This is a genomic window from Methylobacterium sp. Leaf91 (genome assembly GCF_001422815.1).
Classification (GTDB): domain Bacteria; phylum Pseudomonadota; class Alphaproteobacteria; order Rhizobiales; family Beijerinckiaceae; genus Methylobacterium.
In genome coordinates, this window is sequence record NZ_LMMP01000001.1 from 169,007 (window position 1) to 399,692 (window position 230,686).

A 230,686-nucleotide genomic window follows, 5' to 3' on the forward strand; every position below is an offset into this window, starting at 1 on the left:
CGCCGAACTGGCCGAGGATCGTCGCGCTTTCAAGCTCGCCGGTCTCGTCGTCGGCGACCACCTTCAGGGCAGCGGTGCCGGGCAGGCGGCCAGACATGGCCTCCGCCTTCTTCAGGGCGCCGCTCTCCGTGGGTGCCACCTCGCGGTCACCGGGCACGAGGCGCTTGCGCTTGATCACGAAGGTCTGGACCACGAACGTCGTCTTCAGGGCCATTGCCGTCTCCGTGGGCCGCACCGCCCTCCCTGCCTCATAGGCCGGGCGCGGACACCTTACCAGAGACGGATCAGGCCGTAGCCGTCCCGCGCGTCCACGATCTCGATGCCGAGAAGGCCGATGAGGAGGAGGCTTACCCGGAACACCACCGGGCCGAAGGCGCCGGAAAACAGGAAGAGACCCGCCAGGATCAGGCTGACATGTCCCGCCAGCGGATCGGCGAAGCGCCGTACCGGCTCGGGCAGCCAGGGCTGAAGGATGCCGTAGCCGTCGAGGCCCGGAAGCGGCAGCAGGTTGAGGATGATGGCGGTGCCCTGGAACAGGGCGGAGACGGCGAGAACCGCCCGCAGCGTGTCGGATTCCTCACCCGTGAGAGAATAGAGCAGGGCGAGCGCAAGCAGGAAGAGGCCATTCATCGCCGGGCCGGCCGCCGAGACTGCCGAGATCCAGAGCTTGCTGGACAGGAGATGGGTGTTCACGGACACGCGCCCGCCGGGAAATCCGATCCCCCCGAGGATCGTGAACAGCAGCGGCAGGACGATGGAGGAGAGCGCGTCGGCGTAGAGACGCGGGTCCAGGGTGAGGTAGCCGCTCTGCGGGATATCCGTATCGCCTCCTTTCCAGGCGACGAAGGCATGGCCGAATTCGTGCAGGCACAGGCTGAGCAGCCAGCCGGCCATCACGAAGACGAACGCCACACCCGAGCCCGCCACGGCGCCGGTGCCGATGGCGAGGCCGGTCCCAAGGAAGATCAGGGCGATCAGCAGGAAGTTCGCACTGGGGCCGACCGGAAGGGTGGCGGCGCGAACCTGGCTTGGCGGAAGCTCTGACGACATCTCACCCCCGATGGAGCCTCGGACCGACGGACCGGCGGCGGCGGGTCGAGTTCCCAAATTCCGCCATGTCCAAACGCCTCATACGCTCGTAGCGCCGCGCGAGGCACCGTCGCATCGCGGGAGCTTCGTGCGCATGACACGATAAAGTGGTGGTCTCAACAGCGCACCGTCACCGACCGCCCTTCTCGACCACTCTTCCATGAGCCAAGCCCGTCACGCATGACCCTGCTCCGCGTCATCCTGCTCCTCGCCCTCGGGCTCTCGGCCTCGGTCCTCGGCGCCTTGTTCCTGTTCCAGCGTCATCTCATCTATCCCGGCGCTTTCGGGAGCGGTTTCGGCGAGGGCGAGCGCGGGGTGCCGGCCGGGACGGAGGCGGTCACGCTGAATACGGCCGACGGCCACCGCCTCTACGGCCTGTGGCGGGCACCGGAACCCGGACGAGGCGTGGTGCTGACCTTCCACGGCAACGGCTCGCTGCCCGAGCCACATGTCGCGCGGTTCTCGGACGGGGTCTGGCGCGCGGCCGGCTGGGGCACCCTCGCCATCGCCTATCGCGGCTATCCGGGCTCGACCGGCTCACCGAGCGAGGCGGGCCTCATCGAGGACGGGCTGGCGGCCTACCGCCTCGTCCGTGACCGCGCCCCGGACGCACCGATCCTGCTTCACGGCCATTCCATGGGGGCGGCAGTGGCCGTGGCCGTGGCCGCGCGCGAGCCGCATCTCGGCCTCTATCTCGAAGCGCCGTTCGTCTCCCTCACCCGCCTCGTCGGCGAACACTTCCCGCTGCTGCCCCGGCTGCTCCTGCGCGATACCTGGCGCTCGGATCGCCGCATCGGCGAGGCGGCGGGGCGCATCCTCATCGTCCACGGCACCGGCGACCCCGTGATTCCCGTGGCGCATGGGCGCGACCTCGCGGCCCTCGCCGGGACCAGGGCGCGCTTCGTCGCCGTGCCGGGCGATCACGTCTCGCTCCTCGGCCAACGCGACGCGGAGGCGGAAGCGACGTTCCGTCCCGTCAGGAGTGCCGAGCCCATTCCGGCCATGCCGCGTTGATAGCGGCAGGATGGGAGACGGGAATTTGGGACGACGCGCCCGGCAATGGCGGGAGGACGAGGAGACCGGGAACCGCTCGTCCGGCCCCACGATCTGCCCGCTCTGCGAACGGCCGATCCCGCCGCGCGCCAAATCGAGCCTGCACCACCTCACGCCCAAGCTGAAGGGCGGCGCCAAGGCCGGCACCGTCCGCCTGCACCAGATCTGCCATTCCGCGATCCACGCCCGCTACAGCGAAGCCGAGATCGCCCGCCGCCTCGCCGATATCGAGGTTCTGCGGGCCGATCCCGAGATCAGCGGCTTCCTCGCCTGGGTGCGGACCAAGCCGGACGATTTCCACGCCGCGACGCGGATGACGCGGGCGCGCAAACTCTCGCGCCGCAAGGTTTCCTGACGCCCCGCCATCCGCTTCGATGGTCGCCCCCGCACGGTCGTCGGGCGGGTGGCCGCCGCTCCGTAAAGTCGGCTGTTTTTCTTTAGAACAATTCGTTTTTGTTGCTCTGGAAGCACGCAGCCTTAGCAACGATTCCCAAGTCCTTGCTCGATTTCATGTAATAAATTATTCGCTTGCGTATACACAAAGTCGTTCCCCCCAATTTTTGAATCTTCAATGTGCTGGCTCCGAGCCGAAAGCTCGCATGCCTGTCGCAAAAGCAGGAATGCAACGGTGCGTAAGCGCGTCTCGACACTGGCAACAACCCTGAGTTACTCCGCAATCGGCGCCGCCTCGCTCGGTCTCGCTTGGATGGGATCATCCTCGAGCGCATGGGCGCAGACCGCGGTGCGGCTGGACGAGCTTTCGGTGGAAGCCTCGTCCGGCGCAGCGGGCCGGGGCAGTTCGGGGTCGGGGCGCCTGGGTGACCTGCCGCCCCCCTATGCCGGCGGTCAGGTGGCGCGCGGCGGGTCCCTCGGGATCCTCGGCACCAGGGATGTGCTGAACACGCCCTTCAGCACCGTCAACTTCACGCAGCAGGTGATCCAGGATCAGCAGGCGCGCACCGTCGCCGATACGCTCATCAACGATTCCTCGGTGCGCCTGACGACGGGCAGCAACGGGTTCGACGATACGTTCCAGATCCGCGGCTTTCCCGTTCAGTCACAGGATGTGGGCCTGAATGGCCTGTACGGACTGGTCCCCTCCAACCGCGTGGCGGCGCAATACATCGAGCGCATCGAGCTGCTCAAAGGGCCCGGTGCCTTCATGTACGGCATCCCGCCGGGCGGGAGCGTCGGCGGCAGCATCAACATCGTGACCAAGCGCGCGCTCGATATCCCCTTCGTGCGCGTCACGCCGCAATTCATCAGCGACGGCAATTTCGGCGTCCATGTCGATGCCGGCACCCGCGCCGGCGAGAACAAGGAATGGGGCATCCGCTTCAACGGCCTGGGCCGGACCGGCGAGGCCTCGATCGACAACGGCAACCTGCAGAGCGGCATCGGCGCCCTCTCGCTCGACTATCGCGGCGAACGCCTGCGCTGGGCCCTCGATGTCATCTCGCAGAACGAAGACACTAAGAACTTCCGGCCCCAGCTGAGTCTGCAATCGGATATCCCCTTCATTCCCAGGCCGCCCGATGCAAGAGGCAACTGGTTTCCGGGGACGCAGCTCAAGCAACGCGACAACACCGTCGCCTCCTTCGTGGAATACGACCTGACGGATTGGCTGACCGCCTATGGCGGGATCGGCTATCGCGCGGGCTCCAATCAGCAGACCTTCCCGGATACGCGCGTCTTCGGGTACTCGAACGGAGTCGATGCTCTCGGCAACTTCCGGCTCATCAACGCCTTCTACGATTCTGAGAGCAGCACGATCAGCGGCAATGCCGGCGTGAAGGCCCGGTTCGACACAGGGTTCATCAACCACTCGCTGAACCTCGTCTTCACCGGGTTCAATCGGGAGGACGGCTTCGCCTATGTGTCGAACACACCCGGTGAATCGGTGCCGTCGAACATCTACCGCCCGGCACCGCTTCCCGTAGTCACCGGCGCGCGCCTCAATCCCCAACGCTATGCAGATACCTCGCTGACGAGCGTGGCCGTCGTCGACACGATGTCGGCCTTCAACGATTCTCTGCTGCTCACCGCGGGCGTCCGCTACCAGATGGTGAACCAGAAGAGCTTCGACACCGTGACCCAGGCACGGACGAGCGAATACGATGCCGATGCCACATCGCCCCTCGCCGGCATCGTCATCAAGCCCTGGCAGAACGTCTCCCTCTACGCGAACTACGCGGAAGGACTGACGGCAGGCACCATCGTTGGTCCCGGCTTCAGCAATACGGGCGCGATCCTCAGCCCCTACCAGTCGGATCAGCAGGAAGTCGGGATCAAGGTCGATTGGGGGACCATCACGACGACGGCCGCCCTCTTCCAGATCAGCCGGCCCGATCTGGTCCAGACCGCCTCCGGTGCCCAGGCCTACAATGGCGAGCAGCGCAACCAGGGCCTGGAACTGTCGGCCTACGGCGCTATTGTGCCGAGCCTGCGCGGGTTCGCGAGCGCGACCTTCCTTCGCCCCGAACTGACCAAGCCGATCGATCCCCTGCGGCGGGGGAACGACGCCGCCGGCGTGTCCGACCTCACCGTCTCCGCCGGCCTCGAATGGGATACGCCCTGGGTGCCGGGCCTCTCTCTCAACGGTCGGGTGATCTACACGTCCGGCGCGTACCTCACCGACGCCAACACCTTGCGCTTCCCCGACTGGACGCGGGTCGATCTCGGCTTTCGCTACGCGACGCTGGTCTATGACCGGCCCATCACCTTCCGGTTCAATGTCGAGAACGTGGCCGACAACCGCTATTGGCTCACGACCGGCACCTTCGTGACCGTCGCATCGCCCCGGACCTTCATCCTGTCCGCCTCCCTCGACTTCTGACGCCGTAGAACCGGGCGGGGCTCGGCGAGCCCTGCCCGCGAGCCTCCCCAGGCCGGGGCGATCATCGAGGGTACCGCTCCCAGACGAGGGTGAGAATGCTCGTCTTGCCGTCGACGTTGAACTTGAAGGGAGGGGTCGTCAGGATGATCTTGCCATCCTTCAGTTCCACATCCCTGACCTGCGAGGTTCCGCTCCACGCTTCGTTCCACGACGTGTCGATCGCGTGCGTGATCCTTTGTCCATCGAGCGTGTACGTGCCGGCATAAGCGAAGAACGTCTTGTGCAGGTGGATACGATCTTCGTCGGTCATCTTGTCGTTGGCGATGGGTTTCGTGCGGCCCTCGAAGGCGCAGATGACCATCATGCGCCCGTCCTTGCCGTAGGTGAGCCAACCGCTGGGGCGGGGTCCGCCATAAGCATCGAGCGTCTCGTTGGTGTCGACGATCTTGCGGGTGGCGCTCGCGAGGCGCCACGTTCCATGAATGTCGTGCGCTTCGAGCGCGACGGCAGACGAGGCGACGAAGCACCACGCTGCGGCGGGAACGCATAGCTTCACGAATCCCTCCCATGTCTTTCGATTCGCCACCGGCGAAGCGCAATAGATTATGCGAATACTTGACATTCCGCCATGACATTGAGGCCATCGCGATGCGAAACGGCCATTATGGACCGCTCTGCGATCCGAGCCTTCGCGTTGACCGGGCCTTCGGCATCGATCAAGGAAAGCTGCATCACAGGCAGCCGGCCTTGATTCCGGATCGGCCATGCTCGTTCCCGGATTTCGACGGAGTGCAGCTTTGGCCCCAGCGACCCAGATCCCAGGCCCCGGCGCCGAGGAGGCCTTGAGACTCGCCTGGGTCGACGTCGCCAAGGGCCTGTGCATCATCCTCGTGGTGATGATGCACTCGACCCTCGGCACCGGCATGGACATGGGTGGCGAGGGCTTCCTCCATACCGTCGTCGCCTTCGCCAAGCCGTTCCGGATTCCCGATTTCTTCCTGCTGTCGGGCCTGTTCGTCGGCCGCGTGATCGACCGGGACTGGCGTCTCTTCGCCGACCGGCGGGTCGTCCACTTCGCCTATTTCTACCTGCTCTGGGTGCTGATCCAGTCGACGGTGAAATACGGCCAGATCGTCGACGGCGGCGGGCCGGGGGCCTTCCTCGCCCATCTCGCGCACGCTCTGGTGGAGCCCTATTCGACCCTCTGGTTCATCTATTTGCTCGCCGTCTTCTCGGTGCTGACGAAGCTCCTGCGCCGTCTGCATCCGGCGCTCCTTCTCGGCGGGGCCGCCCTGCTCCAGAGCCTTCCCCTCGAAGGTCATTCGGATCTCGTCACCGAATTCTGCGGCCGCTACGTCTGGTTTGTCGCCGGCTATCTGTTCGCGGCCCGGATCTTCCGGTTCGCCGATCTCGTCCGACGCCACCCCCGCGCCGCGCTCGGCGGTCTCGCGGCCTGGGCATTGGTGAACGGCCTCTTCGCCTTCACCGCTATAGGCCACGAGACCTTTCCGACCCTGGCCAGCCTGCCCCTCGTCAGCCTCGTCCTCGGCGGGGCCGGGGCGCTCGCCATCGTGGCCGTCGGCGCATTGCTCACCCTCGCCGGGGGGCCGGTGACGGCGGCGCTCAGAGCCTGCGGCGAGCGCTCGATCGTGATCTACCTCGCGTTCTTCCTTCCCATGGCGGCGACCCGGACGCTCATCGTGAAGACCGGCGCCATCGCCGATATCGGGCTGGCCAGCCTCGTCGTGACCCTCGTCGCCGTGCTCGTCCCCCTCGCCATCGAGCGGGTGGTGCGCCACACGCCCTTCGTCTTCCTGTTCCGTCGCCCGGCAGCGTTCCACATCGCCGCCGAGACGCCGCCGCGATCCGCGAGGACGGCGGCAACAGGCTGAAATCAGGCCTGATCGTCGATGTAGCGGGAGGCGATCATCGAGGCGGCGGTGCGGTTCTCGACGCCGAGCTTGGCGTAGATGCTCTCCAGATGCTTCGTCACCGTGCGCGGTGACAGGCCGAGGATGTCGCCGATATCGCGGCTCGCCTTGCCCCGCGACAGCCAGAACAGCACGTCGGCCTCGCGGGCGGTGATCGGCAGGTTGGCGCGCAGGCGCTCGATGCCGCTGGCGGAAGCATCGCGGGAGAGGCGCAGCAGCACCTCGTCGCCGGTGGTGCCGATGAGGCTGAGGCTATGGGCGGCGCCCTCCGTATCCGGCAGCGTGACCGAGGCCGCGTTGCCGCCCTTCAGCTGTTCGGCGAGCCAGGAGCGGCCGGCCTCGGGCAGGCGCGAACCCCCGTCGCCGAGCTTGGCCAGCACGCGGGCGGCCTGTGGCGTGCTCCACAGGACGGTGCCCTGGCGATCCACCGCGAAGAGCGTGCGGCCGGTCGTGTCGAGGGCGGCACGCGCGCTCTGTGCGGCCCGCGCGCTCGCCAGATGCACGCGGATGCGGGCCAGGATCTCGTCGGGGGCGATCGGCTTGGTGACGTAGTCGCTGCCGCCCGCCTCCAGGCCCTTCACGATATGCTCGGTCTCGGACAAGCCGGTCATGAAGATGACGGGCACGAGGGCGAGGTCGCTGCGCGCTTTGAGCCGCCGGCAGGTCTCGAACCCGTCCATGCCGGGCATCACCGCATCGAGCAGGATGATGTCGGGGGTGATCTCCTCCACCAGCGCCAAGGCGAGGTCGCCGGCCACCGCCACCAGCACGGTGGCGCCGGAGCGCTCGATCGCCTCCGTGAGGAAGCTCAGGGTCTCGGGGGAATCGTCGACGACGAGGACGATGTCGCGCTGCGTCTCAGCCATCGCGCATCCCTTCGAGGATGCGCACGTAGCGCCGGAGGTCGTAGGAGGCCACGAGCCCGCGCATCTGCGCGGCGATCTCGGCGGGCATGGCCGACTGGCCTTCGAGCTCCGTCAGCTTGGCCTCGATACCGCGGACATGGCCGATCCGGCCGAGGCGGATCAGCTCGGCGATATGGTCCTGGCGCAGGGATTCGCCGCCTTGTCCGCTCCGGGGCGGAGCCTCGGGCAAGGCGGGCGCGGGCGGGGCGGGCTGGCCCAGCGCCAGCAGCCGGTCGATCCGCTCCAGGAAGTCGCGCAGGTCGAAGGGCTTCGGGATGATTTCGTCATGCGGGGCGTCGTCGCCCCGGATCGGGCTGATCTCGTGGACGTTGGCGGACATGATGGCGATGCGGGAGGAAAGTCCGGCATCGCGCAGGGCCTTGGCCACGGCCCAGCCGCTCATCCCCGGCATGGCGATATCGAGAAGGATGATGTCGGGCCGCCGCTCCATCGCCAGGTTCAGGCAATGCGGCCCGTCGGGGGATTCCAGCACGACGAGGCCGAGCGGTTCGAGCACCTCGCGCATGAGGGCGCGATGCGCGGCATCGTCGTCCGCCACCAGCACCACGCGCGGCGGCCCGACATGGACCGGCCTCTCCCGCCGGCTGCCGGCAGCGCGCTCGGACGGTTCGGTGGGCTTGGGACCGGCCGGGCGGTGCACCGAGGCCAGCATGAGCCGGAGGCTGAAGCAGGTGCCGCGGCCGACTTCGCTCTCCACGCTGACCTCGCCGCCCATCACCTGGGCGAGGAGATGCGCGATGGTGAGCCCGAGCCCGGTTCCCGGCGTGTTGCGGGCGGCGGGCAGCGAGCCGCGCTCGAAGGGTCCGAAGATCCGCTGCAGGTCGTCCTCGGGAATGCCGAGGCCGCTGTCGCGGATCGAGAACACCGCGACCTGGCTGCGATACGTCATCTCCAGGGAGACCCAACCGGTTTCCGTGAACTTGATCGCGTTGGAGAGGAGGTTGAGCAGGATCTGGCGCAGGCGCTTCTCGTCCGCCGCCACCACGGCCGGCAGCACGGGCGGGCGCGAAAACCGGAATTCGAGGCCGGCAGCGTTGGCCTGGAGCCGGACCATGTCGACGATCTGGTCCAGGAATTCGGCGAGGCGGAATTCGTTGCGGTGGATCTGGAGGCGCCCCGCCTCCATGCGCGAAATATCGAGGAGGCCGTCGATCAGGCCCGACAGGTGCTGGGCGCTGCGCCGGATGACGCGGATGCCGTTGCGGCGCGGAGCGGGGATGTCGTCGTCCCCCTCCAGCAGCTGCGCGTAGCCGAGGACGGCGTTGAGCGGCGTGCGGAGTTCGTGGCTCATGCCCACCACGTAGCGGCTCTTGGCGAGGTTGGCAGCCTCGGCCGTCTCCTTGGCCTGCTGCAGCTTGGCATCGGTGATCTTGTGGGCCTCGATCTCGGCCTCGTAGAGGGCGGTCTGGCGGGTGGTCTCCTCCTGCGCCACGCGGCGGCTCTCCTGGGCGAGCACGAACAGCCAGGCGACGATGCCGAGGATGACCACGAGGATGAAGAACACGCTGGTCAGCGCAGCGCGCAAGGTCTCGCGATGCTCCGGCTGCGTCGTCGAGATCCCACCATGGACGATGCCGAGAATGAGCCCGATCACCGAGACGAGGGTGAGCATGAGGGCGAGGTAGCGGCCGAGGGGCGCCCCGATCCAGGCGGCGGTCTTCTCGGGCATGATCCGGGACAGCACGCCCTGGGCCTGCGCCTCCAGGCGGCCATGCGGCTTGCACAGGTCGCCGCAGCGGGCGTCCAGCGAGCAGCAGAGCGAGCAGATCGGCCCGGCATAGGCCGGGCAATGGGCCATGTCCTCGCCCTCGAACGGATGCTCGCAGACGGTACACTGGATCTCCGCGCGCCCGCCCCATTCGGCGGTAGCGGGCCTGGCGAGGTAGTACCGGCCGCCGGTGGCGTAGGCGATGGCGGGTGCGGCGGCGAAGGCTGTGACGAGGGCGAGCAGCGGCGCGAAGTTCTGGAGCCCGCCCCCAAGCAGGCCCACATAAGCGAGCGAGCCCACCACCAGCGCCAGCGCGGACGCTCCAGTGCCGACGGGGTTCACGGCGTAGAGATGCGCGCGCTTGAACTCGATCCCCGGCGGCGACAACCCGAGGGGCTTGTTGATGGCCAGATCCGCCGAGAGCGCGCCGACCCAGGCCGAGACCACCACCGCATAGAGCGAGAGCGTGCTGGCGAGGGTCTTGTCGATGCCGAGTTCCATCAGCAGCAGCGCGATGGCGACGTTGAAGACGAGCCAGACCACGCGGCCGGGATGGCTGTGGGTCAGGCGCGAGAAGAAATTCGACCAGGCGATGGAGCCGGCATAGGCGTTGGTGACGTTGATCTTGAGCTGCGAGATCACCACGAACAGGCCGGTGAGGAGGATCGCCCCCTCCCGTGACGGCATCACGTAGCCGAAGGCGACCACATACATCTGCGTCGGCTCGGCCGCCTGATCGTAGGGCACGCCCTGCCCCAGGGCCAGCACCGCCAGGAAGGCGCCGAGCATGATCTTGAACATGCCGGGCAGGATCCAGCCCGCGCCGGCCCCGAGCACGGCGAGCCACCAGCGCGGATTACTCCCCGATTCGGACGTCTCGGCCGGCGGGACGAAGCGGAGAAAATCCACCTGCTCGCCGATCTGCGCCAACAGCGCGAGGAGGATGCCGGAGGCGAGGCCGAACTGGGCGAGGTCGAAGCCCGAAATCGGGTAACCCATGAATGTGGAGATCGAGCCGACGGCTTCCGACGCCCCCGGATAGGACAGGAGGTCACCGAAGGCGGGGCCGCTCTTCCACGCGATGAAGCCGAGGGGCAGGAGATTGAGCCCGATCCAGAGCGGCTGGGTCCAGATCTGGAACCGGCTGATCAGGCTGATCCCGTAGATAACGAGGGGGATCACCACGACCGCGCTGACGATATAGCCGATCCAGAGCGGTAGGCCGAGGCAGAGTTGCAGCGCCAGCGCCATGATCGACGCCTCGATGGCGAAGAACAGGAAGGTGAAGCTCGCATAGATCAGCGAGGTGATGGTGGAGCCGAGATAGCCGAAGCCGGCCCCGCGTGTGAGGAGATCGATGTCGACGCCGTAGCGGGCGGCGTAAAGGCTGATCGGCACGGCGGTGGCGAAGATCAGCACGCCCACGAACAGCACCGCCGCCGCCGTGTTGGTGAAGCCCGTGGCCAGGACGAGAGTGCCACCGATCGCCTCCAGTGCCAGGAACGAGAGCGACCCCAGCGCCGTCTGCGCCACCCGCAGGCTCGACCAGCGCCGCGCCTTCTTGGCGGTGAAGCGCAGGGCGTAATCCTCGAGGGTCTCGTCCGCGACGAAGCGGTTATAGGCTCGCCGGATCGGGGGAATCTGCTGGCGGCCGCTCATGGGGTCGTTCAGTCTGCCCGGTCAGCGTCACGTGTGGGAGGAGCCGGCCCGCATGCGGTCACGGGCAAACGGCGGTCGATCAGCAATCCCCGTGCCGCGGGGCCGGGAGACATTGGTACACCAGGAGAGCCGCGTCGAGGCCCCGCTCCACAGGGAAGGCATGCCTCGCACAGGGAAGACGATTCTCCGAAGGGGGCGAGAGGCGAGGCGCACAACCTACCTCCCTACGCAAAACAGCGTATATGCTGCGCCGCGCCATCACGCCTAGCTTCCGCCATCCGCAACGGCCCGCCTTATGCAGGAGCCGGCGGGACATTTCCTGGAAGGGGTTCACGCAGGATGGCAGCCGACAACGAGCACGGACCGCACTCGGCCCTCCGTCGCAAACTTCTCATGGGTCTGGCGAGCATTCCGGCCATGGCCATGATGCCGCGCAGCGCCTTCGCTGCGGCTCCTCCGACCTCGGCGGTGAACACCACCGGCCTCGCGGTGACCGACACCGAAGTCACCGTCGGCATCCTCCATTCCGCCACCGGCACGATGGCGATCTCCGAGACCGGATCGATCCAGGCGGAGAAGCTCGCCATCGCGCAGATCAACGAGGCCGGCGGCGTGCTGGGCCGCAAGATCAAGATCATCCAGGAGGACGGCGCCTCCGACTGGCCGACCTTCGCCGAGAAGGCCAAGAAGCTCCTCGTCAACGACCATTGCGCCGCCGTGATGGGCTGCTGGACCTCCGCCTCGCGCAAGGCCGCGCTTCCGGTGTTCGAACAGTATAACGGCCTGCTCTACTACCCGACCTTCTACGAGGGCCTGGAGCAGTCCAAGAACGTCATCTATACCGGCCAGGAAGCCACGCAGCAGATCCTCGAATCGCTCAACTGGGTGACCAAGGAGAAGGGCGCCAAGACGTTCTTCTTCATCGGCTCGGACTATATCTGGCCGCGCACCTCGAACAAGATCGCCCGCAAGCACATCGAGAACGTGCTGAAGACCAAGGTCGTCGGCGAGGAATATTTCCCGCTGGGCCATACCCAGTTCAACTCGGTCATCAACAAGATCAAGCTGACCAAGCCCGACGTGATCTTCACCGACGTCGTCGGCGGCTCGAACGTGGCGTTCTACAAGCAGCTCAAGGCGGCCGGTATCGACCTCAACAAGCAGACCCTGCTGACCATCTCCGTGACGGAAGACGAGATCGACGGCATCGGCGGCGACAACATCGCGGGCGCCTATTCCTGCATGAAGTACTTCCAATCGCTCAAGAACGCGAACAACGAGAAGTTCGTCGCCGCCTTCCACAAGATGTGGGGCGAGAAGACCGTCATCGGCGACGTGACCCAGGCCGCCTATCTCGGCCCGTTCCTGTGGAAGATGGCCTGCGAGAAGGCCGGCTCCTTCGATGTCGACAAGGTGGTCGCGGCCTCCGCCGACATCGAGTTCAAGGAAGCCCCCGAGGGCTACGTCAAGATCCACCCGAACCACCATCTCTGGTCGAAGACCCGTGTCGCAAAGGCTCTGCCGAGCGGCCAGTTCGAGATCGTCTACGAGAGCCCCGCGCTCATCGAGCCGAACCCCTTCCCGAAGGGCTACCAGTAGCACTGCGACCCCCTCCCCCTTGTGGGGAGGGGTTAGGGGKGGGGGTGGTTGGGTGACCCTCCCGGTACGGAGACCAGCGGAGCCACCCCCACCCCTTCCCTCCCCACAAGGGGGAGGGAGCGCGCCCTTTTCGGGTCGCGCCGCGCCACGGCTGATCGGCCCAATGCTTGCAAAGCAGACGTCGGATTCTTCGGAAGGTCGAAAACATGCTCGGTGACTATTCCCTCGGAGATCTCGGCGCGATCTTCGCGATGCAGGGTTTCGCCGGCCTGATCCTGTTCTCGGTCTACGTGCTGATGGCCCTCGGCCTCGCGGTCATCTTCGGCCAGATGGGCGTGATCAACATGGCGCATGGGGAGTTCATGATCCTCGGCGCCTACGTCACCTATCTGTGCTCGACCTTCTTCCAGACCCACCTGCCCGGCCTGTTCGGCGTCTACTTCTTCGTGGCGATGATCCTGGCCTTCCTGGCCTCGGGAGCCCTCGGGATGATCGTCGAATGGACGCTCATCCGGCATCTCTACAAGCGCCCCCTCGACACGCTGCTGGCCACCTGGGGGCTCTCGCTGATCCTGCAGCAGGCCTACCGCACCATCTTCGGGGCCCGCGAAGTCGGCGTCGAGCTGCCCTCCTGGCTCATCGGCTCGGTCCAGGTCACCGACACGATCGAGGTGCCGATCAACGGCCTGTTCGTGATGGCGATCACGACTCTCATCACCGTCGGCGTCGGCCTGCTGATGTACCGCTCGCGCTTCGGCCAGCAGGTGCGTGCGGTGATGCAGAACCGCCCCATGGCCGGCGCGGTCGGCATCGATACCGAGAAGGTGGATCGCTACACGTTCGGCCTCGGCTGCGGCATCGCCGGTGTGGCGGGCTCGGCCTTCACCATGATCGGCTCCACCGGGCCGACCTCGGGCCAGCTCTACATCGTCGACACCTTCCTGATCGTCGTCTTCGGCGGCGCGGCGAGCCTGCTCGGCACCATCGCCTCGGCCTTCTCGATCTCGCAGACCCAGTCGACCCTCGAATTCTTCCTGTCCGGCTCCACCGCCAAGGTTCTGACGCTGCTCGCCGTCGTCGGGATCCTGATGGTTCGCCCGCAGGGTCTGTTCACCCTCAAGGTCCGGCGCTGAGGAGGCCATCCCGATGACAAGCCCCGTCCAGACCCTGTCGAAGTCGCTCACCGTGAACGACAATCCCTTCATGAAACCGATGGAGTGGGTGAGCCTCGCGCTGCTCGCCGGCCTCATCCTCTTCGTCCTGCCGGCGACCCTCGACGCGTTCCGCCTCAACCTCGTCGGCAAGTACCTCACCTACGCCTTCGTGGCGCTGGGCCTCGTCATGTGCTGGGGTTATGCCGGCATCCTATCTCTCGGACAGGGCGTGTTCTTCGGGCTCGGCGGCTATTGCATGGCCATGTACCTGAAGCTCGAAGCCTCCAGCGTCGAGAACACCAAAATCCAGTCGACGCCGGGCATCCCGGACTTCATGGACTGGAACCAGATCACCGAACTTCCCCTGATGTGGAAGCCGTTCCAGAGCCTGCCGCTGACACTGATCCTCGTCGTGGCCGTGCCGGTGTTCTTCGCCTTCATCATCGGTTTCGCGATGTTCACCCGCCGGGTCGGCGGCACCTACTTCGCCATCATCACCCAGGCCATCGCCGCCATCCTGACGATCCTCATCGTCGGCCAGCAGGGCTATACCGGCGGCATCAACGGCATCACCGACCTGCGGACCCTGCACGGTTGGGACATCCGCACCGACAGCGCGAAGTTCATCCTCTACTTCGTCAATGGAGGGCTGCTCCTTGGCTGCATCCTGGCGGCGCAATACGTGAAGAAGGCCAAGCTCGGGCGCATCCTCCTCGCCATGCGCGACAAGGAGGACCGGGTCCGGTTCTCGGGCTATTCCGTGGCCGGGTTCAAAGTCTTCGCCTTCTGCCTCGCGGCCGGCTTCGCCGCCATCGGCGGGGCGATGTTCACCCTGCAGGTCGGGTTCATGTCGCCGTCCTTCGTCGGCATCGTGCCCTCCATCGAGATGGTGATCTACGCCGCCGTCGGCGGGCGCCTGTCCCTGTTCGGCGCCGTCTGGGGCACGCTTCTGGTCAACTGGGCCAAGACCACCTTCTCGGAGAGCTTCCCCGAACTCTGGCTCTTCGGACTCGGCGCCCTGTTCATCGCCGTCGTGCTCGCCTTCCCCAACGGCTTGGCCGGCATCTACCGCAGCTATGTCGAGCCGCGCCTGACCCGCAAGGTCAAGGCCCTGGCGCCGGCGGGTGCGCCCGTCCCCCACGGCACCCCCGCCGAATAGGAGCGAGACTGACGATGAACGCCGCCATCCTGAGCTCGCCGATCATCGGCGAATCCCCCGACGCGAAAGACTTCCTCCTCTCGGTGGAAGCCCTCACCGTCTCCTTCGACGGCTTCAAGGCGGTGAACGACGTGTCGTTCTACGTCGATCCCAACGAGATCCGCGTCATCATCGGCCCCAACGGCGCCGGCAAGACCACGGTGCTCGACCTGATCTGCGGGCGCACCAAGGCCAGCGCCGGGTCGATCAAGTTCAAGGGCCAGGAACTCACCAAGATCTCCGAGAGCGCCATCGTCCAGGCCGGCGTCGGCCGCAAGTTCCAGACGCCGTCGATCTACGACGACCTCACGGTGTTCGAGAATTTGGAGATCTCCTTCCCCCGCGGCCGCACGGTGTGGGGTGCGCTGACCTTCAAACGCGATGCCGAGGTCCGTGACCGTATCCACGAAGTCGCGACCATGATCTTCCTGAAAGATCAGCTCAAAGAGCGAGCCGAGTTCCTCAGCCACGGCCAGAAGCAATGGCTCGAGATCGGCATGCTGCTGATCCAGGACCCCGAACTCCTGATGCTCGACGAGCCGGTGGCCGGAATGAGCGTCGGCGAGCGCATCAAGACCGCCGAACTCCTCAACCAGATCATCGTCGGCCGCTCGGTGCTGGTGATCGAGCACGACATGAAGTTCGTCGAGGACATCGCCCACCGGGTCACCGTGCTGCACCAGGGCAAGGTGCTCTCCGAAGGCTCGATGGAGCGGGTGAAGAACGACCCGAAGGTCATCGAAGTCTATCTCGGCCACTGAACAGGACCGGCGCCATGCTTCAGACCAGTTCCGCCTCGGCCACCCTCCCGCCGGCGCCCGCCCTCGGGGCTCAGCCGATGCTGGCGATCCGCGACCTGCACTCAGCCTATGGCCAGAGCGAGGTGCTGCACGGCCTCGACATCAGCATCGCACCCGGCGAGATCGTCGCCGTGATGGGCCGCAACGGCATGGGCAAGACCACGCTGATGAAGACCCTGATGGGGATCGTCCCGGTGAAGTCCGGCACCATCACGGTCGACGGCCGGGACATCACCGCCCTCAAGAGCCACCAGCGCGTGGCGGGCGGCCTCGCCTACGTGCCGCAGGGCCGGATGATCTTCTCGGCCATGACGGTGCAGGAGAATATCGAGACGGGCCTGACCGTCACCAAGGAGCGCAAGGTTCCGCAGGACCTCTACACGATGTTCCCGGTCCTGCTGGAAATGAAGGCAAGACGCGGCGGCAACCTCTCCGGCGGTCAGCAGCAGCAACTGGCCATCGCGCGGGCGCTGGCCAGCCGGCCGAAGGTGCTCCTCCTCGACGAGCCGACCGAGGGCATCCAGCCCTCGATCATCCGCGAGATGGGACGGACCCTGAAGAAGATCCGCGACGAGCGCGGCCTTTCCATCGTCGTCTCGGAGCAGGTGCTGAGCTTCGCCCTCGACGTCGCCGACCGGGTGCTGGTCATCGAGAACGGCCACATCGTCCACGAGGCGATGCGGGCGGATATCGACGAGGCACAGGTCGCCCGCTTCCTCTCGGTCTGATCGCCGGGGCAGCATCCGCCCGCCGTTCCGCAACACAGCTCCAGGGAGCCCCCATGGCGGATTACGAGATCTTCGAACTCGGCGACTATGTGCTCCAATGCGGTAAGACGCTGCGCAAGGCCAAGCTCGCCTTCAAGACCTTCGGAACGCTCAACGCGGCCAAGGACAACGCCATTGTCTATCCGACCTGGTATTCGGGCCAGCACACGGAGAACGAATGGTTGATCGGGCCGGGCAAGGCCCTCGACCCGGACAAATACTTTATCATCATCCCGAACATGTTCGGCAACGGGCTCTCGTCCTCGCCGAGCAACACGCCCGCCCCCTGGGACGGGCCGCGCTTTCCCAATGTGACGGCCTACGACAACGTCGTGGCCCAGCACCGCCTCGTCACCGAGCATTTCGGCATCGAGACGCTGGTGCTGGTGACGGGCTGGTCGATGGGTGCGCTCCAGACCTACCATTGGGGCGCGCTCTATCCCGACATGGTCCCGCGCATCCTGCCGTTCCAGGGTTCGGCCAAGTGTTCGCGGCACAACTTCGTCTTCCTCGAAGGGGCGAAGGCCGCCCTCCAGGCGGACGCCGCTTTCGCGGAGGGCTGGTACACCTCGCCGCCGAACAAGGGGCTGCGCGCCTTCGGCCGGGTCTATGCCGGTTGGGGCCTGTCGCAGACCTTCTACCGGATCGAAGCCGACCTGACCCATATGGGCTACGCGTCCCTGGAGGATTTCCTCGTCGGGTTCTGGGAAGGCCTGTTCTACTCGCGTGACGCCAACGATCTGCTGGCCATGCTCTGGACCTGGCAGAACGGCGATATCGGCGCCAACCCGGTCTTCAAGGGCGACACCAAGGCTGCGCTTGCCGCCATCCGCGCCAAGGCGATCCTGATGCCGGCCTCCACCGACCTGTACTTCCCGCCGGAGGACAACCGGATCGAGGCGGAATCGATGCCGAACGCCGAGTTGCGGGTCATCGAGACCTGGTGGGGCCATTTCGCCGGCGGCCCCGGCACCAGCCCCGACGACATCGCCACGCTCGACGCCGCGCTCAAAGAGCTGCTCGCGAGCTGAACGCCGGGCAGCGCCGCCAAGGGCGCCGCCGGCCATCGTCCACGGCCCGCCGGATGAGCCGGCCGGCCCAAACGGGGCGCACGCCCCGGTCACGCCAGAGGGAGTCGAACAACGATGGCTGAGACCCTGATCAAGGTCGACCTGACGCAGTCGGCCTACGACAACGACATGGTCCACAATCGCTGGCACCCGGACATTCCGATGGTGGCCATGGTCAAGCCCGGCGACGACTTCATCGTCGAGACCTATGACTGGACCGGCGGCTTCATCAAGAACAACGATTCCGCCGACGACGTGCGCGACATCGACCTGTCGATCGTCCACTTCCTCTCCGGCCCCATCGGCGTCGAGGGCGCGGAGCCCGGCGATCTCCTGGTGGTCGATCTCCTCGATATCGGCGCCAAGCCCGAGAGCCAGTGGGGCTTCAACGGCTTCTTCTCCAAGAAGAACGGCGGCGGCTTCCTCGACGAACACTTCCCTCAGGCGCAGAAGTCGATCTGGGATTTCGAGGGCATGTTCACCAAGTCGCGCCACATCCCCGGCGTGCGCTTCCCCGGCCTGATCCATCCCGGCCTGATCGGCTGCCTGCCCGATCCGAAGATGCTGGACACCTGGAACACCCGCGAGAAGGCGCTCTACGACACCAATCCCGGCCGGGTGCCGGCGCTCGCCACGCTGCCCTTCGGCCCCACCGCCCATATGGGCCGGCTCAAGGGCGAGGCGAAGGACAAGGCCGCGGCGGAAGGCGCCCGCACGGTGCCGGGTCGCGAGCATGGCGGCAATTGCGACATCAAGGATCTGTCGCGCGGCTCGAAGATCTACTTCCCCGTCTACGTGCCGGGCGCCGGCCTCTCCATGGGCGACCTGCATTTCAGCCAGGGCGATGGCGAGATCACCTTCTGCGGCGCCATCGAAATGGCGGGCTGGGTCCATCTCAAGGTGAGCCTGATCAAGGACGGCATGTCGAAATACGGGATCAAGAACCCGATCTTCAAGCCGTCGCCGATGACGCCCAAATTCGACGATCACCTGATCTTCGAGGGCATCTCCGTCGATGAATACGGCAAGCAGCATTACCTCGACGTGACCGTGGCCTACCGGCAGGCCTGCCTCAACGCCATCGAATACCTGAAGAAGTTCGGCTATTCGGGCGCCCAGGCCTATTCGATCCTCGGCACCGCCCCGGTCCAGGGCCACATCTCCGGCGTCGTCGACATCCCCAACGCCTGCGCCACGCTCTGGATTCCGACGAAGATCTTCGACTTCGACATCAATCCGGGTGCGGACGGGCCGATCAAGCATATCGACGGCTCGATCCAGATGCCGCTCTCGCCGGATCTTTGAGAGGCGGTTCTGCCCTTCAGTCGAGCGCGTCCCCCTCCTCCTTGTGGGGAGGGGTTAGGGGTGGGGGTGGCTCCGCCAGCCTCCAGAGGTCGAGGGTCACCCCACCACCCCCACCCTCGATCCCTCCCCAAAAGGGGGAGGGAAGGCGCGCGACGCATGCGATGCATGAGACCGACAGCCCTTTGGGGGGAAGTACGTTTCCCCCGTCGCGTCGCCCATTGTCGATCCTTCGAGAGGCCCCCATGCCCGTCTACGATTATGCCTGCGACGCCTGCGGGCCCTTCACGGTGCTGCGCCCGATGGCGCAGTTCAAGGACCCGCATGACTGCCCCGATTGCGGCTCGTCCTGCGGCCGCGCCTTCCTCACCGCACCCAACCTCGCCTCCATGGATGCGGGGCGGCGCAAGGCGCATGCGGTCAACGAGCGGAGCGCCCACGCGCCCCGCAAATCATCGGGGCACGGGGCCGGCTGCGGCTGTTGCTCGGGGGCCTCGAAAACCAAGCAGCCGGCGGCCGCCAAAAGCTTCCCCAACGCGAGGCCGTGGATGATCAGCCACTGAAAGCTGCCACACCCTCCCCCCTCTGCGGGGGAGGGAAACGGCGCATTGCACTCCCGAATCCAGGAGAACCCCACCGATGATGCATGGCGACATTTCCTCGAGCAACGACAGCGTCGGCGTCGCGGTCGTCAACTATAAGATGCCGCGTCTGCACACGAAGGCAGAAGTGCTGGAGAACGCGCGAAAGATCGCCGACATGGTGGTGGGCATGAAGTCCGGCCTGCCCGGCATGGATCTCGTGATCTTCCCCGAATACTCGACTCACGGGATCATGTACGACGGCAAGGAGATGTACGAGACCGCCTCCGCCGTGCCCGGGGAGGAGACCGCGATCTTCGCCGAGGCCTGCCGGAAGGCGGGTGTCTGGGGCGTGTTCTCGCTCACCGGCGAGCGCCACGAAGAGCATCCGAACAAGGCGCCCTACAACACCCTCATCCTGATGAACGACCAGGGTGAGATCGTGCAGAAATACCGCAAGATCATGCCCTGGACCCCGATCGAGGGCTGGTATCCGGGCGATTGCACCTATGTCTCGGACGGGCCGAAGGGCCTCAAGATCAGCCTCATCATCTGCGACGACGGCAATTACCCCGAGATCTGGCGCGACTGCGCCATGCGCGGCGCCGAGCTCATCATCCGCTGCCAGGGCTACATGTATCCGGCCAAGGAGCAGCAGATCCTGATGTCGAAGGCGATGGCTTTCGCCAATAACACCTATGTGGCCGTGGCCAATGCGGCCGGCTTCGACGGCGTCTATAGCTATTTCGGCCATTCGGCGATCATCGGCTTCGACGGCCGGACGCTGGGCGAATGCGGCACCGAGGAAATGGGCGTTCAATATGCCGCCCTGTCGAAGTTCCTCATCCGCGATGCCCGCGCCAACATGCAGTCGGAGAACCATCTCTTCAAACTGCTGCACCGTGGCTATACGGGCATGATCAACTCGAAAGAAAACGAGCCCGGCAAGGCCGATTGTCCCTACGACTTCTATCGTCGCTGGATCGAGGACCCGGCCGGCACCCGCGAGGCGGTCCGCGCCATCACCCGCCCCGATCTCGGCACGCCGGAATGCCCAATCGAAGGCATCCCCAACGCCGCCAAGTAGGGGCACGCGAAGACAAAGCCTCGACGAGTTCGACTCGTCGAGGCTTTGTATCGAAAGATCAGTGGAAGCGGACGGTCGGCGCGGTCTCGATCGGAACGTCGATCCGGCAGCGCAGGCCTTCGGCTTGGAAATCGAGCTCGACCGAGCCCGCGAGTTCGCGGGCGATGCCGCCGGTGATGAGCCGGGTGCCGAAGCCGCGGCGCTTCGGCTGCGCCACGGCCGGGCCGCCGCGTTCCCGCCACTCGATTTCCAGCCGCCGCCCACCCATGCCATCCTCGGTGACGCGCCAGATCACCGACAGGCGGCCCTGGCTGCCTGACAAGGCGCCGTATTTCGCCGCGTTGGTGGTGAGTTCGTGGGCGGTCATTCCCAAGGCCAGCACGTAGCGCGGCGGTAGGTCGATATCGGGGCCGACGAGTTCCATATGGTCCGCCGAACTGCGGTAGGGGCTGAGCTCGTTCTCGAGCACGGCGCGGAGCGGCGCGCCGGTCCAGTCGTCGCGGGTCAGGAGATCGTGGGTCTTCGACAGAGCGAGGATGCGGCCCTCGAACTGCGCCGCCTGCTCCTCGCCGCCGCGCGATTGCCGGGCGAGGGACTGGACCGTGGCGAGGGTGTTCTTCACCCGGTGATTCAGCTCGTGCATCATCGTCACCTGCTGTTCCTGCAGGCTGCGCGTGCGTTCGAGCTCGGCCCGCAGACCGTCCTCGTGCTTCTCGAGCGTGGCGGCCATGGCGTCGAAAGCCTGGCCGAGCTGGCCGAATTCGGAGCGGCCCGTCAGGCCCGACCGGGCGAAGAGCTGGCCGGAACGCCAGGCGCGGGACGCCTTCAACAGCCGCCGCACCGGCTTGCGGATGAAGACGCGGCCGCCGATCAAGGCCGCCACGATGGCGACGAGCGTCCCGAGGAAGATCAGGATCACGCCGCGCCGCGTCGCCGCATCGATATCGGCGAAGGCGGTATCGCGGGCGAGGCCCACGGCGACGGTCATCCCGTCGAGGGCGCCATCGGGACGGACCACGCTGGTGATGCGGCGGATTCCGTTGAGACCGGGCATCTCGACGGCGCTTCCGAGGGTGCTGGCCCTGTCCAGACCAGACGCGAAGGCGGCCGGCATCGTCTGACCGACCCAGGAGCCGAGATCGGGATTCTGGACGATGATGGTGCCGCTGCGGTCGGTCACCGTCACGGCGGCGTCCTTGGGCAGCCCGGCATGGGCCAGCCGCTCGCCCAGCCAGGCGGGATCGAAGCCGAAGATGAGCAGGCCGGAGGACCTGTCGCTGGAATCCCGGATCGGATAGGCGAACTGGATGGTGGGAACACGGCTGCCGCGACCGACCACATATTCCCCGATCACCGGCACGCCCGACTGCATCGCTTTCTGGAAATAGGTCCGGTCGGCGATGGAATAGGCGCCCTGCTCCATTCCCAGGCTGTTGCAGACGAGCTGCCCCTTCGCATCCGCCACGATGAGGATCGTGGCACCGGAAAGCTTTCGGATGATGGAGCGCAGGAAGCTGGTGCACCCCGCCGCTTCCTGGTCGCGGATGAACGGAGCCTCCGCGAGGATATCGAGGAGTTGGCGCATTCCGCTGGCGAACTGGGTGAGGTCTTCCGCCACCGCGCGGGCGTTGCGCATTGCCGAGGCCGTCACGGCATCCTCGCGGGCGCTGCGCAGCGCGTGCTCGTTGAAGCTCTGGACCGCGATGGCAGGGACGAGGGCGAGCACGACCAGCGCGACGATACGGGATGTGAGCGTCATGACGGGAGGTCGGCCATGGGGAACGTTTCAGCCAGACGGACCCGGTTCGGCCGACCGAATCAGCTTGGCCATAATACTGTATGCCTGACTTGGCGGACCAGCCGTATGGGCAATTTGGCGCGGCGCCGGGATTTCTCCGTAACGGTGAACGCTTAATCGTCCCTGTCGAGGCTGGACCGGCGCTCCGCCTGCGGCCACAACCGCGTCAGCGTGAAAGCCCCGAGCGTGACAGCACCGAGGAAGACCACATGAGCGACCGCATCACTCTCAAGGCCGGAGACGGCACCGTGGCGGTGGTCGCGGCCTCCGGTGCCGAGCCCGTCTCCTGGCAGGTGGGTGGGCGGGAGTATCTCTGGAACGGAGATCCGGCGCATTGGAACCGGCATGCGCCCTGGCTCTTCCCGGTGGTCGGCGCCTCGTCCGGCGGCGTGGTCCGGGTGGATGGCACGGCCTATCCGATGGGCCAGCACGGCTTTGCCCGTGACCTGCCCTTCACGATCGTCTCGCAGAGCGACGACAGCGTCACGTTGCGCCTCATCGAGAGCGAGGCGACGCGCGCCCGCTACCCCTATCCGTTCCAACTCGACATCACCACGCGGGTCGGCCCGGCCCATCTCGATTTCGAGATCTGGATCGAGAATACCGGTGGGACGAACCTGCCCTACGCCCTGGGCTTCCATCCGGCCTTCCCCTGGCCCTTCGCCGACGGGGAGCGCAAGGCGGGTGGCGGCTACGCGGTGGAGTTCGAGCACCCCGAACGGGCGCTGGCGCCGGAGGTGGGGGATGGCGGCCTGCTCCTGCGCCAGGAGCGTCCGTTCCCCCTGGAAGGCCGCATCCTGCCCCTCGATCCCGACCTATTCGCCGAGGCCATCGTCCTGCGCGATGCGGCGAGCGCACGGATGCGCTTCACCGCTCCCGACGGCAGCGCCATCCGCATGGATGTCTCGGATTTCCCGCATCTCGCCATCTGGACGAAGCCCACGGCGCCGTTCCTGTCCCTGGAATGCTGGACCGGCCATGCCGATTGGGCCGGGTTCGACGGCGACCTGACCCGCCGGGATTCACAGCGCCTCATCGCCCCCGGCCAGCGCGTCCGCCACGGGGTCAGCCTTACCCTGGAAGGTCCCCGCTCATGATCCGCCCCGTCGACGAGAACGGCTTCTCGGCCGAAGCCTGGGCGCGCAACGAGACGGCCTACGAGGCCATCCGGACGATGCCGTTCAATGCGGAACTCGCCGCCGGCACCCTCGGCGAGGCCCGCTTTCGCCACTACATCCTGCAGGACGCGCATTACCTCATCGGTTTCGGCCGGGCGCTGGCCCTGGCGGCGGCGAAGTCGCCGGAGCCCGAGGGCATCGTGCAGTTCGCCAAGGCCGCCGAGACGGCGATCGTGGTCGAGCGCTCCCTCCATGGCGGCTTCTTCCGGGATTACGGCATCACGGCCGAGACCTTCGCGGCGACGCCGCTCTCGCCGGCCTGCGACCACTATGTCTCGTATCTCCTCGCCACGGCCTATGCCGAGCCCTACGAGGTCCTGCTCGGCGCCCTGCTCCCGTGCTTCTGGATCTATGCCGAGATCGGCACCGACATCCTGTCACGGGCAGGCACCGGCAATCCCTACGCTGCCTGGATCGACACCTACGCGGGCGAGGAATTCGCCACCGCCGTCGCCGAGATGATCGCGACCACCGATTCCGCGGCGCTCGGGGTCTCGCTCTCGCTGCGTGAGCGGATGCACCGCGCTTTCTCCCGCGCGACGCAGCTCGAATGGATGTTCTGGGACAGCGCTTACCGCGAGGCGGCCTGGCCAGTCTGACCGTCGGGACGCCCGACCCCGGAACAGGGCGGAGGAATTCGCACCGGCTTCGGCACTCCCGGCTTGACGATGCGGACGATGCCGTCGCGCAGGGAGAGCATGTGGCCGCGCTCCACATCGGTCCAGCACTCGTCGCGGGTGAGCGCCTTGGTGGCGATGACGGTCACCACGTCGTCGGTCCGCGTCTCCTGCGCGAAATCCACGTGCCAATCCTCGTCGATGAGGGTCGCGGTGCCGAACGGCGCGCAGCGGGTGAGGTAGCACAGGCGCTTGCCGCAGTGGGCATAGAGCGTCCGGCTATCGCTGAGCAGCATGTTGAACACGCCGAGCCCGTGCAGCTCGGCGCAGAGTTCAGCGACGGCATTGTCGAGCCGCGCCGGGCTCGGCAGGCTCGGATAGCGGGTTTGCAGCCGGTCGAGCATCCAGCAGAACGCGTATTCGCTATCGGTGGAGCCCACCGGCTTGAACCAGGTCAGCGGCCACTTCTTCACGCCCTTGAGCTGGCCGTTATGGGCGAAGGTCCAGCGCCGGCCCCAGAGCTCGCGGCTGAACGGATGGGTGTTCTCGAGCCCGACCCGCCCGCGATTGGCCTTGCGCACATGCGCGATCACGATCCGGCTCTTGATCGCGTAGTCGCGCAGCAGCTTGGCGAGGACCGAACGCGCGCTCGGCTCGGGCTCGTGGAAGGCGCGCGCGCCCCGCCCCTCGTAGAAGGTGATGCCCCATCCATCGGCGTGAGGCCCGGTCTCCCCGCCGCGCCGGGCGAGGCCCGCGAAGGAGAAACGGATGTCGGTGGGCACGTTCGCGCTCATGCCGAGCAATTCGCACATGGAGGTTCGGGGACTTCGCGTGGGAGGAACGGGTGGGCTTGCGGAGGACGGAGTCCTTGGGGAGACCGCCAAGCTACCCACTCTAGAGGATTTTCCCACCCGCGGGAGCCGGTAATCCTTCCGAAACGCTCCGCTTCACGCAAACAGCCTTCCTCGCGCAGAAAGCCTTGGTCGGCACTGAAAAAGCGCACGACCTTCGGAGGCCATTTCCTCCTGGGATGTAAACGCCGCCGGACCCGCGCGGTCCGGCGGCGCAATGTCCGCCGTAAGGTTCAGAACCGATAGGTGAAGTTGCCCTTCACGGCATGGTCCTGCGCCCGCTCGCCCACCTGGCCCGTATAGGACACACCCAGCGTGGTGCCGCGCGCCACCCGCACGTCGAGCCCGGCTTGTGCCACCAGGGCGTCCCGGCCGATCGGCGTGCCCATGGTGAGGAAGCTCGGCCCCGTGCCGAAGCTCAGGAGGGCTTTGGGCACCACGTCGCCATAGGCCCGGCGATAGCCAACCAACCCGTTCAGCGAGACCGGCGCACCGGACCCGAGATCGAAGCTGGTCTGGCCGCGCAGGCCCAACGTCGAGGTCGCCACCTCGGTGCTCTGCGCCGCGCTCGTCAGCGCCGCCAGTCCACCCGTTTCGGTGAAGCGGTCGCGCCCGATCGACACGTAGGCCCCGCCCAGGAACGGCTCGATATAGGTCTGCTGGACCGGGGCCGGAGCCGCCCCGCCCTTGGCGACCAGGACGGGCTGGGCAGCGCCCAGGAAGAAGCGGTAACCCAGCTCACCGAAGCCTTGAACGGTCGAGCCGCCGTAGCGGGCCGTGTCGTTGTCGGAGAACCCGGCGAAGCTCACGACCCGGCTCATGCGGCTCGACTGGTCGGCATAGACCGCACCGAGGCGTAGCGCGAAGCCCCCCCGCTCGAAGCCGCCATAGACGCCGCCGAAGCCGCTTTCGATCGTGCCCGATGAGAGGCGCCCTGCGCTGTCGAGGCTGGTCGCGGTGTAGCCACCGGCCACGCCGAGGCGGAAGCCGGTCTCCAGACGGAGATCCGCACCGAGCACGAAGCCGGAGGTCTGGCGCGAGAGCCCGGCGGCGTTGCCGTCGCTACGGGCCTGGCCGAAGCTGCCGAAACCCTGTCCCCAGACCCCGAACACGCGCGGGTCGAGAACCCGCACGGGCACGGGCGCCACAGGAGCGGACCGACCCGGCAGGTCGGCCGTGTAAGTGGCCGGCAGGCTGCCGTAATCGGCGACCTCCGCCGCGCCCCAGCGCAGGCGGTCGAGGATGGCCTCGCGGACGAAGAAGGCGGTCTCGAACTGGGCGCTCGCGGCACTGGCGTGGATGTCGCCGGTGAGCGCCCCGAAGGCGGCGCGCGCCTCGGGCGTGGTCAGTCCGACGGTGCGCCCGTAGAGGGCGGAGCCCGCGCCGCCCGCCTGGATGGCGTCGGCGACGCCGGCCTGATTGCGGGTCTGGGCGATGGTGGAGAAGGCGATGTCGTTGCGGGTCAGCGTCAGGTCGACCGCCCCCGCGCTGTAGCGGAGGGTCGGGGTGAGGAAGGCGAAGTTGGAGGTGACGCCGGCGAACTGCCCCGTGACGCCGCGGGCGGCGGTCAGGACGGTGTAGCTCGTGCGCGGGTCGTAGCGGCCCGCACCGGCCAGCACCTGGACGGTGCCGCCGTCGAGGGTGGCGGTGCCGGTCGCCGCGACGCGGTCGGACTGGCCGGCGGCGTTGGCTTCGACCTGCAAGGTGGAACCGCGCGCGAAGCTGGCATTGCCGGCCACGTTGAGGGTGCCGATGGAATTGCCCGGCGCCACCGCCGCGCCGGACCGGGCCACGAGCCCGCCCACCGTGCCGGTGCCGCCGATGGCGGCGCCCTCGCCCACCGTCACCACGGAATGCGCGAGGCTGCCGTTCACGTCCAGACGCCCCTGCGCGACGCCCGTGAGGCCGCTGAACGTGCTGGTGCCGGTGAGGTTGAGAGTACCGGATCCGGCCTTGGTCAGGATGCCGGTGCCGGCGATGGAATTCGCCAGCGTTCCATCGTTGGACTGGTCGAGGATCAGGCTGGCATTGTCGGTGATGGCACCCGAGCCGAGGCTGGCGGCGGAGGCGACGAGGGTGCCGCCCGCGATGGTGGTGCCGCCCGAATAGGTGTTCGTGCCGGTGAGGGTGAGCGTACCGGTGCCGGCCTTCGTCAGGGAGCCGGTTCCGCCGATGTCGTTCCGCCAGGTGTCGCTGGCGTCGTACCCGCCCTTGGCGGCGTCCATCGTCACCGTGACGGCGCCGTTGAAGGCGCCGTAGCCGTCCGCCGCCGCTACGAGATTCAGGCGGCCCCAGCCGTCATAGGTGTTGCCGTCGAGCAGCGGGTAGCCCGAGGACAGGCCCGTCGTCGCCAGCACCTCCCGACGCTGGGCGTCGCTGAGATAGGGGAAGCGGGTGAGGAGCAGCACCTGCGCCTGGACCGGCACCTCGGCGGCCGTCAGGGGCGTGCTGGGTCCGGTCGGCTGGAAGCCGTAGGTCATCCGGGCGGTGTAATCCGCCTTGTTCTGCGCGGCGTTGCCGAAGGAATCGGCCGCTCCGGAGGCCGCGCCTGCGGCGAGGCACCCCGCCACGGTCCCCGCCCCGCAGCTCGCGGCCAGGTAGGATTGGGTCTGCTGGTAGGCCTGATACACGGCGTAGGCGCCGGCATTGGCCGGGTTGGTCCAGTCGATCCGGTTGCCGGCCGCGTCGTAGAGGGCGGCGTAGATGTTGGTGGCGGCGATCGCCGTCGACTGCATGCGGCCGCCCATCACGTCGAGGGGCGAGTGCATGCCGGTCAGGATGCGGTTGTTACCGAGCTCGGAGGCACGGGTCAGGAGTTCCTGCATCCGCTGCGGGACGAGGAAGCCGACACCGAGGCTCTGCAGATAGCCGGAATTGGTGTGGCCGCTCGGATAGCCACCATCCGCGTAGGCATTCGTGGTGTTGGTGCGGGGGTTGAGCAGCGTCGGCACGTCGACCGCCGTGCTGACGCGGAACGGACGGGGCGAGGTCCCGATTCCCGGAACATACTCGCCGACCCCGAACGTCGTCGGGTTGAAGGCGCCGGTGGGGCCGAAGGAGCCGACATTGGGAGCCGTCAGCGGTCGTCCGCCATTGGCATCGATCATCTCCTGGGTGACGGTGAAGCCCTTCACCCAGCGCTCGGTCGTTCCGTAGACCGCCGGAACGGGGAAATTGGAGAGGTAGCCGGGCACGACGAAGTTCGCCGTGTCCGCGGTGGTCAGGCCCGCCTTGTTCGTGATGGCGTTGTAATCGTTGAAGCGGGGCGCCAGGGGGTCGATGGCCGGATTGGGGCCCTGGTAGCGCCCGAAGACCCGCTTCGACGGTTCCGTCGAAGCATTGGCCCGGACCGTGTTGTCGATGAAGCTGACCGCCGCCGCGAGAGGTGTCGCCGTCCCGTCGCCGAAGCTCGTCGCGCCTCCGCTCGCGCTCGCGCCGGTGCTGAGGTTGGCCGCGTAGTCGGCCAGCGTCGTCGTCGCATAGGTGGTCGGCGTGAGGCTCGTCGGCCGGGTGCCGGTGAACGAGGCCCCGGCCCCGGTGAGGTAGGCGGAGGTGAGGGGGCCGAGCCCGTTCAGGATGCTGTAGGCCTGTACGGTGCGGTCGTCATGGATCGCCGCCAGGGTCTGGTCCGCATTCCGGGCCTGCGTCATCCCGACCACCGTCTGGTAGTTCTGGATCATGACGGCGGGATTGGACGTCATCAGGCCGATGTAACTGTCGAGGACGCGCGGAATGACCGTCCCGGGGACGACCGAGGTGCTGTTCGTGAAGCTGATGCCCGGCGAGGTCGGAATCTGCTGCGCCTGCGCACCGACCGGCAGGAGGCACGTCGCGGCAAGCAGGGCGGTCTTGAGAGGTGTGGACACGGAAGCCTCGCACGAAAAAAAGGCAGCAGCCTGTTGGCGGCGCGGTGCTAGCTTGGCCGTAAGACGATGCCGTGACGAAAATCGCCTGGCGCGAACACGGCAGGGCATTCGTGGCGCGCGTGTAGCGCCGGATGGCCGCTCCCGGCGCGATGGACGAAGGCTGAAGAACGGCGCCGGGAGAATGGCGGCATGGCCCGCCGAGGTGCGCCCCAGCGCTTTCGCCGCCGGGCCCGATCCTCTAAGCCGCTCAGCGAGCCTCGGTTTCCCGGGGCGATTTGCACAGAGTGCCGATGGACCGGGATCCGATCGCCTTCACCTGGCGGACCGCGCGGAGCGAGCATGTCGCCGCGGTCGGGCTCGCGCTCGGTCTCGGGGGGCCCCTCGCGTTTCTCGCGCTGCTGTGCATGCGCGACCTCGTGGGCGTCCAGGTCCACGATACCGAAACGGCGGGCCGGTTCCTGCGAATCACCGCGACGCTGCCGTGGCGGACGGGCGACGCGGAGCCGTTCGTCGCCTTTGCCGGCTGGGCCCTGCCCACGGCCGACCTCGTGCGCGTGGCCTTCCTCGGCCTGGCGGCGGCGGCCCTGGCCTCGGCCGGCCTCGGCTGGGCGGTGGCGCGCCTCTGCTTCCAGGCGCAGGCGCGCACGGTGGCGGCCCTGCATGGTCGGGTCACCGAGGCGATCCTGCGCGCTCCGCCGAGCGCCCGCGACGAGGCCCGCGCCCTGGCGCAGATCCTGGCCGACATGCTGGGCCGCCTCGACACCCTGTTCGGACTGGCGGTCCTAGTGCCGGCGCTGGCGATCGGCAGCGGGATCCTCGCCCTGATTCTCGCCGCCCTGGCCGCCCCGCGCCTGATGCCCACCGTGGCCGTCGGCCTCCTGGCATCCGGGCTCGCCCGCGCCCTGATCCAGCGGCGCGTGCACGATCGCGCGGCTTTGCGTCTGCGGGCCGGGGGCGCGGCGGGGCGGGCCCTCGCCGATCTCATCCGGCGGATGCCGGCGGTACGCGCTCACGGCGCGGCGGCCTTCGAGCGCAGCCGCCTCGCCGCCAAGGGGGCCAGCACCCGCGACGCGCTGGCGGCATCGGAATCGCGCCTCGCCTATGCGCGCGCGCCGTCCACGGCGCTCGTCATCTTGCTGCCTGCCATCGTCGTGGCGCTGGCGCTCTGGCGCGGGCACGACGGCACGACGGTACCGGTGGAGCCCGGTGCCCTGGTGGCGGCCGGCGGCGGCTTCGCCCTCGCCGTTCTGGCCCTGGCGGTCACCCTGCGCCTGCGCTCGATCCATGAGGCCGTGGCGCCGGTCTTCCGCGATCTGGCGGCGACGCTCGTGTCCCTCGAAGGGCGCGGCGGCAACAGGCCCGGCGCCTTCGCCACTCTGCCGAAGGGCGGGGAACTCGCCGCGTCCGGCGTCGGCGTCTACGATCCCGCCAGCGGCGAACGCCTCGCCGGCGTCGACGTCACCGTGGCGATGCCCTCCCACCTCGCCATCGTGGGCGAGCGCGGCAGCGGCGCGCGGGCGCTGGCCGCCCTGCTGGCCGGGCAGCTTGAACCCACCGCGGGCGCAGTGACCTATGACGGAATCGACCTGCGCAGCCTCGACCCGGCCGAGCGCGCCAGCCACATCGCGCTGGCCGGCGCCGAGGCGATCCTGATCGAGGGCACGCTGGAGCAGAACATCCTCTACGGCGCGGCTCGGCAGGAAAAGCCGTCGGAGGCGGACCTCATCGAGGTGCTGCACCTGACCGGGCTCGACACCTTCGTCTATGCGCGCGGCCTCGAGGGAACGGTGGACCCGAACGCCGAACCCGGCATCGCCGATTCCATCGTCTCCGCCCGCCACGCCGTGCGCGAGGCCCTGGCGGAGGACAAGGCGGCGCGGCTGGTGGAGCCGTTCGATCCCGCCCGCTACAACCATCAGGCGACGGTGGGCGAGAACATCCTGTTCGGCGAGGCCGTGGGACCGGCCTTCTCCGGCAGCCATATCGCGGCCCATCCCTACCTGCGCGCCGTGCTCGAGGCCGAGGACCTGACCCGGCCCTTCACCGAGATCGGGCTGCAGGTGGCGCGCAGCACCATCGAGATCTTCGCGGACCTTCCGGACGACCACCCGCTCTTCGACGCGTTCTCGCTGTTTCCCGCGGCCGAGCGCGGATTCTTCGAGGATCTCGTCAGCCGTCAGCCGGAGGCGAAGGGCTGGCGCCGGGGCCCGGCGGGCCAGCGCGACCGCAAGCGCCTGATCGGATTGGCGCTTCGCTACAGCGAGACCCGGCACCGGTTCGGCCTCATCGACGCCGCCTTCGAGGACCGGATCGTCGCCGCACGCCACTCCTTCGCGCGGCTTCTGCCTCAGAACCTGCGCTCGGCGGTGGAATTCTACGATCCCGACCGGCTGAACCCGGCCGCCAGCCTGGAGGAGAACCTCCTCTTCGGCCGCATCAACGGCGAGGAGGCCGGGGCGGAGCCGCGCGTGCGAGCCCTGGTGCGCCGGGTCCTCGTGCAGCAGGGCCTCGAATCAACCGTCTACCGGCTCGGCCTCGCCAGCCGCGTGGAGCCGGGCATGGGCGGCGGCGGGGCGAGCCTCGGGGAGAACGCCATCGGCTCGCGCGAGCGCATCGGCATCGACCTCGCCCGCTGCCTCGTGCGCAAACCGGACATCGTGGTCGTCGCCATCGCGCTGGACGACGGCAAGGCCGCCGAGATCAGGACGCGCCTCGCCAGCCTGCGCGCGGCGCGAGCCGGCCGCGGCCTCATCGTCTGCCTGCCGAGTACCGATACGCTCGACGCGAACGATCCCTTCGGCGCGGTGCTGCATGTGGAGCGCAACACGGTGATCGCCGCCTGACGGGGCCGTGACACGCCCCTCCTCGTCGCCGGTGGCCGGTCCGACATTGCCGGCCGCTGTCCCCTCCGGTCCGCTTCGCCACCCCGCTGCCGCTGAACGGCGGCGAGGCTAGGCGGGCAGGAACGCCATCGCATCCACCTCGACCAACATGTCGGGGAATGCCAGCGCCGCAACGCCGATCAATGCGCTGGCCGGTGGGCATTCGGCGTTGATCCAGCGATCGCGCACCGCCCGGATGATTGGGAGTTGGCTTGGATCATAGTCCCGGACATAGATCGTGAGACGCGCGACGGCGCTGAAATCGGCGCCCGCCGCATGGAGCGTCGCCTGCATATTCCGGAACACCCGGTCGAGCTGGGTCGCCAGATCCCCGCTGACCACTTCGCCGGCGCCATCGAAGGGGACATGGCCCGAGAGGATGAGCAATCGGCCCTCCGAAACCAGCATTGCCTGCGAGATGCCGGGAATCGAGGGACCGGGCGGATTGATGGGTCGCAGCATCTCGATGCTCCATTGCCGGCATGGGGTGACAACCCACGAATGCCAGGCCGACGATATCTCCCTCCGATGTAATCTTCGCGACAGAGCGTCCCTCGACCCGCCGCACCTCCGCATTTCGGTCGGCGTCAGTGATCGTCGGTCGACCAAAGAAGAAGGGAGGCGGCGCTTCCCCTATTGCCGCCCCATTGGGATGGGATAAGCAAGGCTTCGTGCACCCTGTTGCACGGTGTCGGCGGTCGGTCGGCGCATCCCTCTCCAGGGCCGGGCATGGTCGTTCTACCCTCGCCAGTCGTACAGCGCCGCGCCGTTGCCTGGCTTCTCCTGCTGGCTCTGGGGCTCGCCGCGCCGGACATCGCACGGGCGCAATCGGCCAAGGCCACGGCTCCGATCCCGGCGGCGACCCTCGCGCTGATGAGCCAGAAGGGCACCAGCGCCTCGGCGCCGGTCCTGTTCAGAGCCTACAAGAAGGAATCCGAGATCGAGGTCTGGAAGAAAGCCGCCAGCGGGCGCTTCGTCCATATCAAGACCTTTCCGATCTGCCGCTGGTCGGGCCAGCTCGGCCCCAAGCGCAAGACCGGCGACCGCCAGACGCCGGAAGGGTTCTACTCGGTGCCTCCGCGCCAGATGAACCCGAATTCGAGCTACTACCTCTCCTTCGATGTCGGCTACCCCAACGCCTATGACCGCGCGCACGGCTTCACCGGTTCGGCCGTGATGGTCCACGGCGTCTGCTCGTCGATGGGGTGTTTCGCCATGACCGACCAGGTCGTGGGCGAGATCTACGCCATCGCGCGTGACGCCTTCGCCGGCGGACAGGCGGCGTTCCAGTTCCAGTCCTACCCGTTCCGGATGAGCGCGGCGAACATGGCCCGCTACCGGACGGACCCGAACATCGCCTTCTGGCGCCAGCTCAAGGAAGGCTCGGACCGGTTCGAGGCGACGGGCGAGGAGCCCAACGTCACCGTCACCGCCGGCCGCTACGCCTTCCTTCCCTACAAGGACCCCGCCCTGGAATCGCTGGTGACGGCGCGCCGGGTGCAGGAGGAGGCCCGCATCGCAAGCTTGGTGGAGGATGGGAGCGCTGCCGTGCGCACCACCTATTCGGACGGGGCACAGCATCCCTTCTGGGCCGCCCTCTCCGCCAAGGGCGTCTCGCTCGGCGATGTCAGCCGGCCCGAGGCCCTCGCCTATGCCGGCCAGGACGTGATCGTGATTCCGGCCCAGCGCCGCCCGGTTCTCGTCGCCGAGGCGGTCTGGTCGCGCTGGATGGTGGCGGCCTCGGTTCCCGCGCTCATGCGGGTGCGCGGGTTCAAGCCGGCCTACGAGCAGGCGCCGCCGCGCTTCGCCGCCCTCGTCATGCGCTACGATCAGACCCTGCCGACGATGCTCTCGGCCTCGCTCACCGGGCAGATGCCGGCCCCCGCCCCGCCGGCCATCATCGAGACCCTGGCGGAGCGCTAACCTTACGGATAAGCGGGTTCTCCTCTCCCCGCAGGCGGGGCGAGGGGATGCTCACGCCCGGACCGCACGTGGTCGATCAGCTCAGCCGAAGGACTCAGCCGCCGCCCCTCTCACGGCCCCGCGCTCGACAGCCGCGCGGGTGGCGCTCCCCGCAGGGCGGTGCTGACGGGGACGAGGCGAACGCCGCGGGCTTCGAGGTCACTCGCCCAGCGGGCGATCCGCTCGATCGTCATCGGCATCGCGCCCGCCGAGGCCAGCGCGAACCCGTTCGCCTTGGCCTGGGCCTCCAGCCGGGCGAGTTCGCGGTCGATCGCGTCCGCCTGCGGCAAGGCATCGAGGACGATCTCGGCGCGGGCGACGGGGATCTTGAGCTTGCCGCCGAGAGACGTCGCCAGCGAGCGCGACGACGCGCCGTCATCCACGAAGCCGAGCCCCCTCGCGCCGATCTCGCGCAATACCGGCTCGAAGGCGGCGGCATCGCCTTCGAGCTTGGCTCCCATGAAGTTCACGAGACCGACATAGCCCCCGAACCGGCTCATGACCCAGGACAGACGGTCGAGATTCTCCGGCGGTCGCGAACTCGTCAGCATGGTCTGCGGGCCGGGATCGCTGTCGGGATAATCGAACGGCTCCATCGGCGCCTGGACCAGGATCTCATGGCCGAAATCGCGGGCGCGGGCGACGCTGCGTTCGAGATCGCCGCCATAGGGTGAGAAGGCGAGGCTGATCGCGGGCGGCAGCTTGGTGATGGCGCCCGCCGTCGCGGCCTGCCCGACGCCGAGGCCCGTGACGAGAATGGCGATGCGCGCGCCCGGCGCGCCCGCATCGGGATCGGGGCGGGCATAGACGTCGAGGGGCCGGCGGCGGCCGTCGCCGATCTTCGGCACGCTGCCATGACGGCCCCGCTCCAGCAGGCGAGGATCGGGGGCGGCCAGGCGCACGGGCTCGCTGTCGGGCACGCGGATGATCACCGCATCGGTGGCGGCGGCACCGGCCGGCCGCACCACACGGACGCCCGAGGCCGTCTCGACTTCGCCGGCCGAACGCGGCGCCGGCGACGCGGGCGGAGGCTCGGGGGCCTTCGCCACGGGAGCAGGGGCCGCCGGTTCGCGCAGGGTGATCGCCGCGAAAGCGGCGGGCTCGCCGCCCTGGGGATCGCCGGTCACGGCGAGGATCGTGATTCCGATGGCTAGGCCGGCCGCCGCGAGGGCGACCAAGGTCGGCGGGCTCATCCGGGGCATCGAGACACCGCGCAGCCGCTGGCCGAGCGTGCGGGACGCCGCAGCACTCTTGGTTCCCAGCGGACGGGTCAGGATGTCGTCGGTGGCCACGGTCAGCCGTTTCCCTGAGGGCTCGCGAACGACCGAGGCGGGCTTATCGTGTGAGAAACGAAGCGGCCCGCCGAGTCGGTCTGACCGACATTGCGGGCCGCGCTGGTTAACGTTTCTTTAAATCCCGCGACGCCGGCGGCGTTTCAGGATGGAGCCGTGATCTTCAGTTCGGAACGGCGGCCTTCGGCGTGTTGGCCGCGCCCTTCTGGATACCCCGGATGAAGTCCACGGCCGCGATCAGCTGCTTGTCCTTGGCCGGATCCGGCGGGACGTAAGCCGAGGAACCGCCGCGCTCCTCGACATCCTTCTGCTTGAGGTGCCCCTTCAGGCCGGCCTCGCCCTTGGTCTCGTCCTTACCCTTCAGCTCGTCCGGGATCTCCTGCAGGACCTCCTGGTCCGGCTCGATGCCCTTGGCCTGGATCGAGCGACCCGACGGCGTGTAGTAGCGCGCCGTTGTGAGGCGCAGCGCGCCGCTGCCACCGAGCGGGATGATCGACTGGACCGAGCCCTTGCCGAAGGAGCGCGTGCCGAGCACGGTGGCGCGCTTGTGATCCTGCAGGGCGCCGGCCACGATCTCGGAGGCCGAGGCGGAGCCGCCATTCACCAGGACGACGATGGGCTTGCCCTTGGTGAGGTCGCCGGACTTGGCCGAGAAGCGCTGGGTCTCGTCCGGGTTGCGGCCACGGGTGGAGACGATCTCGCCCCGGTCGAGGAACGCGTCGGAGACCGACACGGCCTGGTCGAGGAGGCCGCCCGGATTGTTGCGCAGGTCGAGGACGTAGCCCTTCAGCTTGTCCTGGCCCACTTCCCCGGAGAGCTTGTCGATGGCGTTGCGCAGGCCGTCATAGGTCTGCTCGGTGAACTGCGTCAGGCGGATGTAGCCGACATCGCCGCCCTCGGCGCGCGAGCGCACCGGCTTGATCTTGATGACGTCGCGGTTGAGCACGACGTCGATCGGATCCTTGGATTCCTTGCGGGAGATCTTGAGCTTCACCGGCGAGTTCACCGGGCCGCGCATCTTGTCGACGGCCTGGTTCAGGGTGAGACCCTGGACCTGGTCCTCGTCGATCTGCGTGATGATGTCGTTGGTGAGGATGCCGGCCTTGGAGGCGGGGGTGTCGTCGATGGGGCTGACCACCTTGATCAGGCCGTCCTCCATCGTGACCTCGATGCCGAGGCCGCCGAACTCGCCCTTGGTCTGCACCTGCATGTCGCGAAAGCTCTTCGAGTCCATGTAGCTCGAATGCGGGTCCAGGGAGGTGAGCATGCCGTTGACGGCCGCCTCGATCAGCTTGGCCTCGTCGGGCTTCTCGACATAGTCGGTCCGCACCTTCTCGAACACGTCACCGAACAGGCTGAGCTGGCGGTAGGTCTCGGCGGAAGCCGCCACCGCGCTGGTCCCGGAGAGCAGATGCGTCTGGGTGGCGAGGAGTGAGGAACCGACGCCAAGGAACGCGCCGGCCAGGACTAGGGAAATCTTGCGCATTATCCGCGAACCTTCTCGCTGGGGCTCTTCGCCCACCAAGGCTCCGGATCGATGGAGCCGCCGTCTTTCCTGAACTCGACGTACAAGACCGGTCCGTCGCGGTCGCCCGGTGTGGCGCCCTGGCCGCCCTCACCCATAGCTGCCACCGGTTCCCCCGCAAGCACGAACTGTCCGACCTCGACGTTGATCTGATCCATACCGGCCAGCAGCAGATAGTAGCCATCGCCGGCATTGATGATCAAGAGTCGTCCATACGAGCGGAACTGCCCGGCGAACGACACCCACCCATCGGATGGAGAGGAAACCACCGCCTTCGGGCGGGTCGCGAGCGATATGCCGCGGGTCGTTCCGCCATTGCCGTCGGGCTGGTTGAAGCTGCGCAGCGTCGTGCCGCTCACCGGCCTCGGCACGTCGCCGCGTGTGTCCACGAAGCGGATCTTGGGGGCGAGCCGCGCGGGATCGCGTGTGCCGGCCGCCGCGAACCGCTCCTGGGTCGCCCGCGCTTCCTTGGTCTCGGCGGCGCGGGCCTCCTCCGCCGCCCGGCGGGCCGAGGCGACCTCGTTCTCCATCCGGTCGAGGAGTTCCTTCAGGCTTTTCGCCTGGACACCGAGCTCGGCCGTGCGCGCGCGCTCGGTGACGAGACCGCTCTCGACTTCGGCGAGCCGGGTACGGCGCGCCGTGATCAGGGCGTTGAGCCGCTGCTGCTCCCGGGCCCAGCCGGCGAGGTCGTTCTGCAGGCCCTCGCGATCGGCGGCGATGAGGCCCTTCAGGCGCACCATCTCGGTGAGGTCGGCAGCCAGGGTCTCGGCCTCGCCGCGCAGTTCGGGCACCACCGCGCCGAGCAGCATCGAGGTGCGGATGACGGCGAGCACGTCCTCCGGCTGGACCAGGACCGCCGGAGGCGGCCTCCGTCCCATGCGCTGCAGGGCGGCGAGGATCTCGGCGATGACGCCCCGTCTGGCTTCGAGGGAGCGGCGGATGCCGGCTTCGCTGGCGGTGAGCGTCTTCAGGCGCTCCTCCAGGCGGCTCATCCTGCCCTCCGTCGCCTGCGCCTGACGGGCGGCGTCGAGGAGGGCCGCATTCAGCTTGGCCCGGTCTCCGGCGACCGAGGCGACCTCCGCTTCGAGCTTCGCCCGCGCTCCGCTGGAGGCGGCGAGCTGCTCCTCGATCCGCTTCAGGTTCTCGGCGCGGCGGGCCTTCTCGTCGATGGCGCGCTGGATCGCGTCGGCAGAAGCATCCTGCGGTTTCGGCGCGTCCTGCTGCTTTGGGGCCTCCTGTGCGTAGGCCGGACCGAGCGTCAGCACCGCCATCGCCGCATAGGCAACGATACGGATCGCTCCGCCGTCAGGCCCGCGCCGCGCGTGTCCGCCCCTCATGCGTCGATGTCGCCCCGATGATAGGGATGCCCTGCCAGGATCGTCAGCGTTCTGTACACCTGCTCCAGCGCCAGCACGCGCACAAGGCCGTGAGGCAGGGTGGCCGCCCCGAAGGCGAGGGAGAGGTCGGCGCGCGCGCGCACCGCCGGAGCGAGCCCGTCTGCGCCGCCGATGGCGACGACCAGCGTCGCCGTGGCCGCGTCGCGCCAGGACGCGATCCGCTCGGCGATGCGTTCGCTGGTCCAGTCCGAGCGACCGCGCTCGTCATAGACCAGCAGCACGCTCGATGAGGCCGGGGCATGGGACAGGATCGCCGCCCCCTCCTCCACGCTGCGGTCGACGGCGCGCCGGGCGCGGCTCTCAGGAATCTCGACGACGTCGCAAGCGGTGAGACCCAAGCCACGACCGAGCTGGACCGCACGTTCGCGATAGCGGGATGCGAGGTCCCGTTCGGGTCCAGGTTTGAGGCGGCCGACCGCCGTGACGAGCAGACGCACGCGTCAGGCGCCCCGCGCCATCGGTCCGATGCTCAGCCGGCCAGCAGGTCGGTGGTCGGACGATCCGCGCCCCACATCTTCTCGAGATTGTAGAAGCCGCGGACTTCCGGCCGGAAGATATGGACGATGATGTCGCCGGTATCGATCAGAACCCAGTCGCAGGCGGGCATGCCTTCGACCCGGGCCGTACCGAAGCCCTTGCTCTTCATTTCCTGCAGGATGCGGTCGGCGATGGCGCTGACATGGCGCTGCGAGCGGCCGGAGGTGATGATCATCGTGTCGGCCAGCGAGGTCCGACCGGCGAGATCGATCTCGATGGTCTCCTCGGCCTTCATGTCTTCGAGACAATCGAGCGCGAGCGTCTTCAGATCACCGATCCTCTGATCGGCGGCGTGGTCGGAACCTGTGGCTCCAGAATGGTGCGAATCGGTCAGTGTCTCGATTCCCGAAGTGACGGCGGTCATTGTATCTGAACAATCTATAGTCTGGAGAGAGTGGAACGATCACTCTCCGTTTTCAAGAGTCGCGACGCGCTCGTCACCGTCCCGCCCTCAGGGCGGTGGACGACAAGGTCGAGCGCGGGCCGTGGAGAAACACCCAGGCCGGGGGTTCGAGATCGGCGAGGAGGCCCGCATCCGATTCGTCGATGCGCCACCGGCCCATGGCCTGCGCCCCTCGGGCACTCGTCGCCGTCAGGGTGAAACCGGGCCTATCGATGATCGCGATCGGCATCATGGCGGCGATAGCACGAAAATCGCGCCAGCGGTGAAATGCCGCGAGAGAGTCGGCGCCCATGATCCAAACGAAGCGGACGCCTGGATGCCTGGCCCGGAGATAATCCAGGCTCTGGCGCGTGTAACGGGCCCCGATTCGCGTCTCGAAATCGGTGATGGCGATGCGCGGATGGTTTGCCACGGCCTCGGCGATGGCGATCCGGCGATCGAGGGGGGCGAGCGCCGAGCGGTCCTTCAGCGGGTTGCCCGGCGTGATCATCCACCACACCCGGTCGAGGGCGAGCCGCTTCAGCGCCACCAGGCTCACATGCCGGTGGCCGAGATGGGCCGGGTTGAACGACCCGCCATAGAGCCCGATCCGCAGGCCGGGCGCGGCGGGAGGCAGCCGGGCGAGCCCGGCCGCATCAAGCCGCATGGAGAATGCCGGCCATCCGCATCAGGGACGGGTCTGCCCATGGCCGTGGACCCGATACTTGAAGGTCGTCAGCTGCTCCACGCCCACGGGACCGCGCGCATGCATGCGCCCGGTGGCGATGCCGATCTCGGCGCCGAACCCGAACTCGCCGCCATCGGCGAATTGCGTCGAGGCGTTGTGGGTGACGATGGCCGAATCGACCTCCGCCAGGAAGCGCGCCGCCTCGGCGGCGTCGGCCGTGACGATGGCATCGGTATGGTGCGAGCCGTTGGCCTCGATATGGGCGATCGCGGCGTCGAGCCCGTCCACCACCTTCACGGCGATGATGGCGTCGAGATACTCGGTGCGCCAGTCGATCTCAGTGGCGGCGGTGACCCGTGCATCCACCGCCTGGGTCGCCGCATCGCCGCGGACGCTGCAGCCGGCCTCGATCAGCGCCGTGACGAGGGGGGCGAGGTGGGTCTCCGCCACGGCGGCATCGACGAGCAGGGTCTCGGCGGCGCCGCAGATGCCGGTGCGGCGCATCTTGCTGTTGATCACCAGCGTGCGCGCCATGTCGAGATCCGCGCCGGCGGCCACGTAGACGTGGCAGATGCCGTCGAGATGGGCGAAGACCGGCACCTTGGCCTCGGCCTGGACCCGCTCCACGAGGCCGCGCCCGCCCCGGGGCACGATGACGTCGATGCAGCCGTCGAGGCCCGACAGCATGGCGCCCACCGCCGCGCGGTCGCGGGTGGGGACGATCTGCACCGCATCCGCGGGCAGGCCGGCGGCTTCCAGCCCCTCGCGCATGGCACGCGCGATGGCCATGGCGGTGCGGTGGCTGTCCGACCCGGCGCGAAGGATCGCGGCGTTGCCGGCCTTGAGGCAGAGGGCGCCCGCATCGGCGGTGACGTTGGGGCGACTCTCGAAGATGACGCCGACGACGCCGAGCGGCACGGCGATCCGCTCGATCAGCAGCCCGTTCGGGCGCTCGAACGCCGCGAGCTGGCGACCGACGGGATCGGGCAGCGCGCCGATCTTGGCCACCGCATCGGCCATGGCGGCGAGACGGCCTTCGTCGAGGGTGAGGCGGTCGATCAACGCCTGGGTCTGGCCGCTCGCCGTGGCGGCGGCGACATCGCGGGCGTTCTCGGCGAGAATCGCGTCCCGGCTCGTCCTCAGGCAATCGGCCACCTGGCGAAGGGCGACGTCCTTCGCCTGAGCCGAAGCCTGGGCGATCTTGCGGGCGGCCGCACGGGCCCGGTGGCCGATCTCCTGCATCTGCTCGGTAAGATCGGGAGCGGCGGCGAAATCGGATCTCAGATTCAGAACGGGCACGGTCTGTTTCCTCGCAGCTCACCGTTCAAGGCGATGGCGGCATGTTGACTGTGCCCTCATGCCACGCGTTAAGGCAGCAAAACAAGCACATTGCTCAATATTCGAGCCTATTCCCCGACCATTGCGAGGTCATCGCGGTGCACCATTTCAGAACGACCGGGATGAGTAAGCAATTCCGCGATCTCCCGACTCGGGCGACCGATGATCTGCGCAGCCTGTGCACTGTCATAGGCCACGAGGCCACGCCCCAGGGTGCGTCCCTGCACGTCCCGGATGATCACCGCGTCCCCGCGCCCGAAGCTGCCCGACAATCCGGTGACGCCGACCGGCAGAAGGCTCGCGCCGCCCTGCAAGGCACGGGCCGCCCCGGCATCGACCACGAGGACGCCGCGCGGCTCCAATGACCCGGCGATCCAGGCCTTGCGGGCGGCGACGGGGTTCGAGCCGGACAGGAACCAGGTGCATCGCCCGCCCTGCAGGATGGTGCGCAGGGGGTTCTTCTCGCGGCCGTCGGCGATGACCATGTGGGTGCCGCCGCTGGCGGCGATCTTGCCCGCCTCGACCTTGGTGCGCATACCGCCGCGGGACAATTCCGAGGCCGGCCCGCCCGCCATGGCCTCGATCTCGGGCGTGATGCGCTCGACGAGGGGCAGGTGCCGCGCCTCCGGGTCGGTGGCGGGGGGGGCCGTGTAGAGCCCGTCGATATCGGAGAACAGCACCAGGACGTCGGCCCCGATCATGGTGGCGACGCGGGCGGCGAGACGGTCGTTGTCGCCGTAGCGGATCTCGCTGGTGGCGACCGTATCGTTCTCGTTGACCACCGGCACGGCCCGGACTTCGAGGAGCTTCAGCACCGTGGCGCGGGCATTGAGGTAGCGGCGACGCTCCTCGGTGTCCTGCGGCGTCACCAGGATCTGGCCGGCGGCGATGCCGTGATGGCCGAGCGCCTCGGCCCAGTAGCGCGCCAGGGCGATCTGCCCCACGGCGGCGGCGGCCTGGCTCTCCTCCAGCCGGAGCGTGCCGGGCGCGTAGCCAAGCACCGTCCGCCCCAGGGCAATGGCGCCCGAAGAAACCACGAGGACATCCACGCCCCGCGCATGCAGATCGGCGATGTCCTCGGCGAGAGCCGCGAGCCAGGCATGGCGCAGGCGACCGCGCGCGCGGTCGACGAGAAGCGCCGAGCCGACCTTGATGACGACGCGGCGAAAATCCTGAAGGACGGGGATCTGGGACAAGGCGGTTTGAGCAGAAGAGGTCATGGCACGGGGGTGTAGGCGAACGCGATATCCGTGTGAACGAAGTCCTCGCCCTTGAACAGCAGCGGCAGCGCATGGGTCGGGGCGATACCGACCCGTCGCCTCACGTTATCGGACTCGGCTTTCCGCGCGAGAGAGGAATGAGGGTAACGAAAGCGGCGAATCCATCCTCCAGCATCCAGACGGTTCGGATCATGGGGTGGCGCCCATCCGGTGAAGTGATCGGCCCCTCGCACACGATCTTGGTGTCGCCTTGCGCAGTCGAGATCGTCCATGCATCCGGAGCGAGCAGAAGGTGATCGGCGAGCGAATCCTGCAGGACACGCGGCTCGCCAGCCTCGAAACCGAAGCGGAACAGAAATCTCGCCTTCGGGCCGCCGCGCGGATGATCGATATTGAGACAGTAGCAAGTCACCTTGTCCTCGCTGATCGTCAGACCACGGATCGAAGGTAGATCTCGGCTCAAGAGGCGCTACGCCGCGTGCGGGTCAACGCCCCGGCATGCACCGTCGCCACTGCTCCCTCGGGGAGCGCGAACTCGACTTCAAACGCTTCGCCGTCACGCCAGACGCCGACAATCGTCCCTGCCGTACCGACTGGAATCGTCACACCGTCATCGGTCGTCACATCCGCAAGCAGGGTCACGTCGTCCAAATCCCGGAGCGCGGCTCCCGGATCGTCTTTCCTCAGCAGATAAAGGACTTCGATAGACATCGAAGCACTCTATCGCGAGTCGCGCGGCAGACAAAACGCTCGTTTATGGCTGCCAAGCCTCCGCCGGCCGTGCCTCGGCCTCGGCGGCCTTGGCTTCCATCATCTCCCGGGTGATCGCGCGGAGGGCGTCCTGCACACCGAGGCCGGTGGCCGAGGACAGGATCAGCGGCTTCGCCTTGGAGGCCCGCTTCAGGCGCGCGACCTGCTCTTTCAGGGTGTCGGGATCGACGGCATCGGACTTCGACAGGGCGACGATCTCGTGCTTGTCGGCGAGCCCGTTGCCATAGGCTTCGAGCTCCTTGCGGACGAGCTTGTAGGTCTTGCCGGCATGCTCGCTCGTGGCCTCCACGAGGTGGAGCAGCACACGGCAGCGTTCCACATGGGCGAGGAACTTGTCGCCGAGGCCGACGCCGTCATGCGCGCCCTCGATCAGGCCGGGAATGTCGGCGAGCACGAATTCACGCTCGTCCGAGCGGACCACGCCGAGACCCGGATGCAGGGTGGTGAAGGGATAATCGGCGATCTTGGGTCTGGCCGCCGTCACGGTTGCGAGGAAGGTCGACTTGCCGGCATTGGGCAGGCCGACGAGGCCGGCATCGGCGATGAGTTTCAGGCGCAACCAGATCCACTGCTCATGGCCTTCGAGGCCCGGATTGGCGTGTTTGGGCGCGCGGTTCGTAGAGGTGGTGAAATAGGCGTTGCCGAAGCCGCCATTGCCGCCCTTGGCCAGGCGCACGCGCTGCCCGATATGGGTCATGTCGGCGATCAGGGTCTCGCCATCCTCGGCGATGATCTCGGTTCCGGCGGGCACCTTCAGCACCACATCCGCCCCATTGGCGCCGTGGCGGTTCGAGCCCATGCCGTGCTCGCCCTTCTTGGCCTTGAAATGCTGCTGGTAGCGATAGTCGATCAGCGTGTTGAGGCCGTCGACGCACTCAACCCAGACATCGCCGCCACGTCCGCCATCGCCGCCGTTGGGGCCGCCGAACTCGATGAACTTCTCGCGCCGGAACGCGACGCAGCCGGCGCCGCCGTCACCGGAGCGGACATAGACCTTGGCTTCGTCGAGGAATTTCACGGGTGTTCTCGTCTCTGTCTTGGGTTCGCTCGCGCCCGTCCCCAATTGGGGCCGGGCCTTACGCGAATCACATGCGGGTTCGGGTTCAGGCTGCGCCCTGACGGCACTTCCCGTCGAGGTTCAGGTACTGCACGCTGCGCAGGCCCGCCTCGAACCACGCCCCACCCGACTTCGTCCGGTCGTAGGCGTAGAGATTGATGACGATGGCGCCATCCGGAGACGTGAGCGTCGCCGGCACCTGCGCATCGTCGAAAGCCCAGATCGGGCGCGGCACGCCCTCACCGAAATCGGCCCGGCTAACGTCCATCTCGAACTGGCTCACCTGGGCGAAGACCGGCCGCTCGTCCTGGTCGGAGATCGCGAAGGCGAAGCCGACCTTGGGGCTTCGCCCGACGAAATTGTAGAATTCGCAATAGAGCGTCGGACTCTTGCGCGACGGCCCTGGCGCCGGTCGGGGCACCTCCGCGACAGAGGGTGCGGGCGGTTCGCGCCCCTCACCCAGGACGAAGAGGGCGAGGACGACCGAACCGACCACGGCGAGCCCCGCCAAACCGAGACCACCCTTCGTCATCGCGGGTCCGCTCCCGAGCGCCAGACTTCCGGGCGGGACCGATCGTCGAGACGACGAAAGGGAGGATGGCGCGCCATCCTCCCTTCGCTGTCGGACGATCGTCGCGCGGCTTGCCTAGGAAGGCACGCCGCTCCGCCGTGGGAGACCGTGGATTACTCCGCGGCTTCCTGATGCGGCACGACGGTGACGAAGGCGCGGCCGCGCTTCGTCAGGAACAGCACGCGGCCATCCGCCTTGGCGAAGAGGGTGTGGTCCGTGCCGATGCCGACATTGACGCCGGGGTGGAACTTGGTGCCGCGCTGACGGACGATGATGTTGCCGGCGATGACGGCTTCGGCACCGAACTTCTTCACGCCGAGGCGCTGGCCGGCCGAATCGCGGCCGTTGCGGGACGAACCGCCTGCTTTTTTATGGGCCATGGTGGCTTAAACTCCGAAATGTCTCGATCAGAACGTCAGGCGCTGATGCCGGTGATGCGCACCACGGTGTGGTGCTGGCGATGACCGCGCTTGCGGCGCGAGTTCTGACGGCGGCGCTTCTTGAAGGCGATGACCTTGGCGTCGCGGCCGTGGCTGACGATCTCGCCGGCGACGCTGATGCCCGACAGGAGCGGAGCGCCGACCTGGGTGGCGCCCGCGCCGTCCGTGAACAGCAGGACTTCGCCGAAGGTCACGGCGGAACCGGGCTCGCCCTCGACGGTGGCGATCGTGATGGTGTCGTTGGCGGCAACGCGATACTGCTTGCCGCCCGTCTTGATGACTGCGAACATCGTTCTCTCTTCGTGTTCTCTGCCGGCCTCCAGCTTAGCGAGCCTGGACCGTCTTCTTGTTCAGGTCATCCGCGACACCGATCGAGCGATGCTGCGAACGCGAAACGCGCGGACTTCGTCGAGGAAGCCGCGCGAGCGTCGGTGGATAAGCGTGGACGGGGTGATTTGTCAATGCAACGATGCCGGAGCGCCGCTCACCCCGGCTCGACTCCGGTGTCGTCCCGTTCCGCGAGCACGGCTTCCACGATGGAGGGATGGCGCGCGATGATGGCGAGCAGGATGCGTGCGGAGGCGTCGGGCCGGTTGCGGCCCTGGTCCCAGTTCTGCACCGTATCGAGCTCGAATCCGAATGCCGTCGCGAAATCCGCCTGGGACAGGTTCATCCGCGTCCGGATCTCCTTGGGACTGACCTCCGGAATTCGCAACTCGACGGCCTGGATTCCGAGTTCGGAGAATCGCGCCACGAGAGCGCCGGCATCCTCGCTCCACACCTGAGCGGCGACCGTATCGCCCGCGGCGATCCGCTGAAGGAACGCATGTGCCCGCTTGAGGGACACGCCCTGCGAGACCAGGAGGCGCGCTACATCGACCGGCCGGTCGATCTCAGCGTTCATGCGCAGCCGCAGACGAATGGGGGTACCGAAACGGGCGCTGGATGCGGCCTTTGGTATGCCCCGTCGTGCGAGTGCTTCCTTCAACGACAAGGCCATCGGATAACGAGCCGCTCTTTCCGAATAGTCACCGCTTCATCAACCCGCCCAGCACGTTCCGCAGGATCGCGTTGCCCACCTGGGTGCCCACCGTCCGCGCCATCGAGCGGGCGGCGTTGCCGATGACCTGTTCGGCGAGCCCCTGCGGCGGGCGGCGGCCTCCCTTCGCGGCGGGTTTGGAGCCGAGGACTCCGCCGAGCAGATCGCCGAGCATGCCGCTCAGGCCGCCTTCCGATTGCTGCGCCGCCTCAGCGGGAGCGGAATCCAGCCGCTTGCGAGCGGCGAGGATCTCGTAGGCGCTCTCATTGTCCACCGCCTCGTCGTATTTGCCGCGCAGCGGGCTTTTCGCGATCAGCTCGGCGCGCTCGGCCGGGCTCAGTGGCCCGACCCGGCCCTGCGGCGGGGCGATGAGGGCGCGCTCCACCATTGAGGGCGTGCCCTTGGCCTCCAGAAAGCTCACCAGGGCCTCGCCGACGGCGAGTTCGGTGATGGCGGAGGCGACGTCGAAACCGGGATTCTGCCGGAACGTGTCGGCGGCGGCCTTCACCGCCCGTTGGTCGCGGGGCGTGAAAGCGCGCAAAGCGTGCTGGACTCGGTTGCCGAGCTGGCCGAGCACCGATTCCGGCAGGTCGAGGGGGTTCTGAGTCACGAAATAGACGCCGACGCCCTTGGAGCGGATCAGCCGGACCACCTGCTCGACGGCATCGAGAAGGGCCTTGGGCGCATCGTCGAACAGGAGATGCGCCTCATCGAAGAAGAAGACCAGCTTGGGCTTGTCGAGGTCGCCCACCTCCGGCAGCTGCTCGAACAGTTCCGACAGCATCCAGAGCAGGAACGAGGCGTAGAGGCGCGGTCGCTGCATCAGCTTGTCGGCGGCCAGGATGTTTATGATGCCGCGCCCGTCGCGGTCCCGCTTCATGAAATCGTTGAGGTCGAGCGCCGGCTCGCCGAAGAACTGGTCCGCGCCCTGGTTCTCCAGCATCAGCAATTGCCGCTGGATCGCCCCGACGGAGGCGGCCGAGACGTTGCCGTATTGGCCCGAGATCTCCTTGAGGTTCTCGGTGCAGTAGAGCAGCAGCGCGCGCAGGTCCTTCAGGTCGAGGACCGGCCATTGGTTGTCGTCCGCGACGCGGAAGGCGATGTTGAGCACGCCTTCCTGCGTATCGTTGAGTTCGAGCAGCCGGGCCAGCAGCAGCGGCCCCATCTCGATCACCGTGCAGCGGATCGGGTGCCCTTGCGTCCCGAACAGGTCCCAGAACACGGTGGGGAAACGGTCGGGCTCGTAGGCGATCCCGAGTTCCTCCGCGCGCTTGACGAAGACCGGTTTCGATTCGCCCGCCGCCGCCAGCCCCGAGAGGTCGCCCTTGATGTCGGCGGCGAAGACCGGGACGCCGGCATTGGAGAACCCTTCGGCCAGGACCTGGAGCGTCACCGTCTTGCCGGTACCGGTGGCCCCGGCCACGAGGCCGTGGCGGTTGGCGAGCCTGAGCGTGAGGGCTTCCGGCTTGGTGCCGCTTTTGCCAACGAGGAGGGTGCCGTCGCTCTGCATGGTCGCCTGATCCCATCGCCTCGCGTCGCGCCCAGCGCTGCGACCCCGCGGTTATGACGCCCGGGGGACGCATTTTCCAGCAGCACCGCACCCGGCGCTTGATTTCATCGCGGACAGGCCAGATGGACTACGCACACTCATGCGTTGGAGCATCGTTACATGGAAGAGTTGATCGCCCGCGTCACCACCAAGACCGGGCTCGACGCCGCGACGGCCCAGACGGCCATCGGCCACATCCTCGCCTTCCTGCAGAAGGAAGGCCCGGCCACCGAGGTCGCCCAGCTCTTCGCGGCGATGCCCGGTGCGGATGCGGCGGCGGCCCAGGCGAACGAGGGCGAGGGCGGCGGCGGCCTTATGGGCATGCTCGGCGGCATGATGGGCGGGGGCGTGATGGCCCTCGGCCAGAAGCTGATGGCGGCCGGCGTACCCATGGGGCAGATGCAGCCCCTCGGCCGCGAACTCTTCGCCTTCGGCCGCGAGAAGGCCGGCGAGGACGTGATGGGGCCGATCGTCGGTTCGATCCCCGGCCTGAACCAGTTCGTCTGAGATCGGTTCGGCTGGCCTCTCTTCCCCGGTGCCTGAGCCGGAGAAGAGGAGAATGGGAAAGGTTCGGCGGCTACCCATGGAAGGGTCGCCGGCGAACCATTTCGGCGCGACACTAACCGTCTCTGGATTCACGCAAAAGCCTGTCATAAAAGCGTTCGGGCTTCGTGGTGATGTGACCTCGCGGATATGAGGCTCCGGCGCTCCATCGGGAGCCGGCCTCGCGGGTCCGACAGAGCGGAATGGACTGATGGTCCCGAACTTCGCACGCGATGCCTCCACGGCGTGGCTCAATGGCTGGGAGGCGCGTGTCCATGCTCCCATCGCCCGGTTCAAGCAGAAACGCCTTGAGGCGGGGCATGCGGGTTTCGCGGGCATTCCGGGACTTTCCGGCCTTCCCGGCTTCGGCGCCAGGGCGCTGGTTCCCCCCGGTGCGACGCCGATCCGGTTCAAGCCGCGCCTGAAGAAGCCCCTCGCCGCACCGGGGCTCGACCCGGTCCTCGGCCGCATCGGCGATCTCGAAGTCCGCCTCGCCACCACCGTTTCCGAGATCCGCCGCGCCCAGCGCCTGCGCTACCAGGTGTTCTACCAGGAGATGTCGGCGGTGGCCTCCGGCATGTCGCTGCTGTCCCGGCGGGACATCGACGATTACGACACGGTCTGCGACCACCTGCTGGTGATCGACCATGCGGCGACGGAGGCGAAACCCTTCCGGCGCCCGAGGCCGAAGGTGGTGGGCACCTACCGCCTGCTGCGCCAGGACGCCGCCGACCGCAATTTCGGCTTCTACACCGCCGGCGAATACGACATCGCACCGCTGCTGGCGGCCCATCCCGGCAAGCGCTTCCTCGAGCTCGGCCGCTCCTGCGTGCTCAAACCCTACCGGACCAAGCGCACGGTGGAGCTGCTCTGGGCCGGGATCTGGGCCTATGTCCAGCACCACCGCATCGACGCGATGCTGGGCTGCGCCAGCCTGGAGGGGACCGACCCGGACAGGCTCGCCCTGGCGCTCAGCTTCCTCCACCACCATGCCCGCGCCCCCGAGCCCTGGTGCGCCAGGGCGCTGCCCGGTCGCCATGTCGCCATGGACAGACTGCCGCGCGAGGTGGTGGACCCGAAGGCCGCGCTCCAATCCCTGCCGCCACTGATCAAGGGCTACCTGCGGGTGGGGGCCACCTTCGGCGACGGCGCGGTGATCGACCACCAGTTCGGCACCACGGACGTGTTCGTCGTCCTGCCGGTCTCGGCCATCGCCGCCCGCTATATCGGCCATTTCGGCCCGGCCGCGAACAAGCGCGCGGCCTGAGCCCCCCGGTAGGTTTACATCGCAGAACCGGGGGACACTTCTGCGAAACCTGGTTAGGCCGCCGCGCTCACGCGGCGGGATTTCAGGTAGGCCGCGACCTCGTTGGCGGGGAGCGGCCGGCTGAACAGGAAACCCTGCACCTCGTCGCAGCCCTCGCTCCTGACGAGTTCGAGCTGCTCGGTCGTCTCGACGCCCTCGGCCACGATCCCCATGCCGAGCCGCTCGCCGAGGCCGACCACCGCGCGCACGATGGCCGCCGCGTCCGGCTCCGCGATATCCTTGATGAAGGCGCGGTCGATCTTGATCTTGTCGAAGGGAAACCGACGGAGATAGCTCAGCGACGAGTATCCGGTGCCGAAATCGTCCAGGGCGATCTTGACGCCCAGTCCCCGCAGGCGGTGCAACGTCGCCACGACGCCCTCCGGGTCCCGCATCAGCGCGCTCTCGGTCACTTCGAGTTTGAGCCGATCCGTCGACAGGCTCGCCCCGTCGAGGGCGCTCGACACCGAGCGCTCGAGGTCGTGCTGGAACTGCACCGTCGAGACGTTGACGGCGACGCGGATCTCGTCCGGCCACGTCATCGCCTCGCGGCACGCCTCCGCCAGGGCCCAGGCGCCGAGCGACATGATCAATCCCGTCTCTTCGGCCACCGGAATGAATTCGCCGGGCGAGATGAGCCCCCGCTCGGGGTGATGCCAGCGCATCAAAGCCTCGAAGCTCGTGACCCTGTCGGTCACGAGGTCGATGACCGGCTGATAGACGAGGAAGAAGTCGCCCCGCCGGATCGCCTCCTTCATGTCGAAGGCGAGAAGGTGCCGCGAGGAATGGCGCGCGGCCAAGGCGGGCTCGAACAGCCGATAGGTATCGCGCCCGATCGTTTTGGCCTCGTAGAGCGCGATATCCGCCCGCCGGAGCAGGTCGTCGACGGTAATGGCCTCACTCGGCATCATCGCGGCGCCGATGCCGACACCGATCTCGACCACCATGCCGTCGATCTCAATGGGTGCGCCGAGAACCGCGATCACGTGCTGGGCAATCGCATCGGCCTCGTGCGGACCGCCGAGCCCTTCGAGCACGAGCGCGAATTCGTCGCCCCCGAGCCGGGCCACGGTACCACCGGAGCCAACGGCTTCGAGCAGGCGATCGGCGACGATGCGGAGGAGACGGTCGCCGCCGCTATGGCCCAGCGTGTCGTTGACCGCCTTGAAGCCATCGAGATCGCAGGTGAGGACCGCGACGGTGGAGCGGCCCTCGCGGGGGCGCATCACGGCCCGGTCGAGACGGTGGCGAAGCAGGCGGCGGTTCGGCAGGCCCGTCAGGTCGTCATGCAGGGCCAGATACTCGGCCCGCGCCTCGGCTTCGTGGCGATGGGTGATGTCGATCTGGGTTCCAACCGCACGCAGGGCCCGGCCGGTGCGGTCACGCTCCACGACGCGACCGCGGGTCAGGACCCAGAACGACGTGCCGTCGCGGCAGACCACGCGATGCTCGCACTCGCAGGTGGAGGTGAGGCCTCTGACATGCTCGGCCATGGCGAGGGTCAGGCGCTCACGATCCCCCGCATGGACGATGTGATCCATCGGTTGGCGGGCCTCGATGGCATCGACGGCGTAACCCAGCCGCGCCAACCAGCGTTCGGACATCCAGATCGTCCCGTTGGCGAGGTTCGAATCCCAGATCCCCTCCACGCCGCTATCGAGCGCGAGCGCGAGACGCTCCTCGCCCAGCCGCCTTCTCCCCTCGCTCGCGCGCAAGGCCCGCACGGATCTCAACCAGCCTTTCAGGACGATGCGAGGGCCGGACCGTCCCGCATCCGCGCCGCAGAAGGCACGGCCGGGGAAATGAGTCCGGCGAGACATGTCCGTGGGCAGATTCCCGGTGGCGGGGCGGGCATCGGTTGATGACGGTCGCATCCGCCAAGCGACTGTTCGAAGCCACGCGGCGATCTTCAGCGGCGACGCCATCGCTTCACTCATCGACCGGCAAGTCCGAGGCGGATGCAAGTCTGAGGCGGATGCAAGTCTGAGGCGGATGGGAGAATCGCCCGCGCCCGCGCGGGCTGAACGCATTTTGCTCCGACCATGAACCGTGTGCCGCCACGACCCGCTTTCCATTCGATGGCGATACTTGCGCAAAACCGCCAGAATCAGCCGGTGCCCCCCTGCTTCAAGCACCGTTATGCGAAGAGCGCCTTAATGAGAAGTCAATGTGACCGTGAAATAGCGCACTTGACTTGCATTCAAATTGCCGCACCATATTTTAAGGCAAGTTTCTACAACAATCTAAAAATCTACCGGTATAGATGCACTAGACGTGACTTTGCCTATACGACACATTTATTATAAACCGATGTTAGTATGCAGAGGATGGGGCCAAAATTGATCGATGACCGGATCGCACACGGCTCCGATGAATCAAGACATGAATACCGCAATTCCATAGATCAGCGCGAATTCGAGCCGAGATGAATTCTTCCTCAGCAGATAGAGAAAGTCTTCGCAAGAAACCTAGCAGCCCGCCTCGAATTTTTTTACAGCCCGATCCGAAAACCGGTCGCGCAAGGGAGATTCCTACGGTCGAGGCCCGATTAAAAATAAACTGAAATCATTCATTCCGCCGTAGATCATCCATGCCTGAGCAAAGACGCAGTCGCGACAACAGACGCTTCGCTGCCATTCGGCTCCCTCCTGTGAGGGAAATGACCGAAATCTGCGTCGTCCTCGCGATGGGATATGTTCTCGAACGTCACGCCCTGGCATCGGCCACCAGCGCGGCCAGGCCCTCGCGGTAAGTCGGATAGGCGAGATCGACGCCGAGCTCCTCGCGGATCAGGCGGTTCCGCACGCGCTTGTTCTCGCCGTAGAAGCTGCGCGCCATCGGGCTCAGATCCGCCGTCTCGAAATCGATCTCGGGCGGCAGCGGCAGGTTGGCGAGGCCGGCGGCGTATTCGGTCACCACTTGCGGCGGCGTCGGCTCGTCGTCGGTGACGTTGTAGACCGCCTGCGCCCTCGGCCTGTCGATGGAAGCGAGCAGGGTCGTGGCGATGTCGTCCACATGGATACGGTTGAACACCTGACCCGGCTTGATGATGCGCTGCGACTTGCCCTCGCGCAGCTTCACGATGGGGTTGCGGCCCGGCCCGTAGATGCCGGACAGCCGAAACACCTGCACGGCCTTGCCGGTCTCCTGCCCGAAGGCGAGCCAGGCCTTCTCCACGGCGATGCGGCCATGCGAACGCCCGCTCGTGGGGTTGGGCGGCGTCGTCTCGTCGATCCACGCACCCTGCTGGTCGCCGTAGATCCCGATGGTGGAGAGATAACCGATCCAGCCGATCCGGCTGCCGGCGATGGCGTCCCGGTAGTGGGCCAGCACCGTGTCGCCGTCGCGGGACGGCGGTGCCGAGACCAGCAGCACGTCCGTGTCGGCGAGGTCGCCCGCGATCCGCGCGTCGTCCGTCTCGGGGCCGAAGCCGCGCAGGGCGACGTCGCCGAGGCCGGCGCCCGGCCGGGCAGGGTCGGTGACGGTGGCGCGGATCTCGCCGAACCGCCCTGCCGCGCGCTCGACGAAGCGGCGCGCCGTGAAGCCCAGACCGAAGACGAAGAGGTTCATGCCGTCGTGTTTCCCGCGTGATCGAGTGCCGCGTGCCATTCGGCGCCGACCTCGGCATCGGTTTCGCCGATGGCGTGGCTGTTGAAAAGGCCGCGCATCGCCGCCGCGTCGGTGAGGCGGCTCGACGCCCAGACCGCCATGCCGCGCACCAGGGGCGACGGGTCGGAGAGACAGCGTTCGGCCTCCCGAGCGAGCGCCGGATCGCCGGAATTGCCGATCGCGATGAGGACGTTGCGCAGGAAGCGGTCGCGCCCCGTGCGCTTCACCGGGGTTCCGGCGAACCGCGCCCGGAAGGCCGCATCGTCGAGACGCGCCAGTTCGGCGAGGGGAGGCGCGGCGAGGTCGGCCCGCGCGCCGAGGCGCGCCTCCGAGGCGGCGGCGGCGAACTTGTTCCAGGGGCAGACGGCGAGGCAATCGTCGCAACCGAAGACCCGGTTACCGATGGCCTCGCGGAATTCGGGCGCGATCGGCCCCTCGTGCTCGATGGTGAGGTAGGAGATGCAGCGCCGCGCATCGAGCTGGTAAGGGGCGGGGAACGCGGCGGTCGGGCAGATGTCGAGGCAGCGCCGGCAGGAGCCGCAATGGTCGGACTCGGCTGAATCCGGCACGAGATCGGCGGAGGTATAGATCGCCCCGAGCAGGAGCCAGTTGCCGTGCTCACGCGAGATCAGGACCGTGTGCTTGCCCTGCCAGCCGAGGCCCGACGCGGCGGCGAGCGGCTTCTCCATCACCGGCGCGGTATCGACGAAAACCTTCACCCGCACGTCGCCCTTGGCGGAGAGGTAGCCGCCGAGCTCCTTCAGCTTGCCCTTCACCACATCGTGATAATCGCGGCGCTGGGCATAGGCCGCGATGGCGCCGCGATCCTTGAGGGCCAGCAGCGAAAGCGGATCGGCCTCGGGGCCGTAGTTCATGCCGAGCATCACGATGCTGCGAACGCCCGGCCAGAGAACCGCCGGATCGGCGCGCTGGTCCGCGCGCTCCACCATCCACTCCATCTCGCCGTGATGCCCGGCGGCGAGCCAGGCCGGCAGCCGCTCGCGCAGGGCCGGCACCGCATCGGGGGTGGTCACCCGCACCGCGTCGAAGCCGAGATGCCGGGCGCGGGCCTCGAGCGCCTGCCTCAGGGCAACGCCGGAGAGAATTTTGCGCTGCTCACGGCGGCCGGCCGCCTGCTTGCCCTCTGCCCGGAACTGGCCCGAAGGGGCGTTCAGAAATCCAGGTCCGCGTAATGATCCGCCGGGGCCATGCCCGGCACCCGGTCCGCCAGCAGCGTCCGGAAGGAGGGGCGCGATTTCAGCCGCGCGTACCAGTCCCTCGCCGTTTCGTCCTCGTCCCATGGCACGTCGCCGAGATAATCCACGCAGGAGAGGTGGGCCGCGGCCGCGAGATCCGCATAGGTCAGATGGTCGCCGGCGATCCATTTCCGGCGGGACATCAGGTAGCCGATATACTTCATATGGTAGCGCACATTGGTGCGCGCCGCACGAATGGCATGCATGTCCGGCGGACCGCCGCCATTGGCGCTGGTCATGAAGCGCTTCGAGATCTTCTCGGTGACGAGATAGCCGGTCACCTCGGCATCGAACTTCACCAGGAACCAGTCGAGCAGGCGGCGGACCTCCACGCGATCGGCGGTGGCCTCCGGCAGCAGCCGGCGCCCGGACAGGCCGAGGCCGCGGGTCTCGTCCAGATATTCGGCGATGATGCCGGCCCCCGGCACCGCGAGCCCGGTCTCCTCCACCAGGACCGGCGTCGTCCCGGCCGGATTGATGAGGAGGAACGCCTCGCGCCGGTCCCAGACCCGCTCTTCCACGAGTGCGGGCTCCATGCCCATCTCGCTGAGCACGAGACGGATGAAGCGCGAATGCGGACAGAAGGGGGAGTGGTGAAGCGTCGCCATAGAGGCCGTTTCGAAGGGGATGGAACCGCGGGACGCGCCGTATCGAGACCGCCGGTGGGTGAGGGTCGCCAGTCGAGACTTATTGCCCGATCATTGCCGCCTCATTAACACGCTGGACATGTTCCGGTAACCGCTCGTCAACTCTGATCGCCGACACCGTCCGGCGACCCCGCGCTCCCACCCCACAACAACCGAGGCGAGACATGATGGATGCCATGAGCATCGTGAAGGCGGTCGTGCTCGCCGTCGTCGAAGGCGCCACCGAGTTCATTCCGGTCTCCTCCACCGGCCACCAGCTCCTGGTCGGCCACTTCATCGGCTTCCAATCGCCCAACAACACGTTCGAGGTGCTGATCCAGCTCGGCGCGATCCTGGCGATCCTGGCCGTCTATTTCCGCCGCCTCCTCGGAATCGCCGTGGCGTTTCCGAGCGATCCGAACGCGAGGCGCTTTGTCCTCGGCATCCTGCTGGCCTTTCTGCCGGCGGCGATCATCGGCGGCCTGTTCTCGAAAGCCATCAAGTTCTACCTGTTCAATCCCTGGATCGTCTGCGCCACCCTGGTGGCCGGCGGCCTCGTCCTTCTCGTCCTCGACGAGACCGACCTCGAGGTGAAGAAGCGCGACGTCTTCGACTTCACCCTGCCGATGGATTTCAAGATCGGCCTGTTCCAGTGCATCGCGATGATCCCCGGCGTGTCGCGCTCAGGCGCCACCATCGTCGGCGCGATGCTGATGGGAGCGGACAAGCGCTCGGCCACCGAGTTCTCGTTCTACCTCGCGATCCCGACCATGGCCGGCGCCTTCGCCAAGGACCTCCTCGACAATTACAAAAACCTCTCGCAGGACGATGCCGGGCTCATCGTCATCGGCTTCGTCGTGGCCTTCCTCTCGGCCTTCGTCGTGGTCCGCACCGTGCTCGACTACGTCTCCTCCCACGGCTTCCGGCTGTTCGCGTGGTGGCGCATCATCGTCGGCTCGCTCGGCTTCGCGGGGTTGATCCTGTTCGGCTGACGAACCCGCCTCGCGGCTCCGGACCCGCGCTCGTGCCGGGACCCCGGGGCCCAGGCGCGGGCAGCAGGCTCGGGATGCAGCAGGTTGGGGACTTGGCTCCGACCTTCGTTTTTCTTTGAGTCCGCGCTGATTTCTTTGATGAGTCGGGCGTGTTGCCCGGCAAGCCTCGCCGTGCGAGGGCTGTCGCCGACAGCGTCCGGCCACGCGCGGCCGGCGGAAGCGTGCGCCAAGGCCCTGACGATGGACAATCGCCCCCTCGCCGACCTGTTCCCCACGCCCACCCGTGAGCGGTGGCTCGGCCTGGTCGAGGGCGTGCTCAAGGCCGGCGATTTCGAGAAGCGCCTGGTCTCGAAGACGGCGGACGGCATCCGGATCGAACCGCTCTACGAGCCCGCCGCGCCGGTGGCGCAGCCCATGCGCGCGCCCGGCCCCTGGCGCATCGCCCAGCGGGTGGACCACCCGGACGCGCAGGCCGCCCACGATCTCGCCATGGCCGATCTCGAAGGCGGTGCCGATGCGCTGAACCTCGTCTTCGCGGGCGCCGTCTCGGCGCGCGGCTTCGGCCTCGCCGTCGACGACGTCCCGGCCCTCGACACCGCCCTGTCGGGCGTGATGCTCTCTCTCATCGCGACGCGGCTCGATGCCGGCGGGCGGGGGCTGGAGGCCGCCCGCCTGGTCAAGGCTTTGGCCGCGCACCGCAACGAGGATCTCGGCAGCCTCGACCTCGATCTCGGCCTCGACCCGATCGGCACGCTCGCCGCCACCGGCCGCCTCGACGCGACGCTCCCTGAGATCGGCGCGGCGGTCTCGGCGCTCCTGTCGGAGTTCGACGGAGCCGGCTTCACCGGCCGCGCGATGCTCGCCGACGGGCGCCCCTATCACGAAGCCGGAGCCAGCGAGGCGGCGGAACTCGCCGCCACCCTCGCCACGGCCGTCGCCTATCTGCGCATGCTGGAGGCCGGCGGGCACGACCTCGCCCGCGCCCGCGATGCCGTCGCCATCCTCCTCGTGGCCGATGCCGACGAGTTCCTGACCATCGCCAAGTTCCGCGCCATGCGCCGCCTCTGGGCGCGGGTGGAGGCCGCCTGCGGGCTCGACCCGAAGCCGCTGCGCCTGCATGCCGAGACCGCGTGGCGGATGATGAACCGGAACGACCCGTTCGTGAACATCCTTCGCACCGGCATGGCCGCCTGTTCGGCCGGGCTCGGCGGCGCCGATTCCGTCACCGTCATCCCCTACACCGCCTCGCTTGGCCTCGCCGACGCCTTCGCCCGGCGTGTCGCCCGCAACAGCCAGATCGTCCTGATCGAGGAATCCAACCTCGCCCGCGTGGCCGATCCGGCGGCAGGGGCCGGCGGGTTCGAGGCGCTCACCGAGGAACTCACCACCACGGCCTGGGCCGCCTTCCAGGCGATCGAGCGGGAGGGCGGCATCGTCGCCAGCCTGCAGGCCGGCGCGATCCAGGCCCGGATCGGCGAGACCCGCGCCACCCGCGCGAAGAACGTCGCCACGCGCCGCGAGCCGCTCACGGGGGCGAGCGAGTTCCCCTTCCTCGCCGAGAAGCCGGTGACGGTCCTCGACCTGCCGCCCTCCGATGTCGTGGCGCCCGCCTTCGCCCTCGGCGGGGCCGGGACGACCACCTGCGAGGCCCTGCCCTCCTTCCGCCTCGCCGAGCCCTACGAGGCCCTGCGCGACGCCTCCGACACCTATCTCGCCGAGACGGGGCGGCGCCCTCGGGTGTTCCTGGCCAATCTCGGGACGGTCGCCGTCTTCAACGCCCGCTCGACCTTCGCCGCCAACGCCTTCGGGGCCGGCGGCATCGAGGCGGTGAACGAAGAGGGTTTTTCGGAGAGCGACGCGCTGGCCAGGGCTTTCGCCGCATCCGGCGCGCGCATCGCCTGCCTCTGCTCGTCGGACGCCCTCTACGCCACCCACGCCGTCGCGGCGGCCGAGGCTCTGAAGAAAGCGGGCGCGACGACCGTGTACCTCGCCGGCAAGCCCGGCGATCTCGCGGAGGGGCTCAAAGCCGCGGGGGTCGATGCCTATCTGCACGCGGGAGGTGATCTCCTCACGCTGCTTCAGGCCGCCTTGGGCGAAGCCACGACAGCGTGAACCGCAACCGATACGCGATCAGGGACGTTCCCAGCCCCGATCACGTCCTTGCAGAACAGGCTACGATGCGACGCTTCCTCCTTGCCGCCGGCTCCCTCGCCCTCCTCACGACGTCCCTCGGGACCACCGAGGCGGCCACGCGGAAAGTCTCGGTGCCCAACCGCTACGACGGCGCCTGGAGCATCGAGGTCATCACCCAGGACGGCCCCTGCGATCGCGCCTATCGCTACGGCGTCCGGATCGCCAAGGGCGAGGCGAGCTATCCCGGCGGCGATTTCGACATCCGGGGGCGCGTCTCCGGCAACGGCTCCGTGCGGGCGACGATCATGCGCGGTTCCGACGGTGCCACCGTGGTCGGCCAGCTGGATCGCGGCGGCTACGGCAGCGGCACATGGACGAGCAACGGCGCGATCCGCTGCTCCGGCCGCTGGAACGCCGAGAAGCGGGGCTGATCCGGCCCCTGTGATCGGCCGGGCACAGTCGGCTCACGAAATCTCGCATCGCAGGTTTCGGGGCGCACCGTGCCCTGTTCCTGTCCAAGTCTTCGATGAATACTTGGGGCGAATCGATTTCGATCGACCTCGAGGTATGTGCGCGATGAAAGCTCGGCTGCTTGGCGCTCTCTTGACCCTTGTCGCGACGGCGGGTGCCGCGAACGCGGCGCCCCGCACACCCGGACACGCCCATGCGGCCATGGCGCCGCTGGAGCGCGCCGCCACGGATTGCTTCGCCGAGACGGTGATGGCCAACCCGGCCGCCATGCGCCACGCCCGGGCGGGGCGCTGGTACGAGGCGGCGGGAATCATCGGCTTCCTCTGCCGCCCCGAGGTGGATGCGATGATCCGCACCCATGACCGGCTCTTCGGCAACGGCACCGGCCAGCGCTATTTCAAGGCCGCCTATACCCGCCATCTCGGCGGCGAGCTCGCCATGCGCCTTCAGCCGATGCTGGAACGCACGGCGGTGGCGACCGCCGAACCGCCCGCCGACAGGACCGCCCCGGAAACCGGCGACAAGGCCCAGTAGCGGTCTCGAACCGAGCCTCGCCGGGTCCGGTTCACTCAGGCCTGTCCGTGCGGCAGCGGTCGTCCGCCGGGCCTCGGTATCAGGCGTCGACGGTCTCCTCCTCGTCGCGGGCGGGAACGGCCTCGTCGTCCGGCAGGGCGAGGCGCGGATCAGGCCCGAGGAGCGTCTCCACCAAAGCGTCGATGCGGGCCGACACGCCCTCCTCCCGCAAGGCGTCCCGCACCAGGGCCCTCGCCTTCTGGAACGAGGCCCCCATGGGCAGCGCGACGGCGGCCGCCACCTCCTCCGCCACCGCACCTTCCGCCGCCAGCCCGGCATGGACCGCCTCGCGCGGGTCGAAGCGGGGGATCGGAAGCGTGAACATCAGCTTGTCGAAGTCCCGCGCGCCCTGCTCACCCCGGCTCTGCAGATGGGCGATGCGGATGCGAGCCGCCTCGCTGTTGAGGATGGCGATGAGGAAGCGGGCTTCGTCCTCGGAAGGAATGTCCGCCCAGTAGAGTTTGTGGTCGATGATTCCCCGGCGATCCCTGACGATACAGGCCGCGGGCCATAATCCGGCCTTGGCGAAGACCACGCGCTGATGCGCGACGGGGATCTGGCTCGACAGCTTCCCGTAATGGTCGAATTGCTGCTTGAGCGACACCTTCTCGGAGCCGAGCTCGGTCCAGAGCCGCTCCGCCTCGGCGAGCCATTTGGCGAGGCCGGGAAGGTTTCTTTCGCTGGCCTGTACCGAAGATAGGACCGTTCCCCCGGTGGTGGCCGGGACGATGCCTTCCGCTGGGGACAGGACACGAAACGGGGCGATCGACTCGCCGAGATAGACGGGACGCAGAAACGACGATTCGATCGAGCCGCGCAATCCGGTGACCGATTTCCACTCGCCCTTGCGCTCACGCTCCTCGCTGCAGACGATGGGCGAACTCGGGCTGACGCCGATCTTGCTGCCGCGAACGCGCGTCACCAGACACAGGATACGCGGATAGAGAGTCGCGCCGTTCCGGAACACGCCGCGATAGGGCGACCCGGCCTCGAAACTCGCCGCCACCGGCGCATCGGCCTGATCCTGCCGCAGGCAGCGATCCGCCACCTCCTCGGGTACGTCCTTGAAGGGAAGGCGCCCGGCGAAAGCCGTGACCCGCATGGGCGTCGGCCGGGCCTCCCCCGCCGTGACATCGGCGAACAGGACGCAGGTGGGAACCCTGAACAGGGGCGAGACAGCCTGATTGTCGAGAACCCAGGCGTCCGAGAACGCGACACGGACCTCGGTCCAGTCCCCGGTGCGGAAGGCGCGGAACTGGCCCCGGCTCATGGCGGCCAGCGGCAGCACCATGGCGACCCGCCCGCCCGGGCGGTCGCCCTCCGGCGGCCGGACATAGAGTTCCGCGGCGCGTGCGAAGAACAGGCCCGACAGATCGGTCTGCGTCACCAGCCGCGCCTCGTCGGGGCCGACCCAGATGCCGAGCCGTCGCGCGGTATCCCGGAACAGGGCCTGCAGGGCGGGCGCCATGTAGCGGTAGGACAGCCAGGGCGGGTTGCCGATGACGACATCGACCCTGGCGCCGTCCGAGAGCGCGACCGGGCGGCTGAGGTTGCGGGCGAAGAAGCCCCAGACATGGTCGCGCCCGGCCCGGCGCAGGCGGTCGTAGATCGTGAAGGTGGTGACGAGCGTCGCGTGCTGCTCCGCCGCGACGCCGAGCCCCGCGAGCCCGCGCGCGAAGGCGTCCGCCGTGCGGCCGGCCTCGCTGGCATCGTGCATGGCGGTGACGACGCGGTCGAACAGGGGCGGATCGGCACAGAGGCCGAGGGGAAAACGCAGGGTCGGCGCGCCTTTGCGGCCCTCGCGGGGGTCGCGCGGCACCTCGACCACGAGGTCGCTCTCGAACGCGTCGCGCTTCACGTTCCATTGCAGCGCATCGCCGAGATAGACCGGCAGGGAGATGTCGCCGCCTCGCCCCGGCAGGGCGTCGCCGAGCGCCAGCAAGTATGTGACGCGGGCGAAGATGACGGCCACCGGATGGACGTCCAGCCCCGTGACCGAGGCGCAGCAGCGCGACGCGATCTCGGTGAGCGGCACGCCCGCCGCGATCAGGGCCTCGCGCTTGAGGCGCACGGCGTGGAACAGGAAGCTGCCCGAGCCGCAGGCGGGATCGAGGCAGGTCTGCTCGGCCGGCCGGTCGAGGGCACGCCGCACCACCTTCCGGGCGAGCCAGTCGGGGGTGTAATATTCACCGAGATCGTGGCGCTGCGCCGGATCGATGAGGGATTCGTAGAGCACCTTCAGAAGGTCGACATCGACGCTGCCGAGGTCGAACCGGGCGGCATGCGCGGCCAGGCTGGCGACGATGGCCTCCCCGCCCGGCGCCTGGATCACCCAGCCGAAGAAATCCGTCTCCACCGCGCCGTGGACCCCCGCCTCGTGGAAGGCGCGCCCCGACAGCAGATCCTCGGGCGAGCGCCCGGTGGCGCCCATGGTTCCGGCGGCGATCGCCTTGGCGAGGATGACCAGGTAGGTGTGCTGGAGCCAGAGCGTGTCGTCGTCGATGGCCTTGCCGTAGACGAAGCCGAGATGGCGCGACCAGAGCTGCCGCTTCAGGACCGCCTCGGGGTCCGCCGCCAGCGCCTCCCAGGCCTTGGCGAGGAGGCCGAGGGTCCGCGCGAAGGCGGCGCTCTGGCGGCCGAGCTCGTTGGTGATCCCGGCCGCGTCCGCCGGCAGCCAGTCGAGGACGGCGATGACACCTTCGAGCCAGGCGGTGAGGCCACGGGCATCCGCCAGCCTCACCTCGTGCTCGGTGAGCCGCACCAGGACGCCCTCCCGCATCTCGTAGGCGACGAAGCAGGCGCCGTCGGTGGCGAGCCCCACGTAACGCTGACCGGTGGCCCCCTCGCGTTCGGGCAGGTAGCGGGTGAGCTGGGCCTCGGCCTCCTTGCCCTCCCGGCGCAGGTCGGACTTGATCTCGATGATCGTCCGGCCGAGCAGGGCATCGAGACGGCCCCTAACCTCAGGTATCTTTCTCTCGAAGAAGATCTGCTCGCTCTTGGCGCCCAGCGCCTCGGTCAGCAGGCGGTAGAGCAGCGCCCTGACCTTCTCATGTCCCGGACGGATCGAGAGTTCCGCGACGATCGCGCTCAGGGAATCACCGTCGATCGACATCCACGCCTCCTCAGGAGAGAAGAGCGGGTTAGTATACCTCAGGTTGTCCATCAAGGGTCGAGCGCACGATGTCTGTGGGGAGGCCGCACTTGCCGAGGGGCGAAGAGCGAAGGGCGAAGCGCGGAGAGGCGATCGAGGATGGCGAGGTGAGCCTGGAGGAAACCCGTCGCGGGTACGTCCTGAATTCCGCACGGACCGGAACCGCCATGAACTCGCGGCACCGTGGAAGGTCGCGCCTGATCTTTGATGAGAATTTGCGCAGGATTGATACCAAATTACCCAGTCGCGCGGGATGAACCGAAGGCTTGATCAAGGAAACGGACGCTAAGTTCCGGCTGTAAAGAGGCTGCCGACCGGGCCCGGCTTCCGGTCGCCCGGACCGACAGGCTCGCAAGGCTCGCATGAGGGTTTCATGGTCAGGTCGATCGTCGGCGGATGGCTCGGCAGGACCGGTCGGCGGCGGGAAGAGAACCCGCTTGCGGCCGGGATGCTGTCGCACGACCTCGGCGCGGTGCTCGCCTTCCTGAACGCGATTTCGCGTGCCTGCACCAACGCGCCGACGCCGGAAACCGCTATCGTCGATTGCCTCGCCATCGTCGGCCGCTTCACCGAATGGCCGATCGCCCATGCCTACCGACGCATGGATCAGGACGGCGTGGACGCGGGTGGAATGGGCGCCGCGGGCGGAATGGTCTCGATGAGGGCGTGGTACCTCGCCCCGTCCGACGAGCCGGGGCGGGCGGACGCCTTCGTCGCAAGTTCGGAGCGGGCGGTCTTCGCCCCCGGCCAAGGGCTGGTGGGGCGCGTCTGCGCGGAGGGACGCGCGATCTCCTGCGAGGACGTGACGGTTGTGCCCGGCTTCGTCCGGGCGACGGCGGCGCGGGAAAACGGCGTACGCGGCTGCTTCATGTTCCCGGTCCGCATCGGCGACCGGGTCGAGATCGTGCTGGAATTCTTCTCCCGCGAGAAGGCGGAGTTGAGCGAAGCCCTGCTCGAACTGATGGCCTACGTGGCCGACCGCCTCGCCATCACGATCACCGACCATGCCCAGCGCGAGCGCGTCCGCTCGCTCATGGCGGCCCTCGACGGGATCGCCTCCGGGCTCGCGGACACGACGATGCAGGTGGAGGCGGGCGCCCGCACGGTCCTCGCCGTGGCCGAGACCGTGGACGAGAGCCGCGCCCAGGCGGACCGGGCGAACCTCGCCGCCTCCCGCGACATCGACGGCGTGTCGGATGCCGCTCAGGGCCTCGTCGCGCTCTCGCGCGAGGCGAGCGCCCATGCCGGGCAGGTCGAGATCATCGCCGACCGGACGGGCGGCATCCTGGATCAGGCGGTGGACGTCTTCTCCGAACTCCAGGAGCGAATCGCCGGTATCGGGCAGATCAGCGACCTCATCGGCACCATCGCTGCCCAGACCAACCTCCTGGCCCTCAACGCCACGATCGAGGCGGCCCGCGCGGGCAACGCCGGACGTGGCTTCTCGGTGGTGGCCGCGGAGGTGAAGGACCTCTCGAACCGGGTCAGCACCGCCACAGCCGAGATCTCGCAGCAGATCGGTCGCCTCAGGGAGGTCGCCGCCCAATCGACCGCCTCCCTCGCCTCGGTGCGGAACGAGGTGACATCCGTCCGCGTCAGCGCTGCCGACATTTCCCGCGTCAGCGCCTCCCACCAGGAGGCTGCGGGCGGCATCGCCGAAGGCGTGTCGCGGGTGCGCGGCACGATCCTCGAAGCGACCCGCCACCTCGACGCCCTGCGCGCCACGACCGAGGAGGCGCTGGCCTCGTCACAGGCCCTCGGGGCGACCTCCGGCCACCTGCGCGACCAAGGTCGCGACCTCGGCGAAGCGACGCGGCAACTGGCCGTCTCGGCCCGTTGAAGGCCTGTGCTGGGATCGCGGTCCCAACCGCTCCGCATCGACCGGGGGTGGTGATGCGCTCTGTCAGGCGCCCGCCAGACGAAAGCTCGCCTGCCGCCGGTCCGCCTCCCCGCGACGGCGCTCGACGCAGCGGGTCTGATTGCGGCCGTTGGCCTTGGCCTCGTAGAGGGCCGCATCGGCGAGACTGTACAGGTCCGATGGCGCCAGGGGATCGGTCGCGGGCGCGCCCATGGTCGCGACGCCGATGCTCACGGTCACCGATCCGGCTTCGATCCCGGCCGCCTCCACCGACAGAAGCGCCACCCTGGCATGGACCCGTTCGGCGATGCGCAGGGCTTCGTCCTTGTCGCCGTCCTGCAGCAGGATCACGAATTCCTCGCCGCCCACCCGGCAGACGATGTCGGCGGGCCGGTGGATGCTCTCCAGCAGGCACCGGGCGAGGCCGCGCAGCACGTCGTCACCCACCGCATGCCCGTAGCGGTCGTTGAAACGCTTGAAGTGGTCGGCATCGATGGCCAGAAGTGCGAAGGGACGGGTCGCGAGGGCGGCGTCGCTGCGCAGGGCGGCCAGGGCCTCCTCGAACCGGCGGCGATTGGGCAGGCCGGTCAACGCATCGGTGCGCGACTGGCGGGCGAGTTCGATCTGCATCGCGGTGCGCCGCTCCAACTCCCGGCCGAACAGGAGCGAGAGGCCGATGGTCAGGCCGCACAGCACCACCACGATGGCGCTGATGACGATCGCCTTCGCGCGCCATTCGGCCTCGATCTCGTTCACCGCCAGGGCGACGTTGAGGATCAGCGGCAAGGTCGCGACCTGCGTGAAGGCATAGTTCCGCTCGACCCCGTCGCGGGCGGATGGGGCGACGAAGCTGCCGCTGCCCTCCCGCACGAATCGTTGCAGATTGGACGAGCCGGCGATGCTCAGCCCGATTTGGGAATCGATATACGGGTAGCGCATAATGCGCGTGCCATCGCGCAGGTACAGGTTGATCGCGCCCTCGCTGCCGAGGCCGAGGCGATCGAACAGCCGCGTGAAATACGACAGCTTGAGCGTGCCCAGCACCACCCCGCCGAAGGACCCGTCCGGCTTGTCGACACGGCGGCTCAGCACCATCACACGAGCGCCGGTCAGGCGCGACAGCAGCGGCCGGCTGATGAGGAGGCCGAGGCCGGCCCGGGCTTTGTGGGCCTGAAAATAGTCGCGGTCGAAATTGTTGACGGGGCGCGCCGGGATGGCCTGGCCGTCGAGGATACTGTCGCCCTTCTCGTCGAGGACGAGGATCACGCCGATATCCTGCGCGGTGGTGGCCCGGTCGAACAGGATCAGCTGACGCAGGTCGGGCGAGAGATTGGCCAGAGCGGGCAGTTTCAGGTTCTCGATGACGCCCTGCAGCGAGAGATCGATGATCTCGATGTTGCGGGCGATGTCGCGTTCGATGACCTGCAGCAGGTTCTGGGAGGTCTGCTCGGCCTTCTCCCAGGCATCCTGCCGGAGGTCGAGCAACATGATGGCCGACACGACGAGCATGCCCACAGGCGCCAGGATTCCGAAGGCGATCCACGTATGCGCCGACTGGAACCTGCGAGCGAGTCGTCGCACCAGGATCATCTCACCCCCTCCCAAGCCCCCTCGGGGTCTTGGTTCTGACAACGCCGCCCTCGCTCCCGCCAGGACGCCGTCCCTGTCACGATACCTAGGACGAGGCATCGTAAGCCGGATGTCTTAAGGCCAGGTTGCCGAACCCGGCAGCGCTACCTGGGGTTGAAAACAGACGGTGCCCCGCCTCCGGCCTTCCTCAATCGTCCATCTTCAGCGCGGCGATGAACGCCTCCTGCGGGATCTCCACGCGGCCGAACTGGCGCATCTTCTTCTTGCCCTCCTTCTGCTTGTCGAGGAGCTTGCGCTTGCGCGAGATGTCGCCGCCGTAGCACTTGGCGGTGACGTCCTTGGAGAGGGCCTTGATGGTCTCGCGGGCGATGATCTTGCCGCCGAGCGCCGCCTGGACCGGGATCTGGAACAGGTGGCGGGGGATCAGGTCCTTCAGCTTCTCGCACATGGCCCGGCCGCGATGCTCGGCGCGGCTGCGGTGGACCAGCATCGAGAGGGCGTCCACCGGCTCGGCATTGACGAGGATCGACATCTTCACGAGGTCGCCCTCGCGATAATCCGAGATGTGGTAGTCGAACGAGGCGTAGCCCTTCGAGATCGATTTCAGGCGGTCGTAGAAGTCGAACACCACCTCGTTCAAGGGCAGGTCGTACACCACCATGGCGCGCTTGCCGACGTAGTTGAGGTCGACCTGGGTGCCGCGCCGGTCCTGGCAGAGCTTGAGCACGCCGCCGAGATACTCGTCGGGGGTGAGGATGGTGGCCCGGATCCAGGGCTCCTCGATGGCGGTGATCTTCATCACGTCCGGCATGTCGGCCGGGTTGTGCAGCTCCTTGATCGTCCCGTCGGTCATCTGCAGGCGATAGACCACGGAAGGGGCCGTGGAGATCAGGTCGAGGTTGAACTCGCGCTCCAGGCGCTCCTGGATGATCTCGAGATGCAGCAGCCCGAGGAAGCCGCAGCGGAAGCCGAAGCCGAGCGCCGCCGAGGTCTCCATCTCGTAGGAGAAGCTCGCATCGTTGAGGCGCAGCTTGCTCATGGCGCTGCGCAGGGTCTCGAACTCGGCGGCATCCACCGGAAAGAGCCCGCAGAACACGACCGACTGCACGTCCTTGAAGCCCGGCAGCATCTCCTTGCAGGGGCGCTTGTCTTCCGTGAGCGTGTCGCCCACGCGGGTGTCGGCGACCTCCTTGATCGAGCCGGTGAAGAAGCCGACCTCGCCGGGGCCGAGCTCGCCGATATCGGCCATCTTCGGGCGGAACACGCCGATCTTGTCGACGCCGTGCACGGCGTCGGCCCGCATCATGCGGATGTTCATGCCCTTCTTGAGCACGCCGTCGACGATGCGCACCAGCACGACGACGCCGAGATAGACGTCGTACCAGCTGTCCACCAGCAGGGCCTTGAGGGGCGCGTCGCGGTCGCCCTTGGGCGGCGGCAGGCGCTTGACGATGGCCTCCAGCACCGCCTCGATGTTGAGGCCGCTCTTCGCCGAGATCGCCACCGCCTCGGAGGCGTCGATGCCGATCACTTCCTCGATCTGGGCACGGATGCGCTCGGGCTCGGCGGCCGGCAGGTCGATCTTGTTGAGGACGGGCACGATCTCGTGGTTGGCGTCGAGCGCCTGGTAGACGTTGGCCAGCGTCTGCGCCTCGACGCCCTGGGACGCGTCCACCACCAGCAGCGAGCCCTCGCAGGCCGCGAGCGAGCGCGAGACCTCGTAGGCGAAGTCGACGTGGCCGGGGGTGTCCATCAGGTTGAGGACGTAGTTCTTGCCGTCCTCCGCCTTGTATTCGAGGCGCACGGTCTGCGCCTTGATGGTGATGCCGCGCTCCTTCTCGATGTCCATGGAGTCGAGCATCTGCTCGCTCATGTCACGGAGCGCCACCGTGCCGGTGGTCTGAATCAGCCGATCCGCCAGCGTCGACTTGCCGTGGTCGATATGCGCGACGATGGAAAAATTACGGATGTTGTCGATGGGGACGGTGGTCATCGAGGGGTCTGTCTCCGGCGCGGTCGCGGTCCGTCGGCGTAAGGACGGGCCCGGCGCACGGCTTTTCGGTGTGTGGACGCGTGTCGGGAGATAGCAGTGTGGCCCCGGCACGCCAAGCGGAGCCGCGTCAGCACGTGGTCGCGCCCTGTAGCGGAGGGCGTGACAGCTCTCAGAGCAAAGCCACCGTCTGGCGGATCTCGGGCATGGTCGGCCCGGTGATCTCGTGGACCATGCGGTTCATCAGGTCGCGGGCGACGCGGCATCGCCCCTCGGCCTCGTCGCGCGCGGCACCGGGGGAAAGCGCGGCGAGCGTCCGGTAGGCCTTGGCGAGGTCGCGGAATCCGGTCCTGTCGGCCTCGGCGGCGAGTGATTCCGCATCGGCCGCGCCCGGGTCCACCGCGGAATGGTCGAGGCGCCGGACGAAGGCGCGCACCGCCTCGCGGGCCGCCTCCGCGCCGATCTCGGCGATCAGGGCGTCGAAGGCCGCCCGGTCGAAGATCGGCGGCCGTTCCGGCATCGGCATGCTCTCGTCCCGCTCCCGCAGCACGATGGAAGAGATCTGCTCGGCCACCGCCCGCGACAGGGTCGGGAGATCGAACGGCTTGCCGAGATAGCCGTTGGCGCCGGCTCCCGTGAGGTCCCGGACCCGGTCCGGCATCAGATTGGCGCTCATGGCCACGATCGGCACCCGGCGCGCCGGGTGCTGCAGGGAGCGGATGCGCCGGATGGCCGTGGTCCCGTCCATTCCGGGCAGCGACACATCCATGAGGACGAGGTCGTAGGCGCTGGCCTGGACCGCGCGGATGCCCGCCTCTCCGTCGGCGACCATGTCGACGCCGTAGCCCAGACGATGCAGCATCGCCTGGACGACCTCCCGGTTGATCGGGTTGTCCTCCACCACGAGGATGCGGCCCGCCCCGGTCGCGGCCGGGCTGGGGACCGGGGCGGCGTCTGTCAGGACGGGCGCCGGCGCCAGGGAGAGGGAGAGCCGGTAGGCCGCCGTCTCGCCCTGCGGTGTGCTCCTGTCGATGCGCCCGCCACCCATCAGGCCGACGAGGCGCTGGGCGATGATGAAACCGAGGCCGCTGCCATCGAGAGCCACGGTGCGGGACGCGGCCTGTTCCGGGTCTTCGTCGGCCTGCGCGGTGACGGAGACGCGCCAGCGCTCGACGGGCTCGCCGCCGCGCGGACCCTGCAGCGCGAGGGCGACGCTGCCCCGGCGCAGCGTGCCGATGGCGTCCTGGAGCAGGTTGAGGAGGATCTGCCTCAGGCGGCGCTCGTCGCCGAGGACGTGGCGGGAGCCTTCGCAGGTGACGGTCACGTCGATCGCGACACCCCTCGCCTCGGCCATGGGCCGCACCAGATCGGCCGCCCCCCTCACCAGGGCGGGAAAGTCGAGGGGGACACGGTCGAGGCGCAGGTCGCCCTGCCCGGCCCGGGCATAGTCGAGAACATCGTCCACCGTGCCGATGAGCGAATCGGTGGCCGCCCCGACGAGGGCGAGATAGCGGACCTGATCGGTCGAGAGCCCGGTCGTGTGTGCGAGGAGGTCGGTGAAGCCCTTGATCGTCGTCAGGGGGGTCCGGATCTCGTGGCTCACGAGGCCCATGAACTCGGATTTCGCCCGGCTCGCATTCTCGGCCTTGGCCTGGGCCAGTTCGGCGGCGTCGCGGGCCATGCGCAGCTCGTCGGCCTGATCCTGCCGCTTCGTCACGTCCCGCAGGGTGGAGATCACGTTGGGGTCCCCCGGCTCCGCCGAGGTGAGAAGGTCGTTGACCGCCTCGATCCAGATGCAGCGGCCATCCGCATGGCGCATCCGGAACAGGGAGACGATGCTCGGCCGGTCGGGGCCGAGGCGGGCATCCGCGGCCGAGAAGGCGGCCAGGTCGTCGGGGTGGATGCGCGCGCGCGGATCGAAATCCGGCCCTTCCGTACCGAACAGCGCCGCTCCGGAGGGCGACACATAGGCGATGCGCCAATCGGCATGGCGCAGGATGACGACGTCGGTCATGGTCTCGGCGAGGAGCTGGTAATGCTCCTGGCTCGCCGCGAGCTCACGACCGCGCTCGGCCACCCGGACCTCCAGGAGGGCGTTGGCCTCCGCGATGGTGGCGCGCTGCTCGGCCGAGACGCGGGCTGCCGTCACGAGGGCCAGGCCGATCTGGTTCACCTCGCGGATCTGGCTGGAGGGCGGCTCGACGGTCTCGCCCCGCCCGATCGCCTTGACGGCCCGCCGCAGCGCTCGCACCGCCTTCGCCACCTGACGGGCATAAAGCCAGGCGACGATCCCGCCGCTGCCCAGCAGCGCGAAGGCGAGAAGGGCCAGGATCACGAGGGACCGCCGCAGGGGAACCTCGAACGCGTCCCGGTCCAGCCCGGTCACCACCGTCCAGTCGGAGACGCCGGAGCGATGGCGGAACTCCATGACGCTCGCTTCCGCCTTCTCCCAATCCTCCAGCAGCTGGAGCTTCGACATGGGTGGAAACGGGCTGCCGGCCGGCGATGCGGACGGTTTCGGCACATCGCTCGTTCGCGCGATCACGTGTTGCGCGCCATCGACGAAGACGGCCGCGAACGAATCGTCGATCGCCGCCTGGGCGATCAGCGGGGCGAAGTGATCCACCCGCACGGCGACGGAGACGTACATGTCCGGTGGGCCGCCGCGCAGGACCGGGGCGCAGATCAGGATGATGTCGGCCCCGGTCACCGCGCTCTTGACGGCCGACGAGATGACCGGAAGCCGGGTGGCGAGCAGCGCCGCGACGATGTCGGGCCGGGGAGAGGTCGGCATGGGCTGACCGGCGGGCACACGCGTATTCACGATGTGGCGGCCGTCGAAGCGGGTAAGGGACACGGTGAACTCGGTGGTGTCCACCAGCGCCCGGCCCTGGGCGTCGAACCGCGCCCAATCCTGGGCGTCGATGGAGGGCGAGGTCGCCAGGGTCCTGGCCATCGCGCTCATCTCGGAGAGATCGCGGTCGAGGCGCTCGCGGAGGTGGTCTCCGGTGAGCTGCCCCATCGTCTGCAGGCGAGCGCGTTCCGCCGCGACATACCAATCCGTGGTGATGACGGTGAGCACCATGAGAGGAAGCGCGATGGCCAGGGCAAAGACCATCATGGTCGCCACGGCCGAGTGTTGCCTCCGCTCTCTGCCTCCGATCACCGCTCGCCACCCTGCCGATGGGCGTCCCGACGGGAGGCCTGCCTCGCCTCACCTAAACGCGGAGTCGTTTCGATTGCGTAGCGGCAGGCCCGTCGCTTGCGTGGCGGAAGGCCCGGTTCAACCGCCGCTCGGAACCGGGCCGCGATCCTCCTCCGCGCCGCGGGCCTTCGCGGCCATCTCCACCAGGACCTTGCGCAGGCTGCCCATGTCGGTGACCGGCGCGGGGTAGCGGATGCGCGCGGTCCGGTCGCCGGCCAGGAGGTCCATCCCCTCGGGATCGAGGCCGGTCAGGCGCCAGGGTCCGTCGCCGCCGCCCTCGCCCTTCGCGTAGAGGGCGAGGGCGTCGGCATGGTCGGCATTCATGTGCTCCACCGCCCCGCGCTCGCCGGCGATCAGGGCCTCGGCCCCCGACAGGTCGAGGCGGAGTTCGGCGGGCGTCAGCGTGGCCGCCTTGGCAAAGCCCCCGTTGAGATGCCCGGCGCTGGGTTCGAGGGCGAAGAAGCCGAAATCGGGGAAGTCCGCATAGAGCTTCGCCTTCGGGTGGCGGGCGACGAAGCGCTCGCGGATGCGCGGCTCCGTGGTCCGGCTGACGCGGCCGGTGACGGTGAGCCGGGGATGGGCCAGGGGATCGCCCTTGCCGCCGGCGCTGAACAGCAGCGAGGCGCGGGGATCGGCCAGGAGGTTGCGCGTATGGGCCGAGAGGCGCGAGAGCAGCATCAGGGGCGTGCCGTCCACATCCGTGGCGATCGTCACCAGCGAGGCGAAGGGCGTCCCGTCCTGGGCGTCGAGGCTCGCCAGCGCCCCGGAGCGGATGCTGCGCAAGAGATGCCGGGCGAGGCCGATCGCATCGAACGGGGCCTCGGAGGCCGGGAGCGGTGCGGCGGGCCCCCGCCGCTGCGGCGGTGCCTCTCCCGCCTCGCCCCGACCCTCTTCGATCCGGTTTCCGTCAGCCATGGTGCACCCTGCCCTCAAGAGGTCTCGGACCGGACTTTTCGACCGCCGGCCTTCATTCAGAATCGCGATGATAGGGGTACTGGGACCGCTTACGCGAGGCCGCCGGACTGCGGCACGACGGCCTCAGTCAAGCGTCAAACCGATCTATCCACCGAGCAAGCTCGCTTTTTTCAACCGAAGTCTTTACACAGCCTGACTCTCCGCGCGAATGCGACCCTGCTTCTCGAATGGTTCGCCAGCGCGTCTTGCCGGCCCTCGTCTTCGGAGGGCGGGATGCGGAGACGACATGAGCGAACTGACGTCCGCGAAGGCCGCATCCGAGCAACAGGGAACGCGAAATGCCCACCATCGCCCTCGTGGACGACGATAGAAACATCCTCACCTCCGTCTCGATCGCCCTCGAGACCGAAGGCTACCGGATCCAGACCTATACCGACGGCGCCTCGGCCCTTGACGGGCTGAAACACTCCCCGCCCGACCTCGCGATCTTCGACATCAAGATGCCGCGCATGGACGGGATGGAGCTGCTGCGCCGCCTGCGCCAGAAATCCGACCTGCCGGTGATCTTCCTCACCTCGAAGGACGAGGAGATCGACGAATTGTTCGGCCTCAAGATGGGTGCCGACGACTTCATCCATAAGCCGTTCTCGCAGCGCCTCCTGGTGGAGCGGGTGAAGGCCGTGCTGCGCCGCTTCGCCCCCAAGGACGGGCCGGGCGCCGCCGCGCGCGAGGCCGATGCCGCCGCCCGCTCCCTGGAGCGCGGCCTGCTGATGATGGACCCGGAGCGGCACACCTGCACCTGGAAGGGCGAGGCCGTCACCCTCACGGTGACCGAGTTCCTCATCCTGCAGGCCCTGGCCCACCGGCCCGGCGTCGTGAAGAGCCGCAACGCCCTGATGGATGCGGCCTATGACGACCAGGTCTATGTCGACGACCGCACCATCGACAGCCACATCAAGCGCCTGCGCAAGAAGTTCAAAGTGGTCGACACCAATTTCGACATGATCGAAACCCTGTACGGGGTCGGCTACCGCTTCAAGGAAGGCTGAGCGCGGCGCACGGACGCCGAACTCCCGCCCGCCCGGCACCGCCACGCGCCGCCCGCTCGAACGGAAGAGTTTCGCCGTCGCGCGGCGGTGGTTTCGGGCATTCCGTGGCGGTGCTTTTGCTGCAACGATGGCGCCCATTCCGGGCCGACTCTCCAACCTCGGACGATCGTGGATTCCCAAGACCAAGCCGACGCCCCGCAACGCGGCCTCCTGGCCCTGCCGCGCACGATCTGGCGCGGCATCGGCCAGCGCGCCTCGTCGAGCCTGACCCGCCGGATCGTCGTCCTCAACCTCGTCGGGCTGATCGCCCTGCTGTTCGGCTTCCTCTACCTGAACCAGTTCCGGCAGGGGCTGATCCAGGCGCGGGTGCAGAGCCTGTTGATCCAGGGCGAGATCATCGCCGGTGCGATCTCCTCCTCGGCCTCGGTGGATACCGATGCGATCCGCATCGACCCCGACAAGCTGCTCCAATTGCAGGCCGGCGAAGGCGGTGCGGGCGACGACAACCCCTCCCCGCTCACCTTCTCCCTCAACCCCGAGCGGGTGGCGCCGCTCCTGCGCCGCCTCATTACACCGACGGGCAACCGGGCGCGGGTCTACGACCAGGATGGCGGCCTGCTGTTCGACACCCGCACGCTCTCGGCCCGCGGCGAGATGGGCCGCAGCGACGGCATCGTCGTTAGGAGCAAGCGCAACCTGCTGGAACAGGCCTGGGAATTCATCCAGGCGAAGCTGTTCGGCACCGCTCGGACGCCGGTTCTGGAGGAAGTCGGACCGGCGAGCGGCCACAGTCTGAAGGAAGTCCAGGTCGCCCTCGGCGGCGCCCGCGGCACCCTCGTCCGCCGCAACGAGGCCGGCGAGACGAACGTCTCCGTAGCGGTTCCGATCCTACGGTCAGGCACGGTCCGAGGCGCCCTGATGCTCTCGACGCAAGGCGGCGACATCGATCGGGTCATCGCCTCCGAGCGGTTCGGCCTGCTCCAGGTCTTCCTCATCGCCGCCTCCGTCATGCTGGTCCTGTCGATCCTGCTGGCCGGCGCCATCGCCGGACCGGTCCGGCGACTCGCCGACGCCGCCGAGAAGGTCCGCCTCGGCATCAAGTCACGGGAAGAAATCCCCGACTTTACCGGCAGGACCGACGAGATCGGCCACCTGTCAGGCGCCCTGCGGGACATGACCCAGGCCCTCTATCGGCGCATCGACGCCATCGAGAGCTTTGCCGCCGATGTCAGCCACGAACTGAAGAACCCCCTCACCTCCCTGCGCAGTGCTGTCGAGACACTGCCCCTCGCCAAGACCGACGATTCCCGCTCGCGCCTGCTCGCCATCATCCAGCACGACGTGAAGCGCCTCGACCGCCTCATCAGCGACATCTCGGACGCCTCGCGTCTAGACGCGGAACTCGCCCGCGCCGAGGCGCGCAAGGTGGATCTGCACAAACTGATGACCACGGTGGTCTCCGTCGCCAACGAGCGCCGACGCCCGAAGGACGCCCTCATCCAATTCGACGTGGACACGCCCCCCGGCGATGTGGAGGCGCCCTTCATGATCTTCGGGCATGACAGCCGGCTCGGTCAGGTCGTCAACAACCTCCTGGACAACGCCCGCTCGTTCTCGCCCCCGGACGCCAAGGTGCGGGTGGCCCTGCGCCGGGTCCGCGGCGATGTGGAACTGATCGTCGAGGACGAGGGGCCCGGCATCCCCGAACATGCCCTGGAGCGGATCTTCGAGCGCTTCTACACCGACCGGCCGGAGCAGGGGTTCGGTCAGAATTCCGGTCTCGGCCTGTCGATCTCGCGCCAGATCGTCCAGGCCCATCGGGGCACCATCAGAGCGGAAAACCGCCCCGGCCCGGCTGACGAGGAGGGCGAGGCAACGGTGCGCGGCGCGCGGTTCGTCGTGCGCCTCCCCGCCGCTTCCCGCTAGACGAGCCCGCCCGTGGAACGGCCAACTTCCTCGCGGGCTGTCACGATCCACGCCACCTGCCTCGTCATGGGAGAGGCGGGGCTTCTCATCAGGGGCGAATCGGGGGCCGGTAAATCGAGCTTGGCCCTCGCCCTTCTCGACCGGGCTCGGCAGAACGGCTCCTATGCCGCGTTGGTCGGCGACGACCGTATCGGGCTCGATCGGCATCACGACCGCATCGTCGCGCACGGTCATCCGGCCCTGCATGGCCTCATCGAAGTCCGGGGCCTGGGCCTCGCACGCGCACTCCCTCTGGCGGATGCGGTGGTGATCCGGCTCGTCGTCGATCTCGTCGAGACGCTGCCTCGGTTGCCCGAAGCGCCCGTCAATTCCGTCGATCTCATCGGCGTGGCGATTCGCCGAATCATGCTGGACCGCAGCATTCGCGACCGGGGGCTGGCGCCGGGAATTGTCCTCGATACCCTATTCGAGCAGGCGAGCGTTGCCCCATGGACGCACCTCAGCACCGTCTCATGCGAATTCGGCTCTCCCATGTAGCGTGGCGACGACCCACATGACATGATCAGGGGGCTAGGAGGCGTGAGAACGCAACTCTCGTCTTGCGCCCGACCTTGCGCTGCACAAAATGGCGGCTCCCACTGGGTGTCGGAACACGTGTCTATGATTGGAATGGTGCTCGTCACCCACGGGCTGCTCGCCACGGAGTTCAAGGCTGCCCTTGAACATGTGGTCGGTCCGCAAAAGCAGATCGAGACGATCACGATCGGTCCCGAGGACGATATGGAGCTGCGCAGGCTCGACATCGTCTCCGCCGTGGATCGCGTCGATTCCGGTAAAGGCGTCGTCGTGCTAACCGACATGTTCGGCGGGACGCCGTCGAATCTGGCCCTTTCCTGCATGAATGGCGGGACTGTCGAGGTCGTGGCCGGTATCAACCTCCCGATGCTGATCAAGCTTGCCAGCGTGCGCGACGCAGAGCCCCTGGGCGATGCGGTGCTGCATGCCCAGGAAGCGGGTCGTAAGTACATCAACGTCGCGTCTCGCGTCCTCGCCGGCAAATAACACTTCCGCGAGACGATCGGACTTTCCCAAACATCCCTTGTCGGCTTATCAGGCAAGCGTGGCGATTTCGCGCGGCCTTTCCTCGGCGTGGCCGTGCCATCACTGAACGAGGATCGGACCGGTCGCCTCGGGCTTACCGTTGGCGCACCGGCGACAGGGACGGCACAGGCCCATGAGCGACTCTTACGACGATGATGCCGAGGCCGAAGTCCCGGTCCCCGATGGCGGCCACCTGAAGGTTCTCCCGGTCATCAACCGGCGAGGCCTGCATGCGCGGGCCTCGGCCAAGTTCGTGCAGACCGTGGAGAAGTTCGAGGCCGCAGTGACGGTGACGCGCTCCGGAGAAACCGTCGGCGGGCGTTCGATCATGGGGCTGCTCACCCTCGGTGCGGCACAAGGTACCTCGATTACCGTGGTGGCATCGGGTAGCGATGCCGAGGCGTGCCTGGCGGCCATCACAGACCTTCTCGCCAACAAGTTCGGCGAGGACGAGTAGGGCCCGCTCCGAGAGACCGACGTCGATTCTCGAGGCGATCGACGTCGCGGGTCCCGCACTCGGCATCAACTGGGCCGGACGATCCGGCGGATCGCGTCAGGCCGCTCGCGCTTCGGCCTGGCGCCACACGATCGAGCCTGGACCGGCGCCGAGGCGCAGGGCAGCCGCGACTATGACGCCGTCCTTGCGCGCGAAATCGACGCTGGTCTGGCGACGCTGGGCGAAGCGCCGCGTGACCACCCTGACCATGGACGAGGCGGACGGATCCGCGACGATGGGGTTTCCAGACACCTGCGCATCGAAAGAGAGATAGGCTTCGACGGCATCGCGAATGCTGCGGGGTTCGGTGATGCGCTCGATCTCAACGCCATCACGGGCCCAAGGTCCGACAAGGCGGATGCTGACTCGATCCCTCGCCGGAACGACCTCCGCAGGCACCGGCTGTGCGAGAAGGGCCGCCTGTTTCGGTGCAGGCGCGGCCGGAGACGGCACCATGATCAGGGTCGAGCGGGGATGGACCGCCTTGATCGCGGCCCGCAACGCGGCCTCGACCTCATCGAGGAAGCCGGGTTCGATGGTGGGCGCGAGAACCGGACCGGGCGGATACCAGGCCTGTACCCGACCATTGCCCCACAGGCCGTGCGGCATGGCGAGTGGAATGACGCCGCGCAGGCGAGCGCGCTCGCCCGACCCGCTCCAGGCAAAGGCAAAGACCAAGTCACGGCCGCCGGACTGGTGCACGGCAGCCGTGAGCAGGTAGTCGGGATCCGCGTAGATCGGTTCCGGCCAGCGGATGCGAGTGAGCAATGCACGCCACGCCTCGGCTTCGATCGGCTCCACCAGGTTGGGCCGCCGCAGGTCGATGTGCCACTCCGCCGGTTCGTGATCCGCCCCGATGCTACCCGCCTCTATGAGCAGCCCGCCCTCAATGATGCTCAGCCCCTGTTTCATTCGGCGATCCCGCTACCGATCCGTCCCGAAACGGGACAGAATTCTTCGCCTCGCGGCGAAGCATGGTATATAGAATCAAATCGAATGCCGCCCGATTATTCCTGAAACGGGACGGTCTTGGCAGAGATTTCTGGTGGATCAGGCCCCTGGGATCGCCAATGGGTTGGCGGTCAGGGCTGCGGCATCGGGCGCATCAATTCTCGGCCGTCCGAGGAAGGCATCCCATAAGCCGGTGACGAAGGCGGGCTCCAGATCGCGCACGATCAGGACGAGACGCGAGCGATGGTCCTCGTCGGGCCAAGCGGCGAGTTGGACCGGCATGTGGATCACGTGCTGGACACCGTGAACCACCATGGGACGATCCGGCTCGTCGGCAAGCGCGACGAGCCCCTTCAAGCGCAGGAGCTTGGGGCCATGTCCGGAGCGCAGCAGGTCGAGGAACATCTCGAAAGCCGCCCGCTTTACCGGCACGTCGCTGGTGAGTGTGAAAGCGCGGATCGCGGCATCGTGCCGGTTCACGTCGTGATGGTGGTGGCCATGATGGGAATCGTGATCCGGGAAGGCTTCAGCGCCGAGCCAGGCCCGGACCTCCTCGCTCTTGCCATCGAGGCCGAAGAACCCGCCAAGCAGATCGGTCGGAGCGATGTCGGGGCCGTGGATCGGCGCCATCGGGTTCACGGCATGAAGCCGGGCGCGTAAGGCTTCGCTGCCACCCGAGAGGAGATCCTCCTTCGCGAGAATGAGCTGGTCGGCTACGGCGACCTGGCGCAGGGCTTCGGGATGAACGTCGATTGTGGCTGCGCCGTTGATCGCGTCCACAACCGTGACGACCGCCTGCAGCCTGTACCGCATGGCGAGATAGGGGTGATAGATCAGGGCATGGAGGATCGGAGCCGGGTCGGCGAGGCCCGTCGTCTCGATGACGACCCGGCGGAACGGCGCGATCCGTCCGTTGTCGCGTTTGCGCAGCAGATCCTCGAGGGTAGCGATGAGGTCGCCGCGCACGGTGCAGCACAAGCACCCGGCGCCGAGAAGGATCATGTCCTCGTCCACCGTCTCGATCAGCAGGTGATCGAGACCGATCTCGCCGAACTCGTTGACGATGACCACGGTGTCCGACAGGGCCGGATCGCGCAGCATGCGATTGAGGAGCGTGGTCTTCCCGGCCCCGAGGAAGCCGGTGAGGACCGTTAGCGGGATCGGCTCGGGACGACGGGAAGCGGTGTCTACCGGAGCGGTCGAGAAAGGATTCGGCATGAACCCGCCCTACCCCGGCAACGCCGCCGGCTCAATCCTCGGCCGAACTGGCAGCGGACGTCTTATTGTTACCGGACGTCCTGGTGGCGCTCTTTGCAGGATTGACGCCAGGCTTTGCACTGGGCTTGGCCTCAGCCTTCGCCGCGGGCTTATCCGACGTCTTTTGGCCCGGCTTTGCAACGGCTTTTCCAGCAGGCTTTTTCCCGGCCTCAGCCTTGGTCGACGGCTTTCCGCCCCCTGCGATGACAGGCGTCATTTCCACCGGAGCGTAGGCGCTGGCGCTGGCAGGCACGGCGACCTTTCCACTCGGAGCCTTTGACTTCGCGTCCGGCCTAGTGAGCCTGGATGCTTCGCGCTTGGCGTTCGCAGCCTCGACCTTGGCCTTGCGGAGTTCGGCGAGCTTGGCGGCCTTTTCGGCTTTCTCCGCCTCGGCCTGCTCGTTCAGGGCAATGGCACCTTCGGCCGGATCGCGGCCGATCCAGACCAGGATGGGCTGCAGCGGGGCGCGCGGCGGCAGGGCGCGGCCCTTCATCGAGCCATTGTTCAGCGTCGCGAAGGCCAGGGCCGAGCCCACCGGTGCCGCGGCGGCCAGGATCGAAGCGTTCTCGTTGCCGGCCTGCGAGGCGATGGCCCCCGGCCCTTCGTCGACCGGCATCGGCCTACGCTTGTCGCAGATATAGGGACGCATATCCGGCGGCTCGGAGATGGACGAGGATGGCAGCGCATCGAGCGTCTGGGCGGTCCAGCCGGCGGACTGGCTGAACCCGTGGTCGAACAGGTCGGCGGCCTTCAGGTCGCGCTCGCGCGCACTCGGCTGGCCCATCACAACAGTGATGAGACGGCGGCCGTTGCGAGTGGCGCTCGCCACCACGTTGAATCCACCCGCACAGATGAATCCGGTCTTCATGCCGTCGGCCCCGGCATAGCGCCCGAGCAGACCGTTATGGTTCGCCATGATCGACTTGCCGAACTGGATGGCGCTTATGGAGAATAGCGCGCGGCTCTCGGGAAAATCGCGGATCAGCGCTCGTCCGAGCACTGCCATGTCGCGGGCCGAGGTCCATTGCCGCGCATCGGGCAGGCCGTTCGGATTGGTCCAGCGGCTTTCATGCATGCCGATTCGGGCGGAAGTCTCGTTCATGATGGCGGCGAAGCCTTCGACCGAGCCGCCGAGATTTTCGCCGATCGCCCAGGCCACGTCGTTCGCCGACTTGACCATGATGATCTTCAGGGCGTTGTCGAGGGTCAGCTTCGTACCCGGCCGGAACCCCATCTTCGAAGGCGGCTCCGCGGCCGCGGCGGGCGAGATCGTGATGAGGGAATCGAGGGAGACCTTACCCTGCCGCACCATGTCCAGGGCGACGTAGGCGGTCATCAGCTTGGTTATGGAGGCGGGGAACCACGGGTCGGTGGCGCCCTGGGCGTAGACGACCTTGCCCGAATCGACCTCGACCACCAGGATAGGCGACGTCACCGCGCCGGCCGCACCTGATCCGAGAAGTCCCGCCGCGACCGCTAGACCAAGGACAACGCGGCTCAACACTCGGTTCGACATCGGGCCTGTCTCGGCTGGGAACGCTCCGACGCCATAACGGCCGGTGCGTCCGGAAAAAGTTAGCGCAACGGCCGAGCTTTGGCGAGGGCTGCCAATCGTCGATCGTCCTCTCGACCGTTCCCCATAGGAGAGATCCGGCAAGGGTATCAACGCCGTTTCCGTGGCAACAGCATGGCGGCGCAGCCAGGATCATGGTGCGCCGCACGGTTGGCATGAAACGACGTTGCCGTAAGTGCATGGATGTGTTGGGCCTTGCGCCATGGCCTCGGAGCGGCGGTGAGTCTATGGGCTGTCTCACCGCGTTCAGGCGCTGAGGATGGCCGTTCGCCATCGCGGGACGGAATTCCATACGGGTTCCACAAGGAGATCGGCCGAGGAATCGATGGCTTACGCGGTCAAGGAACTCTTCCATACCCTTCAGGGTGAAGGGGCCCAAGCGGGCCGCGCCGCGGTGTTCTGCCGGTTCTCCGGCTGCAATCTCTGGTCCGGCCGCGAAGAGGACCGCGCCACGGCCGCCTGCACCTTCTGCGACACGGATTTCATCGGCATGGACGGCGAGGGCGGCGGACGCTTCTCGACGCCGGAGGCTTTGGCCGACGCCATCGCCGCCACCTGGGAGGGCGGCGCCTCCCATCATTACGTGGTGTTCACTGGCGGCGAACCGTTGCTGCAGCTCGACCCCGCACTTATCGCGGCGGTGCATGCGCGCGGCTTCGAGATCGCGGTGGAGACCAACGGCACCTTGGCGGCCCCCGAGGGGATCGACTGGATCTGCGTGAGCCCGAAGGCGGGCAACGCCCTCGTCCAGACTACGGGCCACGAACTGAAACTCGTCTATCCGCAGGCTGCGGCGATGCCCGATCTGTTTGCCGCCCTCGGCTTCCGCCACCATTGGCTCCAGCCCATGGACGGGCCGGACCGGGTTGCCCATACGCAGGCTGCGGTGGAGTATTGCCGTCGAGACGCGCGCTGGCGGCTGTCGCTCCAGACCCACAAGATCATCGGTATTCCGTAATCCCGAACCGGTCACGTCAGCGCGTGAAGAACCCCAGAGTCAGTCGATGAAGATCACCCAAGCCTTTACCTTCGAGGCGGCGCACCGCCTGCCCAACGTGCCGGAGACCCATCGCTGCCATCGCATGCATGGGCATTCCTACCGGGTCGAGCTGACGATCTCGGGGGAGGTCGATGCCGAAACCGGCTGGGTCATCGACTTCTTCGATGTGGAGCATGCCTTCGCGCCGATCCTGCTCCAGCTCGACCATTACTGCCTCAACGAGATCGAGGGGCTCGAGAACCCCACTGCAGAGAACATCGCGGCCTGGATCTGGCATCGGACGAAGCCGGCTCTGCCCGGCCTATCTTCGGTCAAGGTGTTGGAGACCCCGATGTCCTGGGCAGAATACGAAGGCTGACGATGAACGACGAAGGCGCCCTGGTCCTGTTTTCCGGCGGGCAGGATTCCACGACCTGCCTAGCCTGGGCACTGGAGCGGTTCCCGCGGGTGGAAACCCTCGGCTTCGACTACAACCAGCGCCACAAGGTCGAGCTCGACCGGCGGGCGACCTTGCGCCAGAGCATGGCCGGCATGAAGTCAGGCTGGTTCCGACGTCTCGGCCGCGACCACACGATTTCGCTCGATGCGCTGGGAAAGGTGTCGGAAACCGCCCTCACCCGCACCACCGAGATCGCCTTCGAAGCGGGGGGGCTGCCCAACACCTTCGTGCCCGGCCGAAACATCATCTTCCTCACCTTCGCCGCCGCTCTCGCCTACCGGCGATCCCTCGGCCACATCATCGGCGGCATGTGCGAGACGGATTATTCCGGCTATCCCGATTGCCGCGACGATACGATCAAGGCGCTTCAGGTGGCCCTCAATCTCGGCATGGACAGACGCTTCGTACTCCACACCCCGCTGATGTGGATCGATAAGGCCGAGACTTGGAAACTCGCGGAGGATCTCGGTGGTCCGCCGCTGGTCGACCTCATCGTCGAGGACACCCATACCTGCTACCTCGGCGAGCGTGGCCAGCGCCATGCCTGGGGTTATGGCTGCGGCACCTGCCCCGCCTGCGACTTGCGCGCGAAGGGCCATGCGAAATTCGTGGCCGAGGCGGTGGCGAACGCTGCCCGTCCGTCCGGTGACCTCACCGCCCCCCAATCGCCTGAAGCTTGAACTGGCGAAATCAGTCCCAACCAGGACTATGGTCACCAGCCTTCCTAGACTTCAACCGTGACGCCATAGAATTCGCGGGGCAATTGACAGTCAATCCATCATCCGCAAAAGATATCCGGTGCCACTGCAGCACCGGAGGGTGCCTTGCTGGAAATCATATTTTGGATCTCCGCCCTTGTGTCCGTGTTCGGCAGCATTGGGTTGATATGTATATTTCTATGGCCCGAAAAACGCCAACGCATCGAATGGGATGACCATTCGACCAATTAGATCACAGACACGCAAGGGCCTGCTTCAAGGAAATCAACTTCACGGCAAGCGCACCACCAAGACAAAGTCGTGACGAAAGCGAAGGACATGACCGTGTCACGGCGGTGGGAAGCTACCGGGCACCCTTGGCGCCAAGGACGGCCGAGACCGTTGCGAGCAGGATGTATAAGTCGAGCCAGGGTGACCAGTTGCGGATGTAATAGGTGTCCTGGCTACGCTGGACCCCAAGATCTCCGTCGCTTCTCGACGAAATCTGCCATAGGCCAGTCAGCCCGGGCGGGACGCTGGTGCGAAGAGTTCGAAAATCGGAATCGAACCCGTCCATGTGATAGGCGGGAAATGGCCTCGGGCCGACGAGGCTCATATCGCCGCGCACGACATTCCAGAGCTGAGGCAGCTCATCCAGGCTCGTTCGCCGGATGAAGTTCCCGATCTTCGGCAAGATTCGCGGATCATCGGAGAGTTTGAAGAAGCGCCTCCATTCCTCGCGGGCGGCCGGGCAGGCTTCGAGATGGGCATGCAGCCGGCGCTCGGCGTCGGAATACATGGTCCGCAGCTTCAAGACCCTGATGGGTCGCCCGTCTCGTCCCACGCGGATCTGGACATAGAACGGGCTGCCGGGATCGAGTACACGGATCGTCGCGGCGAGGATCGCGATCACCGGCAGGGCGAGGATCAGGCCGATCCCTCCGAGCGTGCAGTCGATCACCCTCTTGAGGGCCAGGTTTCGCGACCGGTAAAGTTCGCGCCGGATCTCCAGGCCGATGGCGCTGCCGAGAGGCTGAACCTGGACCCACATGTTCTGCAACTCGTGGATCTGCTGAACCAGGACGGTGCGCGGAGCGGGAAGCTGGCCTGTGCCTTTCCCATCATACAGGGCAAGGGTCGCGCAGGACGAGAACAGCAAGACCTCCGCGGGCACCGCCGGGCTCTCGTCGATGCCGCCAAGGACGGGCAGTCCCTCCGTCCGGATCGACTCCTGTCCAGGCTCGACGAGGAAGCCCACCGGACGGAACCCCAATTCCGGCTGGGCGAGAAGCGTATTGGCCAGATCGCGTCCGGCAGTGTCGGCCCCCACGATCACGGTGAGAGCCCCCCAAAGCTTCCAGCGGATCAGTGCGCTCCTCAGCGCGGATTCACCATAGAACCCGATCACGATGAGGAGCGCCGACACCACCGCGATATCGGCGACGCCACGCGCGGATGTCCCGAGAGCGCTTGCGACCAGCAGGCAGCCGATCGCGTAGATTCCGATACCGAGAACGCGTAGCCGGAACCGCTCCGGCGGGCTCGGCCCGTAGCTGGAATAGAGCCCGAACGCCGCCAGGACGAACACAAGAGCAACCGGGGGAATCGGCACCGGGGTAGACGATCCAAGCCAATGCTCGGCAGGTAGCCAGCCGGTGATCAGTTGGGGAAACAGACCGGCCAATCCGGAAAAGAACAGGTCGCCTCCGACCAGAACGGCGGTGACGATTGCCCGCCGCCGTCCCGGCCGGAGTTCTGCTCGCACCGGCACGGTACGCTCGACCGTAGGGCCCACGAGAACGATGCTGTCGGTGGTGCTCATGGGAAGCCATTCCGGAAGCGCGAGGCCATGCTGGCCTTGGAACGAGAGGAGGCGGGACACCGTCGCGACTAGGCTAAAAACCCGGCACGGCGCAGGAGCAGGCATCACCCGGGACGATGAGGCGCCGGTGAGGCTCCCCCCCGGAAGCGAGCAGCGAACCAGCGCCTCAAAAGTTGGCCGGCGGCCAGCAGAAGAAACAGGGGTACGATCTTCATGTAGCGGGCGAAGAGCCGCCTCGGTTCGGTAACGAGACGAAACAGCCATTCGAGGCCCCGCTTCTGCATCCAGACCGGGGCCTGGCGCTTGGTGCCTGCCAGGAAATCGAAGGCGGCGCCGACGCCGATCATCACCGGCGCATCGATGCGCCCAAGATGCGAGACCATCCAGTTTTCCTGCTTGGGCGTGCTGAGGCCGACCCAGACGATGTCGGGCTGCGAGGCATTGATCTGCGCCACCACTGCCTCGTCCTCCTCCCGCGAAAGACTGCGAAAGGGAGGGCAGCACGTTCCGACCACGGACAACCCCGGATGCGCGTCCTGAAGGCGTGCGCTCAGCGCCTCGGCCACGCCGGGCGCTCCGCCATAGTAGAAATGTCGATAGCCGCGCGCCGGAGAAAGGCCCGTGAGGGCACGCATCAGGTCGGGGCCGTAGACTCGCTCGGTCGCCTTGTGGCCCAGCAAGCGCGACATCCAGACGAGCGGCATGCCATCCGGCGTGACGAGATCCGCCGCGTTGTGGATGGCAAGCAATCGCGGATCGCTCCGGCTCTCGATCACCCCATGGGCGCCGGTGATGCAGACGTAATGCGGCGTCCGCGAGCGGACGAAGGCATCGATGGCAGCGAGGGCATCCGCGAAGGTGATCGCGCTGACCTTAAGGCCGAGAACCTCGGCGCGGGGCAACTCCCGGTGCTCCACCGCGGCCGGCGATGCTCCCCCCATCGCCTCGACCGCGTAGTGCAGGTGAGTCGCTGGGAGCACGGATCGCGCCCAGCGATTCAGGTCGGCGCCGGTCGGCGAGAGATCGTCGGTCATCACACGGCCTGCGTCAGGGGTTCAGAACGGGCCAATTCGCGCAGAGCGTGAATCGGCGAACCTTTCTGGATGAGCCTCGCTTCGAAATACGCGATGGTCCGCACCAGACCGGTGTCGAGATCGACACGCGGCGACCATCTCAGCTTCTCGCGGGCGCGGGAGATGTCGGGGCAACGCCGTTTCGGGTCGTCCTGCGGCAAGGGTCGGCATTCGATGGTCGAGCGCGAATTGCACAGCTGTACAATGCGTTCGGCCAGAGCGAGGACGTTGATCTCGGAAGGGTTGCCGAGATTGACCGCGTCGCCGGGCTCCTCATCCACCGCCATCAGCCGGAGCAAGCCTTCGACGAGATCGTCCACGTAGCAGAACGAGCGCGTCTGGGATCCGTCGCCGTAGATCGTGATCGGCTGATGCGTCAGTGCTTGGACAATGAAGTTCGAGATGACCCGACCATCCTGCGGATGCATGTTCGGTCCGTAAGTGTTGAAGATTCTCGCGACGCGCACCGACATCCGGTGCTGCCGCCGGTAATCGTGGAACAGCGTCTCGGCGCAGCGTTTGCCCTCGTCGTAACAAGCCCGCGGCCCGACGATGCTGACATGGCCGCAATAGCCCTCGGGCTGCGGATGAACGTCCGGATCGCCATACACCTCGCTGGTCGAGGCCTGGAGGATGCGAGCATGGAGGCGCTTGGACAGGCCAAGCATGTTGATCGCACCCATCACGCTGGTCTTCGTCGTCTGAACGGGGTCACGCTGATAGTGAACCGGAGAAGCCGGACAGGCGAGATTGTAGATCTCGTCGACCTCCACATAGAGCGGGAACGTCACGTCATGGCGAAGGAGCTCGAAGGATTGATGCGTGAGCAGTTTATCCAGGTTCGAGCGCGCACCTGTCAGGAAATTATCGACGCAGAGAACTTCATTTCCCTGTTTGATCAGCCTTCCACAGAGATGAGACCCTATGAACCCGGCCCCACCCGTTACGAGGATGCGCTTCATTGTCGGTGCCCCTCCGGCTCATTCCCTGGACTGACGACGGTCTCGTCCGGGCGTTGAATGAGCGTTCCGTCGGTGATCTCGCCCTACCGCTCCCTTGCCGGGAACTCGGAGCGTTGTTGAACCATGGCGGGCAATGACCGTTGACTACAAGTGGCGCATCCGGTGCATTTGACAATCACATGCCCCGAATAAGGAATAGTACTATCGAATAATCGTGCGAAATGGATTAGGAATAACTGTTTTTCCTTCACATAAATACGTATTTTCGAAAGGATTACCTCGTCGTAGAACCCAGCTTGTCCGAAAGGCGATGCCGAAGCTCGAATTCCCGACGTTTAGAATATCGGCGAACGTGCGGGATGGGCCTCACGAGACGAGCGGTCGGTTGATCCAGGATGAAACAGCATCAGCGGACGCGCTCCGGGCGCGTATCCCATCGCATCGCAGCGCTTGTCCTATGGGTCGCCCTCGGCGGGGCGGCGCTGGCCCAGGATTCGACCTATCGCCTGGCGCCCGGCGACCGGGTCGGGTTATCGGTCTATGGGCAGGCCGAACTGTCGGGCGAGTTCGTGGTCAATGGCAGCGGCGCTCTGTTCCTACCCCTGGTGGGTGAAGTCTCCGTGTCCGCCATGACCTTGCCGGAGGCGCAGAAGCAGATCGTCAGCCATCTGGCCGACGGCTTTCTGCAGCAGCCGGTGGTGAGCCTGCGCATCACCGAGATGCGGCCGATCTACCTCCTCGGCGACGTGCGCGTGGCGGGGAGCTATCCCTTCCGCTACGGCGCCTCGGTCCTCAGCGGCATCGCCCTGGCCGGCGGCTTCGCCTTGCCCGAACAGGCGCAGATCGCCCAACGCACGGAGTTCCTCAGCTCCGACGAGCGCGTCCGTGTGCTGGAGGCGACCCAGCGCCTATTGATGCTCCGGCGCGAGAGGCTGGAGGCGCAACGACACGACCGGGAGGACTTCACGCCACCGCGCAGCAGCAGGCACGACGAGGGCTTCTCCCGCCTGCTTGCGGAGGAACGCGGGATCCTGAAGGCGCAGCGGAGTGCGTTCGTGCAATCCGCGGAGATGCTGCGAGCGCAGAAACCGCGGATCGAGGCCGAGATCGGCGGCGTCGAGGCGCAACGGAAGGCAGAAGAAACCCAACTCCGGCTGATTCAGTCCCATCTCGAAGATTACGAGAAACTCATCAGCAATGGCTTGGCACGACGATACCAAGGCATCGAGCTGCAGCGGGAGGAGGCCCGGAACAAGGGTACGATCGCTCGGCTGAACTCCGAACTCGCCCGGCTCGACCTGGCGATCGGTGATCTCGGACTCAGGGTGCAGGAACTCACCGACACCTATCATCGCCGAATCCTCACCGAGTTGCAGGACGTCACCACGCGCCTGACCGAAGTAGAGATGCAGCTGCCCAGCGCCCGCGAGATCCGGGAGGCGCGCCTCCAATCCGGCGGCACGCTCGGTGCCGCCAGCCCCGGCGCCCCGGCGCGAAAGGTCTTCATCACGCGAACCGTAGGAGAGCGGACGGAAACCTTCGAGGCCGATGAGCGGGCGCTCCTCCAGCCAGGCGACATCATCGATGTGCGTCGCGAGCCGCCGACGGCATCGATCAGGACGAGCCTTGTCCTACCCGAACCGGGCGCCCTCCCCCCGCGCTGATCCAAGACGCAGACTCTTCCCAGCGAAGACCGGCTCGCCCCGGATGCCGCTGGCTCGTCGATGCCGAGACGGCGATCCGCCAACTGCTTACTGAACCCACATCGGCACAGGCTGGCACCGGACACTTCCTCGGACGTATCGGTATCGCAGCTTCACCTCGACACCCGAACTGCTCAGACACGCGGCGCACCTGCAAACACATTGAAAGAGATTGCTCTATTACAGAAATTATAGTACTTAATATTGCATTATTGTACTGGAATTTTATTCATTACCCTGCAGAATACTAGCTCCCGCCTACGCGGATTTCGATTTCCTTGAAAGTACAGGCGAGATGCTTGGCGGAGCGTCATTGATGAACTCACGACTCCAGCCACTCCAGGCACCATTGGTCGAGAACCGTCTCCTGCGGGCGCTTCCCATCGAGGTCTTCAACCAGATGCTGCCGCAGTTGGAGGAGGTGGCTCTGGTCGTCGGCGAGCGGATCGTCATCGCCAACGAACCCATCCCGCACGCCTATTTCATCGAAAGCGGATTAGCGTCCGTGACCATGGCCATCGCCGAACGCGGCACCGTGGAGATCGCCGTCGTCGGGCGCGACGGCATGGTCAGCACCGCCCTGGTGCTTGGCATCGAGCATACGCCGCTCACCGTGGAGGTCCGCGTGGCGGGCCGGGCCCTGCGGATCGGCGCGGGCGCCCTGCGCCAAGCGATGGCCCAGAGCAGTGCTCTGCGTGATATCCTTCTGCGCTACGTCCAGGTCGTCATCCTCTGGACCAGCCAGATGGCGCTGGCCAACCGTCACCATTCGGTGGAGGAACGCCTGGCGCTCTGCCTCCTCCTGGCTAGCGACAGGCTCGATGAGGGCCGCGTGGTCATGACTCACGAGATGCTGGCGCTGATGCTCGGCATGCACCGCCCGCGTGTCACCGTCGCCCTGCACGAACTGGAGCGCACGCGCATGATCGTGATGCGGCGCGGGCAGATCACGATCCGTGACCGGCTCAAGCTCGTCGAACTGGCCGGAGACAGCTATGGTCTCGCCGAGGCCGAGTACGAACGGCTGATCGGCCCCTTCATCTGAGACCAGACGGAGGTGATGGGAACTCATCACCCTCTGCCCGTGCGACGGCGGGTGCCCGCCGAACGCGCCGAGGCCAAGCATCGGACGGAACCAGCGCCGATTGACCTGACGGCGCGTTGGGTCTGCATGTCAAAAGCGCCGATGCGCGCAGTGGTCTCGAAGGGCGCCGGACGATCAGGCTCTCGGATGGGAGTGACCCACCTCGCGCGTCGGCCGGATGGAAGTCCTCGCAAAAGCTGGTCGGACAGGTACGGCGAGGCCCTGCGGCACCGGCGGACGCACTCGTCCGCCGGTGCCGGATTCGGCGTGAGCGCCGATCAGGTCTGCCTCAGTTTCGAGGCCGGCAGCGCAGCCACGCGTGACGCCACGGCGTTGCCTATGGCCTCACCCGGATCGTCCGCGGAGCGGGCCGGGACGGCCTGGTCCCGCACCCGGCCGGAGGAAGCGTCGGCGGTGTCAGTGGCGATCATCCTGGTGAAGAGGAGGTGAAGCACGACGAGGCGGACGGCGTTGGCGAGGCAGAGGGCGATGCAGGCTCCGTTCAGGCCGAACCCGATGATGAGCGGGATGGCGATCGGGATCGTCGCCACGGCCCCGGCCGCGTTCACGATCAGGGCCTGTTTGGCTTGCGAGACGCCGTGGAAATAGGCGCACACGATGTCCGTCACGAACGCGGCGAGGGCCGCGATAGCAAGGAGCCGGACCGGGGTCGCGATGTCCGCATAGGGCGAGTGGGCGCCGTAGATGAGGCCCAGCACCTCGTGGGGGAATGCCACGATGGCCGCCAGAAACACGATCACGATGGGCATCCCCGATAGAGCGAGGGGGTGGGTGGCGCGCCATGCCTCCGCCTTTCCCCCGGCATGCGCCCGTGAGGAGACCTGAAGGATGACGTTGCCGAGCCCAATCATGAGCGGGTTGAGCAGGTTGACGATGTTGAAGCCGGCCTGGAGTAGCGCCGGCAGAGCGGCCCCGGACAGGGCGGCCAGGAACCAGAACAGGAACTGGACCCGCAGGGCGGCGCAGAGGTTGTTCGCCAGCGCCCATCCGCCGAGGCGCCAGAATTCCAGGGCGACGGTCCGGATGCGGGTCATCGCATGCCGGCGCAGGGAGAACCCCACTTGTATCCCCTGGAGGACGGCCGCCGCCGCCGATGTGACGGTCATGGCATAGAGGGCGGTCTCCAGGGTCAGGTCACCCCGGAGCGCGAGCCAGAGGGCGATCAGGATCTGCCCCATATAGCTGACGATCTCGCCGGGGACGGCGGCTCCGAAGCGCAGTTCCACGAACAGGTAGCGCCGGAACGCCTCCTGCACCTGCCAGACCAAGAAGTAGACGAGCAGAGCCGCGATGAGATCCGGCCGGCCGATGAGGAAGGCCGTGACGGCCAGGACGAGACCGGCCGGAACGCACAGGCCGACGAGAAGGATGAAGCTCACGCTCATCAGTTCGCCGATGCGGTCCCTGTCCGCGGGATCGGCCAGGACCGACATCGGATAGAACAGCACCGACGCCATGACGGTGTAGAGGATCATCAGGATCCCGAAGAGCAGCGCGAAGGCACCGTATTCCTGCGGCGGCAATGTCCGCGCGAGGGCGATCGTGAACAGGAAGTTGCCGAGGCTCGCGACGCCTTGATCGATCAGGGGCCAGGCGATCCGTGCAGCCCGCACTCTAGCGAGCACCGGCCGGCTCCACCGCCGACGGCGTCGGGCAGGCCACGGCCGCGCGGGACAGCGGCGCGCCGCCTCCACCGACAGGCGTGAACACGATGATGATCGAAGCCATGATCGACATCCGCTGGATGGCCGCCGAGAAGAAGTCGTGCAGAAAGGGAACGGGCCCGTTGGGCCGGTCCTATGAGGACAGCTTGGACGGCAGCAGGTTGCCGCGGGGGTGATGCGACCCTGCTTCCTCGAAATGCCCCCGGTAATCGTTGTAGTGGGAGCATTGGTCGACCACGCGGAAGTCCTTGTGCTCCGTCAGGTTGACATGCGTCAGGACCAGGCCGCGCAGGCGCACGGAATTGTCCTGCAGCCGCCGCAACGCCGCCTGGACCGTCTCGCGCGGGGTCCGGTTCCAGTGAACGGCCATGACCGTGACGTCGGCGAGACCGCCCATCGTCAGGACATCGATGGACAGCATCACCGGGGGAGCCTCGATGAGGACGAGATCGAAGTTCTCTCGAGCCCGCTCTATGAAACTCTCGAAAGCCGGCGTCAGGAAGAGGTCGTGCGAGTCGCCGTTCTCGGCGCGATGCAGCACCACGACCCTGCCGGGGTCGTTCCGCATTGGGAATCCCGCCGGGTTGCCGAACACGACATCCTCGAGGCTGGGCTGGTCGGCCTCCGCGTAGCGGCGCGGCGTGCTGTCGATCACGAGGGTCCGGATGCCGCGCTGAGCCAGGAGACTCGCCATCGCCATGCAGAGAAGCGACTTGCCCTCGCCGGGTACCGAGGACGTCACCATGACGACCCGGGGCTCGGCCAGGGCGCGGGCTCCGGTGAGCGATGCGCTGATGAGGCGTATCGATTCGTCGAACATCCGGACCTCGGCGGTCGACGAGCTTCCGGTGAGTTCCGGTACCATCCCGAGGCAGCGGTGGGAGGTTTCGTGCGCGATCTCGGCATCGGACCGGAAGCCTGTGTCGCGCCGGTCCATCATCACGGCGTAGCCGATCCCCACGCCGCTCGCCCCGAGGACGCTGAGGCAGATCAGCATGAGTCGGTTCGGCCCCGACGGGACCGTCACAGGCTTGGCCGCCATGACGATCTGCGTGGTCGACGACTTCATTCCCGTGAGCGCCAGCGCCTGGGCATGGCCGTCGCTGAGCAACTTGAGGCGCTCGCGGATGGCCACCGCGTTGGTCTGCAGGCTCTGCAGCTTGGCGTCCTGCCCCATTCCCTCGACGAGGTTCGCCTTCAGCACGTCGACCCTGTCGGCGAGGTTCGCCTCGTCGGCGGTGGCCGCCTTGACGTCGCTCTCGAGATTGCCGATCGCGCGCTTGATCTCCTCGCGAAGCCGCGATTGCGCGGCCTCGATATTGGCCTTGGCCTGCAGGTAAGCCGGATGACGCGGTCCGGTCGCGGCGACGTTGGCGAATTCCCGCGTGGCCGATTCCGCGCTCTCCAGCATCCTCTGGATCAGGGGCGCGCCGGAAAGGTCCTGCGCCGATGGGGTGCCGCCGGCGGCGAAGACCTCCTGCGCCCGCGACAGGCGCGCCTCGGCGGCGATCCGGGTCTGGCGAGCGGCGGCGAGGTGGGCCACGGCATCGCGCACCTCCTGTTGCGGCAGGCTCATGCCCTGCGTGCCGCCCTCCACATAGCCGGTCTGCCGCCTGTAGCGATCGACGGCAGCCTCGGCGTTCTCGAGTTCCCTCCGGCTCTCGCCGATCTGCTCCTCGAGCCAGGTACTCGTCCGCTCGGCCGCCGCCACCCCCATCTCCAGACGGTTGCGCAGATAGGCGTCGACCACGGCGTTGACGATCCGCGCCGAACGCTCCGGCGAGGTCGAGTTGTAGGACACGTTGATCAGGTAGGCCCGCGTGTCGTTGGTCACGGTCAGGTTCCGCGAGACTTCGCGAGTGACCGCCTCCACCGAGGCGGTGGAATCGGCGGGCTCCTTCGCCGATCCGGGCAGTACCGTGGAAAGGATGCGGGAGACGAAGCCCGGCCCCCGCGCGAAGGCCGGGTCGTCCTGGAGCTTGAGGTCCTCGACCGCATGTCTGACGGTGGCCAGCGAACGGATCACCCGCGCCTCGCTCTCGACGATGGCCCCGGCATCGAGGCTGGTCGCCGCCTGCTGGTTCGGCGACGTGGCCTGTGAGGCAGCGACGCGGCTGAGATCGACCTGGATCAGGGATTCGGCGCTGTACTTGTCGGGCAGCGACCAGCAGATGGCGGTCGCGAGCAGCAAGGCGGCGGCGGCGAGCCCGACGATCACCCGGCGATGCCGGAGGATCGCGGTGAGGAACCCCAGGGTCTGGGCTTCGTAGGTCTGGCGGAGCACGACGCTGACCCCGCTCTTCGAGTGGTCCAGAACCCGGTTCATTCCGTCCTCGTTGATCGTGGCATGTGCGGCGCTCCGGTCGGAGGATCGGCCGTCTTCCGGGCATCCGGGCCATGACGGCGGAGCTTTCATCCACCATCCGGCCGATCTACCGTCTGGTCGGTGTGATTGAGAGGGATTTCGACTTGGCTTGGGAAGTGAGATCACGGACTAATTCGTTCGCCCCGGCGCTCTAGACCGTTTTTCACCTTCCTTTCGGCGAGAAGTAACCCTCACTGTTTTGCAGAAACCGGTACAGGGCCGGCGGCATCGAGATCTCGTGCCGGCCGCAACTGTAACGGAAGGTGATAATTGCTCCCTGCAGGATCGAACTGGTGGATGACCGCTCGGCACAGCCCTCACCGGCAGCGATCCCCGTCGCGCACTTCGCTCACCGGACGGCGGGAGCCATGACGTGGCGCGCGCTCCGCCATGCGCTGCCCCTCGCCGGGCTGATCCTCTGGCAGGGGAGCGACCCGGCGCGGGGAGGGGGCGCGGAGGGCGGCTGCCCCGGCAAGGCCGTGCGCGTCGCCGCCGGCGAGTCGATTCAGCGGGCCGCGATCCGTGCCGGAGAGGGCGGGACCATCTGCATCGGCGCCGGCCTCTATCGGATGCAGGAGATCGCGCCCTTGCGGGGTCAGACGTTCCTCGGCGAGCCCGGCAGCGTCCTCGACGGTTCGCGCATCGTCCGGCAGTTCGAACGGGCGGGCCCGTACTGGTCCCTCACTGGATTGTACCCGCGCCATGTGGGCGCTGGCCGGTGTCGCGGCGGCGGCTCGCTCTGCCTCCTGTCGCTGGCCGTGTTCCTCGACGGACAGCCGCTCACCCGCGTCGCGTCGCGCAGCGATCTCGGTCCCGGACGTTACGTGGTGGAGGCGGCGGCCGGCCGCGCGATCCTCGCCGACAACCCGGAGGGACGCCGCGTCGAGGTCAGCGCGGCGCGCTTCGCCTTCCGCAGCCGGGCCGCCGATGTGCGGATCAAGGGGCTCGTCGTGGAGAAATACGACACGCCGACCCAGATGGGGGCGATCCGCGGCGGCGACGGCACCGGGTGGCGCGTGGAGGATTCGCAGATCCGCCTGAATGCCGGGCTCGGCGTCGATGTGGGCTCCGACGGGGCGATCACCGGCAGCACGATCGAGCGGAACGGCCAGCTCGGCGCGGCCGCGCAAGGCCAGCGGATCCTGATCGAGAACAACCGCATCGCTTGGAACAACACGGCCGGCTTCGACCCCGAATGGGAGGCCGGCGGCCTCAAGATCACCCAGAGCCAGGAGGTGGTCCTGCGCGGGAACCGCGTCCACGACAATGCGGGTCCGGGCCTCTGGTGCGACATCGATTGCCGCGACGTCCTGTTCGAGAAGAATACGGTGGAGAACAATTCCACCGCCGGGATCTTCTTCGAGATCTCCTACGACGCCGTGATCCGCGGGAATACGCTGCGCTTCAACGGCGCGGGCCATCCGGTCTGGTTCTGGGGGGCCGACATCCAAGTGGCGGCCTCGAGCGGCGTCGAAGTCTTCGACAACACCATCACCGTCCGGCCCGACGGCCGCGCCATCGTGCTCGTCGACCAGGGCCGCGAGAAGGACGGCGGCGGCTTCTACAGGACGACCGGAAACCGCGTCCACGACAACCGGATCCTGTTCACCGGCAGGGGCAGCGCCGGCGGCGTCACGGATACGAACGAGGCCGCCCCGAATGCCCGAATCATCGAGGAGGGCGGCAACAGTTTCGACAGGAACACCTACGCCGCGCCCGCCGACGTGAAGCCGGTCTTCATCTGGGGGCGGACGCCCATCGACTATGCCGGTTTTCGCGATGCCGGGCAGGAGAAGCTCGGCCGCCTCGTCACGCGGACGGCACCACCTTGAGAAGCCCCCTCGTCGGCCAGCGCGACGTGTCGCCCCTCGCGGATGCGGCGCGGGACTTGAAGAGCATCAGGTTGTGGCCCGACAAGATCATCTCCCGCCGCTCGCGCAGGAGGATGTCCTGCAGCGGAAAGCTGGTTCCGTCGCCCGGCAGCATCCAGTCGTGCGGTTCGACGATGATCGCATGCGGCTCGGAGACCCAGCCGATCTCGCCGGAGAACACGTCCTTCTCGAAGCCCTCGACATCGATCTTGACGATCAGCAACTCGCCATTGGGGATCAGGTCCTTGAGTTCCGCGATGACGGTGATGGGGATGCCGTGGTCGGAGCGCTCGGTCCGTCCCCTGTCGGCGTTGCCGTTGCCGTGTTCGAGGTTCACGCAGCCGCTCCGGCCGCCGAGGGCGGTGGGGACGACGCAGATATTGGCGCAGACCTCGGTGTTCTGCCGGCAGACGACGAGGTTGTCCTCGTCCGGCTCCACCGCCAGCACGACCGCCCTCGGATAGGCCCGCGCGAAATAGCGCGCCGCGATTCCCACATTGGCGCCTCCGTCGATGATGATCGGCGTGTGTCCCGCCGCGCAGATCCGCTCGTACTCGCTCCGGGTGGCCGCCCCCTGGCGGACCCGGTCGAGGTCGTAGATCATGCGGCCGAAGACGGATCTCAGCACCTCCATGTCCGACGTGTGCGGCCGGATGTAGAACGCACCGTGGATCGTCCGGACCAGACGGGCCCCGCGGGAGGATGCGCGGCGGTGCAGCCCGCGCAGGAGCACGGGCAGGCCGAGTTGCTTGACGTCGCTGTAGTGCCTGTAGGCGCGATCGACGAAATCCATCTTCGGTCTCCCTGCCGGGCAACGGGGTGTCGTCCATCGCGGAACGGGACGGTACCGACGGACGATGCGGTCCCCGGATCAGGCGCTCTTGCGCACGGGATAATGCATCAGGCCGTCGAGCCTGCGCCGGAGGATGGCGGCGAGCTTGTCGACGGCGGGCTCCTGGAACAGCGTCTCGTGCGTCGCCGCGATCTTGTGGATGTCGATCCCCCCCCGGACGAGACCGCCCCAGCCGAGATCCGGGCCGGCGAGGAGATAGGGGACATACGCATCCGTCGAGCGGAACAGCAGCATGCTCCCGGCATAGGGCTCGGGCGTGTAGCGGCTCTGCGCGACGAGATAGGCGTTCATGATGAACTGCGCGCGGTACATGTCGGGGATCGGGACGTTCGGGTCGAAGCGCTCCCGCGCGAATTCCGCGGCGCGGCGGCGGCGCTCGATCAGGCGGGACGGCCATCCCAGCGTGTAGCCGAGGCTCCAGCGGCGGACCGCCCAGAGCCGCTCGACCGTGCTGTGATGCTGCGCGACGCTGGTGGTCGACAGAGTGTCGAAGAGGACCAGGAGCGCGATGGAATAGCCCGCGCGCGTCAGTTGCTGCGCGACCTCGTAGGCGATCACCCCGCCACCGGAATAACCCGCGATCCGGTAGGGACCGTGCGCATCGACCTCGCGGATGGCCGCGATGTAGGAGGCCGCCATCTCCTCAATGGATTCCAGCGGCGCGAGCCGCCCGTCGGCACCGCGCGCCTGCAATCCGTAGAAGGGCTGGTCCCGGCCGAGGCGCCGGCTCAGCTTCTCGAAGTTGAGGACGTTGCCCTGGCCGCCATGGATGCAGAAGATCGGGGCACGGGTGGGGACGCCCCGGCAGATCTCCACCAAAGGCGACCAGGCGACGGACGGCATGACCAGCACCTTGTCCGGCTCGCCTCCCCCGGCGGTGCCCTCGTCCGTGGGTTCCGGCGCGACCATTCCGCCGACCAAAGTCGCTAATTGGCGCAGGGTCGATGCACGAAACAGGGTGGCGATCGGCAGATCCACGTCGTGATTCTTGCGGATCCGGGCAAACAACCGCACTGCCAGCAAGGAAAAACCGCCAAGCTCGAAAAAGTCGTCCTGGGGACGCACGACGGCGATGCCGAGCAGGTCCGCCCAGTATCCGGCGATCTGACGCTCGAGAGCGTTCGCGTAGTCGAGATCGCCGCCGACCGGCTTGGCCGAACGCTGCGCCGACATCGTTTTCGGACGAATGGCTGCAAGGGTTTCCCGGCGCAGGTCTGACAGGGCGATCGACGAGGCCACGATCCCGGCGCCCCGGCAGTCGAGCACCCGGCGGAGCAGTTCGGGAGCGTCGGCCGCCATGATGCCGGCATTGAGCCGCGCCTCCAGGCTCGGCGGACGGGCATCTGCCTGCGAGGACTTCACCGATCGGGACACGCTCTGCAGGGTGAAGTCCTCGAACACGGCGAGCGGTACCCCGTTCACGTCGCCGATCACCACGTCGAACCGAGCGGAGGCACCGTGCTGAAGCGCCGTCAGTCGTACGTGACTGCGGATTCGGCGAGGCCAGCGCCCCGGGGGAAGCCGCATGCGCTCGATCGACGTAGGGACGTAGACCATGTCGTCGGCCGGGGGCGCGAGGAGATGCAGCCCGAAGGTGGTCGCGAGATCCGTGAGCGCAGGGTGCGCCGTGATGCCGTCGAGGTCGGCAGCGAACTCGGCGGGCAGTTCCAGTTCGGCCACGGCCTCCCAATCACCGCGCTCGATCCAGCGTATCGTGTGCCAGCGCGGCCCGAACGTCACGGTCTCACCCTGCGGAAAACCAAGGCCCGGAAGCGCGTGCGCCCCTTCCCGACGCGCCGCCCGGCGGGCCACCCTCCGGACAGCCCAGGGCAGGGCCGATCCCGGCCACAGGGTGGCGCGCGCATGCTCGACCCATTCTTCGCCCAGGAGGGGGCGGCTCTCGACAGACATTCTGTACCCGCCGCTAGCAAGGACCGTGAGCGTCGTCCGTACGAGACGCTTCACCCCAGGTTCGAACACGAGGGGAAGATCGACGGTGAGCCCGCGCAGGTCGACACCCGTCGATGCGAACCCCGCCGTGGCGGCGGCCAAAGCGATCTCGGCATAGGCCGCGCCGGGCAGGATCGGACGTCCGTCGAGGACGTGCTCCGCCAGGACCCACATGTGCGCAGGATCGTAGAGCGCCTGAAAGGTGATGGTGGTCTCGGTGCGACCCGTCTCGGCCCCGAGGAGCGGGTGCCCTTCCGGGGTACCGGACAGGGACGCCCCCCCGTGGATCCGGGCCGCCATGCCGATGTCGCCCCAGATTCCCCATGCCACCGACAGGCCATCGCTACGGCGGGCGGCCAGGGCGTCCAGGGCGGTGTTGGCGGCGGCGTAATCGATCTGTCCGGGAGGCCCGATCTGGGCGCTGGTGGACGAGAACACCGCGAACAGATCGAGGCTTCCCTGCGGTAGCAGTGCATCGAGGACCAAACCGCCGGCCAGTTTCGGCGCCATGACCCGACGACTGGATTCCAGGGTCTTTTCCAAGATTGGGCCGTCGTCGATGGAGCCCGCAGCATGGAAGACCCCGTGGATCGCGCCAAAACGCTTCCGCGCGGCGGTGATCACCCGCTCCATGGCAGCGTGGTCGGTCACATCGGCGCTCAGCGACAGGATCTCGGCTCCCTCCGCCTCCAGAGTGTGGATCGCTGCCGCATGCGCGGAGGCATTGCGCCCCACCAACACGAGGCGCGCCTTCACGTCGCTCACCAGCCACGCAGCGAGGGTGAGGCCGAGTCCGCCGAAACCGCCGGTGATGAGATAGACGCCGCTCTGGCGCAGGCGGTGCGGTAGCCCGGCAGGATGCTCGATCCGCGCCGGGACCATCCGCTGAACCAGGCGTATGCCGGCGCGATGAGCCACCAAATCGACGCCGTGCTCCGCATCGCATTCCGCGAGGACACGGGCGGCCTCCGCCACCGGATCCACGTCGCGGATGGGGCCATCCTCGCCGCCGAGATCGATGACCTGCGTCGCCAGGCCCGGCATCTCGCGGGGCAGGACACGGCACAAGCCGAGGAGGGTCGCGCGCTCCGGGTGGCGGGCCGCATGGTTCGGGGGCGACTGGCTCTCCCGCGTCACGATGGTCAGGCGCTTGGGCGAAGCGACGTCGCAATATTGCATCGCCTGGCAGAGGGAGAGAAGGCTGTCGAAACCCAGCACCTGTTCGGCCGAGGGGCGATCCAGGGACGGGTCGGGCATGCTCATCGACCAGAGGTGGAGGATGTGATCCGGCGCCATTCCTTCGCGGTCGAGGGCCGTGATCAGGTCCCGGTATTGGGTCGGCTGGTCGGGCCGCAACTGGAACAGGCGGTTGCGGACGGTGAAGGTTTCGCCGGAGCGCACGACCGCCACGCTGGCGCCCCGGTTTTCGAGAGCCGTCAGGATCGCGGTGCTCAGGCGCGACGCGTCGGCGAAGACCAGCCATGTCCGGTCCGGCGTGGCCCGGTTCGGCGCGACCGACGCAGGCAACCATTGCGGCACCGAAAACCAGTTTTCCATCGCGTCGAGGCGCTGCAGCACGGGCGCCTCGGCCTCGGCGACGACCGGCGTCGCAGCCGACCGCGTCGGCTCGATCCAATGCCTATGCTTCTCGAAGGCGTAGGTCGGCGCGGACACACGGCGCGCATCGCCGCCTCGGATCGCCGCCCAATCGACGGCATGGCCGCAGGCCCAGAGCTTGCCGATCGCGGTCAGCGCGACGCAGACGTCCGATTCCGTGTCCCCCGGCTGGCCCATGGTCGGGGCGATGGCCAGAGGCGCGAAGCCCCCGCCCTCCGCGAGACGCGCGAGGGCACCGAGGCTGTGGCCCGGCCCGATCTCGAGGAGCACCCGGTCCGGCTCGGCCAGGATCGCCGAAACGCCGGCCGCGAAGCGGACCGTCTGCCTGAGATGCGACACCCAATAGTCCGGCCGCGTGAGTTCACCCGGACCGACGAAGGCGCCGCTTAGGTTCGAGACGAAGGGAAGCGTGGGCTCGTGGAGGGCGATCGATGCCAGGCATGCGCGAAACCGGTCGAGGAAGGGATCGTGCATGCGCGAATGAGCGGCGACGTCGATGCGCAGGCGGCGGAACTCGATCCCGTCCTCCGCCAGCCGCCGTTCGAGGGCGGCGATCTCGTGGACGGAGCCGGTCGCCACCGTGAGCGTCGCGGCGTTCTCCGCCGCGATGTCGAGAGCGTCGCCGATCCGGTCGCGCAGCTCGGCCGAGGGTAGCGACACCGCCAGCATGGCGCCCGCGGGCGCGGCTTCGAAGATCTGCCCGCGCAGGACGACGACGGACAGGGCATCGGCGAGGGACATCACGCCGGCGATGCAGGCGGCGGCATACTCGCCCATGCTGTGCCCGATCACGGCGGCGGGGCGGATGTTCCAGGCGAGCATCATGCGCGCCGTGGCGTATTCTACGATGAACAGGGCCGGGATGGTGTAGCGCGGCCGCGCGAGGAGGGCGGCGGCGGCGGCATCGCCCGGTGCGCTGTCGAGGAGCAGCGCCCGCAGGCCGTCCGGGGCATCGGGCGGCAGCAGCGCCAGACAGGCCTCCAGCGCCTCCCGAAAGGCCGGGACCTCCCGGTAGAGATCGCGGCCCATGCCGGGATACTGCGCCCCGCCGCCGGGGAACATGAAGACCGCCCCGACGGTCCCGGCGCCGACGCTCCCCGTGCCCATGCGGCGATGCGTGTGACTGGCCAGGATCTCGCACGCCCCCGCGCGATCGCGGGCGATGACGGCGCAGCGATGCGGGAAGGCGCGGCGGCCGGTCTGGGTGGTGAAGGCCGCGTTCGCCAGGGTGAGATCCGGCGAGGGATCGGCCAGCGCCTCCCGCCATTTGCGTTTCGCCCCGTCGAGGGCCTCGGCGGTCCGTGCCGAGAGGGCGAGAATCTGCCAGTCCCGCGCGGGACCCGGCACAGGCGCGGCAGGGGCCTCTTCCAGGATGACATGGGCGTTGGTGCCGCCGACCCCGAGGGAGTTCACCGCGGCGCGCCGGGGCGTGCCGGTGCGGGGCCAGGGCCTGGCCGACGTGACCACGGAGAACGGGCTCGCGGAAAAATCGAACCGGCCATTGGGCCGCGCGCAGTTCAGGCTCGCGGGCAGTTCCTCGTGATGCATCGCCAGGGCGACCTTGATCAGGCCCGCCACCCCGGCCGCCGTGTCGAGATGCCCGATATTGGTCTTCAGCGAGCCGATGCCGCAGAACTGGCGCCGGCCGGGAACGGAATAGGCCTCGCTCAGGGCCGCGAGTTCGATGGGGTCGCCCACGGGCGTGCCGGTGCCGTGGGCTTCGATGTAGCTGACGCTGCCGGGGTCGATCCCCCCGACGGCGAGAGCCTCGGCCGCCGCGCGTGCCTGCCCCTCGACGCTGGGCGCGAGGTAGCCGGCCTTGGTCGAGCCGTCGTTGTTGACGGCAGATCCGCAGATGACCGCATAGATGTGGTCGCCGGCGGCGATGGCGTCTTCCAGGCGGCGCAGGGCCACGATACCGGCCCCGCTGCCGAAGAGGGTGCCGTTGGCCTCGTCGTCGAAGGCACGGCAATGCCCGTCCGGCGATAGAATCTCGCCTTCGGCGGCCCGGTAGCCCTGTCGGTGCGGCACCTCGATGGTCACGCCGCCTGCCAAGGCCATGTCGCACTCGCCCGACAGTAGGCTCTGGATCGCGAAATGGACCGCCACCAAGGATGTGGAGCAGGCGGTCTGCACCGAGATGCTCGGCCCCTGCAGGTTAAGGAGGTAGGAGGCTCGGGTCGCGAGGAAGTCCTTGTCGTTGCCCGTATGACGCAGGAGGAAGAGCCCCACCTGTTCGAGGAGCTCGGCATTGGTGAGCAGGTTGTTGGCGAAATAGGCCTGCATGCCGCAGCCCGCGAAAACGCCGATGGCTCCCGCGAACGTCTCGGGACAATGGCCTGCATCCTCCAGCGCCTCCCAGGTACATTCGAGGAAATGGCGGTGCTGGGGGTCGAGAATGGCCGCCTCCCGAGGGCTCAGGCCGAAAAATCCCGCATCGAACGCTTCCATGTCGGGCAGGACCATTCCGGCCTTCACGTAGCGCGGGTCGCGCAGATGCGTGGCCGAGACACCGGAGGCCAGCAGCTCCTCGTCACTGAACCAATGCGTCGCTTCGCGCCCCGCCCTCAGCAGGCGCCAGAGGTCGCCCGTCGTGGCCGCGTCCGGAAACCGCCCCGCCATGCCGACGATGGCGATCCTGCCGGTTGCATCATCTGCCGTTTCAGGGGTCGGCGAAATCATGACGTACCTCACGTTTCTCTACTGGCCGATGGCTACGCGACGGGCGCCGGCATCTCATGGCGCCGTCTCAGCGCCTGCCGCGCCTTGGCCCGATCGTGTCCCCGGTCGGTTGCCGAGGGGCCGGTGGCGAATCCTCCGAGATGCAGCGAGAGGGTGCGGATCGTGGGGAAGCGGAACAGGTCGGTGATCGCGATTTCCCGGCGGAGTTCCTCGCCGAGACGGCGCTGGACCTGCACCACGAGGAGGGAGTGACCGCCGAGGTCGAAGAAGTTCTCGGTTGTGGCGACGACCGGCCGGCCGAGCGCTTCGCCCCAGATGCCGGCGATCAGCGCCTCCACTGAACTCATCGGCACTTCGGGCGGAGCAGCGGCCTCCGGTGCCTGATGCGGCGCGGGCAGCGCGCCTCGGTCGACCTTGCCGTTCAGGGTCATCGGGAGGGCGGGCAGAACGACGATCACAGCCGGGACCATGAAGGCGGGCAGGGTCGAGGCGACCGCCTCGCGCAGGGCCTCGGGCCGCAGGGTCGCGCCGTCCCTGGCGGTGACGTAGCCCACCAGGCGCTGGTCGCCGTCGCTATCCTCGCGCGCCACCACGACGGCGGCGGCGATGCCGGGCTGGCGCGCCAATGCGGTCTCGATCTCGCCGAGCTCGATCCGGTGCCCCCGGACCTTGACCTGGTGATCGAGCCGCCCGAGGAAGATCAGCGCTCCCGAGGCGTCCCGGCGGACGAGGTCGCCCGTCCTGTAAAGCCGCCCCGGACCGAAGAGATTGGGAATGAACCGCTCGGCCGTCAGCTCGTCGCGGCCGAGATAGCCACGGGCGAGGCCCTCCCCGCCGATATGGAGCTCGCCCGCCACATAGGCCGGGCACGGGCGCCGGTGCGCGTCGAGCACGTGCAGCACCGTGTTGGCGATGGGTTCGCCGAGGGTCACGCCGCGTTCCACGCCGTCGATCTCGAGCACGGCCGACCAGATCGTCGTCTCCGTCGGGCCGTACATGCCGAGGAATGTGCCGGGCAGGAGGTCGCGCAGCCTTCCGGCGAGGTCCCCGCTCAGGGCCTCGCCGCCCACCATCATGGTGCCGAGTTGCGCGAGGGCGCGCCGGCCCGCCGCATCGGCCACCAGCATCCGGGCCATGGAGGGGGTGCATTGAAAGTGGGTGACCCGGTGCCGGACGATCTCCTCTGGAACCGAGGCGGGCACCGTCGCGGTGAGGGTTCCGGCCAGAACCATCAGCCGTTTCAGGTGCTCGAGATGGTCGAGGGCGAGATCGGTCGGCACCCCGAAATCGATGAGGCAGGCGATCTCGTCGGTCCCGATGCGCCGCACCGCCTCGACCATGCCGAGGCAGGATTCCGGGGTGCCGAACAGGCCGCCGGTGCGGTGATAGCGCTCGAAGGCGTGGTCCAGCAGCGCGTCGCGATCGGCGGGTGACAAATCCTCGGCGTCGAGGATCTCGGCCGGCGTGCGACCGTCGGAGGCCGCGCGCTGGACGAAGGTCGGGAAGGTCCAGGCGGCCTGCCTGACCAGATCCATCGCGCTGCCGAGGTAGCGCTTCATCGGCTCGCGGACGGTCTCGCGGACCGCATCCTCGTCCTCGCCCACGAAGGTATGGAGCATGAGGGTCACATGGCCCTCACCGGCATGCCCGGCCTCCCGCCAGGCCATGCGGTATTGCCGGATCTTGTCCGCCAGTTCCTCGAGGGTCTGGCCGAGGAGATGGGTGAGGACGCCGCATCCCAGCCGCCCGGCCTGGACGAAGGTGTCGGGATTGCCAGCCGCCGTGAGCCACATCGGCAGTTCGGGCTGGATCGGCCGGGGCATCGTGCCGATCTCCACGACCTTGCCCAGCGGGTTGGGGAACGGCAGGCGCTCGCCGCGCCAGAGGCGGCGGATGTCGTCGATCTGCCCCGCCATCTTGTCCTTGCGCTCGGCGAAGCGCTCGGGCGCCAGGACGAAGTCGTTCGGCTGCCATCCCGACGCGAAGGCGATCCCTGCCCGGCCCTTCGACAGGTTGTCGATCATCGCCCAGTCTTCGGCGACGCGCAGGGGATGGTGGAGCGGCAGGACGCAGCTGCCGGCGCGGATCTTAACGCGCTCGGTGCAGGCGGCGAGGGCGGCGGCGCTGAGGGCGGCATTGGGGTAGAGGCCGCCGAAGGCGTGGAAGTGCCGCTCCGGCGTCCACACCGCCACGAAACCGTTGCGATCGGCGAAACGTGCGCCTTCGAGCAGCAGACGGTACTTGTCCTGCGGGTCCGCCGCGTCGTCGTTCGAGAAGTAGAACAGGCTGAAGCCGGGGCCGGAACTGGGCTCGGAGCGCTGTCCGTGCAGCACCACCGAGAAGCCGCGCGCCAGGGTCCAGAGGATTTCGAGTACCGAGATGTCGAAGGACAGGCTCGTCGCCGCGAGCCAGATTCCGGGGGGATCGTGCGGGATGCGGGCATCCATGCCGGAGCAGAAATTCATCAGGTTGCGATGGGTGATCGCCACACCCTTGGGCCGGCCGGTCGAACCCGAGGTGTAGATGACGTAGGCGAGATCCTGCCCGCCGGCGCGACCGGGGGGCGGCGCGGCCTCGCCGCTGGCCTCCGCGGTGTAGAGCACCTGCGCCGGAGCGAAGGCGAGGCGATCCTGGATGGGGCGGCTCGTCAGCAGGACCTCGGCGCCCGAATCTTCGAGCATGTAGGCGAGGCGCTCGCGCGGATAATCGGCATCGAGGGGCAGGTAGGCCGCACCGGCCTTCAAGGTCGCGAGGACGGCGACGACGAGATCGGGTACCCGCTCGTGGCAGATGCCGACGATGGTCCCCGGCCCGATTCCGGCCGCGACGAGGCGGCCGGCGAGTTCCCCGGCGGCGCGGTCGAGCTCGCCATAGGTGAGGCGGGTTTTGCCCGCGACGACGGCGTCCCGCTCGGGCAGCTCGGCCGCCCTGGCGGCGATCTCGTCCTGGATCGTGCGATTGTGCGGGAAAGGCAGGGTGGTGGCGTTGAGCGCCGCCACGATGGCCGCCTCTTCCTCCGGCACGAGGGGGAGCGCGCCGAGGCGAATCTCGGGATCGGCCAGGAAGGCCTGGAGGAAGGCCGCGAACTGTCCCGCCATGGCTTGCGCCACCTCGGCCTCGAAGGTCCGGCCGCAGGCGAGGAGCTCAGCCCGGCTTTCGCCCTCGCTCAGAACCAGCAACAATTCGGAGCCGGAACGCGTCAGGAGACCCGGTTTCGCACCGCCATGGACCAGGCCTATCTTGCGCCATGCGACGGCCCTTTCGCGCATTTCGGGAGAGGCGGCGCGTTGCGGTAGATCGGCGGCCAGAATACCCCTGGCGGCGAGGTCGGCGCGCTCGGCTGCGAACGCCGCCCGGAGCTCCGCGACCGAGCCGTCCCGGTCGAGGACCAGGGTCAGGGGACGGTCCGGCAGGAACCACGGCTCCGGCGCGGCCCCCGGATCGTCCTCATCTTCGGCGGCCTCTCTCAACGCCAGCGTAACCCGGGGCGTGTCGCAGACGAGGCCGATCCAGGCGAGGAAGGCCGCCGCCGCATCGTCCAGGCTCGCCGCGCCGGGAACCGAGATGGCGATGGAATGCGGCGCGACCTCGGAGCTGCCGTCCCCGCGACGGGGATAGGGCAAGGTCGGCGCGGCGACGGCCTCCAAGCGCTCGATCCAGAACGCCTCGTGGGCGGCGGCGAGGCGTTGGGCGGACGCGAGCGCCTCGGCGCGCGGCCCTTCGATCTCGGGCAGGACCGTGCCGGGGCTGAACAGAGTGCCGGCCGGCTCGCCGCGCAGAGTGGTGAGGCCGGAAAGGACGATCTCGCGATCCGCCGTCGCGACGGAGATGAGATCGGGGCCCACCCGAATGATCGTACCGGGCCGGAGGTGAGCGGAGGCGGGACCGATCTCCGCGCCCCGGACCAGGACCAGATCCTGCCCGGTGAAGATCTTCGGGCGCGCCAGCGGATTGTGCACCGGGCCGAAATCCAGGGCGCGGACGAGGGCGGCGATCCGGGCGGCGGGCTGGCGGAAATCCAGGGTCGCGGCGCGATCCGGGCGCTTCAGCCGGCCATGGTAGAGGCGCTCACCCCGCTGCGGCCTCGCTTCCACGCGGCCCGAGACGAGCCCGTCGAGGAGGGCGGCGAAACTGGAGGCGCCGGCCTCGTAGCAGCGGCCGTTGAGGCTGAAGACGGTGTCACCGGGCAGGATGTCGAAATGCTCCTGCGCCAGGATGGCGCCGGTATCGATGGTCTCGTCGATCTGATGCCAGGTGACGCCATGCGAGGTCTCCCCGGCGAGGATCGCCCAGGTCGTGGCATGGAGGCCGGCATGCCTCGGCAGGGGGCCATCGTGAAAGTTGATCGCCCGGCGCCGGACCCGGGCGAGCACGGCCGATGGGATCACGTCGAGATTGCCGACGCTGAACAGGAAATCCACCGGAGGATCGCGATGGCCGGCGGCCAGGAACGCATCCTTGTCGATGATCGCGATATCGGCGCGGCGCGCCCATTCGGCGGCGCGCCGGTCCCGCGTGATCACGGCAGAGATCGCATGCCCGGCGGCCAGGAAGAGCTCCGCGCATCGGATCAGCAAGGTTCCGTCGCCGATGAAGTAGGCGGTGGACCGCCCATCGTCGTCGGCCTGACGGATATCCGTTTCGTCCTGGGAACGGTTCTCGATGAATTCCATCTCGACAGGCTCCGGCATCGCTGCGCGTCACAGAGATCGATGTTTGGCGATGACGCATCCAAGGCTTCGTATTCACCGCGCAAAGACGGCGATGCATCGCGCCGTCATTCGAAAAAAATCACGAATACATCGACGCAACCAAACTATAAATGCATCATCGCGGAATATAACTGGCACAAATTTGACGTTAAATCACTTGGATAACGATTTTTCACTCAGCGCGACTTAGAGAATGACTTTAATCCAAGCTCGGCAAGGAGAATGCGGCGCGAATGCGCCCAGGAGAAGCGCTACTTGGGATTACTTAGCTTTTTCTCCGCGGATACTCCCTCGCCACGGGCGGGTTTCTGCTGCGGCGCGGCCCGGACCGGTGACGGACGCAAGAGGGCGGAGACCGGCACACGCTGTGGCGCGCCGTCCGGTCCCGGACCGGCCTCACCGCCGTCGAGGCCCGCTTTCGCCACGGGCTGAGCGGCGGAGGAGGCCGGCATCGACACCGCGTCGCTCGCCTGAGTCCGCCCACGGTTCGGGCGCGGCGGCGCGCGGCGAACGGCGGAGGCCGTTGGTTGTGGCTGGGCCTTCACAGGCCCGAGGCCACGGGAATGGGCGACGGCGTCGAGGGAAGCGAAGGTGGCGCTGCCATGCGTCAACCATCCCGGGCGCGGATCGGTCACGGGCGGGACCGCCAGCGGCGCGGCCTCCGCTGACCTGTCCATGGCGACCGGCAGCGCAGCGGACCGGACATCGCTTTTCGCGTCGTCATCGATCGAGGCCAGTTCCGTCCGCGCCGGCGCATCGCCGTCGCGGGCGCCCCCGGCATTCGCCAGAACCGCTTCGGCCGCCCGGCGCGCCTCATCCGCCGCGGCCTGCGCGCGCATCGCCGCATCGGTGCGCGCCAGGAGATCCGCGGCTTCGGACCGGAGGGTCGAGGCTTCCCGACGGCTCGCCTCGAACTGCTCCTCGAGGCGACGGAGCGCCTGTTCGCGGTCGTCCGCGCGGGCGGCCTGTGCCTGCCGCTCGGATTGCGCTCGCTTCAGATCGGCTTCGACGGTCTCCAATGCCCGGCTTCCCTCATCGAGCTGCCGGCTCAGGAGGGAGCGCGAGATCTCGGCCGCGTCCTTCTCGGAGCGGAGTTCCAGGGCGAGCGTCGCGATCCGGTCTTCGGCCTGCTGCAACGCGACGCGATGTCCGTCCTCGCTCTGGCGCGCCTCGCGCGCACCGACCGACCGGGTCGTCTCGACCACGAGACCGAAGACCAGCGCGGAAAGGATCGATGTCGTCGCCAGCAGCCAGGTGAGACTGCCGGGAATACGGGGGCCCGGCCGGTGCGGGCCAATGAGCTCGGCATGGTCGAGCCTGAACGACTCGGCCCAGCTTCCTGCCCCGCCGGACCCTGATTCTACGCCGGCCGACGAGGATGCCGAACCAGCCTGCGCCGCATCGGCCAAGCACCGCCCACCGGCACCCTGCGCGCCTTGAGAGCCGGCAAAGCTGTTTTGCTTGTCTAACCACCTGCCCAGCATAGCGAATCCTACATCACCGCAACTGAATGCCGGTGATTGTACCTCGCGCTGCCAGACAACGGAGATCGAAAGAGACCTACTCCGAACGGTCGATCTGGGACGAGGAGCGAGTCTGAACGAACACGAGGGAATCTATACAATCGATGACTTCGAGATATGCCAGGAATCCGCGGGCACACTCCCCAATGTTCGCCCGTAGAACCATCCGCAATTAACATCCGTATAGAGCTTTCGGATGGCAGATCACAGTCGGGCGCGGCTATCGATCAAATGGGATGACCAAAAAAGGATTATTTAATCGTTTTTTCATTGACGGTCAGATTGTTCCGATCCATACCAGACTCTCACTTTAATGTATCGATTTGTACATTACTTGTAAGTGGAGCGGTCGACTTTATCAGTACGAATTGGTGGGGGGCTGACGATGATTCACGTTTCCGGAACTACCTTTCCACGACCCAATTTTGCATCTACGGCGCGACCCGCAACCGTGATCAGCGGTGGAACTGCGCTCTACAGAGAAGGGTTACGATACATATTGCTGAAGAGCGGGTTCGACGTGATTTCCATGGTCGGAAATCTCGATCAGGCCCAGGATTTACCCGAATCTTCCGAATCGAACCTTATTGTCATCATGAGTATTCCCTCGACGGCGAACGCCCCGACCGAGGAAATCTTGAACGCTCGTCTTCGTTTTCCCAACAGTTTCATCATCTGCATTTGCGCGACCTGCGAGGCCGAGCATGTAGCGCCCATGCTGGAATGCGGTGCGGCGGCTATTCTTTTGTACAGTGCGTGTTCTGATACTTTGGTGCAGGCCCTGGAACTGATCCTGCTCGACCACTGCGTGGTGCCCCATCTGTGCATTGGGGCCGAGGCCGACCCCCTTCCCGGTGAGGAGGAAAGCGGGGAACCTGAGGCCGACGAGCCGTTCCCCTCTCAGGATCAGACACTTCATCTGTCAGACCGGGAACTCAGTATCATCGCCTGCTTGATCAAGGGCGATTCAAACCGCGCCATCGCCGAGCGCCTGTCCATCGCCGAAGGACGGGTGAAGGGTAATGTGAAGGCGATCCTCCGAAAGATTAACGTACGGAACAGGACACAAGCGGCTCTTTGGGGTATCAAATATTGTAACTCGGGCGACCGAGCGAGCTTCGCCAAGCATCATCCCGGCGCGGCATCGCTCAACGATACGCTCGAAGGGATGGCGGCCGTATAGAGGCGCCGCCATCTGGGCGGATCCATCCCGTTCGACGGGGTGGATCTCGCAAGACATGACCCGCGCCGAGCAGAGGCGCGGATTCGGCTGAGACTAATCCCATCTCTCGTCTCAGAGAGATCGGCTTTCATCTTTCGTCCTACATCTCTCTTCGGACCCGTGCCGTCTTACGCGGTCCCCTGGCCAATCATACTTGGCCCGATGCCTTCTTGGCCCGATGCCTTTCGACGCCTTCGGCGTCCGGCCTCACGCTCCTCCCGCTCGACACCACCGCCACGCTCGCACGCCTGGGAAACCCCGCCTCCCGCGAGGTCGGCTCCCCGTGAACGGCCATGCGCTCGCCGAAATCGTCGAAGGACGGCCCGTGCGCTGACGCGCGTCGATACCGAGCGCGAGCGCTCCTTGTTCAGTCGATCGTCGCCGACGAGACGCGCCACATAGGAAACACCCCCGGCTAATCCATTCGCGCCGCGGCATCTTGATTTCGTATTACTGAACTGCACCCCGAACCATCGCTGCTAGTCCCATTGTTCTTTTGCCTTACGAAATTCATCACATTAAATTGAACATCAAGACTGAAGCATTGTTCTCAAGACTGCGATGGATGACAATCATGAACGCGAAAGTTGCTGTCACGGGAGCCGGCGGTTACATTGGCTCCGTCATGGTCGGAGAATTACTTCGGAACGGGTACAAGGTCAGAGCCATAGATGCCTTTTATTTCGGAGACCTTGCTCTCTCGAAATATGATGGCCACCCCAAGCTTGAGATCGTCAAGCAGGACATCAGGCTCATCGACCATCATGCCTATGACGATTGCGATTATGCCATCGATCTGGCCGCTTTATCGAACGATCCGTCCGGCGACCTCGACCCGGAGCTGACACGGTCGATCAACGAGAAGGGCCGGATACGGGCCGCCATGGCCGCCAAGCGCGCCGGCGTCCGCCGCTACCTCTTCGCCAGTTCCTGCGCGGTCTACGGCGCCGGCCAGGACATGTTCCTCACCGAGGACGCGGTTCTACGGCCCCTCACCATCTACGCGCAGACCTGCGCCAGGGCCGAAGAGGCGGTGCTCGCCCTGAATACCGGCCATTTCGCCGCCACGGCGCTCAGGAACGCCACCGTGTTCGGCCTGTCGCCGCGCATGCGGTTCGACCTCGTCGTCAACCAGATGACCTTCGACGCCCTGGATCGCGGCCGCATCACGGTGGGGGGCGACGGATCGCAATGGCGTCCGGTTGTCCATGTGCGGGATGTGGCCGCCGCCTTCCTCAGCGCCCTGCGCGCCCCGTCCGGCGTCGTCGCCGGTGCGGCCTTCAACATCGGCTGGGACAACCGCCAGATCGTCGACATCGCGCTCGCGGTGAAGAACACCGTCACCAAGGCGAGCGAGATCGAGTTCATGCCCTGCGGGCTCGACCGGCGCGATTACCATGTGAGCTTCGCCAAGGCGCGGGAAAGTTTTGGCTTCGGGGCGAGACACCGGATCGAGGATGCCGTCATCGAGATCCAGAACGCCATCGACGCCAAGATCCTGCGAAACACCGCCGTCTGCAACACGGTCAAGTGGTACAAGATGCTGCTCGCCGACCCGCTCCAGCGGCTGAGCCTGCCGATCCCGGCCGAAGAGGCCATCGCCGCGACCCCGGGCGTGTTTCCCCGCCCGGCCTTCGAGGCCGGCGCCGAGGCGGCGCGCGCCTGAGACGAAACGGGTCCGCGTCCGCCCGGACCCGCATCTCCGACCGGCCGGCCCGAGAGGACATCCATGCGAGCCTATGACGTGCCTCCCTCGTCCACGGTCCGACGGCCGGATGGTGGCTCCCCCTTGTCCGTCCGACACGTCATCATCGAGAACAAGGAGGGATATCCCTCCTTCGCCAACGGTATTCACCAGAATACGCGCTCCCTCGTCACGGAGCAGACCGTGTCGGGCGAGGCGTCCCGCATCCTGTTCCTGTCGCGCGATCCCAACGGGATGACGGTGCCGGCGGGCATCCGGATGGATCATGTCCCGCTGGACGGGCTCAGGATCCTCGGCCGCACGGTCAGCCTGTCGCGCCGCTCCCGCGAGGCTTTCCTCGATGGGGCCGACACGCGGACGATCTTTCACTTCCACGGCGCGCGCCAACCGCTTCTGGTCTCCCTGACGCGGATGCTGCGCCGGCGCGGCATCCCCTACGTCATCAGCCTCCATGCCTGCTTCTCGCATTTCTACGACCGGGCCGGCCGGCTGGTGAAGCCGTCGACGGCCCTCTACGTCCGGCTGCTGGAGCGGCGGGTTCTGGAGGGCGCGCGCTTCGTCCACGTCATCACGGCCCTCGAACAGGCCGAACTCCGCCGCCTGGCGCCCAAGGCCCGGTCGGTCCTCGTGCCCCACGGGGTCTATTCGAGCGCGCTCGGCGGGCGTCCGGGATTCGTCGACAGGTCCGGCCCTGCCGGCGGGTCATCTGGCCCTGCCGGCGGCTCGCCGGTCTTCGGTTTCTGCGGCCGGCTGGCGGTGTTCCACAAGGGGCTCGACCTGCTGATCGAAGGGTTCGCCCTCTACCGGCGGCAGGGCGGCACCGGCCGCCTCGTCGTCATGGGCCCCGGCGACGAGCGAGACGAGCTGATGGCGACGACCCGCCGCCTCGGCATCGAATCCGCCGTGACCTTCGAGGGGCCGCGCTACGGGGCCGAGCGGGACGACATCGTCCGGTCTTGGGACTTCTTCGCCTTTCCCTCGCGCCTCGACCGCTGGCCGACGGCGGCCCTCGAAGCCCAGATCCTCGGCGTGCCGCTCCTCATCACCGCCGAGGCGGGGATGACCGAGGCGATGACGCGGCACGGCGCCGGCCTCCTCATCGAGGATCTGACGGCCGAGGCCGTGGCCCAGTCGCTCGCCCGGGCCGCTTCCCTCGATTCCGCGGAATGGCGGGCGATGTCGCGCGGCGCCCACCGGATGGGATGCTCGGCCGACTGGACCGTGGTCGCGGCGCGCCTGCACGCCCTCTACCGAACCACACCGGCATCGCCGGCTCTCAGCGAAGACATGGAGGCAACCGATGGCAGTCCCGTTCTATAGGCATGCGCTCTCGCCCGATTACGCCGTGCGGGTGGCCTCGGTCCTCGGCAGTGCGTTCCTGACGACCGGCCCCGAGGGCGCGCGCGTGGAGGACCTGCTGCGGGATTTCTTCGCGGTGCCGCATGCCAAGCTCACCTCGAGCTGGACGCAAGGGGCGGTGGCGACCCTCCTCGCCATGGGGATCGGCCCCGGCGACGAGGTCATCGTACCGGCCATGACCTTCGCGGCGACGGCCAACGTGGTGCGCCTCGTCGGCGCGACGCCGGTCTTCGTCGACAGCGACCCGAACACGCTCCTCATCGACCTGGGTCTCGCGGCGGCGGCCGTGACGGAGCGGACGCGGGCGATCATCCCCGTCCATCTCTACGGCCAGATGGTGGACATCCCGGCTCTGCGGGCGGCGATCCCCTCCTCGATCCGGATCATCGAGGACGCGGCCCATTGCTTCGAGGGCAGCCGCAACGGGCGCCGGCCGGGGCAGGACGGCGACGCGGCGATCTTCTCCTTCTACGCCACGAAGAACGTGACCTGCGGCGAGGGCGGCGCCGTCGTCACCCGCGATCCCCTCCTCGCCCGAACCCTGGTGCAGACGGTGCTGCACGGGATGTCCGCCGGCGCGGCCCAGCGCTTCCAGGGCGGGACCTACAACCATTGGGACATCGACCGCCTCGGCACCAAGGCCAACCTGCCGGACCTGCTGGCGGTCCTGCTCGCGCCGCAGATCGAGCAGATCGAGGTCCAGTGCGCCCGGCGCGAGGCCTTGAGCCGACGCTACGAGAGCGCGCTCGCCGGCACCCCGTTCACCTGGCCGGCCATGGAGCGCGGCGTGGTCTCGGCGCGGCACCTGTTCCCGATCCACGTGCCCGACGGGCGCCGCGACGACATGCTCCGGGCGCTGGGCGAGGCCCGCATCGGCACGACGGTGAATTACCGCAGCGTGCCCACGCTGACCCTCTACCGCGACGTGCCGGAAGCCTCGTCCCTGCCCGTGGCGCAGGAATGGGGCGAGGGCACGCTCTCGCTGCCGCTCTTCCCGGATCTGCGCATCGACGAGCAGGACGAGGTGATCGAGACCGTGCTGGCCCAGGCCTCCGCGTTCTGGCCGAAGCCCGCCCTAAGGACCGCGACCGGACGGTGAATAGGTTCCCACCAAAACCCGTTCTCCCGCTCTTCCAACCTCTTACCTCGCCCTGAGGCGCCGCGAAGCGGCCTCGAAGGAGGGCTCCAGTCCTCGCTCAGCGAACTGGAGGGCTCCTTCGAGGCCCTTTGCTTGCGCAAAGCGCGCCCCAGGATAAGGTGAGAGGGCGGGAAGATCCGTCGTCTTGCAACGATACAGACTTCCCCAAGTACCCCCCAAGTAGAACCGACACACGAAAGCCGCCCCGCAGTCGCGGGGCGGCTTTCGCTCGGTCCATGCCCTCGCTGGATTACCCCGCAGCGATGGCGAGTTCCGGCAGCACCGCTCCCTGCGGCTGCGTCAGGTCGATCCGTGGCACCGGGCGCTCCGCCGTGACGCTGCGCCGGCCGATTCCCACATGGCGGAAACCGGCCTCCGTCGCCTCCGCCACCGGGATGATGTTGCGGTAATCGACGAGGACCGATCCTGCCATGCGGGCCCGGAGACGGGCGAGGTCGAGGGTGCGGAACACGCTCCATTCCGTCACGATCGCCACGGCATGGGCGCCGGCCACGCAAGAATAGGGGTCGGTGGCGTAGGCGATGTCGGGCATGAGCGCCCTCGCCTGGTCCATCCCCTGGGGGTCATAGGCCCGCACCTCGGCGCCTTCGTCTTGGAGGGCGGTGATGATCGAGGTGGCCGGCGCCTCGCGGGTGTCGTCGGTATTCGCCTTGAAGGTGAGGCCGAGCACCGCGATGGTCAGCCCCCTGACGGAGCCGCCGCAGGCCTTGATGAGCCGCCGCGCCATCAATCGCTTGCGCTGCTCGTTGGCGGCCGCCACCGTCTCGATGATCCGGGAGGGGACGCCGTAATCCTGCGCCGACTTGATCAGCGCCTGGATGTCCTTGGGAAAGCACGAACCGCCGAAGCCCGGACCCGGCTGGAGGAACTGCGCGCCGATCCGCCGGTCGAGGCCGATCCCGTAGGAGACCCCTTCCACATCGGCATCCGCCCGCTCGCACAGATCGGCCATCTCGTTGACGAAGCCGATCTTCATGGCGAGGAAGGCGTTGGCCGCGTATTTCACCAGCTCGGCGGTGCGCCGGGTGGTGAAGAACAGCGGCACCGCCGCCTCCGCCAGGGGCCGGTAGAGGTTGGTCATGATCGCCCGCGCCCGCTCGTCCTGGGTGCCGATGACGATCCGGTCGGGATGCTGGAAATCCGCGATGGCCGCGCCTTCGCGCAGGAATTCGGGGTTCGAGACGACGGCGAAGGCGCCCTGCGGCTGGACGAGGCGCATGATGTGCTCGACCCGGTCCCCCGTGCCCACCGGGACGGTCGATTTCGTCACCACCACGGTATAACCCCGGATCGCTTGCGCGATGTCGCGGGCACAGGCGAAGACATGGGCGAGGTCGGCATGGCCGTCGCCGCGCCGGGCGGGCGTGCCGACGGCGATGAACACGACTTCCGCGTCGCCCACCGCCTCGGCGAGATCGGTGCCGAAGCTCAGGCGCCCGGCGGCGACGTTGTTGGCGACGAGCGCGTCGAGATGCGGCTCGTAGATCGGCATGCGACCCGCGCGCAGGGCGGCGATCCGCTGCGGATCCTTGTCGACGCAATGTACATGATGCCCGAATTCGGCAAAGCACGCCCCGGATACGAGACCGACATATCCGACGCCGATGACCGCCACCCGCATTCCAGCCTCCATGGATCATTCAGATGAGCAAAGGCGGTCACGGGTTTGGAACAGCAACCGCCGCAAGCGACAACCTTAAAATATCATCCTGTCCTGGAGAACATCTCTTCCGAGTGGTCGGGAACTAGTCCGAAAGCTACAGGATCGGCGATCATGATTGATGGCGAACACGCGATCCGACATTTCGTCATCCCGATTCGGTGGCCCGACAGGGTCCGCGCGGGACGGAATTCAGGACCTCTTCGCGTTGTTGTTCCAAGGCACGACCTTATCCTGAGGTCAGAGATCCGAACTCGGATTAGTGTCATCCGATCTGCGGGAAAGTTCACATCGGTTTTGACAGCCAGCCCGTCATTCCGGAGCGCCAAAGGCGAGCCCGGAATGACGGCGTGGTCTGCTCATGGTCTTGTCGAAACCCCCACTGACCAGAAATCGAAGCCCCGATCCTGAGGCGGTCGGCTCGGATGATCTGCTCTGGCAGATGACCGACTTCGGCATGAGCATCCGCTAAGAAGTCCCATCAAGCAGGGCATCCAGAGGAAGGCGGAGGCCGTGGGCTCACATTTGCCCGGCACCTCTGACCGCCAAGTCGCCACATCCGGCGCAAGGGTACTATACGCGACACCGCGAGCGCGTTCGATCTAACCCTCAAGGTTCCTACCAATACATTCGGCGATCATGCAGTTCTTCTGACGACACGCATTGAATAAGGGCTGTCTGTCATGAAAAAGATACTTGTGACCGGGGCCGGTGGTTTCATCGGACACCATCTCGTGAAAAGCCTCGTCAACAAGGGCTATTGGGTCCGCGGGGCCGACATCAAGCTCCCGCAATACGAAGCCTCGGCCGCGCACGACTTCATGCAGGTCGATCTTCGCATGCGGGACAATTGCGCCATCGCCGTCAAGGACATGGACGAGGTCTACCACCTCGCGGCCGACATGGGCGGCATCGGCTTCATCAGCGGCTCGCATGCCGAGATCACGCTCAACAACACCCTGATCAGCGCGCATATGATCGAGGCGGCGCGCTATAGCGGCCTGGAGAAGTTCCTCTTCTCCTCCTCGGCCTGCGTCTATCCCCAGCATCTCCAGCTCTCGCCCGACGTCACCCCGCTCTCCGAGGACGTCGCCTGGCCGGCCCAGCCCGAGGAAGGCTACGGGCTCGAGAAGATCTACATGGAGAAGATGTGCCAATACATGACCGAGGATTGGAAAATCCCGACCCGGTCCGTACGGTTCCACAACGTCTACGGTCCGCTCGGCACCTATGACGGCGGCCGGGAGAAGGCGCCCGCCGCGATCTCCCGCAAGGTGGTGCTCTGCCCCGATGGTGGTGAGATCGAGGTCTGGGGGGATGGTCTGCAGACCCGCTCCTTCATGTATATCGACGATTGCGTCGAGGGCCTGTACCGGCTGATGCATTCCGATTACTGCGCGCCGATCAATCTCGGCACCGACGAGATGATCAGCATCAACGACCTCGTCGATATCGCGGCGGAGATCGCGGGCAAGACGATCACCAAGCGCCACGACCTGACGAAGCCGCAGGGCGTGCGTGGGCGCAACAGCGACAACGGCCTGATCCGCAAGGTTCTCGATTGGGAGCCCAAGATCATGATCCGCGAGGGGCTCGTGCCGACCTACCGCTGGATCGAGGAAGAGATCGCGCAGGCTCAGCCGGTCCTGCATTCCGTGGCGGCCGAGTAACGCCGCGCCCGCGGCCGGACGAAGACTGACCAGCGGTCACAGCAACGATTGTGAGGCGATCGAGATGTCGAAACGCGTATTGATCGTCCACAACGAGTACCAGTTCCACGGGGGCGAGGATTCCGTCGTCGCCCAGGAGATCGGCGCCCTCGAACGGGCCGGCTGCGACGTCCGCCTCTTCACCTTGAGCAACAAATCCATCGTCACGCCGGTCGACCGCCTGCGCGCGGCGTTCCAGTCGGTGAATTCACCGAAGAACATCGGCCTCGTCCTGAAGGAGATCGATCTCTTCCGGCCGGACGTGGTCCACGTCCACAATTACTTCCCGTTGATCTCGCCGATGGTGCATGTGGCCGTCCGCAAGACGGGAACGCCCACGATCCAGACGCTGCACAATTACCGGATCATGTGCGCCAACGCGATGCTGACGCGGAACGGCTCGCCCTGCGAGGTCTGCGTCGGCGGCTCCGCCTACAACGCGGTGCTGCACCGGTGCTACCGGGATTCCCGGCTCGGATCGCTCGCGGTGGCGCGGTCCATCCAGCATCACAGGCAGACCGGCACCTGGGCGAACCATGTCGACCGGTTCATCGCGCTGACCGAGTTCGAGCGCGGCCGGTTCATCGCGGCGGGCCTGCCCGGACACCGCATCGCCGTGAAGGCGAACGGGCTCGCCGATCCCGGCCCGGTCTCGGCAAACGCGCGGGAGGGATTACTGTTCGTGGGACGCCTCACCACCGAGAAGGGCGTCGAGACCCTCGATGCCGCGGCCAGGATCGCCGGCTGCAGGGTCACGGTCATCGGAACGGGGCCGCTGGCCGCGCAGGTCGCCGCCTCGCCCGATCTCGACGACCGGGGCCAGGTCACCCCCGCGCAGGTTCGCGCCGCGATGAGGGGGGCAAGGGCCCTGATCGTCCCCTCGCTCTGGTACGAGGGATTGCCGATGGTGGTGGTCGAAGCCTTCGCCATGGGCCTGCCGGTGATCGCGTCGCGGATCGGCTCGCTGGCCGAGATCGTCTCGGACGAGGTAACCGGCCTGCACGCCGCCCCGGGCGACGCCGCCGATCTCGCCCGCGCCATGACGCGGGTCCTGTCAGATCGTGCCGCGTCCGAGCGCATGAGCCGGGCGGCACGGCTGAAATACGAAACCTGCTGGAGCGAAACCGTCACCACCGGCCAGCTGCTGCAGATCTATGCCGAGGCGATGGACTCGCACCGGACGATGCCGATCGCGGTCTAGAGCGCTCTCCGCCGAAGTGGATGCCGGTTCGGGGAAAAAGAGCGCGGCAAAACAAAGGTCTGGAGCTACGCCCGACCCAACGTGGTCGGGCGTAGCTCCGGGAGCCTCTTTGAACCGTTTTCCGAGGCTCGACCTCATCCTGAGGTGCCGCGTAGCGGCCTCGAAGGAGGGCTCCAGAACCCACTGAGCAGACTGGAGCGCTCCTTCGAGGCCCTTTGCCGAAGCAAAGGGCACCTCAGGATGAGGTGATCCGGTGGGATGATGGATTTTGCCAAGTGAATCGGCCGAACCATCCAATCGAACGACCCTGAGAGTGCCGACATAAGTCCCGCTCCCTCTAAAGAAGTCGCCCGCGTGATCCAGTCCCGCCTCGACACCGCCCTCCCCCTCGGCCGGTCCGCCGACGACTTCAACGAGCGCTACTCCCGCGCCCTCGTCATCGTGCTCCTGGGCTACGCCATCCTCGGGAAGACCTTCGCCTATCTGGGCATCCCGCCGCTCTTCGTGGGCGAGATGGCCCTGGCCGGGGGGCTCATCGCGCTGCTGCGGTCCGGATGCTGGCTCGCCATCCTGGCGACGCCAGCGAGCCGGATGCTCATCGTCCTGATGGGCTGGGTCCTCTACCGGACCGTGCCGTATCTGGGCCCCTACGGGATGGACGCCCCCCGAGACAGCGTGCTGGCCCTCTACGGCCTGTTCGCCCTGATCGTCGTCGCCCTGCTGCTGGAGGAACCCGGCCGGTTCGGGCGGGCCATGGACGCCTATGGCCGGTTCGCGCGGTTCTATGCCCTGGCCGGCGGCATCGTGTACGGCCTGAGTTCGGCGTTCCTGAAGATCCCCGGCACCGAGATCCAGATCCCCAGCGTCCGGGCCGGCGAGGCCGCCAGCCACCTCGCGGCCATCGCCGTCTTCGTCCTGCTGGGGCTCGGCCGCTTCTCGCGCCTCTGGATCGCCGTGCTGATGGCGAGCATGATCGTCGTCACCTCGAGCCGCGGCGCCATGCTGACCTGCCTCGTGCCGGTGGTGGTCGCGGCCATCGCCGGGCGGCGGCTGCGGCAGTTCATGCCCATCGTCCTGGTGTTTTTCGTCGCCGCGATCATCGCGACGCTGTTCGATCTCAGCGTCCAGCTTCCCGGCAACGAGCGGGCGACCGGACCCAAGCAGATCGTCGAGGGCTTGAAGAGCGTGGTCGGCGTCAGCGAAGCCTCGAATTTCGAGGCGACCAAGGAGTTCCGCCTGCGCTGGTGGGCGACGATTCAGGATTACACGTTGCGCGGGCCGTATTTCTGGACGGGCAAGGGCTTCGGGGTGAACATCGCCCTCGAGGACGGCTACAAGCAATGGGTGACGGCCGACGCGGTGCTGCGCAGCCCCCACAACGTCAACATGACCTATCTGGCGCGCTCGGGCGTCCCTGGCCTCGTGCTGTGGCTCGGCGTGCTGGCGACCTGGTTCACGATGCTGTTCCACAGCCTGCTCTGGGCCCGCCGGCGCGGGGAGGAGCATTGGGCCAAGCTGTTCATCTGGATCGGCTGCTACGGCCTCGGCATGTTCGTGGACGCCTGCTTCGACGTGGCGCTCGAAGGACCGATGCTGGGCATCTGGTTCTGGTGCGTCTTCGGCTTCGGCATCGGCGCCAGCATGATCTTCCGCTCCCCCCTCGGGCGCAGCTTTCGGCACGGCGAGGATCGCGCCGGTCCATGAGGGCCGGTCCATGAGGGCCGGTAACCTGCTCTAACCTTGGACAATCCCTGGTTCGGACCGGATCTAAGTAGTCATACCACGGTACGGCCTTTCACAGGTCTCGACTGTTCCAGGCTTCGGAGGCCGGCATGACGGGGGCCGCTCCAAGACGTCGGTTTCGGCTTCCACGCCTACGTGCAAGAGCGTTTTACCATCCGAGGCTTGCTGAAATCGAGACTTCAGCGAGCGCGGAATCATTGACCTACAGGCAGTCATACGCACTCGACGCGGCAGATTTGAAGTGTTCATTTTTCCTTGTTGCACGCGATGTCTCCATGTTATTCAATCGTCATAGAATTCGACACTGAGGGAGGGAGCAACGACGATCCGCGGATATTTGTAACCTGAAATAATAACATTTGTTTCATCACGATCACCTGCTCAGCACGACGACCCGATTTTCGATCGACTGCTATGAGACTGCGTCTCGCCTTCGCAGCAGGACGACAGTGCGACGTTCATACGGCGGCATTTCATTCATGCCGGCAGAGCGATGGCCATGCCATCTATTTCCAAGTCTTCATTGGAGTTAGCCCGATGCCACTCAGTATCACTGCTTCTTCCGAGCCTCCCCAATCCGATTTCCTTCCCAGCATGATCGTCGGACCGGATAGTCTGACCTCTGCGACCACGACCATACCCGCCATCGTCATTGGCCCGAGAGGGCTCGAACGGGACGGTCTCGTCGGAATATTGAACCAGAACGGATATTCAGTCCTCGATTCGATAGACGATATTGCAGATCTACAGATCGGATACATGCCGGAGCTGATCATCCTGAGCGAGTTCGGCCAGGATGAGATCGAGGGAGCGCTGGTTCCCCTGGTGCAATCCCACTTTCCCACGGCCCGGATCGTCGCCCTGACGGCCGAGACCGATCCGGCGGTGCCGCGGTACCTGCTGCAGCGGGGCATCCAGGCCTGCCTGAACCGGAGCGCGCAGCCGATCGCCTTGATCCGATCGCTGAACGTCGTGATGGGCGGTAACATCGTGATCTCCATCGGTGCCGCCTCGCATCTGACCGGGGGCAGCAACGGCTTCCCGAGGCCGGCTCTCATGCGGTTCGCCAAGGGCGTAGAGACGGCGCCCGCAGCGGCATCGGATCTCTCGCATCGCGAGATCGAAGTCCTCGCCTGCTTGTCGACCGGGCATTCCAACAAGTCGATCGCCCGGGAATTGCGGATCTCCGAGGCGACGGTGAAGATCCACGTCAAGAACGTCTTGAGAAAGATCAATGTCAGCAACCGGACCCAGGCGGCGGTCTGGGTTTCGAAACACGGCACCCCGACGGTCGGCTGCCGCCGGAACGGCCGGGCCGCGTGACCCGGACCGGCGGCGCGCCCGATGACGGTGCGCCGCCGGTCGCCTATGCGCCGGCGACGTGCAGGACGATGTCGCGCCGGTGCGGCCGGTCGCGGTGTTCGATGAGATAGATGCCCTGCCACGTGCCGAGGACGAGACGTCCGTCGATGACGGGGATCGTCAGGCCCGAATCCGTGAGCAGGGTGCGGATATGCGCCGGCATGTCGTCGGGGCCTTCCGCCGAATGGATGTAGCCGCCACCGGGGAGGCGTGGGGCGAGCCCGTCCAGGGCCGTCATCAGGTCGCTCTGCACGTCGGGATCGGCATTCTCCTGGATCGTCAGGGAGGCCGAGGTGTGCCGGCAGAAGAGCGTGAGCAGGCCCTGCGCGATGCCGCTGCGCCCGAGGAAATCGGCTACCGCCGCCGTGACATCGGTGAAGCCCTGGCCCCGCGTCGAGACGGTGAAGCGGGCGCTGGCCTGGCGCCGGATCTCGCCTTCCTGAAAACCTTCGATCCCGCCGATCCTGCCTGCAGCCATCATGATGCCTCCTCGTCGATCGATGCGCCCGGCGCGATTTCCCGCTCGCCGCGCGCCAGAATGGTCTCCAGAATTCCGATCCCGTCCGCCTCGGCGGCCGGCTTGTCCCAGCGGATGCGGTGGACGCGGGGGAAGCGCATGGCGACGCCGGATTTGTGCCGGGTGGAGCGCTGCACCCCCTCGAAGGCGATCTCCAGGACGAGGCCCTCCTCCGGCCCGTAGGCGACTTCGCGCACGGGGCCGAAGCGTTTGGTCGTGTGGTTGCGGACGAAGCGGTCGAGCTTGGCGAGTTCCGCATCGGTGAAGCCGTGATAGGCCTTGCCCACAGGCACCAGTTCCCGCCCACCCTCCGGCCGCTCGCGCCAGACCCCGAAGGTGTAGTCCGAATAGAAGGACGAGCGTTTGCCGTGGCCGCGCTGGGCATACATCATCACGGCGTCGACGAGATGCGGCTCGCGCTTCCACTTCCACCACGGACCCTTGGGGCGGCCGGGCAGATAGGGGCTGTCGCGCAGCTTCAGCATCACCCCCTCGATGGCGTCGGCATCCTCGCCCGCCCCCACGCTCGCGGGATCGGCGCGGGCCTCGGCGAGATCTTCCCAGGTCTCGAACGTCACCAGCGGCGAGAGATCGATGCGGGCGTGATCCAGGGCCGCGACGAAACCCTTGAGCCGCGCGCGGCGGGTCGCGAAGGGCAGCGGGCGCAGATCCTCGCCCTCCGCCGTGAGAAGGTCGTAGGCCCGCACATGGGCCGGGAATTCCTCCAGCAGCTTGGGCGTCACGGCCTTCCGGTTGAGGCGCTGCTGCAGCACGTTGAAGCTCTGAACCCGCTCCTCCCGCAGGATCAGCAACTCACCGTCGATCGTGCCCGTGAAGGTGATCGCCTCGGCGAGATCGGGGAAGGCATGCGTGATGTCCTCGCCGGTGCGCGAATAGACCCGCGCCACCTGCTCCCCGGCCTCGTCGCGCCCCCCCGCGAGTTGGACGCGGATGCCGTCCCATTTCCACTCGCCCGAGAAGGCGGCCGGATCGAGCTTGTCGAAATCCGTCTCCTCGTCGATGGGGTGGGAGAGCATCGGCGGGCGGAACGGCGCGGGGTTGAGGGTGGTGGGACGCTCGCCCCTCCCCTCGACCCAGGCGAACAGGCCGAGATAGGGCGGCTCCAGCCCGTGCCAGACCTCCTCCACCGCATCGGCCTCGTGGCCGCCGAGCGCCCCCACCGCCGTCTTGGCGAGGCGGGCGGAGACGCCCACGCGCAGAGCCCCGGTGATGAGCTTCAGCAGCGCCCAGCGCCCGGTCTCGTCGAGCGCATCGAGCCAGCCGGCGATATGGGCCGGCAGGTCGGATTTCTTCACGGTGGCGAGGGTCTCGACCACTTCCGAGAGGGTCGGGATGTGCGGCGGCGGGTTGTTGTGGCCCGGACCGGCCGCTGCTGCATCCCCTCCCCCCTCTGCGGGGGAGGGTGCCTGCGGAGCAGGCGGGAGAGGGGACGACCTTTCCGGAGATGGCGCTCCCTTCTCCCGACCCTCGCTCACGCGAGGGCCACCCTCCCCCGCAGAGGGGGGAGGGTTTTGAGACGGCCAGATCAGCGCCGTGGTCTCGGCGAGATCACCGACGTAATTATGGGAGAGCGCGAACAGCACCGGGTCGACCCGCGCCTCCACCAATCCGCGGATCATCGCCGGCTTGGCCTCGCGGAAGCTGAGGTTGCCGGTCATGGCGGCCAGCGCCCAGCCCCGCTCCGGGTCGGGCGCATGGGCGAAGTAATCCTGCAGCAGGCGCAGCTTGGCGTTGCGGCGCGGCTCGTAGGCGAGGCGGTCGAGGAGATGGGCGAAGTCGTTCACGCGGCGGCCTCCTCGGCCGGCGCGGCGGTTTCGCCCTCGCCGTCATCGCCATAGCCCAGCATGTGCAGCGGTTTCGCCTTGATCCCTTGCGTCCCGCACCAATGCACCAGGGCGTCCTCCTGCCCGTGGGTGACCCAGACCTCGCCGGCCCCGGTCTCTCGGATGGTGCGGCACAGGTCCGGCCAGTCGGAATGGTCGGAGATGACGAGGGGGAGTTCGGCGCCCTTCTGCCGGGCGCGGGCGCGCACCCGCATCCAGCCGGAAGCGAAGGAGGTGACGGGATCGGGGAATTTGCGCGACCACACGTCCTGGATCGCCGAAGGCGGGCAGAGCACGATGGCGCCGTGGAGTTTTCCGCGCTCCGTCGCGACGACCTTCGGCGTCTCCCCGAGCGGGATGCCCTCGCGCTTGTAGAGTTCGGTCAACTTCTCCATGGCGCCGTGGAGATAGATCGGTTCGTCGTAGCCGGCCTCCCGCAGCAGGGCCATGACCCGCTGCGCCTTGCCGAGCGCGTAGGCGCCGACGATATGGGCGCGCTCGGGGAACAGGGCGACGGAATCGAGGAGCTTACGCACCTCGCCCGCCGTGTCCGGCATCCGGAAGACCGGCAGGCCGAAGGTCGCCTCGGTGATGAAGACATCGCAGGGCACCACCTCGAAGGGCAGGCAGGTCGGGTCGTAGGCGCGCTTGTAATCGCCCGAGACGACCACCCGCACGCCCTGCGCTTGGATGGAGATCTGGGCCGAGCCGAGGACATGGCCGGCAGGCGCGAAACGCACCGTCACGTCGCCGATGCGGATGTCCTCGCCGAGCACCGCCTCCTGGCGCGCCTCGCAGAAATCCTCGCCGTAGCGCACGGCCATGATCCGCAGGGTCTGGCCCGTGGCCAGCACCTTGCCGTGGCCGGACCGGGCATGGTCGGCATGGCCGTGGGTGATGAGGGCGCGCGGCACCGGCCAGGTCGGGTCCACGTGGAACCCGCCCAGCGGACAATACAGCCCCTCGCGGGTCAGGGTCAGGAGGTCGCTCGCACTCAGGCTCATGCGGGGGGCCGAACTGCGAAGGGCCGAACATGGGGATGGCGGATCATGCGACGTGATATAGGGCGCTCGCATGAACCCGCGAGCGCAGACGTCACTTCAGAACAGTTCGGGCGATCTCCTCGCCGACCGGCGCTACGCCTATGCGGAGGCCTGTCTCTCCGAGGGCGATGCGGAGGGCGCGGCCGAGATGGCCGAGCAGGTCCTGGAGATCGCGCCGCGTTACGCGGCGGCGTGGTTCCTGCTCGGACGGGCGCGGGAGGCCCGCCACCTCGCCACAGCGGATGTCGCCCACCACCATGCCGCGCTCAGGGCCTATGGCAATGCCCTCGACCTCGACCCGCATGACGAACTCGGGGCCCGGCTGCGCCTCGTCCAGATCGGCGAGGGCGCGGCTTTGGGGGCGATCTCGCCGGCCTATATCCGCGCCCTGTTCGACGGCTACGCTCCGCGATTCGAGCGTCACCTCGTGGGCGAGTTGCAATATCGCGGGCCGGAACTGCTGGTGAGGGCCCTCGACGGGCTGGACGGCGCGCGGGCGGATTTCGGCGACGTGATCGACCTCGGCTGCGGCACCGGCCTGGTGGGCGAGGCTTTGAATGGGCGCACGCGAACCCTGATGGGAATCGACATCTCCCCCGGCATGCTCACCGAAGCCGCCCGGCGGCGGCGCTACGACAGGCTCATCGAGGGCGATCTCGTCCCCATTCTCCGAGGCGGGACGCGGGACAGCGCCGATCTCGTCATCGCGGCGGACGTCTTCATCTATGTCGGCGGCCTTTCCCCGGTCATGGCCGAGACCGCCCGCATTCTCAGGCCCACGGGCCTCGTGGCCTTCACGGTGCAGTGGAACCCCGATGGCGGCCTCGTTCTCGGTGCCGATGCGCGCTACGCCCATGGCGAGCGCTACCTTCGCCGGCTGGCCGACGAAGCCGGTCTGGACATGCTCGGTCTCGAACCCGCCGTGATCCGCCGCGAGCGCGGGAGCGAAGTGCCGGCGCGCGTAGTCCTGTTGCGCAAACCCGGCCCTCCGGCGCCTTAATCCCAATTGTGCGCGATTGAGTTGAACCGAAGCGGGCCGGCATGTGTTGCACGGCACGACACTCCCCCATTCATCCGCACCAACGCGGCGCAGGCGGTTTATCCGTCGCGTCCGATCGGTAAGGTCCGGCCTTCTCCCGACCCTTACAATCCTCTTCCAGGAGCCTGTTCAGACGCATGGCCGATAAGACCGACAAGTCGTTTCCCGCGAGCCCGAGCACGCGCATTCCCTTCGCACTCGCCCTCTCGGCACTGGCCGGATGCGCCGATTCCATCGGCTTCCTCGAATTTTCACAGCTCTTCATGTCGTTCATGAGCGGCAACACCACCCGCTTCGGCGTCTCGGTGAGCAAGTTCGATTGGGAGAGCACGGCCCGCGTCAGCTCGGTCATCGTCATGTTCTGCTTCGGCGCCTTCATCGGCACGCTGATCGCGGCCTGGGTCGGGCGCTGGCGGCTCTCGGTGATGCTGCTGCTGCAGGCGGTGCTCCTCGCCATCGGCCTCGTCATGCCCTACGGCACCTTCTCCTGGCCGCTGCACGTCTATCCCATCGTCATCGCGCTCGGCCTCCAGAACGCCACGCTGCAGGACGAGGCCGGGCGCAGCCTCGCCCTCACCTATGTCACGGGCGCCGTGGTCCGCTTCGGCACCGGGCTCGCCAACCTGCTGATGGGCAAGGTCGCACCGTCGTTCTGGATCCAGGCGCCGCTCTGGGGCGCCCTGAGCACCGGGGCGGTGATCGGCGGCTTCCTCCAGACCCGTTTCGGCGAGGACGCCTTCCTGTTCCCGGCGGCCCTCGCGGCACTCCTCGCCCTGATCGCCATCGCCCTCACCGTCCTGAAGCCCGGCAGCGCCTATGTCACGGGCGCGGAAGAATACCATCCGCCGGACGCAAGGGGACCGGTGAAGTAAGCGCGTGTTTCATCGGATCTAAGGGCGGATCTTCATGCCGGAGCCGATCGTCTGCCGAAATCGATCATCCCAGCAGAGCACCTCAGGATGAGATAAAGCCTTGGAAAGACACCTCAAATAGGCCCTGCGACCGGCGGACGATGAATGGACCTCGTCCCCGTCCGCCGAACGCGTCGAGAACGACCATCGGTCGGGATCGGCGCCGCTTGGCGATGAGTTCAATCGCCTCCGCCGTCGCTGCGCAGGCGCTTGGTGGCGCCGCGCCGGGACTTCTCGTCGAGGCGCCGCTTCTTCGAAGCGAGGGTCGGGCGTGTCGCCCGGCGCGGCGTCGGCGGCACCGCCGCCTCGGCGACGAGGGCGGCGAGGCGCTCGCGCGCATCGGCCCGGTTGCGGTCCTGCGTGCGGAACTGCTGGGCCATGATGACGATGACCCCGTCCTGGGTCAGCCGCCGCCCGGCGAGGCGCATCAGGCGCACCGCCACGGCGTCGGGCAGGGAGTGCGAGCGCCGCGCATCGAAGCGGAGCTGCACCGCCGTGGAGAGCTTGTTGACGTTCTGCCCGCCCGGCCCCGAGGCGCGCACGAAAGTCTCTTCGAGTTCGGCCTCGTCGATGGCGAGATGCGGGGTGCATTGCAGGGCCATCGCCACCATATTCCTCGTATGCCGGAGCCGCTCAGGCGGCCTCGGACGGCGCCTTCGCCTTCACCGCGAGGGCGTGGAGCCCGCGCTTGAACGCCTCGTCGAGAACGCCGTTCACGATCCGGTGGCGCTCGACCCGGCTCTTCCCCTCGAATGCGGCGGAGACGATCTCGACACGGAAATGCGTCTCGCCCTCGGGCCGTGCGCCCGAATGTCCCGCATGCAGATGGGATTCGTCCACGACCACCAGGGTTTGCGGCGCCAGTTGCGCGTCGAGCGCTCCGGTGATCCAATCCTTGAGCGTGCCGGCCATCGTGTCCTCGTCTTTCCGTCGCTTCGTTCCTAGCCTGTAGGCGCCCGGAGGCTTCGGGGTCGTCAACCCCCGATCTCCGCATGCGTCATCAGGCCCGCCGCCCTTGTGTCTCGGACCCGCCCTCTCATAATCGCCCCACCATGGATCTCAACTCGCGTCTGTTCGACAGCATCCGCATCAAGCGCAAACCCTCCTGCGACGAGCCCAAGGCTGCGTCCCAGACGGGCTGCGAGACCCCCGGCTGCACCAATGCCGGGCTCTACCGCGCTCCCAAGGGTCGCAAGGCGGAAGGCCAGTACTGGCGCTTCTGCATCGACCACGTGCGCGCCTACAACGCCACCTACAACTACTTCGACGGCATGAACGACGCCGCCGTCCAGGCCTACCAGAAGGACGCCGTGATCGGGCACCGCCCGACCTGGGCGATGGGCGTGAACCCGGCGACGCGGGCCGCCGGAGCGAAACCGGGCGACCCGAAGCGCGACTGGGCCTATGTCGACCCGCTCGACATCCTGCGCAGCGAAGGCGTCGGCGAGACCTCGCGCCGGGCCAAGCCCGAGCCGAGCCGGCCGCGCCTCACGGTGGCCGCCCTGAAGGCCCTCGACGTGCTCGGCCTCGACGAGAACGCCGACACGGCCGCCATCAAGGCGCAGTACAAGGTGCTGGTGAAGCGCTTCCACCCCGACGCCAATGGCGGCGACCGCTCGTTCGAGGAGCGGCTGCGCGACATCATCCGCGCCCACGACACCCTGCGTGCCGCCGGCCTGTGCTGAGCCGGGTGCCGCGAACCGGCACGAACGATGCACGTTTTTGCAAATGACGTGCGGTGGGAGGCGGCAAACCGCGCGGGAGGCCCTATATCGAGTTCTCGCACCCCTTGGCGTCCGCCGACGCAGCCCCTTAAAGGTGGTATTCCACGTCTCGCCCCGTGCGGGACCCGGCAATGCCCACCGAGATAGATCCGCGAGCCCGGCCCATGCCGGCGCCCGCCCCGACGAGGTCCCGTATGCTTTCTGACGACACCCCCGCCTCGCTGCCCGACCGGATGGTCTCCGTCCGCGAGGCCTTCGGCATCGATCTCGACCTCAAGGTGCCGGCCTTCTCGCAGAGCGAGGAGCACGTTCCCGATCTCGACCCGGATTACATCTTCGATCGCGAGACCACCCTGGCGATCCTGGCGGGCTTCGCCCGTAACCGGCGCGTGATGGTCACCGGCTATCACGGCACCGGCAAGTCGACCCATATCGAGCAGGTCGCCGCCCGCCTGAACTGGCCCTGCATCCGGATCAACCTCGACAGCCACGTCTCCCGCATCGATCTCGTCGGCAAGGACGCGATCGTGCTGAAGGACGGCAAGCAGATCACCGCCTTCCAAGACGGTATCCTGCCCTGGGCGCTGCAGAACAACGTGGCGCTGGTCTTCGACGAATACGATGCCGGCCGACCGGACGTGATGTTCGTGATCCAGCGCGTGCTCGAAGTCTCGGGGCGCCTGACGCTGCTCGACCAGAAGCGGGTGATCCGCCCCCACCCGGCCTTCCGCCTGTTCGCCACCGCCAACACGGTGGGGCTGGGCGACACGTCCGGCCTCTATCACGGCACCCAGCAGATCAACCAGGGCCAGATGGACCGCTGGTCGATCGTGACGACGCTGAACTACCTCGCCCATGACCGCGAGGTGGACATCGTCCTGTCGAAGGCGCTGCATTACCAGCGCGACGGCGGGCGCGACATCGTCAGCCGCATGGTCCGCGTCGCCGACCTGACCCGCAACGCCTTCATGAACGGCGACCTCTCCACCGTCATGAGCCCGCGCACGGTGATCACCTGGGCCGAGAACGCCGACATCTTCCAGGATATCGGCTTCGCCTTCCGGGTGACCTTCCTCAACAAGTGCGACGAGCTCGAACGCACCCTGGTGGCGGAATTCTACCAGCGTGCCTTCGGCAAGGAGCTGCCCGAGAGCGCGATGAACGTGGCGCTGAGCTGAGGATCGACGCGGAGGACGCGATGGCCGAACCGGCCTTGAAGGGTGAGACACGGGAATCGTCACCGTCCGAGCGCGCACCGAATCGTGCGCGCTACGAGGATGATTTCTATTCGTGGCTGATCCAGCAAGCCGATCTCCTGCGCGCCCGTCGCTTCGAGGAGCTCGATCTCGAGCACATGGCCGAGGAACTCGAGGATTTGTCGAAGAGCGAGTTCGCCAAGCTTCAGAGCACCCTGCGCGTCCTCGTCATGCACATGCTGAAATGGGACCAGCAGCCGGAGCACCGCACGCCGAGCTGGATCTTCTCGATCCGTGAGCAACGGCGGCGCTACGGGCGGATCTTGTCCAGCAATCCCGGGCTGAAGCCTCGCATCGACGAGGCGCTGAGCGACGCCTACCCGGACGCACGCGATTGGGCCGCCGACGAGACCCATCTGCCGCCGGATGAGTTTCCCGCGGAATGCCCCTACGGCTGGGACGACATCCTGGACCGCCCCTTCGATTTCGACTCGGTGAAGAAGTAGCGATCGTGGCCATCTCGAACCGCAAAGCCGGCGAACGCCGGGAGCCCATCGCCGAACCGCTGAAGCGTTCGGTGGCCGGATGCCTGCGCGCCATCGCCAAGCGCTCCGAGATCGAGGTGGTCTATGCCAGCGACCGGCCGGCGCTCACCGGCGACAAGGCGCGCCTGCCCGAGCCGCCGCGCAAGCTGACGCCGGAGGATGTGGCGATCCTGCGCGGCAATGCCGATTCGATGGCGCTGCGCCTCGGCTGCCACGATGTGGCGGTCCATCGCCGCCTCGCCCCCGAGAATGCCGGTGCGCGCGCCGTGTTCGATGCCGTCGAACAGGCCCGCGTGGAGGCCATCGGCTCGCGTAGGATGGCCGGCGTGGCCTCGAACCTCACGGCCATGCTGGAGGACCGCTACCATCGCGGCGGCAAGTACGAGGACATCACCGACCGGGCGGATGCCCCGATGGAGGATGCCGTCGCCCTGATGGTGCGCGAACGCCTGACCGGGGAAGCCCCGCCCAAGGCCGCGCGCAAGATCGTCGACCTCTGGCGCTCCCATATCGAGGAGAAGGCCGGCCCCAGCCTCGACGGTCTCATCGGCAATCTCGAGAACCAGCGCTCCTTCGCCCGCTCGGTGCGCGAGTTGCTGTCCTCCCTCGACATGGCGGACGAGACGCCGCTCGACCCGGAGGACGACGACAACGAGGACGACAACGAAGGGCAGGACGACGAGCAGACCCCGAGCGAGGGCGAAGCCGAGGAGCAGTCCCAGGGCGACAAGTCCGAGATGGAGACCTCCGAGGAGGCCTCGGACGAGTTGCAGGACGGCGCCACGGAAGCCGCCGACGCTCCCTCCGGCGAATTGCCGGACGAGTCCGAGAACGCCGAATCCGAGGAGGCCTCCGAGGCCAAGCGTCCGCCCAACAACCGGCCCGTCGAGCCGCGCGGCCCCGAATACAAGGTGTTCAATCCCCGCTTCGACGAGATGATCGACGCCGAGGATCTGTGCGACGCCGAAGAGCTCGCGCGCCTGCGCACCTATCTCGACAAGCAGCTCGCCCATCTCCAGGGCGTGGTCGGCCGACTCGCCAACCGGCTGCAGCGCCGGCTCCTGGCGCAGCAGAACCGGGCCTGGGAATTCGACCTCGAAGAAGGCCAGCTCGATCCGGCCCGCCTCGTGCGGGTGATGACCGACCCGTTCCAGCCGCTCTCGTTCAAGCGCGAGAAGGACACGAATTTTCGCGACACGGTGGTGACGCTGCTGCTGGACAATTCGGGCTCCATGCGCGGCCGGCCGATCACCGTGGCGGCCACCTGCGCCGACATCCTGGCGCGGACCCTGGAGCGCTGCGGCGTGAAGGTGGAGATCCTGGGCTTCACCACCCGCGCCTGGAAGGGCGGCCAGTCACGCGAGGCGTGGCTGGCGGCGGGCAAGCCCAACGCGCCGGGCCGCCTCAACGACCTGCGCCACATCGTCTACAAGAGCGCCGACGCTCCCTGGCGCCGGGCGCGCAAGAATCTCGGGCTGATGATGCGCGAGGGGCTGCTCAAGGAGAATATCGACGGCGAGGCCCTGGACTGGGCGCACAAGCGCCTGCTCGCCCGGCCCGAACAGCGCAAGATCCTGATGGTGATCTCGGACGGCGCGCCCGTCGACGATTCGACCCTCTCGGTCAATCCGGGCAATTATCTCGAGCGCCACCTGCGCTGGATGATCGAGGACATCGAGACCCGCTCACCGGTGGAACTCCTCGCCATCGGCATCGGCCACGACGTGACCCGCTACTACCGCCGCGCCGTCACCATCATCGACGCCGAGGAGCTCGGCGGGGCGATGACGGAGAAGCTGGCGGAGCTGTTCGAGGAGGATGCGGGTGGTGCCGCGCCCGTGCGCAGGGCTGCGGGCGGGCGGCGGTAGCCATCGAAATCGAACCGATGCCCCGTTGATTCGGTTCGGCCGTTCATCGAAGGATTTCGGTCGGCCGATTATATGTCTCGCCCTTGGTGAATCTCGGGTAGACTGCGCTTCCGCTTCTGGACCAATGCCCAGAAGCGGCCGTCGATGGCCACAAGTCCGCACCCGATCAGCATTATGCCGAGATAGTGGCGTGCCTCCAAAACCTCTCCGAGCATCGACGCGCCGAGCAAGATCGCCGAAATCGGGATGAGGAAGGTCACGAGAAGCAGGTTCGTTGCTCCCGCGCTCGCCAGCAGACGAAAGTAGAGCACATAGGCCAGAGCCGTCGAGACAGTCGCAATGGCGAGCACCGCGCCCCACACCGGAGGGTCCGGCATCGCAAGCGTCCAGGGGCGATCCACGACCAAGGCGACGGGCAGGAGCATAAGCGCTGATGCTGTAACCTGCCCCGCAGCAGTTGCGAATGGCGAAACGCCCATGAGCTTGAACCGGCGACCGAATACACCCGCGAGCGCGTAAGAGAAGGCAGCGGCGAGCACGGCAAGTTGCGCTAGGACATCTGCTCCGAGCCCGGTCAGCACGTCAGGCCCGACCATCGCAACGACCCCGGCAAAGCCTAGGATGACGCCGACGAGCCGGCTTACTGTCATGCGTTCGTCGACGGTGAGGAGGTGAGCCACGATGACGGCGAAGAGCGGCGTGGTGGCATTCAGGATGGCGGCGAGCCCGGAGGCGATGTGAGTCTGCCCCCACACGATGAGGCAGAAGGGCAAGACGTTGTTCAGCAGCCCCATCCCAGCGAACGCCACCCAGGGGCCGGGCTGCCGCGGAAGGCGTAAGCCTGCAAACGGCAGAACCATGATGAGAACCAACGCGGCGAGCCCAACCCTGAGCACGACGAGGGTGAGTGGCGGAAGAGCTGTGAGCGCAACGCTCGTAAAGAAGAACGATCCGCCCCAGAGCATGGAAAGCACAATCAGCGCTGTATATTCGGCGGCGGACATCGGGCGGTTCATTTCGGAAGGCATGAGCGATTCCCCTTGAGGAGCATTCGTGCCTACAGGGCACCATCTCGCTCGGCGTCTCGTTCCTTGCTCTGCAATTCGCGATCTACTCGCTTTCCTGTAGTCCAGCTTCCACCAAAGTCGAACCTGTTACCCGTAATCACACAGTCGCGGATCTTCGTCGGAGATGTATTCAGGCGCGGCCTCGTTACTGCATGTAACGAGGCCGCCATTTATATAAACCACGATGGTAAAGCTGATAAATAAATAAATATATATCATATAAATACTGAGACATATTCGTGAAATATAATGACTCACCAATATTCTCATTGAGAGTCTCTTCTATCCGGCAAGCAAGGTTTAGGCGGTAGAGGCTGTAACTCACCCATCATAATCATCGAGAACGGATGCGAAGCGTCAGTTCCCGCCCCTACGACACCAACCGCATATCCAACCGCCCCAGCATCCGCCCGAACACGGCCGGATCGTCGAGGGCGCGGGCGAGGACGAGGCCGCCTTGGATCGTCAGGACGGCATCCTCGGCGAGGGAATCCGCCTCGGCGGCCGGGCGCCCGGCGCGGATCAGCGCCTGCGCCAGAGCCTCGCGCCAATCCCGGAAGTAGCCGGCGATCCGGTCCGCGAATCCGTCGCGTCCCTCGGTGAGGGCGAAGGCGCCCACGAGGCAAGCCCTTCGGCCGGAGCGGAAATAGGCGTCCGTCTCCGACAGCATGAGCCGGATCGCCGCCCGTGGATCGGGATCGTCGCGCAGGGGCGCGTAGACCTTCTCCTCGAACCACGCGCCGATGGCGTCGAGGACGGCTTCAGCCATCTCGGCCTTACCGCCGGGAAAGGCGTGATAGAGGCTGCCCTTGCCGAGGCCGGTTCGCGCTCCGATGAGGGCGAGGCTCGCACCCTCGTAGCCGTACTCGCGAAAGACCTCGGCGATGGCGGGCAGCGCGTCCTCCCGCGCCCCCGGCTTCTTCGTCATGGTCCGGTCAGAGCCCGAGATCGGTGAGTCCGGGATGGTCGTCGGGGCGCGGCGCGGCGCGGTCCCAGTGGAACTTGCGCTCCGATTCGGAGATCGCGAGGTCGTTGATGCTGGCATGGCGCAGCCGCATCAGGCCGTTGGCGTCGAACTCCCAGTTCTCGTTGCCATAGGCGCGGAACCAGTCGCCGGCCACATCGTGAAACTCGTAGGCGAAGCGCACGGCGATCCGGTCCTCGGTGAAGGCCCAGATCTCCTTGATGAGACGGTATTCGTGCTCCTTCGCCCATTTGCGGGTGAGGAACTCGACGATGGCCGCACGGCCTGAGAAGAATTCCGAGCGGTTCCGCCAGCGGCTGTCCGCCGTGTAGGCCAGCGAGACTTTTTCAGGGTTGCAGCCGTTCCAGCCGTTCTCGGCGGCGCGGACCTTCTGGATCGCGGTCTCGCGGGTGAAGGTGGGCAGCGGTGGGCGGGATTCGGACATCGGCTCGGGCTCCTGCGCTTGTCTGTACCGATCGGTACAAACAGCGGGCGTGCCGGTCAAGGCGTCGAACCGTTCAGGTGTGACCGAGGATCGCGAGCCACGCCACGGTGGTCGCGACCGCGAGCAGGGTCGAGAGCATGACGGCAGCGGCGATCAACCCGGTCTCGGCCTTGTAGCGGACGGCCAGCAGGTAGGAGTTGATGCCCACGGGCATCGCCGCGAACAGGGTGGCGACCCCGGCATAGGCGGGCGGCATGGTGAAGACGTGGAAGGCCAGCACCCAGACCGCCAGCGGATGCAGGACGAGCTTCAGGGTCGTCACCACCATGGCGCCGGGCAGGTCGTGCAGCACCCGGTAGCGCACGAGGCCGGCGCCGAGCGCGATCAGCGCGCAGGTGGAGGCAGTGCCGGCCAGCGCATCCACCAGCGACTTGACCATGCCGCCGGGGGCGAGGCCGAACGACTTGAGGCCCAAGCCGATCATCAACGACAGGAAGATCGGGTTGCGGAACAGGACGAGGACGAGCCCCTTCAGCCGCTTGAGGATCGATTGCTGTCCGTCCGATTCGATGAGGAAGGTGGCGCAGCCCATCATCAGAGGCAGGTGGACGGCGAGCAGCATGAAGAGCGGAAACGCGCCCTCATCGCCATAGGCTTGCAGGATCATCGGCACGCCGATGAAGATCGTGTTCGATTGGCTGGCCGCGAATCCGTGCAGGATCGCGCCCGTCCGGCCGACGCCTTCTCGCCGCAGGCCGATCAGCGAGCCGACGAGCCAGGACAGGCCGGCGCCGCCGAAATAGCTGAACCAGTACGCCCAGGTGACCTCGCCGGTGAGACCCGGCCGCGTCAGCGTCGCGATGATGAGCGCCGGCACCGCGATGGCGAAGACGTATTCGGATAGCCCATCGCTGACCTTCTCCGACAGGAACCCGGCGAGCGCCGCGACCCAGCCGATGAGGATCAGCCCGAAGATCGGGGCGATGAGCGACAGCACGGTCATCGGGAAGAGCCGGATAGTGGGTCAGTCGGAATCAACGCGAACGGCCGCCGCATGCACAAAGCATGCGGCGGCCGTTCGAGATTAAAATGAGACGTCGAGCGTGATCGAAGCGGGCTCTCGCCGACGCTTCGATATCGCAGCCTCAGGCGGCGGCCGGGGTCTCGACTTCGGCGAGCTTCTTGTGCAGCTCGCGCTTGATCAGACGGGCCGTCTGCGACAGCTCGATCTCGCGAGCCTTGATGAGGAAGGCATCGAGGCCACCGCGATGCTCGACCGAGCGCAGGGCGTGAGCCGTGACGCGCAGGCGAACCCGACGCTTCAGGGCGTCGGACTGCAGGGTGACCTGGCACAGGTTCGGCAGGAACCGGCACTTGGTCTTACGGTTCGAGTGGCTCACGAGGTGGCCGGTCTGCACGGCTTTGCCCGTGAGTTCGCAACGGCGCGACATTGTTCTAAATCCCGTCTCGTTCCGCGTCTGATCGGGCGATGGCGGAAGACCGGTCGCAACGCGCCACGGGCCTCACGCACGCCAAACTCCGATCGAGCGGCGTCTCATTGAAGGCGCGAGCCTATAGGTGACGGGCAGGGCATCCGTCAAGGGCGGCGCTGCGTTTTGCCCGTCGGAATAACCACGCTCCGGGGCCGGTGCAGCGCCATCCAGGCGCCCCGCGCCGCGGCATCCATACGATGTATTAACCACGAACGGGGACGATGACGGAACGATGCCGCCCGGTCTCTACTGCCGCGCGGCTCCAAGCCTTGGAACATCAGAGCCTCACGCCATGTGCGCCATGCGCCTCCTCCGCGCCAGCCTCCTCGCCACCCTCGGCGTGATTCCCGCCTCCGAGGGATTCGCGCGGCCGAAGGCCACCTCCGCCAAAACTGCGGCACCGGCGACGGTGACGGTGGATTACGGCATCGCGCTGGCCGGCATCCCCATCGGCACCGCGCAGGTCTCGGGCCTGTTCGAGACCACGCGCTACCGCATGGACGTGTCGGCCCGCCTCACCGGCCTCGTCGGCGCGGTGACCGGCGGCATGGGCTCGGCCCGGGCCAACGGCCTCATCGCCGAGGGGCCGCAGCCGAACACCTTCGCCATCTCCACCAAGACCTCGAATTCCGGCATCGCCGTGCGGATGGCGCTGGCGCGCGGCAACGTCACACAATCCGAGGTGACGCCGCCCCTGATCGACATGGGCGACCGCGTGCCGGTGACCCCGGCCAACAAGCGCGGCATCGTCGATCCGGCCAGCGCCCTGATGATGCCGGCGGTGAGCCGCGGCGAGCTCACCGACCAGGCCAATTGCAACCGCACCATCCCGATCTTCGACGGCGCGACGCGCTTCAACGTGGTGCTGAGCTACGGCGAGACGCGCAACGTCGAGAAGCCCGGCTATTCCGGGCCGGTCCTCGTCTGCAACGCCCGCTACCAGGCCATTGCCGGGCATCGCCCCGACCGGCCGGGCGTGAAGTTCATGGAGGACAACCGCGACATGTCGGTATGGCTGGCGCCGGTCGAGGGCACCCGCGTGCTGCTGCCGGTGCGCATCGCCGTGCGGACGACACTCGGCACCAACATCATCGAGGCGACCCGGTGGAGCCGTGGCGGGGCGCCGAGCCAGGTGGCGCAGGCGGCTTCGGTCGATCCATGACGGCGAATCGGGCCTGAACCATGGACCAGGCCATCGACATTCCGGTCTCGCGCCCTCGCTCGGTGGGCATGTTCGTCATCGCCCTGTGTTTCACGGTCGGCTGTGCCTCGATCCTCTACGCCCGGCCCGGAATCCACGGTCACGCTTTCGAGCCCGGCAGCTTTCACACATTCCTGATCTGGTTCGGATTGTTCTTCTTCGGCGCCGCCAGCGTCGTCAGCGCCCCCCGGATGTTCCGTTCGGGCACGCTGGTTTCCGTCGGGCGGCAGGGGATCTTCGACCGCCGCCTGTCGAGCGGCTGGATTCCCTGGGACGCGGTCGAGGATCTCAAACCGGTCATGCGGGGACGCCAGCGCTATTTCGTCCTTCGCGTCGATCCCGAACGCTCGGGCGAATTGCCGATCTTCAAAGGGCGGCGCAGGATGGCCCCCTTCACGGGGCTCGGCGCCTATGGCTATGCCATCGGCGGCGCCGATCTCCAGGGCGGGTTCGCGGCCCTCGGCGACGCCCTGTCCGGCACTGCCCTCTGGCGGGCCCCCTCGGGTACCGGGACTCGCTGATGTCGCCTCTGCCCCGCTCTCTTCGCTTCCTCGCCCTCGCGGGCTGCCTCGTCGCGGTGGCGGGCCATGCCGGTCCCGGCCATGCGGGCGAGCTCAGCTCGGACATCTCGCCCTGCGGGGGCGACGCTTATTCCTCGGCGGAGGTGATCGAGGGCCGCCCGGCACGGCGCGGCCCCCTCGTGGCGATGCCGGACACGCTCTGCGCCGATCTCGCGCCGCAGCAGCCGGCGAACCCCGTGGAGATCTATGTCGATCCTTATGGCTACCGGGGCGGTGGCTATCGCGGGGGTGACGCCCCATATGGCGGGGAGACGCAGCGTGGGGGCCGGCCGTCCGGACGGCCCCTGCGCAGCGGCGACTGACCCGAGGCGGCCATCTCGACGGGCCGTCATGAGACCCTGCCGCCGGCCGCTTTCGCCGAAGGGACCCGTCCCGCACACATGACGCGCCGCTCCCTCCCCCCGCAGGCCCGCTCACGCGGCGTCACGGCGGTGCTCGGGCCGACCAATACCGGCAAGACCCATCTCGCCATCGAGCGGATGCTCGCGCATCCGACGGGGATGATCGGGCTGCCCCTGCGCCTGCTGGCGCGGGAGGTCTACCTGCGCGTCGTCGCGCGGGTGGGGGTCGAGCAGGTCGCCCTCGTCACCGGCGAGGAGAAGATCAAGCCGGACCGGCCACGCTACTGGATCTCCACCATCGAGGCGATGCCGCGCGACCTCGACGTCGCCTTCGTGGCCATCGACGAAATCCAGCTCGCCGCCGACATGGACCGCGGCTACGTCTTCACCGACCGCCTGCTGCACCAGCGCGGGCGCGAGGAGACGCTGCTGATCGGCTCCTCCACTATGCTGCCCCTGGTGCAGTCGCTGATTCCCGGTGTACACACCACCACCCGCCCGCGCCTGTCGAAGCTCACCTTCGCGGGCGAGAAGAAGCTCGGGCGCCTGCCCCGGCGCACGGCCATCGTCGCCTTCTCGGCGGAGGAGGTCTACGCCATCGCCGAGCTGATCCGGCGCCAGCGAGGCGGGGCCGCCGTGGTGCTCGGTGCGCTGTCTCCGCGCACCCGCAACGCCCAGGTGGAGCTCTACCAATCGGGCGATGTCGATTACCTCATCGCCACCGACGCGGTGGGGATGGGCCTCAATCTCGATGTGGACCACGTCGCCTTCGCGGCGAACTGGAAATACGACGGCACGCGCTTCCGCAGGCTGACGCCCCCGGAGATGGGGCAGATCGCGGGACGGGCCGGACGCCACCTCTCGGACGGCACCTTCGGCTCCACGGGGCGCTGCGCCCCGTTCGAGCCCGAGATGATCGAGGCCCTGGAGAACCACGATTTCGAGCCGGTGCGCGTGCTGCAATGGCGCAACCCCGATCTCGACTTCTCCTCGCTGAAGTCCCTTCAGGAGAGCCTGGACGAGCATCCGAACGAGAAGGGACTGACCCGCGCGCCCATGGGCGAGGACCAGTCCGCCCTCGAAATCCTGATGCGCGAGGACGACATCCGCGACATCGCCACCAATCCGACGGTGGTGCGACGCCTGTGGGATACCTGCGGCGTGCCCGATTACCGCAAGGTCCACCCCCAGACCCATGCGGATCTCGTCGCCCAGCTGTTCCGATTCCTCATGCGGGGCATGGCCGGGCGCATCCCCAACGACTGGTTCGCCAAGCACGTGGCGATGATCGACCGCACCGACGGCGACATCGACGCCCTGTCCCAGCGCATCGCCCAAGGGCGAACCTGGACCTTCGTCGCGAACCGTCCTGACTGGCTGATTGATCCGGTGCATTGGCAGGGCGAGACGCGTCGGGTAGAGGACAGGCTGTCTGACGCCCTGCACGAGCGCCTTGCGAGCCGTTTCGTCGATCGGCGCACTAGCGTCCTGATGCGGCGCCTGAGAGAGAATACGATGTTGGAAGCTGAGATCACCGCCGGCGGGGACGTTACCGTCGAGGGCCAGCATGTCGGCCATCTGCACGGGTTTCAGTTCGTCGCCGACCCGGGCGCGGAAGGCCACGAGGCCAAGACCCTGCGCAGCGCCGCCGAAAAGGCGCTGGGCGGCGAGATCGAGGCGCGCGCCGAGCGCTTCTCGGCCGCGGCGGATTCGTCCCTGGTCCTGTCCCATGACGGCATCATCCGCTGGACCGGAGACCCGGTCGCCAAGCTGACGCCGGGCGACAAGCTGTTCGAGCCGCATGTGCGGCTGCTCGCCGACGAGCAGCTGACCGGCCCGGCCCGCGACAAGGTCGAGGCCCGGCTGGTCGCCTGGCTGAAGGCCTATGTGGTCAGGCTCCTCGGTCCGCTGATCGAGATCGAGACCGCCGCCGACCTCGTCGGCCTCTCGAAGGGCATCGGCTACCAGGTCGTGGAATCCCTCGGCGTGCTGGAGCGCGCCAAGGTGATGCACGAGATGCGCACCCTCGATCAGGAGGGCCGTGGCGCGCTGCGCCGCCATGGGGTCCGCTTCGGCGCCTATCACATCTTCCTGCCGGCTCTGCTGAAGCCGGCGCCCCGTACCCTCGCCGCCCAGCTCTGGGCGCTGAAGAACGGTGGCCTCGACCAGCGCGGCCTCGACGAGATCGCGCATCTGGCCGGCTCCGGCCGGACCTCGATCAAGGTCGATCCCGAGATCGCCAAGGGCCTCTACCGCGCCGCCGGCTTCCGGGTCTGTGGCGAGCGCGCCGTGCGCGTCGACATCCTGGAGCGTCTCGCCGACCTGATCCGCCCGGCCGTCACCTACCGCCCCGGCACCACGCCGGGCGAGGCGCCCGCCGGCACCGCCGATGGCGACGCCTTCGTCGCCACCGTGGGCATGACCTCGCTGGTCGGCTGTTCGGGGGAGGATTTCGGCTCGATCCTGAAATCCCTCGGCTATGCACCTGAAACGCGCCCCGGCCCGGCGATCACCGTGCCGCTTCTTCCGGCCGCGTCGACCCGCCCCATCGCACCCGCAGCCGCATCGACCGACGACGCGGTGATGGCGTCCGAGGAGGCCGCACCCGCGACCGAAGACGAGGCCAAGCCGGACGCCGAGACGCCTTCGGAAGGCGAGACGGCTTCTCGAGACGGGACGACCACCGAAGACGAGACCTCGCCCGACACGGCCCAGCCCGTGGCGGAAGGCGTGCCCGACCCCGAGACGGTGTCCTCCGAGGCCGCACCCGCGGAGGACGAGCCGGCACCGGCAGCCGAAGCTCCGGTCGATGCCGCAGAGGAACCCGAGGCGGCTCCCGTCCCCGTAGCGGAATCCGCAGCCCTCGCCGGCATCGAGCCGGAAACGGCCGAGACGGCCTCTCCTGATGCGGCCGAGGGCGAAACGCCCGTGGAATCCGCCCCGGCCGAGCCGGTGATGGTCGAGGTCTGGCGCCTGCAGCGGCATCAGCGCAGCTCCGCTCCGCGGCAGAACCGCCCGCGCGGCGGTCGCGATAACGCTCAGGCGGGCGATCGTGGTCCGGGCGAGGGCCGCCAGGACCGTCGCCCCGCTCATGCCGGCGGCCCGGACGGCGCACAGCGCAACCGTGGTGGCCAGGGCGAGCGGAGCGGGCAAGGCGAGAGGCAGGATGGTGGGCGTCGCGATGGTGGCCGGCCGGATGGCGGGCGTCCGCCACGTCGCGAGCGTTTCGAGCCCGGCCGGGTCCGGCCCGAGCGTCGGGACGAGAGTCGTTCCGCCGCACCGCAGGAACAGCGTCCGCAGCGGCGCGAACGGGCTCCGGATCCGGATTCGCCCTTCGCCAAGCTGGCCGCCCTCAAGGCCCAGCTCGAAGCCGGCGACGGCGGCAAGCGCTGAACCGGGAATCTGAAGAGGGCGGATGAAGCCGGGGCGTCAGCGTCTCGACAAATGGCTCTGGTTCACCCGCTTCGCGCGGAGCCGCTCTCTTGCCGCCGCCTTGGTGGAGGACGGCTTCGTGCGGGTGAATGGGACGCGCATCGACAACCCCGCCAAGGGGATCGCCATCGGTGACGTGGTGACGGTCGCCGCCGCCCATGGGACGGCGGCGGTGAGGGTGATCGATCTCGGGGAGCGGCGCGGTCCCGCGCCGGAGGCGCAACGGCTCTATGCCGACCTGTCGGCGGGCCGGAACGCAGTGCCCGACGATCAGGACTGATCGTTGCCGCGAAGACCGAGTGGCGGGAGTGTGTCCCGGTAACATCGCCCGAGCGGCCATGATGCGGCCACTGCTTGTCAGTCCCGGTGGCAGGGGCTAGAGCCGTGCGGAAATAGTGAGGCCTCGCGCGACCCACGGGCGCGTTAACGAGGCCGTGCAAGGGCCGGGTCTAGGATCGCGCCCGAACGGGCCGAGGTGGTTGACTCGCCCGACCATGGATTGAGGCTGAAGGGCACATGACCTACGTCGTCACCGACAATTGCATCAAGTGCAAGTACATGGACTGCGTGGAAGTCTGCCCCGTGGATTGCTTCTACGAGGGCGAGAACATGCTCGTCATCCATCCCGACGAGTGCATCGATTGCGGCGTCTGCGAGCCGGAATGCCCCGCCGAGGCGATCAAGCCCGACACAGAGCCGAGCCTGGAGACCTGGCTGAAGCTCAATGCCGATTACGCGCGGAGCTGGCCCAACATCACGCAGAAGAAGGACGCGCCTTCGGATGCGAAGGAATGGGACGGCGTCAGCGGCAAGTTCGAGGCTCATTTCTCCGCCTCGCCGGGCAAGGGCGACTAGGCCAGTTCCCGAGCAGGCGATATCGAGCGAAGGCTCCACCCGGATGGCGTTTCGCAGGTTTTGGTCCGCGCGTTAGTGAATCGCGCGCCTGCCCGCGATGATGCGTCCGGCCCTGTCGGATTTCGGCGGATCGCGTGCGCCTCATGACGTCGCAGGCGGTCGTGCAACCCACCGCCCGAGGCCGTTGCGATTGCGCTCTCCGCACGGGACCGGCTCCCTGAGGATATCCCTCCGGCAGATGGCGCACGCATGCCCTGCGTCGGCAATCCTTTGATTCGGTGCCCGGTTTGTGGTACATCAAGGGTCTGCCGTCGTTCGTGCCTGACGTGCTGCCTTTGGCCACCCAAGCGGTGGTTTCCAAACCTTTCGACAGAGTCGGCATCCCATTCCATTGGGACGCTACCTTTCCGAGACGAGGCGGCATGTGATCGACCGCTGGAGGCGCGTGCGCTTCCCGCGGCACCGGTCGCATGGTGTGGATGATCGGCTAGCCTGGGACCCGCCCGGCCGATGCATGTTGCATCGATGGCCGGCGGACAAGAGGCTCAAGCCGGGTCACCCACCCCGGGAATGAAGGTTCGGCGCGATTCGACCCGCGCGATGTTCTGGAGGCGCTTCTCGCATGACCACAGCCAAGAAGACGACGGCAGGCCGCCAAGGCTTCAAGACCGGCGAAGCGGTGGTGTACCCAGCTCATGGCGTCGGCCGCATCACTGCGATCGAAGAGCAGGAAATCGCCGGCTACAAGCTCGAGCTTTTCGTCGTCTCTTTCGAGAAGGACAAGATGGTCCTGCGCGTTCCGACCGCGAAGGCCAACAGCGTCGGCATGCGTAAGCTCGCCGAGCCCGAGCTTGTCAAGAAGGCCCTCGACGTTCTGACCGGCCGCGCCCGGATCAAGCGCACCATGTGGTCGCGCCGCGCCCAGGAATACGAGGCCAAGATCAATTCCGGCGACCTGCTGTCGGTGACCGAAGTGGTCCGCGACCTCTACCGGTCGGAGGCTCAGCCGGAACAATCCTACAGCGAGCGCCAGCTCTACGAGGCCGCCCTCGACCGCGTGTTGCGCGAGATCTCGTCGGTGAACCGCATCACCGAGACCGAGGCACTCAAGCTGATCGAGCAGAGCCTCGCCAAGTCGCCCCGCCGCGCCAAGGGCGAGGCGGAAGCCGAAGGCGATGCCGAGACGGACGGCGACAGCGACGAGATCCGGGAAGAGGCCGCCTGAGCGGCCCGCCGATCCCAGACGGATCCGTTCGACGATCGGGCCCGGCGCACCAGCGCCGGGCCTTTTTCTTTGTCGGCACTGCGTCGGCCGGCTGCTCCGATGCGCCGCAGGGTCACGGCCCCCTGTCAGCCCCGGCCTGCGGAACTATCCACGCAACGGCTCCGTTGTTCGGTGCCTGGGCGATGCCCCCGGGCTGGTGCCCTCGCTTTCTGGACCATTGGGGTCGATCGACCCCGAACGTCCGTCGCGGCGCGCGCACGCAACGGACGAAAGGCGGAGGCGGGAATGGCGGATATCGCGGGGATACGGCGACAGTTCATTCGTACGGCCATGGAGGCGCCCTTCCTGGCGCGGGACGAGGAACGTGGTCTCGCCGTCCGCTGGAAGGATGAGCGCGACGAACACGCTCTCCATCGCCTGATTTCGGCGCATATGCGTCTCGTCATCGCGATCGCGGGGCGGTTCCGGCATTACGGTCTACCCATGGCCGACCTCGTCCAGGAAGGGCATGTCGGCCTCATGGAAGCGGCGGCCCGGTTCGAGCCGGAGCGCGAGGTCCGTTTCTCCACCTATGCGACATGGTGGATCAGAGCCTCGATCCAGGATTATATCCTTCGCAATTGGTCCATCGTCCGCGGCGGCACGAGCTCCGCGCAGAAGGCGCTGTTCTTCAATTTGCGCCGCCTGCGCGCCCGGTTGATGCAATCCACCGAGGAGCATGTGGGCGACGAGATCCATCGCCGCATCGCCACGGCCATCGGCGTCTCCCGCGAGGACGTGGCGCTGATGGACGCGCGACTGTCCGGGCCGGACATGTCCCTGAACGCTCCGGTCGGCGAGGAAAGCGAAGCCTCATCCGAAAGGATGGACTTCCTCGTGGACGGCTCCGACCTTCCCGACGAGACGGTCTCCGCCTCGGTGGATGGCGAGCGCAGGCTCACCTGGCTCAACGAGGCGCTCACCGTCCTGTCCGAGCGCGAGTTGCGAATCCTCCGCGAGCGACGGCTGACGGAAGACCAGGCCACTCTTGAGGCCCTCGGCCGCCGGCTCGGGATTTCGAAGGAGCGCGTGCGCCAGATCGAGAACCGCGCCCTGGAGAAGCTGCGCCGTGCCCTGGCGGAGCGTTTTCCACAGAGTGCCGGGAACGTGTATGTCTGACCGGATGTCGCTTGCCGCCTGACCCAGTGCGCTGCACATTAACGCTTCGGCATCCCGTCTGTGGGAAGCCGGGGCGTGATGGCACGTGGACGGGCAGGTCGGCAGAGATGGACGTCGCGACACAGAGGCCTCTCCTCACCCTCGCGATGATTCTCGCCTTGAGCGTCGCGCTCGTCGGAATCATCGCCGTCAGGCACAGCCTGTCCTGGCTGGCCGCCGCCGGGACATTCTACGGCATCGTCGCTCTCTGTCAGATCGTCTATCTCACCCTCGTCGTCGCCTTCACGCGGGATGGAGCGCCTGAGCGACCTATGCCGGGCGCGTCCAGGCCGCCCTCGATCCGATAGCCCCACGATGGCATCGGGAACGATGACATCGGGCAGCACGGCATCGAGCCGCTAAAGTGGCCGTCGACTTTCACCACACGCGTTCGGGGAACCGGGCATCGGATCGAGCCCGCTCCGACGAGTCTGTCACGGTCTGGGATGTCGATCTGACCCTCTCGGACGAGCATCGCGCACGCTGCCGGGATCTCCTCTCCGATGACGAGAAGGCTCGCGCGGACCGATTCGTGCGCGATGCGGATCGATGGCGGTTCGAGGCCAGCCATGCGGCCCTGCGCCTCACCCTCGGCCATCGTCTCGGAGCGGACCCGCGCGGCATCGTCTTCAGCGTGGAGCCGTCGGAAAAGCCGTATCTGGCGGGGGCGGCAGCCGGAGCATGCCGTTTCAGCCTGTCGCATTCCGGCAGCCGCGCCCTGATCGCCCTTTCCTCCTCCGCCGAGATCGGCGTCGATGTGGAAGAGGTGCGCCCGATGCCCGATCTCCTTCGCATCGCCCGCGCCCATTTCGCCGGATGCGAGATCGCAGCCCTGGAAGCGCTGGAGCCGGTCGAGCTGACGGCGGCGTTCTTCGCCTGCTGGACGCGCAAGGAGGCCGTGGCGAAAGCGACCGGCCAGGGCCTCTCCCTGCGCCTCGACAGCTTCGCCGTCTCCGTCACGCCGGACATAGCGGAGCTGCTGACCATGCCGGGCGGGACGAAGGAGTGGAGCCTGCACGCACTCCCCGCCGCGCCGGGCTATTCCACGGCCCTCGCCATCCGGGCGGCGGATATCGGTTGCCTGTACCAGGCCCTCCCGCCCGACTGGCCCACCGGGCGGGCAGCCATATGGCAACAAGGTCGATGATGACGCTTGCGGCTCCGCGTCGGCCTCGCTATACGTCCGCTCGCCGGTGGTGACGCCGGCCGTCGGAGTGTAGCGCAGTCTGGTAGCGCACCACGTTCGGGACGTGGGGGTCGCAGGTTCAAATCCTGCCACTCCGACCAATTTTCCCGAGAGCTTGCAGTCTCTTACTGCTCCCCCAAAATCCAAGCCTTACATGGACCGCTTCGCGGACCGAATGATCCGCGTCGGGTTCCGCGTGACCTTGTCCGCCTTCGGATGCCGCGAGGCTGCTCGATGGTCGGAGACGCCTCTTGGAAACCCGTATTCGGTGACCGGCCCAGATCGCCCCGGTGATTCAGGTATGGGGCGAGGCGTGGCGGGCGGGATCTCACCAGCCATGACGTGCTTTCCACCCTCGAGTCGTCGTCGATCGTCTGGGCCATTCGGGGGCGAGCGACGCGCCGGGATGAGCCTCGCTACCAACGCTAGGCAAAGAGACCCGTCGACGGCGGCCCCGCCCTCGACGCCTTCGCCGGCTGCGCCCTCCACCCTGATCCTGAACATGTCCACGTGGAGAAGGACGAGATCGAGCACGAGCTTCGACCGTTGCTGCATCGCTCCATGGTCAGGAAACAGCAGCCAGGACCGATACTTGGATAGCCCAACAAGGGACTGTCGGGCCTGAGTCTAGAGGAGCTTCAGGACAAGCAGAGGCAACTGAATGTTAAGGGCATCTGCGCTATGTCCCAGACGAGACACAGACCGGTCGAGACGTGTCTGTCGTTCGTATAAGCGAGATAGCGCCTTGAAACGTCGGGATTTCCTCATCGGGGCGTCCGCCCTTGGCTTGGCCTCCTCGTCTGTCGCGAAGGCCGCCGTATCGCCGCTTCAGGCGCCAGTGGCGGCGCCCGCGGGAGCCCGGATCGCGCGGGTCGCCATACATCCGGCGATCGGCTTTTCCCGGGTCGGCAATTCCGACGCCTGGTTTCCCGCACCCGAGGTGCCGGGCCTCCTCGACGAGCCGGAGGGCGGCTTCAAGGATTCCGAAGGCCGCATCAAGAAGCAGGTTCAGCGGTTCCGCCTCTATGGCTACGACGAGGAAGGCCGCGTGGTGCGCGAACTCGACGCTTCCAAGGGCGTCCGCTGGAGCGTCCACGTGGCCAACACCAAGGCGGCCTGGTACGGGTTCATCAATGCGCTCGATCAGGGGCCGGCGGCGCCCGGCATTCCCGGCACCCAGCGCAATCCCCTGGTCCTGGCCGACCGGCGCGACGATCTCCTGGTGATCGACCCCGGCATCGTCGAGATCGGCGGCATCTCCGCCAATGCCGCGGGCAAGGATCCGGCCTGCCGCATGCAGGGTCGGTTCTGGAACACCCTCGATGTCGATCTCGGCCACCTGCGCACCGACGACAACGGCCGCCTGCTGGTCTTTGCCGCCAACGGCATCTCGCGCACGGCCCTGCCGCAGAACCCGGTGCGCGACTTCACCAACAACGACGGCTGGCACGACGATTGGTGCGACGGCTGGGTACAGGCCAGGGTCGAAATCGACGGCGCCTCCGTGCCATGCGAACCGGCCTGGATCGTCTGCTGCGGTCCGAAATTCGCGCCCCAGCTCGAACCCATCGTCACGCTCTACGACGCCGCCCGCGAAGCGATGGTCGAGCTCGGCCATCTGAAGGCCCCCTCCGATACCGTCTCGTTCCGGCGCGACGTGCTGCCGATCCTGCGCCGGGCCGGCACCATGCAATGGGTGGCCACCTCCTCGTTCCTCGGCGCGGCCTGGAACCAGATCGGCGACCTCTCCAGTCCGGCGCTCATCGCCAAGCTGGCGCGTCCCCATGAAGAGGGCCGCGCGATGCGGCAGAACGTTCTCCAGGCCTTCCGCCGTCCGGGCGGCGAGGACCAGCGGGCCGCCGCCATGCCGATCATGCTGGGCGACGGGGTGAATTATCCGGAGAGCCAGCGCACCTGGCTCACCCTCACGCCGACCCAGTACCGTCAGCTCGAACTCTGGGCGGACGGAAAATTCGCCGACGATTACGAAGACGCGGTCGCCGATTCCGTCACGCGCCTCGACGACCTGCCGCTCGCCCTCCGGCCGGAGGCCCTCACCCGTGCCGCGCTCGATGCCTGCTCGGGCGGAGCCTTCCACCCCGGGGTCGAGATCACGTGGCCGATCCGTCATGCCGCCCTCTATCGCGGCCGTGACGAGACGAAGCTGCCCTTCCGCATCAAGATCTCGGATCGACCGGGCCTGATCCAGGATCTCGGCCTGCAGCTCAATGCCACCAACGTGTTCGCGGGCAATCCCGCCAAGCCGCGCGAAGGGGCTCCCATCGGCCCGCAGGCCCCCGGCGACCTGACCCGCTGGATGGGTGTGCCGTGGCAGGGCGACGCTTTCAGCTGTCAGGCGGTTCTGACCGCCTCGGGCTTCCCCACCCCGGTCTGGTGGCCCGCGCTGCTTCCGGTGGATGTCCTACCGGAGACTTTCTACGAGCACGTCATGCGCACCGATCTCAGCGACGAGGAGCGTTTGCGCTTCTACCATGCGCGGGTGCCTTGGGCGCGGGGCGCGGCCGGTATCGGGCTTCACGTGGAGGCGGGCTACACCGATGGCCTGCGCCGTATGATCGAGCTGTGGACCCGCATGGGTGTCCTCGTCCGCCGCCCCGGCCCCAAGGGCCTGACCGGCGTTCCGGAGGTGATCTACGTGGAGACCCAGCGCGGCTCCATGGACATCGCAGCCCCGTTCCCCCGCCGCTGAGCACGCGGCGCGTGGACCGTATCGTGGTCGTCGGGGCGGGAGTCGCCGGCCTGTCCGCAGTCCGGCGTCTCGTCCTCGCCGGACATTCTCCCGTTCTCGTCGCGCCGGATCGCGTCGTGCCGAGCCGGGGGGAAACGCTCTCCGCCACGGCAGCTTCGTTTCTGGACGGGCTCGGCTGGTCCGCCCTGATCGACGACGACACCGCCATGGCCAGTCAAGGACGCTTCTCGATCTGGGGTGACAGCGCCCTGCGCAGAGCGGCCGGGCACGAGCACGGCGCCCATATCGACCGCTCCCTGCTCGAAGGACGGATGGCGGCGTCTCTGGCTGAAAGCGGGATCGAGCGCCTGGCGGAGGCCGTGGTCGGCCTGGAGCATCTTCCCCGCGGCGTCCGCATCGGCTTGGCCGACGGGCAATGGCTGGATGCGGCGGCGGTGATCGATGCGAGCGGCCGGGCCGCGCTCTCGGGTGGACCGACCGCCCACCGGCGGCGCCTCGACCGGCTCGTCTGCGCCTATCAGGTGCACGACGTGCCCGATGACGCCGAGCTTGCCGCAGCGACCCTGGTGGAGGCGGTGGAGTTGGGCTGGTGGTACATGGCACCGATGCCGGGCCGGCGCATGATGATCGGCCTGTTCACCGATTCCGATCTTTTGCCCGCAGGGGCGGCGAAGGATGGCAAGCTCTGGGCGGATGCGGCCAGGGAAACCATCGCCATCGCCGCCCGTCTGGAGAGCCTGGACCTCGACACCGCCTGTGCCTCGCTGTCTCCCCGAGTTGCGCCGGCAGCCTCGATCGTGCCGACCCACTTGATCGAGGGGCGTGTCCTGCGCTCGGGCGACGCGGCGGCCTCCCTCGATCCGCTCGGGGCGAACGGCCTCGCGACGGCGCTCTGGAGCGGCATCCAGGCCGCGGAGGCCGCGCTGGCCCTCATCGCCGACGATCCGGCTCCGGCACTCGCCTACGAGCGCGCCTTTCTCGAAGGCATCGCGCATCACCTCTCCGGGCAGCGGACCCTCTACGCCGCCGAGCGACGCTTTACCGACGCTCCCTTCTGGTCCCGCCGGCATGCTTTCCCCTGAATCCGAGGATGATTCCATGAGACCCGTTTTTCGCTCCCTGCTCACCGCGCTTCTCGCGGTGCTCGTTCCCGTCGCGGCTTGCGCCGACGAGACACGCCGCGTCGAGATCCTCGCTCCGAACGCAGAGACGATCACCCCCAGCGGCACCTGGAGCATCGGCGCACGGGCGGGAGATTTCGTGTTCATCGGCGGGATGCGCGGTGTCGACCGGACCACCGGCGAACTCATCGAGGGCGAGGAGGCTCGTATCCGTCGCATGTTCGACAACATGCTCGCCGCCGCCGCGGTGGCGGGTGCAACGAAGTCCGATGCCGTTCGCCTGACGGTGTTCGTCACGGACGTCGCCCGGCTGCGTCCGATCGTCAACAAAGTACAGAAAGACATCTGGGGCGACGGCCCATATCCACCCCGCACCGTGCTCGAGGTTCCCCGCCTCGACCAGAACGACATCGCCGAGATCGACGGCACCTTCTACCGACCCATCGCCAAATGACGACATTCCGGCGGTGGCCGTAAGGCGCGGTCGACCCTTTCGATCAAGCTCATGAGAACGCTGGAGCTGCGCCCGATCTCATCGACATCGTCATCGATGCCGGCGGCACCCAGACGGGCGGCGACGGCGATGACACGCTGCGAGGCGGCATCGGTGGGGATACCCTCAATGGGGGGCCGGAAACGACACCATGATCGGTGGCGGCGACGTGGTCCAAGACTTTGATATTGCCGAAGGTGATAGACTTGACTTCAGTGTGACAGATGCAGAGCGCAACGTTGCAGGCAACCAGAGCTTTGACTTTATTGGAACCAACACCTTCTCGGGTGAGGCCGGCTGGCTGCGCTTCAGGTTCGGCGGCGGAAACACTTTGGTCCAGGGCGATACCAACGGCGACGGAGCGGCCGACTTCGCCGTCCTCCTCCAAGGCCATCATGTGCTCGACAGCGGATCCTTCATCGTCTGACGGTCCGAGCCTCCGAGAATGACCAGAGAAGGGCGAGGGGCCGGTGGCTCCCCGTCCTTTTTCAACGATCTTGGAGCGTCATCACGCTCCAGAGAACAGGTGTACGATTACAATCGTCGCCGGCATCGATGTCGATCATGAGATGTTCCTGCTTCATGCTCCCGAGACACAGCGATATCGGATCCCTGTAATCTTTGGCATTCTGCGCTTGACGCTGGTATACCAGAAGGCACATGGTGTGAGTGCTCCTCGTGAGGAGCCTTCCTATGAGCAAAACTTTACCCGCCCGGCGTGAGCCGAGGCGGGTTTTTTCGTCGCTTCGCAACCCGCGACGCGCTCGGCCGTTGGCGAACCGGGAAAGGGCGCTGCCTGCGCACGGTGCCGTCGCCACCGGCGAGGAGGCGGGAATCCGGCCTCCGCGCGCCCTCCTCTCTCCCTGGAAGCGAGGCGTGCCGTGAACGACAACGAACATGCCGTCTACGCCATCGCCCCGGAACTCGGCGGCTGGACGGTCTACGACACGAAGACCCTCGAGCCTGCCATGGTGGACGGCATTCGACAGGTCGGATTGTGCCGTGATGCCGCTCACGCCCTCGCCGGCAGCCTGAACGCCATGGAACGGACGGTGCCCGGATCGTCGATCCCCCTTCCCGATGAAGAACCATAGGGTTTCCGAACCCGGGCTCTCGAGGGCAAGGCCCACACGTGGCTTGCCGCTTCGGAACCCGAGGCGATCACGGGCCCAAACAAGCTTCGACCATGTGCAGGCCGAGCGCCATGCGGCTTTTCTTGTCTCCGTTTCCGTCATGAAGCGTCATCGAGGCGGCGATCCCGACAAGTCGACGCAGTCTATTCCACCCGAATTCCTGGGGCCGCGTCACAGAGACAGAGCGAGCATTGCCGAACCCGGAGGATATCGCGGACGTTAGGCAACGACATCGGAATAGGATCCGCGAATGGGACAATGCTGGCCGAACCGTATCTGGATCGTTCGCCACGGTGAGAGCGCCGGCAACGTCGCGAGCGAGGCCGCGCATGGGGCCAATCGTGCGCGGATCGATATCGCCGAGCGCGACGTCGACGTCCCCTTGAGCCGACGGGGCGAGGAACAGGCCGACGCGCTGGGCCGATGGTTCGCGACGCTTCCCCCAGATGAGCGGCCGGAGACGGTGCTGACTTCGCCCTATAGGCGGGCGCGGCAGACCGCTTCCCGCATCCGCGCCGCAGGCGGCTTGGCGCATGAGGCGCCGGAGGATCTCGTCGATGAGCGGCTGCGCGAGAAGGAGCTCGGCATCCTCGACCGCCTGACCCGCTCGGGCGTCGAACAGCTGCATCCCGAACAGGCCGAGATGCGCCGGCGCTTGGGTAAATTCTATCACCGGCCACCGTCCGGCGAGAGCTGGTGCGACGTCATCCTGCGTCTCAGGAGCGCGCTCGACACGGTGTCCCTGCATCACGGCGAGAAGCGCGTCCTCATCGTCGCGCATCAGGTCGTGGTTCTATGCCTGCGCTATCTGCTGGAGGAGATGACCGAGGCGGAGATTCTCGCCATCGATGCCGCTGGCGACGTCGTGAACTGCTCCGTCACGGAATACAGCTTCCAGCCTGAGGAGAAGACGACGGGTAAGCTGAGGCTGGAACGCTACAATTTCGTGGCGCCCCTGTTCGAGGCGGGCGCACCCGTCACCTCCGAACCCGACGCGAACGTGGCGGCCCGGTGATGGAAACGCAGAGCCTCACCCTCGCCCGGCTCCGGACGCTTCGGCTTCCCATCCCCCATGAGGGCAGCAAGGACGAACGCGGCAGCGCCTTCGTCCTCGGCGGCTCCACGGAAGTGCCCGGGGCCGCCCTCCTGGCAGGGGTCGCGGCTCTCAGGGCCGGCGCGGGCAAGCTGAAGATCGCCACCGTCCGCAGCGTGGCCATCCCCCTGGCCCTCGCGATTCCCGAAGCCATGGTCGTCGGCCTGCCGGAAACGCCATCGGGCGGCGTCGAGGCCCAGGGCGCCCTCGATCGGCTGCTGGCGGTGACGAAGGGCTGCGATGCCATCCTGATCGGACCCGGCATGGTCGAGGACCAGGAAACGACCGTTCTGACGATGGCTTTGCTGAAGCAGCACTCGTCCGCCGCCTTCATCCTCGATGCCGCTGCCCTCTGTGGGCTCGGTGCCCACGCGGCCGACATCCGCGCTTTCGGAAGCCGGGCCGTCATCACGCCCCATGCCGGTGAGATGGCCCAGTTGCTGGATCGCAGCCGGGATGAGATCGAGGCCGATCCGTTGCGCGCGGCCGTCGACGCAGCGGCTTCGCTGCAGGTCGTCGTGGTGATGAAGGGCGCCAAGACCTGGATCGTGGATCCGCAGGGGGCGCACTGGTTCTACGAGGGCGGCGGCATCGGCTTGGCGACGTCCGGTTCCGGCGATGCCCTGGCGGGTCTCGTGGTCGGGCTCCTCGCCCGAGGAGCCGCTCCCCTCACCGCGGCCCTGTGGGGGGTCTATCTGCACGGCGAAGCGGGACATCGCCTTGCCGCCGATATCGGCCCGCTGGGTTTCCTCGCGCGGGAGATTTCCGGCCTCGCCCCCGGACTGCTTCAGGAGGCAACGGCCGATTCTGCCACGGTGCCTTGAAGCCAACCACCGGCGTGGCTCGACCGGGCGTTGGCGGGGGAGCTAGGCTGGCGGCGAAAGGTTCCCCGCACGGCAGCGCTCTTCATAGTTTTCCCCGAAATCCCGACGTTTCTTTTTTGGGACCCGCAAGGCAACGCGAGCGTTCATAGGAGACGGACAGCGCTGCGACGCGTCGGTATCAAATAAGACATTCGATAAAGTGGGATGGTATCTATGGCTGCCAAGCAGAAAACCTTGCACGATGCGTTCTATGAGACTCTCAAGGACGTCTATTACGCTGAGAGACAATCCGTTCGCGCTCTGAAGAAGTCGGCCAAGGCCGCCGAGCATGACGAGTTGCGTCAGGCGTTCGAGACCCATGCCGAGGAGAGCGCCGTGCAGGTCGAGCGCCTCCAGCAGGTGTTCGAGATCATTGGCAAGTCCGCACGCTCGAAGACCTGTGAGGCGATGCAGGGCCTGACCGCCGAGATGGAAGAAGATCTCGAGGATTTCGGCGGCAGCCCGGCGGCGGATGCGGTCCTGATCGGCTGCGCCCAAGCGGTCGAGCACTACGAAATCGCGCGCTACGGCACCCTGAAGACCTGGGCGAGCCAGCTCGGCTACGAGGATGCCGCCAAGCTCCTCGACGAGACCCTTCAGGAGGAGAAGAAGACCGACGAGCTCCTGACGCAGATCGCACAGAGCATCAATGTCGAAGGGTCGGACGAGGCTCCGGCCGAGGACGAGGCGCCCCCCCGGAAGAAGGGCGCCAAGGCCAAGGCCGAATAAGGAGTTCCGATCATGGTCGATCCCAGCAAGATCCAGGACCATATGCCGGTCATCGGTTCGGATGGCGGGCATGTGGGCACGGTGGATCATCTCGATGGGCAGCGCATCAAGCTCACCCGGACCGATCCCGAGGCCAAGGGTCAGCACCACTTCATCCATGTCGACTCCATCGACACGGTGGAGGATGGCACGGTGAAGCTGAACCGAACCACCGCCCAAGCCAAGGACGAATGGGGCACGGCGGAATAAGGCCGGGTCTCCGACAGACGTTCGAAGGGGTTGCCATCACGGCAGCCCCTTTTCGTTTCGATCAGGGAACATTTCGGGGCGGGAAGCCCACCGGTGAAGAGATCCGCGAGGGAGAGGGAGGCGCAGGGTTTCCTGCCCCTCGGTGGACAACCTCGGGACCAAGGTGCCGTTGCGGGCTCCGTGAACGCCGGGCTGGGTAATGGCCTCAGTGCCTCCGCCGTTTGGGAGGTGCTCACAACGCAAGGTCACCTTCGACGCGCATGGCCGTCGCGATAAGGAACTGTTCGCTGGCGAATTCTGCACACACGCCATTCAGGGTGGCGGGATGATGCACCTCACCGTCCGGATTGCTGTCCTGGCCGTGCGGTCCTTCGGTTCGGGCGATTAGGCCGGCAAGTAGAGCAGACGGGCGCTTGCCGCCCAATGGTCGCGCCACTGCCGCTGACCTTGTGGGCGGTCAGGTTGTCGAGCACGACCGTGTCACCGTGCTTCAAGGTCGGCACCAAGGTCTCTTCGACATAGCGGCGGAAGCAGATCCCGGTGATCGGTCCGTCTAGGAGCGGCGTATCGAGGATCAGGCTAATGAACGCGGACTCGGTCGGCTGATCGGAGCAACCGGCAAATGGTTCGACCCTCCGCAACACACGGTATTCGCCTCCGCTCTCCAGCACGCAAGCAATGCGTGCCGAACGGGTTGCGTCACCTCGACCGTTTCCTTGCCTTCAAGCTCACCGTCGCGTGGCCTTTCAAGGCCGTGACCTGCTCGTAGATAGACACGGTTGCGTTGGCTCAACGCGACGAGCCGAGCCTCGGTGCCCGATGGAGACAGCACGTGTCAGGGCTCGGGACACCAAAGGCAGACAGGCCAGACGATCCTACGGCTTGACCGCAGCCTTCTTCGACGGCTCCGCGGATTTGATGCTGCCTGTCTCCGATACCCGATCCCGAGCCTGCTCGACGCGCTTCCTGGAAGCGGCAGCTGCGCGCTGAGAGCTGGCAAGCTGGCCTTTGGCTGCGTCGCGAGCCGACACAGCTTGGCTGAGTTCCTCTCGAGCAGAGGCGAGCTTACCTTGCCACTCACGCAAGAGTTCGCCGTTTGCCTGCTCCAGCTCTTTTTGCCGGTCGACCAACCCGTTTCGCTCTGTCTGCAAGAGGCTGACCTGATTCGTCAGATCGCGGTTGAGCGAAGCTTTGTTCGCGAATGCACCCCATCCTGCAAGAGCGTAAACTCCCAGGATCAAATTGAGCGCGACAGTCCGTGTCGGCGTCCAAGCAAAAAGCAGCTGGAGTTTCCAGCGTAGCAGTTCGAGCATGCGAGGCATGGCCGTTTGACTCCCATCTCAACTGGGCGGACCCCAATGGTCCGAACGGCTGATCGATTGAGTAAGAGAGAATGCCCGCTCAGCGTTAATGCTTGCTTACGAAGGGGCACCGGTCGGTCGTGGATGTACGACGAGGTCGCCGTCGATGAACGCCACGCTGAAAGAGGTTGAAGGTCCTGATCCCGATTGGCCGAAACGGGTTGGGGCGAAATCACTCACGCTTGCCGTCATGGTATCGGCGGAGCAGGCGAGTGCCGTTCCGCCGCTGTCGTGGAGCTTGGTCCGGATCAAATACGCCTGCGCGCCGTTTGATGGAGAGAGGAGCCGTGCCATGACCCTTTCCCCATTCATAAAGCTCGACCTCGTCCGACTGCCTGACGGTCGGGTCGGAGCCATCGTTGGCGTCTGGAACCTCGGCGAAGCCTACGAGGTCGATGTCGGCGGCGTTTGCGAGACGTGGTCGACCGACGACCTTACGCCGACGGCCTAACCCTCGACGGTTGGCACATCCGCAAACGCGGTGCCTCCGTACGGAGGCACAGGTAGATTTTTCGTGCCGAGACGTCAGCGTCGGCGCCGATCATATTGTCCGAGCATCGTTCCGCCGCTGAAGCTCTTCCGGGACAGCGTGAGCCTGGTTCTGGCGGGTTATGAGTTCGGCGACACCGACGGGTCGGTAGCCCCATGCATCGACGCCGACATCGCATGAGAAGCGGGTGTCGAGTAGCGATCCATGTGTGTGGCCATACAGGTGCCGCGTCCCGCGCCACAGGCCGGGCCAGGCGCGATGCGCGTAATGCGCGAGAAACAGCCGCCATTCCGTGCCATCGGCATCGCTGACAGTGATCCGCGCAGTTTCCTGCGGCGGTTTCACCCACGGCAATTCAAGAACCCGATCGGTGTCGTGATTGCCGCGGATCAGTCGCTTTCGGCCTTTTAGGGCCGCGAAGATCTCCGCGCAGCGCCCCCGGCTCGCTCCGGCTGCGAAATCGCCGAGATGCCAGACGTCGTCGTCCGTGCCGACAACGTCGTTCCAACCCTCGATCAGAGCCGCGTCGTGATCATCGAGTGATCCGAACGCCCCTCCACGCTGACGCAGGATGTGAGCATCCCCGAAATGGGTGTCTGAGGTGAAGAAAGTAGCCATACGGATCCGACGGCGCCGCATGCTTCAGGCAGCGACCTGCCATTCAAACTCATCCGACTCAGCTTGGATCGACCCGACTCGAAAAATTGTAGGGTGGTACGAACTCACCGCGCTCACGCGTTTCCGTTCGCTCAACACAAGCTTCGAAACATAAGGAGGGGCGCTGCAACGAACCGGTAGCTACGTGGTCGCCAGGGCTTTTCAGGAAGCCAGCAATCAGCAGCTACGTCATTGAGATATTTGGTGGGTGCACAAGGGTTCGAACCTTGGACCCGCTGATTAAGAGTCAGCTGCTCTACCAACTGAGCTATGCACCCATTGCCTTGCGGCAATCGCGGCGGCCACCAAAACCCGCTGCGACGAGGGGGCTGATAGCAAAGGCCCCGGAGGGTGTCCACCCCCGGGGCTTCATTTTCCCGGCTAAACCGATGCGGCGTGCTGGGCGTGGAGGCGAACCGCCGTCGCCGAGAGCTTGTTCAGGGCCGAGAGATAGGCGCGGGCCGAGGCCACGAGCGTGTCGGGATCGGCGCCCCGCGCCGTCACGCTGCGGTCGCCGGCCTTGAGGCGGACGGAGACCTCGGCCTGGGCGTCGGTCCCCTCGGTCACGGCGTCGACCTTGTAGAGTTCGAGCTGCGCCTCATGCGGGACCAGGGCCTGGATCGCGTTGAACACCGCGTCCACAGGACCATTGCCGTCGGCCTCCTCGGTGACGATGCGGTCGTCGATGGCGAGCTTCATCGTCGCGCGCTGGGGGCCTCGCGTCCCGGCGATGACCGAGAGCGAGACCAGGCGGATGCGATCATGGGCCGTGGCGAGGTTCTGATCGACCAGGGCCTCGATATCCTCGTCGTAGACGTGCTTCTTGCGGTCGGCGAGCGCCTTGAACCGGTCGAACACGTCCTGCAGCTGATTGTCGGCGAGATGCAGGCCGAGCTCCTCCAGCTTCGAGCGGAAGGCCGCGCGGCCCGAATGCTTGCCCATCACCAGCGAAGTCTTGGCGACGCCGACCGAGGCCGGCGTCATGATCTCGTAGGTCTCGGTATGCTTGAGCATGCCGTCCTGGTGGATGCCGCTTTCATGCGCGAAGGCGTTCCGGCCGACGATGGCCTTGTTGTACTGCACGGGGAAGTTCGTCGCGTGGGAGACGAGCTTCGAGGCGCGGGTGAGCATCGTGGTCTCGATGCCGGTCTCGTAGGGCATCACGTCGCCACGGGTGCGGATCGCCATGACGATCTCCTCGAGCGCGGCGTTGCCCGCGCGCTCGCCGATCCCGTTCACCGTGCACTCCACCTGCCGGGCGCCGCCCTCGACACCGGCCAGCGAATTGGCGATGGCGAGGCCGAGATCGTCGTGGCAATGGACCGAGAAGATCGCCTTGTCGGAATTCGGCACCCGCTCGCGCACCTGGCAGAACATGCTGCGGTATTCGTCCGGCGTGGCGTAGCCCACCGTGTCGGGCAGGTTGATCGTGGTCGCGCCCGAGCGGATCGCCGCCTCGACGCAACGGCACAGGTAGTCGATCGGCGTACGCGTCGCGTCCATGGCCGACCATTCCACGTCCTCGACGAGGTCGCGGGCCTGCGCCACGGTCTTGAGGATGATCTCGATCACCTCGTCCTGGGATTTGCGCATCTGGTGGGCGAGGTGGATCGGCGAGGTCGAGACGAAGGTATGGATGCGGCCGCGCCGGGCGAGGCGGACGGCTTCGCCGGCCCGGGCGATATCGGCCGGAATGGCGCGGGCGAGGCCGGCGATGGTGGCGCGCTTCGCGCGGCGGGCGATCTCGGAGACGGCCTCGAAATCGCCGATCGAAGCGATGGGGAAGCCCGCCTCGATGATGTCGACCCCCATCGCGTCGAGGAGTTCGGCGACGGCGAGCTTCTCGTCCAGGGTCATGGTGGCGCCGGGGCATTGCTCGCCATCGCGCAGGGTGGTGTCGAAGATGAGGACCCTGTCCTTCGGAGAGGCCGCGGTTGGGGCGATGATGTCGGTCATGGCGTGTCGTCCTGTCGGAGGCGCGGTCGCTTCGGGACGCGGCGCCTTTTAAACCCATCGATCGGCTCGACCGGACTTTTCGGAGTCACGGCCGCGAAACGATCCCCTGAGTGCCCAGGCGCAGGCGCCCGGCCGGCCCTCAGGGGCGGATAAGGAGGAGAAGGCCGGCGGAAAGAGCACCAGGGCGCGCAGAACCGCGCGCGGCCGTGAAGGCAGCGTCGGCGATGTCCTGCGTGGAGCCGGCGGTGGCCAAGGCTCGTCTCTCCCGAATGGCGTGACAGGCGCGCGAAGCACGCGGTCAGGCGGCTACGTAAACCCCGGCGCTTCCGTTGACAAGGATCGCACTGCGACCGCCCCGACCGGTGTCAAATCTTCGTGGGCGTCACCCCGGGCCATTGCCCCGGTCCGGTTCGCGACCAGCCTTACCCCAATCCGCTCGCTGCTCTTTGCACGGCGGCAAGGCACGGACCCATCCGTGCTTATAAATCAACCGGAAGGAAACCCCTCTCTCATGTCGCGCACCTTCATGCGTCGCCTCGCTCTGCCGGGCCTGGTCCTCATCGCCGGCACCGCTCCGGGCTTCGCCATCGACCTCACCAAGAGCATCGACATCGCGGCTCCGCCGGCCAAGGTCTGGTCGACGATCGGCGATTTCTGCGGCATCGGCACCTGGCACCCGGCCATCGCCAAATGCGAGCCCTCCTCCAAGGGAAGCACGATGCTGCGCACCCTCAGCCTCAAGGGTGGCGGCGCCATCGTCGAATCGCAGACGGCACGCGACGACACGGCGATGCGCTACACATACGCCATCGTCGAGAGCCCCCTGCCGGTCTCCGATTACTCCTCCACCCTCGCGGTGAGCCCGAAAGGGTCCGGCTCGACGGTGACGTGGACGGGAACCTTCAAGGCGAAGGGCGTCCCGGATACGGTCGCGGCCGATGCCATCACGGGAATCTACGAATCCGGTCTCGCGGCGATCGCCGAGAAGGCAAAATGACCCGCTGACACGAGACTGGAATATGACGACATGGGATCGTCGCCGGAGCCCAGGCCCGGCGATTGACCAGCGGGTTGCGTGAGGGCAAGAACTTGCCCGAAGAGCGAGATTTCGGCGCAGCGGCTACGCTGCGCCGGCCCGTCGCGCCGGAACGTGAAGGAATAGCTCCGTGACCAAGAACCTGGTGCTACCACGACGCGCCGGCCTGACGCTGGTCACCTTCCTTGCCGCTGCGCTCGGCGCCTGCAGTGCATCCGGTCCTTCCCCCAAAGCGGCGGTGGCGCCCATTGCCGCCACGGTCGCTGCCGCCCCAGCCCCCTCGCCGACGGGCTCGGGCTGCGGTCCCAGCATCGCCCGCACCCAGGCCGTGGTCGACAGCGATGTCGCGACCGGCAACCTCAACCCGCCGGTGGGCGCGCGCTTCTCGGCCGACCTCGCGCGCGCTTCCGAGGCCTGCAATGCCGGGCGGGTCCGTGAGGCCATCGGACTGCTTGCCGCCGCCAAGGCGCGTTACGGCTACCCGTAGACCGAAGCGGGTCGTCGTTCGTTGCGCTTCGCCCTTCGGATGCGCATGTCCTGATCTGACGTGACCGCTGGCCGCGGGGCGCCCGGACCTCATCACGAAGGCGTGACGGCGCCCCACCGGAAAATGGCGCGGCGCGATGGGAGACGTGCTCAGGACATGCGCCGGAGCCGCTCTATCCAGCAGAATACTGCTGGAAATACCTGCCTTTCCCGGCGATCACTTGCAAGCTCTCGTCCGGCGACTTGAAAGCAACACGGGCCACATCCCTGCTGCGCCGCCATAAAAGGGCCGGGAAATGACCTACTGTCAGGGACGACGAATTTTGGTGACAGGCCCCGCGACGCATGAGCTCAGCGCCCAACAACATCACGCGCTTGCCGACCGCGAACGTGACCGCGATCGAGACTAGAGACGCGCTGGCCAAGGAGGAGCGGGCCCGGGCCAACGAACTGGCGGTGAACGACGACCGCGAGATGCTCCCCCAGCGGGACGACGAAGCGCGGCGGGAACTGGCGCTCGAGGGCGCGGATGACGAGACGTTTTCCCTCGTTCCCATGCCACAGCCCGATCACAACTGGAGCTATATGCTGATCAGCTTCGGCATCGTCGTGCTCCTGCCCCTATGCCTGCTCGGAATGTATTTCCTGTTCCTCGCCACGCCGCAATACTTTGCCGAGTTCCGGTTTTCGGTGACCGAGGTGACCCCCTCGGCCGGCCCTCTCGGCGGAGGGGCGAGCGGGGGTACGACTGCATCGGCAGTCGCCAGCGCCATGGGAGGTCACGGCGCTGCAGTCGGCGGCGGCAGCGCGCAGAACTTCGTCGTGATCGACTATCTCAAGAGCCGTCAGGTCGTCGACGAACTGTCACAGACCGTCGATGTCCGCGAGATCTACAGCCGCCCCGAGATCGATTGGCCGAATCGGTTCGACAGAAGCCGGTCGACAGAGCACTTGGTGCGATACTGGAACAAGATGGTCTGGGCGAATTACGATCCGCTCACCGGGCTCGCCTCCGTCGAGATCAAGGCGTTCCGTCCCGACGATGCCCTGACCATCGCCAATCAGCTCGTCACCTTGTCTGAGACCCTCGTCAACAAGATCGCCAAGCGCGCCGAGGAAGATGCCGTCAAGTTCGCCGAGCAGGAGGTCGTCCGTGCCAAGGCCAGCCTCGACAAGGCCCGTGCCGCCATGGCCGAGTTCCGCGAGAAGGAGGGTGTGATCGATCCGATACCCAGCGTCGTCTCGGGCAACACCCAGCTCATCGGCACCCTGCGCGGATCGGTGTCACAGCTCGAGGCGGATTACGACACGATCCGCAGACAGAATCTCAGCGAGACGGCCCCTTCGGTCCTGGCTCTCAAGTCCCGCGTCCAGGCGGCGCGCGAGCAGCTGGCCTCCGTCGAGCGCGAAGTCTCCGGCAGCCGCTCCGGCCGCAATGTCCTGGCGGGCGTCGTCGCCCGGTTCGAGTCACTCGATATGGATCGGCAATATGCGCAGGCGATCCTGCTCACGTCGTTGCAATCCCTCGACCGTGCACGGGCCAACGCAGCCGCCCAGCATCTTTATCTCACGCCTTACGTTCGCCCAGCACTACCCGAAAGTGCAGGCGGCCCGCGCGTCCTCCTGTCGATGATGCTCGGAGGCTTCGTGCTCGCATCGATCTGGTTCATCGGCCTGCTCAGCGTGCGCTCGCTCTTGAACAGTCGCGCCTGAGCGAATCCAACCTTCGGCATCGGACAAAGTTTCTGGCTCATGACGAGGCGACACCTGGCACGAGGCAACACTTGGCACGAGGCGCGTGAGGGGCGGTCTCACGACCGGCCCTCGCCTAATCTGGCATCCTTGGACCTCGACTAAAACGATGGCAAATTCTTCGATCGCGCTTCCGACCGCCTCTTCGAAGCCAAGAGTACGACCATGGCTGACGATCGTGGTCGCGTTGATTGTCCGTGATTTCGGACTCCGCTTCCGCAATTACCACCCAGCCATCGGCATCCTGCTCTTCATCGAACCGATCATCGTCATCGCGACCATGTCTGGATTGAAGATCTTTCTCTTTGGAAAGGAGCCGCCTTTCGGACCGTCAGTTCTTCTCTTTATGGGAACCGGCATACTTCCATTCTATATCTTTCGGCGTTGTGCCACCGGTGTTCGCGGCCTCAAGTCGCGAGCATTAGAGTATTACTTGGTTAAACCATTTGATTTTCTTGTGTCTCGCTTCTTAATTAGCATTATACAAAATATAATTCTCATGATCATCTTTTTTTCTGCGCTTTATATCTACGGAATCCGGGAGGCTGCGCCCGTGTTACCTGATATGTGCCTCATCAGCCTCTTTGCTATTGCTTGTTTCTCTATAGGAATATCACTCATCAATACAAGCATCCAGTCGTACTTCCCTGGATGGGCGCAAGTTTACGGATTCTTGAGCAGACCAGTCATGATGTTCAGTGGGGCGTTCAGGACCGTTGATCTATCCCCTGAACCTCTTCGAACGATTTATTCATGGAATCCGCTCTCGCACATGATTGAGCTGTTCCGGCTGGGATTCTATCCGAATTATCCTCACGCGAGCTTCGATGGAATTTATCTGACCAAATGGTGCGCAGGCGTCATTTTCGTCGGGATCCTGTTCTACAACAATAAAGCCAAAGACTGATTCGATTGGTCTTTGTCTACGGCATATCGAGCGCTAGGCTCACCTTCATCACAGTGCCGTCATCCTTGTCCGGATGGGCCGAGAAGCCGAGGTTGCGGCACACGGCCAGCATGGGGCGGTTCTCCCGAAGGACCGTGCCCTCGATGCGCTTCAGGCCCTCCGCCCTCGCCCAGTCGATCATCAACTGCATCAGCGCGAAGCCGAGGCCGGTACCCTTGCGATCGCTGCGGACCAGGATGGCGTACTCGCCGCTCTCATGGTTGGCATCCGCGTGCAGGCGGACCGCGCCGAGCATCGACGCCGTCTCCGCGTCGATGGCGACGAAGGCGATGGCGCGGGCATAGTCGAGCTGCGTCAGCCGGGCCAGGAAGGCATGGTTGAAGTCGCGCACGGGCATGAAGAAGCGCAGGCGCAGGTCTTCGGCGCTGACCTGCTCGAAGAAGCTCTTGAACAGCCCCTCATCTTCTGGCCGCACCGGGCGCACGGTGACCCGCTCGCCCTTCAACACGAGATTGCGCTCCCATTCCACCGGATAGGGGCGGATGGCGAAGCGCGGGTTCCGGGTGCCGCCGCGCCGCTCCGGGGCGGGGCCGATCATCACGCGGGCATCCAGGGCCAGCACGCCGTTGGCATCGGCGAGCAGGGGATTGATGTCGAGTTCGCGCACCTCCGGCAGGTCGGCCGAGAGTTGGGCGAGCTTGACCAGGACGAGGCCGAGCGCCCTCCGGTCCACTGCGGGCACGTCGCGATAGGCGGCAAGCCGCCGCGCCACCCGCGTACGGTCGATGAGTTCGCTGGCGAGCCGGAGATCGAGGGGCGGCAGGCTGAGCGCCCGGTCGTCGATGACCTCCACGGCGACGCCGCCCCGCCCGAACACCACGACGGGGCCGAAGACGGGATCCTCGGCGAGGCCGGCAATGAGCTCGCGGCGCTTACCCTTGCGCACCATGGGCTGGACCGCGAACCCCATGATCCGCGCATCCGGCCGCTGCCGCCGGGCCCGGGTGAGGATGTCGGCGGCGGCGATGCGCACATCCGCCTCGCTGGTGAGATCCAGGCGCACCCCGCCGACATCGGATTTGTGGACGATGTCCGGTGAGACCACCTTCAACGCCACCGCGCCGCCCTCGGCGATGATGGGCCAGGCAGCCGCCGCGGCGGCATCGACATCGGGAGCGAGCGTGAGCGGCACGCTGTCGATCCGGTAGGCGGCCAGGAGGCCCGCCACGGCGAGGGGATCGAGCCAGATCTCCCCCGCTTCCAGGGCCGTCGCCACGATGGCGCGGGCGGCCTCGACATCGGGCGAGAATTCCCGCGGCAGAGAATCCGGCGTGCGCATCAGGTCGTCCTGCGCCTCGCGGTAGCGGACCAGATGCATGAAGCCTTCCACGGCATCGGCATCGGTGGCGAAACGCGGGATGCCGGCGGCGGCGAGCACCGCGCCGGCCTCTCCGTCATCGCCCACCGTCACCGCGAAGACGGGCTTGCGCCGCCCGCCCCTGCGCCGGGCCGCGCTCACCGTGTCGGCGATGGCCGCGGCGACCCCGGCGCTGTCGGAGCGGGCCGTCGGCACGTGGATCGCCAGCACGGCGTCGTTGGCCGGGTCGGCGAGAAGGGGCCCAAGGGCGTCGGCATAGGCCTGCGCATCCGCCTCGACGCCGAGATCGGCGGGATTGCCGCCGAGCCCCGCCGCGGCCAGGGTGCCGCCCCGGTCCGCGAGCCTGTCGGCGGCGAGCGCGCCGATGCCCTCGCCATTCCCCAGGATGGCGAGGCGCTGGCCGGGGAAGGGGCGCTGCCGGCCCAGCGTCTCCACCGCCGAGAACATGGCGTCCAGCCCGTCGACGCTGAGCAATCCCGCCCGCCGGAACGCCGCCTCGTAGACGGCATCCGGCCGGGCGAGGGCGCCGGTATGGGTCACCGTGTGGCGCAGGGGCGCCTCGTGGCGCCCCGTGCGCAGCACCAGGACGGGTTTGGCGCGCGCCGCCGCGCGGGCGGCCGACATGAACTTGCGCGCATTGGGAATCACGTTCAGCGACAGCAGGATCGCGCGGGTGTGGATGTCCGCGGCGAAATGGTCGAGGCAATCGGCGATGTCGATGTCGCAGGCGGCGCCCAGGGACAGGACGGCCGAGAACCCGACATCGCGATGCGCGGCCCAGGCCACGATGCCGGCGGCCACCGTGCCCGATTGCGAGATGAGGGCGAGATCGCCGGCTTTCGGCGCCGCCGCGAACAGACTGGCATCCAGTTGGGCACGCGGCACGATCAGCCCCATGCTGTTGGGGCCGAGGAGGCGCATGCCCCATTGCCTCGCACGGTTGCGCACCGCCTCGCAGAGGTCCTGCGACAGGCCGGACGTGAGGATGGCGGCCACGGCGACACCCCGCAGGCCCGCCTTCTCGACCCAGCCTTCCACCGACGCGGCCTCCGCGACGATCACGACGAGATCCGGCGTGTCATCCAGGTCGTCGAGGGTGGGAAGGCCCGCTTCGCCGACGAGATGAACCGGGCCGGCGAACCCGGCCTTCTCCAGATTGCCGACCACGGCTTGGCCGAGCGCGCCCCGGCCGAGGCCGACGACCGCGATCGCCCGTGGCGCCAGCAACGCCTCGAAGCGATAGGTGCTCATGAACTGGCGTGACCTTCGATCAGGCCGGCGCGGCGGAATGCGACATCACGCCGACCGGCACGGTATAGGGCATGGGTCTCTCGCGACTCGGGGAACCACATGTCAGAACCAGAAGCTTACGAGATTTCCTGCGCCATCGTCGAGGCGATGCGGTCCCTGATCTCACTGGGACTGAGCCAGGGCACCGCCGGAAACGTCTCCGTACGCTATCGCGACGGCTTTCTCATGACGCCCTCCGGCATCCCGGCCGACGACTTGCGGCCGGAGGACATCGTGCCGATGACCATGGCGGGCGGTCATGACCATGCCCTCGCCCCTTCTTCCGAATGGCGCTTTCATCGCGATATCCTGCAGCGGCGACCCGAGATCGGCGCCGTCGTGCATGCCCACCCGACCTATTGCACCGCCTTTGCCATGTGCGGACAAGAGATTCCCGCCGTCCATTACATGATCGCGGCGGCGGGCGGCCCGACTATACGCTGCGCACCCTACGCGCCCTACGGTACGGAAGAGCTCTCTGTCGCGGCCGTCGCGGCCCTGGAGGATCGCCTTGGTTGCCTGCTGGCCAACCATGGCATGATCGCCATCGGCAGCAACGTCACGAAAGCGTTGTGGCTGGCGGTAGAGATGGAAGCACTATGCCGACAATATGCAGCCGCGCTGCAGGTGGGCAAACCAATCATACTGTCGGATGCCGAGATCGCCCGAACCGTCAGGCGGTTCGAAAGCTATGGGCCGCGAAGCCGGGACGTAGCGCCGTGAGAACATCCGACTCTGTCGGACGGAACGGGGTGCGATGATTACGTAGAACCGACTGCATCGCCCCTCATCTACGGCTTGAACGGTCTTTCGGCAGCAGATTCCCAGAAAAACTTTTCTTCTCCTGCGCAACGGAAGGCTGTTTCGGCAGCCGATTCGACGGACGCTTAGACATTCTTACAAAGCGTGTAGTTTATTTCGGAAGTCTACATTCAAAGTTGCGAAACTGACCTAAAATAGCTCAGACCTGGGCAGCAAGGTTCCAATTCAACAATTAAATTGCCGCTTCTATGGTCGCCTGCAATTTTTTTCAGAGCTGAGGGGATAAAAAAAATCCTCTCCCTCCCGGTAACATCAGCCAATTCTGCGGTGCTTGAAGCTCCCCCAACAGACCCGAAGCTTCATTCCAGTTTTCATTAAGGATGTGGTCTTGCCATAGCCTCTTGCGCTTTGTTAATGGCTGCCCTACGAACTGCCTAGTCAACTCATGTTGATGACAAGACCCTTCCGCCCGCATCGATCGGTGCCTTGGGCCGGTCTAAAACTGTCCTACTTCCGGGGGTGAGCGTGGAACTCGAGAACGACGTTGTAACGGATTACATTGAGCTTACCGCCGACATCGTCTCGGCATTCGTGAGCAACAATTCCGTACCTGTTTCGGATATCGCAGCGCTGATCGCATCGATCCATGCGACCCTGAGCAACCTGACGGCGGCCGCTTCGCCGGAGAAATTCGAGCCGTTGACGCCGGCCGTATCCATCAAGCGTTCGATCACGCCGGACTTCATCATCTGTCTCGAAGACGGCAAGAAGTTCAAATCGCTGAAGCGTCACCTTCGGACCCGCTATTCCATGACGCCTGACGAGTATCGGGCGAAATGGAGCCTTCCGAGCGACTATCCGATGGTTGCCCCGAACTACGCAGCCGCACGGTCGGAACTGGCGAAGAACATGGGTCTGGGCCAGCAGCGCCGGAAGACCCGCGTAAAGCCCCCCGCCGCCGAAGCCCCGACCTCTCCCGCACCGCGCGGCCGTCGCCCCCGCGCGGCTCTGGCCTCCTAAAGCCTCTCTGCCGAAGCGGATGCCGCTTTGGCTAGAAAGAGCGTGACACAACGAAGGCCTGGAGCTGAAGCAGGATGAGACGACGCGGACAATCGCCTCGTCTAAAGCATGCACGGTCGGACGAACACGGAGAACTGCATTCGATTTGACGCAGTCATGTCGGATGCAGCTCTACGCGTTTTTGATCTACCGTTTCAGGCTTGCGAACGCTTCATCGAGCTTCGTCGCGGAATCAGAGGCTCTCTCGCTTGAGAAGGCGAGTGGTACCCCGCTCTCTCACGAGCGGACGAAGGTGTGCCGCATCGATGGGGCCGCCGTGAGCGGATTACTCGTCCGGACGCCAAACGGATGTGCTCGGCGCGGTCGGGGCCGGCACACGGCCCAATGGCATCCTCATCCACAAGAAAACTACACAGATATCATCGGTCGCGATCACGGAGCGACCGAGCATATCTCCGATGGAACGCGTGCGCTTTCCTGTCCCGAGACTCTTTGGGGCCAATCTGCATGCAAAATAATAAATAATCCCCCAGTTCTAACGGCAACATCATCCACCTTGTGCGTTTCCTTCTCAAATACGCTTCAACGTGAATGAATTTGAACCAATCCAGGGGAATGAATCCAATCATTTTTGCCTGATGTCGATTGACGACATCCGATTTCGTCTCGCGCCGCACGGCACTATCGGAGCAGGCGGTTTTTCTGGAGCGAGCCGGCGTTAGGCCCGTCGCAAGACCCTCCCGGCATTCTGCGAAAGAAGGCGCGGCCGATGCGGGCGCGTTGGCAGCGGGAAAGGGTGCGCATGTCCGGTCGATCGAGCCTTGTCGCGCGCCTGTTCTGGACCACCCTCCTGGGTGGGGGCCTTGCCTTCTGGTTCGGACTCCCCGCCCTGGCGGCGACCGGCCTCTGTCTCTGCCTGATCCTGCTGCATCGCCTCGACAGGCCCCGGCGCTTCAGGCGGACGGTGCGCCGGCTCGCGCGCGCCCATGCCGAGACCCTCGCCCTCCGCCGCCGCCAGGAATGTTTCGAGGATGCCTACGGCAACCGGATCGACGATGGCTGGCTGCGCGAGCGGGATTACTTCGCCGAGCGGTCGATCCTGCCGCATCTCGACGCCAAGGGCTTCACCGATCTCGCCGATACCCGCTGGCCGATCGTCCTCGACATCATCGACGACGTTGCCCTGTCCGTCGCTCTGCCGGACGAGGACGAGGCCCCGGAAGACGGCATCGCCTACGAGCGTTTCTGCGCCGAGGCGCTGCGCGAGGCGGGATGGTCGGCGCGCCCGACGAAGGCCAGCGGCGACCAGGGGGCCGACGTGGTCGCCGAGCGCTCAGGCATCCGCCTCGTCCTCCAGTGCAAGCGCTACACCAAGCCCGTGGGCAACGCGGCGGTGCAGGAGGCCTCGGCGGCAGCGCGCTATTGGCAGGCGGATATGGCGGCCGTCGTCTCCAATGCCGGCTTCACCCCCGCCGCGCGCAGGCTGTCGGGCGCCACCGGCGTTCTCCTCCTCCATCATGATGCCCTGCGCACGCTCGCGCCCATCCGCAGATCCCGGCGGCTCGACGCCGAGCCGGCCTGACGCACAAGTCTCACCCCTCTGCGCTACGATATTCCTACATGTCGCGGGCACCACGGGTCCCCTCTCCAGGAAAGAGAGGGCCATCGCATATGGTACCACGCCGTCATTCCGGGTCGCCAGAGGCGAGCCCGGACCCGGAGGGCCGCGCCAGAGGCGTGCAATCCAGATCCGCCGACGGTGCAAAGTCCTGCACCACCTATGCTTCTGGATCCCGGGCTCCGCTGCGCGGCCCCGGGATGACGGGGGGCTGCGATTCGATTCTCAACGAGCAAATCGGCATATGCGATAGCCCTGCCTTTCAGGAGAGGGAGTTCCGCTGCGCCTCATGTCGAAGCCGCCTGTATAAAGGGAACAGCCGTCTAGCGGATGGGTGAATCCACGATCCCCTCCGCGAGAGGCAGCCAGGCCCGCCCGTCGCGGGCGAGCAGAGCATCCGCCCCCGCCGGTCCATCGCTGCCCGCCGCATAGGTCTCCACCGGGGCATCCCTCCAGGCCTGGATGAGGGGGTCGACGGCGGCCCAGCCCGCTTCGATGGCGTCGGCCCGCTGGAACAGGGTCGGGTCGCCGATCATGCAATCGTAGATCAGGGTCTCGTAGCCGACGCTCGGCGCTTCGGTGAAGAAATCGCCGAACCGCACGGAGGAGGTGACCGCGCCGAGATGCATGTCCGGCCCCGGCCGCTTGGTGTTCCACCGGGTGCTCAAGCCCTGGTCCGGGTCGATATGCACGCGCATGACGTTCGGTGCGAGATCGGTGCCGGCGAACAGGCCATGACTTGGCGGCTTGAAATGCACGGCGATCTCGGTGAGGCGCCCGGCCAGACGCTTGCCCGTGCGCAGGTAGAACGGCACGCCGGACCAGCGTGGGTTATCGATGGAGAGCTTCAGGGCCGCGTAGGTCTCGGTGCGGGAATCGGCTGAGACATCGGCCTCCTCGCGGTAGCCCCGCACGGCATGACCGTGCTCTTCGCCGGGCGCATACTGGCCGCGCACCGCCTGATCCGGCGTCACCGGCCGCACGGCTTCCTCGATCCGCGCCTTCTCGTTGCGGATCTCCTCAGCATCGAAACTGGCGGGCGGCTCCATCGCCACCATGGACAGAAGCTGGAAGAGGTGGTTCGGCACCATGTCGCGCAGCGCGCCGGTCGGCTCGTAGAAGCCGCCGCGCTGCTCGACGCCGATGGTCTCGGCGGCGGTGATCTGCACATGGTCGATGTGGTGGGCGTTCCAGATCGGCTCCAGCATGGCATTGGCGAAGCGCAGCGCCAGGATGCTCTGCACCGTCTCCTTGCCGAGGAAGTGATCGATGCGGAACACCTGACTCTCGTCGGCCTGGTTCAGGATGCGGGCGTTGAGGGCGCGCGCCGAGGCGAGATCGGTGCCGAAGGGCTTCTCGATCACCACGCGCCGGAAGGCGCCCTCCCCCTCCTTCAGCAGGCCCGCGGCACCGAGATGGTCCACCACCGGGCCGAAGAAGCGCGCGGACACGGCCAAGTAGAAGATCGCGTTGCCGCCGATGTCCTGGGCGAGCCGCCGATAGGTCTCCGCCGCCTCGAAATCCCCTTTCGTGAAGGTCAGGCGCTCCCGGATGAAGCCCCAATGGGCGGGATCGATGGAGTCCGGGTGGAATTCGGAGGTTCGGTCCTGGGTGAAGGACTGCATCGTCTGCGAGAGGTCGTCGCGCCAACCCTCGCTCGTCCGGTCGTTATGGTCGATACCGACGATCTTCAGCCCCTCGGAGAGCAGCCCGCCGGCGGCGAGATTGTAGAGGGCCGGCATCAGCAGGCGCTTCGTCAGGTCGCCGGCCGCCCCGAAGATCACCAGGGTGCAGGGCGGGGCGGTCTCGACCTCGGAACTGGCGAGCTTCTGCTTGCCGTCGCTCGCTGGGACGTCGGATCGGCTCATGGGACGGATACTCCGGGATGGATCGGCGACGCGGGTCAAACCGGATTTGCGCCGTGCCGTTCCGATCCATGGTGCATAGCAGCGATCACGCTGCCGTGGTGGCGGAACATGGCCCGCGCCCGGCGGCCGACATCGGACGCATCGCTTGCATCGAAAACGCCGGACCGATCGAAGCCTCCGTTAAGGGCTTGCGACCCCATAGAGAGGCCGAACGCCCGCCATGCCTGGCGGGACGCTCGCCGCGACGAAGCCGGATGCGAGGACCGATCGACCCATGGCCACCTTCAGGACCTCCACCGGGACCGTCGCGGTCGAGACCTGGGGATACGAACTGCAAGGACGCGATGGCGCGCCCCTCGACCGGGACCTGCTCGCCTCGGCGACCCATGACCTCCTCGTCATCGATTCCTCCCGCGACGGCACCAACGCCCTCCGGTTCTCGGCCGATGACATCACGCGCATGAAGGACGGGATGGGCGGACGTTCCGTGGTCGTCTCGTACATCTCCATCGGCGAGGCGTCCGACTTTCGCGATTACTGGCAGCCCGGCTGGACAGAGACGGGACTCGCGGAGGGCGGCCTCGGCGCGCGGGCGCCCGATTGGCTCGGGCCGCTCAATCCCGACTGGCCGGAATCGCGCAAGGTGCGCTTCTGGGACGAGGAGTAGCAGGACATCCTCTTCAACGACGCGCGGACGGGCGATGTCGACGCCATCGTCGCGGCGGGTTTCGACGCCGCCTATCTCGACATCGTCGACGGCTATTATTTCTGGGGCACGGAAGTCGCCGCCAAGGACCGGCAGGTTGGCGACCCCGTCTCGGTGAAGCAGGCCGCGCAGCGCATGGTCGATTTCGTCGTCGCGCTCACGGAACATGCCCGCGAGACCAACCCCGACTTCTTCGTCATCCCGCAGAACGGCGCCTGGATCCTCAACGATCTCGGCAACGACACCGCGCGCAGGGAAGCCTATCTCGACGTCATCGGCGGGATCGCGGTGGAAGACCTCTATTATCGCGGCGCCCGCGACGAGAACAATCCGCTCAGGCCCGATGCCGAGACGATCGAGATCCTGAAGCAGGATTTCCTCGGCAACGGAAAGCCGGTCTTCTCCGTCGATTACGTCAATGGTGCCGCGCGCGTGGCGGAGTTCGATGCCCTGGCCCTCGCCGACGGCTTCATCCCCTTCGCCGCGCCGACGCGCGGCCTCGACCGACTGGTCGGCACCCATGACGGCGACCCGGCCTACATCCTGCCGACGGGCAAGGCCGACATCCTGCGGGGCAGCGTCCTCGCCGACCGGATCGACGGGCTCGCCGGCAACGACAGGATCGACGGGAGGGCGGGCGCGGACCGACTCCTCGGCGGGGCGGGAAACGACACGCTGTTCGGGGGCGACGGCAACGACACGCTTTTCGGTGGCGCCGGGAAGGATCGCCTGAAGGGCGGGGCGGGCGACGACGTCTTCGTGTTCGCCACCGCCCTCGATGCCCGGAGGAACGTCGGCCGGATCACCGACTTTTCGCGGGCCGACGACACCGTCAAGCTGGACGACGACGTCTTCCTCGGGCTCGCCACCGGGCGGCTCGCCAAGGGCGCCTTCGCCATCGGCACCCGAGCCTCGGATGCGGATGACCGCATCCTCTACGACACGGCGACGGGCGATCTCTTCTTCGACCGGGACGGTTCGGGGGCGACCTACAAACCCGTCCTGTTCGCGCATCTCACCAAGGAGACGGCCCTCGCCGCCTCCGATTTCCTCATCATCGGCTGATCCGCGCGGCGCCGCGCACCGTCACCGCCCGTGCAATCCCTCGCCATCCGCCCGCAGCGGACGGCTCACTCGTCCGTGCGGACGGCTCACTCGTCCGTGCGGACGGCTTGGCCCCGGTCGATCGGCAGGCGGTCGCCCTTGAGTTCGTCGGGTGTCGGAAGGCTGCGCACGTCCCAGCCGCCGCCCAGCGCCCGGATGAGGCTCACCGCCGTGGTGAAGCGGTTGAGCCGCACCTGCAGGGCGGTCACTTCGTTGTTCAGTTCCAACGCCTGGGCGGTGATGACGGTGGTGAAGTTCTGGGTACCCGCCCGGTATTCGTTGAGGGTGATCTCCACGGCGCGGCGGGCGGAGGCTACGGCCTCCTCCTGCGCCGCCTGCTGCCGGGCGAGGATGCGCACCCCGGCCAAGCCGTTCTCCACCTCGGCGAAGGCGGTGAGCACGGTCTGGCGGTAGGTCGCCACCGTGGCGTCGTAGGCGGCTCTCGCGATCTGCACGGCGGCGGTGCGGGCGCCGCCATCGAGCAAGGTTTCGCTGCCGGCCGCGGCCACCGACCAGACCTGGTTGGCCGCCGAGAAGACGCCGTTGCTGGTCAGCCCCGAGACGCCGCCCGAGCCCGAGAGGACCAGGGTCGGGTAGAAGGCCGCCACGGCGACGCCGATCTGCTCGCTCTGGGACTGGACGCTGCGCTCGGCCTGCGCGATGTCCGGGCGCCGCTCCAGCAGGGCGGAGGGGATGCCCACCGGAACCGCGGGCGGCGTCTTCGGCAGGCTCCCCTTCGGCAGGGACAATTCGGAGGGCGGCCGCCCGATCAGCGTCGCGATGGCGTGTTCGAAGGTCGCGCGCTGCAGGCCCACCGCGATGGCCTGGGCCTGGGTCGATTGCACCTGCGTCTGCGCCGTGATCACGTCGGAACGGGCCGCCACGCCGGCATTGTACTGGTTCTCGGTGATGGCGAGGCTCTTCTTGTAGGCCTCCACCGTCTCGTTCAGCAGGCGCTGCAGGGAATCCTGGTAGCGCAGGCTGAAATAGTTGGTGGCGACCTCGGACTGGATCGCCAGGCGCACCGCCGCCAGATCCGCCGCGCTCGCCTGGGCATTGGCGACCTCGCTCTCGATGTTGCGCCGGATGCGGCCGAACAGGTCGAGCTCCCACGAGGCCTGGGCCTGGAGCGAGACCGAGGTGCGCTCGGTGCCGAGCGTCCGCGAGCGCGTGATCGTCGGCGCGCCGATGACCGTGGGGTAGAGCGCCGAGCGCGCCTGGGCGACGAGGCCGCGCGCCTGGTCGTGGGAGGCCAGGGAGACGCGCAGGTTCTGGTTGTCCACGTCGACGAGGCGGATCAGCCGGTCGAGGGCGGGGTCGCGGAACACGCGCCACCAATCGCCGCGCTCGGCCCCGTCATTGGGCTGCACCGCGCGCCACCCCTTCCGCGTGGCGACATGGGCCACACTGTCCTCACGCATTCCGCCCTGCTTGAACGCCAGCGGCGTCTCCACGGAGGGGCGGGAGTAATCGGGCCCGACCATGCAGCCGGAGAGGGTTGCGGCGAGGGCGAGGACGGGCAGGCACCAACGCCCCTTCCCTCCCCCCTTTGCGGGGGAGGGTGGCCCTCGCGTGAGCGAGGGTCGGGAGAGGGGAGCGCCCTGACCGGAGAGGTCGGCCCCTCTCCCGCCTGCTCCGCAGGCACCCTCCCCCGCACCAAGTCGGGTCTGCCCGACTTGGCCAGCCAAAGACGGATCTCGGGCAAGCCCGAGGTCCGTGGGGGGAGGGTTGCTACGCGCGGGTCGCATCGTCCGGTCACGCCCGCTCATTCGGCCGGGCTCACCGAAACGCCGGGCGTCGGCTTCCGCCGGCGGAGGCGGTCGAGATAGAGGTAGACGACGGGTGTGGTGTAGAGGGTCAGGAGCTGGCTCACGATCAGGCCGCCGGCGATGGCGATGCCCAGGGGGCGGCGCATCTCCGACCCCTCGCCCCCGGCGAGGATGAGAGGCAGGGCGCCGAGCAGGGCCGCCAGCGTTGTCATCATGATCGGCCGGAAGCGCAAGAGGCAGGCCTCGAAGATCGCATCCTTCGGTGTGGCTCCGCGCGTGCGCTCGGCATCGAGCGCCACGTCGATCATCATGATCGCGTTCTTCTTGACGATCCCGATGAGCAGGAACACCGCGATCAGCGCGATGATGGTGAATTCCGTGCCGGAGACGAGGAGCGCCAGCAGCGCGCCGATGCCGGCCGAGGGCAGCGTCGAGAGGATCGTCACCGGATGGACGAAGCTCTCATAGAGGATCCCCAGGATGGTGTAGACGGCCAGCAGCGCGGCCAGGATCAGCAGCGGCTGGCGCGAGGACGAGGCCTGGAAGGTCTTGGCGGCGCCCGCGAACTCGCCGTGGATCGTCGCCGGCAGGCGTAAGGCCGCCTCGGCCTCCTCGATGGCGGCGGTGGCGTCCGAGAGGCTCTTGCCCGGCGCCAGGTTGAACGAGAGCGTGGTCGCGACGAACAGGCCCTGGTGGCTCACCTGCACGGGCGCGTTCGCGGTCTCGACCCGGGCGAAGGCCGAGAGCGGGATCATCGTCTCCTTGGCGCTCGAGACCGGGGCGCTGGACGAGGCCCCCGCCCCGCCCGCGATGGCGTTGGAGGCGGCGTTGCGGGCGGAATCGGCGGCGATGGTGGAGGCCGTCGTCCCCGTCGTCGCGGCCCCCGCCACCGTCCCGGCCACCGCGTTGGTGATGGCCGAGCCGCGCGCCTTGCCGCCGGAGGTCGAGACGAAGACGGTCTTCAGGGTCTCAGGGCTCTGCAGGTAGCGCGGCGCGATCTCCATCACGACGTGGTACTGGTTGAGCGGATTGTAGATCGTCGAGACCTGCCGCTGGCCGAAGGCGTCGTAGAGCGTGTTGTCGATCTTGTCGGGCGTGATGCCGTAGCGATAGGCCGTGGCCCGGTCGATGACGAGGCGGCTTTCCAGCCCGCCCTCCTGCTGGTCGGAGGTGACATCGGCGAAGACCGGATTCTTCTGCAGCGCCTCCACGAGCCGGGGCGCCGCCGCATAGAGCTCGTCGGCCGTGTCACCCTGGAGGGTGTACTGGTACTGCGCGAAGCTCTGGCGCCCGCCCATGCGGAGGTCCTGGCGCGGGAACAGGAACAGCCGGGCGCCCGCCACCTGCGCCAGCTTGGGGCGCAGCCGGGTCATCACCTCGGTGATCGAGGCGCGCTCGCCCCGCGGCTTGAGGCCGACGAAGACATTGGCCGAGTTGGTGGCGCGCCCGCCGGTGAAGCCGACGACGCTGTCCACCGCCGGGTCGGCCTGCACGATGGCGGTCGCCTGTTCCAGCTTCTGCTTCATCGCCTGGAACGAGATGCGCTGGTCGGCCTGGATGCCGCCCATCATCTGACCCGTATCCTGCTCGGGGAAGAATCCCTTGGGGACGATGATGTAGAGATAGACGTTGAGCCCGATCGTCGCGAACAGCGTGAGCAGCACCAGGCGGCGATGAGCGAGGGCGATCCGCAGGGTCCGCTCATAAGCGCGCAGCGTTCCCTCGAAGGCGCCTTCCAGCCCCCGGATCAGGAGGTTGGGGCGGCGCGGCGCCTCTCCCTCCGGCACGCTTTCACGCTTGAGCAGGAGCGCGCACATCATCGGCGTGGTGGTGAGCGAGAGGACCAGCGAGATCAGGATCGCCAGGGACAGGGTGACGGCGAATTCCTCGAACAGCCGCCCGACGATGCCGCCCATCAGCAGGATCGGGATGAACACCGCGATCAACGACAGGGTCATGGAGATGACGGTGAAGCCGACCTCCTTCGACCCGGTGAGGGCGGCCTCCACCCTCGGCTTGCCGAGCTCGATATGGCGCTGGATGTTCTCCAGGACGACGATGGCGTCGTCCACCACGAAGCCCGTCGCGATGATGAGGGCCATCAGCGACAGGATGTCGAGGCTGTAATCCAGCAGGTACATGGCCGAGAAGGTGCCGATGATCGAGATCGGCACGGCCACGGCCGGGATCAGGGTCGCCCGGCCGGAGCGCAGGAAGGCGAAGACCACGCCGATGACGAGGACGACCGCGATGATCAGGGTCTCCTCGGTCTCGGCGAGGGAGGCACGGATCGTGGCGCTGCGGTCGCCCGTGACGGTGAGGTCGATGTCTCCCGGCAGCGCTGCCTGGACCTGCGGCAGCGCCGCCTTCACCGCCTTGATGGTGTCGACCACGTTGGAGCCGGGCTGCTTGTAGATGAACAGGATCACGCCCGGCCGGCCGTTCACGAGGCCGAGATTACGCTTGTCCTCCACCGAATCCTCGACCTTGCCCACATCGGTGAGACGCACGCCCGCCCCGTTGCGGTAGGCCACGACGATGTCACGGTAATCCGCCGCCACCCGGCCCTGGTCGTTGGCGTAGAGCTGGTAATGGCGGGTGTCGGTCTCGATTGCGCCTTTCGGGGAATTGGCGTTGGCCGAGGCGATCGCGGCGCGCACCCCTTCGAGCCCGATCCCGTAATTGTAGAGGGCGGTGGGATCGAGTTCGACCCGCACCGCCGGGAGCGACGAGCCGCCGATATCGACATTCCCCACCCCGGGGAGCTGGGACATCTTCTGCTGCACCACCGTGGCGGCGGAATCGTAGAGCTGGCCCGGCGACAGGGTGTTCGAGGTCAGGCCGAGGATCAGGATCGGCGCATCGGCTGGGTTGAACTTGCGATAGGTCGGGTTCGAGCGCAGGGCGGTGGGCAGGTCGGCCCGCGCGGCGTTGATCGCCGCCTGCACGTCGCGGGCGGCCCCGTCGATGTCGCGGTTGAGATTGAACATCAGGACGATCCGCACCGTCCCGACGGAACTGGTGGAGGTCATCTCGCCCACATCGGCGATGATGCCGAGCCGCCGCTCCAAGGGGGCCGCCACCGTCGTCGCCATGGTCTCGGGCGAGGCCCCGGCCATCTGCGCCTGGACCAGGATGACGGGGAAATCCACCTGCGGCAGCGGCGCCACCGGCAGCTTGAAGAACGCAAAGATCCCCGCCAGCAGTACCCCGATGGTGAGCAGCGTCGTGGCGACCGGACGGCGGATGAACGGTTCGGAGACGTTCATGGGCGGGGAGCCGGGCGCATACTCCCTCCCCCCTCTGCGGGGGAGGGTGGCCCGGCCGTCAGGCCGGGTCGGGAGAGGGGAGCGACGCGGCCGGACGCGGCGCGAGCCAGCCGCGCCTCGACGGTCGCGCCGACCGTGTCGAGGACCGAGGCGAGATCGCTCAGGACACGGTCATTCGGGAAGCGCAGAATCTCGAATCCCTGCTCCCGCAGCCAGACATCGCGCGCGGCGTCGCGATCACTGCGTTCGGCCTCGTCATGCGGGGCTCCGTCGAGTTCGACGATCAGTCGGGCGGAGGCGCAGAGGAAATCGGCGATGTAGGGCGGCAGGGGAACCTGGCGTCTGAATTTGAGCCCACGGAAGCGGCTACCGCGCACCTGCTGCCAGAACGCATCCTCGGCAAGGGTACGGAGCCGACGTTGCTCGCGAGCGAACGCACGCAGATGTGGAGTGGGTCTGACGAGGGTCCGCCCATCGTCGCTCTGCGCGTCCGATCCGGAAACCGGGTTCCCCTCTCCCGACCCCCTTCGGGGGCCACCCTCCCCCGCAGAGGGGGGAGGGAGAGTGACGGCAAGGTCCCGGATCACGGCGTCACCCCCGCCGCCTTCGCGCCGCCGCCGCGCTTGAACCGGCGCTCCAGCCGGTCGAAGGCGAGGTAGATCACCGGGGTGGTGAACAGGGTCAGCACCTGGGAAACGATGAGGCCGCCGGCGATGACGATGCCGAGCGGCTGGCGCAGTTCGGAACCGACGCCGGTGCCGAGAATGAGCGGCACCGCCGCGAACAGGGCGGCCAGCGTCGTCATCAGGATCGGGCGGAAACGCAGCAGGCAGGCCTCGTAGATCGCGTCGCGCGGGGCCATGCCCTCCTCGCGCTCGGCCTGGAGCGCGAAGTCGATCATCATGATCGCGTTCTTCTTCACGATGCCGATGAGCAGCACGATGCCGATGACGCCGATGATGTCCAGCGGCATGCCGAAGAGCATCAGCCCGACCAGGGCGCCGATCCCCGCCGAGGGCAGGGTCGAGAGGATCGTGATCGGATGGACGAAGCTCTCGTAGAGCACGCCGAGGACGATATAGACGGTGACGATGGCGGCGATCACCAGGAAGAGCTGGTTCGAGAGCGCCGACTGGAAAGCAAAGACCGAGCCCTGCGGCACCACGCGGAAGCTCGGCGGCAGGTCGATCTCCTTCCGCGCCGCCTCGATCGTCTGCACCGCATCGCCCAGCGCCGCGCCTTCGGCGAGGTTGAACGAGACGGTGGTGGCCGGGAACTGTCCGAGATGGCTGATGAGAAGCGGCGCCCGGCGCTCGCTGATCCGCGCCACCGCCGAAAGCGGCACCTGGCCCGAGGCCGCCGTGGAGGAGGGCAGGAAGATGCCGTTGAGGCTGTCGAGAGTCTTGTGCAGGTCCGGGTCGGCCTCGAGGATCACCCGGTACTGGTTCGACTGGGTGAAGATCGTCGAGACGATGCGCTGGCCGAAGGCGTCGTAGAGCGCGTTGTCCACGGTGGCGGGGGTGATGCCGTAGCGGCCCGCGGTGGGCCGGTCGATGGTGATGTAGGCCGCCAACCCGTTGCCCTGGAGGTCGCTCGCCACGTCCGACAGCAGCGGCGAGCGCTGCAGCGCCTGGACGAAGCGCGGCACCCAGGTCTCGAATTCCGAGAGGTTCGGGTTCTCCAGGATCACCTGGTACTGCGTCGCGCTCACCGCCGTATCGATGGTGAGGTCCTGCACCGGCTGCATGTAGAGCCGGATTCCCGCGACCCCGCGCGTCGCCTCGGTGAGGCGGCGGATGATGGCGCTTGCTTCGGTGGCGCGGCCCTCATGCGGCTTCAGGTTGATGAGGAACCGTCCGGAATTCAGCGTCACGTTCTGCCCGTCGACGCCGATGAAGGAGGACAGGCTCGCCACATCGGGGTCCTGCAGGACGATCCGGGCGAGTTGCTGCTGGCGGTCGGCCATCTCGGCATAGGAGACGGTCTGGTCGGCCTGGGTCACGCCCTGGATGACGCCGGTATCCTGGACCGGGAAGAACCCCTTGGGGATGACCACGAACAGGTAGGCGGTGAGCGCGATGGTGCCGAGGGTGACCACCAGGGTCAGGCCCTGGTGGTTGAGCACGATGCGCAGCATCCGCCCGTAGCCGGAGATTACCCCGTCCATGGCCCTACGGCCGGCCCGCGCGATGAATCCCTCGCGGCGCTCCGCCTCCGGGGCGTGCTTGAGCAGGCGGGCACACAGCATCGGCACGAGAGTGAGCGAGACCACCGCCGAGATCACGATGGTGGCGGCGAGCGTGATGGCAAATTCGTGGAACAGGCGCCCCACCACGTCGCCCATGAACAGGAGCGGGATCAGCACCGCGATGAGCGAGACCGTGAGCGAAATGATGGTGAAGCCGATCTCGCGGCTGCCCTTCAGGGCCGCCTCCATCGGCGAATCGCCCTCCTCCACGTGGCGGGCGATGTTCTCGATGACCACGATGGCGTCGTCGACGACGAAGCCGGTGGCGATGGTCAGCGCCATCAGGGACAGGTTGTCGAGGGAGAACCCGTAGAGGTCCATGATCGAGAGCGCGCCGATGAGCGAGAGCGGCACCGACAGGCTCGGGATCAGGGTCGCGGACAGGCTGCGCAGGAAGAGGAAGATCACCAGCACCACGAGGCCGATGGCGAGCGCCAGTTCCACCTGCACGTCGTGGACCGAGGCGCGGATGGTGGTGGTGCGGTCGGTGAGCGGCGTCACCGTGATCGCGGCGGGCAGCGTCCCCTGCAGCTGGGGCAGCAGCGCCTTGATCTTGTCGACGGTGGCGATGACGTTGGCGCCGGGCTGGCGCTGGATGTTGAGGATGACGGCGGGCGTCTCGTCCATCCAGGCGCCGAGCTTGGTGTTCTCCGGGCCGTTGACCACGTCGGCGACGTCCGAGAGCCGCACCGCCGAGCCGTTCTTGTAGGCGATGATCGCCTGCTCGTAGGCCTTCGGATCGCGGATCTGGTCGTTGGCGTTGATGGCGTAGGACTGGGTCGGCCCGTCGATCGTACCCTTCGGCGTGTTGACGTTGAGGTTGGTGATGGTGGTGCGAAGGTCGTCGATGTTGAGGCCGTAGGCGGCCAGCGCCCGAGAGTTGAAGCGCACGCGCACCGCCGGCCGCTGACCGCCGCCCATGCTGACCAGGCCGACGCCGGAGACCTGGCTGATCTTCTGGGCGAGCCGCGTCTCGGCGAGATCGCGCACCTCGGTGAGCGGCATCGTCGTCGAGGTCAGGGCCAGGGTCAGGATCGGCGCGTCGGCCGGGTTGACCTTGGCGTAGATGGGTGGCGCCGGCAGGTCGGAGGGCAGCAGGTTGCCCGCCGCATTGATCGCCGCCTGGACCTGCTGCTCCGCGATGTCGAGGCCGAGATCCAGGCTGAACTGGAGCGTGATCACCGACGCGCCCGCCGAACTCTGCGAGGTCATCTGGTTGAGGTTGGCGAGCTGGCCGAACTGTCGCTCGAGCGGCGCCGTCACCGCCGAGGTCATCACCTCGGGGCTGGCGCCGGGATAGAAGGTCTGCACCTGGATCGTCGGGTACTCCACCGACGGCAGGGCCGAGACCGGCAGGTTCAGGTACGACACCATGCCGACCAGCAGGATCGCCAGCATGAACAGCGTGGTGGCGACGGGACGCAGGATGAAGATGCGGGACGGGTTCATGGGGCGAGCCCTTCCCCCACCGGGTCTCGGACTTGCCCGACCGTCGGCGTGAAGCGCCACGCGCTCCCTCTCCTGGAAGGAGAGGGTTGGGGTGAGGTGTAGTCGATCTCCGGAAAGGTCACACACCTCACCCTGTCCCTCTCCTTCCAGGAGAGGGAACCCGCGCTACCCGTGCGATCCGCCCAAGCCTTCGCCAGGAAACGGATCACTGTGACATCCGGTGCGGCCATGGATGCGGCGAACAGCGCGCCATTCATAGGCAACAAGGCGCTCATTGCGCCGCCGGCCGCTCTCTGCGGCGCTCGCGCTTCTGCGGCGGGTTTTCGGGAGGCGTCCCGGCGGCGGGGGTCGATGTCGTGGCCGGGGCGTCGGTTGCAGGTGCGGCTTGGCCAGGTGCGGCTTGGCCGGGCGCCGCAGGTTCGCCGGGTGCCGCCGGCTGGCCCTTGCCGCCCTCGGTGACGCGGACCTTGGCGCCGTCGCGCAGGCGGTCGGTCCCATCGACCACAACCCGGTCGCCGACCGCCACCCCCTTGGTAACGGCACTGCGCGTGCCATCGGCCTCGCCGACGGTGATCGGCCGGACCACGACCTTGTCGTCGCTGTCGAGCAGGTAGACATAGGCGCCGGGCGTGCCGCGCAGGATCGCGGCGGTGGGGACGATGGGCGTGTCCCGCACCGTATCCACGGTGAGCTTGGCGTTCACGAACTGGTTCGGGAACAGGCTCTCGTCCTTGTTGTCGAACAGCGCGCGCAACTTCACCGTGCCGGTGGTGGTGTCGATCTGGTTGTCCACCGTGTCGAGGGTGCCGGTGGCGAGCACGTTGGCATCGCCCCGGTCATAGGCGGTCACCGTGAGCTTCGCCCCCGAGCGCAGGCGGCGCATGACGCGCGCCACGTCGTCCTCGGGCAGGGTGAACACCACCGAGATCGGGTGCAGCTGCGTCACCACCACGATGTTGGTGGAGGCGGCGGTGACGTAATTGCCCTGGTCGATCTGGCGCAGGCCGACGCGGCCCTCGACGGGCGAGACGATGCGCGTATAGGCGATGTTGAGCTTCTGCTGGTCGACCTGGGCCTGATCGATGGCGACCGTGCCCTCGTTCTGCTTCACCAGGGCCGCTTGCGTGTCCACGTTCTGCTTCGAGATCGAATCCTGCAGGCTGAGGCGCTGGAAACGGGCGAGGTCGAGCTTCGAATTCTGCAGCAGGGCCTGATCGCGGGCGAGCTGGCCCTGGTACTGGGCGAGTTGCGCCTCGTAGATGCGCGGATCGATCTGGGCGAGGAAATCGCCCTTCTTCACGGTCTGCCCCTCGCGGAAGCCGATCTCCGTGAGATAGCCGCTGATCTGCGACTGGATCGTCACGGTGGCGAGCGGCGTCACCGTGCCGAGGCCCGACAGCACCACCGGGATCTCGCCGGTGGAGACCGTGGCGACCCCGACCGCCTGTGGCATGTCGCCCGGACGTCCACGGGCGCCCTTGCCGCGGGCGGGCGCGCCGTCGGCCGTGCTCTCCGTCTTGGGAGCGAGCTTGGGCGCGAGATAGAATCTGTAGCCGGCCGCTCCCGCCCCGGCGAGGAGGAGGAGCAGGATCAACCATGTTCCCACACGGCTTCGCCGGCGCGTCGGCGCCGGGGTGTCCGGTCTGAATTCCCGGGCCGTTTCGGTCCGGATGGGCGATTGTTCGTTCATGCCTCGACAATCCAGCCGATCGCTCCCGAACGGCACCGCGCAGTCTGGACGAAATGGCGACGTGAGTCCCGAGGGAACAGGGGGCGCGACCACCGCGCAGCGGGGCGCCGATCCGGGACAGTGCCGGGAGCCGCGCTGGGTTGCCGGTGGGTCTTACCCGTCGATCGATCGCTCAGCATCGCGGCCGGGCATGCCGGATTATTGCGACGCCAGTGCGGCGCGGAAGTTTCCGGGTTGTTTCCGACGTTCCGGCGGCGGATCGGCGGAAGCCTTCAGGGGAGTGGCTTCGACGGGTAGGCCTCGACCACCGCGTGGTAGGCCGCGTCCGGCGGCGTCACCGGCATGGCGAGGCGCAATCCCGCTCCCGCCAAAGCGATGAGGAAGGCAAGGGCGCAGCAGGCGCGGGTACTCAACGCGGTCGTCCTCGTGATCCGATACGAGGTCGCTAACCCGGAGGACCATCGAAGCACAAGCGGAACGCGGAAAAAGCCGCCGCCCCGAGCCGGAGCGACGACTTCAATCCTTGGGGGGATCGGCTTCTTGGGAAGGACCGGAGCGGTACGTCGCCCAACCGAAACGAGGGGGCGGTGTTCCTGTTGAGCGGCGACCGCTCCGGCCATGGCCAGAACCTACGTTACGCCTGATGAATGTCAACAATCGTCAGGCGCGGTCCGGGATTACGGGCGGAGGGGCGTGCGATCGCGCACGTTCCCAAAGGCACGATTTCCGGCCCGAAACGCCCATGCTACCGAGGGGGCGGACGACGTCAGCTTCAGTTTTTCGCCCACGAGCGTTTCCCGGATGAACCCTGTTTTCGCCGACCTCCCCAATACCGTGTTCGACGTGATGTCGGTGCTGGCGCGCGAGCTCGGGGCGATCAATCTCGGACAGGGTTTCCCGGACGATCCCGGGCCGGCGGATGTGCGCGAGAAGGCCGCCGATGCCCTGCGCGACGGCTACAACCAATACCCGCCGATGATGGGTTTGCCGGTGCTTCGCCGCGCCATCGCCGCCCATTACGAGCGCCATCAGGCCCTCGCTCTCGATCCCGACACCGAGGTGATGGTGACGTCGGGCGCCACCGAGGCCCTGGCCGCGAGCCTGCTCGCCCTGGTCTCGCCCGGCGACGAGGTCGTGCTGTTCGAGCCGATGTACGACGCCTACCTGCCGATCATCCGGCAGGCCGGCGGCATCCCGCGCTTCGTCACCCTGCGGCCCCCGCATTTCCGCCTCGACGAAGGGGCGCTGGAGCAGGCCTTCTCGGAGCGCACCCGCGTCGTCGTTCTCAACAACCCGCTCAACCCGACCGCGACGATGTTCGGGGAACAGGATCTCGCGTTGCTGGCGAGGTTCTGCGAGCGATTCGACGTGACCGCCATCTGCGACGAGGTGTGGGAGCACGTGACCTTCGATGGACGGCCCCATCGCCCGCTGATCGGGTTCGACGGCATGCGGGACCGAACCGTGAAGATCGGCTCGGCCGGCAAGATCTTCAGCCTGACCGGCTGGAAGGTCGGGTTCGTCATGGCGGCACCGGCTCTGCTCAAGGTGGTCTCGAAGGCGCACCAGTTCCTCACCTTCACCACGCCGCCGAACCTGCAGGAGGCGGTGGCGTACGGGCTTTCCAAGGACGAGGCCTATTTCATCGAGATGCGCGCCCGGTTCGCCCGCTCGCGCGACCGGCTGAGCGCCGGACTCACCGGCCTCGGCTTCTCCGTGTTGCCGTCCCAGGCGACCTACTTCCTCACTGTCGATATCGCCGAGTTGGGGCCGCGCCTCGGCTGCGCGGACGACGTCGCCTTCTGCCAGCATCTCGTGCGGGAGCACGGGGTGGCGGCGATTCCCATCAGCGCCTTCTATGCGCAGGGGGCCGTGCGCAACCTCGTCAGGCTGTGTTTCGCCAAGCAGGATGCGACCCTCGACGCGGCCCTGGAGCGGCTCTCCGGCCTGATGCGGAGCACCTTTTGATGAAGCGGCACGGCCGTGTGGGCCCGGTGCTTGCAGCTTGCCCCGGGCAGGGCCACATCCTGCATCATGACCACGACGCGCATCCCCCGGAGCCCCGCCATGGCCTTCAACGACGCCGTCTTCGCCACTCGCGAATTGCCCAACGGCGCCTTCGGCCGGCGCGATGGGACCGCCACACGCTTCCGCGCCGAGCCCGACAGCCGGGAGGCCGCGCTGCTGCGGCTGGAGCAGTTCGCCCACATCATGGACTCGGCGTTCGTGATCCCCGGCATCAACCGGCGGGTTGGGCTGGACGCCGTCGTCGGCCTCGTTCCGATCATCGGCGATGCGGCGGGCATGCTGCTCGCCTCCTACATCGTCTACGAGGCACGCCGCCTCGGCGCGCCGAAATGGCTGCTCGCCCGCATGGCCATGAACGTGGCCTTCGACGGGGTGATCGGTGCCGTCCCACTGGCCGGCGACATCTTCGATGCCGCGTTCAAGGCCAATCGTCGCAACGTGCGCCTGCTGCGCCGCCACCTCGAGAAGACCGGCGGCCTGCGCCCCAACGAGATCGAGGGAACGGCCGTCCGTCTCGACGGCTGACGCACAATCCAATAGGGGCGGTCTCATGAACGAGATCGCCCGCCCCGCGGAAGCCGTCCCCGTCCCCGCCCCGCCTCCCCTCGCGCCGGTGGTGCGGGGGCTGTCGCCGCTGAACCGGCGGCGGCTCTCGAATTTCCGGCGCAACCGGCTCGGCTTCTGGTCCTTCGTGGTCTTCGTCGGCCTGTTCGGCTTGAGCCTGTTCGCCGAGTCCATCGCCAACGACCGGCCCCTGGTGGTCTCGTACAAGGGCGAGATCCTGTTTCCCGTCCTGATCGACTACCCGGACGAGAAGTTCGGCGGTTTCTACGCGCGGCCGAACTACCGATCGGCGGAGACGCGGAAAGAGATCGCCGATCACGGCTGGGCGGTCTGGCCGCCGATCCCCTATTCCTACGACACGATCATCGATGGGCTGCCGACCCCCTCGCCCTCGCCGCCCACCTGGATGCTCACGGACGAGCAATGCCAGGCGGCGGCCAAGCAGAATGGCGCGGCGACCACGGGCCGGGAGGGGTGCGAGGGCCTGGAGATGCACTGGCTCGGCACCGACAACACCACCCGCGACGTGCTGGCCCGCGTGATCTACGGCTTTCGCATCTCGGTGCTGTTCGGGCTGATCCTGGCCCTGGTCTCCTCGGTGATCGGCGTCATCGCCGGCGCGGTGCAGGGCTATTTCGGCGGCTGGGTCGATCTGTCCCTGCAACGCTTCATCGAGGTCTGGAGCGGCATCCCGACCCTCTACCTCATCATCATCATCTCGGCCTTCATCGCGCCGGGCTTCTTCGTGCTGCTGGGCATCCTGCTGCTGTTCTCCTGGGTGGCCCTGGTCGGCGTGGTGCGGGCCGAGTTCCTGCGGGCGCGCAACTTCGAATATGTCCGCGCCGCCCGCGCGCTCGGCCTCTCCAACATCCGCATCATGAGCCGGCATCTCCTGCCCAACGCCATGGTGGCGACGCTGACCTTCATGCCGTTCATCCTCAACGGCTCGATCGGCACGCTGACCTCCCTCGACTTCCTCGGCTTCGGCCTGCCTCCCGGCTCGGCCTCCCTCGGTGAGTTGCTGGCGCAGGGCAAGGACAACATCCAGGCCCCCTGGCTCGGGCTGACTGGGTTCTTCGTGGTGGCGGTGATGCTGAGCCTGCTCATCTTCGCCGGCGAAGCCGTGCGTGACGCTTTCGACCCCCGCAAGACGTTCAAGTAACAACCGCGTTCAAGTAACAACCACGTCCCAGTAAAAACCGCCTGTCGCGCGAGACCCGCCGAGATGGGTCTCGCGTTTTAATCCGCCCCGCGCGCCTCCACCGCAGGTTCCGATGGAATCCGATTGGAGCGTCATGCGTTGTCAGGGGGCGGCATCCTCGATCCGGCCGCGAGATTTAACCCTCCTGGATCCGGAGATACGATGTCCGACGCCTCGCATACGACGCCGTCCCGCCGCCTCTTCATGGCCGGCAGCCTCGCCGGAATCGGCGGTGTGCTGGCTTCCGAGCGCGCCGCCTCGCAGGCGATCCCCACCACCCCCACCGGCCGGCCCGAGCCCAAGCTCGACCAGCCCCCGCCCCTGCCGCGCGACAAGCATCTCGGCTGGGCCGTTGTCGGCCTCGGCGATTTCACGCAGGCGCAAGTTCTGCCCGCTCTGGAACGGGCCCGTCGCTCGAGGACCGTGGCCCTCGTCTCGGGCAATCCCGACAAGGCCAAGGCCGTCGCGGCCCGCTACGGCGTCGAGGCCGGGGGGATCTACGATTACGGCACGATGGGAAAGATCGCCGACAACAAGGACATTGCGGCCGTCTACATCGTGACGCCGAACTCTACCCATGCCGACCTGACCATCAAGGCGCTGGAGGCGGGCAAGCACGTTCTCTGCGAGAAGCCGATGGCCACCAATTCCGCCGATTGCCAGCGGATGATCGACGCCGCCAAGGCCGCCGACCGCCGCCTGATGATCGCCTACAGGGTCCATTGGGAGCCGCATAACCTGCGCGCCAAGGCAATGATGGACAAGGGCGAGTTCGGCGACGTCCGCTTCGCCTCCTCCGACCACCACCGCCCCTTGGAGCCGTCGCGGCCGCGCGACCAGTGGCGCATGCTGAAGGCCGTGGCCGGCGGCGGCTCCCTCGTCGATATCGGCATCTACGGCCTCAACGGCCTGCAATGGTTCTTCGGCGAGAGCCCGTCCTCGGTCTCCGCCACGATGCACTCGCCGGAAGGCGATCCGCGTTTCGGGCAGGTCGAGGACGTGTTCACGGCGCAGCTGGTCTTTCCCTCGGGCCGGCGCGCCACGGTCTCGTCGGGCTACAGCTCCGACAAGAAACGGATCGACATCTGGGGCGAGAAGGGCGTGGCAACCCTCGATCCCGGTACCGCCTACCAGGGCAACCGGCTCGTCGTCAGCGACGCCAAGCGGGCCGACGAGGTCCTGACGGCCGAAGGCGATGCTGTGCAGTTCACCGGCGAGATCGACCACCTCTCGCAGATCATCGCCGAGGGCGGAGAGCTGCGGACGCCGGGCGAGATGGGCCTGCGCGACGTCCGCCTGATCGAGGCGCTCTACCGGGCGGCGGAGACGCGCCAATGGGTCGATCTCAACCCCGACATGACGATGCGGTCGGGCACGCGCTGAGGATGGATCGGGAGCGGCCCGCAACGGCGTCGCTCCCATACGACATGCTGACGGTGAACAATCGGTCTTGCGTATGGGTCGTGGTGATTCCGGCGAAGAGCGTACAGGGACGAATCGCGGGTTATGGACGCCTATGTCATCATGCTCGGGGGCTTTGGCGCCCTCGTGCTCCTCACCGCCTGGCTGCCGATGGTGCTTCGGCAGCTGCCGCTGTCGCTGCCGATCTGCTGCGTCGCGATCGGGGCCGGCCTCTCGCTGATCCCCGGAATCGCCGACTTCTCCCCCCGGCCCCAGCAGCATCTGCGCCTGATCGAGAAGGTCAGTGAATTCGTCGTCATCATCTCGCTGATGGGGGCCGGGCTGAAGCTCGACCGCAGGGTCGGCTGGAAAAGCTGGATGGTGACATGGCGCCTCCTCGCCTTCGCCATGCCGCTGACGATCCTGATCCTCGGGTTCCTGGCCTCGCATCTCCTCGCCCTCGGCCTCGCCTCGTCCCTCCTGATCGCCGCCGCCCTCGCGCCGACCGATCCGGTCCTCGCCTCCGAGGTCCAGGTCGGCCCGCCGTCACAGGGCGTCGAGGACGATATGCGGTTCGGCCTCACCTCGGAGGCCGGGCTCAATGACGGGCTCGCCTTCCCCTTCGTTCACCTCGCCATCGCCCTCGTGGCCGCGAACGGCCTGAGCGCCGCCGGGTGGACCGAATGGGTCGGCGTCTCGCTGGTGTGGAAGATCCTGGCCGGCGTCGCGCTGGGTGCCGCGATCGGACGGGGCTTCGGCTGGCTGACCTTCCACCTGCCGAACCGGGCACGGCTCTCGCGGACGGGCGACGGTTTCGTCGCTCTCGGCATCACCTGCCTGACCTATGCGGCCGTGGAGGCCGTGCATGGCTACGGCTTCATCGGCGTCTTCGTCGCGGCGCTGGCCATGCGCTGGTCCGACCACGGCCACGATTACCATCACGCGCTGCACGGGTCGGCCGAAGCGTTCGAGCGCCTGACGATGATGATCCTTCTCGTCGGCTTCGGACTTGCCATCGGCGGCGGACTCCTGCGCGACCTCACCTGGGCCGGCGTCGCCTTCGCGCTTCTGGTCATCTTCGTGGTCCGGCCGCTCTGCGGCTGGATCAGCCTCCTCGGGCACGATCAGCCCGCCGCCGAACGCGCGGTGATCAGCATCTTCGGGATCAGGGGGCTCGGCACGATCTATTATCTCGCCTACGCCTCCGGCCATGCGGCCTTCGAGGGGGCGAGCCTGCTCTGGAGCACGGCGGGATTGACCATCCTGCTCTCCATCGTCCTGCACGGGATAAGCGTCTCGCCGATCCTCGGCTTTCTCGACCGCCGCAGCGGGCGCGATACCGAGAGCGCCCAGATGGACCTGCCGCTGGGCTCCTCCCCGGCCGAATGAGGCCTCTCGGCAGAGCGAAATCAGCGCCCGTATTGACTGGCCGCCGGCGGAAATTTCCCTCCGTGCTCGAAAATAAAACCCAAGTTTTTCATGGCATTTGCTAAATCCCGCCATTGAGAGTACATAACAGAGATCGAAGCGTGATCAGATTTTCATCTGTGTGAGCCAAAGAGCTTTCGCAGAGCGGAAGTCGGGTGCGAATCGAGACAACGGAGAAGGCCGTACATCTTCGTGCGGACCTCCGAACTATGATGCCCGCAAGGGCGAAGGATTATGATGGCTGTCGGTACTGTTAAGTGGTTCAACGAGCAAAAGGGCTTCGGCTTCATCCAGCCGGATAACGGCGGAAACGATGTGTTCGTGCACATCTCCGCTGTCGAGCGCGCAGGAATGCGTGGTCTCGCCGAAGGCCAGAAGGTCTCCTACGAAATGGAAACCGACAAGCGCAGCGGCAAGCAGTCCGCCGGCAATCTCCAGGCCGCCTGAACCATATCGCATATGGGCCATGTGAGGCTCCTACGAGAGCCTGACATTGGACAAGGAGCCGCTCTCCATTGGAGAGCGGCTTCCTGCGTTTTTATCCATCTCCCGACCGGTTCGGTTCGGAGCCTCGTCCACTGTCCCGCGGTCGTTCCCGGCCGCTTCCCAGACCAGGATTCTGTGTGAGCCAATTCAACGAAAACTCCATGACCGACCGCCTCAAGGCTTCGCAAGAAGCCCGTCAGGCCGCCCTGGCGCGTTTCCGCGACCGGCCGGCCGCTGACGATCCGACGGTTCTCGCCCGCAAGGCCGAGCGTGAGGCCATTGCCCGTGAGCGCGAGATCCGCGTCGCCGCCCGTGAGGCCGAGCGCGCCGCCGCCGCCGCCCAGGCCGTCGCCGAGGCCGAGGCCGAGCGTGAGCGCCAGGCCATCGAAGCGGCCCGCGTCGCCGAAGAGAAGATCGCCCTCGCCGCCGCCGCTCGCATCGAGCAGAAGCAGCAGCGCGATGCCCGCTACGCCGCCCGCAAGGCGAAGGCGCGCAAGTAAGGCATTCGCCTCCGAAGTCTCCGGCCTCGCGGCGGATTCCGCCCTGCGAGAGCCGATGTTTCGGAACGAACTACCGGACGGCTTTACCGAACACGACGTTCGATGATGGCGCTGTCCGGCTGCGATGTCGTGGCCGCTCCGGCATGATCGGGGCAGCGACGGTCAATGGGTTGGCTCGGTCCTTCGTGTGGGTTCGAGCGCAGGGTGGCATCTCCGGACGGGGTTGCCGCCCATCTCGTCCTTTTCCGCAAGGCAGGCCGATGTTCGGTCCTGTGCCTTCCGGCAAGGCGACGCGCGACCACGAATACCCGTCCGAGGACGCAGAACCGTTTGCGTCCGCTCAGAAAGGCATATCTCATGGCCCATAAATTCAAGCTCGGGCAGCGCGTGCGCCGCGAGCGCATCGGCTATGCCGACCTCAAGGCCGATCCGACCGACGTCTTCGAGATCGTCCGCCTCGTTCCCGAGGACCAGACCGGCGAGCCGTTCTACCGGATCAAGGCCGGCGGAGCCGAGCGCGCCGTCCGCGAAGGCGAGATCACCCTCGCCTTGTGAGGCTGTCGCCGCTCCGGCCACCTGCTGGAGACAATCGGAAAAAGGCCCCGCATCCTTCGATGCGGGGCCTTTTTCATGTCTCGATACGGAGAAATTAGGGCTTAGTGGCCGCCCTCGGTGGCATTGCGGGTCGCCTCGTAGAGGAACCATGTCCGCTCTTCGGACTGGTTGATCCACTCTTCCAGCAGGCTGGTGGTGGAGACGTCCTTGGCCTCGTCCGTCACCTCGTGGAGCTCACGCATGTTGGCGGTGAGAGTCTTGTTGTCGTCGCGCAGCTCGGCCAGCATTTCGAGCGGGCTGACATACTCGGCGTCGTTGTCCTCGACGCGGGACAGCCGCGAGGCCTGACCCAGCGACCGCAGGGTCGTGCCGCCGATCTTGCGGGCGCGCTCGCCGACATCGTCGATGATGGCGAAGATCTGCTGCGACTGCTCGTCGAGCATCAGGTGATAGTCGCGAAAGTTAGGGCCGCTCACGTGCCAGTGGAAGTTCTTCGTCTTCACGTACAAGGCGAAGAGGTCCGACAGCAGCACGGTCAGGCCCTCGGCGATCTTCTTCGTCGCCTCGGGGGCGAGATCGGTCGGGGTGTTCAGGCGATCCCCATCGACGCGCGTGCGCCCGCTCAAACTCTTTGCCATGACGTCATAACTCCGGTTGAATTCCGATCGTGGGCGGCGCTCAGCGCACACCCTGTGACGGGAAGAAGCCAGAGAGGCGAGGGAAGTTCCGATTCCCGAGCCCGGCACGGTGACGCTCGCGCTGTCGTGACACTCACACGGCCCCGAATGCCGGCGCCGCGGTGGAATCCGGCGGGCCATGCCCGCCGGGGCCAAGCGACCTCAGGTCAGCACGACGACCCGCGTGCCGATCTCAACGCGGCCGTAGAGGTCGATCACGTCCTGGTTGATCATGCGGATGCAGCCGGACGAGACGCTGAGACCGATGGATTCGGGCTCCAGGGTGCCGTGGATGCGGTAGAGCGTGTCCTTGTTGTCCTGCCAGAGGTAATGCGCCCGTGCGCCGAGGGGATTGCGGGAGCCGCCGGGCACGCCGAGGCCGCTCTGGAGCTGGGTCACCGACCGGGCGAGCTTGGGCGTCCGCGCGATCATCTCCTTGGGCGGATACCAATCCGGCCACATCTGCTTGGAATTCACCGTCGAGACGCCGGACCAGGAGAAGCCCTGCTTGCCGACGCCGACGCCGTAGCGGCGCGCCCGCCCGTTGGGCTGGACCAGGGTGAGGTGGTGCGCGCGCGGATCGACCACGATGGTGCCCGGAGGCTCCGCGCCCGTATAGGCGATCTCCTGGCGAAGGAAGTTCGGGTTCGCTTTGCGCCAGTTGAAGGCATGGACCGGGAAAGGCTCGTCGGTGATCGCCGCATAGGCCCGGGCGTAGTCGATCGGCCCATTGTCCACCGGACGCGAGACGGGGTTGCCCTGGTTCGCCGGCGGCTGCTCGGCACGGCGGCGGGCGTTCGGATCGGCATAGGGATCCGAATCGGGGTCGTCCTCGAAACGCGGTGCGGTGGCGCGCTCGCGATAGGGCTCGTAGCGACCGCCACGGCGGCGATAGAGCCGTCCGGCCTCGTCCCGGTAGAGACGGTCGTCGTCATAGGGGCCGTATCCGTCGTCGGATTCGATGGCGAGGCGGCCACGGACCTGGGCCAGAGCGGCGAGCGGTGAACCGGCCAGGACCAGGGTCGCGCCGGCGCCGCTCAGCAGGGTCCGCCGGCTGAAGGGAAGAGTGGGACGCTCGATGAGGGGGCGTTCGGACATGAGGTACTCAAAGATGGGCCGCTCGCCAGGGCGCGAGGACTAAAGCCAAGATTGGGCGGTGACTTAGCAAGACCAGGGGCCGCCGTCACGCCGGGCCGTCGCTCATCAGCATTGCGGTCCGGTCGGACCGGCGGCACGGTCCGGGAAAGGAGAATCCACCGACCTTTCATCATGCCGCGAGAATATGCGGGAGATGTCCGATTTCATCGATCCTTGCGATTGCAAAAATATCCGTCCGCATCGACATAAGGCGCTGCATTTCAACACCATCACATCTTTGGAAGACGGACGAATCCTGTGCCGATCTCTTCTTTCGCACGCCTCGGCGCGTCGGTCCTGACGCTCGCCTTCGGGCTGACACTCGCGGGGGAGAACCCCGCTTTCGCGGGTCCGAAGCCCGCCCAATCGTCGACAGCGCTCAAGGCCGTCGACTCCGCCAAGACCGGAGCCTCCCGGACGAAGATCGCCAAAAGGTCGCGGACGGTGAAGGCCAACACGGTGAAGACGAAGCCTGCGCCCGTCGCCACCGGTTCCCTCGCCAAGGAGGCCGCCGAGACCACCTCGACGGAGGCACCCGGCGTCACCTGGACCTCGGCCGAGCCGGACGAACTCCGCTGCGGTCGCAGCCGCCGCAAGCTGTGGCAGGCGGGCGAAGGCTGGGTGGTCAAGAACGTGACGGTCTGCCGTTAAGCGTCTATCCGACAAGCGGTTGCGGGCCGCCGGGTAGGACCGGTGGCGGCGGCGCGCTACAAGCCTCCTCGCCGCACAGACGATGTCCGGGCGAGTTGGAGGCGATGACGTGATCCGCGTGCTGCATACGGGCGACTGGCATATCGGGCAGTCACTGCGCGGCTATTCGCGCACCCACGAGCATGCGAGGGCGCTGGCCCATCTCGAAGCCATCGTCGTCGGCCACGAGGTCGACGCCCTCGTGGTGGCGGGCGACGTCTACGACAGTCAGAACCCGTCGGGCGAGGCGCAGGCGCTGCTCTACGAGGTGCTGGTGCGCCTGCACCGGGCGCGCCCTTCCATGACCATCGTCCTCACCGCCGGCAATCACGATGCGGCCGGGCGCCTCGAAGCGCCGAGCCCGATCCTCGAGGCCATCGGGGTTCGGGTCATCGGCAATGTCCGCCGCCGCGACGGCGCCCTGTCCATCGAGCGTCATCTGGTACCGATCCTCAGGAACGGCGATGTGGCGGCCCAGATCCTGGCCGTGTCCTATCCCACCGCCGCCTGCCTGCCGCCCCTACGCCGGGAGGAAGGGTCGCCCATCGTCAGGGCCGTGCGAGCCCTCTACGCCCAGGTGATGGAGGCGGCGACGCCGCATCTCTCCGGCCTGCCGCTTCTCCTCACCGGGCATCTGCACGTGGCCGGGGGAACCGAATCGGAGGGGGCCGAGCGCCGCATCCTGGTCGGCGGCGAACATGCCGTGCCGCCCGACGTGTTCCCGGTGGAGGCCGATTACGTGGCGCTGGGCCATCTCCACAAGGCCCAGACCATCGGCGGCGGAATGGTGCGGTATTCCGGCTCGCTGATCCCGCTCTCGGCCACCGAGCAGCCCTACGCGCATGGGGTGAGCCTCGTGACCCTCGGCGACGGACCGGCGCGGGTGGAACACATCCCGATCCCGCGCCCGGTTCCGTTCCTGCGCCTGCCGCCGCGCGGCGACATGCGGCTCTCCGAACTCGGCGACCATCTCAAGGCGCTGGGCCTCGACCCGGCCCTGCCGATGGAGGAGCGGCCCTATATCCAGGTCCGGCTGGCCCGCGAGGGGCTGGGGCCGGGCCACCGCGCGGAGGTGGACCGGATCGCCGAAGGCTTCCCCGTCCGCATCGTCGATACCCGCGTGACGGCGGCGGCCGATCCGGTCGCGGAGGCCGTCGACGCGGCGCCGCTCGTGCGCCTGTCCGAGCGCGACCCGGAAGACCTCTTCCGCCTCGCCTTCGCGCGCGTTCGGGGCACCCCGCCGGAGCCGGCGCATCTGGAGGTGTTCCACCGGGTCCGGGCCGAGGCCGAGGCCTGAAATCCGCCACGCTGGCGCTTGTCACGCCGCCGTTACCCTGTACATATTATAATTCGATTGTGCGCCATCGAGTTTTGCCGGCCCATGCCGATGCGAGCCGGGCGACGGGGGAAACAGCGCCATGAAATCTACGATCGTCGCCACCGGCTGCGCCATGGCGCTCGCCCTCGCCTCTCCGGTCCAGGCCGAGGAGGCGGATGCCGCCGCCATCGTCAACGGCCAGTTCGTGGCCGGCGGCAACAAGCCTGGCGTGCGGGCCAGCGGCGCCAAGGGCGTTTGCCTCACTGGGCAGTTCACGCCCTCGGCCGAGGCGGCGGGGCTGTCGAAGGCACCGCATTTCGCCAAGCCCGTGCCGGTGACCGCGCGATTCTCCATGGGCGGCAGCAACCCGGGCATCTCGGACAAGGCCAAACCGGTGACGCGGGGCTTCGCCATGCGCCTGCGCGACCCGGCGGGCGACCTTGTCCTCGTCATCATTTCCGCGCCGGTCTTCTCGGCGCGCACGCCCCAGCAGCTGTTCGATTTCGTCTCCGTCCGCGCGCCCGGGCCCGACGGCAAACCCGATGCCGAGAAGGTCAAGGCCTTCGCCGCCGCCAATCCGGAGACCACGAAACAGGCGGCCTGGCTCAACGCCCGCCCGGTCCCGGCGAGCTATGCCGGCGTCGATTACTGGGGCGTCCATGCCTATACGCTGACGAACGCCAAGGGCGAGGCGCAGGTGGTGAAGCTGAAGACCGTCGCGGATGCGGGACAGCTCGGCCTGAGCGAAGACGACCTCAAGGCCAAGCCCGACAGCTTCTATGCCGATGAGTTGAAAGACCGCCTCGCCAAGGGGCCGGCCACCTTCTCCCTGGTGGCGATCCACGGCGAGGCCGGCGACCCCACCGCCGACCCGACCGCCCTGTGGCCCGAAGACAGCCGCAAGAGCACGAAGCTCGGCACCCTCGCCATCACGGCTCTTGAGCCCGCCGCCACTTGCGACGCGGCCACGTTCGATCCGGTGGTGGACCTCCCCGCCGGCATCGCCGGCCCGGCCGACGACCCGATGTTCGCGATCCGCTCGCCGGCCTATGCCGTGTCGCTGTCGCGCCGCGCCCAATAGAGAGACGCTCGACCCGCCTGCCCGATCGCGAGGGGATCACGCGACCGGGCAGGCCGGAGGACGGCGCGGACGTCAGAAGATGAAGCTGCCTTCCGTCACGGAATCGGCCGTGACGCCGAGCAGGATGATCTTGTTCGAGGCTCCGGTGTCACCCGTGAAGGTGATGATCGTGTTGGCCTCGCCGTGGAACGATCCGATCTTCACGTCATCCATGCTGCCCGTGATGACACCGATGTGAAGCACATCCTCGGTCACATCGAACTTGCGGATGACATCGCGGCCATCGCCCGAGACGAACTCGAAGGTGTCGGCACCCGCGCCGCCGAAGAGGGAATCGCCGCCCTTGCCGCCGGTGATGTAGTCGCTGCCCTTTCCAGCCACGATGCGGTCGGCGCCGTCCGTGCCGGTGATCGTGGAGCCGCCAACGGCCAAGCTCTGCGAATAGATCTTCGCACCGATATCGACGCCCGTCATGCTGAGGGCCGCCCCATCGCGGACATAGACCCTCTCTATGCTGGCCAAGCCGGTGAACGAAGCGTCGGTCAGGGCGACGGCACTGCCTTTGTTTACGAAGAGCAGGTCCGTCCCCTCGCCACCATCCACCATCACGGTCGAACTGCTGATGACGAGGCGATCGTTGCCATCCCGACCGTACAATTCGTCGGAACCACCATTGCCGCTCAGTGTATTGGCGCCGCCGGTTCCGTAAAGGACATCGTCGGACGCACTGCCGAGGATGTTCCCAAACTCTTCATATCCATCAATCAGCGCGCCAGGGCCGAAATCGAGCGTCCTGGCTTCCGTATTGACGGATTGCTGATACCCAGACGTAGAATCATTAGGATCGAAGTCGCAATCCAACGTATAATGAAGTTCTGCTATCTCAATATCCGAAGAACAGATTCAATCTGAAAATTTTATAGATTGATATGATTTGCATAATTTATAATACAGTTATAGCTCGGTCCGGATTCCTCTGGATAAACCGCTCCCGAGCGAGAAGCTGGTCTCCCGCGGGCGGGTGAAGAACGCCGCCCCCGCCGGGCCGCCCCGAAGGGAGACGAGGGTTCGGGTGCCGGATTCAGCCCTACCCGGAGGCGATCATGTCCTTGATCCGGCCGGCCAGCGCTTCCATCACGAAGGGCTTGGTGAGCACCTGCATGCCGGGCTCGAGATGCCCGTTGCCGACCACGGCGTTCTCGGCATAGCCGGTGATGAACAGGATCTTGAGGTCGGGCCGCGCCACCCGAGCGGCGTCGGCCATCTGGCGGCCGTTCATGCCGCCGGGCAGGCCGACATCGGTGACGAGGAGGTCGATGCGCACGTTGGATTGCAGCACCTTGAGGCCGGAGGCCCCGTCTGCCGCCTCGATGGCGGTGTAGCCGAGCTCTTCGAGCACCTCGGTCACGAGCATGCGCACGGTGGGCTCGTCGTCGACGATGAGCACGGTCTCGCCCCGTTGCGCGCGCGGCGCGGCGGCGAAGGCGCCGGCCTCGTCCACCTCGGAGGCTTCGCCGTAATGGCGCGGCAGGTAGAGGCACATGGTCGTGCCCTCGCCGAGTTCGGAATAGATCCGCACCTCGCCGCCCGATTGCCGCACGAAGCCGTAGATCATCGACAGGCCGAGGCCGGTGCCCTCGCCCAGCGGCTTGGTGGTGAAGAACGGATCGAAGGCGCGGGCGATCACCTCCGGCGTCATGCCGGTGCCGTTGTCGCTGACGCAGAGGGAGAGATACTGGCCGGGTTCGAGGTTGCGTTCGCGGGCGGCATGCCCGTCGAGCCACTTGTTGGCGGTCTCGATGGTGAGGCGGCCGCCATCAGGCATGGCGTCGCGCGCGTTGATGCAGAGGTTCAGCAGCGCGTTCTCGAGCTGGTTGGGGTCCACCAAAGCCGGCCACAGGCCCGCTGCGCCGACCACCTCGATCGTCACCGCCGGCCCGACCGTGCGGCGGATCAGTTCCTCCATTCCCGAGACCAGGGCGTTCACGTTGGTGGGCTTCGGGTCCAGCGTCTGGCGACGCGAGAAGGCGAGCAGCCGGTGGGTCAGGGCCGCCGCCCGGCGCGAGGCGCCCTGCGCCGCGTTGATGTAGCGGTCGAGTTCGGTCAGCCGCCCCTGCGCCATCCGGGTCTGCAGCAATTCGAGGCTGCCCGAAATGCCGGTGAGCAGGTTGTTGAAGTCGTGGGCGATGCCGCCGGTGAGCTGGCCCACCGCCTCCATCTTCTGCGATTGACGCAGGGCGTCCTGGGTCTGGGCGAGAGCGGCCTCGCGGGCCTTCTCCTCGGTGATGTCGCGCGCCACCGCGTAGAAGACGTCGCCCACCGGCGCGCTGACCCAATCGAACCAGCGATACTCGCCGGCCGCCGTGCGGATCTGGTTCTGGTGCCGCATGGTGCGGCCCTGGCGCATCGCCTCGACGACACCGGCGCTGACATCGAGGAAATCCGGGTGGATGATCTGCCAGAACGGCATCGCCAGCAGGGTCGCCTCGTCGTAGCCGAGCATCTTGCTCCAGGCCGGGTTCACGCTGAGGAACTGGCCGCCCAGGGTGCCCGACATCAGCAGGTCGGGGATCAGCGTCCAGATCCGCACGCGTTCCTGGATGCGCTCGGCGATCTCGCGTTCGAGCTCCGCCCGCGAGCGGGCCAGCACGTCGCGCGCCTCGACGATGTCCTGGATCTCGGTGCAGGTACCGAACCAGCGCACGATCCGGCCGCCTGTGTCGCGCACGGGCTGCGCCCGCCCCAGCACCCAGCGGTACTGGCCCGACCGGTGCCGCAGGCGATACTCGATATGGTAGGGCTCGCCCGTCTCCAGGCTATGGCGCCACACCGTCCAGGCCTTGTCCTGGTCGTCGGGGTGGAAGAGGCCGTTCCAGCCCGCGCCGTCGGTGGAACCCGCCGGGACGCCGGTATAGTCGTACCAGCGTTGATTGAAGTAATCGTGGTGCCCGTCCGGCAGGGTCGACCACACCATATGGTCGATGGAATCGGCGATGGCCTGGAAACGCCCTTCGCTCTGGCGCAGGCGCTCCTCCGCCTCCCGGCGCTCGTCGATGTCGATGACCGAGCCGACATAGCCGAGGAATTCGCCCTCCGTGCCGAAGCGCGGGGTCGCCGCATCGATGGCCCAGCGATAGGTGCCGTCGGCCCGGCGCAGGCGATACTCGACCCGGAAGGGCTCGTGCGAAGCATTGGCGGACAGGAAGGTGTCCGCCGCCAGCCCCTCGTCGTCGGGATGCGTCGCCTTGGTCCAGCCGAGGCCGAGGGCCTCCGCCTCGGTCTGCCCGGTGAACTCGTACCAGCGCCGGTTGAGGTAGATGCAGGACCCGTCGGGAATCGTGACCCACATCATCACGGGAGCGTGGTCCGCCATGTTGCGGAACCGCGCCTCGCTCTCCGTCAGCGCTTCGGCCTGCGCCCTGCGCTGGGTCTCGTCCCGGGCGATCCGAAGGAAGCCGGGCGAGCGGCCCTGCAGGTCCGGCGGCAGCCGGTGGAGGGAGCCGGCGAGGAACACGCGCGTCCCGTCCGAACGCTGGTGCCAGCGCTCGGCATCGGCGCGGCCGGTCTCGACGGCCCTGGAGATCTCCCCGGCATCGATCCCCTTCGCCCGGTCCTCCTGCGTGAAGATCATCGAACCGTGACGGCCGAGCGCATCGGCGACGCTCCAGCCGAGAACCTCGACGGCGCCCGCCGACCAGCTCGTGATGACGCCCTGCGGGTTCATGGTGAAGACGACGTGGTCGCGCGCGCCCTCCATCACGAGGCGCAGGCGCTCCTCACGTTCGCGCAGGGCCTCTTCGGACGCTCTGCGCTCGCTGATGTCGCGGTAGAAGACCGAGAGGCCGCTTCCCGACGGGTAGACCCGCACCTCGATCCAGATGTCCTGCTGCGTCGAGGTATGGCGGTAGGTGAGTTCGGCCGAGGCCCGCTCCGCCATGGCGCGGCGGTAGAGCGGCCAGGTCGGCATCCGCTCGGCATCCGGCCACACGTCGAGGAGGTGACGGCCGAGGATCGCCTCGGAGGGGCGCCCATCGAGGCGCAGGCCCTCGGCGTTGATGCGGCGGACACGGAAATCGCGGTCGAGCAGGAGGAAGCCCTCGCCCATCCCGTCGAGGACGCCCCGCACCTCGGCCTCGCTCTCGCGCAGCCGGGTCTCGGCGCCGACCCGGCCGGTCGTCTCGGTGCAGGCGCAGAAGAAACCCGCGACGGAGCCGTCCTCTTCCCGCACCGGCGTGTAGGAGAAGGCGAAATGCGTCTCCTCCGGGAATCCGTTGCGTTCCATGACGAAGGAGACGTCGTCCATCTGGATGGAGAGTCCCGCATAGGCATCGGCGACGATGGGCGCGAGGTCGCTCCAGATCTCCGACCAGACCTCCGCGATGGGACGCCCCATCGCGTCCGGGTGCTTGTGGCCGAGCAGCAGCGCATAGGCGTCGTTGTAGAGGACGATCCGCGACGGCCCCCAGGTGATGAACATGGGCTGGCGCGAGGCGACCATCATCGCCGTCAGCGTGCGGAGGGAAACAGGCCAGGACACGAAGGGTCCGAGGGGCGTCGCAGACCAATCCGCGGCCTCGATCAGCGCGCCGCACTCGCCGCCGTTCACGAGGACACTCACTGCCACCCTTCCTTCGTCGCCATGCTCGATGCAGGATGGCCCGATGCGGGATCGGATCGCGCGCCCGCACAGAAGCGATGCCTCTGCCAACGGCCAAGGTCGACCCGCCGTTCCCCGCGAGGGCCCGTGCCAAGGGGGCCTTCACCGGGGGGAAGGTCTCGCATCGTCATCGCGGCCCGATGACACGAGCCGGTGTCCGATGTCAAAGTCGCGGCGCCTGCCGGTCAGTATCTCCGTTTGAAAGGTCGCCCTGAAAGATCGCCCCCAGGCTCCCGTTCCGATTCCTGGCGGTGGAAGTTCGACGCTTGGCCCCCATCGCTCAACGTCCGGGAAGGGTGGATTTTTGCCGGTCTGCTTTTGGGCGAGGAACGCCCTTGGCGGGCATCATCCAAGGCTTCGTCGGACTCCCACTTGAAAGCTTCGATCAATGAGCGGGAGACGCCGGCACCGATCTGAGGAGCCGACCCCGATGAGGTCCTCACGTCTCGCCCAGCTACGTCCAGACGTTCTGCACCGTCCCCTGTCCGCCGGTCCGCTAGGGCTCGCGCCGCTTGCTACACCACGCCTGAGGTGAGGTGCCGTGACAAGACGGCCAAATGCTTGTGAGGGCTCGAGAGCGGAGAACCCATCCCGCCCGGCGGCGACCCGTTCCTATGAGGGGCGTGCGACGTGCTGGCAGACCACCCACGGCGATATCTTGCGTAGGTGGCCCAGAGCCCTGAGTATCAAGAAGCCCTGAGTATCAAGAAGCCCTGAGTATCAAGAAGCCCTGAGTATCAAGAAGCCCTGGCCGAACGCAAAGTGTCCGGCCAGGGCGTGTCACGGGCTTACGCCACCAGGAAGTCGGCGTGGGTCAGCATGACCTTGGTGTCGATGACGGCGAACTGGATCGCCGTCTTGGCCGTGCCGCTACCATCGGCGTCGTAGGAGAGCGCACCGGTGTCGTGGTTGTAGAGGATGCGGTCGTTGAAATCGACCACGGCGCCGGTATTGCCGAGATCCTTGAAGGCGCTCGACGCGAGATCGCCCGCCGAGAGGGCGGTGAACCCGTCCCGCGCCAACTGGATCGTGTCATCCGCCGCGAAATCGGTGAGGCGGTCGATGTTGCTCGAACCTAAGGCCGTCGAGAACACGAAGGTGTCGTTGCCGGCGCGGCCATAGAGTAGATCAGCGCCAGCGCCACCGTTGAGGGTGTTGGCACCCGCATTGCCCACCAGGGTGTTGGCAAGTTCGTTGCCACTGAGCTTGATCGCGGTGGTGCCGGCCGCACTCGTCGTGCCGAGCCGCTCGATCTCCTGACCGGCTCCGAGCGTGTAGCTGATGCTCGTCAACACCCGGTCGGTGCCGCCATCCGCCACCTCGAACACGCGGTCGCCCGCAGTGTCGACGAGGTAGGTGTCGTTGCCGGCGCGGCCATAGAGCAGGTCAGCGCCAGCGCCACCGTCGAGGGTGTTGGCACCCGCATTGCCCACCAGGGTGTTGGCAAGTTCGTTGCCGCTGAGCTTGATCGCGGTGGTGCCGGCCTCACTCGTCGTGCCGAGCCGCTCGATCTCCTGACCGGCTCCGAGCGNCCAGGGTGTTGGCAAGTTCGTTGCCGCTGAGCTTGATCGCGGTGGTGCCGGCCTCACTCGTCGTGCCGAGCCGCTCGATCTCCTGACCGGCTCCGAGCGTGTAGCTGATGCTCGTCAACACCCGGTCGGTACCCCCACCCGCCACCTCGAACACGCGGTCGTCGGCAGTGTCGACGAGGTAGGTGTCGTTGCCGGCGCGGCCATAGAGCAGGTCAGCGCCAGCGCCGCCGTCGAGGGTGTTGGCACCCGCATTGCCCACCAGGGTGTTGGCAAGTTCGTTGCCGCTGAGCTTGATCGCGGTGGTGCCGGCCTCACTCGTCGTGCCNCCAGGGTGTTGGCAAGTTCGTTGCCGCTGAGCTTGATCGCGGTGGTGCCGGCCTCACTCGTCGTGCCGAGCCGCTCGATCTCCTGACCGGCTCCGAGCACGTAGCTGATGCTCGTCAACACCCGGTCGGTGCCGCCACCCGCCGCCTCGAACACGCGGTCGTCGGCAGTGTCGACATAGTAGATATCGTTGCCGCCGAGCCCCTGAAGCGTGTCGGCTCCAGCCTTGCCGTCGAGGATGTTGGCGCCGCCATTGCCCAGGATCGTGTTGGCCAGCGCGTTACCGGTGCCGTTGATGGCGGCGGTGCCGGTGAGTGTCAGGTTCTCGACATTGGCCGCTAACGTGACGCTGACGGACGAGCGGACAGTGTCTGTGCCGGCATTGGCCGCCTCGACGACGACATCCCCGGCATTGTCGACCACGTAGGTGTCGTTGCCGACGCCGCCCGCCATCCGGTCCGCGCCCCTACCGCCGTTGACGATGTCGTTGCCGGCCAAACCGAGGATGACGTTTTTCCCTTCGTCACCCGTGAGCCGATCGCTGAACTCGCTGCCTTCGAGGTTCTCGATGTTCAGGAGGCGGTCCTTTTCCGCCGGGATCGTTGTTATGATGGGAGGGGGGGTGATGATGACTCCCCCCTCGGAGGGGAAAGGGTCTGGTTGAAACACGATCGTCTTTTCTGGGACGACCGCCTGCCAGTCCTGCTCATCGAGGGACACGATCACGCCGGCCTTCGCCGATTTGTAGCTCGCGATGTCGACGCCGTCGCCGCCGTCCATACGGTCGTCGCCGACGCCGCCGTCGAGCCGGTCGTTGCCCGTGCCGCCGATCAGGATGTCGTCGCCGCCGTTGCCGTGAAGGGTATCGTTGCCGTCGCCCTCTGCGCTGTAGACGATCCCGCCGCCGCCGCCCCGGAGCGTGTCGCCGCCTTGGCCGCCGAAGAGGGTGTCGTTGCCTTTCAGGCCCTCAAGCGTGTGAGGGGCGAGCAACTTCTCACCCCATTTGGTGGTGATCACATCGAGGCTCGAATCAGCCCGAAGATTGGTGTCGTCGTTGTTCGTACCCTTGATATGCTGACCTTGCGTCAAGCTCAGCAGGGCAGCGGCAGCTTTTTCGAGCTTTTCAATGCCTCTTGCTTCTCTGAAATAATTGTTGAAGGTATCTTCTTCTAATTTATTGAAATCAGTCAAAAAATTCGGTTTTGTTGTTTGCTCTACAGGTGCGCGCCTTATGTATAGATCCTTGATGGCACTATAATTAGTCACTTCTCTTAGGGATTGAGATCCATTGGCGTAAATGAGGGTTGTCGCATCGAGCATCTGCTGTACCGATGCAGTCCCCTTGTCCCCTGCGAATATTTCGGCCTGAAAAATCGATCCGGACGCCGGCTCGTAGGAAACCCTGATCCATACTTGCGTGAAACCACCGGATTGCCTCTCATACACATCGAGCTTCGCCGGCATATTGTTCTGAGCGGACTCTTCGAACTTTTCGATACCCGTGGACAGCGATTCAATTGCCGTCTGCAATGTCTCTTTATATTGTGCGCTGGACGTTGCCCCATCGCCGATCTCGCGAATGACGGCAATTCGAGTGGTAATTGCGGATAGCAGCGCCGGAACGGCAATAGCGGCATCGGCATTGCTATCCAAAAGATAGTTCTTTGCCCGTGTGACCGCAGATGTCGAGAGTCTTTCCGCCTCAAACAGGTAGCTGTTTGCCAGTTCAGGATCGCTTGTTGTTAGGTACTGATGGACGTAAGTTTTAGCATCGCTTACGTCGGACTTGATATTTGATAGAATATTTCGATCGATATCGTTCCTAACTTCATCGACTGCCGCAAGTACCTTTTTGTTCAGCTCGACGATCTGATCGAGCTGCTCGCTCATTTCATCCAGGCGTTCCACGGTCGGATCCGTGTCTGCACCACCGAAGAGCTGGGTCAATTCTTTAGGGAGTTCGACACCAGGAATCAGCGAGACCAAGTTGACGGCTAGATTTGCAACGTTCAAGGCCGCGTCGAAATATTCGAACTTCAGCCCTTTGCTTACCGAATTAGCCATTGTATTTTCCCCCTCTTAATTAAATATTTCGAGAGGCATTAGCACGATGCGCGACAGACGCATATGAAGGGATTCTACTGTTGCGCTCGGAAGTCTTGGCGTAGCGTCTCATCGCATCGTTTGTGGCGCGATGTCACACTCCAGCCTCCCTTAGGATTGGTGGAGCCATGTTCCTATGTCGGCTTTCGAGCCCGACAAAAACTGCTTCTCACGGTGGTGTTGGGGCGGGACCTGTCTGTCCGTTCTACGGCTGGCTTGGGTGGATTGCGGATGGGTCGTCGGCGATAAGGTCGTGAGATGTGGCCTCATGACAGGCGCCGAAAATCTTCCAAGCGCGGCACGAGGCAGACGCCGCACTCTTCGATCTCGTCTTCTCCTCCGAAGAGACCGCTCGTTTCCTTCCGGCGTTCTCCGAGGGGGCGCAGTCAAGATGAGCGACTTTGCGCGTCCGCCATCCCAAAGGATCCGAATGCGGGTCGATGCCATCCGGTCTGCGGGACCGTTCACACCGATTGTGGCACCCGCGCCGTCATTCCGGAGCGCCGAAGGCGAGCCCGGCCCCGGAGGGCCGCGCCAGAGGCGTGCGAGCCAGATCCGCCGGGCGTGCCCTATCGAGCCCACGGAGCGGCTCTGGATTCCGGGCTCAGCGATGCGGCCCCGGAATGACGACGTGGCTTGTTCAGTGTCATGCCACATCCCGCTCACCCGAGTTCGAAACCCTGCCGCTATCCCGCCGCGTGTGGACATCGTTGCGCGGCGTCTGCATCACCCTCGTCCGCTCGTCATCCTGGGCTATGACACCCTTCCCCGCATCCCCCTGACTTCTTGAGACGAGGCCACGACCCTTGCGCATCCTGGCGATACGCGGCGAAAATCTCGCGAGCCTGGCGGCTCCCTTCTCCGTCGACCTGTCCGGCGGCCCCATCGGCGCCACCGGGATCTTCGCCATCACCGGCGAGACGGGGGCGGGCAAGTCGACCATCCTCGACGCCCTCTGCCTCGCGCTCTACGGGCGCTATCCGCGTGTCGCCACGAGCGGCCGCGAGCGCGCGCCCGATCCCGGCGGCGATCCCATCACCATCGGCGACGAGCGGGCGATCCTGCGGCGGGGGGCGACGGAGGGCTTCGCCGAGGTCGATTTCATCGGCCGGGACGGGCAGAGCTACTGCGCGCGGTGGTCGGTCTACCGGGCGCGCGGCAAGGCCAATGGCCGTCTCCAGAACAAGACGCGCTCCCTCACCCGGCTGGCGGATGGGGGCTCCGTCGGCGACAGCAAGGCCGGCCTCGTCGACGCGGCGATCTGCGACCTCACCGACCTCACCTTCGACCAGTTCCGCCGCACCGTCCTGCTGGCCCAGGGCGAGTTCGACGCCTTCCTCCTCGCTGCCGAGGGCGAGCGCGCGGAACTCTTGGAGAAGATCACCGGCACGGCGATCTATTCCGAGATCTCGAAACGGGTTCATGCCGGCACCGAGGCGGAGCGCGCCAAGGTGAAGGAGCTGGAGGCTCATCGCGACGCCGTCGGCCTCCTCGACGAGGCGGCGCGGGCGGAGAAACACGCCGAGCGGGCGCGGCTCTTCGCCGAGGTGGCGGAGTTGTCCGGCCGTCTGGCGGAGCTGAACGCGGCGCTGGCCCATGCACGGCGCATCGCCGACACACGGGGTCAGGTGGCGGCGGCCGAAGCCCGCCTCGCCCTGGCGCGCGAGGCCCTGGACATCCATCGGCCCGACAGCCTGCGGCTGGCCGAACTCGACGCGGTCGAGCCCCTTCGTGAGCCGGCGAGAAATGCGGCCAGGGCAGAGCGGGATCTCGCCGCCGCCGAAGCCGCCCTGGCACTGGCCCTGACGACACGCGGCGAGGCCGAAGCGCGGGCCGAAGCCGCGCGGGTGGCTCATGACGAGGCCGCCAAGGCGGACGAGGCGTCGGAAGCCGGGTTCAAGGCGCTCGGGCCGGTCTGGACCCGGGCGGCCGAACTCGACACCCGGATCGGCGAGGCCGCCACCGAATCCGCCCTTGCCGCCGAGGCGGCCGACGCCGCCAAGGCGAAGGCTCTGGAGGCACAGACGGCGCTGGCCCATCTGGATGCCAGTCACGCGGCGGCAGCGTCCGCGCGCAGCGACGTCGCCGCCCGGTTCGCGGCCGATACGGGCGGGGCTTTTCTCGCCCAACGGACGAACGAGGCCGAGCAGCTCTTCGCCAAGCGCGCGAGCCTCGGCGCAGAACTGGCCCAGGCCAAGGCCGATCTCCGCAAGGCCACGGACGAGGCCTCCCGCCTCTCGGCATCGATCGCCACGGGGGACCGGGCGATCACACAGGCGAAGGCGGCGCGGACGCAAGCGGCCGAGCGCCGGGCAGCGCTGAGCACCGATCTCGAACAGGTCGGCGAAGCCTCGGCACGGGCGCGCTCGGGCACGATCGACCGGCTCGCCGAGCAGCTGCGCGAGGCCCTGCCCCTCGCGCGCAGCCACGCGGAGGCGTCCCTCGCCCTTGAACGTGCCAGGACAGAGGCGGACTCCGCGAGGTCGGCCTTGGAGGCCGCGCGGCTCGCCGGGGAGGAGGCCGCCGCCCGGCAGGCCCGCGCGGTCGAGCTGCGAAAGGCCGTCGCCCCCCTGGCGGAGCTGGCCGAGGAGGCCGTCTCGCAGCAGGCCGCCCATCTGCGCAGCGTGCTGATCGAGGATCAGCCCTGCCCGGTCTGCGGCGCCACCGATCACCCGCATGCCCGGGACCAGGATCAGGATGGGCTCGGGCGGGTCGCGGCGGCGCTGAAGGCCCAACGTGCCGAGCAGGATGCGGCCATCGCCGCCGCCGGACAATCCCAGGCGGAGGCAGCGTCGGCACGCGCCGCCGCCGGTGCGAGGTTGAGCAATACCGAGCAGGCAGGGGCAGCCGCCATCGAGACGCTGGACCGCGCCACCGCCGCCTATGCGCTTCTCCACCCGCACCTCCTCGCCACCCATGGCGATGCGGCGGTCGGCGGACATGTCCCGGCGAGGCTCGATGCCGAGGCGGTATCCATGCTCACGGGCCTGATCGACGCCCTCAAGGTCGCACGCGAGCCGCTGCGGGCCGCGCTGGAGCGGGCCGGGACATTGCGCGGCGAGATCGACGCCGTCGCGACGCGGATCGAGGCCGGGGGCCGGGAGATCGAGGCGGCGGAATTGGCCTGCGTCGCCGAGCGCGAGGCCCTGCGCCTCGCCGAACTCACGGCCAACGGCGGGACGGTCCGCGTTTCGGGCCATACGGAGCGGCTCGATTCCCTCGCCCGCGAGATCGCGCCCTATCTGGCTTGCGCCGGCCTGTCGCTGGCCGATCTCGACCGGGACGGGGCCGGCGCGGCCAGGCGCGTGGCCGAGATCGCCGCCGCGCACCGCGCCCTCGACCGGCAGCGCGAAGAGCTCGAGCGGGAGGTCCAGGCCCTCGCGTCGCGTCGTGCCGGCGCGGTCGAGGCCCTGGGCTTCACCCGTGCCGCCGCGGACACGGCCGGACGCCAGGCGCTGGCCCGTTCCGAAAAGCTCGCCGAGCTGCGGGCCGAACGCGCGCCCCTCCTCGGCGGCGAAGAGACCGGCCTGCATCGGACCCGGATCAACGACGCGCGCAAGCTCGCCCGCGATGCGTTGAAACGGGCGGAGGAAGCCCGCGCCGCCGCCCTCGCCGCCCTCGCCTCGGCGGTGACGGCGGCCGAGCACGGGACCTCTTCCCGCGACGCGGCCCGGCACCAGCGCGAGGAGGCCGATGCCGCTTTTCTCGCCGCCTGCGCCCCGCGCAGCGTCGAGTCCGTGCGGGAGGCCCTCGCCCTCGCGCCGGAGATCCGCTCCTCCCTGCGCCTCGCCGTGGATGCGCGCATGGCGGAAGCCCGCGAAGCGGAGACCGCCCTCGCCACGCGGCGGGCCGACCTCGCAAACCTGCTCGACGCGCCCGAGATCGACGGGCCTGCCACGCAAGCGGCGGCGTCCGGCCTCGGCGAGACGATCACCGCCCATCAACAGGGGCTCGGCGCCATCACGGCCGATCTCGAACGGGACGACGCGGCGCGCCTGCGCGCGGCGGGGCTGGAGGCGGCGATCGCCGAGGCACGCGCCGACTTCTCTGTCTGGGAGGCGGTGAACGACGCCGTGGGCTCGGCCAGCGGCATCAAGTTCCGCCTCTTCGCCCAAGGGGTGACGCTGGAGCATCTGGTCCGGCTCGCCAACGAGCACCTGCTGGCCTTGAGCCCGCGCTACCGGCTGGTGCGCGGCGACCCGGCCAACCTCTCCCTCCACGTGGTCGACCGCGACATGGGCGAGGAGGTGCGCGCCACCCGCAGCCTCTCGGGCGGCGAGCGCTTCCTCGTCTCCCTCGCCCTCGCCCTTGCCTTGTCCGGTCTGGAGGGCCGCGATTCCTTCGTCGACACGCTCTTCATCGATGAAGGCTTCGGCTCCCTCGACGCCGAGACCCTCGACCTCGCCGTGGACGCCCTGGAGACGCTCCAGGGCCGTGGCCGCAAGGTCGGCGTCATCACCCATGTGGCGGCGATGATCGAGCGCATCGCCGTGCAGGTCCGGGTGGAGAAACGCGGCAACGGCCGCAGCGTGGTGAGTGTCGTGGAAGCTGGGGCGGGGTGAGGCCGGGTCTGGCCTGCGCCGTCCGGCTCCTCCAACGGCATGAGGGGTGGGACGCCGCCCAGTGGCGTCCCACCCCTTCCATTTTCGTCCGTCCAAACCCGACGACGTGTTGCCCTCGGGATCAGGCGGCCCGCACGGTCGCCAGGAAGCGGCCGACCTCGCTCGAGAGATACTCGGAGTGACGCGAGAGTTCGGACGCCGAGACGAGCACCTGGGCGGCGGCGGCTTCCGTTTCCTCGGCGGCGCCTGCCACGCCGGAGATGTTGTAGGTCACCTCCTTCGTTCCGGCCGCCGCTTCGGCCACGTTCCGCACGATCTCCTGGGTCGCCGCCCCCTGCTCTTCCACCGCGGAAGCGATGGCGGTCGCGACACCATTGATCTCCTGGAGGCGGCCTGCGATCTCGCCGATCGCATGGACCGTCTGCTCGGTGGAGCCCTGGACACGCGCGATCTGACCGGAGATCTCCTTGGTGGCCTGGGCCGTCTGGTTGGCGAGTTCCTTGACCTCGGCAGCGACGACGGCAAATCCGCGTCCCGCTTCCCCGGCCCGCGCCGCTTCGATGGTGGCGTTGAGGGCGAGCAGGTTCGTCTGACTCGCGATCGTCGAGATCATCTCGACCACCGCGTCGATGCGCGCGACGCTGCCGCTCAGTTCCTCCACGAGACGGCGGGTCTCGCTGGCCTCGGACACGGCGGATTGCGCGAGATTGGCGGAGCCATCGACCTGACGGCCGATCTCCTGCACGGACGATCCCAGTTCCTCGGCCGCGGCCGCGACGGTGTTGACGTTGGTCGCCGCCTCCTCGGCCGCCGCCGCCACGGTGGTCGACCGACCGGCCGTCTGCCTGGCGGCCGATGTCATCGTCTGGGCCGTGGCCTGAAGCTCCGTGGCCGACGAGGCGACGAGCCCGATGACACTGCTGAAGGACCTCTCGAAATCGTCGGCCATCGCCATCATCGTGCTCTGGCGCTCCCGAAGAGCGGCTTCCTTGGCGATCCGATCACGGTCGGCCACGTCGGCGGCTTTCTGGGCGACCATCGTCTTGATGCCCTCCACCGCTCTCCCGACCGCGCCGATCTCGTCGTTCCGGGCGGCGGCCTTGATCTCGGTGTCGATGTGACCGGCGGACATGTGCTCCAGAACCTTCACGAGACTTCCCAGCGGACGGGCGACCGTGCGTGACAGGAGCTGGCTGACGACGAGGGCCATGATGACCAGGGCCGAGAGCGTTGCGACGATCATCACGAACTTGAGGCGCTGGACGGGGGCGAACGCCTTGGCCTGATCGATCGACAAGGCGACGTACCATTCCATCGCGGGCGGCAGGTTGGGCACGCGAACGAAGGTCATGAGCGTAGAACGGCCCTCCTCCGTCACCTCCGTGAAAGCCGGTCCGATCGGCGGAAGGGGTCCGGAGACCAAGTCGGAAAGCGGCTTTCCGAGGAGTTCGGCCTTTGAATGGACGAGGATCTTACCGGTCTTCGAGACCAGGTAGGCGTAGCCGAAACCACCGATATCGACCTCGTTGATCATCTTCGAAAGGACATCGACACTGAAGTCGTTGCCGATCACGCCGAACAGCTCCTTCGTCTCGTCATAGACCGGCGCTGAAATCGTGATGGTCATTTCCTGGGTGCTGGCGGCAATATAGGGGTCCGTCATGGCGACGCCCCCGGCTTCGACCGCAGCCTTGAACCAAGGACGCTCGCGTGCATCGTATCCTGGCCTGATGGGGCCCTTCGGGATCTTCGTGTAATTCCCCCGGACGTCCCCGAAGGAACTGAGAATGAACGACTTGGTCATGGCCGGCGATCCCAGAACCTTGTCGATCTGACGGTCGTCCATTCCCTTGACGATCTGCTGGGTGGCCATTTCCGCCAAGTCGGATTTGCCGATCAGCCAATTGCTGACGTTCCGGGACGCGGCGTTTCCGAGATTGGTCGCGCTCAGCCTGACCGCCCTCTCGACTTCCTGAGACTGGCTCGTAAACAAGTATAGCGACAGGCAGATCAGGACCAGGAACAGGGAGATCACGATCGACGCCGTCGCTTTGGAGGCGACGCCGGAAAATCCTCCGAAGAGAGTATTGCGAGAGATCGCTGCTTTCACGGCCCTGTTAAGTCGCATTATATAGCCTATTCGTTGCCGTCTTACCCATGGAAGACTGCGCCCTCCATTTGCATGTGCAAGCGCGATATCGCCCACGAAGCTTAAGTATTAATTAATTCTTACTTTATGTGGCGGCTAATATTCGGCTATAGTCATCGGCTTGTTTGCAGACTGAAGAGAGCGAACAGGTCTCACCCGGCATTGCGGGGCTTTTATTGGTCATTGTGGAAGAGCAGCGAGAAATCGGCCGCCTTTCCCTGAGAGGCCCTTGGACAAGCGTCGGCGGCCGAGTGACCGGGCTGGAGGGCAATCGGCCGCCATGGCGAGATGGGGTTTGCAAGCGGACCATGCGGCATGAACGGCCTCATACCCGGTCTCACCGACCCTGACCCATAGGTCAGGATCAGTGAGATCCGGCGCACGACCGCCCCCGCGCCGTCGCGCGGGCAGGCCTCGATGAGTCAGACTCAGCGAGGTCTGTTCTCAAACGAAGAAACCCGAATCGACCTGCGAGACTCGGATATGGTCGAGCTCGACCGTGCCGCCGCCCGACAGGGTGAGCAGGGCATAGCCGTCGGAGGATCGGCCGACGGAATAGCTCTGCCCGGAGAGATCGATCCGATCACCGCTCGAGGCGCTGAAATCGAACAGCGTGTCGTGTCCCGAATGGATGTCGAAAACCGAGCGGTTGGCTCCCGCGCCGAGGAAGAACTGATCGTCTCCGCGCCCGCCGATCAGGACGTTGTCGCCCCTGTCGCCGATGAGAACGTCGTTGCCCCAACCGCCATAGAGCCTGTCGTTGCCGGCGCCGCCTTCGAGCCGGTCGTTGCCCAGGCCGCCGAGGAGCGTATCAGCACCGTCGTTGCCGTAGAGCCGGTCGCGTCCGGACCCGCCATTGAGGGCGTTGTCGCCCGCATTACCGCGCAACGCATTCGCCACATCGTTGCCAGTGGCCTTCGTCGCGGCATTGCCGATGAGGATCAGGTGCTCGACATTCTCACCGAGCGCGTAGGAGACGCTGCTCCGCACGTAATCGGTCCCTTGCCCGGCCCACTCCACCACCACGTCGCGCCCATTGTCGACGAGGTAGGTGTCGTTCCCGGTCAGGCCGAACATCTTGTCGGAGGAGAGACCGCCGTCGAGGCGATTGTCGGCCGTGTTGCCGACGATCCGGTCATGCCCGCTACCGCCGGTGGCGTTCTCGATCAGGGAGCGGAGGTCGCCCTGGTGCAGGAGCGCGTTGGCGACGTTGCCGACCGCAATCGCGTCACCGCCGCTATAGGCCTGGTGGTTCACGAGTTGCGCGGCGGAGAAGGTCGAGAAGGCCCCCGGGCGCAGATCCACGTCCAGGGCGGTCGCATAATTGGAGAGATCGTAGGTATCGCGGCCGTTGCCGTCCCAGATCGTCATCGAGATCTTGTTGGCGGTGGGAGCGGCTTGATCGATTCCGTCGATCGACAGCTCGCCGGTCTTGGTGTCCCAGCGATAGGTCGTGTTTCCGCTATTGGTTGCGAAATTGGCGCCGTAGAGAAACTGCAGGGCGGCGATGTCGTCCTGCATGTAGGTCTGCGGCTGGTTGAATCCCTCACCCTCGAATGAGACGCCGAGATTGGTCGGGTCGGACCGGTAGGTCATCAGGGACCAATCCTGTCCGTCCTTCTCCAGCGGAAGCGCCGCCGTACCGTAGCGGGGCGGGCTGCCGGCAAGGCCGAGTTCGGCATTCAAGGGCGCGTATGTATAATCCTGATGGCCATGCTTCAGGCCGAGCGCATGCCCGATCTCGTGCATGTTCGTTGCCTGCCCCCAGTTTCCCAGTGCCGGAACACTGTAGAACGGCTGGTCGGTATAGGTTCCGAACCAGACATCCCCGGCTTGGAGATTGCTCGACGGAAAATTGGCGTGGGCCGATTCTTCATCGATCCAAGAGGTCTGGCTGAGGCGCAGCTCGGCATGGGTCGTAGCTGTCTCGGTGATCTCATGGAACTTCAGGTTGGTGTAGGAGGCAACGAGATCGAGCGTGTAGCGCGTCGCGTCCTGCTGCTGTGGGTTGAACGGCAGGTGATAGACGGGGTCGCCACTCTGGTCCGGGACACTCCCCTTGGTACTCTCGTAGCCGGACCCTTCGTAGAAGCTCCCGCTCGTCGGAAAGCTGTAGGTCAGCGTGCCGATTGTCCATTTCGACCCGATCAGAACACCATCGATATGATCGTCGCCGGCGAAATGATACGTCCCGTCGCGATCCTGAAACTGAAGTAGCAGGGCTGTCTTACCGTCGCTGCGGCTGGCTTGTGCTGAACCCGGTACGGCCATTGTCTCGCGCCTTCACAATCGAGCATGATTGTTCGCGCCGTGATGGCCGGTCAGGGCGATGGCTCGCATCGACAGCGCTCAAGACTGGGTTCTTGAGGCTTTCCGGTTAAGACATAGCTTAACGACACTGAGAATGGTGGCCGGACAGGCTGATCTCCGAAGAGTTGCCAGGGGCAGGGCAGCCGGCCAAGAGGATGACGGCGCCCGGCTTTGAGCCGGAGCGCCATCTGGTCATCCGGCGGGTGGCGTCAGGATCAGCTTGCCGACGAAGGGGGCATCGGCATTACGGGTGCTGGTGCAGCCATAGGCGGTCTCGCCCGCCTTCATGGTCCGCAACCGCAGCACGCCCTTGCCGTTCTGCTTCACGGTGTAGCCCTTCTCGCTCATGACGTGGACGAGGTCGCCATCCGCGTGCAGCACCTTGGCGTTCTCGAACTGGCCCTCGGCGGTGATCGTTACGGGCGCGTTCGCCGTGCTGACGATATGAAGCTCCACATTCGTGTCGGCGGGCAGCCGCAACTCGGCCGGACTGCAGACGGGCTTTCCATTCTCGAGTGCAACCGTCAGCTCGACCGGCGGCATCGCATCGGTTGCCGGTGGCGCCAGAGGCTTGCTTTGGGAATAAGCCGGACCCGCAATGAGTACGGCCGCCGCTACGGCAAGGCTTCGACGAATCGTCATCATCTTTATTGGCTCCGTTACTTCGCATCCAGGCGGTGCGCAGCGTCATTCTGATAAGAACGACCACTCGCCCCTGTTCCAGGCTGCGACGAAGCGAGCCCCTGACCTGCGCTCAGACGGAGTGTCGGACCGATGGGGCGATGTCAGGCGACGAGGGGAGAGCGATCGAAGCCGGCGAGCAGATCCTGCGGGTCTCGATAGATCGCGATGCAGCCGGCCTTCGACAGGTCCGCAGCGGGGAAGCCGCCACAGAGGACGCCGATCGTCGAGAGGCCAGCTTTGGCCGCGGCCTCCGCATCGTAGGGCGTATCGCCGACCACGAGGATCGATCGAGGTTCGAGGGGCGCGAGTTTCTTCAGGGCCGATTCGAAGATGTCGGGATGGGGCTTGGAGCGCTCCACATCATCCGAAGACGTAACGACGTCGACGAGGTCGGCGATGCCGAGCAACTCCTGATAATGCTCGACTTCGTCCTTCTTGCCCGAAGACCCCAGGGCGATCCGTAGATCCGCTGCCCTGATCCGCTCGAACAAAGCTCTCACCCCGGGGAACGGCCGCACCCGATCCAGGTACTCGCGCTTGAACAGGTCGGAGCGGTAAGCCTCGATCGTCTCGCCCTCGCGAGCGACGCGATCCGGCGGCAGGAAGACCGGCATCAGCTCGTCGCCGCCCTTGCCGATCTGGCGCCGGACCAGAGCGGGATCGGTCTCCACCCCGAAATGGGCGAAGGCATCGACCCAGGCCTGGGCATGCAGGTCGACACTGTCGAGCAGCGTCCCGTCGATATCGAAAATCACTGCGCGCATTGGTAGCCCTCCGCGCCGACAACCATCGGGAGGATGCGCCGTTCCGCCGGACCGAGGCCAAGGACCGATGGATGGCGGTCGAAGGGGGGGTCGCGTTGCGGTCGAAACGGGGGCAGCGTTGCGGTATCCGACGCGCCGCCGCTCCCCTCCAAAATGGGTCAGAGCGTGGCGGCGTGCCGCCCCGATGCGCGAATAAGCATTATCATGCTATATATTATCCTTGGTGGACCGCGTGTATGGCATTTTGGTTCTTGACCGAAGTGAGCGCCGTTTGCCCAATGATGAGCCGTCACTGTCTCGACCCCCATGATCCCTACGCCCAGGCGGAAGTGCTGGTGACGTTCGAGGGAGTTTTCCCCGACATCCGCCTGTTATCGGCCATCGACCGGGAAGGTGACGACATCCTCTCGGATCTGATCGATGAGCAGAAGCGCGATTTGATCGATGAAATTGCCGCGTTCTATTACGAGGCGCGGTCGGCGGCCTGACCGTTCATCGCGCTTTGTTACTGGCTTCCGCTCAAAGACGCCTTTCGTACGATGGTCGGGCCGACTCTTCCTCGCGCGGCGTGCCGTCATACCCTTCCATCCAGGATAAACGCTCCTCGCTATCGCGAGGATAGGGACATGCATCCTTGGGATGGCCATGGATGCGGGCCTGCGCGCCCTGCTCGATAGGGTCGGGGCGCGAATGACGGATGTCGGCCATGGAACTGCCTCCGTGCTATGGGTGTGATCGATCAACTCGGACGAACCGGTCGATGATCCCGCGACCAAAGGGTTCTCTCAGCCCTTTGTCCCGTCGGAGTGGGGCGATGGCCAAGCCTGGCGCTCGGCGTCCACCCCCGCACCATCGGCCTTGCAACCCGCCGCCGGATTGTCCCTCTCGTCATCCTCGACCTTGCCGATCATCTGCTCGAGCAGCGGTGGCAGCTTCATCGCAGAGGCATCGAGGATGATGGCGGCATCGAGCAGCGCATGGATCTGCGCTTCGGGAATGGGTTGACTGGCGATCTGGGCGCCGAGGACACGGTCTGCCAGCTGGCCCGCGAGCCGCGAGACTTCCGACAGCCGACCAACCACATCCAGAGCGGTGGAAGAGGTATCCCGGCTCTGGTTCATGGCAGATGGTCTCCCCCGTCAGGTGCTCGACCCATGCCCCCACGCGCGGGACGCTTCTTGCCGGCTTCGCCGACCGTCAGCGCAAAGCCGCAGTGAAGGATCTGTCGATCGGGTTCAGGGATGTCATCCTGGGTCCGCGCATCTCGGGGGCGGTCAACTCGACATCGTCGAGTACCGCATTGGCGATCGCAACAAGGTCTTCCGCCGAAGCATCCAGCCGGGGACGGATGGCCTCGGCCAGACGCGTGACGAGGGTCTGCTCGACGCCCGGGTGAATCCGCGAATTCACCTGCCTGACATAGGCAGCCAGAACATTCTCCGCGATGTCGCGCGCGACCTTATCGGCTTCGGGTGTATCCTGCACGGAAAGCGTCCTGATGTTGGAGATCGGATCTTGCGAGGTGGCTCTTTGACGAGAGCCGGCCTCTGTCGCTTGGCTCGACAAGTCTCGAAACGACATCAGTGTTTCAGCAGGGTCTCGAACTTCTCCTCGGGCGGCAGCGTGTTCGAGAATTGCGAAAGGCGGCTCAGGCTGGGCTCGGTCAGACCGCCCGCATTCGCATAGGCGGCAAGTGCGAAGCTCACCAGCAGCTCCGCTTCCTCCTGCGTAACGGCACGTCCGCTCAAGACGCTCGCGGCTCCCCGCACCGCATGCACGGCCTGACCGAATGCCGGATCTCCCCTCAGCTCCGCGACACGTCTCGGCACCCTTCCCTCCTTCGGCTTCGTTCGCCAACGATCGCCTACCGGTGGCGGATCGCAATCGATCAAAGCGTCAGAATAGCCTTGGTTTCATCCGTCCCGAACGGCGCAGCACGAAAGGCCACGCCCGAATCGATCGGACAGCGAGTCAGTCGCTTGAACGATGAAGCAGGATCAAGAACGAGATAGGGTAGGGTGAACTTCCCAGGGCGCTCGCGGTGTTACCCGTGGCATGGCTCCTGGCAGTTTCAGGCTAGACTGGAAACCTAGCTAAGTGTTGGCGCGCCCGAAAGGATTCGAACCTCTGACCCCCAGATTCGTAGTCTGGTGCTCTATCCAGCTGAGCTACGGGCGCCGACCTGACCGGGGGAGAGTTGTGCGCTCCGCCGTCGGTGGGGGTGTCTAGAATCTCCTTTTCAGCTTGGCAACCCCTTCTCGACCGATAGGCGTACCTTTCTGCGATCCGCGTGATCGTGGGTGGTCGCGGGACGCCGTGTCGGTCATGCTCGTTGCACCTCACATCGCAGGAGACGCCCGACCCGTCATGACCACGCGCACCCCTTCCCTCTCCGGCGATGTCCTCGCCGCCATCGGCGGAACGCCGCTGATCCACCTGCGCAGGGCGTCGGACCTCACCGGCTGCACCATCCTCGGCAAGGCCGAGTTCCTCAATCCCGGACTGTCGGTGAAGGACCGGGCGGCCCTGTCCATCGTCGCGGATGCGGAGCGGCGCGGGTCGATCCGGCCGGGCGGCACCATCGTCGAGGGGACGGCGGGTAATACCGGCATCGGGCTCGCCCTCGTCGCCTCGGTCCGCGGCTACCGCACGGTCATCGTCATCCCGGAGACGCAATCGGCCGAGAAGAAGGAGACGCTGCGCCTCGCCGGCGCCCGCCTCGTCGAGGTCCCGGCCGTGCCGTTCTCCAACCCGGACAATTACGTGCATGTGGCGCGGCGGCTCGCCGAGCGCCTCGCTGCGACCGAACCCGCCGGCGCCTTCTTCGCCAACCAGTTCGACAACGTCGCCAACCGCCAGGCGCATGTGGAGACGACCGGCCCCGAGCTCTTCGCCGCGACGGAGGGGCGGATCGACGGTTTCGTCTGCGCCGCCGGGACGGGGGGCACCCTCGCCGGCACCGCCCAGGCCTTGCGGGCGCTCAAGCCCGGAATCACCGTCGCGCTCGCCGATCCAGAGGGATCGGCGCTACATGCCTATTACACCACCGGCACGCTGAAGGCCGAAGGCTCCTCGATCACCGAAGGGATCGGCCAGGGCCGGGTGACCGCCAATCTCGAAGGGTTCCGGCCGGACCATTCCTTCCGCATCCCCGACACGGAAGCCCTGGACATCGTGTTCGGGCTGATGCGCGAGGAAGGGCTCAGCCTGGGCGGCTCATCGGGGATCAACGTCGCCGGCGCGATCCGGCTCGCGCGGGTTCTCGGCCCCGGCCACACCATCGCGACCATTCTCTGCGACGGGGCGGCGCGCTACGCATCTAAACTGTTCAACCCGGCTTTCCTCACCGAGCGCGGGTTACCGGTGCCGGCCTGGCTCACGGAAACGGCGGGCGATCTCCCCGACTGGCGGGCCTGATACCGGACGGCAACGGGTGCGTCTCGTGACCGTCCGACCGTGCGGCTGGGGCTGAAATCGACTTTCCTGCAACACCGTCATCAATCTGCATCATCGTGACGCGGTCGCGTTGAACGGAATCGGCGGATGGACGTTGCACCGGTCAAGCTCAAGCAATGTTGGTTGGGCGTGACCGGAGTTTCTTTCCCATGACCCTGACCACCATCCTGCTCATCATTCTGATCCTCGCCGTCCTCGGCGGCGGCAACTTCCTCGGTGGCGGCGCTTATCGCGGGCAGAGCTTCGGTCTGGGCGGTATCCTCATCATCATCCTGATCGTGCTTCTGGTCACGGGACGCCTCTGACCGCACGACCGGACCGGCGGGGCGTTCCGGCGCCCCGCCGGCCATGCATCCGGGACAGCGCGATCCCTACGGACAGGTGAGGCCGACCACCGAGTCAGCCACCCTGGAGGCGACCGCGCCGAGGGTGGAACCCGATCCGCCGCTGGCCGCCCCCGGCGAGATGCCGTTCTCGGCCAGGAACGCGAAGGCCACGCGGCCATCGACCATCGGGTAGCTCATTGGCGGCGCCACACCGGCGACGAGACGGGGCGACGACGGATAGCGGGCGACGAGACCCGCCAGGGCTCCGTCCCGGTCGAGCACGATGGCCCCCGACGATCCGGGCTGTAGCGGCGCGGAGAGCCGATCCCCGCCAGCTTGGCCCGACGAGACGGCGATCCCCCCTCCCCCATCGGCCCCCAGGACCACGAGCGCGTCGCCCGGCGTCAACGCGCTCCCTTTCGAGGCCAGGGTGGCAACGCGGCCCTTCGCGCCGGTCCCTTCGAGAAGTGCCAGACCGCGGCCTAAATCCACCTTGACGATGCGTGCTGCCGCGCCGGCGATCCGTGGTGCCGCACAGGTCTCCAGGACCGAGGAGCTTGTCAGGACACGCCCCGGGGCGACGACGAGGCCGATGCCTGTCGTCACAGCGGCGCGGACCAGAGGCGGCAGGGCTTTCACCGCCGGAGCCGGCGTGGACCTGTCGAGTGTCCCACCGGGCTTGACCGCTACCTGGGCAGGAGCGGCATCGGCCGTCTCCGGGAACGGTACGAAGCTGTTGGCGACGGCGATGACCAAGCGGTCTACATCCGGCCCGAGGGCCTTGTCGTAGCCGATGGTGAAGCCGCGAACTCCCCCCGGGGCGGCGGCATAGCGGATGTAGGATTTGCCCGTCGCCGTCTCGCCGGTGACCACGAGGAAATCCGGCCGCTTGATCTTGTAGGTGACCTTGCGGTCAGAGCCCGGCGCGGTGATGCGGGCGAATAGGGCATCGAGACTGGTCTCCTCCGGGGCGAAGGATTTGGTGTCGAGGGTGACGCGGCCATCCCCGCTCTGCCAGCGGGTTCCGCCGGACTGAGGGATGCGCTTAGCGAGCAGCCGCTCGGGCACGCCGATCATGACGCCGCTCGCCGAATCGGGCTTCACGGTGAAGCGCGCCGCCTTCCGAGCCATCTCGCCGGCTGCGAGGATCGCCGCCCGCATCCTCGCGTCCGGGAAGCCGGGCGCCGGGTTGCCGGCACGCTTCTGGTAGGAGAGCAGGGCGTCATAGGTGCGGCGCCCAAACGTGCCGGTGATGACGCTGTTGTAGTCGCCGGTCCAGACCAGGGCGTCCTGCAGGCCCTTCCTGTCCGGCTCCGGCAGGGGCTCGAAGGCCGCCTTCGCCGCTTCGAAGGCGGGGTCGGCCGCCGGTGCCGCACGGGCAGGCGCCTGGGCGGGGCCTTGAGCCTGAACCGGCAGGACGAGGAGGGCCAGAGCCGCCGCAACCCCTGCGAATCGCGCGCGCTGCGTCATGGTCCACGCTCTCCGATGGCCTTTTGCCGATGCCGTTTGCGAAGGTGTGACAGAGGGATCGCCGGATTTCCAGCCGATCGTCAGAGCGAGCGCGTCATTGCGGCGCGCGCGCGAGGTGCTAGGGTCCGGCGCGGCACCGAGGGGGGATCGGATGCCGCCGAAGACGAGGTGGGCGATGTCGGGATCAACCAGGCTCGGGCGCGCGACCGCCCATTTTTCCATAACCGTCTTTGCCAGAAGCGTTCTCGCCAGTGCTCTGGCGCTCGGCGGTCTGGTCGCGATGCCGGCTCTCGCCCAGGCGCCCGACCGTCCGGTGGCGCGGATCGCACCCCCGAAACCAGCGCCATTACCCAAGGCTTTTCAGCGTGACGCGCTGGCCAGTGACGGTTTCCGTCTCGAGGCGACGTTGCGGTCGGAGGCCGCCCCCGGTCCCGCCAAACCGGCGGCCAAGCTGCGCGCCGAGGGTGAGGCCCTGGTGGAGGCCGAGAAGCCGGCCGATGCCCTCAAGCCCCTCGCCGGGGCCATTGCCGCCGATGCGGGCGACCCGCAGAACTGGATCGCCTATGCCCGCGCTGCGAGCACGGTGGGCAATGACGACCAGACCGGGGACTACTCCTTCCGCCAGCGCCTCCGCGGCCAGGCTCGGGCAGCCGCCTATCAGGCTTACTTGAAGGCACGCGGTGCCACCGCCGAGGCCGAGGCCCTGGCGACATTGGGCGAGGTCTATGCCGATGAATCCGAATGGCGGCCCTCGCTCGAGGCCTACCGCGCCAGCCTCGCGCTCGCCGACGATGCCACGGTGCGCGAAACCTATGAGGGTCTGCGCGCTGAGCACGGCTTCCGCATCCTCGACTACAAGGTTGATTCCGACGCCGCCGCCCCGCGCGTCTGCTTCCAGTTCTCCGAAAGCCTGGCCCCGAAGACCGATTTCACACCCTTCGTCGCCGTCTCGGGCGCCGCCAACGCCGCCGTCACCGGCAATGGCCAGCAGATCTGCGTCGACGGGCTGAAGCATGGCGAGCGCTACGCCTTCATGCTGCGCTCGGGCATCCCGTCCTCCGTGGGCGAGGCCCTGCTGAAATCGGCCGATTACGAAGTCTACGTGCGGGACCGTTCGCCCCAGGTGCGTTTCACCGGGCGCAACTACGTCCTGCCGCGCACCGGACAGGCCGGCGTGCCGCTGGTCTCGGTCAACGCGCCGAAGATCGACGTGGAGGTGCTGCGCATCGGCGACCGTGGCCTGCTGCCGTCCCTGCGCTCGGAGGAGTTCCTCGGTCAGCTCAGCGGCATGACCGCGAAGACCATAGCCGATCAGAAGGGCAGCCGCGTCTGGAAGGGCACGCTCGATACGGCCAAGGCCGAACTGAACCACGAGGCCATCACTGCCTTTCCGGTGCTGCAGGCGGTCGGCAAGCTGGAGCCCGGCATCTACATCATGCTGGCCCAGGCCAGCGGCGTCGCCGCCTCCACGGACGAGGATGGCGGCTACGAGGCCCAGGCCACGCAATGGTTCGTTGTCTCGGATCTCGGCCTCACCGCCTTCAAGGGCCGCGACGGCATCCACGTCTTCGCCCGCTCGCTTGCCAACGCGAAGACGGTTCCCGGCGCCGAAATCCGTCTGGTGGCCCGCAACAACGAGGTGCTGGCGACGAAGAAGACCGACGGCCAGGGCCACGTCGCCTTCGATCCGGGCCTCGCACGCGGCGAGGGCGGGATCGCGCCCGGCCTCGTCGTCGCCCAGCTCGGCGACGATTACGGCTTCCTCGACTTCTCTCAGAGCGCCTTCGATCTCACCGACCGGGGCGTGAAGGGCCGTCCGCAGCCGGGCGCGGTGGAGGCCTATGTCTTCCCCGAGCGCGGTGTCTATCGCTCCGGCGAGACCGTTCAGGTTACGGCCTTGCTGCGTGACGCCGCCGGCATCGCCGTGCCGAACCTTCCCCTCACCCTGGTGGTGAAGCGTCCGGACGGGGTCGAGTATCGCCGCGTCCAGGTCGCCGATGCCGGCCTCGGCGGCCGTGCCCTGCCCCTCGCCCTGATGCCGGGCGCGATGCACGGCACCTGGCGGATCGCCGCCTATACCGATGCGAAGGCGCCACCTGTCGGCGAGGCCACGTTCCTCGTCGAGGATTACGTGCCCGAGCGCCTGGAGGTCACCCTCACCCCGAAGAGCCCGACCCTGACGAAGGGCGAGCCCGCGACCATCGACGTCGCCGCGCGCTACCTCTACGGCGCGCCGGGCTCGGGCCTCGACGTGTCGGGCACGGTCCTGGTCCAGGCCGCCGCGACGAGCGGGATCAAGGGGCTCGACGGGTTCTCCATCGGCCTCGATGACGAGAAGGTGGAGGCGACCTCGGCCGAGATCGAGGCCAAGGCCACCACCGACGCCAAGGGATCGGCGACCGTGACGGTGCCGGTCCAGGCACTCAGCGCTCCGCGCCCCACCGAGGCGAAGATCACGCTGCAGGTCGGCGAGCCGGGCGGACGGGCGCTGAGCCGCAGCCTCACCTTGCCGATCTTGCCTTCCGGCCCCGTCCTTGCCATCCGCAAGAATTTTTCTGGCGACCTCGCGGAAGGCGGTGTCGCCACGTTCGACGTGGTCATGGCGAGTCCCGACGGACGGAAGATCCCACAGAACGGCGTCGCCTGGACCCTGTCCAAGGTGGACCGGAACTACCAATGGTACCGCGAAGGCGGGCGCTGGTCGTTCGAGCCGGTCACCTCGACGCGGCGCATCGCCGATGGACGGCTCGACCTCGCCGCAGACGCGCCGGGCCGGGTCAGTTCCACGGTCAGCTTCGGTACCTACCGCCTCGAAGCCCTGGCCACCGGCCGGCCCGAGGCCACGGTCAGCGTCACCTTCACCGTGGGCTGGGGCGGATCCGAGACCGCGGACGTGCCCGATCTCCTCGACCTCAAGCTCGACAAGCCGAGCTATGCCGCTGGCGAGACCCTGCGGGCGCGCCTCCAGCCGCGCTTCAAGGGCACGGCCACCCTCGCCGTGGTGAGCGACAAGGTCCACGACATCCTCGACGTCACGGTGTCGGACAGCGGGACCACCGTGGATATTCCCGTGAAGGCGGAATGGGGGTCGGGCGCCTATCTCGTCGCCACCGCCTACCGGCCCCTCGACCAGGCGGCCAAGCGCCTGCCGGGCCGGGCACTGGGCCTCGCCTGGTTCTCGGTGGATACCGACAAGCGCAGCCTCTCCGTGACCGTAGGGGCGCCTGCGACCACGCGGCCCCGCGAAACCCTGACCCTGCCGATCCAGCTCGCTGGTCTCTCCTCCGGCGAGGAAGCACGGATCAGCGTGGCCCTGGTCGATGTCGGCATCCTCAACCTCACCCGCTACGAATCGCCCAATCCCTTCGGCTATTTCTTCGGCCAGAAGGCGCTGGGACCGGAGATCCGCGACCTCTACGGATACCTGATCGACGGCATGCAGGGCACGCTCGGCGCGATCCGCTCGGGCGGTGACGGCGGTGCTGCGGAACTCTCCGATTCTCCGCCGACCCAGGCGCCGCTGGCGCTCTATTCCGGTGTGGTCCGCGTCGGCCCCGATGGCCGGGCCAGCGTCGACTTTCCCCTGCCCGCCTTCAACGGCACCGGCCGGGTGATGGTGACCGCCTGGAGCAGGGCGAAGGTCGGCTCCGCGCAGGCCGACGTGATCATCCGCGATCCCGTCGTGCTCACCGGCACCCTGCCGCGCTTCCTCAATGTCGGCGACCGCTCGCGCTTCTTCATTGCCATCGACAATGTCGAGGGACAGGCCGGCGATTATATCGTGGATCTCGACCTAACCGGCCCGGTCCTGGTCTCGGCCGGCGCGGTCCACAGCACCATGAAGCTGGAGGCCGGCGCCAAGGGCTCCCTGGTGATCCCGATCACCGCCGCCGGCCCCGGCCTGTCGCGGCTCGACGTGAACCTCTCCGGCCCCGGAATTACCGGCACCGTCGGCCAGAGCTTCTCGCTGAATATCGGCCCCGGGACCGGAGCCCTGGTCCGCCGCTCGGTGAGTTCCCTCGAACCCGGCGCCACCATGCAGGTGACGGGCGACCTCCTCGCCGACATCCTCCCCGGCACCGGCTCGGTCTCGGTGACGGCCTCCTCGCTCGCCGCCCTCGACGTGCCCGCCCTGCTCCAGGCACTGGACCGCTATCCCTATGGCTGCTCGGAACAGACGGTGAGCCGGGCGATGCCGCTCCTCTACGTCAACAAGCTCGCCTCCCTCGACAGGCTCGGCATCGACGACAAAGTGGACGAGCGAGTGCGCGAGGCCATCGACCGCGTGCTCTCGCGCCAGGACGCTTCGGGCGATTTCGGCCTGTGGAGCGTCGGGGGGTCGAGCGACGTCTGGCTCAACGCCTACGTCACCGACTTCCTGACCCGCGCCCGTGAACGCGGATTCGCGGTGCCGCAGACCGCCTTCGCCAATGCCCTCGACCGCCTGCGCAACACCGTAGCCAACACCACGGAGGTGCGTGACGGCGGCATGGACATCGCCTACGCCGCCTACGTGCTGGCCCGGAACGGGCGCCCGGTGATGGGCGACTTGCGCTACCTCGCCGACACCAAGCTCGGTGAGTTCGCGACCCCTCTCGGACGCGGCCAGATCGCAGCCGCCCTCGCCCTTCTCGGCGACCGGGGCCGCGCGGCCAAGGCGTTCGAATCGGCGGTGACCGCGCTCGGATCCGCGCGCGACACCTCGACCTATCGCGCCGATTACGGCTCGCGCCTGCGCGACGGGGCCGGCCTTCTCGCTCTCGCCGCCGAGACGGGCCTCGCCCGCGAGACGATCCGGCCGTTGGGTCAGGTCATCACCCAGGAGCGGGCCAGCGGACGCCTCACCAGCACCCAGGAGAATGCCTGGATGGTGCTTGCCGCCGAGGGGCTCGCCAAGGACGCGGAAGCGTTGAGCTTCAGCGTCGACGGCACGCGGCAATCGGGCCCGGTCTCGCGGCTCTACCGCGCCCCCGCCCTCGACGCGAGGCCCGTCACCATCACCAATGACGGGACGGGCGCCGCCCAGACGGTGGTGAGCGTGTCGGGCAATCCCATCGCGCCGGAGCCGGCGGAATCACGGGGTTACTCCATCGAGCGAACCTATCATCGCCTCGACGGCACGGTGGTGGATCTCACGCAAGGAGTTCGCCAGAACGACCGCCTCGTGGTGGTGCTTAAGGTGGCCGAGGCCAAGGCCAGCGCCGGCCGCCTCCTGCTGGTGGACCGCCTGCCCGCCGGGCTGGAGATCGACAATCCGAAGCTCCTCGATTCCGATGCCCTGGCGGGGCTCGCTTTCGCCAAGTCGGACGTGCAGCCGGTGAGCACCGAGTTCCGCGACGATCGTTTCGTGGCGGCCTACGAGCGCAGCCCCGAGCAATCCGCCTTCTTCACCGTGGCCTACACCGTGCGGGCGGTCTCACCCGGCACCTATGTCCATCCCGGCGCCACCATCGAGGACATGTACCGCCCCGAACGCTTCGGCCGCACCGCCTTCGGTTCGGTCGAGGTGAGCGCGAAGTAGGCTCATGGAACGCGACATCCCCTCCCCTCCCCCCTTTGCGGGGGAGGGTGGCCCACGAAGTGGGTCGGGAGAGGGGAGCGCCACGTCCGGAGAGGTCGCCCCCTCTCCCGCCTGCTCCGCAGGCACCCTCCCCCGCAAGGGGGGGAGGGTTTTCGGCGGAGCCACCGCCCTTCTCATCCTCCTCCCCGCCCTCACCCTCTGGCGCTTCGTCGCGACCCTCCCGCCCCTCGACCTGACCCAGGCGAGCCTCCGCTCCACCGTCATCCTCGACCGGGACCGCCATCTCCTGCGCCCCTTCGCCACCGCCGACGGGCGCTGGCGGTTGCCGGTGACGGGGGCGGATGTCGATCCGCGCATGCTCGCCATGCTGAAGGCCTACGAAGACCGGCGCTTTGCCGACCATCCCGGCATCGACCCCGCAGCGACCCTGCGCGCCGCCTGGCAATGGCTCCGCCACGGCAGAATCGTTTCCGGGGGCTCCACCCTGTCGATGCAGGTGGCTCGCCTCGTGGAGCCGCGGCCCGAACGCTCGCTCAGCGCCAAGCTCCGGCAGATGGTGCGGGCGGTTCAGTTGGAGCGCCGCCTCGGCAAGGACGGCGTGCTCGACCTCTATCTCGCGCTCGCTCCCTATGGCGGCCCGGTGGAGGGCTTGCGGGCGGCGAGCTTCGCCTATTTCGGGCGCGAGCCCGCCCGGCTTTCCTTCGCCGAATCCGCCCTCCTCGTCGGCCTGCCGCAAGCGCCCGAGGCGCGCCGGCCGGATCGCTACCCCGCCCGCGCCCGGCAGGCGCGCGACAGGGTGCTCGACATCGCCGCCGCGCGCGGAATCATCACGCCCGCCGAGGCGAAGGCCGCCAAGGCCGAACCGGTGCCGGACCAGCGAAAGCCCTTCCCGATGTTCGCGGCCCATGCGGCCGAGGCGGCCGTGGCCGCCGATCCCGCTGCTCGGGTCCAGCGCCTCTCTCTCGACGGGCGATTGCAGGCGAGCCTCGAACGGCTGGCGGCCGAGCGCGCCGCCGCCATGGGGCCGGGCATCTCGGCGGCGATCCTCGCCATCGACAACCGCACCGGCGGGGTGATCGCGCAGGTGGGGAGCGCCGGCTATCTCGACGCCAGCCGCTCCGGTGCCATCGACATGACGGGGGCGATCCGCTCGCCCGGCTCGGCCCTGAAGCCGTTCATCTACGCGCTGGCCTTCGAGAACGGCATCGCCCATCCCGAGACCCTTCTCGACGATCGGCCGGTGCGCTTTGCCGGCTCCTACGCGCCGGAGAATTTCGATCTCAGCTACCAGGGCACCGTCACGGCGCGGCGCGCGCTCCAGCTTTCCCTGAACGTGCCGGCGGTGGACCTGCTGGAGGCGGTGGGCGCCGCCCGCTTCATCGCCCGTCTGCGCGGCGCGGGAGCGCGGATCGACCTGCCGCGCGACACGGCACCCGGCCTGCCGGTGGCTCTGGGCGGCCTCGGCATCACCCTCACCGACCTCGCGCGGCTATTCTCCGGCCTCGCCCGTGGAGGCTCGGTGCCCGATCTGATCCGCCGCCTCGACGGGCCGGCCGCATCGCCCCCGCCGGAGCTGCGCGTCACCGAACCGGTGGCGGCCTGGTACGTCGCCGATACCCTGCGCGGTGCGCCGCCGCCGGAGAACGCGCTGCCCAACCGGATCGCGTTCAAGACCGGCACATCCTACGGCTATCGCGATGCTTTGGCGGTGGGGTTCGACCGGCGCGTCACCATCGCGGTCTGGGTCGGGCGGCCGGACGGCAACGCCGTGCCGGGTCTCGTCGGGCGGGCGGTGGCCGCGCCGATCCTGTTCGACGCGTTCTCGCGCTTCGGCGGCGAGCCCGATTCCGTGCCGATGCCCCGCGACGCCCTGGTGACCAGCACCGCCGGCCTGCCGCCGCCCCTGCGCCACATCCGCAAGGACGTGCCCAAGACCCTGTCGGCGGCCCTGGGCTCGGCCCTCAAGATCGCCTACCCGCCGGATGGCGCCCGCATCGATCTCGGCCTCGCCGAACCCGGCCCCGCGCCGAGCCTTGCCCTCAAGGCGCTCGGCGGGGTGCCGCCCCTCACCTGGATGGTCAACAGCCTGCCCGTCGCCGAGAGCGCCCGGCGCCAATCGGAATGGTCACCGGACGGGGCGGGCTTCGCCAGGATCTCGGTGATGGACGCGTCGGGTGCCAGCGACAGCGTGGTGGTGAGGCTGGAGTGACCGCCGACCCGGCGGGTCGTGGTGCAACCTTGAAAGTCGCGCGAAAGTCTTACACGCGCCCGACGAGCAACGATACTTCGCGACGACTTAGTGCGCCGGCGATGGATTGCCTTCGCTCAATCGCCACGAGCAGAGCGCCGGTATTTATCACATCACACCAACCTCGCGACAGTTGTCGCCAGGATTCAGCTGGACCGGATCCTTCGGTGATGCGCTCTTAAGGCTTTGCCGTTAAGACAGTTTCGGTCCGTGCCGCTACGAAGTCGCCTTCATGTTTCCGATTCCCGACGTGCCGACCCTTAGTCTATGTAGCACGCTGATAAGCGTTGCTTTCATGACGGTCTATCTGACGTTGTGGCGTAACCGGACCGGACAATCTTTCCTGCTCGACTGGGCGGGAAGCTCCGGACTCTACGCGGCGATCATGATCGGCTTCGGAGTGGTGGGCGATCATCCGGTTGCGATCGCGGTCCTGCACGCGCTGCTCGGCGCTTCCTCTCTCCTGGTCCTCACCGGTGTGGACCGGTTCGACGGCCTGCCAAAGCGTCGCCCCTGGGCGATTCCCCTGATCCTGCTGCCCGGCCTCGGATATCTCGGCCCCGCCCTTCTGCTGGACCAGACGGCCGCGCAGATGGGCGGCATCCTGGGTTTGGCGGTCGTCATGCTGGCGATCGGCTCGGTTCTCGTGAGCGGCCGGCGCGGCGACGTCATGGGAGGGCGCCGCATCGCCGGACTGGCGCTCCTCGGATACATCCCAGCCTATCTGCTCACGCTGGTCATCCTGACGAACTACAGTGAGATCCCCTATGCCGTGGCCCTGGTGCCACTGCTGGCGGACCAGATCCTGCTCCCCATCCTCAATCTCGGCCTCATCTCGATGCCGGGCGAACGGGCGCAAGCAGTTCTTCGCCGTCTCGCCCTGCATGATACGTTGACGGGCGCCCTCAATCGCGCTGGCCTCACGGCGGATTCGCCGGCTATCGTCGCCCTGGATACGGCGGTGATCGCCATCGATGTCGATCACTTCAAGTCCATCAACGACCGTTACGGCCATGCGGCGGGCGACGCGGTGCTGGTCGCCCTGGCCACCTGCGCCATGCGCCGTCTTTCGGGCCGGGACCTTTTCGTGCGCCTGGGTGGCGACGAGTTCATCGTCGTCCTCGCCGACACCGCCCGCGAGACCGCCCTCGCCTTCGCGGACGATCTACGACGTGCCTTCCGGGCGCTGCCGGACCTGCCGGCCTGGACCGCCAGCATGGGGGTGAGCATGGTCGCGGCGGGGGAAACGTCGCTTATCCGGACGATCGCGCGGGCCGACGAGGCCCTCTACGAGGCCAAGGCGTCGGGACGCGACCGCGCCGCGGCCTGACCGCCGTGAACGCTCATCGTGGCTCGCATGCGAAGCCGGCCCTCAGCAATGACGCCCCTCGCGTGCGACGCGTCACGCCGGAGGCTCGCGAATTCGTGTGTCCTCCGCCTGGGCCAAGCTTTGAAGCGGCCGATCGATTCGACGGACGAAGGGGCGGCGGACATGAATGAGGATCGGACATGAGCGGTAGCATGGTCCCGGCGACCGATCCCCTCGCGGTCGCGGAAGCGACCCTGGCCGACGCCGCCGCCTCTCTCGAACCGGCGAGCGCACAACGCCTGCCGCTAGCCCTCAAGCTCGCCTATACGGCCTTCATGGCGGTGCTCGTGCCCGTCTACTGGAGTTGGTACGGGCCGACCAACTTCCTCTATTTCTGCGACGTCGCCCTGCTGCTCACCCTGGTGGGGATCTGGCGGGAGAGCCCGCTCCTGGTCTCCATGCCGACGGTGGGCATCCTGGCACCCCAGTTGCTCTGGGTGGTAGATTTTCTCGCCGAACTCGGCGGCGTGTCGCTCACCGGCATGACCGCCTACATGTTCAAGGCCGAGAACCCGCTGTTCCTGCGCGGGCTCTCGCTGTTCCACGGCTGGCTGCCGTTCCTGCTCGTCTACCTGGTCTGGCGCCTCGGCTATGACCGGCGTGCCTGGGCGGCATGGTCCGGCCTCGCAGTCGCGGTGCTGTTCGTGTGCTTCTTCCTGATGCCCGGTCCGCGCCCCGATGCCGGGCTGGACCCCGTCAACATCAACTACGTCTGGGGCATGAGCGACGCCGTCGCCCAGACGATGATGCCGGCCTGGGCCTGGTTCGCGAGCCTTCTCGTCGTCATCCCCCTCGTCCTGTGCGGGACGACCCA

The 230,686-nt window shown here is 67.2% G+C and carries 179 protein-coding genes, 3 tRNA genes and 2 pseudogenes (2 of these 184 cut by a window edge); 98 read left to right on the top strand and 86 right to left on the bottom strand.

Translation table 11 applies throughout. The features are described from left to right. Together ASF32_RS00805 and ASF32_RS00810 are read right to left on the bottom strand one after the other, a co-directional pair. Positions 1-214: the 5' portion of a hypothetical protein gene (locus ASF32_RS00805; protein ID WP_018041714.1), read on the bottom strand. The gene continues 41 nt to the left of window position 1, outside the view; the window shows 214 of its 255 coding nt (coding positions 1-214); its start codon is at positions 212-214; its stop codon lies beyond the left edge, outside the window. A 56-nt stretch (positions 215-270) separates the two neighbouring features. After that, positions 271-1,050 (bottom strand): site-2 protease family protein, encoded by a 780-nt coding sequence (locus tag ASF32_RS00810; protein ID WP_056422233.1) that lies wholly within the window; start codon positions 1,048-1,050, stop codon positions 271-273. Positions 1,051-1,269: 219 nt separating this feature from the next. Between ASF32_RS00810 and ASF32_RS00815 the strand changes: the two genes are divergently transcribed. From ASF32_RS00815 to ASF32_RS00825, 3 genes are all read left to right on the top strand, one after another. Next, a complete protein-coding gene (locus tag ASF32_RS00815) occupies positions 1,270-2,103 on the top strand; it encodes an alpha/beta hydrolase (protein WP_056422235.1) in 834 nt (277 codons plus the stop codon). 10 nt (positions 2,104-2,113) lie between these two features. Continuing rightward, a complete protein-coding gene (locus ASF32_RS00820; RefSeq protein ID WP_200919007.1) occupies positions 2,114-2,497 on the top strand; it encodes a restriction endonuclease in 384 nt (127 codons plus the stop codon). A gap of 351 nt (positions 2,498-2,848) precedes the next feature. Beyond that, on the top strand, positions 2,849-4,978 hold the full coding sequence (locus tag ASF32_RS00825; protein ID WP_056423239.1) for a TonB-dependent receptor: 2,130 nt from the start codon (positions 2,849-2,851) through the stop codon (positions 4,976-4,978). A gap of 61 nt (positions 4,979-5,039) precedes the next feature. Here the strand turns inward: ASF32_RS00825 and ASF32_RS00830 are convergent, their stop codons facing one another. Next, positions 5,040-5,534, bottom strand: coding sequence for a lipocalin-like domain-containing protein (locus ASF32_RS00830; RefSeq protein WP_056422238.1), 495 nt, complete (start codon positions 5,532-5,534; stop codon positions 5,040-5,042). Between the two features lie 241 nt (positions 5,535-5,775). Between ASF32_RS00830 and ASF32_RS00835 the strand changes: the two genes are divergently transcribed. After that, positions 5,776-6,870 carry an acyltransferase family protein gene (locus tag ASF32_RS00835; RefSeq protein WP_156467625.1) on the top strand — a complete coding sequence of 365 codons (1,095 nt, stop codon included), beginning with the start codon at positions 5,776-5,778 and terminating at the stop codon, positions 6,868-6,870. 2 nt (positions 6,871-6,872) lie between these two features. Here ASF32_RS00835 and ASF32_RS00840 read toward each other — a convergent pair whose 3' ends face one another. Together ASF32_RS00840 and ASF32_RS00845 are read right to left on the bottom strand one after the other, a co-directional pair. Next, the gene (locus ASF32_RS00840) at positions 6,873-7,775 is read right to left on the bottom strand and encodes a DNA-binding response regulator (protein WP_056422240.1); all 903 of its coding nucleotides are present in this window, start codon (positions 7,773-7,775) and stop codon (positions 6,873-6,875) included. Further along, positions 7,768-11,202 (bottom strand): ATP-binding protein, encoded by a 3,435-nt coding sequence (locus tag ASF32_RS00845; RefSeq protein ID WP_056422243.1) that lies wholly within the window; start codon positions 11,200-11,202, stop codon positions 7,768-7,770. Before ASF32_RS00845 ends, ASF32_RS00840 begins: the two co-directional genes overlap by 8 nt. Before the next feature lie 339 nt (positions 11,203-11,541). On the opposite strand from ASF32_RS00845, the gene urtA reads away from it, so the two are divergent. The 9 genes from urtA (at position 11,542) to ASF32_RS00890 (ending at position 20,760) form a co-directional block, all read left to right on the top strand. After that, positions 11,542-12,801, top strand: coding sequence for an urea ABC transporter substrate-binding protein (urtA, locus tag ASF32_RS00850; RefSeq protein ID WP_056422246.1), 1,260 nt, complete (start codon positions 11,542-11,544; stop codon positions 12,799-12,801). A gap of 206 nt (positions 12,802-13,007) precedes the next feature. Beyond that, positions 13,008-13,934, top strand: coding sequence for an urea ABC transporter permease subunit UrtB (urtB, locus tag ASF32_RS00855; protein WP_018041706.1), 927 nt, complete (start codon positions 13,008-13,010; stop codon positions 13,932-13,934). A 13-nt stretch (positions 13,935-13,947) separates the two neighbouring features. Continuing rightward, the gene (gene urtC, locus ASF32_RS00860) at positions 13,948-15,114 is read left to right on the top strand and encodes an urea ABC transporter permease subunit UrtC (RefSeq protein WP_056422254.1); all 1,167 of its coding nucleotides are present in this window, start codon (positions 13,948-13,950) and stop codon (positions 15,112-15,114) included. A 14-nt stretch (positions 15,115-15,128) separates the two neighbouring features. Then, positions 15,129-15,914 (top strand): urea ABC transporter ATP-binding protein UrtD, encoded by a 786-nt coding sequence (gene urtD / locus ASF32_RS00865; RefSeq protein ID WP_018041704.1) that lies wholly within the window; start codon positions 15,129-15,131, stop codon positions 15,912-15,914. Positions 15,915-15,991: 77 nt separating this feature from the next. Then, the gene (gene urtE / locus ASF32_RS00870; protein WP_200919025.1) at positions 15,992-16,681 is read left to right on the top strand and encodes an urea ABC transporter ATP-binding subunit UrtE; all 690 of its coding nucleotides are present in this window, start codon (positions 15,992-15,994) and stop codon (positions 16,679-16,681) included. Positions 16,682-16,734: 53 nt separating this feature from the next. Beyond that, positions 16,735-17,751: an alpha/beta fold hydrolase gene (locus ASF32_RS00875; RefSeq protein WP_056422260.1), complete on the top strand. Its 1,017-nt coding sequence runs from the start codon at positions 16,735-16,737 to the stop codon at positions 17,749-17,751. A 114-nt stretch (positions 17,752-17,865) separates the two neighbouring features. Further along, entirely contained in the window at positions 17,866-19,095 is a 1,230-nt protein-coding gene (fmdA, locus tag ASF32_RS00880) for a formamidase (RefSeq protein WP_056422266.1), read from the top strand. A gap of 242 nt (positions 19,096-19,337) precedes the next feature. Next, on the top strand, positions 19,338-19,655 hold the full coding sequence (locus tag ASF32_RS00885) for a zinc ribbon domain-containing protein (RefSeq protein WP_018041701.1): 318 nt from the start codon (positions 19,338-19,340) through the stop codon (positions 19,653-19,655). Positions 19,656-19,731: 76 nt separating this feature from the next. Further along, positions 19,732-20,760 carry an aliphatic amidase gene (locus tag ASF32_RS00890; protein ID WP_018041700.1) on the top strand — a complete coding sequence of 343 codons (1,029 nt, stop codon included), beginning with the start codon at positions 19,732-19,734 and terminating at the stop codon, positions 20,758-20,760. Positions 20,761-20,818: 58 nt separating this feature from the next. On the opposite strand, the gene ASF32_RS00895 is transcribed toward ASF32_RS00890, so the two are convergent. Beyond that, the gene (locus tag ASF32_RS00895) at positions 20,819-22,519 is read right to left on the bottom strand and encodes an HWE histidine kinase domain-containing protein (protein WP_056422270.1); all 1,701 of its coding nucleotides are present in this window, start codon (positions 22,517-22,519) and stop codon (positions 20,819-20,821) included. Between the two features lie 248 nt (positions 22,520-22,767). Between ASF32_RS00895 and ASF32_RS00900 the strand changes: the two genes are divergently transcribed. Both ASF32_RS00900 and ASF32_RS00905 read left to right on the top strand, forming a co-directional pair. Next, positions 22,768-23,655 (top strand): aldose 1-epimerase family protein, encoded by an 888-nt coding sequence (locus ASF32_RS00900; RefSeq protein WP_056422273.1) that lies wholly within the window; start codon positions 22,768-22,770, stop codon positions 23,653-23,655. Beyond that, on the top strand, positions 23,652-24,335 hold the full coding sequence (locus ASF32_RS00905) for a TenA family protein (RefSeq protein ID WP_056422277.1): 684 nt from the start codon (positions 23,652-23,654) through the stop codon (positions 24,333-24,335). Before ASF32_RS00900 ends, ASF32_RS00905 begins: the two co-directional genes overlap by 4 nt. Here ASF32_RS00905 and ASF32_RS00910 read toward each other — a convergent pair. Continuing rightward, the gene (locus ASF32_RS00910) at positions 24,308-25,165 is read right to left on the bottom strand and encodes a class II glutamine amidotransferase (RefSeq protein ID WP_056422280.1); all 858 of its coding nucleotides are present in this window, start codon (positions 25,163-25,165) and stop codon (positions 24,308-24,310) included. The genes ASF32_RS00905 and ASF32_RS00910 overlap by 28 nt on opposite strands. 272 nt (positions 25,166-25,437) lie before the next feature. Next, positions 25,438-29,070 (bottom strand): autotransporter domain-containing protein, encoded by a 3,633-nt coding sequence (locus ASF32_RS00915; protein WP_056422283.1) that lies wholly within the window; start codon positions 29,068-29,070, stop codon positions 25,438-25,440. A 290-nt stretch (positions 29,071-29,360) separates the two neighbouring features. Here ASF32_RS00915 and ASF32_RS00920 point away from each other — a divergent pair, with 290 nt between their 5' ends. Continuing rightward, entirely contained in the window at positions 29,361-31,913 is a 2,553-nt protein-coding gene (locus ASF32_RS00920) for an ABC transporter ATP-binding protein (RefSeq protein ID WP_056422286.1), read from the top strand. 108 nt (positions 31,914-32,021) lie between these two features. Here ASF32_RS00920 and ASF32_RS00925 read toward each other — a convergent pair whose 3' ends face one another. Then, positions 32,022-32,414 (bottom strand): RidA family protein, encoded by a 393-nt coding sequence (locus ASF32_RS00925; protein WP_056422289.1) that lies wholly within the window; start codon positions 32,412-32,414, stop codon positions 32,022-32,024. 267 nt (positions 32,415-32,681) lie between these two features. Here ASF32_RS00925 and ASF32_RS00930 point away from each other — a divergent pair, with 267 nt between their 5' ends. Continuing rightward, on the top strand, positions 32,682-33,875 hold the full coding sequence (locus ASF32_RS00930) for a murein L,D-transpeptidase family protein (protein ID WP_056422292.1): 1,194 nt from the start codon (positions 32,682-32,684) through the stop codon (positions 33,873-33,875). A gap of 110 nt (positions 33,876-33,985) precedes the next feature. Here ASF32_RS00930 and ASF32_RS00935 read toward each other — a convergent pair whose 3' ends face one another. The 17 genes from ASF32_RS00935 to ASF32_RS01010 form a co-directional block, all read right to left on the bottom strand. Next, positions 33,986-35,212, bottom strand: a complete 1,227-nt coding sequence (locus ASF32_RS00935; RefSeq protein WP_056422297.1) for a divergent polysaccharide deacetylase family protein — start codon at positions 35,210-35,212, stop codon at positions 33,986-33,988. A 157-nt stretch (positions 35,213-35,369) separates the two neighbouring features. Next, entirely contained in the window at positions 35,370-36,692 is a 1,323-nt protein-coding gene (locus ASF32_RS00940; protein ID WP_056422300.1) for a S41 family peptidase, read from the bottom strand. After that, on the bottom strand, positions 36,692-38,002 hold the full coding sequence (locus ASF32_RS00945; RefSeq protein WP_056422302.1) for a peptidoglycan DD-metalloendopeptidase family protein: 1,311 nt from the start codon (positions 38,000-38,002) through the stop codon (positions 36,692-36,694). Before ASF32_RS00945 ends, ASF32_RS00940 begins: the two co-directional genes overlap by 1 nt. Before the next feature lie 62 nt (positions 38,003-38,064). Next, the gene (rlmH, locus tag ASF32_RS00950; RefSeq protein WP_056422305.1) at positions 38,065-38,565 is read right to left on the bottom strand and encodes a 23S rRNA (pseudouridine(1915)-N(3))-methyltransferase RlmH; all 501 of its coding nucleotides are present in this window, start codon (positions 38,563-38,565) and stop codon (positions 38,065-38,067) included. Between the two features lie 32 nt (positions 38,566-38,597). Further along, complete coding sequence (rsfS, locus tag ASF32_RS00955; RefSeq protein ID WP_200919009.1) at positions 38,598-39,029, bottom strand: ribosome silencing factor; 432 nt, start codon at positions 39,027-39,029, stop codon at positions 38,598-38,600. 73 nt (positions 39,030-39,102) lie between these two features. Beyond that, positions 39,103-39,714 carry a nicotinate-nucleotide adenylyltransferase gene (locus ASF32_RS00960; protein WP_056422307.1) on the bottom strand — a complete coding sequence of 204 codons (612 nt, stop codon included), beginning with the start codon at positions 39,712-39,714 and terminating at the stop codon, positions 39,103-39,105. Between the two features lie 21 nt (positions 39,715-39,735). Continuing rightward, entirely contained in the window at positions 39,736-41,034 is a 1,299-nt protein-coding gene (locus ASF32_RS00965; protein WP_056422310.1) for a glutamate-5-semialdehyde dehydrogenase, read from the bottom strand. A 107-nt stretch (positions 41,035-41,141) separates the two neighbouring features. After that, complete coding sequence (proB, locus tag ASF32_RS00970) at positions 41,142-42,293, bottom strand: glutamate 5-kinase (protein WP_056422313.1); 1,152 nt, start codon at positions 42,291-42,293, stop codon at positions 41,142-41,144. Then, positions 42,290-42,397: a type II toxin-antitoxin system VapC family toxin gene (locus ASF32_RS25700; protein ID WP_162239882.1), complete on the bottom strand. Its 108-nt coding sequence runs from the start codon at positions 42,395-42,397 to the stop codon at positions 42,290-42,292. The genes proB and ASF32_RS25700 overlap by 4 nt, the downstream gene beginning before the upstream one ends. Next, positions 42,394-42,756, bottom strand: a complete 363-nt coding sequence (locus tag ASF32_RS00975) for a DUF6883 domain-containing protein (RefSeq protein ID WP_056454680.1) — start codon at positions 42,754-42,756, stop codon at positions 42,394-42,396. The genes ASF32_RS25700 and ASF32_RS00975 overlap by 4 nt, the downstream gene beginning before the upstream one ends. Beyond that, a complete protein-coding gene (locus ASF32_RS00980; RefSeq protein ID WP_056422320.1) occupies positions 42,753-43,004 on the bottom strand; it encodes a DUF4926 domain-containing protein in 252 nt (83 codons plus the stop codon). The genes ASF32_RS00975 and ASF32_RS00980 overlap by 4 nt, the downstream gene beginning before the upstream one ends. Positions 43,005-43,047: 43 nt before the next feature. Further along, positions 43,048-44,082: a GTPase ObgE gene (gene obgE / locus ASF32_RS00985; RefSeq protein ID WP_056422324.1), complete on the bottom strand. Its 1,035-nt coding sequence runs from the start codon at positions 44,080-44,082 to the stop codon at positions 43,048-43,050. Between the two features lie 85 nt (positions 44,083-44,167). Next, a complete protein-coding gene (locus tag ASF32_RS00990) occupies positions 44,168-44,653 on the bottom strand; it encodes a hypothetical protein (protein WP_056422327.1) in 486 nt (161 codons plus the stop codon). Positions 44,654-44,805: 152 nt separating this feature from the next. Then, positions 44,806-45,072, bottom strand: a complete 267-nt coding sequence (rpmA, locus tag ASF32_RS00995) for a 50S ribosomal protein L27 (protein WP_056422330.1) — start codon at positions 45,070-45,072, stop codon at positions 44,806-44,808. Positions 45,073-45,107: 35 nt separating this feature from the next. Beyond that, positions 45,108-45,422 carry a 50S ribosomal protein L21 gene (rplU, locus tag ASF32_RS01000; RefSeq protein ID WP_056422333.1) on the bottom strand — a complete coding sequence of 105 codons (315 nt, stop codon included), beginning with the start codon at positions 45,420-45,422 and terminating at the stop codon, positions 45,108-45,110. A gap of 194 nt (positions 45,423-45,616) precedes the next feature. After that, positions 45,617-46,036, bottom strand: a complete 420-nt coding sequence (locus ASF32_RS01005; RefSeq protein ID WP_156467627.1) for a hypothetical protein — start codon at positions 46,034-46,036, stop codon at positions 45,617-45,619. A 124-nt stretch (positions 46,037-46,160) separates the two neighbouring features. After that, positions 46,161-47,681, bottom strand: coding sequence for a helicase HerA-like domain-containing protein (locus ASF32_RS01010; RefSeq protein ID WP_056422337.1), 1,521 nt, complete (start codon positions 47,679-47,681; stop codon positions 46,161-46,163). 159 nt (positions 47,682-47,840) lie between these two features. Here ASF32_RS01010 and ASF32_RS01015 point away from each other — a divergent pair, with 159 nt between their 5' ends. Next, entirely contained in the window at positions 47,841-48,227 is a 387-nt protein-coding gene (locus tag ASF32_RS01015; protein WP_056422339.1) for a hypothetical protein, read from the top strand. Positions 48,228-48,474: 247 nt separating this feature from the next. Then, a complete protein-coding gene (locus ASF32_RS01020; RefSeq protein WP_056422346.1) occupies positions 48,475-49,530 on the top strand; it encodes a GNAT family N-acetyltransferase in 1,056 nt (351 codons plus the stop codon). A gap of 53 nt (positions 49,531-49,583) precedes the next feature. Here the strand turns inward: ASF32_RS01020 and ASF32_RS01025 are convergent, their stop codons facing one another. The 4 genes from ASF32_RS01025 to ASF32_RS01040 all read right to left on the bottom strand — a co-directional run bounded on the left by ASF32_RS01025 (position 49,584) and on the right by ASF32_RS01040 (position 55,042). Next, positions 49,584-51,389: a GGDEF domain-containing phosphodiesterase gene (locus ASF32_RS01025; RefSeq protein WP_056422347.1), complete on the bottom strand. Its 1,806-nt coding sequence runs from the start codon at positions 51,387-51,389 to the stop codon at positions 49,584-49,586. A gap of 886 nt (positions 51,390-52,275) precedes the next feature. After that, a complete protein-coding gene (locus tag ASF32_RS01030; RefSeq protein ID WP_056422350.1) occupies positions 52,276-53,139 on the bottom strand; it encodes an SDR family oxidoreductase in 864 nt (287 codons plus the stop codon). Next, entirely contained in the window at positions 53,136-54,266 is a 1,131-nt protein-coding gene (gene queG / locus ASF32_RS01035) for a tRNA epoxyqueuosine(34) reductase QueG (RefSeq protein WP_082490350.1), read from the bottom strand. The genes ASF32_RS01030 and queG overlap by 4 nt, the downstream gene beginning before the upstream one ends. 83 nt (positions 54,267-54,349) lie before the next feature. Then, positions 54,350-55,042 (bottom strand): glutathione S-transferase family protein, encoded by a 693-nt coding sequence (locus tag ASF32_RS01040; protein ID WP_018041671.1) that lies wholly within the window; start codon positions 55,040-55,042, stop codon positions 54,350-54,352. A gap of 206 nt (positions 55,043-55,248) precedes the next feature. On the opposite strand from ASF32_RS01040, the gene ASF32_RS01045 reads away from it, so the two are divergent. The 4 genes from ASF32_RS01045 to ASF32_RS01060 all read left to right on the top strand — a co-directional run bounded on the left by ASF32_RS01045 (position 55,249) and on the right by ASF32_RS01060 (position 59,190). Next, on the top strand, positions 55,249-56,052 hold the full coding sequence (locus tag ASF32_RS01045) for an undecaprenyl-diphosphate phosphatase (RefSeq protein ID WP_056423249.1): 804 nt from the start codon (positions 55,249-55,251) through the stop codon (positions 56,050-56,052). Positions 56,053-56,292: 240 nt separating this feature from the next. Then, positions 56,293-58,164 carry a methylmalonyl-CoA mutase family protein gene (locus ASF32_RS01050; RefSeq protein ID WP_056422353.1) on the top strand — a complete coding sequence of 624 codons (1,872 nt, stop codon included), beginning with the start codon at positions 56,293-56,295 and terminating at the stop codon, positions 58,162-58,164. Positions 58,165-58,229: 65 nt separating this feature from the next. Then, entirely contained in the window at positions 58,230-58,616 is a 387-nt protein-coding gene (locus ASF32_RS01055; RefSeq protein ID WP_056422356.1) for a hypothetical protein, read from the top strand. Positions 58,617-58,761: 145 nt separating this feature from the next. Then, the gene (locus ASF32_RS01060; RefSeq protein ID WP_056423250.1) at positions 58,762-59,190 is read left to right on the top strand and encodes a hypothetical protein; all 429 of its coding nucleotides are present in this window, start codon (positions 58,762-58,764) and stop codon (positions 59,188-59,190) included. A 79-nt stretch (positions 59,191-59,269) separates the two neighbouring features. On the opposite strand, the gene ASF32_RS01065 is transcribed toward ASF32_RS01060, so the two are convergent. Continuing rightward, complete coding sequence (locus ASF32_RS01065; protein ID WP_056422360.1) at positions 59,270-62,341, bottom strand: N-6 DNA methylase; 3,072 nt, start codon at positions 62,339-62,341, stop codon at positions 59,270-59,272. A gap of 412 nt (positions 62,342-62,753) precedes the next feature. Here ASF32_RS01065 and ASF32_RS01070 point away from each other — a divergent pair, with 412 nt between their 5' ends. Continuing rightward, positions 62,754-64,220: a methyl-accepting chemotaxis protein gene (locus ASF32_RS01070; protein WP_056422362.1), complete on the top strand. Its 1,467-nt coding sequence runs from the start codon at positions 62,754-62,756 to the stop codon at positions 64,218-64,220. Between the two features lie 63 nt (positions 64,221-64,283). Here ASF32_RS01070 and ASF32_RS01075 read toward each other — a convergent pair whose 3' ends face one another. The 4 genes from ASF32_RS01075 to ASF32_RS01090 all read right to left on the bottom strand — a co-directional run bounded on the left by ASF32_RS01075 (position 64,284) and on the right by ASF32_RS01090 (position 71,938). Further along, on the bottom strand, positions 64,284-65,828 hold the full coding sequence (locus ASF32_RS01075; protein WP_056422365.1) for a sensor domain-containing diguanylate cyclase: 1,545 nt from the start codon (positions 65,826-65,828) through the stop codon (positions 64,284-64,286). A 187-nt stretch (positions 65,829-66,015) separates the two neighbouring features. Next, the gene (gene lepA, locus ASF32_RS01080) at positions 66,016-67,821 is read right to left on the bottom strand and encodes a translation elongation factor 4 (RefSeq protein WP_056422367.1); all 1,806 of its coding nucleotides are present in this window, start codon (positions 67,819-67,821) and stop codon (positions 66,016-66,018) included. A 169-nt stretch (positions 67,822-67,990) separates the two neighbouring features. Then, positions 67,991-70,939, bottom strand: a complete 2,949-nt coding sequence (locus tag ASF32_RS01085) for a response regulator (protein ID WP_056422371.1) — start codon at positions 70,937-70,939, stop codon at positions 67,991-67,993. Positions 70,940-71,101: 162 nt separating this feature from the next. Continuing rightward, positions 71,102-71,938, bottom strand: a complete 837-nt coding sequence (locus ASF32_RS01090) for a DUF2470 domain-containing protein (RefSeq protein ID WP_082490343.1) — start codon at positions 71,936-71,938, stop codon at positions 71,102-71,104. A gap of 338 nt (positions 71,939-72,276) precedes the next feature. Here ASF32_RS01090 and ASF32_RS01095 point away from each other — a divergent pair, with 338 nt between their 5' ends. The 5 genes from ASF32_RS01095 to ASF32_RS01115 all read left to right on the top strand — a co-directional run bounded on the left by ASF32_RS01095 (position 72,277) and on the right by ASF32_RS01115 (position 76,471). Beyond that, positions 72,277-72,987 (top strand): response regulator transcription factor, encoded by a 711-nt coding sequence (locus ASF32_RS01095; protein ID WP_018046124.1) that lies wholly within the window; start codon positions 72,277-72,279, stop codon positions 72,985-72,987. 210 nt (positions 72,988-73,197) lie between these two features. Beyond that, positions 73,198-74,913: a sensor histidine kinase gene (locus ASF32_RS01100; RefSeq protein WP_210348443.1), complete on the top strand. Its 1,716-nt coding sequence runs from the start codon at positions 73,198-73,200 to the stop codon at positions 74,911-74,913. A gap of 12 nt (positions 74,914-74,925) precedes the next feature. Beyond that, positions 74,926-75,450: an HPr kinase/phosphatase C-terminal domain-containing protein gene (locus ASF32_RS01105; protein ID WP_056422377.1), complete on the top strand. Its 525-nt coding sequence runs from the start codon at positions 74,926-74,928 to the stop codon at positions 75,448-75,450. Between the two features lie 123 nt (positions 75,451-75,573). Beyond that, positions 75,574-75,975, top strand: coding sequence for a PTS sugar transporter subunit IIA (locus ASF32_RS01110; protein ID WP_026597351.1), 402 nt, complete (start codon positions 75,574-75,576; stop codon positions 75,973-75,975). Positions 75,976-76,147: 172 nt separating this feature from the next. Further along, positions 76,148-76,471, top strand: a complete 324-nt coding sequence (locus ASF32_RS01115) for an HPr family phosphocarrier protein (protein WP_056422380.1) — start codon at positions 76,148-76,150, stop codon at positions 76,469-76,471. 96 nt (positions 76,472-76,567) lie between these two features. On the opposite strand, the gene ASF32_RS01120 is transcribed toward ASF32_RS01115, so the two are convergent. The 3 genes from ASF32_RS01120 to ASF32_RS01130 form a co-directional block, all read right to left on the bottom strand. Then, entirely contained in the window at positions 76,568-77,422 is an 855-nt protein-coding gene (locus ASF32_RS01120) for a hypothetical protein (RefSeq protein WP_056422384.1), read from the bottom strand. A gap of 138 nt (positions 77,423-77,560) precedes the next feature. Next, entirely contained in the window at positions 77,561-78,679 is a 1,119-nt protein-coding gene (locus ASF32_RS01125; protein WP_056422387.1) for a GTP-binding protein, read from the bottom strand. Between the two features lie 31 nt (positions 78,680-78,710). Further along, positions 78,711-80,234, bottom strand: a complete 1,524-nt coding sequence (locus ASF32_RS01130; protein ID WP_056422390.1) for a D-alanyl-D-alanine carboxypeptidase family protein — start codon at positions 80,232-80,234, stop codon at positions 78,711-78,713. Positions 80,235-80,616: 382 nt separating this feature from the next. Between ASF32_RS01130 and queE the strand changes: the two genes are divergently transcribed. From queE to queC, 3 genes are read left to right on the top strand one after another with little or no spacing between them, the layout of a single operon-like run. Then, positions 80,617-81,249: a 7-carboxy-7-deazaguanine synthase gene (gene queE, locus ASF32_RS01135; RefSeq protein ID WP_056422393.1), complete on the top strand. Its 633-nt coding sequence runs from the start codon at positions 80,617-80,619 to the stop codon at positions 81,247-81,249. Positions 81,250-81,295: 46 nt separating this feature from the next. Then, entirely contained in the window at positions 81,296-81,649 is a 354-nt protein-coding gene (gene queD / locus ASF32_RS01140; RefSeq protein WP_056422399.1) for a 6-carboxytetrahydropterin synthase QueD, read from the top strand. A gap of 2 nt (positions 81,650-81,651) precedes the next feature. Next, entirely contained in the window at positions 81,652-82,410 is a 759-nt protein-coding gene (queC, locus tag ASF32_RS01145; protein WP_056422403.1) for a 7-cyano-7-deazaguanine synthase QueC, read from the top strand. Positions 82,411-82,792: 382 nt separating this feature from the next. On the opposite strand, the gene ASF32_RS01150 is transcribed toward queC, so the two are convergent. The 3 genes from ASF32_RS01150 to ASF32_RS01160 all read right to left on the bottom strand — a co-directional run bounded on the left by ASF32_RS01150 (position 82,793) and on the right by ASF32_RS01160 (position 86,285). Then, entirely contained in the window at positions 82,793-84,250 is a 1,458-nt protein-coding gene (locus ASF32_RS01150; protein WP_056423257.1) for a sugar transferase, read from the bottom strand. Positions 84,251-84,354: 104 nt separating this feature from the next. After that, positions 84,355-85,284 carry a WecB/TagA/CpsF family glycosyltransferase gene (locus ASF32_RS01155; protein ID WP_082470607.1) on the bottom strand — a complete coding sequence of 310 codons (930 nt, stop codon included), beginning with the start codon at positions 85,282-85,284 and terminating at the stop codon, positions 84,355-84,357. Beyond that, on the bottom strand, positions 85,284-86,285 hold the full coding sequence (locus ASF32_RS01160) for a UDP-glucuronic acid decarboxylase family protein (RefSeq protein ID WP_056422405.1): 1,002 nt from the start codon (positions 86,283-86,285) through the stop codon (positions 85,284-85,286). Before ASF32_RS01160 ends, ASF32_RS01155 begins: the two co-directional genes overlap by 1 nt. 395 nt (positions 86,286-86,680) lie before the next feature. Between ASF32_RS01160 and ASF32_RS01165 the strand changes: the two genes are divergently transcribed. Together ASF32_RS01165 and ASF32_RS01170 are read left to right on the top strand one after the other, a co-directional pair. Further along, on the top strand, positions 86,681-87,949 hold the full coding sequence (locus ASF32_RS01165; RefSeq protein ID WP_056422408.1) for a polysaccharide biosynthesis/export family protein: 1,269 nt from the start codon (positions 86,681-86,683) through the stop codon (positions 87,947-87,949). Between the two features lie 355 nt (positions 87,950-88,304). Continuing rightward, a complete protein-coding gene (locus tag ASF32_RS01170; RefSeq protein WP_056422411.1) occupies positions 88,305-89,033 on the top strand; it encodes a Crp/Fnr family transcriptional regulator in 729 nt (242 codons plus the stop codon). Between the two features lie 317 nt (positions 89,034-89,350). Here ASF32_RS01170 and ASF32_RS01175 read toward each other — a convergent pair whose 3' ends face one another. After that, the gene (locus ASF32_RS01175; RefSeq protein ID WP_056422414.1) at positions 89,351-90,706 is read right to left on the bottom strand and encodes a polysaccharide biosynthesis C-terminal domain-containing protein; all 1,356 of its coding nucleotides are present in this window, start codon (positions 90,704-90,706) and stop codon (positions 89,351-89,353) included. A gap of 184 nt (positions 90,707-90,890) precedes the next feature. Next, positions 90,891-93,083, bottom strand: coding sequence for a polysaccharide biosynthesis tyrosine autokinase (locus ASF32_RS01180; RefSeq protein WP_056423263.1), 2,193 nt, complete (start codon positions 93,081-93,083; stop codon positions 90,891-90,893). A 332-nt stretch (positions 93,084-93,415) separates the two neighbouring features. On the opposite strand from ASF32_RS01180, the gene ASF32_RS01185 reads away from it, so the two are divergent. Then, a complete protein-coding gene (locus ASF32_RS01185) occupies positions 93,416-94,954 on the top strand; it encodes a right-handed parallel beta-helix repeat-containing protein (RefSeq protein WP_156467628.1) in 1,539 nt (512 codons plus the stop codon). Here ASF32_RS01185 and ASF32_RS01190 read toward each other — a convergent pair. The 4 genes from ASF32_RS01190 to ASF32_RS01205 all read right to left on the bottom strand — a co-directional run bounded on the left by ASF32_RS01190 (position 94,932) and on the right by ASF32_RS01205 (position 108,216). Then, complete coding sequence (locus tag ASF32_RS01190) at positions 94,932-95,786, bottom strand: FkbM family methyltransferase (protein ID WP_056422422.1); 855 nt, start codon at positions 95,784-95,786, stop codon at positions 94,932-94,934. The two genes, ASF32_RS01185 and ASF32_RS01190, sit on opposite strands and share 23 nt — an antisense overlap. A 78-nt stretch (positions 95,787-95,864) precedes the next feature. Beyond that, entirely contained in the window at positions 95,865-102,095 is a 6,231-nt protein-coding gene (locus ASF32_RS01195; protein WP_056422425.1) for a type I polyketide synthase, read from the bottom strand. A gap of 32 nt (positions 102,096-102,127) precedes the next feature. After that, the gene (locus ASF32_RS01200) at positions 102,128-106,786 is read right to left on the bottom strand and encodes a MupA/Atu3671 family FMN-dependent luciferase-like monooxygenase (RefSeq protein ID WP_056422427.1); all 4,659 of its coding nucleotides are present in this window, start codon (positions 106,784-106,786) and stop codon (positions 102,128-102,130) included. 272 nt (positions 106,787-107,058) lie between these two features. Beyond that, the gene (locus ASF32_RS01205) at positions 107,059-108,216 is read right to left on the bottom strand and encodes a hypothetical protein (protein ID WP_056422431.1); all 1,158 of its coding nucleotides are present in this window, start codon (positions 108,214-108,216) and stop codon (positions 107,059-107,061) included. A 613-nt stretch (positions 108,217-108,829) separates the two neighbouring features. On the opposite strand from ASF32_RS01205, the gene ASF32_RS01210 reads away from it, so the two are divergent. The 4 genes from ASF32_RS01210 (at position 108,830) to ASF32_RS01225 (ending at position 113,715) form a co-directional block, all read left to right on the top strand. Then, positions 108,830-109,513 (top strand): response regulator transcription factor, encoded by a 684-nt coding sequence (locus tag ASF32_RS01210; protein ID WP_056422434.1) that lies wholly within the window; start codon positions 108,830-108,832, stop codon positions 109,511-109,513. Positions 109,514-110,126: 613 nt separating this feature from the next. Then, positions 110,127-111,218, top strand: a complete 1,092-nt coding sequence (locus ASF32_RS01215; protein ID WP_082470605.1) for an SDR family oxidoreductase — start codon at positions 110,127-110,129, stop codon at positions 111,216-111,218. Between the two features lie 123 nt (positions 111,219-111,341). Further along, a complete protein-coding gene (locus ASF32_RS01220; protein WP_244478198.1) occupies positions 111,342-112,577 on the top strand; it encodes a glycosyltransferase in 1,236 nt (411 codons plus the stop codon). Beyond that, entirely contained in the window at positions 112,558-113,715 is a 1,158-nt protein-coding gene (locus ASF32_RS01225) for a DegT/DnrJ/EryC1/StrS aminotransferase family protein (protein ID WP_056422440.1), read from the top strand. The genes ASF32_RS01220 and ASF32_RS01225 overlap by 20 nt, the downstream gene beginning before the upstream one ends. Positions 113,716-114,004: 289 nt before the next feature. Here the strand turns inward: ASF32_RS01225 and ASF32_RS01230 are convergent, their stop codons facing one another. Beyond that, complete coding sequence (locus ASF32_RS01230) at positions 114,005-115,396, bottom strand: UDP-glucose/GDP-mannose dehydrogenase family protein (protein WP_056422443.1); 1,392 nt, start codon at positions 115,394-115,396, stop codon at positions 114,005-114,007. A gap of 722 nt (positions 115,397-116,118) precedes the next feature. Between ASF32_RS01230 and ASF32_RS01235 the strand changes: the two genes are divergently transcribed. From ASF32_RS01235 to ASF32_RS25015, 4 genes are all read left to right on the top strand, one after another. Next, entirely contained in the window at positions 116,119-117,105 is a 987-nt protein-coding gene (locus ASF32_RS01235) for an NAD-dependent epimerase/dehydratase family protein (protein WP_056422446.1), read from the top strand. A 64-nt stretch (positions 117,106-117,169) separates the two neighbouring features. Next, positions 117,170-118,345: a glycosyltransferase gene (locus tag ASF32_RS01240; protein ID WP_056422449.1), complete on the top strand. Its 1,176-nt coding sequence runs from the start codon at positions 117,170-117,172 to the stop codon at positions 118,343-118,345. Positions 118,346-118,699: 354 nt separating this feature from the next. Continuing rightward, positions 118,700-120,049 (top strand): O-antigen ligase family protein, encoded by a 1,350-nt coding sequence (locus tag ASF32_RS01245; protein ID WP_056422452.1) that lies wholly within the window; start codon positions 118,700-118,702, stop codon positions 120,047-120,049. Positions 120,050-120,847: 798 nt separating this feature from the next. Next, positions 120,848-121,411, top strand: coding sequence for a response regulator transcription factor (locus ASF32_RS25015; protein WP_156467629.1), 564 nt, complete (start codon positions 120,848-120,850; stop codon positions 121,409-121,411). Positions 121,412-121,454: 43 nt separating this feature from the next. Here the strand turns inward: ASF32_RS25015 and ASF32_RS01255 are convergent, their stop codons facing one another. Genes ASF32_RS01255 through ASF32_RS01265 form a run of 3 tightly spaced genes read right to left on the bottom strand, consistent with a single transcriptional unit; the run spans position 121,455 to position 124,815 of the window. Beyond that, complete coding sequence (locus ASF32_RS01255; protein WP_056422459.1) at positions 121,455-121,931, bottom strand: secondary thiamine-phosphate synthase enzyme YjbQ; 477 nt, start codon at positions 121,929-121,931, stop codon at positions 121,455-121,457. Beyond that, the gene (locus ASF32_RS01260) at positions 121,928-123,772 is read right to left on the bottom strand and encodes a cisplatin damage response ATP-dependent DNA ligase (RefSeq protein WP_056422462.1); all 1,845 of its coding nucleotides are present in this window, start codon (positions 123,770-123,772) and stop codon (positions 121,928-121,930) included. The genes ASF32_RS01255 and ASF32_RS01260 overlap by 4 nt, the downstream gene beginning before the upstream one ends. Then, a complete protein-coding gene (locus tag ASF32_RS01265; RefSeq protein ID WP_056422470.1) occupies positions 123,769-124,815 on the bottom strand; it encodes a ligase-associated DNA damage response exonuclease in 1,047 nt (348 codons plus the stop codon). The genes ASF32_RS01260 and ASF32_RS01265 overlap by 4 nt, the downstream gene beginning before the upstream one ends. A gap of 70 nt (positions 124,816-124,885) precedes the next feature. Between ASF32_RS01265 and ASF32_RS01270 the strand changes: the two genes are divergently transcribed. Together ASF32_RS01270 and ASF32_RS01275 are read left to right on the top strand one after the other, a co-directional pair. Then, the gene (locus ASF32_RS01270) at positions 124,886-125,854 is read left to right on the top strand and encodes a methyltransferase domain-containing protein (protein ID WP_056422472.1); all 969 of its coding nucleotides are present in this window, start codon (positions 124,886-124,888) and stop codon (positions 125,852-125,854) included. A gap of 176 nt (positions 125,855-126,030) precedes the next feature. Continuing rightward, complete coding sequence (locus ASF32_RS01275; protein ID WP_056422475.1) at positions 126,031-126,765, top strand: YoaK family protein; 735 nt, start codon at positions 126,031-126,033, stop codon at positions 126,763-126,765. A gap of 218 nt (positions 126,766-126,983) precedes the next feature. Here ASF32_RS01275 and arfB read toward each other — a convergent pair whose 3' ends face one another. Continuing rightward, positions 126,984-127,406: an alternative ribosome rescue aminoacyl-tRNA hydrolase ArfB gene (gene arfB / locus ASF32_RS01280; protein ID WP_200919010.1), complete on the bottom strand. Its 423-nt coding sequence runs from the start codon at positions 127,404-127,406 to the stop codon at positions 126,984-126,986. A gap of 31 nt (positions 127,407-127,437) precedes the next feature. Beyond that, entirely contained in the window at positions 127,438-127,716 is a 279-nt protein-coding gene (locus tag ASF32_RS01285; RefSeq protein ID WP_056422480.1) for a BolA family protein, read from the bottom strand. 140 nt (positions 127,717-127,856) lie between these two features. Between ASF32_RS01285 and ASF32_RS01290 the strand changes: the two genes are divergently transcribed. The 4 genes from ASF32_RS01290 (at position 127,857) to cobT (ending at position 132,137) form a co-directional block, all read left to right on the top strand. Beyond that, a complete protein-coding gene (locus ASF32_RS01290) occupies positions 127,857-128,489 on the top strand; it encodes a DnaJ domain-containing protein (protein WP_056422483.1) in 633 nt (210 codons plus the stop codon). Positions 128,490-128,722: 233 nt separating this feature from the next. Beyond that, on the top strand, positions 128,723-129,706 hold the full coding sequence (cobS, locus tag ASF32_RS01295) for a cobaltochelatase subunit CobS (protein ID WP_056422487.1): 984 nt from the start codon (positions 128,723-128,725) through the stop codon (positions 129,704-129,706). 20 nt (positions 129,707-129,726) lie between these two features. Beyond that, positions 129,727-130,230: a DUF29 domain-containing protein gene (locus ASF32_RS01300; RefSeq protein ID WP_056422490.1), complete on the top strand. Its 504-nt coding sequence runs from the start codon at positions 129,727-129,729 to the stop codon at positions 130,228-130,230. 5 nt (positions 130,231-130,235) lie between these two features. Next, on the top strand, positions 130,236-132,137 hold the full coding sequence (cobT, locus tag ASF32_RS01305; RefSeq protein WP_056422492.1) for a cobaltochelatase subunit CobT: 1,902 nt from the start codon (positions 130,236-130,238) through the stop codon (positions 132,135-132,137). A gap of 68 nt (positions 132,138-132,205) precedes the next feature. On the opposite strand, the gene ASF32_RS01310 is transcribed toward cobT, so the two are convergent. The 5 genes from ASF32_RS01310 to rpmB all read right to left on the bottom strand — a co-directional run bounded on the left by ASF32_RS01310 (position 132,206) and on the right by rpmB (position 136,064). Then, positions 132,206-133,165 carry a DMT family transporter gene (locus ASF32_RS01310; protein ID WP_056422495.1) on the bottom strand — a complete coding sequence of 320 codons (960 nt, stop codon included), beginning with the start codon at positions 133,163-133,165 and terminating at the stop codon, positions 132,206-132,208. Between the two features lie 409 nt (positions 133,166-133,574). Further along, the gene (locus tag ASF32_RS01315; protein WP_056422498.1) at positions 133,575-134,132 is read right to left on the bottom strand and encodes a TetR/AcrR family transcriptional regulator; all 558 of its coding nucleotides are present in this window, start codon (positions 134,130-134,132) and stop codon (positions 133,575-133,577) included. A gap of 7 nt (positions 134,133-134,139) precedes the next feature. Further along, positions 134,140-134,613: a nuclear transport factor 2 family protein gene (locus ASF32_RS01320; RefSeq protein WP_056422500.1), complete on the bottom strand. Its 474-nt coding sequence runs from the start codon at positions 134,611-134,613 to the stop codon at positions 134,140-134,142. A 73-nt stretch (positions 134,614-134,686) separates the two neighbouring features. Then, complete coding sequence (locus tag ASF32_RS01325) at positions 134,687-135,616, bottom strand: AEC family transporter (RefSeq protein WP_056422503.1); 930 nt, start codon at positions 135,614-135,616, stop codon at positions 134,687-134,689. A gap of 142 nt (positions 135,617-135,758) precedes the next feature. After that, positions 135,759-136,064 (bottom strand): 50S ribosomal protein L28, encoded by a 306-nt coding sequence (gene rpmB, locus ASF32_RS01330; RefSeq protein ID WP_018046086.1) that lies wholly within the window; start codon positions 136,062-136,064, stop codon positions 135,759-135,761. 334 nt (positions 136,065-136,398) lie between these two features. Here rpmB and ASF32_RS01335 point away from each other — a divergent pair, with 334 nt between their 5' ends. The 20 genes from ASF32_RS01335 to ASF32_RS01435 all read left to right on the top strand — a co-directional run bounded on the left by ASF32_RS01335 (position 136,399) and on the right by ASF32_RS01435 (position 154,515). Continuing rightward, positions 136,399-137,268 carry a DUF3108 domain-containing protein gene (locus ASF32_RS01335; RefSeq protein ID WP_056422507.1) on the top strand — a complete coding sequence of 290 codons (870 nt, stop codon included), beginning with the start codon at positions 136,399-136,401 and terminating at the stop codon, positions 137,266-137,268. Between the two features lie 20 nt (positions 137,269-137,288). Next, positions 137,289-137,828, top strand: a complete 540-nt coding sequence (locus tag ASF32_RS01340) for a hypothetical protein (protein ID WP_056422510.1) — start codon at positions 137,289-137,291, stop codon at positions 137,826-137,828. Next, positions 137,828-138,190: a hypothetical protein gene (locus ASF32_RS01345; protein WP_056422513.1), complete on the top strand. Its 363-nt coding sequence runs from the start codon at positions 137,828-137,830 to the stop codon at positions 138,188-138,190. Before ASF32_RS01340 ends, ASF32_RS01345 begins: the two co-directional genes overlap by 1 nt. A gap of 78 nt (positions 138,191-138,268) precedes the next feature. Next, a complete protein-coding gene (locus ASF32_RS01350) occupies positions 138,269-141,622 on the top strand; it encodes a helicase-related protein (RefSeq protein ID WP_056422516.1) in 3,354 nt (1,117 codons plus the stop codon). A gap of 22 nt (positions 141,623-141,644) precedes the next feature. Then, positions 141,645-141,941: an RNA-binding S4 domain-containing protein gene (locus ASF32_RS01355; protein WP_056422519.1), complete on the top strand. Its 297-nt coding sequence runs from the start codon at positions 141,645-141,647 to the stop codon at positions 141,939-141,941. Between the two features lie 236 nt (positions 141,942-142,177). Then, positions 142,178-142,516, top strand: coding sequence for a ferredoxin FdxA (fdxA, locus tag ASF32_RS01360; RefSeq protein ID WP_056422521.1), 339 nt, complete (start codon positions 142,178-142,180; stop codon positions 142,514-142,516). A 622-nt stretch (positions 142,517-143,138) separates the two neighbouring features. Continuing rightward, the gene (locus ASF32_RS01365; protein WP_056422526.1) at positions 143,139-143,741 is read left to right on the top strand and encodes a CarD family transcriptional regulator; all 603 of its coding nucleotides are present in this window, start codon (positions 143,139-143,141) and stop codon (positions 143,739-143,741) included. Positions 143,742-144,026: 285 nt separating this feature from the next. Next, positions 144,027-144,899 (top strand): RNA polymerase factor sigma-32, encoded by an 873-nt coding sequence (locus ASF32_RS01370; protein WP_056422529.1) that lies wholly within the window; start codon positions 144,027-144,029, stop codon positions 144,897-144,899. Between the two features lie 107 nt (positions 144,900-145,006). Further along, positions 145,007-145,246 (top strand): hypothetical protein, encoded by a 240-nt coding sequence (locus ASF32_RS01375; RefSeq protein WP_056422532.1) that lies wholly within the window; start codon positions 145,007-145,009, stop codon positions 145,244-145,246. Positions 145,247-145,302: 56 nt separating this feature from the next. Beyond that, positions 145,303-146,085 carry a 4'-phosphopantetheinyl transferase superfamily protein gene (locus ASF32_RS01380; RefSeq protein ID WP_082490345.1) on the top strand — a complete coding sequence of 261 codons (783 nt, stop codon included), beginning with the start codon at positions 145,303-145,305 and terminating at the stop codon, positions 146,083-146,085. A 63-nt stretch (positions 146,086-146,148) separates the two neighbouring features. Continuing rightward, positions 146,149-146,225: transfer RNA gene (locus ASF32_RS01385), tRNA-Pro, on the top strand. Positions 146,226-146,869: 644 nt separating this feature from the next. After that, complete coding sequence (goxA, locus tag ASF32_RS01395) at positions 146,870-148,834, top strand: CTQ-dependent glycine oxidase GoxA (protein WP_056422537.1); 1,965 nt, start codon at positions 146,870-146,872, stop codon at positions 148,832-148,834. Between the two features lie 11 nt (positions 148,835-148,845). Then, a complete protein-coding gene (locus tag ASF32_RS01400; RefSeq protein WP_056422541.1) occupies positions 148,846-149,916 on the top strand; it encodes a tryptophan 7-halogenase in 1,071 nt (356 codons plus the stop codon). A 16-nt stretch (positions 149,917-149,932) separates the two neighbouring features. Then, positions 149,933-150,409, top strand: a complete 477-nt coding sequence (locus ASF32_RS01405; protein WP_056422544.1) for a RidA family protein — start codon at positions 149,933-149,935, stop codon at positions 150,407-150,409. A gap of 190 nt (positions 150,410-150,599) precedes the next feature. Beyond that, positions 150,600-150,875 carry a hypothetical protein gene (locus ASF32_RS01410; protein ID WP_056422548.1) on the top strand — a complete coding sequence of 92 codons (276 nt, stop codon included), beginning with the start codon at positions 150,600-150,602 and terminating at the stop codon, positions 150,873-150,875. A gap of 454 nt (positions 150,876-151,329) precedes the next feature. After that, a complete protein-coding gene (locus ASF32_RS01415) occupies positions 151,330-151,542 on the top strand; it encodes a hypothetical protein (protein ID WP_056422550.1) in 213 nt (70 codons plus the stop codon). Between the two features lie 289 nt (positions 151,543-151,831). After that, the gene (locus ASF32_RS01420; RefSeq protein WP_056422553.1) at positions 151,832-152,596 is read left to right on the top strand and encodes a histidine phosphatase family protein; all 765 of its coding nucleotides are present in this window, start codon (positions 151,832-151,834) and stop codon (positions 152,594-152,596) included. Further along, on the top strand, positions 152,596-153,498 hold the full coding sequence (locus tag ASF32_RS01425; RefSeq protein ID WP_056422558.1) for an NAD(P)H-hydrate dehydratase: 903 nt from the start codon (positions 152,596-152,598) through the stop codon (positions 153,496-153,498). The genes ASF32_RS01420 and ASF32_RS01425 overlap by 1 nt, the downstream gene beginning before the upstream one ends. A gap of 213 nt (positions 153,499-153,711) precedes the next feature. Next, positions 153,712-154,266, top strand: coding sequence for a ferritin-like domain-containing protein (locus ASF32_RS01430; RefSeq protein ID WP_056422562.1), 555 nt, complete (start codon positions 153,712-153,714; stop codon positions 154,264-154,266). Between the two features lie 12 nt (positions 154,267-154,278). Then, positions 154,279-154,515 carry a DUF2171 domain-containing protein gene (locus ASF32_RS01435; protein WP_056422565.1) on the top strand — a complete coding sequence of 79 codons (237 nt, stop codon included), beginning with the start codon at positions 154,279-154,281 and terminating at the stop codon, positions 154,513-154,515. 387 nt (positions 154,516-154,902) lie between these two features. On the opposite strand, the pseudogene ASF32_RS26225 reads toward ASF32_RS01435, so the two are convergent. Continuing rightward, positions 154,903-155,078: pseudogene (locus ASF32_RS26225) on the bottom strand (IS630 family transposase); the annotation flags it as partial. Between the two features lie 312 nt (positions 155,079-155,390). After that, entirely contained in the window at positions 155,391-155,837 is a 447-nt protein-coding gene (locus tag ASF32_RS01440; protein ID WP_244478197.1) for a hypothetical protein, read from the bottom strand. A 145-nt stretch (positions 155,838-155,982) separates the two neighbouring features. On the opposite strand from ASF32_RS01440, the gene ASF32_RS01445 reads away from it, so the two are divergent. After that, positions 155,983-156,327 carry a hypothetical protein gene (locus ASF32_RS01445; protein WP_056454640.1) on the top strand — a complete coding sequence of 115 codons (345 nt, stop codon included), beginning with the start codon at positions 155,983-155,985 and terminating at the stop codon, positions 156,325-156,327. Between the two features lie 90 nt (positions 156,328-156,417). Here ASF32_RS01445 and ASF32_RS01450 read toward each other — a convergent pair whose 3' ends face one another. The 3 genes from ASF32_RS01450 to ASF32_RS01460 all read right to left on the bottom strand — a co-directional run bounded on the left by ASF32_RS01450 (position 156,418) and on the right by ASF32_RS01460 (position 158,979). Then, positions 156,418-156,984: a metallophosphoesterase gene (locus tag ASF32_RS01450; RefSeq protein WP_056422570.1), complete on the bottom strand. Its 567-nt coding sequence runs from the start codon at positions 156,982-156,984 to the stop codon at positions 156,418-156,420. A 241-nt stretch (positions 156,985-157,225) separates the two neighbouring features. Continuing rightward, positions 157,226-157,301: transfer RNA gene (locus tag ASF32_RS01455), tRNA-Lys, on the bottom strand. A 103-nt stretch (positions 157,302-157,404) separates the two neighbouring features. Further along, on the bottom strand, positions 157,405-158,979 hold the full coding sequence (locus ASF32_RS01460) for a 2-isopropylmalate synthase (RefSeq protein ID WP_244478196.1): 1,575 nt from the start codon (positions 158,977-158,979) through the stop codon (positions 157,405-157,407). 511 nt (positions 158,980-159,490) lie between these two features. Between ASF32_RS01460 and ASF32_RS01465 the strand changes: the two genes are divergently transcribed. From ASF32_RS01465 to ASF32_RS01480, 4 genes are all read left to right on the top strand, one after another. Then, positions 159,491-159,976 (top strand): SRPBCC family protein, encoded by a 486-nt coding sequence (locus ASF32_RS01465; RefSeq protein WP_056422573.1) that lies wholly within the window; start codon positions 159,491-159,493, stop codon positions 159,974-159,976. 169 nt (positions 159,977-160,145) lie between these two features. Next, positions 160,146-160,502, top strand: a complete 357-nt coding sequence (locus ASF32_RS01470; protein WP_156467630.1) for a hypothetical protein — start codon at positions 160,146-160,148, stop codon at positions 160,500-160,502. Between the two features lie 344 nt (positions 160,503-160,846). After that, a complete protein-coding gene (locus ASF32_RS01475; protein ID WP_056422576.1) occupies positions 160,847-162,214 on the top strand; it encodes a hypothetical protein in 1,368 nt (455 codons plus the stop codon). A gap of 148 nt (positions 162,215-162,362) precedes the next feature. Continuing rightward, positions 162,363-163,160 carry an ABC transporter permease gene (locus ASF32_RS01480; protein WP_056422579.1) on the top strand — a complete coding sequence of 266 codons (798 nt, stop codon included), beginning with the start codon at positions 162,363-162,365 and terminating at the stop codon, positions 163,158-163,160. A 16-nt stretch (positions 163,161-163,176) separates the two neighbouring features. Here the strand turns inward: ASF32_RS01480 and ASF32_RS01485 are convergent, their stop codons facing one another. Then, a complete protein-coding gene (locus tag ASF32_RS01485; RefSeq protein ID WP_056422582.1) occupies positions 163,177-165,789 on the bottom strand; it encodes a bifunctional acetate--CoA ligase family protein/GNAT family N-acetyltransferase in 2,613 nt (870 codons plus the stop codon). A gap of 99 nt (positions 165,790-165,888) precedes the next feature. Here ASF32_RS01485 and ASF32_RS01490 point away from each other — a divergent pair, with 99 nt between their 5' ends. From ASF32_RS01490 to ASF32_RS01500, 3 genes are all read left to right on the top strand, one after another. Continuing rightward, positions 165,889-166,551 (top strand): class II aldolase/adducin family protein, encoded by a 663-nt coding sequence (locus ASF32_RS01490; RefSeq protein WP_056422585.1) that lies wholly within the window; start codon positions 165,889-165,891, stop codon positions 166,549-166,551. A 564-nt stretch (positions 166,552-167,115) separates the two neighbouring features. Continuing rightward, positions 167,116-167,610, top strand: a complete 495-nt coding sequence (locus tag ASF32_RS01495; protein ID WP_056422588.1) for a MucR family transcriptional regulator — start codon at positions 167,116-167,118, stop codon at positions 167,608-167,610. A gap of 802 nt (positions 167,611-168,412) precedes the next feature. Next, positions 168,413-169,192: a restriction endonuclease gene (locus ASF32_RS01500; protein WP_056422591.1), complete on the top strand. Its 780-nt coding sequence runs from the start codon at positions 168,413-168,415 to the stop codon at positions 169,190-169,192. Positions 169,193-169,551: 359 nt separating this feature from the next. Here the strand turns inward: ASF32_RS01500 and zwf are convergent, their stop codons facing one another. Beyond that, complete coding sequence (gene zwf / locus ASF32_RS01505; protein ID WP_082470602.1) at positions 169,552-171,096, bottom strand: glucose-6-phosphate dehydrogenase; 1,545 nt, start codon at positions 171,094-171,096, stop codon at positions 169,552-169,554. 274 nt (positions 171,097-171,370) lie between these two features. Here zwf and ASF32_RS01510 point away from each other — a divergent pair, with 274 nt between their 5' ends. After that, positions 171,371-171,763, top strand: a complete 393-nt coding sequence (locus ASF32_RS01510) for a hypothetical protein (protein ID WP_156467631.1) — start codon at positions 171,371-171,373, stop codon at positions 171,761-171,763. A gap of 45 nt (positions 171,764-171,808) precedes the next feature. Continuing rightward, on the top strand, positions 171,809-172,867 hold the full coding sequence (locus ASF32_RS26780; RefSeq protein WP_280136529.1) for an endo alpha-1,4 polygalactosaminidase: 1,059 nt from the start codon (positions 171,809-171,811) through the stop codon (positions 172,865-172,867). 86 nt (positions 172,868-172,953) lie between these two features. Here ASF32_RS26780 and ASF32_RS01520 read toward each other — a convergent pair whose 3' ends face one another. The 6 genes from ASF32_RS01520 to ASF32_RS25830 form a co-directional block, all read right to left on the bottom strand. Further along, the gene (locus ASF32_RS01520) at positions 172,954-174,429 is read right to left on the bottom strand and encodes an efflux transporter outer membrane subunit (RefSeq protein ID WP_082490351.1); all 1,476 of its coding nucleotides are present in this window, start codon (positions 174,427-174,429) and stop codon (positions 172,954-172,956) included. A 242-nt stretch (positions 174,430-174,671) separates the two neighbouring features. Further along, the gene (locus ASF32_RS01525) at positions 174,672-177,944 is read right to left on the bottom strand and encodes an efflux RND transporter permease subunit (protein ID WP_056422603.1); all 3,273 of its coding nucleotides are present in this window, start codon (positions 177,942-177,944) and stop codon (positions 174,672-174,674) included. Then, positions 177,941-178,387 (bottom strand): DUF559 domain-containing protein, encoded by a 447-nt coding sequence (locus ASF32_RS01530; protein WP_082470632.1) that lies wholly within the window; start codon positions 178,385-178,387, stop codon positions 177,941-177,943. The genes ASF32_RS01525 and ASF32_RS01530 overlap by 4 nt, the downstream gene beginning before the upstream one ends. A 140-nt stretch (positions 178,388-178,527) precedes the next feature. Next, positions 178,528-181,641 carry an MdtB/MuxB family multidrug efflux RND transporter permease subunit gene (locus ASF32_RS01535; protein ID WP_056422609.1) on the bottom strand — a complete coding sequence of 1,038 codons (3,114 nt, stop codon included), beginning with the start codon at positions 181,639-181,641 and terminating at the stop codon, positions 178,528-178,530. A 271-nt stretch (positions 181,642-181,912) separates the two neighbouring features. Next, positions 181,913-183,331 carry an MdtA/MuxA family multidrug efflux RND transporter periplasmic adaptor subunit gene (locus ASF32_RS01545; RefSeq protein ID WP_056422616.1) on the bottom strand — a complete coding sequence of 473 codons (1,419 nt, stop codon included), beginning with the start codon at positions 183,329-183,331 and terminating at the stop codon, positions 181,913-181,915. Between the two features lie 272 nt (positions 183,332-183,603). Beyond that, a complete protein-coding gene (locus ASF32_RS25830) occupies positions 183,604-183,744 on the bottom strand; it encodes a hypothetical protein (RefSeq protein WP_200919012.1) in 141 nt (46 codons plus the stop codon). Positions 183,745-184,132: 388 nt separating this feature from the next. On the opposite strand from ASF32_RS25830, the gene ASF32_RS01550 reads away from it, so the two are divergent. The 8 genes from ASF32_RS01550 (at position 184,133) to ASF32_RS01585 (ending at position 191,494) form a co-directional block, all read left to right on the top strand. Further along, positions 184,133-185,299, top strand: coding sequence for an aminotransferase (locus tag ASF32_RS01550; protein ID WP_056422619.1), 1,167 nt, complete (start codon positions 184,133-184,135; stop codon positions 185,297-185,299). 99 nt (positions 185,300-185,398) lie between these two features. After that, the gene (locus ASF32_RS01555; RefSeq protein ID WP_056422622.1) at positions 185,399-185,884 is read left to right on the top strand and encodes a DUF4112 domain-containing protein; all 486 of its coding nucleotides are present in this window, start codon (positions 185,399-185,401) and stop codon (positions 185,882-185,884) included. A gap of 25 nt (positions 185,885-185,909) precedes the next feature. Beyond that, entirely contained in the window at positions 185,910-187,085 is a 1,176-nt protein-coding gene (locus tag ASF32_RS01560) for an ABC transporter permease (protein ID WP_056422625.1), read from the top strand. Between the two features lie 201 nt (positions 187,086-187,286). Next, positions 187,287-188,507, top strand: coding sequence for a Gfo/Idh/MocA family oxidoreductase (locus ASF32_RS01565; protein WP_056422628.1), 1,221 nt, complete (start codon positions 187,287-187,289; stop codon positions 188,505-188,507). A gap of 123 nt (positions 188,508-188,630) precedes the next feature. Continuing rightward, a complete protein-coding gene (locus ASF32_RS01570) occupies positions 188,631-189,914 on the top strand; it encodes a cation:proton antiporter (protein WP_056422631.1) in 1,284 nt (427 codons plus the stop codon). Positions 189,915-190,190: 276 nt separating this feature from the next. Then, entirely contained in the window at positions 190,191-190,400 is a 210-nt protein-coding gene (locus ASF32_RS01575) for a cold-shock protein (protein ID WP_056423281.1), read from the top strand. A 176-nt stretch (positions 190,401-190,576) separates the two neighbouring features. Beyond that, a complete protein-coding gene (locus tag ASF32_RS01580; protein ID WP_280136526.1) occupies positions 190,577-190,939 on the top strand; it encodes a DUF6481 family protein in 363 nt (120 codons plus the stop codon). A gap of 357 nt (positions 190,940-191,296) precedes the next feature. Further along, entirely contained in the window at positions 191,297-191,494 is a 198-nt protein-coding gene (locus ASF32_RS01585; RefSeq protein WP_056422637.1) for a hypothetical protein, read from the top strand. A gap of 101 nt (positions 191,495-191,595) precedes the next feature. On the opposite strand, the gene ASF32_RS01590 is transcribed toward ASF32_RS01585, so the two are convergent. Beyond that, the gene (locus ASF32_RS01590; protein ID WP_056422641.1) at positions 191,596-192,132 is read right to left on the bottom strand and encodes a DNA starvation/stationary phase protection protein; all 537 of its coding nucleotides are present in this window, start codon (positions 192,130-192,132) and stop codon (positions 191,596-191,598) included. Positions 192,133-192,333: 201 nt separating this feature from the next. Next, entirely contained in the window at positions 192,334-193,269 is a 936-nt protein-coding gene (locus tag ASF32_RS01595) for a L,D-transpeptidase (RefSeq protein ID WP_056422644.1), read from the bottom strand. 297 nt (positions 193,270-193,566) lie between these two features. On the opposite strand from ASF32_RS01595, the gene ASF32_RS25020 reads away from it, so the two are divergent. The 3 genes from ASF32_RS25020 (at position 193,567) to ASF32_RS01610 (ending at position 196,397) form a co-directional block, all read left to right on the top strand. After that, positions 193,567-193,959: a hypothetical protein gene (locus tag ASF32_RS25020; RefSeq protein WP_156467632.1), complete on the top strand. Its 393-nt coding sequence runs from the start codon at positions 193,567-193,569 to the stop codon at positions 193,957-193,959. 109 nt (positions 193,960-194,068) lie between these two features. Then, positions 194,069-195,295, top strand: coding sequence for an exonuclease SbcCD subunit D (locus ASF32_RS01605; RefSeq protein ID WP_056422648.1), 1,227 nt, complete (start codon positions 194,069-194,071; stop codon positions 195,293-195,295). A gap of 121 nt (positions 195,296-195,416) precedes the next feature. Continuing rightward, complete coding sequence (locus ASF32_RS01610) at positions 195,417-196,397, top strand: catalase family peroxidase (RefSeq protein WP_056422651.1); 981 nt, start codon at positions 195,417-195,419, stop codon at positions 196,395-196,397. 72 nt (positions 196,398-196,469) lie between these two features. On the opposite strand, the gene ASF32_RS01615 is transcribed toward ASF32_RS01610, so the two are convergent. The 3 genes and pseudogenes from ASF32_RS01615 to ASF32_RS26100 all read right to left on the bottom strand — a co-directional run. Beyond that, positions 196,470-197,258: a calcium-binding protein gene (locus ASF32_RS01615; protein ID WP_280136527.1), complete on the bottom strand. Its 789-nt coding sequence runs from the start codon at positions 197,256-197,258 to the stop codon at positions 196,470-196,472. A gap of 226 nt (positions 197,259-197,484) precedes the next feature. Continuing rightward, positions 197,485-201,015, bottom strand: coding sequence for a PAS domain S-box protein (locus ASF32_RS01620; protein WP_056422655.1), 3,531 nt, complete (start codon positions 201,013-201,015; stop codon positions 197,485-197,487). Between the two features lie 1,571 nt (positions 201,016-202,586). Then, positions 202,587-202,881 (bottom strand): annotated as a pseudogene (locus ASF32_RS26100) (calcium-binding protein); the annotation flags it as partial. 2,938 nt (positions 202,882-205,819) lie between these two features. Here ASF32_RS26100 and ASF32_RS01635 point away from each other — a divergent pair. After that, positions 205,820-209,575 carry an AAA family ATPase gene (locus ASF32_RS01635; RefSeq protein WP_056422663.1) on the top strand — a complete coding sequence of 1,252 codons (3,756 nt, stop codon included), beginning with the start codon at positions 205,820-205,822 and terminating at the stop codon, positions 209,573-209,575. 121 nt (positions 209,576-209,696) lie between these two features. Here ASF32_RS01635 and ASF32_RS01640 read toward each other — a convergent pair whose 3' ends face one another. From ASF32_RS01640 to ASF32_RS01655, 4 genes are all read right to left on the bottom strand, one after another. Next, a complete protein-coding gene (locus ASF32_RS01640; RefSeq protein ID WP_244478195.1) occupies positions 209,697-211,610 on the bottom strand; it encodes a methyl-accepting chemotaxis protein in 1,914 nt (637 codons plus the stop codon). A 558-nt stretch (positions 211,611-212,168) separates the two neighbouring features. After that, positions 212,169-213,995, bottom strand: coding sequence for a M10 family metallopeptidase (locus tag ASF32_RS26785; protein WP_056422670.1), 1,827 nt, complete (start codon positions 213,993-213,995; stop codon positions 212,169-212,171). Positions 213,996-214,226: 231 nt separating this feature from the next. Further along, positions 214,227-214,679 (bottom strand): anaerobic typically selenocysteine-containing protein, encoded by a 453-nt coding sequence (locus ASF32_RS01650; RefSeq protein ID WP_156467635.1) that lies wholly within the window; start codon positions 214,677-214,679, stop codon positions 214,227-214,229. Positions 214,680-214,819: 140 nt separating this feature from the next. Beyond that, positions 214,820-215,482, bottom strand: a complete 663-nt coding sequence (locus ASF32_RS01655) for an HAD family hydrolase (RefSeq protein WP_056422673.1) — start codon at positions 215,480-215,482, stop codon at positions 214,820-214,822. Between the two features lie 236 nt (positions 215,483-215,718). On the opposite strand from ASF32_RS01655, the gene ASF32_RS01660 reads away from it, so the two are divergent. Beyond that, positions 215,719-215,970: a hypothetical protein gene (locus tag ASF32_RS01660; protein ID WP_348271418.1), complete on the top strand. Its 252-nt coding sequence runs from the start codon at positions 215,719-215,721 to the stop codon at positions 215,968-215,970. A 31-nt stretch (positions 215,971-216,001) separates the two neighbouring features. On the opposite strand, the gene ASF32_RS24250 is transcribed toward ASF32_RS01660, so the two are convergent. The 5 genes from ASF32_RS24250 to ASF32_RS01680 all read right to left on the bottom strand — a co-directional run bounded on the left by ASF32_RS24250 (position 216,002) and on the right by ASF32_RS01680 (position 217,660). Beyond that, entirely contained in the window at positions 216,002-216,190 is a 189-nt protein-coding gene (locus tag ASF32_RS24250) for an Rmf/CrpP family protein (RefSeq protein WP_082470600.1), read from the bottom strand. A gap of 77 nt (positions 216,191-216,267) precedes the next feature. Further along, positions 216,268-216,603, bottom strand: a complete 336-nt coding sequence (locus tag ASF32_RS01665) for a hypothetical protein (RefSeq protein WP_056422679.1) — start codon at positions 216,601-216,603, stop codon at positions 216,268-216,270. A gap of 76 nt (positions 216,604-216,679) precedes the next feature. Next, on the bottom strand, positions 216,680-216,967 hold the full coding sequence (locus tag ASF32_RS01670) for a hypothetical protein (RefSeq protein ID WP_056422682.1): 288 nt from the start codon (positions 216,965-216,967) through the stop codon (positions 216,680-216,682). Between the two features lie 95 nt (positions 216,968-217,062). After that, complete coding sequence (locus tag ASF32_RS01675) at positions 217,063-217,311, bottom strand: hypothetical protein (RefSeq protein ID WP_056423291.1); 249 nt, start codon at positions 217,309-217,311, stop codon at positions 217,063-217,065. Positions 217,312-217,583: 272 nt separating this feature from the next. Beyond that, positions 217,584-217,660, bottom strand: a tRNA-Arg gene (locus ASF32_RS01680). A gap of 189 nt (positions 217,661-217,849) precedes the next feature. Between ASF32_RS01680 and ASF32_RS01685 the strand changes: the two genes are divergently transcribed. Both ASF32_RS01685 and ASF32_RS25030 read left to right on the top strand, forming a co-directional pair. Beyond that, the gene (locus tag ASF32_RS01685; protein WP_056422687.1) at positions 217,850-218,899 is read left to right on the top strand and encodes a cysteine synthase A; all 1,050 of its coding nucleotides are present in this window, start codon (positions 217,850-217,852) and stop codon (positions 218,897-218,899) included. Between the two features lie 188 nt (positions 218,900-219,087). Beyond that, positions 219,088-219,243: a hypothetical protein gene (locus tag ASF32_RS25030; RefSeq protein ID WP_018046049.1), complete on the top strand. Its 156-nt coding sequence runs from the start codon at positions 219,088-219,090 to the stop codon at positions 219,241-219,243. 66 nt (positions 219,244-219,309) lie between these two features. Here ASF32_RS25030 and ASF32_RS01690 read toward each other — a convergent pair whose 3' ends face one another. Then, complete coding sequence (locus tag ASF32_RS01690) at positions 219,310-220,734, bottom strand: serine protease (RefSeq protein ID WP_056422690.1); 1,425 nt, start codon at positions 220,732-220,734, stop codon at positions 219,310-219,312. A gap of 280 nt (positions 220,735-221,014) precedes the next feature. Here ASF32_RS01690 and ASF32_RS01695 point away from each other — a divergent pair, with 280 nt between their 5' ends. From ASF32_RS01695 to ASF32_RS01710, 4 genes are all read left to right on the top strand, one after another. Beyond that, positions 221,015-226,255 carry an alpha-2-macroglobulin gene (locus tag ASF32_RS01695; protein WP_244478224.1) on the top strand — a complete coding sequence of 1,747 codons (5,241 nt, stop codon included), beginning with the start codon at positions 221,015-221,017 and terminating at the stop codon, positions 226,253-226,255. Between the two features lie 4 nt (positions 226,256-226,259). After that, complete coding sequence (pbpC, locus tag ASF32_RS01700; protein WP_056422694.1) at positions 226,260-228,464, top strand: penicillin-binding protein 1C; 2,205 nt, start codon at positions 226,260-226,262, stop codon at positions 228,462-228,464. Between the two features lie 334 nt (positions 228,465-228,798). Beyond that, on the top strand, positions 228,799-229,833 hold the full coding sequence (locus tag ASF32_RS01705) for a GGDEF domain-containing protein (RefSeq protein ID WP_056422696.1): 1,035 nt from the start codon (positions 228,799-228,801) through the stop codon (positions 229,831-229,833). Positions 229,834-230,012: 179 nt separating this feature from the next. After that, positions 230,013-230,686 carry the 5' portion of a hypothetical protein gene (locus tag ASF32_RS01710; protein WP_200919014.1) on the top strand. The gene runs 43 nt beyond the window's last position, so 674 of the gene's 717 nt are visible here — the first part of the coding sequence; its start codon is at positions 230,013-230,015; its stop codon lies off the right edge, out of view.

Coding starts and splice junctions, on each gene's coding strand:
- ASF32_RS00810 (WP_056422233.1), bottom strand. CDS start 1,050: ATGTCGTCAGAGCTTCCGCCAAGCCAGGTTCGCGCCGCCACCCTTCCG.
- ASF32_RS00815 (WP_056422235.1), top strand. CDS start 1,270: ATGACCCTGCTCCGCGTCATCCTGCTCCTCGCCCTCGGGCTCTCGGCC.
- ASF32_RS00820 (WP_200919007.1), top strand. CDS start 2,114: ATGGGAGACGGGAATTTGGGACGACGCGCCCGGCAATGGCGGGAGGAC.
- ASF32_RS00825 (WP_056423239.1), top strand. CDS start 2,849: ATGGGATCATCCTCGAGCGCATGGGCGCAGACCGCGGTGCGGCTGGAC.
- ASF32_RS00840 (WP_056422240.1), bottom strand. CDS start 7,775: ATGGCTGAGACGCAGCGCGACATCGTCCTCGTCGTCGACGATTCCCCC.
- ASF32_RS00845 (WP_056422243.1), bottom strand. CDS start 11,202: ATGAGCGGCCGCCAGCAGATTCCCCCGATCCGGCGAGCCTATAACCGC.
- urtA (WP_056422246.1), top strand. CDS start 11,542: ATGGCAGCCGACAACGAGCACGGACCGCACTCGGCCCTCCGTCGCAAA.
- urtB (WP_018041706.1), top strand. CDS start 13,008: ATGCTCGGTGACTATTCCCTCGGAGATCTCGGCGCGATCTTCGCGATG.
- urtC (WP_056422254.1), top strand. CDS start 13,948: ATGACAAGCCCCGTCCAGACCCTGTCGAAGTCGCTCACCGTGAACGAC.
- urtD (WP_018041704.1), top strand. CDS start 15,129: ATGAACGCCGCCATCCTGAGCTCGCCGATCATCGGCGAATCCCCCGAC.
- urtE (WP_200919025.1), top strand. CDS start 15,992: ATGCTGGCGATCCGCGACCTGCACTCAGCCTATGGCCAGAGCGAGGTG.
- ASF32_RS00875 (WP_056422260.1), top strand. CDS start 16,735: ATGGCGGATTACGAGATCTTCGAACTCGGCGACTATGTGCTCCAATGC.
- fmdA (WP_056422266.1), top strand. CDS start 17,866: ATGGCTGAGACCCTGATCAAGGTCGACCTGACGCAGTCGGCCTACGAC.
- ASF32_RS00885 (WP_018041701.1), top strand. CDS start 19,338: ATGCCCGTCTACGATTATGCCTGCGACGCCTGCGGGCCCTTCACGGTG.
- ASF32_RS00890 (WP_018041700.1), top strand. CDS start 19,732: ATGATGCATGGCGACATTTCCTCGAGCAACGACAGCGTCGGCGTCGCG.
- ASF32_RS00895 (WP_056422270.1), bottom strand. CDS start 22,519: ATGACGCTCACATCCCGTATCGTCGCGCTGGTCGTGCTCGCCCTCGTC.
- ASF32_RS00900 (WP_056422273.1), top strand. CDS start 22,768: ATGAGCGACCGCATCACTCTCAAGGCCGGAGACGGCACCGTGGCGGTG.
- ASF32_RS00905 (WP_056422277.1), top strand. CDS start 23,652: ATGATCCGCCCCGTCGACGAGAACGGCTTCTCGGCCGAAGCCTGGGCG.
- ASF32_RS00910 (WP_056422280.1), bottom strand. CDS start 25,165: ATGTGCGAATTGCTCGGCATGAGCGCGAACGTGCCCACCGACATCCGT.
- ASF32_RS00920 (WP_056422286.1), top strand. CDS start 29,361: ATGGACCGGGATCCGATCGCCTTCACCTGGCGGACCGCGCGGAGCGAG.
- ASF32_RS00925 (WP_056422289.1), bottom strand. CDS start 32,414: ATGCTGCGACCCATCAATCCGCCCGGTCCCTCGATTCCCGGCATCTCG.
- ASF32_RS00930 (WP_056422292.1), top strand. CDS start 32,682: ATGGTCGTTCTACCCTCGCCAGTCGTACAGCGCCGCGCCGTTGCCTGG.
- ASF32_RS00940 (WP_056422300.1), bottom strand. CDS start 36,692: ATGCGCAAGATTTCCCTAGTCCTGGCCGGCGCGTTCCTTGGCGTCGGT.
- ASF32_RS00945 (WP_056422302.1), bottom strand. CDS start 38,002: ATGGCGGTGCTGACGCTCGGTCCGGCCTACGCACAGGAGGCCCCAAAG.
- rsfS (WP_200919009.1), bottom strand. CDS start 39,029: ATGACCGCCGTCACTTCGGGAATCGAGACACTGACCGATTCGCACCAT.
- ASF32_RS00960 (WP_056422307.1), bottom strand. CDS start 39,714: ATGCGGCTTGATGCGGCCGGGCTCGCCCGGCTGCCTCCCGCCGCGCCC.
- proB (WP_056422313.1), bottom strand. CDS start 42,293: ATGACCTCTTCTGCTCAAACCGCCTTGTCCCAGATCCCCGTCCTTCAG.
- ASF32_RS00980 (WP_056422320.1), bottom strand. CDS start 43,004: ATGTCTATCGAAGTCCTTTATCTGCTGAGGAAAGACGATCCGGGAGCC.
- ASF32_RS00990 (WP_056422327.1), bottom strand. CDS start 44,653: ATGACGAAGGGTGGTCTCGGTTTGGCGGGGCTCGCCGTGGTCGGTTCG.
- rpmA (WP_056422330.1), bottom strand. CDS start 45,072: ATGGCCCATAAAAAAGCAGGCGGTTCGTCCCGCAACGGCCGCGATTCG.
- rplU (WP_056422333.1), bottom strand. CDS start 45,422: ATGTTCGCAGTCATCAAGACGGGCGGCAAGCAGTATCGCGTTGCCGCC.
- ASF32_RS01005 (WP_156467627.1), bottom strand. CDS start 46,036: ATGAACGCTGAGATCGACCGGCCGGTCGATGTAGCGCGCCTCCTGGTC.
- ASF32_RS01010 (WP_056422337.1), bottom strand. CDS start 47,681: ATGCAGAGCGACGGCACCCTCCTCGTTGGCAAAAGCGGCACCAAGCCG.
- ASF32_RS01015 (WP_056422339.1), top strand. CDS start 47,841: ATGGAAGAGTTGATCGCCCGCGTCACCACCAAGACCGGGCTCGACGCC.
- ASF32_RS01020 (WP_056422346.1), top strand. CDS start 48,475: ATGGTCCCGAACTTCGCACGCGATGCCTCCACGGCGTGGCTCAATGGC.
- ASF32_RS01025 (WP_056422347.1), bottom strand. CDS start 51,389: ATGTCTCGCCGGACTCATTTCCCCGGCCGTGCCTTCTGCGGCGCGGAT.
- ASF32_RS01030 (WP_056422350.1), bottom strand. CDS start 53,139: ATGAACCTCTTCGTCTTCGGTCTGGGCTTCACGGCGCGCCGCTTCGTC.
- ASF32_RS01040 (WP_018041671.1), bottom strand. CDS start 55,042: ATGGCGACGCTTCACCACTCCCCCTTCTGTCCGCATTCGCGCTTCATC.
- ASF32_RS01045 (WP_056423249.1), top strand. CDS start 55,249: ATGGATGCCATGAGCATCGTGAAGGCGGTCGTGCTCGCCGTCGTCGAA.
- ASF32_RS01050 (WP_056422353.1), top strand. CDS start 56,293: ATGGACAATCGCCCCCTCGCCGACCTGTTCCCCACGCCCACCCGTGAG.
- ASF32_RS01055 (WP_056422356.1), top strand. CDS start 58,230: ATGCGACGCTTCCTCCTTGCCGCCGGCTCCCTCGCCCTCCTCACGACG.
- ASF32_RS01060 (WP_056423250.1), top strand. CDS start 58,762: ATGAAAGCTCGGCTGCTTGGCGCTCTCTTGACCCTTGTCGCGACGGCG.
- ASF32_RS01065 (WP_056422360.1), bottom strand. CDS start 62,341: ATGTCGATCGACGGTGATTCCCTGAGCGCGATCGTCGCGGAACTCTCG.
- ASF32_RS01070 (WP_056422362.1), top strand. CDS start 62,754: ATGGTCAGGTCGATCGTCGGCGGATGGCTCGGCAGGACCGGTCGGCGG.
- ASF32_RS01075 (WP_056422365.1), bottom strand. CDS start 65,828: ATGATCCTGGTGCGACGACTCGCTCGCAGGTTCCAGTCGGCGCATACG.
- lepA (WP_056422367.1), bottom strand. CDS start 67,821: ATGACCACCGTCCCCATCGACAACATCCGTAATTTTTCCATCGTCGCG.
- ASF32_RS01085 (WP_056422371.1), bottom strand. CDS start 70,939: ATGATGGTCTTTGCCCTGGCCATCGCGCTTCCTCTCATGGTGCTCACC.
- ASF32_RS01090 (WP_082490343.1), bottom strand. CDS start 71,938: ATGGCTGACGGAAACCGGATCGAAGAGGGTCGGGGCGAGGCGGGAGAG.
- ASF32_RS01095 (WP_018046124.1), top strand. CDS start 72,277: ATGCCCACCATCGCCCTCGTGGACGACGATAGAAACATCCTCACCTCC.
- ASF32_RS01110 (WP_026597351.1), top strand. CDS start 75,574: ATGATTGGAATGGTGCTCGTCACCCACGGGCTGCTCGCCACGGAGTTC.
- ASF32_RS01115 (WP_056422380.1), top strand. CDS start 76,148: ATGAGCGACTCTTACGACGATGATGCCGAGGCCGAAGTCCCGGTCCCC.
- ASF32_RS01120 (WP_056422384.1), bottom strand. CDS start 77,422: ATGAAACAGGGGCTGAGCATCATTGAGGGCGGGCTGCTCATAGAGGCG.
- ASF32_RS01125 (WP_056422387.1), bottom strand. CDS start 78,679: ATGCCGAATCCTTTCTCGACCGCTCCGGTAGACACCGCTTCCCGTCGT.
- ASF32_RS01130 (WP_056422390.1), bottom strand. CDS start 80,234: ATGTCGAACCGAGTGTTGAGCCGCGTTGTCCTTGGTCTAGCGGTCGCG.
- queE (WP_056422393.1), top strand. CDS start 80,617: ATGGCTTACGCGGTCAAGGAACTCTTCCATACCCTTCAGGGTGAAGGG.
- queD (WP_056422399.1), top strand. CDS start 81,296: ATGAAGATCACCCAAGCCTTTACCTTCGAGGCGGCGCACCGCCTGCCC.
- queC (WP_056422403.1), top strand. CDS start 81,652: ATGAACGACGAAGGCGCCCTGGTCCTGTTTTCCGGCGGGCAGGATTCC.
- ASF32_RS01150 (WP_056423257.1), bottom strand. CDS start 84,250: ATGAGCACCACCGACAGCATCGTTCTCGTGGGCCCTACGGTCGAGCGT.
- ASF32_RS01155 (WP_082470607.1), bottom strand. CDS start 85,284: ATGACCGACGATCTCTCGCCGACCGGCGCCGACCTGAATCGCTGGGCG.
- ASF32_RS01160 (WP_056422405.1), bottom strand. CDS start 86,285: ATGAAGCGCATCCTCGTAACGGGTGGGGCCGGGTTCATAGGGTCTCAT.
- ASF32_RS01165 (WP_056422408.1), top strand. CDS start 86,681: ATGAAACAGCATCAGCGGACGCGCTCCGGGCGCGTATCCCATCGCATC.
- ASF32_RS01170 (WP_056422411.1), top strand. CDS start 88,305: ATGAACTCACGACTCCAGCCACTCCAGGCACCATTGGTCGAGAACCGT.
- ASF32_RS01180 (WP_056423263.1), bottom strand. CDS start 93,083: ATGAACCGGGTTCTGGACCACTCGAAGAGCGGGGTCAGCGTCGTGCTC.
- ASF32_RS01190 (WP_056422422.1), bottom strand. CDS start 95,786: ATGGATTTCGTCGATCGCGCCTACAGGCACTACAGCGACGTCAAGCAA.
- ASF32_RS01195 (WP_056422425.1), bottom strand. CDS start 102,095: ATGATTTCGCCGACCCCTGAAACGGCAGATGATGCAACCGGCAGGATC.
- ASF32_RS01200 (WP_056422427.1), bottom strand. CDS start 106,786: ATGCCGGAGCCTGTCGAGATGGAATTCATCGAGAACCGTTCCCAGGAC.
- ASF32_RS01215 (WP_082470605.1), top strand. CDS start 110,127: ATGAACGCGAAAGTTGCTGTCACGGGAGCCGGCGGTTACATTGGCTCC.
- ASF32_RS01225 (WP_056422440.1), top strand. CDS start 112,558: ATGGCAGTCCCGTTCTATAGGCATGCGCTCTCGCCCGATTACGCCGTG.
- ASF32_RS01230 (WP_056422443.1), bottom strand. CDS start 115,396: ATGCGGGTGGCGGTCATCGGCGTCGGATATGTCGGTCTCGTATCCGGG.
- ASF32_RS01235 (WP_056422446.1), top strand. CDS start 116,119: ATGAAAAAGATACTTGTGACCGGGGCCGGTGGTTTCATCGGACACCAT.
- ASF32_RS01240 (WP_056422449.1), top strand. CDS start 117,170: ATGTCGAAACGCGTATTGATCGTCCACAACGAGTACCAGTTCCACGGG.
- ASF32_RS25015 (WP_156467629.1), top strand. CDS start 120,848: ATGCCGGAGCTGATCATCCTGAGCGAGTTCGGCCAGGATGAGATCGAG.
- ASF32_RS01255 (WP_056422459.1), bottom strand. CDS start 121,931: ATGATGGCTGCAGGCAGGATCGGCGGGATCGAAGGTTTTCAGGAAGGC.
- ASF32_RS01265 (WP_056422470.1), bottom strand. CDS start 124,815: ATGAGCCTGAGTGCGAGCGACCTCCTGACCCTGACCCGCGAGGGGCTG.
- ASF32_RS01270 (WP_056422472.1), top strand. CDS start 124,886: ATGAACCCGCGAGCGCAGACGTCACTTCAGAACAGTTCGGGCGATCTC.
- ASF32_RS01275 (WP_056422475.1), top strand. CDS start 126,031: ATGGCCGATAAGACCGACAAGTCGTTTCCCGCGAGCCCGAGCACGCGC.
- arfB (WP_200919010.1), bottom strand. CDS start 127,406: ATGGCCCTGCAATGCACCCCGCATCTCGCCATCGACGAGGCCGAACTC.
- ASF32_RS01285 (WP_056422480.1), bottom strand. CDS start 127,716: ATGGCCGGCACGCTCAAGGATTGGATCACCGGAGCGCTCGACGCGCAA.
- ASF32_RS01290 (WP_056422483.1), top strand. CDS start 127,857: ATGGATCTCAACTCGCGTCTGTTCGACAGCATCCGCATCAAGCGCAAA.
- cobS (WP_056422487.1), top strand. CDS start 128,723: ATGCTTTCTGACGACACCCCCGCCTCGCTGCCCGACCGGATGGTCTCC.
- ASF32_RS01300 (WP_056422490.1), top strand. CDS start 129,727: ATGGCCGAACCGGCCTTGAAGGGTGAGACACGGGAATCGTCACCGTCC.
- ASF32_RS01310 (WP_056422495.1), bottom strand. CDS start 133,165: ATGCCTTCCGAAATGAACCGCCCGATGTCCGCCGCCGAATATACAGCG.
- ASF32_RS01315 (WP_056422498.1), bottom strand. CDS start 134,132: ATGACGAAGAAGCCGGGGGCGCGGGAGGACGCGCTGCCCGCCATCGCC.
- ASF32_RS01320 (WP_056422500.1), bottom strand. CDS start 134,613: ATGTCCGAATCCCGCCCACCGCTGCCCACCTTCACCCGCGAGACCGCG.
- ASF32_RS01325 (WP_056422503.1), bottom strand. CDS start 135,616: ATGACCGTGCTGTCGCTCATCGCCCCGATCTTCGGGCTGATCCTCATC.
- rpmB (WP_018046086.1), bottom strand. CDS start 136,064: ATGTCGCGCCGTTGCGAACTCACGGGCAAAGCCGTGCAGACCGGCCAC.
- ASF32_RS01335 (WP_056422507.1), top strand. CDS start 136,399: ATGTGCGCCATGCGCCTCCTCCGCGCCAGCCTCCTCGCCACCCTCGGC.
- ASF32_RS01340 (WP_056422510.1), top strand. CDS start 137,289: ATGGACCAGGCCATCGACATTCCGGTCTCGCGCCCTCGCTCGGTGGGC.
- ASF32_RS01345 (WP_056422513.1), top strand. CDS start 137,828: ATGTCGCCTCTGCCCCGCTCTCTTCGCTTCCTCGCCCTCGCGGGCTGC.
- ASF32_RS01350 (WP_056422516.1), top strand. CDS start 138,269: ATGACGCGCCGCTCCCTCCCCCCGCAGGCCCGCTCACGCGGCGTCACG.
- ASF32_RS01355 (WP_056422519.1), top strand. CDS start 141,645: ATGAAGCCGGGGCGTCAGCGTCTCGACAAATGGCTCTGGTTCACCCGC.
- fdxA (WP_056422521.1), top strand. CDS start 142,178: ATGACCTACGTCGTCACCGACAATTGCATCAAGTGCAAGTACATGGAC.
- ASF32_RS01365 (WP_056422526.1), top strand. CDS start 143,139: ATGACCACAGCCAAGAAGACGACGGCAGGCCGCCAAGGCTTCAAGACC.
- ASF32_RS01370 (WP_056422529.1), top strand. CDS start 144,027: ATGGCGGATATCGCGGGGATACGGCGACAGTTCATTCGTACGGCCATG.
- ASF32_RS01375 (WP_056422532.1), top strand. CDS start 145,007: ATGGACGTCGCGACACAGAGGCCTCTCCTCACCCTCGCGATGATTCTC.
- ASF32_RS01405 (WP_056422544.1), top strand. CDS start 149,933: ATGAGACCCGTTTTTCGCTCCCTGCTCACCGCGCTTCTCGCGGTGCTC.
- ASF32_RS01410 (WP_056422548.1), top strand. CDS start 150,600: ATGATCGGTGGCGGCGACGTGGTCCAAGACTTTGATATTGCCGAAGGT.
- ASF32_RS01420 (WP_056422553.1), top strand. CDS start 151,832: ATGGGACAATGCTGGCCGAACCGTATCTGGATCGTTCGCCACGGTGAG.
- ASF32_RS01425 (WP_056422558.1), top strand. CDS start 152,596: ATGGAAACGCAGAGCCTCACCCTCGCCCGGCTCCGGACGCTTCGGCTT.
- ASF32_RS01430 (WP_056422562.1), top strand. CDS start 153,712: ATGGCTGCCAAGCAGAAAACCTTGCACGATGCGTTCTATGAGACTCTC.
- ASF32_RS01435 (WP_056422565.1), top strand. CDS start 154,279: ATGGTCGATCCCAGCAAGATCCAGGACCATATGCCGGTCATCGGTTCG.
- ASF32_RS01440 (WP_244478197.1), bottom strand. CDS start 155,837: ATGCCTCGCATGCTCGAACTGCTACGCTGGAAACTCCAGCTGCTTTTT.
- ASF32_RS01445 (WP_056454640.1), top strand. CDS start 155,983: ATGAACGCCACGCTGAAAGAGGTTGAAGGTCCTGATCCCGATTGGCCG.
- ASF32_RS01450 (WP_056422570.1), bottom strand. CDS start 156,984: ATGGCTACTTTCTTCACCTCAGACACCCATTTCGGGGATGCTCACATC.
- ASF32_RS01460 (WP_244478196.1), bottom strand. CDS start 158,979: ATGACCGACATCATCGCCCCAACCGCGGCCTCTCCGAAGGACAGGGTC.
- ASF32_RS01465 (WP_056422573.1), top strand. CDS start 159,491: ATGTCGCGCACCTTCATGCGTCGCCTCGCTCTGCCGGGCCTGGTCCTC.
- ASF32_RS01475 (WP_056422576.1), top strand. CDS start 160,847: ATGAGCTCAGCGCCCAACAACATCACGCGCTTGCCGACCGCGAACGTG.
- ASF32_RS01480 (WP_056422579.1), top strand. CDS start 162,363: ATGGCAAATTCTTCGATCGCGCTTCCGACCGCCTCTTCGAAGCCAAGA.
- ASF32_RS01485 (WP_056422582.1), bottom strand. CDS start 165,789: ATGAGCACCTATCGCTTCGAGGCGTTGCTGGCGCCACGGGCGATCGCG.
- ASF32_RS01490 (WP_056422585.1), top strand. CDS start 165,889: ATGTCAGAACCAGAAGCTTACGAGATTTCCTGCGCCATCGTCGAGGCG.
- ASF32_RS01500 (WP_056422591.1), top strand. CDS start 168,413: ATGTCCGGTCGATCGAGCCTTGTCGCGCGCCTGTTCTGGACCACCCTC.
- zwf (WP_082470602.1), bottom strand. CDS start 171,096: ATGAGCCGATCCGACGTCCCAGCGAGCGACGGCAAGCAGAAGCTCGCC.
- ASF32_RS01510 (WP_156467631.1), top strand. CDS start 171,371: ATGGCCACCTTCAGGACCTCCACCGGGACCGTCGCGGTCGAGACCTGG.
- ASF32_RS01525 (WP_056422603.1), bottom strand. CDS start 177,944: ATGAACGTCTCCGAACCGTTCATCCGCCGTCCGGTCGCCACGACGCTG.
- ASF32_RS01535 (WP_056422609.1), bottom strand. CDS start 181,641: ATGAACCCGTCCCGCATCTTCATCCTGCGTCCCGTCGCCACCACGCTG.
- ASF32_RS01545 (WP_056422616.1), bottom strand. CDS start 183,331: ATGAACGAACAATCGCCCATCCGGACCGAAACGGCCCGGGAATTCAGA.
- ASF32_RS01550 (WP_056422619.1), top strand. CDS start 184,133: ATGAACCCTGTTTTCGCCGACCTCCCCAATACCGTGTTCGACGTGATG.
- ASF32_RS01555 (WP_056422622.1), top strand. CDS start 185,399: ATGGCCTTCAACGACGCCGTCTTCGCCACTCGCGAATTGCCCAACGGC.
- ASF32_RS01560 (WP_056422625.1), top strand. CDS start 185,910: ATGAACGAGATCGCCCGCCCCGCGGAAGCCGTCCCCGTCCCCGCCCCG.
- ASF32_RS01565 (WP_056422628.1), top strand. CDS start 187,287: ATGTCCGACGCCTCGCATACGACGCCGTCCCGCCGCCTCTTCATGGCC.
- ASF32_RS01570 (WP_056422631.1), top strand. CDS start 188,631: ATGGACGCCTATGTCATCATGCTCGGGGGCTTTGGCGCCCTCGTGCTC.
- ASF32_RS01575 (WP_056423281.1), top strand. CDS start 190,191: ATGGCTGTCGGTACTGTTAAGTGGTTCAACGAGCAAAAGGGCTTCGGC.
- ASF32_RS01585 (WP_056422637.1), top strand. CDS start 191,297: ATGGCCCATAAATTCAAGCTCGGGCAGCGCGTGCGCCGCGAGCGCATC.
- ASF32_RS01590 (WP_056422641.1), bottom strand. CDS start 192,132: ATGGCAAAGAGTTTGAGCGGGCGCACGCGCGTCGATGGGGATCGCCTG.
- ASF32_RS01595 (WP_056422644.1), bottom strand. CDS start 193,269: ATGTCCGAACGCCCCCTCATCGAGCGTCCCACTCTTCCCTTCAGCCGG.
- ASF32_RS01610 (WP_056422651.1), top strand. CDS start 195,417: ATGAAATCTACGATCGTCGCCACCGGCTGCGCCATGGCGCTCGCCCTC.
- ASF32_RS26785 (WP_056422670.1), bottom strand. CDS start 213,995: ATGGCCGTACCGGGTTCAGCACAAGCCAGCCGCAGCGACGGTAAGACA.
- ASF32_RS01650 (WP_156467635.1), bottom strand. CDS start 214,679: ATGATGACGATTCGTCGAAGCCTTGCCGTAGCGGCGGCCGTACTCATT.
- ASF32_RS01655 (WP_056422673.1), bottom strand. CDS start 215,482: ATGCGCGCAGTGATTTTCGATATCGACGGGACGCTGCTCGACAGTGTC.
- ASF32_RS01660 (WP_348271418.1), top strand. CDS start 215,719: ATGGCATTTTGGTTCTTGACCGAAGTGAGCGCCGTTTGCCCAATGATG.
- ASF32_RS24250 (WP_082470600.1), bottom strand. CDS start 216,190: ATGGCCGACATCCGTCATTCGCGCCCCGACCCTATCGAGCAGGGCGCG.
- ASF32_RS01665 (WP_056422679.1), bottom strand. CDS start 216,603: ATGAACCAGAGCCGGGATACCTCTTCCACCGCTCTGGATGTGGTTGGT.
- ASF32_RS01685 (WP_056422687.1), top strand. CDS start 217,850: ATGACCACGCGCACCCCTTCCCTCTCCGGCGATGTCCTCGCCGCCATC.
- ASF32_RS25030 (WP_018046049.1), top strand. CDS start 219,088: ATGACCCTGACCACCATCCTGCTCATCATTCTGATCCTCGCCGTCCTC.
- ASF32_RS01690 (WP_056422690.1), bottom strand. CDS start 220,734: ATGACGCAGCGCGCGCGATTCGCAGGGGTTGCGGCGGCTCTGGCCCTC.
- ASF32_RS01695 (WP_244478224.1), top strand. CDS start 221,015: ATGCCGGCTCTCGCCCAGGCGCCCGACCGTCCGGTGGCGCGGATCGCA.
- pbpC (WP_056422694.1), top strand. CDS start 226,260: ATGGAACGCGACATCCCCTCCCCTCCCCCCTTTGCGGGGGAGGGTGGC.
- ASF32_RS01705 (WP_056422696.1), top strand. CDS start 228,799: ATGACGGTCTATCTGACGTTGTGGCGTAACCGGACCGGACAATCTTTC.